At 71.3% G+C, this 223,211-nt stretch carries 218 protein-coding genes and 3 pseudogenes (2 of these 221 cut by a window edge); 115 read left to right on the forward strand and 106 right to left on the reverse strand.

Going from position 1 to position 223,211, the window contains the following annotated elements:
- On the reverse strand, window positions 1-491 hold the 5' portion of the coding sequence (locus tag OG381_RS05850; RefSeq protein ID WP_327715030.1) for a carboxymuconolactone decarboxylase family protein. 91 nt of this gene lie to the left of the window's left edge; 491 of the gene's 582 nt are visible here — the first part of the coding sequence; it begins with the start codon at window positions 489-491; its stop codon lies off the left edge, out of view.
- A 68-nt stretch (window positions 492-559) separates the two neighbouring features.
- Here OG381_RS05850 and OG381_RS05855 point away from each other — a divergent pair, with 68 nt between their 5' ends.
- Complete coding sequence (locus tag OG381_RS05855) at window positions 560-919, forward strand: winged helix-turn-helix transcriptional regulator (protein ID WP_443061876.1); 360 nt, start codon at window positions 560-562, stop codon at window positions 917-919.
- A 105-nt stretch (window positions 920-1,024) separates the two neighbouring features.
- Here the strand turns inward: OG381_RS05855 and OG381_RS05860 are convergent, their stop codons facing one another.
- Entirely contained in the window at window positions 1,025-2,683 is a 1,659-nt protein-coding gene (locus OG381_RS05860; RefSeq protein ID WP_327715031.1) for a cellulase family glycosylhydrolase, read from the reverse strand.
- A gap of 136 nt (window positions 2,684-2,819) precedes the next feature.
- The gene (locus OG381_RS05865; RefSeq protein ID WP_327715032.1) at window positions 2,820-4,481 is read right to left on the reverse strand and encodes a hypothetical protein; all 1,662 of its coding nucleotides are present in this window, start codon (window positions 4,479-4,481) and stop codon (window positions 2,820-2,822) included.
- Between the two features lie 167 nt (window positions 4,482-4,648).
- Here OG381_RS05865 and OG381_RS05870 point away from each other — a divergent pair, with 167 nt between their 5' ends.
- Together OG381_RS05870 and OG381_RS05875 are read left to right on the forward strand one after the other, a co-directional pair.
- A complete protein-coding gene (locus OG381_RS05870) occupies window positions 4,649-5,575 on the forward strand; it encodes a GNAT family N-acetyltransferase (protein ID WP_327715033.1) in 927 nt (308 codons plus the stop codon).
- Between the two features lie 65 nt (window positions 5,576-5,640).
- Window positions 5,641-6,366 carry a class I SAM-dependent methyltransferase gene (locus OG381_RS05875; protein WP_327715034.1) on the forward strand — a complete coding sequence of 242 codons (726 nt, stop codon included), beginning with the start codon at window positions 5,641-5,643 and terminating at the stop codon, window positions 6,364-6,366.
- Here the strand turns inward: OG381_RS05875 and OG381_RS05880 are convergent.
- Complete coding sequence (locus OG381_RS05880; protein ID WP_327715035.1) at window positions 6,342-6,983, reverse strand: class I SAM-dependent methyltransferase; 642 nt, start codon at window positions 6,981-6,983, stop codon at window positions 6,342-6,344. The two genes, OG381_RS05875 and OG381_RS05880, sit on opposite strands and share 25 nt — an antisense overlap.
- A 77-nt stretch (window positions 6,984-7,060) precedes the next feature.
- Between OG381_RS05880 and OG381_RS05885 the strand changes: the two genes are divergently transcribed.
- Window positions 7,061-7,585, forward strand: a complete 525-nt coding sequence (locus OG381_RS05885; protein ID WP_327715036.1) for an ATP-binding protein — start codon at window positions 7,061-7,063, stop codon at window positions 7,583-7,585.
- 2 nt (window positions 7,586-7,587) lie between these two features.
- On the opposite strand, the gene OG381_RS05890 is transcribed toward OG381_RS05885, so the two are convergent.
- The 4 genes from OG381_RS05890 to OG381_RS05905 form a co-directional block, all read right to left on the reverse strand.
- Complete coding sequence (locus OG381_RS05890) at window positions 7,588-8,040, reverse strand: flavodoxin family protein (RefSeq protein ID WP_327715037.1); 453 nt, start codon at window positions 8,038-8,040, stop codon at window positions 7,588-7,590.
- 46 nt (window positions 8,041-8,086) lie between these two features.
- The gene (locus tag OG381_RS05895) at window positions 8,087-8,761 is read right to left on the reverse strand and encodes a hypothetical protein (RefSeq protein WP_327715038.1); all 675 of its coding nucleotides are present in this window, start codon (window positions 8,759-8,761) and stop codon (window positions 8,087-8,089) included.
- A gap of 97 nt (window positions 8,762-8,858) precedes the next feature.
- Complete coding sequence (locus OG381_RS05900) at window positions 8,859-11,216, reverse strand: ABC transporter permease (RefSeq protein ID WP_327715039.1); 2,358 nt, start codon at window positions 11,214-11,216, stop codon at window positions 8,859-8,861.
- A complete protein-coding gene (locus tag OG381_RS05905) occupies window positions 11,213-11,905 on the reverse strand; it encodes an ABC transporter ATP-binding protein (protein ID WP_307034938.1) in 693 nt (230 codons plus the stop codon). The genes OG381_RS05900 and OG381_RS05905 overlap by 4 nt, the downstream gene beginning before the upstream one ends.
- Window positions 11,906-12,110: 205 nt before the next feature.
- Here OG381_RS05905 and OG381_RS05910 point away from each other — a divergent pair, with 205 nt between their 5' ends.
- The 4 genes from OG381_RS05910 to OG381_RS05925 all read left to right on the forward strand — a co-directional run bounded on the left by OG381_RS05910 (window position 12,111) and on the right by OG381_RS05925 (window position 16,151).
- Entirely contained in the window at window positions 12,111-13,394 is a 1,284-nt protein-coding gene (locus OG381_RS05910; protein WP_327715040.1) for a sensor histidine kinase, read from the forward strand.
- Window positions 13,391-14,074, forward strand: coding sequence for a response regulator transcription factor (locus tag OG381_RS05915; protein WP_327715041.1), 684 nt, complete (start codon window positions 13,391-13,393; stop codon window positions 14,072-14,074). The genes OG381_RS05910 and OG381_RS05915 overlap by 4 nt, the downstream gene beginning before the upstream one ends.
- 217 nt (window positions 14,075-14,291) lie before the next feature.
- Window positions 14,292-15,467 (forward strand): alanine--tRNA ligase-related protein, encoded by a 1,176-nt coding sequence (locus OG381_RS05920; protein ID WP_327715042.1) that lies wholly within the window; start codon window positions 14,292-14,294, stop codon window positions 15,465-15,467.
- 18 nt (window positions 15,468-15,485) lie between these two features.
- On the forward strand, window positions 15,486-16,151 hold the full coding sequence (locus OG381_RS05925) for a formylglycine-generating enzyme family protein (RefSeq protein ID WP_327722393.1): 666 nt from the start codon (window positions 15,486-15,488) through the stop codon (window positions 16,149-16,151).
- Window positions 16,152-16,157: 6 nt separating this feature from the next.
- On the opposite strand, the gene OG381_RS05930 is transcribed toward OG381_RS05925, so the two are convergent.
- Window positions 16,158-16,679 (reverse strand): hypothetical protein, encoded by a 522-nt coding sequence (locus OG381_RS05930; protein ID WP_327715043.1) that lies wholly within the window; start codon window positions 16,677-16,679, stop codon window positions 16,158-16,160.
- Between the two features lie 188 nt (window positions 16,680-16,867).
- Here OG381_RS05930 and OG381_RS05935 point away from each other — a divergent pair, with 188 nt between their 5' ends.
- Genes OG381_RS05935 through OG381_RS05955 form a run of 5 tightly spaced genes read left to right on the forward strand, consistent with a single transcriptional unit; the run spans window position 16,868 to window position 22,228 of the window.
- Entirely contained in the window at window positions 16,868-18,196 is a 1,329-nt protein-coding gene (locus tag OG381_RS05935; RefSeq protein WP_327715044.1) for a sugar ABC transporter substrate-binding protein, read from the forward strand.
- A complete protein-coding gene (locus OG381_RS05940; protein ID WP_327715045.1) occupies window positions 18,193-19,107 on the forward strand; it encodes a carbohydrate ABC transporter permease in 915 nt (304 codons plus the stop codon). Before OG381_RS05935 ends, OG381_RS05940 begins: the two co-directional genes overlap by 4 nt.
- Window positions 19,104-20,048, forward strand: a complete 945-nt coding sequence (locus tag OG381_RS05945) for a carbohydrate ABC transporter permease (protein ID WP_327715046.1) — start codon at window positions 19,104-19,106, stop codon at window positions 20,046-20,048. The genes OG381_RS05940 and OG381_RS05945 overlap by 4 nt, the downstream gene beginning before the upstream one ends.
- A gap of 24 nt (window positions 20,049-20,072) precedes the next feature.
- Complete coding sequence (locus OG381_RS05950; protein ID WP_327715047.1) at window positions 20,073-20,981, forward strand: 5-dehydro-4-deoxyglucarate dehydratase; 909 nt, start codon at window positions 20,073-20,075, stop codon at window positions 20,979-20,981.
- On the forward strand, window positions 20,978-22,228 hold the full coding sequence (locus tag OG381_RS05955; protein WP_327715048.1) for a glucarate dehydratase family protein: 1,251 nt from the start codon (window positions 20,978-20,980) through the stop codon (window positions 22,226-22,228). The genes OG381_RS05950 and OG381_RS05955 overlap by 4 nt, the downstream gene beginning before the upstream one ends.
- 1 nt (window position 22,229) lies before the next feature.
- Here the strand turns inward: OG381_RS05955 and metG are convergent, their stop codons facing one another.
- The gene (gene metG / locus OG381_RS05960) at window positions 22,230-23,753 is read right to left on the reverse strand and encodes a methionine--tRNA ligase (protein ID WP_327715049.1); all 1,524 of its coding nucleotides are present in this window, start codon (window positions 23,751-23,753) and stop codon (window positions 22,230-22,232) included.
- A 215-nt stretch (window positions 23,754-23,968) separates the two neighbouring features.
- Here metG and OG381_RS05965 point away from each other — a divergent pair, with 215 nt between their 5' ends.
- Window positions 23,969-24,262 (forward strand): hypothetical protein, encoded by a 294-nt coding sequence (locus OG381_RS05965; protein WP_327715050.1) that lies wholly within the window; start codon window positions 23,969-23,971, stop codon window positions 24,260-24,262.
- Here the strand turns inward: OG381_RS05965 and OG381_RS05970 are convergent.
- Window positions 24,235-24,936 (reverse strand): nucleotidyltransferase domain-containing protein, encoded by a 702-nt coding sequence (locus OG381_RS05970; RefSeq protein WP_327715051.1) that lies wholly within the window; start codon window positions 24,934-24,936, stop codon window positions 24,235-24,237. The genes OG381_RS05965 and OG381_RS05970 overlap by 28 nt on opposite strands.
- Window positions 24,937-25,135: 199 nt before the next feature.
- Here OG381_RS05970 and OG381_RS05975 point away from each other — a divergent pair, with 199 nt between their 5' ends.
- Window positions 25,136-25,798 carry a lipoprotein gene (locus OG381_RS05975; protein WP_327715052.1) on the forward strand — a complete coding sequence of 221 codons (663 nt, stop codon included), beginning with the start codon at window positions 25,136-25,138 and terminating at the stop codon, window positions 25,796-25,798.
- Between the two features lie 69 nt (window positions 25,799-25,867).
- On the opposite strand, the gene OG381_RS05980 is transcribed toward OG381_RS05975, so the two are convergent.
- On the reverse strand, window positions 25,868-27,223 hold the full coding sequence (locus tag OG381_RS05980; protein WP_327715053.1) for an endo-1,4-beta-xylanase: 1,356 nt from the start codon (window positions 27,221-27,223) through the stop codon (window positions 25,868-25,870).
- Between the two features lie 247 nt (window positions 27,224-27,470).
- Between OG381_RS05980 and OG381_RS05985 the strand changes: the two genes are divergently transcribed.
- Window positions 27,471-28,031 carry an AMIN-like domain-containing (lipo)protein gene (locus tag OG381_RS05985; protein ID WP_327715054.1) on the forward strand — a complete coding sequence of 187 codons (561 nt, stop codon included), beginning with the start codon at window positions 27,471-27,473 and terminating at the stop codon, window positions 28,029-28,031.
- Between the two features lie 88 nt (window positions 28,032-28,119).
- Here OG381_RS05985 and OG381_RS05990 read toward each other — a convergent pair whose 3' ends face one another.
- The 5 genes from OG381_RS05990 to OG381_RS06010 form a co-directional block, all read right to left on the reverse strand.
- A complete protein-coding gene (locus OG381_RS05990) occupies window positions 28,120-28,752 on the reverse strand; it encodes an SRPBCC domain-containing protein (protein ID WP_327715055.1) in 633 nt (210 codons plus the stop codon).
- Window positions 28,753-28,863: 111 nt separating this feature from the next.
- Window positions 28,864-29,784: an aminoglycoside phosphotransferase family protein gene (locus tag OG381_RS05995; RefSeq protein ID WP_327722394.1), complete on the reverse strand. Its 921-nt coding sequence runs from the start codon at window positions 29,782-29,784 to the stop codon at window positions 28,864-28,866.
- A 102-nt stretch (window positions 29,785-29,886) separates the two neighbouring features.
- The gene (locus tag OG381_RS06000) at window positions 29,887-30,123 is read right to left on the reverse strand and encodes a hypothetical protein (protein WP_327715056.1); all 237 of its coding nucleotides are present in this window, start codon (window positions 30,121-30,123) and stop codon (window positions 29,887-29,889) included.
- A gap of 62 nt (window positions 30,124-30,185) precedes the next feature.
- A complete protein-coding gene (locus OG381_RS06005; protein WP_327722395.1) occupies window positions 30,186-30,626 on the reverse strand; it encodes an Lrp/AsnC family transcriptional regulator in 441 nt (146 codons plus the stop codon).
- A 20-nt stretch (window positions 30,627-30,646) separates the two neighbouring features.
- The gene (locus OG381_RS06010; RefSeq protein ID WP_327715057.1) at window positions 30,647-31,996 is read right to left on the reverse strand and encodes a transaminase; all 1,350 of its coding nucleotides are present in this window, start codon (window positions 31,994-31,996) and stop codon (window positions 30,647-30,649) included.
- A 333-nt stretch (window positions 31,997-32,329) separates the two neighbouring features.
- Here OG381_RS06010 and OG381_RS06015 point away from each other — a divergent pair, with 333 nt between their 5' ends.
- Genes OG381_RS06015 through OG381_RS06040 form a run of 6 tightly spaced genes read left to right on the forward strand, consistent with a single transcriptional unit; the run spans window position 32,330 to window position 37,501 of the window.
- The gene (locus OG381_RS06015; protein WP_327715058.1) at window positions 32,330-33,667 is read left to right on the forward strand and encodes an ATP-binding protein; all 1,338 of its coding nucleotides are present in this window, start codon (window positions 32,330-32,332) and stop codon (window positions 33,665-33,667) included.
- Entirely contained in the window at window positions 33,664-34,086 is a 423-nt protein-coding gene (locus OG381_RS06020) for a roadblock/LC7 domain-containing protein (protein WP_307034908.1), read from the forward strand. Before OG381_RS06015 ends, OG381_RS06020 begins: the two co-directional genes overlap by 4 nt.
- Window positions 34,083-34,433: a DUF742 domain-containing protein gene (locus OG381_RS06025; RefSeq protein WP_327715059.1), complete on the forward strand. Its 351-nt coding sequence runs from the start codon at window positions 34,083-34,085 to the stop codon at window positions 34,431-34,433. Before OG381_RS06020 ends, OG381_RS06025 begins: the two co-directional genes overlap by 4 nt.
- Window positions 34,405-35,034: a GTP-binding protein gene (locus OG381_RS06030; protein ID WP_327715060.1), complete on the forward strand. Its 630-nt coding sequence runs from the start codon at window positions 34,405-34,407 to the stop codon at window positions 35,032-35,034. The genes OG381_RS06025 and OG381_RS06030 overlap by 29 nt, the downstream gene beginning before the upstream one ends.
- Window positions 35,031-36,269 (forward strand): cytochrome P450, encoded by a 1,239-nt coding sequence (locus OG381_RS06035; protein ID WP_327715061.1) that lies wholly within the window; start codon window positions 35,031-35,033, stop codon window positions 36,267-36,269. The genes OG381_RS06030 and OG381_RS06035 overlap by 4 nt, the downstream gene beginning before the upstream one ends.
- Window positions 36,266-37,501 (forward strand): cytochrome P450 family protein, encoded by a 1,236-nt coding sequence (locus OG381_RS06040; protein WP_327715062.1) that lies wholly within the window; start codon window positions 36,266-36,268, stop codon window positions 37,499-37,501. Before OG381_RS06035 ends, OG381_RS06040 begins: the two co-directional genes overlap by 4 nt.
- Window positions 37,502-37,622: 121 nt before the next feature.
- Here the strand turns inward: OG381_RS06040 and OG381_RS06045 are convergent, their stop codons facing one another.
- Window positions 37,623-39,131 carry a helix-turn-helix domain-containing protein gene (locus OG381_RS06045; RefSeq protein WP_443061877.1) on the reverse strand — a complete coding sequence of 503 codons (1,509 nt, stop codon included), beginning with the start codon at window positions 39,129-39,131 and terminating at the stop codon, window positions 37,623-37,625.
- A 160-nt stretch (window positions 39,132-39,291) separates the two neighbouring features.
- Here OG381_RS06045 and OG381_RS06050 point away from each other — a divergent pair, with 160 nt between their 5' ends.
- The 4 genes from OG381_RS06050 (at window position 39,292) to OG381_RS06065 (ending at window position 43,062) form a co-directional block, all read left to right on the forward strand.
- The gene (locus OG381_RS06050; protein ID WP_327715064.1) at window positions 39,292-39,912 is read left to right on the forward strand and encodes an L-threonylcarbamoyladenylate synthase; all 621 of its coding nucleotides are present in this window, start codon (window positions 39,292-39,294) and stop codon (window positions 39,910-39,912) included.
- Window positions 39,913-40,023: 111 nt separating this feature from the next.
- The gene (locus tag OG381_RS06055; RefSeq protein WP_327715065.1) at window positions 40,024-40,779 is read left to right on the forward strand and encodes a dienelactone hydrolase family protein; all 756 of its coding nucleotides are present in this window, start codon (window positions 40,024-40,026) and stop codon (window positions 40,777-40,779) included.
- 213 nt (window positions 40,780-40,992) lie between these two features.
- The gene (locus OG381_RS06060) at window positions 40,993-42,192 is read left to right on the forward strand and encodes a glycoside hydrolase family 64 protein (protein WP_327715066.1); all 1,200 of its coding nucleotides are present in this window, start codon (window positions 40,993-40,995) and stop codon (window positions 42,190-42,192) included.
- A gap of 90 nt (window positions 42,193-42,282) precedes the next feature.
- On the forward strand, window positions 42,283-43,062 hold the full coding sequence (locus OG381_RS06065) for an SDR family NAD(P)-dependent oxidoreductase (RefSeq protein ID WP_327715067.1): 780 nt from the start codon (window positions 42,283-42,285) through the stop codon (window positions 43,060-43,062).
- A 96-nt stretch (window positions 43,063-43,158) separates the two neighbouring features.
- On the opposite strand, the gene OG381_RS06070 is transcribed toward OG381_RS06065, so the two are convergent.
- Both OG381_RS06070 and OG381_RS06075 read right to left on the reverse strand, forming a co-directional pair.
- On the reverse strand, window positions 43,159-43,668 hold the full coding sequence (locus tag OG381_RS06070) for a GNAT family N-acetyltransferase (RefSeq protein WP_327722396.1): 510 nt from the start codon (window positions 43,666-43,668) through the stop codon (window positions 43,159-43,161).
- Window positions 43,669-43,883: 215 nt separating this feature from the next.
- A complete protein-coding gene (locus tag OG381_RS06075; protein WP_327715068.1) occupies window positions 43,884-44,408 on the reverse strand; it encodes an FABP family protein in 525 nt (174 codons plus the stop codon).
- A 243-nt stretch (window positions 44,409-44,651) separates the two neighbouring features.
- Here OG381_RS06075 and OG381_RS06080 point away from each other — a divergent pair, with 243 nt between their 5' ends.
- From OG381_RS06080 to OG381_RS06090, 3 genes are all read left to right on the forward strand, one after another.
- Window positions 44,652-45,545 carry an MHYT domain-containing protein gene (locus OG381_RS06080; RefSeq protein WP_327715069.1) on the forward strand — a complete coding sequence of 298 codons (894 nt, stop codon included), beginning with the start codon at window positions 44,652-44,654 and terminating at the stop codon, window positions 45,543-45,545.
- Between the two features lie 103 nt (window positions 45,546-45,648).
- Window positions 45,649-47,151 (forward strand): metallophosphoesterase family protein, encoded by a 1,503-nt coding sequence (locus OG381_RS06085; RefSeq protein ID WP_327715070.1) that lies wholly within the window; start codon window positions 45,649-45,651, stop codon window positions 47,149-47,151.
- Between the two features lie 82 nt (window positions 47,152-47,233).
- Window positions 47,234-48,262, forward strand: a complete 1,029-nt coding sequence (locus OG381_RS06090) for an LLM class flavin-dependent oxidoreductase (protein ID WP_327715071.1) — start codon at window positions 47,234-47,236, stop codon at window positions 48,260-48,262.
- Window positions 48,263-48,350: 88 nt separating this feature from the next.
- Here OG381_RS06090 and OG381_RS06095 read toward each other — a convergent pair whose 3' ends face one another.
- A complete protein-coding gene (locus OG381_RS06095; RefSeq protein WP_327715072.1) occupies window positions 48,351-50,078 on the reverse strand; it encodes a sensor histidine kinase in 1,728 nt (575 codons plus the stop codon).
- A 348-nt stretch (window positions 50,079-50,426) separates the two neighbouring features.
- Between OG381_RS06095 and OG381_RS06100 the strand changes: the two genes are divergently transcribed.
- Window positions 50,427-51,629 (forward strand): globin domain-containing protein, encoded by a 1,203-nt coding sequence (locus tag OG381_RS06100; RefSeq protein ID WP_327715073.1) that lies wholly within the window; start codon window positions 50,427-50,429, stop codon window positions 51,627-51,629.
- Window positions 51,630-51,662: 33 nt separating this feature from the next.
- On the opposite strand, the gene OG381_RS06105 is transcribed toward OG381_RS06100, so the two are convergent.
- Both OG381_RS06105 and OG381_RS06110 read right to left on the reverse strand, forming a co-directional pair.
- Complete coding sequence (locus OG381_RS06105) at window positions 51,663-52,565, reverse strand: universal stress protein (protein ID WP_327715074.1); 903 nt, start codon at window positions 52,563-52,565, stop codon at window positions 51,663-51,665.
- 74 nt (window positions 52,566-52,639) lie between these two features.
- Window positions 52,640-53,545 carry a universal stress protein gene (locus tag OG381_RS06110; RefSeq protein WP_327715075.1) on the reverse strand — a complete coding sequence of 302 codons (906 nt, stop codon included), beginning with the start codon at window positions 53,543-53,545 and terminating at the stop codon, window positions 52,640-52,642.
- 216 nt (window positions 53,546-53,761) lie between these two features.
- Between OG381_RS06110 and OG381_RS06115 the strand changes: the two genes are divergently transcribed.
- The 3 genes from OG381_RS06115 (at window position 53,762) to OG381_RS06125 (ending at window position 56,909) form a co-directional block, all read left to right on the forward strand.
- Window positions 53,762-55,498, forward strand: a complete 1,737-nt coding sequence (locus OG381_RS06115; RefSeq protein WP_327715076.1) for a SulP family inorganic anion transporter — start codon at window positions 53,762-53,764, stop codon at window positions 55,496-55,498.
- A 147-nt stretch (window positions 55,499-55,645) separates the two neighbouring features.
- Complete coding sequence (locus OG381_RS06120; protein ID WP_327722397.1) at window positions 55,646-56,086, forward strand: cyclic nucleotide-binding domain-containing protein; 441 nt, start codon at window positions 55,646-55,648, stop codon at window positions 56,084-56,086.
- A gap of 121 nt (window positions 56,087-56,207) precedes the next feature.
- Window positions 56,208-56,909, forward strand: a complete 702-nt coding sequence (locus tag OG381_RS06125) for a response regulator transcription factor (RefSeq protein WP_327715077.1) — start codon at window positions 56,208-56,210, stop codon at window positions 56,907-56,909.
- Window positions 56,910-56,947: 38 nt separating this feature from the next.
- On the opposite strand, the gene OG381_RS06130 is transcribed toward OG381_RS06125, so the two are convergent.
- Window positions 56,948-57,919, reverse strand: coding sequence for a TauD/TfdA dioxygenase family protein (locus tag OG381_RS06130; protein ID WP_327715078.1), 972 nt, complete (start codon window positions 57,917-57,919; stop codon window positions 56,948-56,950).
- A 145-nt stretch (window positions 57,920-58,064) separates the two neighbouring features.
- Here OG381_RS06130 and OG381_RS06135 point away from each other — a divergent pair, with 145 nt between their 5' ends.
- Window positions 58,065-58,895: an aldo/keto reductase gene (locus OG381_RS06135; RefSeq protein ID WP_327715079.1), complete on the forward strand. Its 831-nt coding sequence runs from the start codon at window positions 58,065-58,067 to the stop codon at window positions 58,893-58,895.
- 93 nt (window positions 58,896-58,988) lie between these two features.
- The gene (locus OG381_RS06140; protein WP_266897006.1) at window positions 58,989-59,426 is read left to right on the forward strand and encodes a cupin domain-containing protein; all 438 of its coding nucleotides are present in this window, start codon (window positions 58,989-58,991) and stop codon (window positions 59,424-59,426) included.
- Here the strand turns inward: OG381_RS06140 and OG381_RS06145 are convergent, their stop codons facing one another.
- The 4 genes from OG381_RS06145 to OG381_RS06160 form a co-directional block, all read right to left on the reverse strand.
- On the reverse strand, window positions 59,427-61,766 hold the full coding sequence (locus tag OG381_RS06145) for a SpoIIE family protein phosphatase (RefSeq protein WP_327715080.1): 2,340 nt from the start codon (window positions 61,764-61,766) through the stop codon (window positions 59,427-59,429).
- Window positions 61,767-61,830: 64 nt separating this feature from the next.
- Window positions 61,831-62,298: a peroxiredoxin gene (locus OG381_RS06150; RefSeq protein WP_327715082.1), complete on the reverse strand. Its 468-nt coding sequence runs from the start codon at window positions 62,296-62,298 to the stop codon at window positions 61,831-61,833.
- Window positions 62,295-62,675 carry a DoxX family protein gene (locus OG381_RS06155; RefSeq protein ID WP_327715083.1) on the reverse strand — a complete coding sequence of 127 codons (381 nt, stop codon included), beginning with the start codon at window positions 62,673-62,675 and terminating at the stop codon, window positions 62,295-62,297. The genes OG381_RS06150 and OG381_RS06155 overlap by 4 nt, the downstream gene beginning before the upstream one ends.
- 71 nt (window positions 62,676-62,746) lie before the next feature.
- Window positions 62,747-63,496: an AraC family transcriptional regulator gene (locus OG381_RS06160; protein WP_327715084.1), complete on the reverse strand. Its 750-nt coding sequence runs from the start codon at window positions 63,494-63,496 to the stop codon at window positions 62,747-62,749.
- 54 nt (window positions 63,497-63,550) lie between these two features.
- Between OG381_RS06160 and OG381_RS06165 the strand changes: the two genes are divergently transcribed.
- On the forward strand, window positions 63,551-64,720 hold the full coding sequence (locus OG381_RS06165; RefSeq protein ID WP_327715085.1) for an MFS transporter: 1,170 nt from the start codon (window positions 63,551-63,553) through the stop codon (window positions 64,718-64,720).
- Here OG381_RS06165 and OG381_RS06170 read toward each other — a convergent pair.
- The 7 genes from OG381_RS06170 to OG381_RS06200 all read right to left on the reverse strand — a co-directional run bounded on the left by OG381_RS06170 (window position 64,678) and on the right by OG381_RS06200 (window position 70,424).
- Window positions 64,678-65,193 carry a MarR family winged helix-turn-helix transcriptional regulator gene (locus OG381_RS06170; RefSeq protein ID WP_327715086.1) on the reverse strand — a complete coding sequence of 172 codons (516 nt, stop codon included), beginning with the start codon at window positions 65,191-65,193 and terminating at the stop codon, window positions 64,678-64,680. The genes OG381_RS06165 and OG381_RS06170 overlap by 43 nt on opposite strands.
- Before the next feature lie 52 nt (window positions 65,194-65,245).
- Window positions 65,246-66,427 carry an NAD(P)/FAD-dependent oxidoreductase gene (locus OG381_RS06175; RefSeq protein ID WP_327715087.1) on the reverse strand — a complete coding sequence of 394 codons (1,182 nt, stop codon included), beginning with the start codon at window positions 66,425-66,427 and terminating at the stop codon, window positions 65,246-65,248.
- Window positions 66,424-66,618 carry a ferredoxin gene (locus tag OG381_RS06180; protein WP_327715088.1) on the reverse strand — a complete coding sequence of 65 codons (195 nt, stop codon included), beginning with the start codon at window positions 66,616-66,618 and terminating at the stop codon, window positions 66,424-66,426. The genes OG381_RS06175 and OG381_RS06180 overlap by 4 nt, the downstream gene beginning before the upstream one ends.
- A gap of 53 nt (window positions 66,619-66,671) precedes the next feature.
- Window positions 66,672-67,877, reverse strand: a complete 1,206-nt coding sequence (locus OG381_RS06185; RefSeq protein ID WP_327715089.1) for a cytochrome P450 — start codon at window positions 67,875-67,877, stop codon at window positions 66,672-66,674.
- Between the two features lie 281 nt (window positions 67,878-68,158).
- Window positions 68,159-68,872: a response regulator transcription factor gene (locus OG381_RS06190; RefSeq protein ID WP_327715090.1), complete on the reverse strand. Its 714-nt coding sequence runs from the start codon at window positions 68,870-68,872 to the stop codon at window positions 68,159-68,161.
- Complete coding sequence (locus tag OG381_RS06195) at window positions 68,862-69,545, reverse strand: TetR/AcrR family transcriptional regulator (RefSeq protein WP_327722398.1); 684 nt, start codon at window positions 69,543-69,545, stop codon at window positions 68,862-68,864. The genes OG381_RS06190 and OG381_RS06195 overlap by 11 nt, the downstream gene beginning before the upstream one ends.
- Window positions 69,546-69,743: 198 nt before the next feature.
- Window positions 69,744-70,424 carry a TetR/AcrR family transcriptional regulator gene (locus OG381_RS06200; protein ID WP_327715091.1) on the reverse strand — a complete coding sequence of 227 codons (681 nt, stop codon included), beginning with the start codon at window positions 70,422-70,424 and terminating at the stop codon, window positions 69,744-69,746.
- A 114-nt stretch (window positions 70,425-70,538) separates the two neighbouring features.
- On the opposite strand from OG381_RS06200, the gene OG381_RS06205 reads away from it, so the two are divergent.
- The 6 genes from OG381_RS06205 (at window position 70,539) to hemC (ending at window position 76,307) form a co-directional block, all read left to right on the forward strand.
- On the forward strand, window positions 70,539-71,276 hold the full coding sequence (locus OG381_RS06205; protein WP_327715092.1) for an SDR family oxidoreductase: 738 nt from the start codon (window positions 70,539-70,541) through the stop codon (window positions 71,274-71,276).
- 125 nt (window positions 71,277-71,401) lie between these two features.
- Complete coding sequence (locus OG381_RS06210) at window positions 71,402-72,382, forward strand: ATP-dependent DNA ligase (protein WP_327715093.1); 981 nt, start codon at window positions 71,402-71,404, stop codon at window positions 72,380-72,382.
- 144 nt (window positions 72,383-72,526) lie between these two features.
- Window positions 72,527-73,303: an NPP1 family protein gene (locus OG381_RS06215; protein WP_327715094.1), complete on the forward strand. Its 777-nt coding sequence runs from the start codon at window positions 72,527-72,529 to the stop codon at window positions 73,301-73,303.
- A 130-nt stretch (window positions 73,304-73,433) separates the two neighbouring features.
- Window positions 73,434-74,453 carry a questin oxidase family protein gene (locus OG381_RS06220; protein WP_327715095.1) on the forward strand — a complete coding sequence of 340 codons (1,020 nt, stop codon included), beginning with the start codon at window positions 73,434-73,436 and terminating at the stop codon, window positions 74,451-74,453.
- Between the two features lie 41 nt (window positions 74,454-74,494).
- Window positions 74,495-75,322: a hypothetical protein gene (locus OG381_RS06225; RefSeq protein WP_327715096.1), complete on the forward strand. Its 828-nt coding sequence runs from the start codon at window positions 74,495-74,497 to the stop codon at window positions 75,320-75,322.
- A 49-nt stretch (window positions 75,323-75,371) separates the two neighbouring features.
- Complete coding sequence (gene hemC / locus OG381_RS06230) at window positions 75,372-76,307, forward strand: hydroxymethylbilane synthase (RefSeq protein WP_327715097.1); 936 nt, start codon at window positions 75,372-75,374, stop codon at window positions 76,305-76,307.
- 39 nt (window positions 76,308-76,346) lie between these two features.
- Here hemC and OG381_RS06235 read toward each other — a convergent pair whose 3' ends face one another.
- Together OG381_RS06235 and OG381_RS06240 are read right to left on the reverse strand one after the other, a co-directional pair.
- The gene (locus tag OG381_RS06235) at window positions 76,347-76,862 is read right to left on the reverse strand and encodes a hypothetical protein (protein ID WP_307034824.1); all 516 of its coding nucleotides are present in this window, start codon (window positions 76,860-76,862) and stop codon (window positions 76,347-76,349) included.
- Between the two features lie 184 nt (window positions 76,863-77,046).
- A pseudogene (locus OG381_RS06240) lies at window positions 77,047-77,166 on the reverse strand (ABC transporter permease); the annotation flags it as partial.
- A 280-nt stretch (window positions 77,167-77,446) separates the two neighbouring features.
- Between OG381_RS06240 and OG381_RS06245 the strand changes: the two are divergent.
- A complete protein-coding gene (locus OG381_RS06245) occupies window positions 77,447-78,238 on the forward strand; it encodes a SigB/SigF/SigG family RNA polymerase sigma factor (RefSeq protein ID WP_327715098.1) in 792 nt (263 codons plus the stop codon).
- Between the two features lie 10 nt (window positions 78,239-78,248).
- Here OG381_RS06245 and OG381_RS06250 read toward each other — a convergent pair whose 3' ends face one another.
- Window positions 78,249-78,581: an ANTAR domain-containing protein gene (locus OG381_RS06250; RefSeq protein WP_327715099.1), complete on the reverse strand. Its 333-nt coding sequence runs from the start codon at window positions 78,579-78,581 to the stop codon at window positions 78,249-78,251.
- A gap of 160 nt (window positions 78,582-78,741) precedes the next feature.
- On the opposite strand from OG381_RS06250, the gene OG381_RS06255 reads away from it, so the two are divergent.
- Window positions 78,742-79,545 carry a VOC family protein gene (locus OG381_RS06255; protein WP_327715100.1) on the forward strand — a complete coding sequence of 268 codons (804 nt, stop codon included), beginning with the start codon at window positions 78,742-78,744 and terminating at the stop codon, window positions 79,543-79,545.
- 36 nt (window positions 79,546-79,581) lie between these two features.
- On the opposite strand, the gene glgX is transcribed toward OG381_RS06255, so the two are convergent.
- A complete protein-coding gene (glgX, locus tag OG381_RS06260; protein ID WP_327722399.1) occupies window positions 79,582-81,699 on the reverse strand; it encodes a glycogen debranching protein GlgX in 2,118 nt (705 codons plus the stop codon).
- A gap of 26 nt (window positions 81,700-81,725) precedes the next feature.
- On the reverse strand, window positions 81,726-82,211 hold the full coding sequence (locus OG381_RS06265) for a pep a2 (RefSeq protein WP_307034809.1): 486 nt from the start codon (window positions 82,209-82,211) through the stop codon (window positions 81,726-81,728).
- Between the two features lie 226 nt (window positions 82,212-82,437).
- Between OG381_RS06265 and OG381_RS06270 the strand changes: the two genes are divergently transcribed.
- The 10 genes from OG381_RS06270 (at window position 82,438) to OG381_RS06315 (ending at window position 97,645) form a co-directional block, all read left to right on the forward strand.
- Window positions 82,438-82,737, forward strand: coding sequence for a DUF5133 domain-containing protein (locus OG381_RS06270; protein ID WP_327715101.1), 300 nt, complete (start codon window positions 82,438-82,440; stop codon window positions 82,735-82,737).
- Window positions 82,738-82,809: 72 nt separating this feature from the next.
- Window positions 82,810-84,789: an alpha-1,4-glucan--maltose-1-phosphate maltosyltransferase gene (locus OG381_RS06275; RefSeq protein WP_327715102.1), complete on the forward strand. Its 1,980-nt coding sequence runs from the start codon at window positions 82,810-82,812 to the stop codon at window positions 84,787-84,789.
- Window positions 84,786-86,504, forward strand: a complete 1,719-nt coding sequence (treS, locus tag OG381_RS06280) for a maltose alpha-D-glucosyltransferase (protein ID WP_327715103.1) — start codon at window positions 84,786-84,788, stop codon at window positions 86,502-86,504. Before OG381_RS06275 ends, treS begins: the two co-directional genes overlap by 4 nt.
- Window positions 86,505-86,532: 28 nt before the next feature.
- Window positions 86,533-87,897 carry a maltokinase N-terminal cap-like domain-containing protein gene (locus OG381_RS06285; RefSeq protein ID WP_327715104.1) on the forward strand — a complete coding sequence of 455 codons (1,365 nt, stop codon included), beginning with the start codon at window positions 86,533-86,535 and terminating at the stop codon, window positions 87,895-87,897.
- A 4-nt stretch (window positions 87,898-87,901) separates the two neighbouring features.
- The gene (glgB, locus tag OG381_RS06290) at window positions 87,902-90,103 is read left to right on the forward strand and encodes a 1,4-alpha-glucan branching enzyme (protein WP_327715106.1); all 2,202 of its coding nucleotides are present in this window, start codon (window positions 87,902-87,904) and stop codon (window positions 90,101-90,103) included.
- Window positions 90,104-90,163: 60 nt separating this feature from the next.
- On the forward strand, window positions 90,164-91,249 hold the full coding sequence (locus OG381_RS06295) for a glutamate--cysteine ligase 2 (protein ID WP_327715107.1): 1,086 nt from the start codon (window positions 90,164-90,166) through the stop codon (window positions 91,247-91,249).
- A gap of 154 nt (window positions 91,250-91,403) precedes the next feature.
- Entirely contained in the window at window positions 91,404-93,308 is a 1,905-nt protein-coding gene (locus OG381_RS06300; protein ID WP_327715108.1) for an AMP-dependent synthetase/ligase, read from the forward strand.
- 111 nt (window positions 93,309-93,419) lie between these two features.
- The gene (locus OG381_RS06305) at window positions 93,420-93,824 is read left to right on the forward strand and encodes an ATP-binding protein (protein ID WP_327715109.1); all 405 of its coding nucleotides are present in this window, start codon (window positions 93,420-93,422) and stop codon (window positions 93,822-93,824) included.
- Window positions 93,825-94,044: 220 nt separating this feature from the next.
- Window positions 94,045-95,388, forward strand: a complete 1,344-nt coding sequence (locus OG381_RS06310; RefSeq protein WP_327722400.1) for an NAD(P)/FAD-dependent oxidoreductase — start codon at window positions 94,045-94,047, stop codon at window positions 95,386-95,388.
- Between the two features lie 10 nt (window positions 95,389-95,398).
- Window positions 95,399-97,645: an FUSC family protein gene (locus OG381_RS06315; RefSeq protein WP_327715110.1), complete on the forward strand. Its 2,247-nt coding sequence runs from the start codon at window positions 95,399-95,401 to the stop codon at window positions 97,643-97,645.
- A gap of 12 nt (window positions 97,646-97,657) precedes the next feature.
- On the opposite strand, the gene OG381_RS06320 is transcribed toward OG381_RS06315, so the two are convergent.
- From OG381_RS06320 to OG381_RS06335, 4 genes are all read right to left on the reverse strand, one after another.
- On the reverse strand, window positions 97,658-98,503 hold the full coding sequence (locus OG381_RS06320; RefSeq protein WP_327715111.1) for a DUF1206 domain-containing protein: 846 nt from the start codon (window positions 98,501-98,503) through the stop codon (window positions 97,658-97,660).
- Window positions 98,504-98,558: 55 nt separating this feature from the next.
- Window positions 98,559-99,407, reverse strand: coding sequence for an ANTAR domain-containing protein (locus tag OG381_RS06325; protein ID WP_327715112.1), 849 nt, complete (start codon window positions 99,405-99,407; stop codon window positions 98,559-98,561).
- A 63-nt stretch (window positions 99,408-99,470) separates the two neighbouring features.
- Entirely contained in the window at window positions 99,471-100,298 is an 828-nt protein-coding gene (locus tag OG381_RS06330; RefSeq protein WP_327715113.1) for a SigB/SigF/SigG family RNA polymerase sigma factor, read from the reverse strand.
- A gap of 191 nt (window positions 100,299-100,489) precedes the next feature.
- On the reverse strand, window positions 100,490-100,909 hold the full coding sequence (locus tag OG381_RS06335; protein ID WP_327715114.1) for an ATP-binding protein: 420 nt from the start codon (window positions 100,907-100,909) through the stop codon (window positions 100,490-100,492).
- Window positions 100,910-101,104: 195 nt separating this feature from the next.
- Here OG381_RS06335 and OG381_RS06340 point away from each other — a divergent pair, with 195 nt between their 5' ends.
- The 3 genes from OG381_RS06340 to OG381_RS06350 all read left to right on the forward strand — a co-directional run bounded on the left by OG381_RS06340 (window position 101,105) and on the right by OG381_RS06350 (window position 103,584).
- The gene (locus OG381_RS06340; protein WP_327715115.1) at window positions 101,105-101,338 is read left to right on the forward strand and encodes a hypothetical protein; all 234 of its coding nucleotides are present in this window, start codon (window positions 101,105-101,107) and stop codon (window positions 101,336-101,338) included.
- Between the two features lie 30 nt (window positions 101,339-101,368).
- On the forward strand, window positions 101,369-102,856 hold the full coding sequence (locus tag OG381_RS06345) for an aminotransferase class I/II-fold pyridoxal phosphate-dependent enzyme (protein ID WP_327715116.1): 1,488 nt from the start codon (window positions 101,369-101,371) through the stop codon (window positions 102,854-102,856).
- 275 nt (window positions 102,857-103,131) lie between these two features.
- On the forward strand, window positions 103,132-103,584 hold the full coding sequence (locus OG381_RS06350) for a cyclic nucleotide-binding domain-containing protein (protein WP_327715117.1): 453 nt from the start codon (window positions 103,132-103,134) through the stop codon (window positions 103,582-103,584).
- A gap of 4 nt (window positions 103,585-103,588) precedes the next feature.
- Here the strand turns inward: OG381_RS06350 and OG381_RS06355 are convergent, their stop codons facing one another.
- On the reverse strand, window positions 103,589-104,884 hold the full coding sequence (locus OG381_RS06355; RefSeq protein ID WP_327715118.1) for an MFS transporter: 1,296 nt from the start codon (window positions 104,882-104,884) through the stop codon (window positions 103,589-103,591).
- Between the two features lie 104 nt (window positions 104,885-104,988).
- Window positions 104,989-105,606: a LysE/ArgO family amino acid transporter gene (locus OG381_RS06360; protein ID WP_327715119.1), complete on the reverse strand. Its 618-nt coding sequence runs from the start codon at window positions 105,604-105,606 to the stop codon at window positions 104,989-104,991.
- A gap of 69 nt (window positions 105,607-105,675) precedes the next feature.
- On the opposite strand from OG381_RS06360, the gene OG381_RS06365 reads away from it, so the two are divergent.
- Window positions 105,676-106,572 (forward strand): LysR family transcriptional regulator ArgP, encoded by an 897-nt coding sequence (locus tag OG381_RS06365; protein ID WP_327715120.1) that lies wholly within the window; start codon window positions 105,676-105,678, stop codon window positions 106,570-106,572.
- An 81-nt stretch (window positions 106,573-106,653) separates the two neighbouring features.
- Here the strand turns inward: OG381_RS06365 and OG381_RS06370 are convergent, their stop codons facing one another.
- Window positions 106,654-107,376 carry a TetR/AcrR family transcriptional regulator gene (locus OG381_RS06370; RefSeq protein WP_327715121.1) on the reverse strand — a complete coding sequence of 241 codons (723 nt, stop codon included), beginning with the start codon at window positions 107,374-107,376 and terminating at the stop codon, window positions 106,654-106,656.
- A gap of 109 nt (window positions 107,377-107,485) precedes the next feature.
- Here OG381_RS06370 and OG381_RS06375 point away from each other — a divergent pair, with 109 nt between their 5' ends.
- Window positions 107,486-108,706, forward strand: coding sequence for a saccharopine dehydrogenase family protein (locus tag OG381_RS06375; RefSeq protein ID WP_327715122.1), 1,221 nt, complete (start codon window positions 107,486-107,488; stop codon window positions 108,704-108,706).
- A 108-nt stretch (window positions 108,707-108,814) separates the two neighbouring features.
- Window positions 108,815-109,069, forward strand: a complete 255-nt coding sequence (locus OG381_RS06380) for a WhiB family transcriptional regulator (protein ID WP_327715123.1) — start codon at window positions 108,815-108,817, stop codon at window positions 109,067-109,069.
- On the opposite strand, the gene OG381_RS06385 is transcribed toward OG381_RS06380, so the two are convergent.
- Genes OG381_RS06385 through OG381_RS06400 form a run of 4 tightly spaced genes read right to left on the reverse strand, consistent with a single transcriptional unit; the run spans window position 109,025 to window position 113,715 of the window.
- Window positions 109,025-110,857 carry a sensor histidine kinase gene (locus OG381_RS06385; protein ID WP_327715124.1) on the reverse strand — a complete coding sequence of 611 codons (1,833 nt, stop codon included), beginning with the start codon at window positions 110,855-110,857 and terminating at the stop codon, window positions 109,025-109,027. The two genes, OG381_RS06380 and OG381_RS06385, sit on opposite strands and share 45 nt — an antisense overlap.
- Entirely contained in the window at window positions 110,854-111,534 is a 681-nt protein-coding gene (locus OG381_RS06390) for a response regulator transcription factor (RefSeq protein WP_327715125.1), read from the reverse strand. The genes OG381_RS06385 and OG381_RS06390 overlap by 4 nt, the downstream gene beginning before the upstream one ends.
- Before the next feature lie 19 nt (window positions 111,535-111,553).
- Window positions 111,554-112,288, reverse strand: a complete 735-nt coding sequence (locus OG381_RS06395; RefSeq protein ID WP_327715126.1) for a L,D-transpeptidase family protein — start codon at window positions 112,286-112,288, stop codon at window positions 111,554-111,556.
- A gap of 41 nt (window positions 112,289-112,329) precedes the next feature.
- Window positions 112,330-113,715, reverse strand: coding sequence for a M1 family metallopeptidase (locus OG381_RS06400; protein ID WP_327715127.1), 1,386 nt, complete (start codon window positions 113,713-113,715; stop codon window positions 112,330-112,332).
- Window positions 113,716-113,856: 141 nt separating this feature from the next.
- On the opposite strand from OG381_RS06400, the gene OG381_RS06405 reads away from it, so the two are divergent.
- Window positions 113,857-114,204, forward strand: coding sequence for a DUF488 domain-containing protein (locus OG381_RS06405; protein ID WP_327715128.1), 348 nt, complete (start codon window positions 113,857-113,859; stop codon window positions 114,202-114,204).
- A 21-nt stretch (window positions 114,205-114,225) separates the two neighbouring features.
- On the opposite strand, the gene OG381_RS06410 is transcribed toward OG381_RS06405, so the two are convergent.
- Both OG381_RS06410 and OG381_RS06415 read right to left on the reverse strand, forming a co-directional pair.
- Window positions 114,226-115,899: an FAD-binding dehydrogenase gene (locus OG381_RS06410; protein WP_327715129.1), complete on the reverse strand. Its 1,674-nt coding sequence runs from the start codon at window positions 115,897-115,899 to the stop codon at window positions 114,226-114,228.
- A gap of 16 nt (window positions 115,900-115,915) precedes the next feature.
- On the reverse strand, window positions 115,916-116,542 hold the full coding sequence (locus OG381_RS06415) for a TetR/AcrR family transcriptional regulator (RefSeq protein WP_327715130.1): 627 nt from the start codon (window positions 116,540-116,542) through the stop codon (window positions 115,916-115,918).
- Window positions 116,543-116,660: 118 nt separating this feature from the next.
- Between OG381_RS06415 and OG381_RS06420 the strand changes: the two genes are divergently transcribed.
- From OG381_RS06420 to OG381_RS06430, 3 genes are all read left to right on the forward strand, one after another.
- Window positions 116,661-117,287, forward strand: a complete 627-nt coding sequence (locus OG381_RS06420) for an alpha-ketoglutarate-dependent dioxygenase AlkB (RefSeq protein ID WP_327715131.1) — start codon at window positions 116,661-116,663, stop codon at window positions 117,285-117,287.
- A 173-nt stretch (window positions 117,288-117,460) separates the two neighbouring features.
- A complete protein-coding gene (locus tag OG381_RS06425) occupies window positions 117,461-118,207 on the forward strand; it encodes an MBL fold metallo-hydrolase (RefSeq protein WP_327715132.1) in 747 nt (248 codons plus the stop codon).
- A gap of 41 nt (window positions 118,208-118,248) precedes the next feature.
- Window positions 118,249-119,484: a DUF4032 domain-containing protein gene (locus OG381_RS06430; RefSeq protein WP_327715133.1), complete on the forward strand. Its 1,236-nt coding sequence runs from the start codon at window positions 118,249-118,251 to the stop codon at window positions 119,482-119,484.
- Window position 119,485: 1 nt separating this feature from the next.
- Here the strand turns inward: OG381_RS06430 and OG381_RS06435 are convergent, their stop codons facing one another.
- Window positions 119,486-120,358 (reverse strand): universal stress protein, encoded by an 873-nt coding sequence (locus OG381_RS06435; protein WP_327715134.1) that lies wholly within the window; start codon window positions 120,356-120,358, stop codon window positions 119,486-119,488.
- Between the two features lie 61 nt (window positions 120,359-120,419).
- On the opposite strand from OG381_RS06435, the gene OG381_RS06440 reads away from it, so the two are divergent.
- The 5 genes from OG381_RS06440 (at window position 120,420) to OG381_RS06460 (ending at window position 127,286) form a co-directional block, all read left to right on the forward strand.
- Window positions 120,420-120,779 (forward strand): VOC family protein, encoded by a 360-nt coding sequence (locus OG381_RS06440; RefSeq protein WP_327715135.1) that lies wholly within the window; start codon window positions 120,420-120,422, stop codon window positions 120,777-120,779.
- A 66-nt stretch (window positions 120,780-120,845) separates the two neighbouring features.
- Window positions 120,846-122,522 (forward strand): FAD-dependent oxidoreductase, encoded by a 1,677-nt coding sequence (locus OG381_RS06445; protein ID WP_327715136.1) that lies wholly within the window; start codon window positions 120,846-120,848, stop codon window positions 122,520-122,522.
- Window positions 122,519-123,976 carry an ATP-binding protein gene (locus OG381_RS06450; protein ID WP_327715137.1) on the forward strand — a complete coding sequence of 486 codons (1,458 nt, stop codon included), beginning with the start codon at window positions 122,519-122,521 and terminating at the stop codon, window positions 123,974-123,976. Before OG381_RS06445 ends, OG381_RS06450 begins: the two co-directional genes overlap by 4 nt.
- The gene (locus tag OG381_RS06455; protein WP_327715138.1) at window positions 123,973-124,326 is read left to right on the forward strand and encodes a UBP-type zinc finger domain-containing protein; all 354 of its coding nucleotides are present in this window, start codon (window positions 123,973-123,975) and stop codon (window positions 124,324-124,326) included. Before OG381_RS06450 ends, OG381_RS06455 begins: the two co-directional genes overlap by 4 nt.
- A 41-nt stretch (window positions 124,327-124,367) precedes the next feature.
- Window positions 124,368-127,286, forward strand: a complete 2,919-nt coding sequence (locus OG381_RS06460; RefSeq protein WP_327715139.1) for a helix-turn-helix transcriptional regulator — start codon at window positions 124,368-124,370, stop codon at window positions 127,284-127,286.
- Here the strand turns inward: OG381_RS06460 and OG381_RS06465 are convergent, their stop codons facing one another.
- The 4 genes from OG381_RS06465 to OG381_RS06480 are packed head-to-tail and all read right to left on the reverse strand — an operon-like array spanning window position 127,287 to window position 133,838.
- Window positions 127,287-128,486: an SGNH/GDSL hydrolase family protein gene (locus tag OG381_RS06465; RefSeq protein WP_327715140.1), complete on the reverse strand. Its 1,200-nt coding sequence runs from the start codon at window positions 128,484-128,486 to the stop codon at window positions 127,287-127,289.
- On the reverse strand, window positions 128,483-130,828 hold the full coding sequence (locus tag OG381_RS06470) for a glycosyl hydrolase family 95 catalytic domain-containing protein (protein WP_327715141.1): 2,346 nt from the start codon (window positions 130,826-130,828) through the stop codon (window positions 128,483-128,485). Before OG381_RS06470 ends, OG381_RS06465 begins: the two co-directional genes overlap by 4 nt.
- Before the next feature lie 20 nt (window positions 130,829-130,848).
- Window positions 130,849-132,645, reverse strand: a complete 1,797-nt coding sequence (locus OG381_RS06475) for an alpha-galactosidase D (RefSeq protein ID WP_327715142.1) — start codon at window positions 132,643-132,645, stop codon at window positions 130,849-130,851.
- 26 nt (window positions 132,646-132,671) lie between these two features.
- The gene (locus OG381_RS06480; RefSeq protein WP_327715143.1) at window positions 132,672-133,838 is read right to left on the reverse strand and encodes an ROK family transcriptional regulator; all 1,167 of its coding nucleotides are present in this window, start codon (window positions 133,836-133,838) and stop codon (window positions 132,672-132,674) included.
- A gap of 95 nt (window positions 133,839-133,933) precedes the next feature.
- Here OG381_RS06480 and OG381_RS06485 point away from each other — a divergent pair, with 95 nt between their 5' ends.
- Complete coding sequence (locus OG381_RS06485) at window positions 133,934-134,674, forward strand: hypothetical protein (RefSeq protein WP_327715144.1); 741 nt, start codon at window positions 133,934-133,936, stop codon at window positions 134,672-134,674.
- Between the two features lie 16 nt (window positions 134,675-134,690).
- On the opposite strand, the gene OG381_RS06490 is transcribed toward OG381_RS06485, so the two are convergent.
- Complete coding sequence (locus OG381_RS06490) at window positions 134,691-136,448, reverse strand: M4 family metallopeptidase (protein ID WP_327715145.1); 1,758 nt, start codon at window positions 136,446-136,448, stop codon at window positions 134,691-134,693.
- Window positions 136,449-136,750: 302 nt separating this feature from the next.
- On the opposite strand from OG381_RS06490, the gene OG381_RS06495 reads away from it, so the two are divergent.
- From OG381_RS06495 to OG381_RS06515, 5 genes are all read left to right on the forward strand, one after another.
- On the forward strand, window positions 136,751-137,977 hold the full coding sequence (locus tag OG381_RS06495; protein ID WP_327715146.1) for a serine hydrolase domain-containing protein: 1,227 nt from the start codon (window positions 136,751-136,753) through the stop codon (window positions 137,975-137,977).
- Window positions 137,978-138,058: 81 nt separating this feature from the next.
- Window positions 138,059-139,438 carry a CAP domain-containing protein gene (locus tag OG381_RS06500; protein ID WP_327715147.1) on the forward strand — a complete coding sequence of 460 codons (1,380 nt, stop codon included), beginning with the start codon at window positions 138,059-138,061 and terminating at the stop codon, window positions 139,436-139,438.
- A gap of 57 nt (window positions 139,439-139,495) precedes the next feature.
- Window positions 139,496-140,173: an AIM24 family protein gene (locus OG381_RS06505; protein ID WP_327715148.1), complete on the forward strand. Its 678-nt coding sequence runs from the start codon at window positions 139,496-139,498 to the stop codon at window positions 140,171-140,173.
- 97 nt (window positions 140,174-140,270) lie between these two features.
- On the forward strand, window positions 140,271-141,230 hold the full coding sequence (locus OG381_RS06510; RefSeq protein ID WP_327715149.1) for a threonine/serine dehydratase: 960 nt from the start codon (window positions 140,271-140,273) through the stop codon (window positions 141,228-141,230).
- Window positions 141,231-141,349: 119 nt separating this feature from the next.
- Window positions 141,350-142,963 carry a serine/threonine protein kinase gene (locus OG381_RS06515; RefSeq protein WP_327715150.1) on the forward strand — a complete coding sequence of 538 codons (1,614 nt, stop codon included), beginning with the start codon at window positions 141,350-141,352 and terminating at the stop codon, window positions 142,961-142,963.
- Here the strand turns inward: OG381_RS06515 and OG381_RS06520 are convergent.
- On the reverse strand, window positions 142,955-144,367 hold the full coding sequence (locus tag OG381_RS06520) for a serine hydrolase domain-containing protein (RefSeq protein ID WP_327715152.1): 1,413 nt from the start codon (window positions 144,365-144,367) through the stop codon (window positions 142,955-142,957). The two genes, OG381_RS06515 and OG381_RS06520, sit on opposite strands and share 9 nt — an antisense overlap.
- A gap of 84 nt (window positions 144,368-144,451) precedes the next feature.
- On the opposite strand from OG381_RS06520, the gene OG381_RS06525 reads away from it, so the two are divergent.
- The 3 genes from OG381_RS06525 to OG381_RS06535 all read left to right on the forward strand — a co-directional run bounded on the left by OG381_RS06525 (window position 144,452) and on the right by OG381_RS06535 (window position 147,046).
- Window positions 144,452-145,441 (forward strand): LLM class F420-dependent oxidoreductase, encoded by a 990-nt coding sequence (locus OG381_RS06525; RefSeq protein ID WP_327715153.1) that lies wholly within the window; start codon window positions 144,452-144,454, stop codon window positions 145,439-145,441.
- Window positions 145,442-145,523: 82 nt separating this feature from the next.
- The gene (locus tag OG381_RS06530; RefSeq protein WP_327715154.1) at window positions 145,524-146,555 is read left to right on the forward strand and encodes a hypothetical protein; all 1,032 of its coding nucleotides are present in this window, start codon (window positions 145,524-145,526) and stop codon (window positions 146,553-146,555) included.
- Window positions 146,556-146,620: 65 nt separating this feature from the next.
- Entirely contained in the window at window positions 146,621-147,046 is a 426-nt protein-coding gene (locus OG381_RS06535) for an SsgA family sporulation/cell division regulator (RefSeq protein WP_327722401.1), read from the forward strand.
- 25 nt (window positions 147,047-147,071) lie between these two features.
- Here OG381_RS06535 and OG381_RS06540 read toward each other — a convergent pair whose 3' ends face one another.
- Window positions 147,072-147,560: a DUF6328 family protein gene (locus tag OG381_RS06540; RefSeq protein ID WP_327715155.1), complete on the reverse strand. Its 489-nt coding sequence runs from the start codon at window positions 147,558-147,560 to the stop codon at window positions 147,072-147,074.
- A gap of 59 nt (window positions 147,561-147,619) precedes the next feature.
- Window positions 147,620-148,603, reverse strand: coding sequence for an aldo/keto reductase (locus OG381_RS06545; protein ID WP_327715156.1), 984 nt, complete (start codon window positions 148,601-148,603; stop codon window positions 147,620-147,622).
- A 138-nt stretch (window positions 148,604-148,741) separates the two neighbouring features.
- On the opposite strand from OG381_RS06545, the gene OG381_RS06550 reads away from it, so the two are divergent.
- The gene (locus tag OG381_RS06550) at window positions 148,742-150,421 is read left to right on the forward strand and encodes a cholesterol oxidase substrate-binding domain-containing protein (protein WP_327715157.1); all 1,680 of its coding nucleotides are present in this window, start codon (window positions 148,742-148,744) and stop codon (window positions 150,419-150,421) included.
- On the opposite strand, the gene OG381_RS06555 is transcribed toward OG381_RS06550, so the two are convergent.
- From OG381_RS06555 to OG381_RS06565, 3 genes are all read right to left on the reverse strand, one after another.
- Entirely contained in the window at window positions 150,418-151,002 is a 585-nt protein-coding gene (locus tag OG381_RS06555; RefSeq protein ID WP_327715158.1) for a TetR/AcrR family transcriptional regulator, read from the reverse strand. The genes OG381_RS06550 and OG381_RS06555 overlap by 4 nt on opposite strands.
- Window positions 150,999-152,453, reverse strand: a complete 1,455-nt coding sequence (locus OG381_RS06560) for an MFS transporter (RefSeq protein WP_327715159.1) — start codon at window positions 152,451-152,453, stop codon at window positions 150,999-151,001. The genes OG381_RS06555 and OG381_RS06560 overlap by 4 nt, the downstream gene beginning before the upstream one ends.
- An 80-nt stretch (window positions 152,454-152,533) precedes the next feature.
- Window positions 152,534-153,745, reverse strand: coding sequence for an FAD-dependent monooxygenase (locus OG381_RS06565; RefSeq protein ID WP_327722402.1), 1,212 nt, complete (start codon window positions 153,743-153,745; stop codon window positions 152,534-152,536).
- 313 nt (window positions 153,746-154,058) lie between these two features.
- Between OG381_RS06565 and melC1 the strand changes: the two genes are divergently transcribed.
- Window positions 154,059-154,406, forward strand: a complete 348-nt coding sequence (gene melC1, locus OG381_RS06570; protein WP_327715160.1) for an apotyrosinase chaperone MelC1 — start codon at window positions 154,059-154,061, stop codon at window positions 154,404-154,406.
- A 31-nt stretch (window positions 154,407-154,437) separates the two neighbouring features.
- Entirely contained in the window at window positions 154,438-155,262 is an 825-nt protein-coding gene (gene melC2 / locus OG381_RS06575) for a tyrosinase MelC2 (RefSeq protein ID WP_327715161.1), read from the forward strand.
- Here melC2 and OG381_RS06580 read toward each other — a convergent pair whose 3' ends face one another.
- The 3 genes from OG381_RS06580 to OG381_RS06590 form a co-directional block, all read right to left on the reverse strand.
- Window positions 155,263-155,961 carry a ribonuclease H family protein gene (locus OG381_RS06580; protein WP_327715162.1) on the reverse strand — a complete coding sequence of 233 codons (699 nt, stop codon included), beginning with the start codon at window positions 155,959-155,961 and terminating at the stop codon, window positions 155,263-155,265. It lies immediately after the preceding gene.
- Between the two features lie 162 nt (window positions 155,962-156,123).
- A complete protein-coding gene (locus OG381_RS06585; RefSeq protein WP_327715163.1) occupies window positions 156,124-156,918 on the reverse strand; it encodes a VOC family protein in 795 nt (264 codons plus the stop codon).
- 48 nt (window positions 156,919-156,966) lie between these two features.
- Window positions 156,967-157,422 (reverse strand): STAS domain-containing protein, encoded by a 456-nt coding sequence (locus OG381_RS06590; RefSeq protein WP_327715164.1) that lies wholly within the window; start codon window positions 157,420-157,422, stop codon window positions 156,967-156,969.
- Window positions 157,423-157,642: 220 nt separating this feature from the next.
- Here OG381_RS06590 and OG381_RS06595 point away from each other — a divergent pair.
- The 3 genes and pseudogenes from OG381_RS06595 to OG381_RS06605 all read left to right on the forward strand — a co-directional run.
- Window positions 157,643-157,942, forward strand: a pseudogene (locus OG381_RS06595) (response regulator); the annotation flags it as partial.
- Between the two features lie 17 nt (window positions 157,943-157,959).
- The gene (locus tag OG381_RS06600) at window positions 157,960-159,618 is read left to right on the forward strand and encodes an ATP-binding protein (RefSeq protein ID WP_327715165.1); all 1,659 of its coding nucleotides are present in this window, start codon (window positions 157,960-157,962) and stop codon (window positions 159,616-159,618) included.
- A gap of 80 nt (window positions 159,619-159,698) precedes the next feature.
- Entirely contained in the window at window positions 159,699-160,604 is a 906-nt protein-coding gene (locus tag OG381_RS06605; RefSeq protein WP_327715166.1) for an SGNH/GDSL hydrolase family protein, read from the forward strand.
- Window positions 160,605-160,607: 3 nt separating this feature from the next.
- Here the strand turns inward: OG381_RS06605 and OG381_RS06610 are convergent, their stop codons facing one another.
- Window positions 160,608-161,090: a VOC family protein gene (locus tag OG381_RS06610; RefSeq protein ID WP_327715167.1), complete on the reverse strand. Its 483-nt coding sequence runs from the start codon at window positions 161,088-161,090 to the stop codon at window positions 160,608-160,610.
- A 124-nt stretch (window positions 161,091-161,214) separates the two neighbouring features.
- Between OG381_RS06610 and OG381_RS06615 the strand changes: the two genes are divergently transcribed.
- The 3 genes from OG381_RS06615 to OG381_RS06625 all read left to right on the forward strand — a co-directional run bounded on the left by OG381_RS06615 (window position 161,215) and on the right by OG381_RS06625 (window position 163,786).
- Window positions 161,215-162,420 carry an epoxide hydrolase family protein gene (locus tag OG381_RS06615; protein WP_327715168.1) on the forward strand — a complete coding sequence of 402 codons (1,206 nt, stop codon included), beginning with the start codon at window positions 161,215-161,217 and terminating at the stop codon, window positions 162,418-162,420.
- A 123-nt stretch (window positions 162,421-162,543) separates the two neighbouring features.
- Entirely contained in the window at window positions 162,544-163,182 is a 639-nt protein-coding gene (locus tag OG381_RS06620; protein ID WP_307034685.1) for a ClpP family protease, read from the forward strand.
- Between the two features lies 1 nt (window position 163,183).
- Window positions 163,184-163,786: a ClpP family protease gene (locus tag OG381_RS06625; RefSeq protein ID WP_327715169.1), complete on the forward strand. Its 603-nt coding sequence runs from the start codon at window positions 163,184-163,186 to the stop codon at window positions 163,784-163,786.
- Window positions 163,787-163,801: 15 nt separating this feature from the next.
- Here OG381_RS06625 and OG381_RS06630 read toward each other — a convergent pair whose 3' ends face one another.
- Window positions 163,802-164,191, reverse strand: a complete 390-nt coding sequence (locus OG381_RS06630; RefSeq protein WP_266896806.1) for a helix-turn-helix domain-containing protein — start codon at window positions 164,189-164,191, stop codon at window positions 163,802-163,804.
- A 353-nt stretch (window positions 164,192-164,544) separates the two neighbouring features.
- On the opposite strand from OG381_RS06630, the gene OG381_RS06635 reads away from it, so the two are divergent.
- On the forward strand, window positions 164,545-165,432 hold the full coding sequence (locus tag OG381_RS06635; RefSeq protein WP_327715170.1) for an RNA polymerase sigma factor SigF: 888 nt from the start codon (window positions 164,545-164,547) through the stop codon (window positions 165,430-165,432).
- 48 nt (window positions 165,433-165,480) lie between these two features.
- Here the strand turns inward: OG381_RS06635 and OG381_RS06640 are convergent, their stop codons facing one another.
- Window positions 165,481-165,936, reverse strand: coding sequence for an ATP-binding protein (locus tag OG381_RS06640; RefSeq protein ID WP_327715171.1), 456 nt, complete (start codon window positions 165,934-165,936; stop codon window positions 165,481-165,483).
- Between the two features lie 135 nt (window positions 165,937-166,071).
- On the reverse strand, window positions 166,072-167,319 hold the full coding sequence (locus OG381_RS06645; protein WP_327715172.1) for a DUF6777 domain-containing protein: 1,248 nt from the start codon (window positions 167,317-167,319) through the stop codon (window positions 166,072-166,074).
- A gap of 161 nt (window positions 167,320-167,480) precedes the next feature.
- Between OG381_RS06645 and OG381_RS06650 the strand changes: the two genes are divergently transcribed.
- Complete coding sequence (locus OG381_RS06650; RefSeq protein ID WP_327715173.1) at window positions 167,481-168,785, forward strand: streptophobe family protein; 1,305 nt, start codon at window positions 167,481-167,483, stop codon at window positions 168,783-168,785.
- Window positions 168,782-169,195, forward strand: a complete 414-nt coding sequence (locus OG381_RS06655) for a nuclear transport factor 2 family protein (RefSeq protein ID WP_327715174.1) — start codon at window positions 168,782-168,784, stop codon at window positions 169,193-169,195. Before OG381_RS06650 ends, OG381_RS06655 begins: the two co-directional genes overlap by 4 nt.
- Here the strand turns inward: OG381_RS06655 and OG381_RS06660 are convergent.
- From OG381_RS06660 to OG381_RS06675, 4 genes are read right to left on the reverse strand one after another with little or no spacing between them, the layout of a single operon-like run.
- Entirely contained in the window at window positions 169,182-170,171 is a 990-nt protein-coding gene (locus OG381_RS06660) for a serine/threonine-protein kinase (protein WP_327715175.1), read from the reverse strand. The genes OG381_RS06655 and OG381_RS06660 overlap by 14 nt on opposite strands.
- Window positions 170,161-170,700: a hypothetical protein gene (locus OG381_RS06665; RefSeq protein WP_327715176.1), complete on the reverse strand. Its 540-nt coding sequence runs from the start codon at window positions 170,698-170,700 to the stop codon at window positions 170,161-170,163. The genes OG381_RS06660 and OG381_RS06665 overlap by 11 nt, the downstream gene beginning before the upstream one ends.
- A 9-nt stretch (window positions 170,701-170,709) precedes the next feature.
- The gene (locus OG381_RS06670; protein WP_327715177.1) at window positions 170,710-173,049 is read right to left on the reverse strand and encodes an ABC transporter ATP-binding protein/permease; all 2,340 of its coding nucleotides are present in this window, start codon (window positions 173,047-173,049) and stop codon (window positions 170,710-170,712) included.
- A 52-nt stretch (window positions 173,050-173,101) separates the two neighbouring features.
- Entirely contained in the window at window positions 173,102-173,512 is a 411-nt protein-coding gene (locus OG381_RS06675; RefSeq protein WP_307034666.1) for a hypothetical protein, read from the reverse strand.
- A 349-nt stretch (window positions 173,513-173,861) separates the two neighbouring features.
- Here OG381_RS06675 and OG381_RS06680 point away from each other — a divergent pair, with 349 nt between their 5' ends.
- Window positions 173,862-174,245 carry a nuclear transport factor 2 family protein gene (locus OG381_RS06680; protein ID WP_327715178.1) on the forward strand — a complete coding sequence of 128 codons (384 nt, stop codon included), beginning with the start codon at window positions 173,862-173,864 and terminating at the stop codon, window positions 174,243-174,245.
- Between the two features lie 78 nt (window positions 174,246-174,323).
- Window positions 174,324-174,611: a DUF1905 domain-containing protein gene (locus OG381_RS06685; RefSeq protein ID WP_327715179.1), complete on the forward strand. Its 288-nt coding sequence runs from the start codon at window positions 174,324-174,326 to the stop codon at window positions 174,609-174,611.
- Here the strand turns inward: OG381_RS06685 and mgrA are convergent.
- Window positions 174,601-175,596, reverse strand: a complete 996-nt coding sequence (mgrA, locus tag OG381_RS06690; protein WP_327715180.1) for an L-glyceraldehyde 3-phosphate reductase — start codon at window positions 175,594-175,596, stop codon at window positions 174,601-174,603. The two genes, OG381_RS06685 and mgrA, sit on opposite strands and share 11 nt — an antisense overlap.
- A 117-nt stretch (window positions 175,597-175,713) precedes the next feature.
- Here mgrA and OG381_RS06695 point away from each other — a divergent pair, with 117 nt between their 5' ends.
- From OG381_RS06695 to OG381_RS06705, 3 genes are all read left to right on the forward strand, one after another.
- Window positions 175,714-176,631 carry a LysR family transcriptional regulator gene (locus OG381_RS06695; protein WP_327715182.1) on the forward strand — a complete coding sequence of 306 codons (918 nt, stop codon included), beginning with the start codon at window positions 175,714-175,716 and terminating at the stop codon, window positions 176,629-176,631.
- Between the two features lie 67 nt (window positions 176,632-176,698).
- The gene (locus tag OG381_RS06700; protein ID WP_327715183.1) at window positions 176,699-178,198 is read left to right on the forward strand and encodes a carotenoid oxygenase family protein; all 1,500 of its coding nucleotides are present in this window, start codon (window positions 176,699-176,701) and stop codon (window positions 178,196-178,198) included.
- A 27-nt stretch (window positions 178,199-178,225) separates the two neighbouring features.
- A complete protein-coding gene (locus OG381_RS06705) occupies window positions 178,226-178,735 on the forward strand; it encodes a mycothiol transferase (RefSeq protein ID WP_327715184.1) in 510 nt (169 codons plus the stop codon).
- Here OG381_RS06705 and OG381_RS06710 read toward each other — a convergent pair.
- The gene (locus OG381_RS06710) at window positions 178,723-179,796 is read right to left on the reverse strand and encodes an adenosine deaminase (protein WP_327715185.1); all 1,074 of its coding nucleotides are present in this window, start codon (window positions 179,794-179,796) and stop codon (window positions 178,723-178,725) included. The two genes, OG381_RS06705 and OG381_RS06710, sit on opposite strands and share 13 nt — an antisense overlap.
- A gap of 66 nt (window positions 179,797-179,862) precedes the next feature.
- Entirely contained in the window at window positions 179,863-180,252 is a 390-nt protein-coding gene (locus tag OG381_RS06715) for a VOC family protein (RefSeq protein ID WP_327715186.1), read from the reverse strand.
- Window positions 180,253-180,426: 174 nt separating this feature from the next.
- On the opposite strand from OG381_RS06715, the gene OG381_RS06720 reads away from it, so the two are divergent.
- On the forward strand, window positions 180,427-180,918 hold the full coding sequence (locus tag OG381_RS06720; protein ID WP_327715187.1) for a pyridoxamine 5'-phosphate oxidase family protein: 492 nt from the start codon (window positions 180,427-180,429) through the stop codon (window positions 180,916-180,918).
- A gap of 17 nt (window positions 180,919-180,935) precedes the next feature.
- Here OG381_RS06720 and OG381_RS06725 read toward each other — a convergent pair whose 3' ends face one another.
- The 5 genes from OG381_RS06725 to OG381_RS06745 all read right to left on the reverse strand — a co-directional run bounded on the left by OG381_RS06725 (window position 180,936) and on the right by OG381_RS06745 (window position 186,955).
- The gene (locus tag OG381_RS06725) at window positions 180,936-181,829 is read right to left on the reverse strand and encodes an aldo/keto reductase (RefSeq protein WP_327715188.1); all 894 of its coding nucleotides are present in this window, start codon (window positions 181,827-181,829) and stop codon (window positions 180,936-180,938) included.
- Between the two features lie 57 nt (window positions 181,830-181,886).
- Window positions 181,887-184,235, reverse strand: coding sequence for a phosphoketolase family protein (locus OG381_RS06730; RefSeq protein WP_327715189.1), 2,349 nt, complete (start codon window positions 184,233-184,235; stop codon window positions 181,887-181,889).
- Between the two features lie 126 nt (window positions 184,236-184,361).
- Window positions 184,362-185,048: a hypothetical protein gene (locus tag OG381_RS06735; RefSeq protein ID WP_327715190.1), complete on the reverse strand. Its 687-nt coding sequence runs from the start codon at window positions 185,046-185,048 to the stop codon at window positions 184,362-184,364.
- A 24-nt stretch (window positions 185,049-185,072) separates the two neighbouring features.
- Window positions 185,073-186,452, reverse strand: coding sequence for an aldehyde dehydrogenase family protein (locus OG381_RS06740; RefSeq protein ID WP_327722403.1), 1,380 nt, complete (start codon window positions 186,450-186,452; stop codon window positions 185,073-185,075).
- Between the two features lie 65 nt (window positions 186,453-186,517).
- Window positions 186,518-186,955 carry a MarR family winged helix-turn-helix transcriptional regulator gene (locus OG381_RS06745; protein WP_327715191.1) on the reverse strand — a complete coding sequence of 146 codons (438 nt, stop codon included), beginning with the start codon at window positions 186,953-186,955 and terminating at the stop codon, window positions 186,518-186,520.
- A 78-nt stretch (window positions 186,956-187,033) separates the two neighbouring features.
- Here OG381_RS06745 and OG381_RS06750 point away from each other — a divergent pair, with 78 nt between their 5' ends.
- From OG381_RS06750 to urtE, 6 genes are all read left to right on the forward strand, one after another.
- Window positions 187,034-188,146: a substrate-binding domain-containing protein gene (locus OG381_RS06750; protein WP_327715192.1), complete on the forward strand. Its 1,113-nt coding sequence runs from the start codon at window positions 187,034-187,036 to the stop codon at window positions 188,144-188,146.
- Between the two features lie 206 nt (window positions 188,147-188,352).
- Window positions 188,353-189,621, forward strand: a complete 1,269-nt coding sequence (gene urtA / locus OG381_RS06755; RefSeq protein ID WP_443061878.1) for an urea ABC transporter substrate-binding protein — start codon at window positions 188,353-188,355, stop codon at window positions 189,619-189,621.
- Window positions 189,622-189,684: 63 nt separating this feature from the next.
- Entirely contained in the window at window positions 189,685-190,581 is an 897-nt protein-coding gene (gene urtB / locus OG381_RS06760; RefSeq protein ID WP_046259270.1) for an urea ABC transporter permease subunit UrtB, read from the forward strand.
- Entirely contained in the window at window positions 190,578-191,666 is a 1,089-nt protein-coding gene (gene urtC / locus OG381_RS06765; RefSeq protein ID WP_327715193.1) for an urea ABC transporter permease subunit UrtC, read from the forward strand. Before urtB ends, urtC begins: the two co-directional genes overlap by 4 nt.
- Window positions 191,663-192,424, forward strand: coding sequence for an urea ABC transporter ATP-binding protein UrtD (urtD, locus tag OG381_RS06770; RefSeq protein ID WP_327715194.1), 762 nt, complete (start codon window positions 191,663-191,665; stop codon window positions 192,422-192,424). The genes urtC and urtD overlap by 4 nt, the downstream gene beginning before the upstream one ends.
- Window positions 192,424-193,116, forward strand: a complete 693-nt coding sequence (urtE, locus tag OG381_RS06775) for an urea ABC transporter ATP-binding subunit UrtE (RefSeq protein WP_327715195.1) — start codon at window positions 192,424-192,426, stop codon at window positions 193,114-193,116. Before urtD ends, urtE begins: the two co-directional genes overlap by 1 nt.
- Here the strand turns inward: urtE and OG381_RS06780 are convergent.
- On the reverse strand, window positions 193,106-194,272 hold the full coding sequence (locus OG381_RS06780) for an RNA polymerase sigma factor (RefSeq protein WP_327715196.1): 1,167 nt from the start codon (window positions 194,270-194,272) through the stop codon (window positions 193,106-193,108). The two genes, urtE and OG381_RS06780, sit on opposite strands and share 11 nt — an antisense overlap.
- Window positions 194,272-194,628 carry a YciI family protein gene (locus tag OG381_RS06785; protein ID WP_327715197.1) on the reverse strand — a complete coding sequence of 119 codons (357 nt, stop codon included), beginning with the start codon at window positions 194,626-194,628 and terminating at the stop codon, window positions 194,272-194,274. Before OG381_RS06785 ends, OG381_RS06780 begins: the two co-directional genes overlap by 1 nt.
- Before the next feature lie 98 nt (window positions 194,629-194,726).
- Between OG381_RS06785 and OG381_RS06790 the strand changes: the two genes are divergently transcribed.
- On the forward strand, window positions 194,727-195,785 hold the full coding sequence (locus OG381_RS06790; protein WP_327715198.1) for an acyl-CoA dehydrogenase family protein: 1,059 nt from the start codon (window positions 194,727-194,729) through the stop codon (window positions 195,783-195,785).
- Window positions 195,782-196,132, forward strand: a complete 351-nt coding sequence (locus OG381_RS06795) for a nuclear transport factor 2 family protein (protein ID WP_327715199.1) — start codon at window positions 195,782-195,784, stop codon at window positions 196,130-196,132. Before OG381_RS06790 ends, OG381_RS06795 begins: the two co-directional genes overlap by 4 nt.
- Here OG381_RS06795 and OG381_RS06800 read toward each other — a convergent pair.
- The 6 genes from OG381_RS06800 to OG381_RS49605 all read right to left on the reverse strand — a co-directional run bounded on the left by OG381_RS06800 (window position 196,129) and on the right by OG381_RS49605 (window position 201,661).
- Window positions 196,129-197,274, reverse strand: coding sequence for an LLM class flavin-dependent oxidoreductase (locus OG381_RS06800; RefSeq protein WP_327715200.1), 1,146 nt, complete (start codon window positions 197,272-197,274; stop codon window positions 196,129-196,131). The genes OG381_RS06795 and OG381_RS06800 overlap by 4 nt on opposite strands.
- 37 nt (window positions 197,275-197,311) lie before the next feature.
- Window positions 197,312-198,496 carry an SfnB family sulfur acquisition oxidoreductase gene (locus OG381_RS06805; protein ID WP_327715201.1) on the reverse strand — a complete coding sequence of 395 codons (1,185 nt, stop codon included), beginning with the start codon at window positions 198,494-198,496 and terminating at the stop codon, window positions 197,312-197,314.
- Window positions 198,497-198,501: 5 nt separating this feature from the next.
- Complete coding sequence (gene ssuE, locus OG381_RS06810; RefSeq protein WP_307034614.1) at window positions 198,502-199,056, reverse strand: NADPH-dependent FMN reductase; 555 nt, start codon at window positions 199,054-199,056, stop codon at window positions 198,502-198,504.
- A gap of 58 nt (window positions 199,057-199,114) precedes the next feature.
- The gene (locus tag OG381_RS06815; RefSeq protein WP_327715202.1) at window positions 199,115-200,332 is read right to left on the reverse strand and encodes an acyl-CoA dehydrogenase family protein; all 1,218 of its coding nucleotides are present in this window, start codon (window positions 200,330-200,332) and stop codon (window positions 199,115-199,117) included.
- Window positions 200,333-200,345: 13 nt separating this feature from the next.
- Window positions 200,346-201,455, reverse strand: coding sequence for a dimethylsulfone monooxygenase SfnG (gene sfnG, locus OG381_RS06820; RefSeq protein ID WP_327715203.1), 1,110 nt, complete (start codon window positions 201,453-201,455; stop codon window positions 200,346-200,348).
- 122 nt (window positions 201,456-201,577) lie between these two features.
- Entirely contained in the window at window positions 201,578-201,661 is an 84-nt protein-coding gene (locus OG381_RS49605) for a putative leader peptide (protein WP_350955400.1), read from the reverse strand.
- A 138-nt stretch (window positions 201,662-201,799) separates the two neighbouring features.
- On the opposite strand from OG381_RS49605, the gene OG381_RS06825 reads away from it, so the two are divergent.
- Entirely contained in the window at window positions 201,800-202,708 is a 909-nt protein-coding gene (locus tag OG381_RS06825; protein ID WP_327715204.1) for a LysR family transcriptional regulator, read from the forward strand.
- A gap of 151 nt (window positions 202,709-202,859) precedes the next feature.
- On the opposite strand, the pseudogene OG381_RS49610 reads toward OG381_RS06825, so the two are convergent.
- The 7 genes and pseudogenes from OG381_RS49610 to OG381_RS06855 form a co-directional block, all read right to left on the reverse strand.
- Window positions 202,860-202,953 (reverse strand): annotated as a pseudogene (locus tag OG381_RS49610) (ATP-binding cassette domain-containing protein); the annotation flags it as partial.
- Between the two features lie 10 nt (window positions 202,954-202,963).
- Window positions 202,964-203,185 carry an ATP-binding cassette domain-containing protein gene (locus OG381_RS49615; protein WP_443061879.1) on the reverse strand — a complete coding sequence of 74 codons (222 nt, stop codon included), beginning with the start codon at window positions 203,183-203,185 and terminating at the stop codon, window positions 202,964-202,966.
- A gap of 195 nt (window positions 203,186-203,380) precedes the next feature.
- Window positions 203,381-203,995 carry a sigma-70 family RNA polymerase sigma factor gene (locus tag OG381_RS06835; protein ID WP_443061880.1) on the reverse strand — a complete coding sequence of 205 codons (615 nt, stop codon included), beginning with the start codon at window positions 203,993-203,995 and terminating at the stop codon, window positions 203,381-203,383.
- Between the two features lie 158 nt (window positions 203,996-204,153).
- Window positions 204,154-204,819, reverse strand: a complete 666-nt coding sequence (locus tag OG381_RS06840) for a hypothetical protein (RefSeq protein ID WP_327715205.1) — start codon at window positions 204,817-204,819, stop codon at window positions 204,154-204,156.
- 245 nt (window positions 204,820-205,064) lie between these two features.
- A complete protein-coding gene (locus OG381_RS06845) occupies window positions 205,065-205,250 on the reverse strand; it encodes a hypothetical protein (protein ID WP_307034601.1) in 186 nt (61 codons plus the stop codon).
- A 101-nt stretch (window positions 205,251-205,351) separates the two neighbouring features.
- The gene (locus tag OG381_RS06850; RefSeq protein WP_327715206.1) at window positions 205,352-207,424 is read right to left on the reverse strand and encodes an MMPL family transporter; all 2,073 of its coding nucleotides are present in this window, start codon (window positions 207,422-207,424) and stop codon (window positions 205,352-205,354) included.
- Between the two features lie 117 nt (window positions 207,425-207,541).
- Window positions 207,542-208,048 (reverse strand): MarR family winged helix-turn-helix transcriptional regulator, encoded by a 507-nt coding sequence (locus OG381_RS06855; RefSeq protein ID WP_327715207.1) that lies wholly within the window; start codon window positions 208,046-208,048, stop codon window positions 207,542-207,544.
- A gap of 91 nt (window positions 208,049-208,139) precedes the next feature.
- Between OG381_RS06855 and OG381_RS06860 the strand changes: the two genes are divergently transcribed.
- Entirely contained in the window at window positions 208,140-209,669 is a 1,530-nt protein-coding gene (locus OG381_RS06860) for an SDR family oxidoreductase (RefSeq protein WP_327715208.1), read from the forward strand.
- 49 nt (window positions 209,670-209,718) lie between these two features.
- Entirely contained in the window at window positions 209,719-211,092 is a 1,374-nt protein-coding gene (locus OG381_RS06865; protein WP_327715209.1) for a cryptochrome/photolyase family protein, read from the forward strand.
- 26 nt (window positions 211,093-211,118) lie between these two features.
- On the opposite strand, the gene OG381_RS06870 is transcribed toward OG381_RS06865, so the two are convergent.
- On the reverse strand, window positions 211,119-212,144 hold the full coding sequence (locus tag OG381_RS06870; RefSeq protein WP_327715210.1) for a MerR family transcriptional regulator: 1,026 nt from the start codon (window positions 212,142-212,144) through the stop codon (window positions 211,119-211,121).
- Between the two features lie 112 nt (window positions 212,145-212,256).
- Here OG381_RS06870 and OG381_RS06875 point away from each other — a divergent pair, with 112 nt between their 5' ends.
- Both OG381_RS06875 and OG381_RS06880 read left to right on the forward strand, forming a co-directional pair.
- Entirely contained in the window at window positions 212,257-212,874 is a 618-nt protein-coding gene (locus tag OG381_RS06875) for a sigma-70 family RNA polymerase sigma factor (RefSeq protein ID WP_327715211.1), read from the forward strand.
- A gap of 374 nt (window positions 212,875-213,248) precedes the next feature.
- Entirely contained in the window at window positions 213,249-213,689 is a 441-nt protein-coding gene (locus OG381_RS06880; RefSeq protein WP_307034592.1) for an SPW repeat protein, read from the forward strand.
- Between the two features lie 60 nt (window positions 213,690-213,749).
- Here the strand turns inward: OG381_RS06880 and OG381_RS06885 are convergent, their stop codons facing one another.
- The gene (locus tag OG381_RS06885; protein ID WP_327715212.1) at window positions 213,750-214,511 is read right to left on the reverse strand and encodes an ArsR/SmtB family transcription factor; all 762 of its coding nucleotides are present in this window, start codon (window positions 214,509-214,511) and stop codon (window positions 213,750-213,752) included.
- 112 nt (window positions 214,512-214,623) lie between these two features.
- On the opposite strand from OG381_RS06885, the gene OG381_RS06890 reads away from it, so the two are divergent.
- From OG381_RS06890 to OG381_RS06900, 3 genes are all read left to right on the forward strand, one after another.
- On the forward strand, window positions 214,624-215,067 hold the full coding sequence (locus OG381_RS06890; RefSeq protein WP_327715213.1) for a hypothetical protein: 444 nt from the start codon (window positions 214,624-214,626) through the stop codon (window positions 215,065-215,067).
- A gap of 94 nt (window positions 215,068-215,161) precedes the next feature.
- Entirely contained in the window at window positions 215,162-215,431 is a 270-nt protein-coding gene (locus OG381_RS06895) for a GlsB/YeaQ/YmgE family stress response membrane protein (protein ID WP_327715214.1), read from the forward strand.
- 102 nt (window positions 215,432-215,533) lie between these two features.
- On the forward strand, window positions 215,534-216,406 hold the full coding sequence (locus OG381_RS06900; protein WP_327715215.1) for a GNAT family N-acetyltransferase: 873 nt from the start codon (window positions 215,534-215,536) through the stop codon (window positions 216,404-216,406).
- Here the strand turns inward: OG381_RS06900 and OG381_RS06905 are convergent.
- Both OG381_RS06905 and OG381_RS06910 read right to left on the reverse strand, forming a co-directional pair.
- Complete coding sequence (locus OG381_RS06905; RefSeq protein WP_327715216.1) at window positions 216,395-217,303, reverse strand: NAD-dependent epimerase/dehydratase family protein; 909 nt, start codon at window positions 217,301-217,303, stop codon at window positions 216,395-216,397. The genes OG381_RS06900 and OG381_RS06905 overlap by 12 nt on opposite strands.
- Before the next feature lie 63 nt (window positions 217,304-217,366).
- A complete protein-coding gene (locus OG381_RS06910) occupies window positions 217,367-218,143 on the reverse strand; it encodes a GNAT family N-acetyltransferase (protein ID WP_327715217.1) in 777 nt (258 codons plus the stop codon).
- A 142-nt stretch (window positions 218,144-218,285) separates the two neighbouring features.
- On the opposite strand from OG381_RS06910, the gene OG381_RS06915 reads away from it, so the two are divergent.
- A complete protein-coding gene (locus OG381_RS06915) occupies window positions 218,286-218,765 on the forward strand; it encodes a nucleoside deaminase (RefSeq protein ID WP_327715218.1) in 480 nt (159 codons plus the stop codon).
- Window positions 218,766-218,953: 188 nt separating this feature from the next.
- Here OG381_RS06915 and OG381_RS06920 read toward each other — a convergent pair whose 3' ends face one another.
- Window positions 218,954-219,604, reverse strand: a complete 651-nt coding sequence (locus OG381_RS06920; protein ID WP_327715219.1) for a chaplin — start codon at window positions 219,602-219,604, stop codon at window positions 218,954-218,956.
- Window positions 219,605-219,877: 273 nt separating this feature from the next.
- On the opposite strand from OG381_RS06920, the gene OG381_RS06925 reads away from it, so the two are divergent.
- On the forward strand, window positions 219,878-221,434 hold the full coding sequence (locus tag OG381_RS06925) for an alpha/beta hydrolase (protein ID WP_327715220.1): 1,557 nt from the start codon (window positions 219,878-219,880) through the stop codon (window positions 221,432-221,434).
- A 38-nt stretch (window positions 221,435-221,472) separates the two neighbouring features.
- Here OG381_RS06925 and OG381_RS06930 read toward each other — a convergent pair whose 3' ends face one another.
- Complete coding sequence (locus OG381_RS06930; RefSeq protein ID WP_327715221.1) at window positions 221,473-221,898, reverse strand: MarR family winged helix-turn-helix transcriptional regulator; 426 nt, start codon at window positions 221,896-221,898, stop codon at window positions 221,473-221,475.
- Between the two features lie 79 nt (window positions 221,899-221,977).
- On the opposite strand from OG381_RS06930, the gene OG381_RS06935 reads away from it, so the two are divergent.
- A complete protein-coding gene (locus OG381_RS06935) occupies window positions 221,978-222,391 on the forward strand; it encodes a PaaI family thioesterase (protein ID WP_307034574.1) in 414 nt (137 codons plus the stop codon).
- A 1-nt stretch (window position 222,392) separates the two neighbouring features.
- Here the strand turns inward: OG381_RS06935 and OG381_RS06940 are convergent, their stop codons facing one another.
- Window positions 222,393-223,211 carry the 3' portion of an arginine deiminase gene (locus tag OG381_RS06940; protein WP_327715222.1) on the reverse strand. It continues 438 nt past the right edge of the window, so 819 of the gene's 1,257 nt are visible here — the last part of the coding sequence; the start codon falls outside the window, past its right edge; the stop codon is at window positions 222,393-222,395.

A 223,211-nucleotide genomic window follows, 5' to 3' on the forward strand; every position in this document is an offset into this window, starting at 1 on the left:
GTGCGGTACCAGCCGGTCAGCACGAGGAACTCCAGGAGCTGGTCGTCCTCGTAGTGGACGCGCAGGGCGTCCCAGGCGGGCTGCGAGAGGCGGGCGGTGTCGTGCAGTTCGTCGACGGCGGCGAGGAGCGCGGTGTGGCGGGGCAGCCAGGAGGTCGTCGCGGTGGGGTCGGCCTCCGTCGTCGCCCGGATCTGCTCCTCGGTGAGTCCCGCCTGCCGGGCCAGGGAGGCGGCGTGCACGCCCCATTCGTAGGCGCAGCCCGCGCGTGCGGTGACGCGGGCGATGACGATCTCGCGGTCCGTCGCGGGCAGCAGTCCGTGACCGAGGAGTCCGGAGCCCAGGACGAACATCCGGGAGGTCAGTTCCGGGTTGCGGTGCAGGACACGGAACAGGGTGAGCGGCTCGTGCGGTACGTCCGGGGGCATCCAGCGGCGCAGTGACTGGTCGACGGCGGCGGAGTAGGGCGGGTGGAGCGGTTCTATGCGCGGCATACGACACCCTCCTGCTTCGATTTTCGAATCAGTATGCTGCTTTCAAAACCGAAGCACAAGGAGCGGTCATGGAGTCAGACGCGGAGTCCAGGACGCCGCGGCCAGGTGTGCCGGTACGCGGGTCCACCTCGGGCCGGCCCGTCATGGCGGCACTGGATCTGCTCGGCCGACGCTGGGCACTGCGCATCCTCTGGGAGCTGCACCAGAGCCCCGCGGGCTTCCGCGAGCTGCAACGGCGGTGCGAGCGCATGTCCTCCAGCGTCCTCAGCACCCGCCTCGGCGAACTGACCGGGGCCCGCCTCCTCGACCTGCGCGACGACTCGTACCGCCTCACCCCGCTCGGCGAGGATCTCGTCGAGGCGCTGAGTCCGCTGAACGCGTGGAGTGCGCGCTGGGCCGCAGAGACGGGGGGCGAGGCGGCGGGGTGAGCGCGACGGTCGCAGTCGGCTTCCACGGTCACCGGTCCGGTGCCACGTCATCGCACACGTCGACCGGCGAGGGCGGCGCCCCCGCCGGTCGTTTCAGGTGTCCGGTCAGGTGGTCGTGCAGGCGCTCCCGCTGAGGGTGAACGCGGTCGGGGCCGTGTTGGTCGCGCCCTTGGTGCCGATGAAGCCGACGGTGACCGAGCCGGCGGCGGGGATGGTGGAGGTGTAGGAGGCGGGGGTGACGCTCACCGCGGCACCGGTCTGAGTGGGTGTGCCTCCCCACATGTTGGAGACGGTCTGGCCGTTGGCGAAGGAGAAGCCGAGGGTCCAGCCGTTGACGGCGGTCGTCCCGGTGTTGCGGATGGTGATCTCGCCCTGGAAACCGCCCTGCCACTCCCCGACGACGCGGTAGCCGACGGAGCAGTTTCCGGCAGGAGTGTCGGCGGTCGTCACGTTCACGGTGGCCGAACGGGACGAGCGGTTGCCGGCCGCGTCACGGGCGTAGACGGCGAAGGTGTACGCCGTCTTGGCCGTGAGGCCCGAGACCGTGGCGGAGTTGGTGGTGGAGGCGGCGACCTTCGTCTCCGTGCCGCCGCTCACCCGCACGACGTCGTATCCGGCGACGCCCACGTTGTCGGTCGAGGCGGTCCAGGACAGGGTCGCGGAGGTGGCGGTGACCGCGGAGGCGGTGGGGGTGCCGGGGGTCGTCGGCGCCTGGGTGTCGCCCGGGTTGCCGCCGCCGTAGATCGTGGCTTCCTTCGACGTCTGCGCGATGCCGTTGACGCCGTTGAAGATGCGCTGTCCCCAGGCACTCAGCTGCGTGGGGTCGAAGCCGATCGACAGGTCGAGGATCGGGTCGGTGTTGCCGCTCCAGGACCAGGCGAGATAACCGAGGTCGAGCTGTTCGGCGGTGGCCAGCATGGTGTCCTCGTCCGGGTCGCCCCACTGGTCGGCGGGACCGCCGAACTCACCGATGACGAGGGGGAGTTTGGCGGTGACGAAGGCGTTGAGGTAGTCGGTGATCTCCGCCGCCGTGTCGAAGACGCTGTACATGTGGATCGAGAAGATCAGGTTGCCGGTGGTGTCGGCGGCGTACACGGACTGGGCGTTGGCGCGCATGACGCCCTGCCAGTCCTGGCCCCAGTTGGGCGCGTCCACCATGATCGTGTGCTCGAAGCCGGCGGCGCGCAGCTTCTTGATCGCGGCGGTGGTGGGGGCGGTCCAGCCGGCGGGGTCGGTGTTGCCCCAGGGCTCGTTGCCGATGTTGATGATGATGTAGTTCTCTTGACCCGCGAGCACGTTCTTGAGGCCGATCCAGTAGTCGGCCGCCTGGTCGAGGGTGCCGGCCGCGGCCTCCTCGCCGTATCCGGTGGTGTCGTGCACCTCCAGGACGCAGATGAGCTTGTTGGCCTTGCACTGGGTGACAACGTTGGCAACGTCCGCGGCGCTGTTCGCGGTCCAGCGGTGGCCGTCGGCGAGGACGACGCGGACGGTGTTGGCGCCGAGCGCCTTCACGTCGGCCAGCGACTGCGTCTCGTTCGGGTACCAGGTGTGGGCGTGGTTGACGCCGCGCATCACGAAGTCGTTGCCGTTGCCTTCGAGCAGCCTGCCGTTGCTGATGTGCAGGCCGGTGGCCTGGGTGCCCGGCGGTTCGGCCTGGGCCAGGGCGACGGCGGGACACAGGGCGCCTACGACGACGAGTCCGAGGAGGACGGTCACCAGGCGGGCCAGGAGGCTCTTTCTGGTCGTGCTTCTTGTTCTTCTCACTGCGACTCCAGGGAGTGAGCGCCAAGAAACTCAGGCATGGGAGAGGGGTATGGGAGCGCTCCCATGTAGCCACTATGCCAAGTACACGTCAATAGAAAGCGCATACATAGTTGTAGTGGGCTTCGCCTGTCGATCACTACCGGGAACAGCAACCAGCGTCGAGACGGCAGAAGCACGACGCCTCGATCGGTACGTCCGCCAGCGCGACGGCGATCTTCAGTTGCTGTGCCACGATCCGCGCCTCACCCTGCTTGCCGAGCCGCACGAGGCACTCGTGGAACCCGTGCAGGGCCCACACGTTGCCCGGGTGCTGCACCGCGCGCGGCAGGGTGTCGTCGAGCCCGAGGTCGGCGCGGTAGACCGCCTCGGCCTCCGCGACACGCCCCTGTTCCAAAAGCAGGGCGCCGTAGGCGTGCCGGGTGGGCTGCATCCACCCCCACGGCTCGTCGTAGGGCAGGTTGTCGTCGAGGTCGACGGAGCGCTCCAGCGCGGCGAACGCGGCGTCGAAGTCGCCCTTGCGGTAGGCGAGTTCGCCGTCGAGCATCGCGGAGGCGATGGCGAGGATGTCGGCGCAGGTGTTGTTGAACAGCATGCGCGTCTCCTGAACCCGGGGCACCGCCTCGTGGAACAGGACGCGCTCGGCCTCGGCCTCGGGGATCCGGCCGGTGGCGGACAGGGCGACGCCACGGGCGTAGTGCAGCATCGCGGTCGTCACGCTGTAGAGCTCCGGGTCAGCGGGCAGGGGCAGTTGGAGGATGTCGGCCCAGCGTCCGAAGCGGATCAGCACATGCACCCGCATGGCGAGGAAGCCCTCCAGCCAGTCGGCCATGGGCGGGCTCTGTACCCGCAGCAGCTCCTCCGGGACGGAGGCCTCCAGCTGGGCGGCGGTGTCCAGGGCGGTCCGGGACCGGCCGAGGAACATCGCGCCGTAGATCTTGAAGTGGTAGTTGTGCGACCGGTACAGGGTGTAGAAGTTCATGGCTCCGGCGCGGGCGTGGAACTTCTCGTCGGCGACGATCGCGGCGCTGTTGTCCGACACGACCCGCCGGTAGTCGCCGCACAGCACGTCGATGTGCGTGGGCATGTGCTGGAGATGACCGGCGTCGGGGACCAGCCCGCGCAGCCGGTCGGCGACGGGCAGCGCGGCCTCGGGCGTCGGGGACATCTCCATCAGGTGGATGTACAGGTGCAGCACACCCGGATGGCGTGCGCCGGCGTCCGTCGCGAGCCCGCGGTCGAGCACCGCCTTGGCCTCCAGGGTGCGGGAGCCTTCCGCCGGTTCACCGGTTCGGATGTTCCACAGCTGCCAGGGGGTCAGGTTCATCAGGGCGTCGGCGTACAGGGTGGCGATGTCCAGGTCGTCGGGGGCGAGTTCGTGGACGGCGCGCATGGCGTCGGCGTACGGCGTGTTCCACACCGAGCAGTCCTCGACGGCCTTCGCCTGCGGGTAGCGGGCGCGCAGCGCGCCGATCAGGGCCCGCTCGACGGGCGTGGCACCGGCCTGCGCCTTCTCGTGCGCCAGCTCCACCGCGGCGTGGGTGCGCTCGACGGTCCGTACGAGGTCTTCCCCGTCGAAGAACTCCCACGGCTTGTTGTAGTTGGGCCCGAGCGCGTACGCGATGCCCCAGTACGCCATGGCACAGTCGGGGTCGGCCCGGACGGCGGACTCGAAGCAGGCGACGGCTTCCTCGTGGTGGAAGGCGTACGTCCACACGAGGCCGCGGTCGAACCACAGCTGGGCCTCGGGGGACGAGGTCGTCACGGTACGGCCGTGCGTGCCGAGGTCGTAGTAGTCCATGCGGTACCCCCGAACACGAGCCGATCTGAGGACGGTGACGTTACCGGGTGTTTTGTACCCGACACACCGGAGAACGGGGACGAATGAGCAACCGGACGAAGCGCGTCCGGCACCCGCCGCGGGAAATCCCGTTGCACGCTCCCCCGGCCCCCAGCACTCTGGCCCTCATGTCCTACGTCCTGCGCCCGGCCCGGCTCGCCGACGCCCCCGCGATCACCGAACTGCTCAACACCGTCGACGAGATCGAGATCGGCCGGCGCGAGACCGACCTGCACGCCGTCGAGGCGGATCTGAAGCGGCCCGACATCGACCTGGAGCGCGACTCCTGGCTGGCCTTCGACGGGGACCTGCTGGTGGCGTACGGACTGCTGTGGGACGACTCCGGGGACGAACGCGTCGACATCGACCACTACGTCCTTCCCGATCACCAGGCGGCCGGCGAACTGCTCCTGGACCCGATGCAGATCCGGGCCCTCGACAAGGCCCGGGCCAACGGCGCGGCGAAGGCGGTGGTCCATCTGCATCTCAACACGGAGCCCACGCTCGACACAGCGCTGATCAAGGCGCGGGGCTGGCAGGTCGTACGCCGCTATCACGTGCTGCGACGCCCCCTGGACCCGGCGCGCGACCTCGCCCCCGAACCGCCCGCGGGGGTACGGATACGCCCGTGCGCGACGGACGCCGACCGTGAGCGGGTCCATCGGCTCTACCAGGCCGCTTTCGCCGAGCACTTCGACTTTCAGCCGCGCACGTACGAGCAGTGGCTGCACGATGTCGACGCCGGAGTCCTCGACTGGTCGCTGGTGTGGCTCGTCAGCACCGAGGAGTCGGGGGACGCCGGGTTCCTGATCTCCCGGGACGACCGGGAGGCGATGGGGTGGATCCGCAGTATCGGAGTGCTGGGCGAGGCCCGCGGCCGGGGTCTGGGCGCACTGCTGCTGCGGCAGGCCTTCGCCGCGTTCGCCGGGCGGGGGCGGGACACCGTGGGGCTGGGCGTCGACACGGCCAACGCCACCGGCGCCCCCGAGCTGTACGGGCGTAACGGAATGACACTTCACTTCGCCGTCGACACCTGGGAAGCGGTGCTGAGCTGAGCAGCGCGGGAAACGGTTCCTCGCCCAGGGCCTTCTACGACGACCTGGCCGCCGACTACCACCTGATGTTCCCGGACTGGGATGCGAGCATGGCGCGCCAGGCGGCGGTGCTCGACGCGCTCGTCGAGGGCCGGCTGGGAGCGGGGCCGCGGCGCGTCCTGGACTGTTCCTGCGGGATCGGGACCCAGGCGATCGGGCTGGCCCGATCCGGGCACCGGGTCGTCGGCAGCGATCTGAGTCCGCGTGCCGCCGCGCGCGCCGGGACCGAGGCGGCCGCGCGGGGCGTCGGGCTCGCGACGGCCGCCGGGGACATGCGCCGGCTGCCGTTCGCGTCCGGCGTCTTCGACGTCGTCGTCTGCGCCGACAACTCGCTCCCGCATCTGCTCTCCGCGCCGGACGTCGCAGCGGCACTCGGCAGTATGCGGCGGGTGCTGCGCGACGGCGGACTGCTGCTGCTCACCCTCCGGGACTACGACGGGATCCGCCGGACCAGACCCCTGTCGACACCGCCCCAGGTCAGCCGGACCCCCGACGGCCGGGTGATCACGTTTCAGCTGTGGCACTGGCACGAGGACGGCGAGCGCTACGACCTGGAGCACTTCCAGCTCATCCCGGTCGGGGCCGACTGGACGGTCCGACGGCGCCGGACCACCTACTGGGCGCTGTCCCGACCGCAGTTGACCCGCCTCCTGGCCGAGGCGGGCTTCGCCGACGTCGTCTGGCACGCGCCGGAGGCCACCGGGTACTACCAGCCCGTCGTGACGTGTCAGGAGCGGCGGGCCAGGACGTAGGCGCGGCGGGTCTCCACCTCGTGGGCGTAGTGCGTGCGTTGCAGGCTCATCTCCACGGCGAAGCCGGCCGTCTCCAGCTGCTCTGCGACCCGGGTCGGGTCGAGGAAGCGGAAGTCGACGTCCACCTTGTGCCCCCACCACTCGTCCAGGTGCCGGACCTCCTCGCCGATGTGGAAGGAGAGGAGGGCGAGGCCCGAGGGACGCAGGACGCGTGCCATCTCCTTGAAGGCGCGGTGGAGTTCATCGGGGTCGAGGTGGATGATCGTGTAAAAAGCGACCACCGCACCGAACTCAGCCTCTTTCGCGGGCAGTTCCAGCAGGTCGCCCTCGCGGAACTCCACCTGCGGGAAGCGGCGCGCGCCCGCCGCGAGCATGCCCGGGGACAGGTCGATCCCGACCGTGTGCTCGCCCTTCTCGGCGAGCCGGGCCGCCACGTGTCCGGGACCGCAGCCCAGGTCACCGATGGTGGTGCCCGGTTCCGTCTGTTCCAGGAGGGCGGCGAGCAACGCCTTGTCCAGGGGCTTGTGGTCGAGTTCCGCGTGGAGGCGGGTCGCGTACTCCTCCGCCACGGTGTCGTAACTGCGGCGTACCGAGTCGTGGTGTGCGTGATCAACCATGCGGTCCAGCATGCCATTGCGGGGTCCGTGGGCGACCGGTCCCGCCCTCGTCCCGTGCGGGGCTAGCGTGGGGCCCCATGATCGTATGGCTCAACGGCACCCACGGTGCGGGCAAGACGACGACCAGTCCACTGGTGCAGCAACTGATCCCTGATTCACGGGTGTTCGACGCCGAGAAGGTCGGCGAGACACTCATGGACATCACGCCGGGGCTGCCCGCGACGGACAACTTCCAGCACTGGCCGCCGTGGCGGCCGCTCGTCGTCGAGACCGCCCGCCACATCCTCGACTACACCGGCGGCACTCTGGTGATCCCCATGACCGTCCTGGTCGAGCGGTACTGGCGCGAGATCAGCGCGGGCCTCGACCGACACGCCATCCCGGTACGGCACTTCGTCCTCCACGCCGACCAGGACACCCTCCGCGGCCGCATCGCGGGCGACACCGTTCTCGGCCCCGATTCCCCGTTCCGGCTCCGCCACCTCGAGCCCTACGCCGAGGCGGCTCGCACCTGGCTGCATGCCGAGGCCGAGGTCGTCGACACCACGCACATCACGCCCGCCGAGGCCGCCCTGCGGATCGCGGAGGCGGTCAAGGGCTGAGGTCAGACCATGAGCCCGGCGGCCAGGGTCGCGCCCAGTTCCCAGCAGGCCTCGGTGTCGGACTTGCCGGGCTCCGCGGTGACCGTCACCGCGTCCGTCGCGCGGCGCCAGCCGAGGCCGGTGGTGATCGTCTCGATGCCCCGCACCGCTCCGGTGACGTCGCTTCCGCCGTGCACGTAGTAGCCGAAGGGCCGGCCGCGCGTCTCGTCCAGGCACGGGTAGTAGACCTGGTCGAAGAAGTGCTTGAGGGCACCGGACATGTAGCCGAGGTTCGCCGGGGTGCCCAGCAGATAGCCGTCGGCGTCCAGGACGTCGGAGGCGGTGGCCGCCAGGGCGGCCCGCCGGACGACCCGGACGTTCTCGATCTCCGGCGCCGTGGCGCCGGACACGACGGCTTCCAGCATCGCCTGGCAGTTGGGCGAGGGGGTGTGATGCACGATCAGCAAAGTAGCCACACCCCGAACCCTGCCGTCGGCCCTGCGCCGCACGCAAACGCTGCGGCTACTTCTTCACCTCGCCGGTGAAGATGGAGGTCTCCGACTCGTAGTCGGGTGCCACCTCGATCTGGAGGAAGCTCTCACCCTTGGGGAGTTCGCATCCCCACGGCACGGAGAGGGACCGGCCGGCGAGGATGCTGGTGTCGGGCAGTCCGTCGAGTCCGTCGTCGTAGATGGCCTCGCCCTCCTTGCCTTCGTCGCCGTAGGCGCAGTTGACCGTCATCATGCTCGCGTCGACCTTCTTGTCGGACCGGTTGACGACCTTGATCGTGAACTTGGCGTACGGGGTGTTCTCGGGCGCCGCGTAGTCGCTGGAGACCGCGCGGGAGAACTTGGAGAGGCTGACCTCCACGTCGTTGTCGTAGACGATCGTGTCGCCGAACCCGTAGGAGTCCCCGCCCGCTTCCTCCGCGGCCGGTTCCTCGGTGGCCTGGTCGGACCCGGTGTCCGCCACCGTGTCACCGGCGTCGGCGGGGACCGTCTTGGTGACGGTGACGGTCGGTGCCGCCTCGGCCTCGCCGTCGCCGCCGACTCTGGCGGTGACGACGGCGGCGAGGACAGCGGCCACCACCGCGGCCGCGGCGGCGACCAGGACCGTGGTGGTCCTGTCCGGGCGCTGAGGCGGCTGCGGCGGCGGCAGATAGCCGGGCGCGGGCGGCGGAGTGTTTTCGTGGCTCATGGTCCCCCCAGGGATGTGCTGTTGAGTGCTCAATGATCATCCACGGGGGCACTTATGTGGAATTCTCGTAATGAAAATGTGCCGATGACGCGATCGGCTACTCCGTGCGCAACGCCGTCGCCGTGCGGGCCTTGGCCGCCCAGCCCGCCGGGAGCAGCGCGCCCAGCACGGCGATGCCGACCCCGGCCAGACCCAGCAGGACCAGTTCGAGAGCGTCGTACACCTCCAGGACCGACGGCGGCAGCCCGGTGCCCGCGGCCTCCGCCATCTCCGGCAGCACGAAGCCGTGCAGGGCGAAGCCGGCCGGCACCCCGACGAGTCCGCCGAAGAGGCCGATCCCGGCCACCGAGGCGAGCACGAGGCTCACGGTCTGCCGCGGCGTCATCCCCAGCGCCTTGCACACCCCCAGGTCATGGACGCGCTCCCGGGTGTCGAGGACCACGGAGTTGAGGACCCCGAGTCCGGCCACGGAGACGAGCATCAGGGTGAGGAGCGCGGCCATCGCGTTCAGGACGATGAGGAGGTTGTCCTGCTCGGAGAGGGAGTTGGCGAAGGCGTCGGCGCCCAGCGGCTCCACTGCCGCGGCGAGTGCCTCGGCGTACTCGGTCGGGGAGACGCCGTCCTTCACGTCGACCCGGAACTCGGTGGGCTCGACGGCCGGGAAGTCGGCGATGTCCGCGTGGATCTCCAGCGTGTCGTCGGAGGTGTCGAAGGCCTCGCCCACGATCCGCAGGGTGGCCGTGTCCTCGCCGGCGGTCACCCGCACGGTGTCGCCGATCTCGGTGCCGGTGGTCTCCAGGAAGTGGGAGGAGACGATGACCTGGCCGGGGCCGGTGATCCAGTGGCCGGAGATCATCGCGTAGCTGCCGGAGCTCGAGTCACCGTCGTAGAGGGTGACCCGGACGGTGCCGGAGACTCCGGGCACGGTGGCCTCCTGCTGGGCCACGCCGTAGTAGAGGGCGGTGCCCGGCTGTGCCTTGATGGCGGCGCTCACCTTCGCCGGATCGGCCGGCTCGCGGGTGGGGGTGTTCGGTGCGGGGACGTGTTGGCCCTTGCCGATGGTGGGACCGCCCGCGAAGACGCTCACGTCGTTGCGGCTCTCGGGGTCCCCGGCCGCCGCCACCTCGTTCAGCGACGAGGTCAGCCCCAGCGCGAAGGTCGCCGCGACCGTGCCGAAGGCCACGGCGAGGAGCATCGCGAGGGTACGGACCGGGTGGGCGAAGGGGCTCGCCAGACCGTAGGTCACCGCGCGGGGCAGCGGCAGCCGGCCCGCCGCCCGGTGCGCCCACTGGCCGCGTCCCGTCCGGGGGGCCCGGCCGACGGCGATCGCCTCCGCGGTCCGCAGCCGCCCGGCCCGCAGCGCGGGGACCAGCGCCGCGACCCCGACGACGAGCAGGGCGACGGCCGCCACCAGGACGTCCACCCACCAGGCGACCGTCAGCGAGACCGTGCCGTAGACCGTCTCGGTGTCCTCCAGGAGCGGCAGGGCCATGAGGTTGCCGAGGACGACACCCAACGCGATACCGGCGCCGGCCGGGAGGAGCGCCTGGGCGATGTAGGCGCGGACGACTTCGCGCGGGGTGAAGCCGATGGCCTTGAGGATGCCGATCCTGCGCAGGCTGGTCCCGACCGCGCCGCTGATGACGCTGCCGACGATGATCACCGACATGACGATGCCGAGCACGCCGAAGGCGATGAGGAACGGGATCGTCGGGGCGGCGTTCTGGTCGGCGGCCCGCTTGGTGTCCAGGTAGGACTGGCTGCCGAGGAGCGCACCGGACGGCACGGCGGCCGCGAGCCGCTTCCGGTCGGCGGCGATCTGGCTCGTGGTGCCGGCGGAGTCGAAGCGGTAGAGCATCTGGCTCGTGACCGGGGTGTCCTTCGACCCGAGTGCCCGCACCTGGGCGGGGGTCGCCCAAGCGTCGGCGGTCTTGCCGACGGACAGGGCGAATCCGACGATGGTGAGCGTCGGGCTGTTGTCGGCGTCCGAGGCCTTGAGGGTGGAGCCCAGCTTGAAGGCGGGGCCCTCGAAGGACTCCGAGAGCGCGATCTCACCGGTCTTCGTCGGCCACCGGCCCTCCTTGAGATCCAGTCGCTCCACGTCGCTGTCCGGGTCGGACCGGCCGACCAGTGTCATCGCCGGTGTCTGCCGCCCCTCGTCGTCCACCCCGTGGATCGTCGTGGACGGGTAGGGCCCCGCGGTCCCGGTGACGCCGTCCAGCGTGCGCGTGGCCGTCAGCTGGGCCGTACTCACCTTGGCCGGGTCGAACTCCGCGGTGAGATGGGCCCCGTTCTGCCGGGAGAAGGCGCGGTCGAAGGGGGCGTTGGTGGCGACCATGAGCGAGCCGGCGACCACCGCCGAGGCCACGGCCATCATCGTGGCCAGGGCGATCACCACGGTCTGCACCCGGCGCCGCCCGACCCCGGACCGTACGACCCGGCCGAGGGCGCTCATCGCACGGCCTCCGTCCGGGTGTCGAGGGCGAGGTGTCCGTCGACCAGGTGGATCGTGCGGCTCGCGCACGCCTCGGCGAGGGCCGGGTCGTGGGTGACGAGCACGATGGTCTGCCCGCCGCGGTGCAGGTCGACCAGCAGCTCCCGGACGTCCGCGCCCGAGGCGCTGTCCAGAGCGCCGGTCGGCTCGTCGGCGAGCAGCAGCGCCGGCCGGTTGACCAACGCCCGGGCCACCGCGACCCGTTGGCGCTCGCCGCCGGAGAGCCGGCCGGGGTAGGCGCGGGCGTGCTTCTGGATGCCCAGCACCTCCATGAGTTCCCCGGCCCGGGTGGCCGCCTTGCGCCGGGAGGTGCCGGTCAGCTGGGCGGGCAGCTGGATGTTGTCGGCGACGGTGAGGTCGTCGAGCAGGTTGAAGAACTGGAAGACCATGCCGATCTGTTCGCGTCGGAACCGGGCCAGCGCGTGCTCGCCCATCCGGTCGACCCGCTGTCCGGCCACGGTCACGGTGCCGGTGGTGGGCTTGTCGAGGCCCGCGACGAGGTTCAGCAGGGTGGACTTGCCGCTGCCGGAGGGGCCGGTGACGGCGAGGGCCTCGCCCTGGGCGACACCGAGGTCGATCGGTCCGAGCGCGGGTGCGCCGGCACTGTCGTAGCGCTTTGCCACGCCCGTCAGTTCGATCACATGAGTCATGGAGTCGGTCCTCGCGTCGAAGGGGTTCCGGCTCAGCGAAGGTAGGGGCGCGGGCTCGTGCGCCGCGTCGCCCGGGGCACCGACATGGGGCCCTTCCCGCGGAGGACCCGATCGCGGGGTCATCCCTGCGATGTACGCCAGGAGGACGGTTCGTCGGCCTCACAGGCGGACGCGTCCGCGGCGGCACGGGCGCCACAATGTGCCGATGGAGACCGTGAACCGTTGGCTGCGTCAGGTGCGTGCCGCCGTGCGGCCGGAGCCGAGGCGTACCCCGCTGTCGCGGCGTGCGGTCAGTGCCGACGTCGTCCTTGCGGTGCTGCTGACCGCGGTCGCGCTGCTGGTGGCGGCGCGCTATCCCGGCGACGGGCCCGCCAGCCTGGGGAACGTGCGGTACGGGGCCCCGGACGCGCCCGTTCCTCCCGAGCCGCCGGGACCGCGGTTCATGCCGGAAGAGGAGTACGCCACGCCCTGGCCGCTGATCGTCCTGTCGGCGCTGCCTCTCGCCGTCCGGCGCAGGTTCCCGCTCGCCGCGTTCGCGGTGCTGATGACCGCGGTGCTGGCCATCGGTGACGACGCCTCCTGGATCAACGTGCTGACCTGTGTCATCGCCGCGTACAGCGCCGTCATGCACAGCCGGCACCGGACGGTGGCGACGGCGGCGATGGTCTTCGCGGCGGTGCTGGCCGGCTTCGCCTTCCGGGAGACGGAGCCCATCCTGCCGGGGTGGTCGAGCCCCGCGGTGGTCCTGCTCATCGCAGGGGTGACGGCCGGTCTCGTCCGCTACTGGCGGCGGCGTCTGTCGGCCGACCGCGAGCGGCTCGCCCAGTTCCAGCGGGACCAGGAGGAGGCGACGCACCGGGCCGTGGAGGAGGAACGGGCCCGTATAGCCGCCGAGTTGCACGACGTCGTGACCCACAATGTGAGCGTGATGGTCATTCAGGCGGGGGCGGCGCGCAAGGTGATGGACGTGGCGCCGCAGCGGTCGAAGGAAGCGCTGCTGGCGGTCGAGGCGGGCGGCCGGGCCGCGATGGCCGAACTGCGCCATGTGATGGGCCTGTTGGCCGCCCCGGACGCGGATCAGCCCGACGCCCTGGAACCCCAGCCCGGTCTCGCGCAGCTCGACGCGCTGATCGTGCGGGTGCGCGGCGCCGGGACTCCGGTGGGCGTCGCGGTCTCGCTCCCGCCGGATCCGCTGCCGCCCGGGATCGATCTGACGGCGTACCGCGTCGTGCAGGAGGCGCTGACGAACACGATCAAACACGCGCCGGGCGCGGAAGCCTCGGTCGTGCTCGGCTACGCCGAGGAGGTCCTCCAGATCGAGGTCATCGACACCGGAGCCGTCCGTGACGCTCCGCGGACGGAGGGGAACGGCCGCGGGCTGATCGGGCTGCGCGAGCGACTCGCGGTCTACGGCGGCGAGTTGACCGCAGGTCCGACCCTCGCCGGCGGCTACCGCGTCAAGGCCCTCCTCCCGTGGCGGACGGCATGAGCGGGCCGGAGCTGCGCGCCGTGATCGCCGACGACCAGGCCCTCGTACGGACCGGCTTCGGGATGATCCTCGCCGCGGACGGCATCGAGGTGACCGCCGAGGCCGCCGACGGGGCGGCGGCGGTCGACGCGGTCCGCCGTACCCGGCCGGACGTGGTCCTCATGGACATCCGGATGCCGGGCATGGACGGGATCGAGGCCACGCGCCGCATCCTCTCGGAGGAGGGCGCGGACGGCCCCCGGGTCATCATCCTCACCACGTACGACCTCGACCACTACGTGTACGCCGCGCTCACCGCCGGCGCCAGCGGCTTCCTGCTCAAGGACGTCACCCCGGAGCATCTGGTGGCCTCCGTACGCCTGGTGCAGTCCGGGGACGCCCTGCTCGCGCCGGCGATCACCCGCCGGCTCATCGAGCGCTTCGCGCACCGCGAGGAGGCCCGCCCGGCTCCCGGCCCGCACCGCGACCTCTCCGACCTGACACCGCGCGAGACGGAGGTGCTCCGGCTGCTGGCGACAGGGCTGAGCAACGCCGAGCTCGCCGACCGGCTCTTCCTCAGCCCGACCACGGTCAAGACCCACGTCGGCCGCATCCTGTCGAAGCTGGATCTGCGCGACCGCGTCCAGGCGGTCGTCCTGGCCTACGAGACCGGGCTGATCACCCCGGGCGGAACGGACTGAAAACCGCGGGACGTCCCCGGCACCGCCGGTTACCGTGGATCCATGGAGGTCATCGAGCACACCCACACCGCAGCCGCGCGAGCGACCAGCTCCCCGGCTGCCGACGCCTGACCTCACACCTCCCCCGGCGGCCGGAAACGGACCGCCGGTGCAGTGCGCCCTTTCCTTCTCTGTCCCCGCGGCTCTTTCCGGTCCCCCGACCCGAAGGAACACCGCCATGAACACGGACCGGATCCTGCGCACCTTCACGGACTTCTACGTCGAGCGCGGACACCACCTCATCACCGGCACCACCCTGCTGCCGCCGCCCTCGGACCCGGTGCTGTTCACCACGTCCGGCATGCACCCCCTCACCCCGTACCTGGAAGGCCGCCCGCACCCTCACGGCCGGCGCCTGGTCAACGTCCAGCGCTGTCTGCGCACCACCGACCTCGACGAGATCGGCGACTCCACGCATCTGACGGTCTTCGAGATGCTGGGCTCCTGGTCGCTCGGCGACTACGGCCATTCACAGAGCCTGCGCTGGGGATACGAGCTGCTGCACGACGGATTCGGCATCCCTGACGGGCAGTTGTACGTCACGATCTTCGGCGGGGACGACCAGGTCGGACCCGACACCGAATCCCTGCGCACCTGGCGGGAGTTGGGAATGCCAGTGGAACGGACCCGCGAGGACAACTGGTGGTCCAACGGCCCCGTAGGCCCGTGCGGCCCCGACTCGGAGATCTTCGTCTGGACCGGTGACACCCCACCGGAGGGCACCCCCACCACCGACCCGCGCTGGGTCGAGGTCTGGAACCACGTCAGCATGCGCTACCGCCGCCACGAGAACGGCGGCCTCTCCCCACTGTCGCGGCCCTCCATCGACACGGGCATGGGTCTGGAACGCCTCGTGACCGTCCTCCAGGGGCACGACTCGGTCTACGACACCGACCTGTTCGAGCCCTGGACGCGACTGCTTCCACCCCTGTGGGACCTGGACGGGACGCCGTCACTGCGGCTGGTCTGCGACCATCTGCGGTCCGGCATCGTCGTCATCGGCGACGGAGTACGGCCGTCCAACACCGGCCGTGGCTACGTTCTGCGGCGCCTGGTCCGCCGTGTCCTCACCACCCTCTGGCAGCACGACCCCACCCGCACCCTGTCCGACCTGCCGCCGGAACTCGTCGAGCACACCCTGGACCACTTCCGGCTGCCCGGCGGCTCCTCCCCGGTCCTCGAGGTGCTCCTGGACGAGGAGCACCGCTTCGGCAGGCTTCTCCAACAAGGCCGGCGGGTCCTCTCCCGCCCGCAGTACCAAGGGCAGTTGAGCGACGAGGACTACCACTACCTCCATGACACCCACGGCCTGCCCCGCGATCTCGTCGTCGGGCTGCGGGGGCCGCGCCGCTAGACTCCCCCGTCCATGGACATGATCACCGTCCCGGCCGGGCGGGTCACGCTGTCGGACCGCAGGACGCAGCGCAGTTGGGCGGTCGAGGTCGCGTCCTGCGAACTCGCGGCGCACCCCGTCACCCAGGCGCTGTACGAGCGGGTCACCGGTCTGCGTCCCGCCGCGGCCGACGGGGAGCGGCTGCCGGTCGAGGGCGTCTCGTGGTGGGACGCGGTCGGTTTCTGCAACGCCCTGTCCGAGCGTGAGGGGCTCGAGCCCGCCTACCGTCTGTCCTCGGGCGGTGATCACGTCGACTGGCACGCCTCGGCCGACGGCTACCGGCTGCCGACCGAGGCGGAGTGGGAGCACGCGTGCCGCGCCGGGACGGCCGGCCCGCGCTACGGCCCCCTGGACGACATCGCGTGGTACCGCGGCAACTCGGGGGAGCGGATCCACGAGGTGGGCGGCAGGCGACCCAACGGGTGGGGGCTGCACGACACCCTCGGCAATGTGTGGGAGTGGTGCTGGGACGTGTACGACGCCGAGGTCTACGGCAGTTACCGGGTACTGCGCGGCGGGGGCTGGTTCGACGAGCACTGGAGCTGCCGGGCCTCCGTTCGGCGCCGCAGTCATCCCACGTTCCGGGTGGACGACGTGGGGTTCCGCGTGGCCAGGTCGGGTCGGTGCCGGGGCCCGGTGTCCTGAGCGTTCTCAGGCGATGAGTGCCTGGTCCGGCGACCCCAGCTGCTCCAGGAGCCGGGCGTGGTGCAGTTCGGCCACGGGCGCGACCAGGTCGGGGTGGCGCAGCAGGGCCGCCGCCCGCCGGTCGTGCTCGTCCGGGGCGAGCAGGCGGCGGAACTCGAACGGCGTCCCGGCCGTGTGGTCGCCCTCCCCCACCGCGGCCACGGCGAGGCGGGCCAGTTCCGGGTCGGTCAGCAGACAGGCGGCCCAGCTCGCGACGACCTCGTCCACCCAGGTGCGCCAGGCCTCGTCGTCGCCGTCGTAGCGGTCCGCGCCGGTGATCCGGTCGAGTCGCGCGGCGCCGCCCGGGCCCGCCATCTCGACGAGTGCGGCATCCATCGCCGTGGGGTAGCGCAGCCATGCCGCGACCGTGACGGCCTGCCGGGCCTGCACCTCGCACAGGGCCGAGGCCAGGGCACCGCCGGGGGCGGCGTAGGCGCAGGTCAGCCACTGGGAGGTGGCCGCGATGACCGGGGAGAGAGCTGCGTGCACTGGGGAACCGTCCGAACCGCTGCTGGGGCGAGTGCGGAAACGGTAGCCCGTGGAGGGGGTCCGTGGGGGAAGTTGTGACCTCGGTGAAATCTCCGATCCATGTCTTGACATACCCCGGTAACGATTCTTAGCTTGGGCGATCATTTAGATTCGTGAAGCCGGTTCACGGATATGAACGGAGAAAGCTCATGGGCGATCGCCGACGAAGTCGCCGCCTGGCCGCCGTGCTCACCGTCACGGCGCTGGCGTTCGGAACGGCCGCCTGCGGCTCCGGTTCCGACAGCGCCGGCGGCGCAGACCCGAACACGCTCGAGGTGTGGACCCGCAGCAACCCGGACCCCGCCGCCACCTACGAGCGGGTCTTCGCCGCCTTCACCAAGAAGACCGGCATAAAGATCGACTACCAGCCGGTCATCAACTTCGACCAGCAGCTGCAGAGCCGCGCGTCCACCAAGGACCTGCCGGACGTCATGATCAACGACACGGCGCTGATGGGCAGTTACCAGAGCCAGGGCCTGCTCAAGCCCCTCACGCCCGCCTCCATCGCGGGCGGCGACCAGATCACCGACAAGACCTGGTCCTCCACCGTCGGCATCGACGGAAAGCACTACGGCATCCCGTACTCCCGCCAGGCCCAGACCCTGATGATCCGCACGGACTGGCTCAAGAAGCTCGGCCTGAAGGCGCCCACGACCTGGCAGCAACTGCTGACCGTCGCCAAGGCGTTCGCCACCCGCGACCCGGACGGCGACGGCAAGGCCGACACCTACGGCATGGTCGTCCCCGGCAGCGCCCAGAACGGCTACGCCGCCTGGTGGGGCGCCAGCTTCCTCTGGCAGGGCGGCGCCCGGATCATCGAGGCGGACGGCAAGGGCACCTACACCCCGACCATGGACTCGACGGCCGCCGTCAACACCGTGACCTGGATGAAGGACAACCTCTTCTGCGGTGACAACGCTGTCATCCAGCCCGGCGCCGTCACCGCGGTCACCGGCACCGCCACCAACTTCCAGGACGGCAACGCCGGGATGTACCTCACCGGCCCCTACAACATCGCCACCTTCGACACGACCCTCGGCAAGGACAAGTACGAGGTGGTCCCGGCCCCCGCGGGCCCGGCCGGCGACGACGTGCTGGCCGACGGCGAGAACATCTACTTCGGCGCCAAGACCGGCAAGACGAAGCAGGAACAGGCGCTGGCCGCGTTCCTGATCTCGCCGCAGGGCCAGCGGCTCGCCATGACCGGCAAGAACCAGCCCGTCGTCCGTATCCCCGTCAACTCCACGCTGGACGCGGCACAGGTGCGCGACGACCCCCGCTGGAGCGTGGTGCAGAAGGCGTACGAGGACGCCTCGCAGCAGTTCCCCAACGCACCCGACTTCGCCCCGATCAAGCAGGACACCGCCGACAGCCTCAACGCCATCTTCACCTACTGCGGCAGTGATGTGCGCTCCCAGCTGAGGGAGCTCAACGAGACCCTCGCCGGCGACCTCAAGGATCAGGACCTGTTGAAATGACCGCCACCGTCCCCGCCCCCGCGGCGCGCAGAGTCCTCGGCGCGATCAGCAGGAAGTCCGTCGTCCCGTGGCTGTTCCTGGCGCCGGGTCTGCTGCTCGCCCTCGTCTTCAAGTTCTGGCCCATGGCCAAGGGCGTCTGGCTCAGCTTCCACGACGTACGCCCCTTCCTCGGCGACAAGTGGACCGGCCTCGACAACTACACCCGCGTCCTGAGCGACCACCGCTTCCAGGACGCCATCGGGCACACCCTGGTCCTCGGCATCGGCCAGTCGCTCGGCGCGATCCTCCTCGGCATCGTCCTCGCCCTGCTCCTCGAAGGCCAGGCCCGCTCACTGAAGTTCATCCGTACCGCGGTCTTCCTCCCCGCCGTCACCGCGACCGCGGTCGTCGGTGAGCTGTGGCGGCTGATGTACTACCCGACCTCCGACGGACTCCTCAACAGCGGTCTGCACCTGCTCGGTCTCGGGCCCGTGCAGTACCTCGACGACCCGAACCTCGCCCTGTACTCGACGATGGTCATGGGCATCTGGATCTGGGCCCCGTACAACATGGTGATCATCCTCGCCGGCCTCGCCGGGGTGGACCGCACGCTGTACGAGGCCGCGGCGATGGACGGCGTCTCACTGTGGCAGCGGCTGCGCCACGTCACCCTGCCCGCGATCCGTCCCGCCCTGAGCATCGTCCTCACACTCGCCGCGATCCGCGGACTGCGCGTGTTCACCGAGGTCTACGTCCTCACCGGCGGCGGCCCCGCCGGATCCACCGAGGTCTGGATGACCCGCGCCTACACCCTCGGCTTCACCCGCAACGACATCGGCGGCGCCTCCGCGGCCTCGGTCGTGCTGCTCTGCGTGACGCTGCTGCTCACCGTCACGGTCAACCACTTCCGCAAGAGGGGAGACGTGCGATGAGCACCCCCGTCATCGAGCCCGTCCGTCCGGTCGCCGCGAAGTCACCGTCCCGGAGATCCGCCAAGCCCCAGCGCACCACGCCCGCCCGCTTCGACACCGCACTCGGCTGGAACGACAAACCGGGACTGGCCTGGACCCTGCGGATCCTGCTCTGCGCGATAGCCCTGGCCGTCTTCGCCGCCCCGTTCCTGACCATCTTCTCGGGCGCCTTCAGCACCAACCCCAGCGGCTCCTCGCTGTCGTTCCTGCCGCACCACGGCACGCTACTCAACTTCGAGGTGGCGGGCGAGCGCGGCATCTGGGACTACCTCGGCAACTCCCTCGTCATCGCGGGCGGCGGACTGCTGCTCCAGCTCACGGTGTGCACGCTCGCCGCATACGCGCTGGCCCGGCACCGGTTCCGCGGCCAGGCGCTGATCATGCTGCTGTTCATGATGACGCTGATGCTCCCCGAGGAGGTCATCGCGATCCCGCTGTCGCTGGTCCTCGGCGATGTACCGGTGGTCCACCTGGACCTCAAGGGCACAGTGTGGGGCGTCATCCTGCCGCTGGGTGCCTGGGGTTTCTCGGTGATGATGCTGACCGAGTTCATGAAGGACATCCCCACCGAGATCGAGGAGGCGGCCCGCCTCGACGGCGTCGGCGAGCTGCGCATGCTCTGGCAGATCGTCCTGCCGCTGTGCAAGCCCGCGCTCGGCGTGGCCGGCGTGCTCGGCTTCATCATGATCTGGGACCAGTACCTGCTGCCCCTGATCGCCTCCAAGGACCCCACCGACTACACGGTGACCGTCGCCCTGTCCATCCTGCGCACCGACCCCGAGGTCGGCTCCGGGGTGGTGCTGGCCGGTGCGGTCATCGCCCTCATCCCCAGCCTGATCGTCTATCTGCTCCTCCAGCGCTCGCTGGTCACCGGCATCGCCGCCGGTGCCACCAAGGGCTGAGCACACCGTAGTTACGAGGGAGACATGAAGTTCCAAGGAGTGCTGTTCTTCCCGGTCACGCCGTTCGCCACGGACGGCTCGCTGGACCAGGAACGGCTCGCGCGGCACATCGAGGCCGGGGTCACGGCGGGCGCGGGCGGCGTGTTCGTCGCCTGCGGCACCGGTGAGTTCCACGCGCTGACCGCCGATGAGCTGGAGCGGGCGACGCGGGTCGCGGTCGAGACGACCGCGGGCCGCGTGCCCGTCCTGGCCGCGGCGGGCGGCCCGACACCGGTCGCCCGCGACCACGCCGTCCGCGTGGCACGGGCCGGCGCCGACGGCATCCTGCTGCTGCCGCCCTACCTGGTGACGGCACCGCAGCGGGGCCTGGTGCGGTACGTCGAGGAGGTCACCGCCGTCACCGACCTCCCGGTGATCTTCTACCAGCGCGGTACGGCCCGTCTGACGGAGACGACGGCCGCCGAGATCGCCGCGCTGCCCAAGGTCACCGGCCTCAAGGACGGTCTCGGCGACATCGAGCGGATGCACCGCATCGTCCGCGCGGTGCGCGCCCTGCCGGACGGGCGGGACTTCCAGTTCTTCAACGGCCTGCCCACGGCCGAGATGACCGCGCCCGCCTACCAGGGCATCGGCGTCGGCCTGTACTCCTCGGCGGTGTTCGCCTTCGCCCCCGAGATCGCCCTGGCCTTCCACCGGGCGCTCGGCGAGGGCGACGAGGCGCTGCTGTCGACGCTCCTCGACGAGTTCTACGGCCCGCTCGTCGCACTTCGCGACGAGGTACCCGGATACGCCGTCTCCCTGGTCAAGGCGGGCGTGACGCTGCGCGGCCTGGACGTGGGCGGCGTGCGGGCTCCCCTGCTGGACGCCACCCCGGAACACGTGGCCCGCCTCGCGAAACTCATCGACCACGGCCTGGAGGTGGTCGGCGCATGAACCCCACCAGGATAAGGGAACTGATCGTCACCCCGATCGCCTTCCGTGACCCGCCGCTGCTCAACTCCAACGGCGTCCACGAGCCCCTCGCCCTGCGGATCATCCTCCAACTCGTCCTGGAGGACGGCACGGTGGGCCTGGGTGAGTCCCCCGGCGGAACGGCCCGGCTGGCGCGCCTGGAGGCGGCCGCGAAGGTGGTCCCCGGCATGGACGTCTTCGACACGACCGCCGTCTCCGCGGCGATCGACGCCGATCTCCTGCCCACCGTCCCCAGCTCCCACGAACGCGGCTGGACCAGCTCGGCCGTGGAGGTCGCCTGTCTCGACGCGCAGGGCAAGCTGCTCGGCCGTCCGGTCAGCGACCTGCTGGGCGGGAAGGTCCGGGACACGGTGCCCTTCGCGGCGTACCTCTTCTACAAGTGGGCCGAACATCCCGCCCTCGACGGACGGGCGGCGATCGGCGACGACTGGGGCGAGGCCCTGGACCCGGCCGGGATCGTGGAACAGGCCCGGCTGATGCAGGAGCGGTACGGCTTCCGTTCGTTCAAGCTCAAGGGCGGTGTCTTCCCTCCCGACGAGGAGATCGCCGCGATCAGGGCGCTGGCCGAGGCCTTCCCCGGCCAGCCGCTGCGCCTGGACCCCAACACGGCCTGGACGGTGGAGACCTCTCGGTACGTCGCCCGTGAACTGGACGGCGTACTGGAGTACTTGGAGGACCCGACGAGGGGGATCGAGGGCATGGCCGCGGTGGCCGCGGACTCCCCTCTCCCCCTGGCGACCAACATGTGCGTGATCGCCTGGGAGCACCTGAAGCCCGCGATCGAGCGGAACGCGATCCAGGTGCTCCTCACCGACCACCACTACTGGGGCGGGCTGCGCCGCACCCGCGAACTGGCGGCCGTCTGCGAGGCGTTCGGACTCGCGCTGTCCATGCACTCCAACTCCCACCTCGGCATCAGCCTGGCCGCCATGACCCATGTCGCCGCGGCCATCCCGAATCTCGACCACTCCTGCGACACCCACTACCCGTGGAACTTCGCCGACGACGTGATCGTCCCCGGGGTCCTGGAACTGCGCGACGGCCATGTCGAGGTCCCCACCGGCCCCGGCCTGGGCGTCGAGCTGGACCATGACGCCCTCGACCGGCTCCACCATCTGTACGTGGACTCCGGCGTGCGCTCCCGCGACGACACCGGTTACATGCAACGCTTCGACCCCTCCTACGAGTTGAGGCTGCCCCGCTGGTGATTCAGTGCTGCTCCTGGAGGCGGGCGAAGAGTGGTTCCGTCTCCGGGAGGGTGCCGTCGACGGGGGTCACCCGGCGTCCGACGTGCTCCGCCGCGCCGGGGATGAAGGGCCGTAGCTCGTCGGCCAGGGCGCGGCATGCCGTGACCAGTGCGGCGAGGACCGCGTCGAGGCGTTCGGCGGCGTCGGTGTTGCCGTTCCGTTCCGCTCTGGCCAGTTCCCAGGGGCGGGTCGCGTCGATGCAGCGGTTGGCCTCCTCCACGATGTCCCAGACGGCGTCGGCGGCCCGGCGGAAGTCGAAGTCGGCCAGCGCGGCGTCGATGCGGCCGGGTGCCTCGCGGCATACGTCCAGCAGCGTCGCCACGGGGAACCGGTCCGTCCCCGGCGGGGGCACGGACCCGCCGCGGTAGCGGTGGACCATCGTCACGATCCGGTGGACCAGGTTGCCGAGGCCACCGGCGAAGTCGGCGTCGGCGCGGGCGGTCAGCCGCTCGGTGGTGAAGTCGGCGTCCCCGACCCGGGGGACGTCGCGCAGCAGCCACCAGCGGACGGCGTCCGTGCCGTAGTCGGCGGCGAGGGAGACGGGGTCGACGGCCGTCCCGTTTCCCGACTTGCTGATCTTCCGTCCGCCGACCGTCAGATAGTCGTGGACGAGGATGTCGGTGGGCAACGGCAGACCCGCCGACAGCAGCATGGCCGGCCAGTACACGGCGTGGAACCGGACGACGCCCTTGCCGACGAGGTGGACACGGCGCTCCCCGGCCGCCCACCACCGCTCGTAGGCGGGGTCGTCGGTGCCGTAGCCGAGGCTGGTGACGTAGTTGCCCAGGGCGTCCCACCACACGTAGACGACCTGTTCGGGGTCGCCGGGGACGGGGATGCCCCAGCCGCGGGCGCGGGTGTGGGAGCGGGAGACGGAGAAGTCGTGCAGGCCGCCGGCGATGAGCGCGAGGACCTCGTTGCGGCGGGCGGCCGGCTCGATGCGCAGGGTGCCGTCGGTGATCAGTGCGTGGAGGCGGTCGGCGTACCGGGACAGCCGGAAGAACCAGTTCTCCTCCGCGACGAGCTGGGGTGCGATGCCGTGCTCGGCGCAGTTGCCGTCGACGAGTTCGTCGGGCGTGTAGAACTGCTCGCAGCCGACGCAGTACAGCCCCTCGTACTGCTTGCGGTACAGATCGCCCGCCTCCGCGCAGCGGCGCCACAGGCGCTCCACGCCGGTGCGGTGGCGGGGGTCGCTGCTGGTGCGGATGAAGTCGTCCAGCGACAGCGCCAGCGGGTCGCGCAGCGCGGCGAACGCGTCGGCGTTGCGGTCGACGAACTCCCGTACGTCGACGCCCTCGGCCTCCGCGGCGAGGACGTTCTTCAGGGAGTTGTCGTCCGTCCCGCTCAGCAGCCGCACCTGCCCGCCGCGCTGCCGGTGGTGCCGGGCCAGCGTGTCCGCCTGCACGAGCTCCAGGGCGAAGCCGAGGTGCGGTCGGGCGTTGACGTACGGAATGGTCGTGGTGATGTAGTGCCGTGGTCCGGTCATCGGTCCTCCTACCGGCAACGGGACCTGATCCGCACAGCGTGAAGGCCCCGTTCCCGGGGCCTCGGTTTCGGTGCGCGTGCGCGCTCAGCAGCCCCTGTGCGGGGGCATCATGCGGTGCTGAGGCGTAGGCGTGATCATGGGACGGAGGGTAGCAACGGGGTGCGTCACCGGGCATCCGGATTTACGGACAGCCCCGTTCGCTAAGGTCGGGCGCCATGACGGTTCAACTGTGTGTGTTGCTCTGGGCCCGGCCGGGCGCCGCCGCCGCGCTGGCCGCGTACGAGGACAAGGTGCTGTCCCTGCTCGGCGAGCACGGCGGGCGGGTGGTGCAGCGGGCCCGGGCCGACGGACGCGAAGGCCGCCCCGACGAGATCCAGTTGATCGAGTTCGCCACGCAGGACGGGTACGACGGGTTCATGACGGACGGCCGTCGCACCGCGTTGGCCAACGAGCGTGACGCCGCCGTCGCGCGCACCGACCTCTACCCCGTCGAGCTGAGCCGGGCGTAGAAGTGGTCGCGGACGCGGTGCAGCCAAGCCTCGACCGCCGCCTCGTCGGGGTGGTCCGGCAACACCGTGCGGGTCTCGTCGAACGCGGTCTCGTAGTGCGCGAGCAGAGGGCGGGCCACTGAGGCGTCGGCGGCGACCCGTTCGCCGAACTCCCGGTATTCCTCGGGGTTCTCGACACGGATCGTCAGGTGGCCGGTGGCGTACAGCTCCAGACCCTGGTGGCACAGCCGCTTGAGGTGCCGGGCGTGCTTGGAGGTGCGTTTGCGGGTCTCCGCGGAGGAGGAGCGGTCGGCCCGGTTCTCGAGACGGCGGAACTGCTGGGTGGCGTAGCCGAGATAGGCGTCCCGGATGCGCTTGGCGCTCAGGAACGATGTGCGCAGGCCGATCAGTTCGTCGCCGAGAGGGGTGAGCACCTCGTACAACTCCGGTGGCAGCCAGACGAGTTCCATGGCGGTCGGGTTGCCGCCCAGAGCGAGCCGGCACCACTTCGCGGCCTCGTGCAGGGTGCGGTCCGGGGCCGTGCTGACGTGGGACTCCTTCGGCCCGTGGAGGCCGTGCAGGGACTCGGTGGGTGCGGCGAACATGCCGAGGCGGTCCACGTCGGAGCCCTCGTGGGCGAGGCCGTAGGCGGTGGAGCCGACGACGCCGGACAGCAGGACGTTCGGGACGGTCACGTCGGCCACCTTTCGGATCGGGGGTGTGGCGCTCCATTGTGCTGACCTGCGGGGATGCGGTCACTCGGTTTTTCCCCGGTGCCGGGTCGGCGAGGCCACCTCCCGGGTACGGCCTGTCGGTGGCCTCCGCTAATGTGTGCGCCCTGTAGCGAGGGGAGACATCGAAGTGCTGGTCAGGGCGGGGAATGCAGGGCGTCGGATGGCTTACGTGGCCTTGCTGGCGGGGGTGTTGGCGGGCTGTTCCGAGGGCGCCGACGACAAGAAGGACGCGAAGACGTCCGCGAGTGCGTCGGCGAGCGCCGGCCAGGTCGCCGAGAGCGGCGACAGCATCGGGGCGGCCGGTTCGGCGTGCGAGCTGCCCGTGAGTTTCGACCTCGCCAAGGACTGGGAGGCGGAGGCCATCGACTCCGCGGCCGCCGAGGACACGGCTTCCCCGACCGATTCCGGCGACCTCGAGGACGAGATCTCCGAGGAGGTCCTCGACTCCCTCTTCCGCCAGGGTCCGGTCGCCGCCGCGTGCGAGGTCGACGCCAAGCCGGCCGGCTACGTCGGCTTCCTGCGGATCTGGACCGGTGAGCCCGGCGACGACGACGCGCGCACCGTGCTGAAGGAGTTCGTCGCGGCGGAGGACGGCGCGCGCAAGGCGAAGTACACCTCCTTCACGTCGGGCGGCCTGGCCGGTGTCGAGGTGGAGTACGTCGTCACGAGCGAGCTCCTGGACGAGACGAAGAAGGAGAGCGCCTTCGCCGTCGCCACCCCGGACGGCCCCGTCGTCGTGCACCTCGGCGGTATGGACACCGAGGAGCACGAGAAGATGGCCCCGGCGTTCGAACTGGCGAAGAAGACCCTCCAGAAGGTCTGACAGCCGGTCCGAGTGGTTCCGGCGCGGCGGACCGGTCCGCCGCGCCGGAACGACGGCATCACTCCAGGGTCAGGACGCCGTACAGGATCCGAGGACGGGCGCCGCGGTGCTCCCGTTCTTCATGACCGTGAAGCCGAAGCTCGTCGACGCGCCGGCCGCCAGGCTGCCGTTGCCGTTCGGCTTCATGGTCATCACGTTGCCGCTGCTGTCCCAGGTGGGCGTGCCGTTCCAGGTCGAGGAGACCTTCTGCGGGGACGTCAGGGTGACGGTCGTGGTCCAGGTGGTGATCGCGGCGCTGCCCGCGGTGACGGTCACCTTGCCGTTGAAGCGGTCGCTCCACTCCTCCTGCTTGCTGTAGGAGACGGTGCAGGCGGCCGTACCGCCACCGCCGCCGCCCGAGCCGGTGCCGCCGAGGGCTGTCAGTGTGGCCGTGTAGGCGGCCTTCTTGGCGTAGTTGCCGTCGAAGAGCAGCGGTGTGCCGTCGGCGCGCCAGGAGTACTTGTCGGTGACGCCCCACACCGTGATGCCGGTGCAGCGGGATACGGCCAGGCAGGCCTTGACGACGTTGGTGTAGCTGGTGGCCTGGGCCGTGCCGGAGCCTTCGATGTCCAGCTCGGTGATCTGCACGTCGACGCCGAGGTCGGCGAAGCGCTGCAGATTGGCCTGGTAGTCGGAGGGCACCGGGGAGGCGCTGTTGAAGTGGGACTGGAAGCCCACACAGTCGATGGGCACTCCGCGTGCCTTGAAGTCCTTGACCATGGTGTACACGGCGGTGCTCTTCGCGTTGACGCCGTCGGTGTTGTAGTCGTTGTAGCAGAGCTTGGCCGCCGGGTCCGCGGCGCGGGCCGTGCGGAAGGCCTCCTCGATGAAGCCGTTGCCGAGCTTGTCCTGGAAGGGTGAGCTGCGGCGGGCGCCGCTGCTGCCGTCCTGGAAGGCCTCGTTGACCACGTCCCAGGAGTGGATCTTGCCCTTGTAGTGGGTCATGACCTGGGTGATGTGGTTGTTCATCGCCGTCCGGAGGTCGGCGGCGGCGAGGCCGGAGACCCAGCCGGGCAGCTGGGAGTGCCACACCAGCGTGTGGCCGCGGACCTTCATTCCCTTGCTCTGTGCGTGGCTGACGATCTGGTCGGCTGACGTGTAGGTGAACGCGTTGCGGGTGCTCTCGACCGCGTCCCATTTCATCTCGTTCTCGGGGGTGACCGAGGTGAATTCGGTGTCGAGTGTGGAGACGTACGCGGATTCGCCCAGGTGGTTCGCGGCGACCGCGGCCCCGAAGTAGCGGCCCTTCTCGGCCGCGGCGGTGCCGAGGGTGCTCGCGGCGTCGGCGGTTCCCGACAGGGCGGTGACGCCTGCTGCCGCGAGCAGGCTCGCCATGCTGAGAACCAGTGCCTTGCGGGGCAGGAGAATGGATCTGCGGGTAACCATCTCGCTCCGTTCGTTCGAAAGTTTCGGTCATATTCCGGAAGTGCGCCGAGACCATATGAGCGGCACACCACACCGTCAACAGATCGCGCATCAGCTCTCGGCAAGGAACCGAAGACTCCCAGGCCCCACCAAACATTCGATCGCTGCACCGAATGTTTCGGAAATTTACATCAGGACAAGGTGCAACCTTTTCTTCAACCGTGTTGTCTCATCAGATATCCGGCACCTGAACTCCGCGGGGGACATCATGAGACGCAGCAGAACCACATGGGCCACCGTCGCTCTGATGGGCGCGACGCTCGGCGTGGCCGCGGTACCCGCGCAGGCCGCCACCACCTGCCCCACCGGCTGGGGCAGCGTCGCCAAGCAGCAGGCGGTCAGCACATCGGAATCGGTGACGAACGCACGGACCGGCAGTCACGCCTGCTACGACCGTCTGGTCGTGGACGTTCCGGGCGCGGCGAAGGCCCACCTCGGCTATTCCGTCCGGTACGTCGACAAACTGCGGCAGGACGGATCGGGCCGGCTGATACCCGTCGGCGGCGGCGCCGTCCTCGAGGTACGGGTGGCCGCGCCCGCCTACGACGTCGACACCGGCGCCCCGACCTATCCCGGACGGGTGGCACGCCCCCTGCCGGGCGTCGACCTCGACGGGTACCGCACCTTCAGGGACACCCGGTACGCCGGCAGCTTCGAGGGAGACACACAGTTCGGCCTCGGCGTCCGTGCCCGGCTCCCGTTCCGGGTCCTGCGGGTGGACGACAGGGTCGTGGTGGACGTGGCCCATTCATGGAGCGCCAAGTCCTGACCCCTGTGCCGGGTCGGCCCCGCCACACGGCGACGGGACCGACCCGGGCGACGCGGCGTACATCCGCCCCGTGTGAGCCCCGCCGCCGCTATCCCCCCGTGTAGGCCTTGACCGTCGCGGCCGTCGTGGCCGCCACCGTCTCCGGATCGGCACCCGAGGCGGCGTAGGCGGCGCCCCACTCCTCGCCGGACCGCTTGAAGAACTCCTTGGCCTCGGCCGTGCCCTGCCAGGCCTCGGACTCCTCCCGGCTCATCCCGCGACCGGCGAGGTGCATGCCGAGGCCGAGGGCGATGCTGTCCCAGCCGATACCGACCGCGCCCGGTCCGAACTGGTTCCAGAAGTCCTCCGGCACCACGGCCACGTGCTCCACCTCGAACACCGTCCGCCCCTCGCCGTCCGGCGCGAGCCGCAGCTCGACCTCGCTGAAGCCCGGGTCAGGCCCGTACAACCAGCTCACCCGCAGTCGCTCAGGCTCCACGCACTCAAGGATCTCGCCCCCGGCATGGCCCTCCAGCTGATAGCGCCCGCCGAGCCGGAACTCCCCGGTGACCGGCAGGAACCACCGCCCGATCCGCTCGGGGGAGGTCACCGCGCCCCAGACGTCGGCGAGCTCCGCGTCATAGGTGCGCCGCAGCAGCACCGCGTGAGCCTCCTCCGCCTCGACCTTGCGGGTGCCGACCTCCCGGTGTGCACGGTCGATCTGGTCGACGATCTCGCTCATCCCCGCTCACTTCCTCTCTCGGCGCGATGCCTCGGCCCGGACGGCGTACCTGGGGCAACGCTCGCACAAAGGGGACGGGATCGCCTGATCCCGGCCGGGAGGCCCCGCGGGTCAAGCGCCGAACCAGGCGCGGGCGAGCCCGGACAGGGTCCCTTCGGCGGGGCCCTCCAACTCCCGCAGATACCAGGGCAGGTTGCTGTACACGTGCAGCAGTGTGTAGGCGAGAGCGTGGGACGGGTCGACACCGCTGCCGTACGCCGCGGTGAGCCGGGCGAGCAGGTGGGGGTCTCCTCGGGTGACGAACAGACCCACGCCGACGAAGTCGTAGGCGGCGTCCCCGATCATGGCGGGCTCGAAGTCGAAGAGGCCGGTCAGGCGCCAGCCGTCCGGGTCGACGAGGAAGTGCTGCTGCATGACCTCGGTGTGCAGCAGCGAGCGACGGGGGGTGCGCGGCAGCTCGACCGAGGCGAGGAAGCCGGGGATCTGCTCCAGCCAGCTGTCCGGCAGACCGTGGCCGCGCTGCCGCGCCACGGCGTTCGCGCGCTGCCGGTCGAGGAAGGCCCCCCAGTCGCCGGGCCCGAGGACGTCCTCGAGCGGGGCCGGGTCGAGCGAGTGGAGTACGGCGAGGGTTTCGCCGATCTCGGTGACGAGGCGTTCCCGGTCGGGCCGCGGGATGCGCTCCCAGGCCCGGGCGAGGTTCTCACCGCGCAGCCGGGACATCAGGACGTACTGCCAGCCGTTCTCGTACGGCCCGAAGTCGTCCACCCCGGGCGTCGGTACGGGGAGCAGCCCGTGCAGATGGGACAGGACACGGCCTTCGGCGATGCCGTCCCGGGCGGCGGAGGTGGGGAAGAGCTTGAGGACCCGGTCCTCGCCCACCGCGTAGACCGGTTGAGAGCCGTCCGGGAAGCGGGTCAGGGGCTCGTCGCCGAGTCCGAGTCGGGTGCAGAGGTCCTGCGCGCCGGCCCGCATCAGCTTCTCGTCCCCGACGATCGCGTCCCACTCTTCGTCGGTCTCCACCACGGGCAGCATGATCGCGACCGTAGGCCGGGCGGTGGCGGCGGGGCAAACGGTTTTGGACATGCGGGACGCCCGGCCGGACACCCCCGGCCGAGCGCCCTCACGAACCTGCGGTCAGCCGCCGCTCAGGCGCGCGCGCAGCAGTTCCTTGCCGAGTTCGGCACCCTTGCGGCTGTCCGCCTGCGCCTTGCGGAACAGGTCCGCGACCTGGGTGTCCTTGTTCCGTTCGGCGTCCTGGATGTACGACTCGAGGCGCAGCGCGTTGTTCAGACACGCCTCCACGTACCAGATGAGGTTGTAGTCCTTGTCCGGCGTACCGGTCACGCCGCCGGTCTCCGTGCTGCTGGTCATACAGGCCTCCTCCAGCGGTTGTCGTTGCGGTGCCGTCCGAGTACCCGTCCCACGCGGGTCAATCAGCCGACATCCCACAGGAACCGGTGCGTGTGGATGCCGAAGTACGGGAACGAGCGGACCTCTTGGACCCCCTCGACGTTGCGGACGACGTCGTTGACGAAGTCCAGCAGGTCCCGGGGGCCCGGGGCGACCACCTCGACGAACAGGTCGAAGCCGCCGGAGGTCAGCACCGAGTAGACGACCTCGTCACGCCGGGCGAGTGCGTCGGCGACGGTCCGCGGGTCGCCGTCCACGCCGATGCCGAGCAGGGCCATCGCCTGGCCGCCCATGGCCATCGGGTCGGTGACACCGACGACCTGAACCGCCTTGGAGTCCAGGAGCCGTTGCAGGCGCTGCCGTGCGGCCGAGGCGGACAGGCCGACCTTGGGGCCGAGATCGGCGTAGGCGATGCGGCCGTCGCTCTGGAGCTCGCGCAGGATGGCCCGGTCGATCTCGTCCACGTGCTTCCTTTCGGGGTCTGTCATCCGGCCAGTTCGGCCAGGGCGGCGGCGAAGACCTCGGTGTGGGTGTCCACGTCCGCCTCGGTGGTGTCCGGGCACATCAGCGCCATGTTGTGGAAGGGCGTCAGGAGGATGCCACGGTTGGCGAGGTGGACGTGCAGGAAGTCCTCCAGCTCGGCGTCACCGGCCGCCTCGGACTCGGTGCCGGTGCGGGGTGCCGGGGAGGCGAAGCGGTATTCGGTGCGGGCGCCGAGCCTGCTCACCGACCAGGGCAGGGCGTGGGCGTCGATGCCCGCCTGCACGCCGGCCTCGAACCGCTCGGACAGCTTCGCCATCCGGCCGAACGCCTCGTCCGTCAGGACGTGTTCGAGCGTGGCGCGCATCGCCGCGACCGAGAGGGCGTTGCCCGCCAGGGTGCCGCCGACGCCGCCCATGTCGACGAGGTCGAGGTCGTCGCGGCCGAGGAGCCGGTCCGCGAGCTCGGCGGACAGTCCGTACGCGCCGGCCGGGATGCCGCCGCCGATCGCCTTGCCGACGGTCAGCAGGTCGGGCTCCAGGTCCCAGGCCGCCGTGCAGCCGCCGGGTCCGGCGGAGAGGGTGTGGGTCTCGTCGTTGATGAGCAGGGTGCCGTGCTGCCGGGTCAGCGCCCGGACGCCGTCCAGATAGCCCGGTTCGGGCAGCACGATGCCGATGTTGGTGAGCGCCGGTTCCATGAGGACGGCGGCCACGTCGCCGTGGGCCAGTTCGCGCTCCAGCTGCTCCAGGTCGTTGAACTCGGCGACCCGGCTGGTGAGGGTGACATCGCAGGGGGCGCCCACGTTGCCGGGGCGGGCCACGCCGTGGCCGTCGGGGCCGACGACGATCAGGGACTCGTCGACGCTGCCGTGGTAGCTGTAGCTGTTCACCAGGATCTTCGGGCGGCCGGTGACGGCACGGGCGAGGCGGATGGCCCACCGGTTGGCGTCGGTCGCCGTCAGCGAGAAGCTCCAGCGGGCGAGTCCGAAGCGGCGGGTGAGTTCCGCGCCGACCCACTCGGCGTCCTCGGTCGGCAGCATCGCCGTGGCGCCGCCCTGCTCGGCGAACCGGCGCTGGACCGCCTCGGCCACCGGTGCGGGCGAGTGTCCGGCCATCGCCCCCGTGTCGCCGAGGCAGAAGTCGATGTACTCGTGTCCGTCGATGTCGGTGACCCGGGCGCCCCGGGCGGTGTCGAGGTAGCGGGGAAAGGACCCGGCGGTCTTGTTCATCCAGGTCATCGGCACCCGCCCGAAAAGATGCCCGGCGCGCGCGTACGCCTCCTCGGAGCGCGGACAGCGGCGCTGGGCCTGCGCCCTCTCACGGGCGAGGAGGTGCTGGAGACGGGTGCGGTCCATGGGTTCTCCGAGCGTGCGTACGAAAGAAAACGGGGTGACATCACTCTACGACGATCGATTCGAGCGTCAAGGCAATCGAATCAATCGCCCCTATGGGGCACGTGCGGTGATCCTGCCGCGCGGCTGATCCGAGTCCGAGGGAAGCGCCAACTCGCCTTCCCTACACGGCATTTCAGACAGTCGACGCAGAAGTGAACAGAGAGCGTTCGATTTCGGAGCGAAGTCTCGATCAACCGTGCGAGAGGGGTCGGCGACGGTGTGTACTGTGCTGCGAGCGCCTGGCCACCGGCACTCGGACACACCCCTGCCCGACTTCCCCTGGAAACCGATTCGATGATCGAATTACCGGACCTGGCTGTCGGCGGTCTCGCCGTCGGCACACTGTCCGCGCTCGCCCTCGGCGGCGGTCTGCTGCGCTCACGGCGCCAACTGACCCGGCAGCGCACCGAGACGGACGCCCTGCGCTCCCGACTCGACGCCACGCTGCACACGTTGACGGCCGAGGTCGAGCACCTGACGGCACAGCGCGTACCCGCCGCCGCCCGGCAGCTCGCCCACCCGCACATGACGGTCCCGGGCCCGCTCCACCCGCACACCGCGGGAACGCCCCTGGGCATCGCCCTGGAAGGCGTGCTGCTGGGACTGCGTGCCGAACTCTCCGCACAGCGCACCCGTATCGACGCGGCCGCGCAGGCCGGGATGCGCGGCGCCACCCGGGAGATCCAGGCAGCCCTCTACCGCTTGCAGGACGCCCTGCGTCAGCTGCAACAGCGCTACGACGACCCGGAGTTGGCGCAGACCCTCTTCCAGCTGGACCACGAGAACGAGCAGTCGCTGCGGCGGGCGCAGGTCGCCGCCGTGGTGTGCGGGGCCTGGGTGGGGCTCGCCCGCGAGGAGTCCCACCTGGTGGACGCGGTGACCGGCGGACAGTCGCGGCTCGCGGGCTACCACCGGGTGAAGGTCCACAACCATCTGGAGACGGGCACCGCCCTGGTCTCCCACGCCGTCGAGCCGGTCGCCATCATCGTCGCCGAGCTCCTCGACAACGCGCTGCGCCACTCCGCGCCCGACACCGACGTCGTGGTCAACCTGGAGCACGTCCATCACGGCGTCTGCGTCACCGTCGACGACGCGGGCGTGGGCATGACCCAGGACGAACGGGCCCACGCCCAGCGGACGGTGGCCGGTACCGAGCCGATCCTCCTCACGAGTCTCGGTGATCCGCCCCGTATGGGCCTCGCCGCGATCGGCCAGCTCACCCGGCAGTTCGACCTCGGCGTCGACCTCTCCTCGCCGTCCCCGTACGGCGGTGTCCGCGCGGTGCTGAGAGTCGAGAGCCACCTCCTCAGCCGTATCGACCCCGTCGAGCAGCCGCCGGCGGTCAGCACGCCGCGCTCGACGCGCAAGGCCACGACGGAGGCGTCCCACGGCTACGGCACCGACGACCCCGCCGCCTTCACCGGGCACCACGACGGACTGCCGCAGCGCCGCCGCCGTACCCGCACCACCGCTCCGAAGGCATCCGCGGCCGAGTACCCGGCACGCAGTCCCGAGGACGCCGCCGCCGCGCTCGGCGCCCTGCAGTCCGGCACCGCCGCCGCCCGCGCGGACGGTGCCGCCACCGACGTACCGACGAACGAGACCGACCACGAGGGAGGACCGGCTCGATGACCAGCCGCGACGCAGGCGACACGGCATGGGTACTGGAACCGATCCTCGAGGTGCCGCATGTCGTGGCCGCCGTCCTGCTCACCCGGGACGGCCTGGTCACGGGGTACACGGACGCGCTGTCGCGGCCGTCGGCCGAGCGGGTGGCCGCGATCACCAGCACCGTGCAGGGGGCGTGCCGGACCGCCGCGGCCGCGTTCGCCGACCGGGACCGGGCCGAGATCCGGCAGGTCGTCATCGAGTCGGACCACGGGTACGTCCTCATCGTGCCTACCGACCACGGCACCTGTGTGGCCGCGTACGGAAGCGGCGAGGTGCGTCTGGACCTGCTCGCGCACCGCGTGCACTCGCAGGTGGCACGGCTGGGCGAGAAGGCGATGGCCACCGCACCCCGAGGGAGCGACGACGGCGCTCCGGCATGACCGGCCGCCCCCTGGTCCCGGCGTATCTGTCCACCGGCGGCACCGCGCGCCCCAGCCGCCCGCACCTGGAACGGCTGTCGGTCCTCACCGCCACCGGCCGACCGGCGCCGGTCGGTCTCCCGGCCGCCGAACTGGCCCTCCGGGACGCCCTGGAGGAGGGCTCGCTGACGGTGGTGGAGGCCGCGGCCCTGCTCCGGCTCCCGGTCTCCGCCGTCCGTGTCCTGGCCGGCGCCCTCCTCGACCGGGACCTGGTGGAGTCCCGCGCCCCGGTCCCGCCCGCCGAACGGTTCGACCCCGACCTGCTGAAGAGAGTGGCCGATGGCCTCCGCGCCCTCAAGCACAGCTAGCAGCGCCCCCGGCACACCCGGCCGCGTCCATCTGCCGGACACCGCCCGCGATCTGGTGAAGATCCTGGTCACGGGCCCCTTCGGGGTGGGCAAGACGACCCTGATCGACTCGGTGTCCGAGATCGTGCCCCTGCACACCGAGGAACAGCTCACCGAGGCCTCCGCGCAGGTGGACGACCTGGAGGGGGTGCGGGACAAGTCGACGACCACCGTCGCCATCGACTTCGGGCGGATCAGCCTGGCGGGCGGGGTCGTCCTGTACCTGTTCGGCACGCCCGGACAGGAACGGTTCCGGTCCTTGTGGGACGACATCGCCTACGGCGCGCTGGGCGCCCTCGTCCTGGTCGACAGCCGTCGCATCGACGCCTCCTTCGACGTGCTCGGCCTGGTGGAGGAGAGCGGGCTGCCGTACACGGTCGCCTTCAACGCCTTTCCGGACGCGCCGAGCCACCACACCGAGGAACAGCTGCGTGCCGCCCTGGACCTGGAGCCGGACACACCGATGGTCACCTGTGACGCGCGGGACGCGAACTCCTCGATCGACGCACTGCTCACGCTGGTCCAGCACCTCATCGACCGCCACCCCTCGGAGAGCCGGTGACCCCCTACCCCCCTGCCCGGCAGGACTTCTCCCGCTCCGCCCCCGTGCGGCTGTGGGAGGACGGATTCGCCCTCGACCCGTACCGCTACTACGACGACCTGCGGGCCCAGGGCCCGGTCGGCTGGGCGGAGTTGGCGCCGGGCGTGCCGGCGTACGTCGTTACCGACCGGTTGGCTGCCCTGGAACTGCTGCACGACACGGAGACCTTCTCGCACGACCCGCGGCCGTGGGAGTCGACGGTCGCCGACGACTCCCCCGTGCTCGGCATGATGCGCTGGCGGCCCAACTCCCTGTTCGCGGACGGCGCCGCCCATGCCCGCTACCGCACCACCCTGATCGACACCTTCGACCTGGTCGAGCCGCACGACCTGCGGGCCCGCGTGCACCGGGCGGTGCATCTGCTGGTGAGCCGGATCGGGCCGAAGGGCGAGGCGGACCTGGTGGGCGAGTTCGCCCGGCCGCTGATGGCGCTGGTCTTCAACAGCCTCTTCGGGCTGCCCGACAGCCAGAGCGAGCGGCTCAACCAGGCGCTCGGCAAGATGATGGAGGGCGGCGCCCAGGCGGCCGCGGGCGAGGCCGAGTTCGGCGGCTACGTACTGGAGTTGATCGCCGCCAAGGCCGAGCGGCGCGGCGACGACCTGCCGAGCCGCCTCCTGGACCACCCGGCGGGGCTCACCCCGGAGGAGGTCACCTGGCAGGTGTTCCTCACCCTCGGGGCCGGTCACGAACCGACCGCGAACCTGGTGTCCAACGCGCTGTCCCGCATCCTCGGCAACCCGGCCTACTACTCCACCCTCACCAGCGGCGCCCGCCCGGTGATGGACGCCGTGGTCGAAGTACTGCACCACGAGACCCCGCTCGCCAACTACGGCGTCCACTACGCCCGCCGGCCTACGACCTTCCATGGCACGTGGATCAGAGCCGCGGTGCCGGTCGTGGTGTCGTACGGGGCGCTCGCGTACGTCGCCGAGCAGGAGGTCGTCGAGGGCCGCCACCCCAAGGACGCCTCCCACCTGTCCTGGTCGGCGGGCCCGCACGCCTGCCCGGTCAAGCAGCACACCCTGCTCATCGCCACCGAGGCGATCGAGCGGCTGACCCAGTGGCTGCCCGACCTCGCACCCGTGCTGCCACGAGAGCGACTCGCCTGGCGGCCGGGCCCGTTCCACCGTTCGCTGACGGCGCTGCCCGTCAGGTTCAGCCCTCGCTCCCCCGACCAGCCAGGAGATCCGTCGTGACCGTGACCGACCGCATCGACCGCTTTGTCATCGACCCGTTCGGTTCCGACATCACGGCCGAATGCGCCCGGCTGCGCGCCTTCGGCCCGATCGTCCCCGTCGAACTGCCCGGCGGCATCCCCGCCTGGGCGCCCACGGGCTACGACACCCTCAAGGAACTGATCCTCGACCCGCGGGTCAGCAAGGATCCGCGACTGCACTGGCGGCTCTGGCCCGAGCTCGGCGAACACCCCTCGTGGGGCTGGGTCCTGGGCTGGATCGGCGTGGTCAACATGCTCTCCACCTACGGCGCCGACCACACGCGGCTGCGCAAGCTGGTGGCGCCGAGCTTCACCCACCGGCGCACCGAGACGATGCGGCCCCGGGTGGAGGCGATCACGGCGGAACTGCTCGACGCGGTGGCGGCGGACGACGCCGAGGTGGTCGACCTGCGGGCGGCCCTCGCCCATGCGCTGCCCATGCGGATCATCTGCGAACTCTTCGGAGTCCCCGACGAGTTGGTGGCCGACACCGCGCGGATGATAGCGGCCATCATGGACACCTCCGACCCGACCCCGGAGCACGCGGCGTCCGTGCAGCAGCAGATCGGCACGGTGCTGCCCGCGCTCATCGCCCACCGCAGCGCACACCCCGGCGACGACCTGACGACCGAGCTGATCCGGGTGCGGGACGAGGTCGGCGACCGGCTCAGCGACGAGGAACTGCTGTACACGCTGCTGCTGGTCATCGGCGCCGGCTTCGAGACGACCGTCAACCTCATCGGCAACGCCATCGTCGCCCTGCTACGGGATCCCGGGCAGCTGGAGGCGGTGCGGTCCGGGCGGGTCGGCTGGGACGCCGTCGTCGACGAGACGCTGCGGCTCCAGCCCTCCATCGCCTCGCTGCCGCTGCGGTTCGCGGTCAGCGACCTCGAGGTCGGCGGGGTCACCGTCCCGGCCGGCGACGCCATCATCACCACCTTCGCCGCCGCCGGGCTCGACCCCGCCCACTACGGACCGGACGCGCACACCTTCGACGCCGCGCGCGGGGCGGACGATCATCTGGCGTTCGGGATCGGCGTGCACCGGTGCATCGGCGCTCCGCTGGCCCGGGCGGAGGCCCTGACGGCGCTGCCCGCCCTCTTCGACCGCTTCCCCGACCTGCGCCTCGCGGTCGGGGAGGAGGAGCTGCGGCAGGTGCCGTCGTTCATCGCGTTCGGCTGGCAGGAGGTACCGGTGCGGCCGCACGGCTGACACGGCGAACAGGGGCAGGACCGGTCCCCCGTTCCGGTCGTGCCCCTGCGGCCCGTCGAACTTACGTGAACAACAGTGCCGTTGTGAACCGCACCGGTGCCCGTTGTACGGCGCGGAGGGCTCACCTGTGCACAGATGAGTCCGAATGGCGCGTTTTCTCTGCGGCCAGCCGGGGCGGTTCCAGCTCTCCTGTCGCCAGATGGGCCAGGACGACCTCGTAGAGGTCGCTGCCGGCGGCCAGCAGTTGCCGTTCCAGGACGGGCTCCGCGCTGCGGACGTGTTCGCGCACGGTCTGCGCGTGGACACCGAGTGTCTGGGCGGTCCGCTCGGAGTTCCCGCCCACGGCGATCCAGGTGCGCAGGGTGCGGCGCAGATCGCGGGCGTCCGGGTCGAGGCGGCCCAGCAGGTCCTGGGCCCAGGTGCGCAGGGCGGGGCCGGACAGCACGTCCGCGAGCGGAACGGGCCCGGACCGCTCCCTGGCGGGTGCCTGTTCCATGCCTGCCTGGGTGTTCAGTGCCAGGTGGACCAGGGCGCGGACGGTGAGGTCGGAGAAGTCCGTGCCGAGCAGGCCCTCCACCCGCTCCATGCGGGCGCGCACGGTGTTGCGGCTGACGCCCAGGACCTTGGCCGCGCTCACGGCGGTGAACTCCAGGCCGAGCCGGGTGGTGGCGAGGAGTTCGCCGTGGGTGTGGTGGGCCAGTACGTCGAGCGGGCGCAGCAGGTCCGCGGTCCAGCCGTGCAGGAGCGCCGGGTCCATGAGGCGTTCCGGGTGGGTGCGTTCGGCGTAGACGGCGGCGTTGTCGGGGCGGAAGTGCGCGACGGCGAGGGCGCTGACGGCCTGTCCGTAGGCGGTGGCGGTCCGGGCCAGGGTCTGCCGGGAGCTGCCGCCGATGAAGGTGTCGGGGCGGCCTTCGACCACCGAGCGCAGCTCCCGGGCGGCGGTCTCGTCGGGGGCCACGACGATCACATGCCGGTCCACGGCCGGGCAGCGTACGACCAGGGCCTGCTCCTCGGTGGCGGCCACGCACTCCTCGGCCAGCCGGTCGCGTTCCTCGACGGTGCCTTCCACGACGTAGACGCACGCGGAGTCCGTGTCGAGCAGCCCGGGCCACAGGCCCGCGGCGACGCGGCGCGCGGAGACGATGTCCTCCACCATCAGCAGCTGCAGGATCGCCAGCCGCAGGTCGGCGGTGGCCCGTGCCAGCCGGTGTCCGGCGGCGGTCGTCTCGCGTGCTCTGAGCAGGAGTTCGACGACCTGGGCGGTGTGCGTCAGCGTGTCGGCGGCCCGCCGGTCGAAGGGCGCGGGCCGGGACACGGCCAGTACGCCCGCCGTCGCGGAGTGCGGCTGCTCCACTGCGACCAGACGCTGGTGGCGTCCCTCGCCCTCCCAGGCGGCGGAGGCGATCCGGCCGGCGACGATCTCGGCGACCAGGTCCTCGTCGAGCGGGACAGGGGTTCCGGCGAGCAGGACGCCGTCGGCGTCCTGAAGGGCGGCCGTCCCGTCCACGCTGTCGGCGAGCCAGGCGACGACCCGGCGGACGTCCCGTCCGGTGGGCCGCAGATGGTCGAGCAGTTCCTCCGCCCACGACGCGCCGGTGCCCTTCACCCGACCGCCCTCCCCGCCAGCCACGACACCCGTCCCCTCGTCCCTCGCATCGACCTCGGCACAGTCGTCCGGGACGTTACCTCACCTATGGCCAGGGGTCTTCCCGCTGTGGACAAGGAGGGCCGAGCGGCCCCGGGGCCCGGGCCTGCGTCGCCGCCGCCCCCGGACGGCATAAGCTCGGCGGATGGCGAAGTACTTCGACGTGCACCCCGACAACCCCCAGCCGCGCACCATCTCCCAGGTCGCCGACAGCATCCGCAGCGGGGCGCTCATCGCGTATCCGACGGACTCCTGCTACGCGCTCGGCTGCAAACTGGGCAGCCGTGACGGCATCGACCGGATCCGGACGATCCGCAAGCTGGACGACCGGCACCACTTCACCCTCGTCTGCCAGGACTTCGCGCAGCTCGGCCAGTTCGTACGGGTCGACAACGACGTGTTCCGCGCGATCAAGGCCTCGACGCCGGGCAGTTACACCTTCATCCTCCCGGCGACGAGGGAGGTGCCGCGCATGCTCCAGCACCCCAAGAAGAAGACGGTCGGTGTGCGCATCCCCGACCACGTCGTCACGCACGCCCTGCTCACCGAGCTGGGGGAGCCGCTGCTGTCCAGCACGCTGCTGCTGCCCGACGAGGAGGAGCCGATGACCCAGGGCTGGGAGATCAAGGACCGGCTCGACCATGTGCTGGACGCGGTCGTCGACTCCGGCGAGTGCGGGACCGAGCCGACGACAGTCATCGACTTCTCGAACGGCGAGGCGGAGATCATCCGGCACGGGGCGGGCGACACGACCCGGTTCGAATAGGGCCGAGGGGGTGCCGCGAGGCAGTTGGATGGCGGGTGAAACCATATCGGCGGCCCCACCTTCCCGGGCCGGCGACCTGCTCGCCGTCCACTGCGCAGAGAGGCAGCCCCCATGACCTCCGTCCAGGGAACATCCGTCGACATCCGCACCGAGGACGGCGTCGCCGACGCCTACCTCGTCCATCCCGGTGACGGGCTCCCTCACCCGGGCGTCCTGCTCTACCAGGACGCCTTCGGCCTGCGCCCGCACCTGACGTCGATGGCCGACCGGCTCGCCGGGGCCGGTTACACGGTGCTCGTCCCCAATGTCTTCTACCGTCACGGACGCTCCCCGGTCTTCGAGCTGCCCGAGTTTATCGACACCGACAGCCGGCCCGACCTGTGGGACAGCATCGGCCCGGTCATGCAGTCCCTGACGCCCGAGCTCGCGATGCGCGACGCCGGTGCCTACCTGGGATGGCTGGCCGAGAGTCCGTTCGTGGCCGACGGCCCGGTCGCGCTGACCGGGTACTGCATGGGCGCCCGGCTCTCCCTGCTCACCGCGGGCACGTATCCGGACCGGGTCGCGGCCGCGGCCGGTTTCCACGGCGGGCGGCTGGCGACCGACGCCCCGGACAGCCCGCACCTGGTGGCCGAACACATCACCGCGGAGCTGTACTTCGGCCACGCCGACGAGGACCCCTCGCTGCCGCCGGAGCAGATCCAGCTCCTGGAGGACACGCTCACCAAGGCGGGCGTACGGCACCGCTGCGAGGTCTACCCGGGCGCGCACCACGGCTTCACGCAGGCCGACACCGCCGCGTACCACCGCGAGGGCGACGAGCGGCACTGGGCGGCGCTGCTGGACCTGTTGAAGCGCACCTTCTGAAGCACGCGTTCCGGACCGGAGGGCGGCACGGCAGGCAAACCCTGAGTGCCGTCCTTCCGTGTTCCCTTCCCTCCTCCCTTCCGTGTTCTTCACGGACACCCGAGTTCTGTCGTTGTCATTGACATGCCCGCGACGCGGCGCAACCCTGAGAGCGCTCTCAGAACTGGTACGGACCAATCCCCCCATCCATATCCCCCCACATGGAGGTGGAGAGTGCTCGGACGCCTCAGGCACCAACTCCTCGCCACGGCCGCGACCGCCACCCTGCTCGGCGGGCTGCTCGCGCTCGGAGCGTCGCAGCCCGCGAGCAGCGCGGTGCCGGCCACGATCCCCCTGAAGCTGACCAACAACTCCGGCCGGAGCGACGCCGTCTACGTCTACAACCTCGGCACCAACCTCGCGACGGGGCAGCAGGGCTGGGCCGACGCGAACGGCACGTTCCACGCCTGGCCCGCGGGCGGCAACCCGCCCACGCCCGCGCCGGACGCCTCCATCCCCGGCCCGGCCGCCGGGCAGTCCAAGACGATCCGGATGCCCAAGTTCTCGGGCCGCGTCTACTTCTCCTACGGCCAGAAGCTCGACTTCCGGCTGACCACCGGCGGCCTGGTGCAGCCGGCCGTGCAGAATCCGAGCGATCCGAACCGCAACATCCTCTTCAACTGGTCGGAGTACACGCTCAACGACTCGGGTCTGTGGCTCAACAGCACCCAGGTCGACATGTTCTCCGCTCCCTACGCGGTGGGCGTCCAGCGCGCCGACGGCACCACGATCAACACGGGGCACCTCAAGTCCGGTGGCTACAACGAGGTGTTCAGCCGCCTGCGCGCCCAGTCGGGCGGCTGGGCGGGCCTGATCCAGACCCGCCCCGACGGCACGGTGCTGCGCGCGCTCTCCCCCGCCTACGGCCTGGAGACCGGAGCGCTGCCCGCCTCCGTCCTGGACGACTACATCAACCGCGTCTGGCAGAAGTACGCCACCACGACGCTCACGGTGACCCCCTTCACCGACCAGCCGAACACCAAGTACTTCGGCCGGGTCTCCGGTGGCGTCATGAACTTCACCAACTCCTCCGGTGCGACCGTCACCAGCTTCCAGAAGCCGGACGCGTCCAGCGTCTTCGGCTGCCACAAGCTCCTGGACGCCCCGAACGACCAGGTCCGCGGACCGATCTCCCGCACGCTCTGCGCGGGGTTCAACCGCTCCACGCTCCTGACCAACCCCAACCAGCCGGACACCTCCTCGGCAGCCTTCTACCAGGACGCGGTCACCAACCACTACGCGCGCGTCATCCACGACCGGATGGCCGACGGCAAGGCCTACGCGTTCGCCTTCGACGACGTGGGCAACCACGAGTCCCTCGTGCACGACGGGAACCCGCAACAGGCGTACCTCACGCTCGACCCGTTGAGCTGACTCCTGAAGAGCCTGAAGCAGGCGCAGTCGACCCCCATCAGCCCGGTGGTGACCTCGGTCCCCACCGGGCCTGCGTCTAGGGTGCGAGGCATGGGCTCGCAGACGTATCTCTCCGAAGTGTTCTCCCTGGAAGGCCGGGTCGCCGTGGTGACCGGGGGCAGTTCCGGTATCGGCCGGGCGATCGCCGGGGCGCTCGCTCGCGCCGGGGCGGGTGTCGTGGTCGTGGCGCGCAAGGAGGCGGAACTGGCCGCCACGGTCGACGAGTTGACCGCGGAGGGGTGCCGGGCGGGATGGGTGAGCGGCGATCTCGGCACCCGCGGCGGGGTGCGGGAGGCGGCGGAGCGGGCGGCGGAGGTGTACGGGGAGCCCGACATCCTCGTCAACAGCGCCGGGATCAATCTGCGGCCGCCGATGGGTGAGCTGGGTGAGGACGTGTGGGACACCACGATGGCGCTGAACCTGGAGGCGCCGTTCCTGCTGGGTCAGCGGTTCGGGCCCGGCATGGCCGAGCGGGGTTTCGGGCGGATCATCCACGTCACCTCGCAGCAGGCGCACCGGGCGTTCGTGCAGAGCGGCGCCTACGGGGTCTCCAAGGGGGCGCTGGAGTCGCTGGCCCGTTCACAGGCCGAGGCGTGGTCGCCGTACGGCGTCACCTGCAACACGCTCGTGCCGGGTTTCGTGATGACGCCGCTCAACGCGCGGCTGGCGTCCGACCCCGAGAAGGCGGCGGAGCTGGCCGCGCGCACGATGGTCGGGCGCAACGGTCTGGCCGAGGACTTCGCGGGGGCGGCGGTGTTCCTGGCGAGCGGTGCCTCCGCGTACGTCACGGGGCAGGCGCTCTTCGTCGACGGCGGGCTGTCGGTGCACTGAGCCGCGTACGGCGGCCCACGCGGCGGTGGCCGCACGTGAACGCGGCCCCGCGACCCGTACGGGGCGCGGGGCCGCACCGGACCTCGCCGGTACTGCTCAGATACCGAAGGGTGCCGCGTAGCGGACCGTGCCGCTGGGCAGCGGGTGTGCCACGTCGAGGGCGAGGGCCATCATGGCCTCGTCCGGGACGTCGAGGGTGATGCGGATGCCGTGCGCCGAGGCCCGCGTGAAGCCGAAGCGTGGATAGTACGGCGGGTGTCCGAGGACGGTGACGAAGCGCTCGCCCCTCATCCCGGCCGCATCGAGCGCGGCCCGGATGGCCGCCGACCCGGCACCGGTGTTCTGGTACTCGGGCAGTACGGCGACGGGGCCCAGGCACAGGGCCGGGGTGTCGTCGATGTGGCAGCGGGTCATCAGCGCGTGGCCGACGACTGTGCCGTGCTGGTCGGTGACGACGAGGGACAGGCCGTCGATCCAGGCGCTGTCGGTGCGGAGGGCCTCGACGAGATCGGCCTCCAGCGGGGTGTCGAAGGCCGCCAGGTCGATCTCGCGGATGGCGGGGACGTCGGCGCCGGTCTCGGCGCGCGTGATCCAGTCGATGCGCATGCTCATGACGGGATGGGGATCCGTTTCATGGTGGTGTTCGTGTGGGTGACACCTCGCGAGCTCACGCTCCCGGCGAGGCAGCTCCGGTGGAGGTCAGACCGTCGCCCGGGACGTGAGGAAGGTCCGGGCGCTGCGCGCGGCAGTGGCCTTGAGCGCGGTCATCGACCTCGCCTCCCCGCATTCCTCGACTCGGGCACACACGAACGCGGGCGAGCCTACCGCTTGCGGTGCAGGGTCGCGGAGAGATGGTGCTGCAAGGGCCGGCCGACCGCCGCGAGGTCGTGGACGAAGGTGAGCGTGTCGTCGGTCAGGGTGTAGCGGCGGCGGGTGGCGGTGACGTCCTTGGCAGTGGGGGTGAGGGCCACGTCGTGGGTGGAGAGGTCGACGGCGCCGTCCGCCGCCTGCCCGACCGCGATCTCCGCGATGCCGGTCGGCTGGGTGATCAGCGCCTCCACCCTGCCGTCGGGCTGAAGTCGCCACCAGCCGCTCTCCCGGGCCGCCGGCCGCAGGGGCGCCCCGTCGCCGTCGAGCAGCCAGGCCCTGGCCTCGTAGCGGAGGAAGGGACGCCCGTCGTGACTGAAGGTGACCTCCTGCGCATACCTGAAGTCCCCGGCGAGCGTGGGATACCCGCCCTCGCCCCGCCCGTGCCACGTCCCCAGGAAGCCGAGCACGGGTGCGAGCAGCGCGTGCGGAACGGGCGCCGCATCGGGGCCGCTGCCGTCGGGGTAGGGGATGTCCATGTGCGCTCCTGAGGTTCGTGCCGGTGCCGGGTGAGAGCCTAGGCCGCCCGCCCAGCTGTCCCGGCCCCACGCGCCCACCCACGTCGGCCGATTCGTCCGTGGCCGGATCTCGTCCGTGAGTGACCAAAGTGAACCTGTGATAGTTCAGAGTTCATCGGTTACTGACGGTAAGTGCTTGCTTTACCCGGCTTTTACCCGTAGACCTGCTCCATCAGCAGCCGTGACTCTGGGGGGAGTTGGCTTATGGAAGGCACGGTTGACGGGTTTCGCTATGGCGTCGTGACGCCGGTGGCGGCCTATCTCATGGCCTGTCTGGGAGGGGCGCTCGGACTGCGCTGCATCGTCCGGTCCCTGCTCAACGACCAGTCGTGGAAACCCGGTTGGCTGGCGCTGGGCGCCGCGTCGATCGGTTGCGGTATCTGGACGATGCACTTCATCGCCATGATCGGCTTCCAGGTCGAGGAGACGAGGATCCGCTACGACGTGGGTCTGACCCTCCTCAGCCTCGCCGTGGCGGTCATCGTGGTCGGCATCGGTGTGTTCATCGTCGGTTACCGCGGCGCCGGCACCGCCAACCTGGCGCTGGCGGGCACGGTCACCGGACTCGGCGTGGCCGCGATGCACTACCTGGGCATGTACGCGATGCGGCTCAACGGCGCGGTCAACTACGACGTGTTGACGGTCGCCCTGTCCATCCTGATCGCCATCGTCGCCGCCAGCGCGGCACTGTGGGCCGCCGTCACCATCCGGGGGTTCATGACGAGCCTCGGGGCCAGTCTCATCATGGGCGTGGCCGTGTCCGGTATGCACTACACGGCGATGGCCGCGGTCAGCGTCCATGTGCACGGCACGACCGGCGGCACCTGGGACGGCGAATCGACCTCCTCGCTGCTCCTGCCGATGCTGCTGGGACCGGTCATCTTCCTCGTACTCGCCGGCGTGGTCGTGATGTTCGACCCCCTGCTCGTCATGGGCGACAGCAACGGGAACCGCCCCACCTCCCGCCGACGCCCCGCCGAGCCGCCCGCCGAGGAACCGGCCGCACCACAGCACAGGTCGGCCTTCGACCCGCCCGCGGCCCGCCCGCACGCCCGGCAGCACCCGTACGAGGCATCGCACCGCACCGGCGACTGGTGACCGGCACCACCCGCCAACAGCCCCTCACCCCCGCGGCGTTCACGTGCGACAGGACGGCCCTCCCCCTGCTCGGCCTCCGCCGGCCCATTGTTACGGTGCACCGGTGTCTGACTCATCACGCGATACCGCCGAGGGCGCCGGCTGGGGCGCCGCAGAACCCGGCGCGTACGAGCGGCTGATGCCGCCCAAGGTCGAGAAGCTCTCGTGGCTCGACCCGCGGACCCTGTGGGCGGCCCGCAACGGCGTGCTGGCCTCCTGGTTCGGGGACCCCACCGGCCGTACCCGCAGCCGTTGGGTGGCCCAGCGGGCGGCGGCCGGAGCGCCCGCGGACAAGGTGATCCGGCGGGACGACCCGGACCGGTTCTCCTTCATGGTGATCGGCGACACCGGAGAGGGCGACGCGCCCCAGTACGCCGTCGTTCCCGGCTTCCTGAAGGTCAGTCAGGACACCCGTTTCTCCGTCGTCGCCAGTGACGTGATCTACCCGGTGGGCAGCGCCGACGACTACGACACGAAGTTCTTCCGCCCGTACCGGGACTATCCGGCGCCCATATACGCGATACCGGGCAACCACGACTGGTACGAGGACCTCGGCGCGTTCATGCGCGTCTTCTGCGCCGACACCCCGGCCCTCACCCCCGAGCCCGGGCCACGCCCCCTCAGCCGGGCCTGGCTGCGCTCCCTGCTCTGGCACCGGCCGAACACGCACGACGGACAACGCCTGGACCAGGCACGGCGGTTGCGTTCCGCGAGCGGGCAACAGGCGGACCAGCCCGGCCCGTACTGGGCGATCGACGCCGGACCGGTGCGGATCATAGGCATCGACACCGGACTGCTGGGGACGATCGACGCCGAGCAGGGCGCGTGGCTCCGCGAGGTGTCCCAGGGCCCGCGCCCGAAGATCCTCATCACCGGCTCGCCCCTGTACGTGGACGGCGAGCACCACCCGTGCCCCATCGACGGGGGCGGCACGGTCGACGACATCGTCCGCGACCCTGAGCACCACTACGTCGCGGCGATAGGCGGCGACATCCACAACTACCAGCGCTACCCCGTCGACGTGGACGGCCGCACCATCCAGTACGTCGTCTCGGGAGGCGGCGGTGCCTTCATGCACGCCACCCACACCATCCCGCGCGTCTCCGTCGCGAACGTCACGGAGCAGGACTTCCGCTGCTATCCGCTGCGCGGCGACTCCCTCGCCTTCTACAGCACCCTGTACGGGCGCCGGATGCGGCTGCGCCGCTTCTTCACCCTCACCGAGGCCGACGCGGCGGCCGTGATCGCCGAGCGCCTGGGCATCCCCCTGACCCGCTCCCCGGGCCGGCCCGCCCGTGTCACCTTCCGCACCCGTCTGGTCGCCAGTCTGCTGGGCGCGGGCGGCCGCCCCGACCGCACCTCGCGGTTCCGGCTCCCGGTCCGCAAGATCTACACCCAGCTGTTCTCCCCCAGCTCCGCGACCTACAGCCCGCCGTTCTTCAAGTGCTTCCTGCGCCTGGACGTCACCCCGGAGACGATCCGACTGCGCTGCCACGCGGCCACGGGCAATCTCCGCCAGGAGCTGGACCCGCCGGTCGAGGACGAGGTCACCATCCCGCTGATCTGATCGCGGCGGCGGGGAACATCGCGGGCCCTGATCAAGTTGCCCCAGCTGTACGACGTCGATCGGTGCTCACCTGGAGGAGCCGGTGCCCCCCACCTCTCGCCCGTTGCGCAAGCTGGGCTTCTTGACCATCGGTCTCTTCGACGACGCGGATCCGCGCCGCGGCCACGAGTCCACGCTGGAGATCATCGAGCTGGGCGAGCGGCTCGGCTTCGACAGCGCCTGGCTGCGCCACCGGCACCTCCAGTACGGCATCTCCTCCCCGGTCGCCGTCATGGCGGCCGCCTCGCAGCGCACGAGCCGTATCGAACTCGGCACCGCGGTCATCCCGCTCGGCTGGGAGAACCCGCTGCGGCTGGCCGAGGACCTGGCGACGGTCGACCTCCTGTCCGGCGGCCGGATCAACCCGGGCGTGAGCGTGGGCCCGCCCATGCACTACGACCAGGTCAAGGGTGCGCTCTACCCGGACACCGCCGACGTCGAGGACTTCTCCTACGAGCGGGTGCGGCGGCTGCTGGACCTCGTACGCGGCAAGCCGGCGACCGACTTCAGCGGCGTCGAGGGCTTCGAGGTGTTCTCCAACCGGGTGCAGCCGCACTCCCCCGGCCTGGGCCGACGCCTCTGGTACGGCGGCGGCAGCCTGAGTTCGGCGCGCTGGGCCGGTGAGCACGGCATGAACTTCCTGACCAGCAGCGTCGTCAAGGCCGAAGCCCCGGAGGAGACAACGGACTTCGCCCAGATCCAGCTCTCCCACATCCGGGCGTTCCGTGACCACCACCCCGACGGCGAGGCCGCTCGCGTCTCCCAGGGCCTGGTCGTCATCCCCACCGACTCGGCCACACCCGAACAGCGGGCGCGGTACGAGGAGTACGCGGCGAAGCGCACCCCTCGCACGACGTCGCCGCAGGGCCCGGCCCGTCTGATGTTCGCGCCGGACATCGTCGGCACCTCGGCCGAGATCGCCGAACGGCTGCACGCGCACGTCGCGTTCCGCGAGGTCGACGAGGTCGCCTTCGCGCTGCCGTTCACCTTCGACCACGAGGACTACGTGCAGATCCTCACGGACATGGCCACGCGGCTCGGACCTGCGCTCGGCTGGCAACCGTCCGCCTGACACGGACCCGTCCAGAAGGCGGCGCCCGGCCGGTCCGACAGCGGCAGGGCGCCGCGCGGGCGGTGCGTGTCCGCCTCTTCCGAATCCCCTACTCCGCGGGCGTCGGCACCCACCACACCAACGCGGTGCCGCCGTCCGGCAAACGGCTCAACTCCAGCTCCCCGCCCAGCTGCTGGGCCCGTTCCGCCATGTTGCGCAACCCGCTGCGACGGCCCTCGGACGGGATGCCGACGCCGTCGTCGGAGACGGTGAGGCGCACATGGCGGGAGTCCTCCGTGAGCACGACGTCGGCGCGACCGGCCCGCGCGTGCCGGGCGATATTGGTGAGCGCCTCGGAGAGCACCGCCACCACATGGTCGGCGATCTCGCGCGACACCCGGGTGTCCAGCAACCCCTCCATGCGCACGCTGGGCGCGAAGCCCAGCACCGGCGCCGCCTCGCCCGCCATCCGCACCGCACGTGCCCGCAGACCGGCGCCGCCGACACCCCCGCGCGCCCGCAGGCCGAAGATCGTCGACCTGATGATCTTGATGGTCTCGTCGAGGTCGTCCACCGCGCGCACCACGCGCTCGGAGGCCTCGGGGTGATCGATGAAGCGGCCCACGCTCTGCAGGGTCATGCCCGTGGCGAACAGCCGCTGGATCGCCAGGTCATGCAGGTCACGGGCGATGCGGTCGCGGTCCTGGAGCACCGCGACCTCCTCGGCGTCCGCGCGCCGCTCCGCCAGCTCGATCGCGACCGCCGCCTGCGCGGCGAAGCCCTTCAGCGGCTCGATCTCCTTGCCGGAGAACACCGCCCGGCCCCGCTCACGGACCAGCAGGACCACACCCCGGACAGCCCCGGGGTCCGTTCCGATGGGGACCGCCACGGCCGGGCCGAGCCCGGCGAACCCGCCGGACCCCGTCGACATCCGTTCGTCGTGGGACACGTCGCCGCTGGTGACCGGGGTGCCGGCGGCGAAGGCCGCACCGATGAGGTTGTCCTTGCCGGGCACCACCAGACCCCGGTGTGTGTCCGCGTCCGTCCCGACCGCGAGTTCCAGCACGAGGGAGTCGGTGTCCGCCATCGGCACCGCGACCACGGCCAGTGCCGCGCCGGTGATCTCGCGGGCCCGGTCGGCGATCAGCCGCAGGACCTCGCCCTGCTCGCCACCGGACATCAGCGTGTGGGTGATCTCCGCGTTCGTCCGGAGCCAACGCTCCCGTAGCCGGGACTCCTCGTACAGGCGGGCGTTGTCGATGGCGACCCCGGCCGCCACGGCCAGCGTCGACGTCACCGAGACGTCCTCCTCGTCGAACTGCGCCCCGCCCCGTTTCTCGGTGAGGTAGAGATTGCCGAAGACCTGGTCGCGCACCCGGATGGGAACACCGAGGAAGGTGTTCATCGGCGGGTGGTTGGGCGGGAAGCCATAGGACGCCGCGTGTTCGGAGATCTTCGCCAGGCGCAGTGGCTCGGGATGGCGGATCAGCTCCCCGAGGATGCCGTGTCCCTCCGGGAAGGGGCCGATCCGGGCGATCTGCTCCTCGGCGACCCCGACCGTGTGGAAGGCCGACAGCCGCCTGCCGTCCGGGCCGATCACCCCCAGGGCGGCGTACTCCGCGTCGACCAGCACCGCGGCGGCCTCGACGATGCTGTGCAGCGCCTGCTCCAGGTCCAGCTCCCGGCCGACGGAGAGCACCGCTTCCAGCAGGCTGTGCACCCGGTCGCGGGTGCCGCGGGCCGCGTCGATCCGGGCCTGCAGCTCCTCCAGCAGCTCGTCCAGCCTCAGCTGCGGCAGCCGTACACGGGCCTCCCGGGACTCTTCGGAGCCTCCCACCTGCGTCTCCTCCGATCCCCTGGCCGCACGGACGCCGCCCGCTCCGGTACCGCTCACGGTATCGGCCCCCCTCATGCGTCACGGCACGGGAACGGGGGCGGTGCCATCGGCCCCTAAGCCGCCCGCCGTGGGCCGAGCGGCCTGGGAAGGGAACCGGTCGGCCCCGCCCGGGAGCGCGGAACCGGGACCTTCGTCCCCGATCACGGTGCCGATGGTCCCTCGCCTCCCCGCACCACCCCGAAGAGGCCGATATGCCGGATTTCCCCTTGCTATACAGGGGCTGCCGCCACGCGATCAGCGTCCGTCGGTTCCCGCTTTCCCCGCCCCGTCCCAGCCCTGGGAGGCTTCATGCTGTCCGCCGAGTCCACCGCCGCCGTGAAGGCCACACTGCCCGCCGTGGCCGGGGCGCTCGACGCGATCACCACCCGGTTCTACACCACGATGTTCCGCGACCGGCCCGAGTTGCTGGACGGGATGTTCAACCGCGGCAACCAGGCCGACGGCACCCAGCAACGGGCACTGGCCGGCTCGATCGCCGGCTTCGCCGCCGCCCTCGTCGACGACCCCGGCACCAGGCCGGACGCCCTGCTGGCGAGGATCGCCCACAAGCACACCGCGGTCGGGGTCACCGACGCGCACTACACGATCGTCCACAAGTACCTCTTCGGCGCGATAGCCGAGGTCCTCGGCGACGCGGTCACCCCGCAGGTGGCCGAGGCCTGGGACGAGGTCTACTGGCTGATGGCCGGTGCCCTGATCGCCCAGGAGGCCCGCCTCTACCAGGAGGCGGGGGTGACGCCGGGCGAGATCTGGCGGCCGTGGACCGTCGTCGAGCGCCACGAGGACACCACGGACGTGACCTCCTTCCTGCTGCGTCCCGCGGACGGCCGACCCGCCCCGGCGGCGAAGGCGGGACAGTACGTCAGCGTCCGGACCCGCATGCCGGACGGCGTGCACCAGGTGCGCCAGTACAGCCTGTCCGCGGACCCCGGCGGCGACCTGCGCCGCATCACGGTCAAACGGGTCGCGGGGACGGACACCGCCCCGGACGGCGAGGTGTCGCATCTGCTGCACCGCACGGTGCGCCCCGGGGACGAACTGACCCTCTCGGCGCCCTGCGGCGACGTCTCCCTCGACGAGGCCGACACACCACTGGTCCTCGTCTCCGCGGGCATCGGCTGCACCCCCATGGTCGGCATGCTCGCCCACCTCGCCGCAACCGGCTCCACCCGCCGGGTCCTCGTCCTGCACGCGGACACCGCCCCGGCCGCACACGCCCTGCGCGCCGAGACGCGTGATCTGGCGGACCGGCTGCCGTACGCGGCGACCGAGTTCTGGTACGAGCGGCCCGGCCCCGCCGAACCCGACGCGCACACCGGTCTGATGGACCTCACCGGTCTGGACGTACCGACCGACGCCACCGTGTACCTGTGCGGCCCCCTGCCCTTCATGCGCACGATCCGCACCCGGCTGCTGAGCCTCGGCATCCCCGCACACCACATCCACTACGAGGTGTTCGGCCCCGACCTGTGGCTGCCCGACACGGCCTGACCACCTAGCCCGTGCTGGTGGTCCACGCCTCCCTCACATCCTGTGCCGTCGGTCCTCGGCCGCGCCCATGCGTTCGGGCACGATGGCGACCGGGCAGGCGGAGTGGTGCAGTACTCCATGCGCCACCCGGCCCAGTTGGAGCCCGAAGTGGCGTTGATGGCGCCGGGCTCCGATGACCAGGAGGTCGGCGTCGCGCGAGGCGTTCACCAGTGCGGTCCGGGTGTGGCCCTCGACCGTGCGGCGGCGCAACTCGACATCGGCCGGGGCGTCCTGGAGCGCCGCTTCGAGTTCCTCGGCCGCCCGCTGTTCGTGCAGCCTGGCGGGCTCTCCGGCGAGCAGCGGATGGCCGGCGGATTCGTGCGCGGGGCACCGCCAGGCCCGTACGGCCTCCACCGGCACCCCACGCCGCCGAGCCTCCTCGTAGGCGAAGACCACCGCTGCCGAGCCCATCGGTTTCTCCGCGACCCCGACGACGACACGACCGTGCGTGCCGGTCCGGGCCTGGTTGTCATGGCTGCCCCGCACGACGATCATCGGGCAGTGCGCGTGACCCGCCACGGTCAAGCTCACCGAACCCGACAGAGCCTCGGCGATGCCGCTGCGGCCTCGGCTGCCCGTCACCAGCAGCGAGGCGCTCCTGCTCTCCCTCACCAGCACGTACTCGGGCTCCTCGGCCACCACCTCGGTGGAGATCTTCACGTCGGGCCCGCGGCTGTGGGCACGACGGGCCGCGGTCTCGACGATGCCCTCGGCCCGCGACCACTCATACGGCTCGCCCTGGTCCTCGGCGAGCCGGGCGCCCTCGTACCGCTCCCACAGCGAGGCGTACACGAGGCGCAGCGGCGCCCCGCGCCGGACGGCCTCGTCGACGGCCCAGTCCACGGCGCGCAGGCCCGGCTCGGAGCCGTCCACGCCGACGACGACCGGCAGGTCCATCGCCCTCACCTTCCCGTTCCGAGGTCGCATCGGATCACTCGGGTGCGTCCGGCCGCTGGCATGGCTGCTCCTCCTCAGGAGTGGGGGACGACGGCGACGGGGGCGGCGGAGTGGTGCAGGACGGTGTGCGTGACAGGGCCGATGTGGGCGCCGAACGGGCTGCGGCGGACCCGGCGGCCGACGACGACCAGGGAGGCATCGCGGGAGGCGTCGACGAGATGGTTGCCGGGGGTGCCGTAGCGGGACTCCTCCGTGATCTCGACGTCCGGGTGCTTCTTGCGCCACGGCGACAGGACCTCGGCCAGCGCGGTGGTCTCGCGCCGGGCCAGTTCCGCGTGGAGTTCGAGGTCCGAGGCGAGCCCGTAGGCGTAGTACGGGGGCGGGTTCCAGCCGTGGACGACCCGCAGGGACGTGGCACGGCGGGCCGCTGCGGCGAACGCGAACCCGATCAGCTCCTCGTCCGGGCTCCCGATGTCGAGGCCGAGGACGACGGGCCGGAAAGCGGTGGCCGCGGACGGGATGCCGACGGGATCCATCTCGTGCTCGTCGGCGGCCTGCTCACCGGCCCGGACCAGGACGACCGGCCGCTCGGAGTGCGCCACGACCGACAGCCCGACCGAGCCGACCATGAACCCGCCGATCCCGCTCAGCCCGCGCGAGCCCAGCACCAGCAGCTCGGCGTCCTTCGCCGCGCTCGCCAGGACGTCCGCGGGGTGACCGGACAGTTGCTCGGTGGTCACCTCGAGGCCGGGGTGGCGCAACCGGAGGCCCGCGGCCGCCTCCCGCGGGATCCGCTCGGTCCAGTGGGCCTGCGTCTCCGCGCCCCGCAGCGGTGCCTGTGCCAGGGGCTCCGGTACGGGCTCCCAGACATGGACCAGCTTCAGCGGCAGGCCGAGCGAACGTGCCTCGCGGGCCGCCCATTCGGCCGCGGCACGGCTCTCGGCCGAGCCGTCCAGACCGACGGTGATCGTGCGGGTCATGAGGTCCACCTTCCGAATCCGCTGCATAGGGTCCTGATGCCAGCATCGTCCCCGGCCGAGGTTCCCGGCAGGGGCCGACCGGTCCAGACCGGTGCCGGTTCGGGAGGCGCGCGGGAGTCCGGCCTGTCCACAGGGCCCGTCGGGGTGCATGATCGAGCTCGGCGCGCCGGCGGCACATCGCCGGGGGCTCCTGTACCGGACGGAGAGAGGCGGCCCATGTCCCGGAGCGCGGGTGGACATGTTCCCGGGTGGCGGCGTTCGGTGCCCGGGCTCGGACCGCTGACCGGCTATCGACGTGCCTGGGTGCGAGGCGATCTGCTGGCCGGGGTCACCGTGGCCGCGTATCTGGTGCCGCAGGTCATGGCGTACGCGGGCGTCGCCGGGCTGCCGCCCGTCGCCGGACTGTGGGCGATCCTGCCCGCCCTCGGCGTGTACGCGCTCCTCGGCTCCTCGCGGCTGCTCTCGGTCGGCCCCGAGTCCACGACCGCGCTGATGACCGCCACCGTGGTCGCCCCGCTGGCGGCCGGCGCCCCCGGGCGCTACGCGACCCTGGCGGCCACCCTCGCGGTCACGGTCGGCCTCCTGTGCCTGGTGGCGCGGGCGGTGCGGCTGGGCTTCCTCGCCGACCTCCTCTCCCGGCCGGTCCTGATCGGCTACCTGGCGGGCGTCGCGCTGATCATGATGGTGGACCAGCTGCCGAAACTCACCGGCGTGGGGGCGGCAGGAACCACGTTCTTCCCCCAACTGTGGTCCTTCGCGGGGAACTTGCCCGACGCCCATCTGTCCACAGTGGTTTTCTCGGCCGCCGTGCTCGCGTTCCTCTTCGCGGCGACCAAGTACCTCCGCGCCGCACCCGGGCCCCTGCTCGCCGTGGTTCTGGGCACGGCGGCCGTGGTGGTGTTCGACCTCGACGACCGGTACGGCATCAAGGTGATCGGCGAGGTCCCGTCCGGCCTGCCCGGCCTCGCGTGGCCGGACTGGGGCGAGGTGCCGCATCTCGTCCTGCCCGCCCTCGGAGTGCTCCTGGTCGCGTACACCGACTTCATCCTCACCGCGCGGGCGTTCACCGGACGCGAGGAGGACAAGGGCCCCGGCCTCGACGCCGACCAGGAATTCCTGGCGCTGGGCGCGGCCAACCTCGGCGCGGGCTTCCTGCACGGCTTCCCCGTCAGCAGCAGCGCCAGCCGCACCGCGCTCGCCGCCTCGGCGGGCGCCCGCAGTCAGGCGTACTCCCTGGTCGCCGGTGTCGTGGTCCTCGCCGTCCTGCTGTTCCTCAGCCCTCTGCTCGCCCGCACGCCGTCCGCCGTGCTCGGCGCGCTCGTCGTCTACGCCGCCGTCCGCATGATCGACCTGGCGGGCTTCCGGCGCCTGGCGTCCTTCCGCCGCCGTGAACTCCTGCTCGCCCTCGGCTGCCTGGCCGGGGTGCTCGCCCTCGACATCCTCTACGGCGTGCTCGTCGCGGTCGGTCTGTCGGTGGCGGAGCTGCTGGTCCGGGTGGCCCGTCCGCACGACGCCGTCGAAGGCCTGGTGCCCGGGATCGCGGGCATGCACGACATCGACGACTATCCGCAGGCCCGCACGATCCCCGGACTGCTGGTCTACCGCTACGACTCACCGCTGTTCTTCGCCAACGCCGAGGACTTCCGCCGCCGCGCTCTCGCCGCCGTCGACGAACAGACCCGGCCCGTCCGCTGGTTCGTCCTCAACACCGAGGCCAACGTGGAGGTCGACATCACCGCGCTCGACGCGGTCGACGAACTGCGCCGCGAACTCGCCGGGCGCGGCGTCGTGTTCGCCCTGGCCCGGGTCAAGCAAGACCTCCTGGACGACCTGGCGGCGTACGGCCTCACGGACTCCGTCGGCACCGACCACATCTTCCCCACCCTGCCGACGGCCGTGGCCGCCTACCGGCAGTGGAGCGAGGCGAACCCCGAGGAGACCCCGGCGAAGTAGCGGAGAGCGGGCCATGCGGGGCCGCGTGGCCCGGTCCAGGGGCCGGGTGGCCCATGGACCGCCATCGCCGACGGGCGGAGGCTGGTCATGGCAGTTCCCACACCCGTCGGGAGGCACGCCGTGACCACCATCACCCCCACGCCCAGCATGCTGCGGGCCCTGCCCGCCGAGCACCGGCAGCGGCTCATGCGCGTCGCCCGCGAGGTCTCGTTCCCGCAAGGAACTCGCCTGTTCGCGGAAGGCGCCAAGGCGGACCGGTTCTGGATCATCCGCACGGGCACGGTCGAGCTCGACATGCACGTGCCCGGCCGCAGCGCGGCCGTGATCGAGATCCTCCGGCACAACGAACTCGTCGGCTGGTCCTGGCTGTTCACCCCGCACGCCTGGCACCTGGGCGCCACGGCGACGACGCCGGTACGGGCGTACGAGTTCGATGCCACAGCCGTCCGCATGATGTGCCAGGAGGACCCGGCCATGGGCCACACCATCGCCCAGTGGGTCGGCGACGTGCTCGCCCACCGGCTGCGCTCCGCCCGGGTCCGGCTGCTGGACCTCTACGCCCCCTACGGCGCCGGCAGTGCTGTGTGACCGCGTCCGCGCCCCGTGGCGAATGGGACCGGACGGCCCTGGTGCATCCCGTCCCTGCGAGCAATGATCGTGGTCACGGACGGTCCGCAGTCCGACCGCCACCGGGGAACGAGGGGTCGTCATGACCGAGGCACGCACCTTCAGCGAACAGGACCCCGTCCGCGTGTTCCTGCTGGACGACCACGAGGTCGTACGACGGGGGCTGACCGACCTTCTCGACTCCGAGCCGGACATCTCGGTCGTCGGTGACGCGGGCACCGTCGAGCACGCGCTCGCGCGCGGTCCGGCGCTGCGCCCGCATGTCGCCGTGCTCGACGTACGGCTCCCGGACGGCGACGGCATCACGGTCTGCCGGGAGCTGCGCAGCCGGATGCCGGAGCTGGCCTGTCTGATGCTGACCTCGTTCGACGACGAGGAGGCCCTGCTCGACGCGATCATGGCCGGGGCCTCGGGCTATGTCCTCAAGCAGATCCGGGGCTCGGACCTGGTCTCGGCCGTGCGCACCGTCGCCTCGGGCCAGTCCATGCTGGACCCCGCGACCACGGCCCGGCTGATGCGCTCGCTGCGCGCCGATCCCGCAGAGAGCCCGGGCATGTCCCCCGAGCTGGCGAGCCTGTCCCCGCGCGAGCGGGACATTCTCGCGCTGATCGGGGAGGGGCTCACCAACCGTGAGATCGGCAAGAAGCTCTATCTGTCGGAGAAGACCGTCAAGAACCACATCAGTCGGCTGCTGGCCAAGCTGGGCGTCCAGCGGCGCGTCCAAGCGGCCGTGATCGCCTCACAGGTGGAGCGGCCGAACACCGGCGAGCGCCCCGGAAGGTGAGGCCCGCCGGGACCGCCCGGAACCTCTCCGCCCCCGCCTCACCAGCGTCCGGCCTCGGTGCCGACGATCGGCTCCGACGGCTTGCCGTTCACGCCCACCGGGACGTCCCCGGCGAGCATCACCCGGTGCATGGTCCGCGGGAAGCCGAGGTGGGCGTTGTCGCCGGGGGCCAGGTGGATGGTGGCACGGTTGTCCCAGAAGGCCACGCTGCCCGGTTCCCAGCGGAAGCGGACGGTGTATTCGGGCCGGACGGCCTGCTCCAGGAGCATGTCCAGGATCGCGGTGCTCTCGGCTCGGGAGATGTCGGCGATCTGCTCGACGTAGTAGCCGTTGACGTAGAGGATCCGCTCCCCCGTCTCCGGGTGGACGCGCACCAGGGGGTGCAGCGAGGCGACCTGGTGGTCCAGCAGATGGCGGACGTAGGAGTCGTCACCGGGACGGGACTGATAGCCGACACCCAGCCGGTGTTCCGCCCGCAGTCCGTCCACGAACTCCCGTACCGGGGCGGAGAGTCCGGCGTACGCGGCGGCCAGATTGGACCAGGTCGTGTCGCCGCCGTACGGCGGTACGGTCTCGGCCCGCAGGATCGTCGCGGCCGGCGGGTCGACACGGGCGCCGTGGTCGCAGTGCCAGCCGCGCAGCAGGGTGTGCCGGCGTCGCCGGAGCCACTCGTCGTGCTCCATGCCGAACCTGCCGCCCAGTTCCAGCCGGTCGGCGGTCGTCTCCACCTCGGGAAAGCCCGGCGGCGAGGCGCTGCCCCGCTTCCGCGGCACCACCGGCTCGCCGAACCGGCGGGCGAACGCCACGTGCCCGGCGTGGTCGAGCCGCTGCTCCCGGAAGAACACCACCTTCCAGCGCAGCACCGCCGAGCGGATCGCGGCGACCACGGCGTCGTCGAGTTCCCCGGCCAGGTCGACACCCGTGATCTCCGCCCCGATGTGCCCGGCGACGGGTTTCACCTCGATCCCCGGGATGTGCTCCGCCTCCGCCGGGCCCGTGTTCGTCGTCATCCGTACTCCGTTGGTCGTCCGCGGCCGCTCCCCGAAGATCGTGTCAGCGATCACGGGTCCTGGCGACAGTGCCCGTCCGGTTGATCACGGCTCACGTCATCCGCGAGGCTGGGGGGACGACACGATCGAGGGAAAAGGTCCGACAGTGATCGACAACCCGGTACACACGCTCAACGACGGTACGACGTTCCCGGCCATCGGCCTGGGTACCTGGCCCATGGACGACGCGGAGGCGGAGCGGGCGGTGGCGCAGGCCCTGCGGCTCGGCTACCGCCTGGTCGACACGGCCACGAACTACGGCAACGAGACCGGCGTGGGCCTCGGTGTCACCCACAGTGGTGTCCCCCGCGAGGAGATCGTCGTCGCGACGAAACTCCCGGGCCGGCACCACGGCTACGAGGAGACCCTGGCCTCCTTCGAGGAGTCCCGCCGCCGCCTCGGCCTGGACCACGTCGACCTCTACCTCATCCACTGGCCGCTTCCCCGCGTCGACAAGTACGTCGACTCCTGGCGGGCCATGATCAAGCTCCGTGAGGAGGGCCTGGTCCGTTCCATCGGCGTCTCCAACTTCACGGTGGAGCACATCGAGCGGCTGGAGAAGGAGACCGGGGTCCTGCCCGTCGTCAACCAGATCGAGCTGCACCCCTTCCTGCGCCAGGACGAGCTGCGTGCCTTCCACACGGCCAAGGGCATCCGCACCGAGAGCTGGAGCCCGCTGGCCCCCGGCTCGACGCTGCTGGACGACCCCGTCGTCGCCGCGGTCGCCGAGGCGCACGGGGTGACGCCGGGGCAGGCCGTCCTGCGCTGGCACACACAGCTCGGCTCGGTTCCGATCCCGAAGTCGTCGAACCCCGACCGGCAGCGCGCCAACCTGGACATCTTCGGTTTCGAGCTCGGGCCCGACCAGATGGCGGCGATCGCCGACCGGGCCGAGGAGCGCCGGGGCGGGGACCCGGAGGTGCACGAGGAGTTCTGAGTTCTGCCGAATCCGGCCCCAACTGCCGGTCTGTGCCTCTATGTTCGCTGCGGAACGTCATCGATCTTCCGCTCAGGCGTCAGGAGGCCCTGTATGCGCACCTCGCTCCGCGTCGGCATATCCGGGGCGGTGGCCGCGGCCGCCGCCCTCACCTGTGGCACCACCGCCCAGGCGACCCCGCCGGGCCCCGGCGTCACGGCCAAGCTGATCAGCCAGGTCACCGTCGGGGGCACCGACTACACCGTCAGAGAGATCACCGTTCCGCCCGGCCAGGCCACCGGCTGGCACTACCACGGCGGCCCCGTGTACGGGTACGTGAAGCAGGGCACGCTCACCCACTACCACTCCGACTGCGCCACCGACGGGGTCTATCCGAAGGGCACCGTCGTCCGGGAGCCGGGCGGACCGAGCGACGTCCACCTCGGCCGGAACCTGGGCGACACTCCGCTCGTCCTCGAGGTGCTGTACGTGCTGCCGCACGGATCGGCCTTCTCCGAGGACGTGCCGAACCCGGGCTGCGACTTCGAGTGATCAGTCCGGGGGCAGCGGCTGTTCGGCCCAGATCGTCTTGCCGGCGCCGGTCTGTCTGCTGCCCCAGCGCTGGGTGAGCTGGGCGACCAGCAGCAGTCCGCGCCCGCCCTCGTCGTAGGCGTGGGCGCGGCGCAGATGCGGCGAGGTGGAACTGCCGTCGGAGACCTCGCAGATGAGGGTGCGGTCGCGGATCAGCCGGAGCTGGATGGGCGGGGCTCCGTAGCGGATGGCGTTGGTGACCAGTTCGCTGACGACGAGTTCGGTGACGAAGCCGGCCTCGTCCAGGCCCCAGGTGGTCAGTTGCTCGGTGGCGGCCTGGCGGGCGTCGGCCACGCGGGCGGGGTCGGGGGCGATGTCCCAGGTGGCGACCCGGTCGGCGCCGAGGGCGCGGGTACGGGCCAGCAGCAGGGCCACGTCGTCGCTCGGCTCCTCCGGGAGCACGGCTTTCAGCACCGTGTCACAGAGGGCGTCGAGGGAGCTGGCGCGTGCGGTGAGGGCGCGGCAGAGCTCGTCGGTGGCGTGGTCGATGTCGCGGTCGCGGTCCTCGATGAGGCCGTCGGTGTACAGGGCGACGACGGCGCCCTCGGGCAGTTCCACCTCGGTGGCCTCGAAGGGCAGTCCGCCGACGCCCAGCGGGGGTCCCGCGGACATGGGGACGAGCTCCGCGCTGCCGTCGGGCAGGACCAGGGCGGGCGCCGGGTGACCGGCGGCGGCGAGGGTGAGGCGGCGCGATACGGGGTCGTAGACGGCGTAGAGGCAGGTCGCGCCGAGTTCGGCAATGTCGTCGTCGCTGTCGTAGGCCGCCAGGTGGGTGACCAGGTCGTCGAGGTGGGTGAGGAGTTCGTCGGGCGGCAGGTCCACGTCGGCGAGGGTGCGGACGGCCGTGCAGAGGCGGCCCATCGTCGCCGAGGAGGTGATGCCGTGCCCGACGACGTCGCCGACGACGAGGGCGACGCGGCTGCCGGAGAGCGGGATGACGTCGAACCAGTCGCCGCCGACGCCCGCGAGGGAGCCGCAGGGCAGATAGCGGTGGGCGACCTCGACGGCGGCCTGTCCGGTCAGCCCCCGGGGCAGCAGGCTGTGCTGGAGGGCGAGCGCGGTCGTGCGCTCACGGGCGAAGCGGCGCGAGTTGTCGATACAGACGGCGGCGCGGCTGGCGAGTTCCTCGGCGAGGGTCGCGTCGTCCTGGACGTAGGGGTCCGAGGGGCCGATACGGACGGCCACGGCGACACCCAGCGTGATGCCGCGGGCCCGGAGGGGCACGGCCAGCATCGAGTGGGTGCCCTCGCGGTAGGGCCGGCCCTTGGGGGCGCGGGCGTTGCGCTCGCGGACCCAGCGGTCGAAGGACGGCTCACCGGCCCGGCCGAGCACGGCCCGGCCCTCGCGCAGGGCCCGCGCGGGCGGCGAGTACGGCGGGTAGACGTCCAGCGCGCCGAGGTGGACGGCGGCCTCCGGGGTGCCCTCGTGGGCGGAGCCGTGGGCGACGCGGCGCAGGACGACGTCCTGGGGCGTGGTGCTGGGCGGTTCGTCCGGGCCGAGGACCCATTCGAGGAGGTCGACGCTGGTGAAGTCGGCGAACCGGGGGACGACGAGCGTCACCAGTTCCTCGGCGGTGCGGACCACGTCGAGGGTGGTGCCGATGGCGTCCGCGGCTTCGTTCAGCAGGGCCAGGCGCTGGCGGGCCCAGTGCTGCTCGGTGCTGTCGAAGGCGGCCAGGGCGACGCCGACCACGTCGTCGACGCCGTTGCGGACGGGCCACATCTCGATGTTCCAGGCGTGGTAGCGGCTGCCGGACGGGGCGCGCGTGTGGCTCTCGTAGTGGAGGGGATCGCCGGTCTCGGCGACGTGCCGCAGATGCCAGTTGAAGCCCCGGCTGTGCTCGGCTTCCTCCACGGTCTCCGGGAAGAACCGGCCGAGCAGGGCCTCCTCCGGTACCCCCATCACCTGGCAGGCCGCGTCGTTGAGCCGCAGATAGCGCTGCTGCGGATCGAAGACCGACATGGACATGGAGGCCTGTTGGAAGGCCTGCCCGGCGAGGGTCGGCTCCGCCCCGCCGGGCTGCTCCGCGGTGATCACGAACCCGCCGGGCGATCCGTCCGGGCCCAGCACCTCGCACGCCCGCAGCGGGAGGGCGACGGGGGTGCCGTCCCGGTGCCGCAGAACGACGGTGCCGGTCCGGGCGGCCAGGACGTCGGGCGACGGGTCCTCGGCGAGCAGCTCGCGCACCGGGAGTCCCACGGCCTCCTCGGCCGGGTATCCGGTCAGCCGCCGGGCACCGTCGCTCCACCCCGTCACCATGCCGTGCGCGTCGATGATCGCCGCGGCCGAGGCGTGCTCCATATCGTCCAGGATGGTCCCTTTGCCGCACCGCAACAACCTCGGTACGGCTACCAGGACTCGTACGTCACTTGCGGTGGTCGCGCAGAGCGGCGAGGGCGCGGTCGGCGTGGGTGTTCATCCGCAGCTCGCTGCGGACGACCTCCAGGACGGTGCGGTCCTGCGCTATGACGAAGGTGACCCGCTTGGTGGGGGCCAGCGAGAAGCCGCGGGTCACCCCGAAACGCTCCCGGATCGTCCCGTCGGCGTCGGACAGCAGCGGCATGCCGAGCGTGTGCTTGCCGGAGAACTCCTGCTGGCGCTCCACGGAGTCGCCGCTGATGCCGACCGGGCGGGCGCCGACGGCGTCGAACTCGGCCGCCAGATCACGGAAGTGACAGGCCTCGGCGGTGCAGCCGGCGGTCATCGCCGCGGGGTAGAAGAACAGGACGACCGGCCCGTCGGCGAGCAGCGAGCTCAGGCTGCGCGGGGTGCCGGTCTCGTCGGGCAGTTCGAAGTCCTCGATCTTGTCGCCGACGTCCATGCGCGCGCTCATGCCTGGCTCTCCGTGTTCCGTGCGACGTTGCGGGCCCACAGGACGAGGGGCACCTGAAGCGGCAGCCGGGCGATCGCGGCGGCCTTCTGCGGGGTGGGGCGGTGACGCCAGTCGACGGCCATCTTCACGTTCGCCGGGAAGACCCCGACGAAGAAGGCGGCCGAGGCCAGGGCGGCGGCCTTGCGGGTGCGGGGCGCCATGAGACCGGCCGCCAGCGCGAACTCGGCGACGCCGCTCGCGTAGGTCCAGGTCCTGGGCGATCCCGGCAGGAACTTCGGGATGGTCGCGTCGAACGAGCGCGGTGCGGCGAAGTGGGTGACCCCGACGCCGGCCAGCAGACCGGCGAGCAGCAGGGGTGAGCGTTGGGACCGGGGCACGGTTCCTCCTAGGGGGCTTGCCGCGCGATATTACTGCACGGTACAAGCAGGTCGTACGGCGGCCTGTTCACCTAAGGGGCAAGGCGGTTGTGGATCCCGGGCGTATGCCCGAACGAGCGGCGGAAGACCTCGATGAACGCGCTCGTGGACGACCAGCCGCAGCGGTGGGCGACGGTGGTGACGGGTGTTCCGTCGGCCAGCATCCGCAGGGCGTGGTAGAGGCGGGACTGAGTGCGCCACTGGGGGAAGGTCATGCCGAACTCGCTGCGGAAGAGTCGGCTCAGGGTGCGTTCGCTCGCCCCGGTCGCGGTGCCGAGGGCGGCCAGGGTGCGCGGGTCGGCGGGGTCGGCGTGCAGGATCTCGCAGACCGCGGCCAGGCGCGGGTCGGTGGCGGCGGGCAGGTGCAGGGGCTGCTGGGGCGAGGCGCGCAGCTGGTCGCGGAGGACGGCGAGCAGACGCCGGCGTTCGGGGCTGTCGTCGGCGGGGGCCCGGGTGTAGGCGACGATCAGTTCGCGCAGCAGGGGGCCCACGGCGAGGACGGTGGGGGCGTCCAGGCCGAGCGGGTTGTCGTCGGAGGCCAGGCCGACCAGGTGCAGGTCGAGGTGGCCGTGGGCGCGGTGGGCGTGGACGGTGCCCGCGGGGACCCAGATGGCACGGTTGCCGGGGGCGAACCAGGTGCCGGCGTCGGTGGTGACGGCCAGGACGCCGGAGCCGGCGTAGACGATCTGGTGGTCATCGTGCCGGTGCGCGTCGATGCGCTCCCCGGCGGCCAGGCTCTGGGCTCGGGTCGGGGCCTGCGGCGTATGGCGGATGTCCGGCACAAGTAGGCAGTTTATCGAAAGCGCGCCAGGCCCCGCTCTCGCGACGATCTCGGTATGACCGCGATACGCCATCTGTCCTTGGGGCACGCCTGCGTCGACGTCTATCAGGGGGCGGTGGCCGCACTGGTGCCGTACTTCGTCGCCGAGCGCGCCTACACCTACGCCGCCGCCTCGGGCGTCGTGCTCGCCGCGTCCTTGTTGTCGTCCGTCGTGCAGCCGCTGTTCGGGGCGCTCACCGACCGGTGGGCGATGCCCTGGCTGCTGCCGCTGAGCGCGCTGACCGCCGGGGCCGGGGTGGCGCTGAGCGGGGTCACCGACTCGTACGCGCTGACCCTCGCCGCGGTCGCCGTGTCCGGGGTCGGGGTCGCCGCCTACCATCCGGAGGCCGCGCGGGCGGCCCGCGCCGCGGCGGGCGGCAGCCACACGGCGATGGGCTGGTTCGCCCTGGGCGGCAACCTCGGCTTCGCCGCGGCACCGCTGCTCGTGATGGCCGTGGTCGGGCTCGGCGGTCTGGGCGCCTCTCCCCTGCTGATCGTCCCCGCCCTCGCGGGGGCGGTGCTGTGCGCGGCGGCGGTCCGAGCGGCCGGACGCCGTTCCGTGTCCGGTCCTGCGTCCGCCGGTGCCGGGCGCGACGACTGGCCGTCGTTCCTGCGGCTTTCGGGGGCGCTCATGTGCCGGTCGGTCGTGTTCGTCGGGCTGAGCGCGTTCGTCTCGCTGTACGTCCGTGAGCGCACCGGGGGCGGGGAGACGGCCGGCACGGTCGCGCTGTGCGTGCTCTACGCCGGGGGTGCGGTGGGCACGGTGGCCGGCGGGCGGCTCGCGGACCGATACGGGCGGCTGGCGGTCGTACGGTGGTCGTACGTGCTGACCGTCCTGGCCGTCGCGGGGCTGGTGCTCGTACCCGGGCCGCTCGTCCATCTGTTCGTCGCGCTCACCTCGGCCGGCCTGTATGTGCCGTTCTCGCTGCATGTCACGCTCGGTCAGGACTGTCTGCCGCGGCGGGTCGGCACGGCGAGCGGTGTCACGCTGGGGCTGACGGTGAGCGTCGGCGGGCTGGCCGCGCCCGCCCTGGGGGCACTCGCCGACGCCACGTCCCTGCGGACCGCGCTGCTCCCGCTCGTCGCCCTGCCCGCGGTGGGCCGGCTCCTGCTGTGCGGGCTGCGCGAACCCGGCGCCGCGGATCAGACGGTGGTCGCCGGCTCCGTGTCGTCGTCGACGGAGTAGGCGAGGAAGTCGTCGACCATGCGGTGGAAGAGGGTGGCCAGCTGCCCCAGCTCCTCCGGGGCCCACTCGGACAGGGCGAGCTGCATGCCGCGCGCTCCGGCGTCCCGGACCCGGTCGATGGCCTGCCGGCCCGTCTCGGTGAGCTCGATGCGCTGGGCGCGCCGGTCGTCGGGGTCCGGGACCCGGGTGACGTACCCCGTCTTCTGGAGCTGTTGCACGGTACGGGTCACGTGCGAGGCCTCCACGCCGAGCCGGTTGGCCAGCTCCCCCGGGCGCAGCGGCTCGGAGTCGGCGACCTGGCGCAGCAGTGCCACGGCGGCCCGGTCCAGCGGCACTCCGGCCAGGGCCATCAGCCGGTCGTGCTGCCGGGCGCGCGTGCTCAGGTACGTGATGCGCGTCAGCGCCCGCTCGATCTCGATCACTTGCGGAGACGCGGGGCCGTCGGGGAGTCCGGGGAGCGATGGGGTGGCCATGCAAGCCACTTTACCATCTTGTTGCGTAACTCAAGTAATCTGCTGCGGACGGTTACGCGGACTGCTGCGCCGGTCGTACGGTCTCGCTCCAGTCCGCGCCGGTCACGATCGACTGCCGCCACCGCCGGATCGCCTTGGGCGGCATGCCGACCGCGAGGGCGCCGCTCACACGGTCGCCGGCGCGGTACACGGCGACGAACCGCCGTTCGGCCAAGTCGCCCTCCACCACGGCGACTTCGTCGTGGCCGCGCAGGAAGCCGTACGCCTGGATCTTCATGTCGTACTGGTCGGACCAGAAGTAGGGCACCGGCGCGAACGGCTTGCGAGCCTCCTCGGGTGCGAGGAGGTTGCGGGCGGCCGCCATGCCCTGTTCGGCGGCGTTGGTGCGGTGCTCGATCCGCATCGACGTCCCGAACAGCGGGTTGTCCCAGCGGGCGACGTCACCGGCCGCGTACACGTTCCGCGCGGCCTCGCAGTACTCGTCGCAGACCACTCCGTCGCCGAGAGCCAGGCCGCTGTCGTCGAGCCACTCGGTGTTGGGCAGCGAGCCGATGGCCACCAACACCTCGTCGGCCTCGACCACTTCGCCGCCCGCGAGCCGCACCCCGTCCTCGGTCACCTCGGTGACCGTGACCCCGCAGCGCAGCCGCACGCCCCGTTCGAGATGCGCCTGCGAGAGCACCTGCCCGACCTCCGTGCCGACGGCGTGCGCCAGCGGCACCGGGGCGGGTTCGAGCACGGTCACCTCGGCGCCGAGACGCCAGGCCACCGCGGCGGCTTCCGCGCCGAGGAATCCGGCGCCGACGACGACCAGCCGCCGCCCCGGGCCCAGCCGGTCGCGCAGGGTCAGGGCGTCGTCCAGGGTGCGCAGCACATGTGCGCCCCCGCCGGGCAGCCGGCGCGGCCGGACGCCGGTGGCCAGGATCAGTCCGTCGTACGGCACCGTCGAGCCGTCGGCCAACCGTACGGTCTGCTCGGTGAGTTCGAGGCCGGTCGCCCGGACGCCGAGGCGCAGGTCCAGGCCGAGCGCGGTCAGGTCCGCGGGGGTGCGCAGGTCCAGCCGCTCGGGCTGCCACTCGCCGGACAGCAGCTGCTTGGACAACGGCGGGCGGTCGTACGGCGCAAGGGGTTCGTCGCCGACGAGGGTGAGCGGGCCGGTGTGGCCCTCGCGGCGGAGGGTCTCGGCCGCGGCGAGTCCGGCGGCCGAGGCTCCGACGACGACGATCCGGTTCACTGCTGGACCAGTCGGATCGCGGCGGCCGGGCAGACCGCGACGGCTTCCTTGACGTCGTCGACGAGTTCGTCGCCGACCTCCTCCGCCAGCAGGATCGCGATGCCGTCGTCGTCCTGGTCGAAGACGTCCGTCGCGGCGAGCACGCACTGCCCCGAGGCGACGCACTTGTCGGCTTCCAGCTCCACCTTCATGGGATTGCCCTTCTTGTCGCGTGTTGCTTGTTCGTTCGCGGGACGGGGAGCCGTCACCAGGCCACCGGCAGCTCGTGGACGCCGTAGATGAACGCGTCGTGCTTGAACTTCACGTCCTGGACGTCGCAGGCGAGCCTGAGGGTGGGGATGCGTTTGTAGAGGGTGCCGTAGACGACCTGGAGCTCCATGCGTGCCAGGGGCTGGCCGAGGCACTGGTGGATGCCGAAGCCGAAGGCCACGTGCCGGCGGGCGTCCCGGGTGATGTCGAGACGGTCGGGGTCCTCGAAGGCCTCGGGGTCGCGGTTGCCGATCTCGTTCACCACGATGATGCCCTCGCCGGCCTTGATGACCTCTCCGGCGATCTCGATGTCCTCCGTGACCGCGCGGCGGCGTCCCTGGTGGGTGATGTTCAGGTAGCGCAGCAGTTCCTCGACGGCCGAAGCCACCAGTTCGGGGTCGTCGCTCTCGCGCAACAGGGCGAGCTGGTCGGGGTGTTCAAGGAGGGCGGCGGTACCGAGCGCGATCATGTTCGAGGTGGTCTCGTGTCCGGCGATCAGCAGGAGCAGCGCCATCTCGGTGGCCTGCCGATGGTCGAGTTCGCCCGCGGTGATCCGTCCGGCGATGCTCGACAGCAGGTCGTCCCTGGGGTCGGCGAGCCGCTTGCCGATCATCGTGGCCAGGTAGCCGGCGATCTCCCGGGTCGCCACACCGCGCTGCTCGGGGGTCGCGGCGCTGCTGACCATCGTCTTGGTGTGGGACTGGAACATCTCGTGGTCCTCGTAAGGCACCCCGAGCAGTTCGCAGATCACCAGCGAGGGGATGGGCAGGGCGAGCGCCTCGACGAGGTCGACCGGTTGCGGGCCCGCGAGGAGGTCGTCGATCAGGCCGTCCACGATCCGCTGCACGGCGGGCCTGAGCGCCTCGACCTTCTTGATGGCGAAGGGCGCCGTCACCAGCCGGCGCAGCCGGGCGTGTTCGGGGTCGTCCATCATGATGAAGCTGAGCTTGCCCTCGCCGCCCTCGGAGCTGGCCTTGGGCGGGAAGCCGGGGCGGTCGATGTCCGAGCTGACCCGGGCATCGCCCAACAGGGCGCGCTGCTCGGCGTAGCGGGTCACGAGCCAGGGTTCACTGCCGTCCCACAGCCGTACCTTCGCCAACGGCCCCTGCTCCTGGAGCTCTTTGAGGCCGGGCGGCGGGTCGAAGGGGCAGCGGGCGGCCCGCGGCATGGGGAACTCGGGAACAGCCAGTGCGTCGGCCATGGTTCTCCTCGGTGGTGGGGGCTCCGGTCGGGGGTCGGAGCGCCGGGGGAAGGGGTGAGGCCTCGATGAGCACATGCAAACAGACGGGCCTGACGGGCTCCGGTCAGTTCCCTGACAGAAAGCTGACGTGACCCAGATCACATGCCAAACGTAGGCTGAATGGCTTCACAACTCACCTTTTCCCTTAATGAGTTGACCATGTCGACCAGTGCCGCGAGCGAACGAAGACACCTTGTCCGACACCGCGAGGACGGAGTGTCCCGGGCGTTTGCTCCCGCGTCTCAGGCCTCGGCCTCGGCCCGTCCCAGCCAGTAGCCGAAGCCCCGCCGGGTGTGGATCAGCGCCGGAGCGTCCCGGTCCACCTTGCGCCGCAGCCGGGACACGAGCTGCTCGATGGCGTTGTCGCCTCGCAAGTCGCCCCAGACGTACCGGCTGATCTGGTCCTTGGACAGCACCCGGTGGGCGTTGACGAGGAGATGGCGCAGCAGCCGGTACTCCGCGGGCGTGAGGTCCAGTGTCAGCGTTCCGCGCCGCGCCTGGCAGCGGGCGTCGTCGAGCACCAGGTCGCCGTAGCGCGGTCCGCCCTCGTGGTGCCGGACCGGGCCCGGGCCGCGCAGCAACACCTGCGCCCTGGCCAGGACTTCGGCCACCCGGAAGGGTTTGGTGACGTAGTCCCTCTCGCCCAGGCCGAGTTCGGGCAGGAGGCTGCCCAACGAGTCGTCCGCGGTGAGGAACAGGACCGGCGGCCGGTGCGTGCCGGGCGGCAGGCGCCGACGGCCGAGGCCGGGCACGTCGGGCAGGGTCGTGTCGAGGACGACGAGGTCGTAGCGGTGCTCCGCGGCCCGCGTCAGCGCCTCGGTCCCGGTGCCGGCCACGGAGGTGCGGTAGCCCGCCAACTCCAGGGTGACGGAGAGCAGTTCGGTCACCTCCGGCCCGCCGACGACCAGCACGTGCTGCCCGGAGCCACGCGCGAGCGCCGGCCTCTCACCGGTCACGCGCGGGCTGCTCCTTCCCCTGCGTCACCGGTGCCAGCCAGATGCCGACGACCGCGTCGGCGAGCCCGGTGGCGCAGTCGTGCCAGCTGGAGCGCGCGGTGGGGCGGTGCTCGGCGAGGGCCCGCTCCCGTTCGGCGGGCAGGTGGATGAGCAGATGGCGTGCCATGTCGCCGCGTTCGGCACGGACCTCGGGGGGCAGTGCGGGCAGGCACCGGTGCACTCCGTCGACGTTCTGCCGCAGGGACGGGGAGGCCAGGGACTCCTCCACCATGATCCGGTGCAGTGCCGGGTCGGTCATCACCTGCGCGCAGAACCGCGCGAACCAGGTGGGGCCGCCCAGAGCCGCAAGGTGTTCGGGGACCGGGCGGACCAGACAGTCCACCCAGTCCCGCAGGTCCGTGGAGTCGCCGATCCCGGCCAGCAGCCGGGCGCGGATCTCCTCGATGCGCTCGGCATGCTTGCGGACGATGGCGCGGACGAGGTCGGCCTTGGTGCCGAAGTGATAGCCGACGGCGGCGTTGTTGCCCTGTCCCGCGGCCTCGCTGACCTGACGGTTGGAGACGGCGTAGACCCCGCGCTCGGCGAACAGCCGTTCGGCCGCGGTCAGGATCGACTCCCGGGTCGCGCTGACCTGCTCCGCCCGTACCGCCCTGCCTGCCGCCATCATCACCATCACACCGGGACTTCCCTCAGCCCTGCGACGACCAGCCCCTCGAGCCGTCGCGGGTCCTCCGCCGCCACGGCGGGTTCCAAGGACGGAAGCCTACGCAACAGCACGTCGAGGACCGTGATCCAACCAAGTCAAGCAGTTGACTTAAGGTCGTGGAACCCCGCCCGACCGCGCTCATTCCCGGGCACCCTGAGAGATAGGTCAGGTCCCGGCGAGGGTCTCCAGCCACTGCTGCAACAGGCCGGACTCGGCCGGAGTGAAGGAGGCGTGCGGCTCCGCGCGCAGCCGGGCCGCGAGGGTGGCGGCCGCGACCGGTACTCCGTCCCCCTGCGCGGGTCCGGCCGGGCGCGTCAGGGAGTCGATCACCGCGTCCCGCAGGCGGGCCGAGAATCCCGGATCCGGATACTGCTCCGACCTGGTGAGCATCGACAGGGACGCGCCCACGTTGGCGGACATGATGATCTGCGTGGCGAGGACGGGCGGGACGGTGAGCCGGCCGGCCGCCGCGCAGCGTTCGAGGATCGCGTGCAGCAGGGCGTGCGCCTCGCTCACGGCGGCGGGCGGGACCGTCAGCTCGGGCGAGTACATCAGGCGGTAGTGGTGGGGATGCTCCAGCGCGAACCGCATGTGGTTGTCCCAGCCGCTCTTCAGGTCCGCGACGGGGTCCTCGCTGGGCCGGGCCGCGCGCTTGGAGGCGAGGTACTGCTCGAATCCCCGGTCCACCACGGCGGCGAGCAGCCCGGCCTTGTCGCCGAACAGCCGGTAGAGCATCGGCGCGCCCACGCCGGCCGCCTCGCACACGGCACGGGTGGAGACTTCGGCGGCCGGGGCCGTCGCCAGCAGTTCCGCGGCGGCTTCCAGGATCTTTTCCCTCGCGTCCATATCTGCACGGTACGACATTCGTAGCGCTGATACGAGCCCGGGATTACCATCGCTACGAAGCTGTGTTATCGTCGTTACGTGATGCACGTAGCGTCGCTAACAGAAGGAGCGGACATGACCACACAGCAGCGCGTCGCGATCGTCACCGGAGGATCGCGTGGCATCGGACGCCAGGTCGCCCAGCAGCTGGCCGCCGACGGGTTCGCCGTCCTCGTGGGATACGCGGGCAACAAGGACGCGGCCGACGAGGTGGTGCGCGACATCGAGGCCGCCGGGGGCTCCGCCGTCGCCGTCCGCGCGGACGTCGGCGACGAGACCGAGGTGGCCGCCCTGTTCGACCTGGCGGAGGCCACGTACGGCGGGGTGGACGCCGTGGTGCACGCGGCGGGGCGGATGCTGCTGGCACCCGTCGCGGAGCTCGATCTCGACGAGCTCGACGCCCTGTACCGCACCAACATCCGCGGCACGTTCGCCGTCGGCCAGCAGGCTGCCCGGCGGCTGCGTACGGGCGGGGCACTGGTGAACTTCTCCAGCTCGGTCGTCGGCCTCGCCTTCCCGACCTACGGCGCGTACGCCGCGAGCAAGGGGGCGGTCGAGGCGCTGACGCTGGTCCTCGCCCGGGAGCTGCGGGGCCGTGACGTCACCGTCAACGTGGTCGCGCCCGGCCCGACCGCCACCGACCTCTTCCTCGACGGCAAGGACGAGGAGACCGTCGCCCGGCTGGCCGCCCAGCCGCCGCTGGAGCGCCTCGGCACACCGCGGGACATCGCCTCCGTGGTCTCCTTCCTGGTCGGTCCGGGCGGGCACTGGGTCAACGGGCAGGTGCTGCGGGCCAACGGCGGGATCATCTGAGGGACGGCCGGGCCGGCGGGGCCGAGTCCCCCCGGGTGCCCCTGCCCTCGTCCGGGACACCGCCGTTCAGGCGAAACCGCCCGCACGCGCGCGTGCAGGCACCGGGGCGTGTCGACAACTGACCCGTGACCCTCCCCCTGATCCCGCCCATGCTCGCCACCTCCGGCACCCTGCCGTCGGCCACCCAGGACGCGCACTGGGCCTACGAGACCAAGCAGGACGGCCAGCGCGTCGTGGCGTACCTCGCCGGGGACGGAAGCGTGCTGCTGCGCGCCCGTTCCGGGGAGGACATCACCGCCGCCTATCCCGAACTGGGGGCACTCGGCGCCGCGCTCGGCACGCTGCCCGCTGTACTGGACGGCGAGGTCCTGGCGCTCGACGAACAGGGGCGTGCCGACTTCCAGTTGCTCCAGTCCCGCATGGGGCTGGCCCACGCCCCGGGCAAGGCCGCGCGGAAGGCCGCCGAAGTCCCCGTCCATCTGGTGCTGTTCGACGCGATGCATCTGGCGGGACGCTCCCTCACCGCACTCCCCTATGTCCGACGGCGCGGCCGACTGGAGGAGCTGGGCCTCGACGGACCCTTCTGGTCGACCCCGGGCGCCATCGTCGGACACGGCCGTCAGGCGCTGGAGGCCACCGTCGACCATGGCCTGGAGGGCCTGGTCTGCAAGCGGCTCGACTCGGTGTACGAGCCCGGGGTGCGCTCCCGCGCCTGGATCAAGATCCGCAACATGCGCAGCGAGGACGTCATCGTCGGCGGCTGGCTGCCCGGCAAGGGACGGTTGACGGGGCTGCCGGGCGCCGTGCTGGTCGGACAGCGCACCGCCGGCCGTCTTCGGTACGTCGGCAATGTGGGCACCGGCTGGAGCGAGACCGAACGGACCCAACTCGCCGCTCTCCTAGGCGCCGCGGCGACGGACGTGTGCCCCTTCGACACCCCGCCGCCTGTCACGGGCGCGCACTGGGTCGTGCCCCGACTGGTCGGCGAGGTCCGCTACAGCACCCGTACCCGGGCGGGACTGCTGCGCCAGCCGTCCTGGCTGCGGCTGCGTCCGGACCTCGCACCGGAGGAGTCGGCGGCCGATCTTCCGGACGACCTTGTCTGACATCCCGAACAAGATCCCACTGTTCGGACGGTTGTTACCAGAGAGTCGCTTACGACATCTTGGCGCGGACATGAAAAATGGGGAAGCTGAACCTCCCATTCCCCCACAGCCGTTGGGCTGCGCCCGGAACATGAGGAGGACGCAGTGTCGTCTCCGTCGTTCAAGAAGCACCGCGCGAGGTGGTTCACCGGCCTGGCCGGCGCCGCCGCCCTGGTAGTCGCCTTCCCGAGCGCCGCCTTCGCCGCCCCGCCCGCGGCCCTGCCGACCAACGCCGAGTCGGCCGAGTACACCTACCAGCCGGCCTTCGACTACGACACCGACGGCTGCTACCCCACGCCCGCGATCGGCCCCGACGGCACGGTCAACGGCGGCCTCAACCCGACCGGTTCGCTCAGCGGCGAGTGCCACGACCTCTCGGACCTGAACAACACCAACTCGTACTCACGCTCCAAGTGCAACAACGGCTGGTGCGCCTACATGTACGGCCTGTACTTCGAGAAGGACCAGGCCCTGGCGAACAGCAGCATCGGCGGACACCGCAACGACTGGGAACACGTCGTGATCTGGGTGCAGAACGGCACCATCCAGTACGTCTCGACGTCCGCCCACGGCGCGTACGCGACGACCGCGACCTCCGGCGTCCGCTTCGACGGCACCCACGCGAAGATCGTCTATCACAAGGACGGCGTCGGTACCCACGCCTTCCGGCTGGCCAACTCCAATGACGAGCCGCCGGAGAACGCGAAGGGCACCTGGCAGTACCCGCCGCTGGTCGGCTGGAACGGCTACCCGTCGGGCGTCCGCGACAAGCTGGTCGCGTACGACTTCGGCAGCGCCAACTTCGCCCTGAAGGACGCGAACTTCGCCTCCGACCTGTCGAAGGCCAAGCCGTCGGGGATCTCGTTCGACCCCAACGCCTGATCACCCCCGCCTGATCACCCCTGCGCCTGATCCGGCGCGCATCGGGCGCGGGACCTAGGACCCGTGCACCCCGCGGCGTCCGTCCCGCGCCCGATCCCGGCACCCTCACCTGAGGCATAACGTCCGGCTCATGGACGACAGCGACACGAGCGGACAGCTCGAAGAAGCCCTGGAAAGACTCCACGCCTCCGGCCCCGAACGCGACGGCTGGCTGTCCAACCACGCCCCCATGGTCGTCGAGGCGCTCGCCGCCCACGGACAGGCCGGAGCGCTGCACCGCTGGGTGGACCTCTACCGGGACAAGCTGGAGGACTTCCCCGACCGCGTGGCCCCCGTCACCGACGACAACTGGCCCGAGGCGCTGGGCGATCCACGCCGGATCGCGGACTGGACCGACCACTACTCCCGCACCCTCGCCGAACGCCCGTGGCGCGACGTCCTCGCCGAGTGGTGGCCGCGCCTGCTCCCCGGCCTCTACGGCGGCGCCACCCACACCGTCATACGCGTCGGCCACGCCGTACGCGCCCTGGAAACCGGTGAGAACGCGCCCCGGACCACCGAACTCGCCCACGCGCTGGGCTACTGGGCGGCCCGGCACCAGCCGGTCACCGGCGTCACCGCGCTGCCGGGCGCGCCGACGGCCGGGGAGTCCCTGGACGCCGTACCCCCGATCGAACCGGGCCACATGGGCTTCCGCCGGCGCCTCGCCGCCGTACGGCGACTGCCCGCATGGGCGGACGAGGTGACCGACCCGGACACGGCCCGCGCACGGCTGACCGAGCTCGTCCACGCCGCCACCCACCGCTACGCCACCCACGGCCACGGCGAGCCCACCATGCTCGTGCACGCCGCGACCGCGCCCAACGCCGTGCTCCGCGCCCTGGATTCGCTGCCCAGGGAGCTGTGGGCACCGAGCCTGCACGCGGCATGGAGCGCGTCCGCGGCGGTCACCGCGATGTACGCGCCCGCGGAGGCGGTCGCCTACACGCCGCCCGCCCGGCTCTCCGCCGAGGAGGTCATGGAGCGTGCCCTCGCCCACGGCGACGAGCACGTCATCAAGCTGACCGACACGGCGCTGGACGTCGGTGACGAACCGGCGCTCGCCGCGGCGCTGCGCTCGGTCGAGATGAGTGATCCGCTCGTCGGATAAACGCGTGGATCGCCGCTCCCGGCCGTCGCTAGGGTGCGCGCATGGACGAAGAGGAGGCCTGGGCCGACGCGCGGACGCTGTTCCAGGCGTTGCGCGACCACGACGGTGGGGACGCGTACACCGCCGTGGTGGAACCCTGGCTCGCCCGGGCCCGGTTCGGCTACCGCGAGGCGCTCGCCGCGGGTGTGGAGCTGCTGGTCGCGACGGCGGTTAAGGGACCGGACGAGCGCTGCGGCGACCTGCTGTGGGAACTGTACGCGCTCAGCCGGGTCAGCGATGTGCTGCTGACCGGATTCCAGCCACCCGGTGAGCACGCCGACGTCTGGCCCGTCGTGTCGAGGGCCGAGTATCTCCGGCTCTTCACCGGCCTGGGCCTGGCACCGTTCGAGGAGAGCGAGGTCTTCGACCCGTTCGTGCACGAGATCGTCGAGGTCGAGCAGGCCGAGGACCCGGACGAGCCCGTGCGGATCACCGAAGTCGTGTGGCCAGGACTGTGGTTCGGGTCCCTGCTGTTCTCCCGGGCCGGGGTGCGGGTGCGCGCGGGCGTCCGGCACGCCGAGCGCGGCGTCGCCGACCGTTCCCCGCTCTACTGGGCCTATCTGCGCCGGCACCGGCCCACCGTGGACCTGTCGCAGGGCTGGGGGTCCAACTCCCAGTGGCGCACGGACTTCCGGGTGGACCTGAGAACCGCGTCCGGTGACGAGGTCAACGCCTGCGGGCGGGGGGACGTCGACGCCGAGGACTGGACCGCCCCCGGGCTGTCCCCGGCGGAACGGCGTGAACTGCTGCGTCACCGCTGCCTGGTACGCACGCCCGGCGGCGAAGGCACGGCGGGTGAGGATTTCTTCCCCTTCGACTGGCGTATGTGAAGCGCGGTACTGCACAGCCGCTCGACCGCGAGGGTCTATCGTGTTCCGCATGTCCGCGCCCGAACTGATCCGTATCGTCTCCCGCGACTCGCCCATGGCGCTCGCCCAAGTGGAGCGTGTCCGCGCCGAGTTGACCGCGCTGCACCCCGGAGTGCGTACCGAGGTCGTGCCGGTGAAGACGACCGGCGACAAGTGGATGGGCGACCTGTCCAAGGTCGAGGGCAAGGGCGCCTTCACCAAGGAGGTCGACGCCGCGCTGCTGGCCGGACAGGCCGACCTCGCGGTGCACTGTGTGAAGGACGTGCCCGCCGACCGGCCGCTCCCGGCGGGGACGACGTTCGCCGCGTTCCTCAAGCGGGACGACATCCGCGACGCCCTGATCCATCCGGGCGGACTCACCCTGGACGAGCTTCCGGCCGGTACCCGCATCGGGACCTCCTCGGTCCGCCGGGTCGCGCAACTGGCTGCCACCCACCCGGAGTTGGAGTGCGTGCCGTTCCGCGGCAACGCCAACCGGCGGCTGGCGAAGCTGGCGGCCGGGGAGGCGGACGCGCTGCTGCTCGCGGTGTCCGGCCTCGAGCGTATCGGCCGCGAGGACGTGATCAGCGAGGTCCTCTCCCCCGAGACGATGATGCCGCCGATCGGCGCGGGCATCCTGGCCCTGCAGTGCCGTGAGGGCGACACCGAGCTGATCGACGCGGTCAGCGGGCTCGGCAATCCGGACACCCACCGGGAGGCGACCGCGGAGCGCATGTTCCTGCATGTGCTCCAGGGCCACTGCAACAGCCCCATCGCCGGATACGCGCGCGTGGACCACGGGGGCGAACTGTCCCTGCGGGCCTGCGTGTTCACCCCGGACGGCAAGACCCGGCTGAACGCCCACGAGTGGGCGGGCCGGCTCGACCCGGCCACTCTGGGCACCTCGGTCGCGGTGGCACTGCTGCGTCAGGGAGCCCGCGAGATCATCGACGGCATCCCGCACTGAGGCGACGTCCCGCACCGGCACCGCACCGGGCACCGACCGTCAGGCGGTGCCCTCTTCGGCCTGGTCCCGCAGGAAGTTGCTCACCTGGTGGGCCAGGCCCTCCCGGCCGGCCGCCGTCTGGACGGCGCCTTCCTGCAGACCGATGCCGCCCGCCCACAGCCGGCGATCCGCCCAGTCGTCGTCGACCCGCAGCTGGATCTGCACGTCGACCAGGCTCAGGGACGCCTCGGGGGCGGCCGCGTACAGCACGGCGGTTGCCCGGCGCAGCGGGTAGACGTCGAAGCCCTCGATGAACTGCGAGTTGCGCCAGTCGATGAACGCGCTCTCGCCGTCGGGGCCGACCCGGACATCGATCTGGCCGTCCTCCAGGTGGATGGTGGAGTGCCGGCCGCCACGGTTCTCGACGGTCACACGGACAGTGAAGTACGTGAGCCCCTCGGCGGCGTCGTCCCGGCCGCGTGGTGGCTCGGAGGCTTCCAGTCCGTGGACGCGGACACGCAGACCGGCATGCTCGTCGTACTCCTGCCAGTCCCCGACCACGTTCGGCTCGTACACAATCCACCTCTTGTCCCTCAGAGAGCTGCTTCCTATCTGTGTGCTCAGTGCACTGTCAAATGAGCGGAATGCGCTGTGGCCAGCGGGTTCACCCCCTTTGATCAGTGATCAAGCCGTGCGCAGGAAGAACTCGCCGACAGGGGGCGCACCGCGCCCGGCGGGCGTGCCGCACATCACGTCCATGAGCATGATCAGCGCGCGAGATGGCGGGCGCGCCGAGGAGAAGGCCGCGCAGGGCGTCGACTTGACAGCTGAGCGGGTTGACCTTGCTGATGGCCTGGAGCAAGCCGGGCATGACGGACAGGATGCCGATGCCCGGCCGGTCCACCACGGGCCGCAGCAGTTCGACCTCGGCGCCGGACGGTCAAGGTCTCTCACGCTGAGGAGGCCAACAGTTACCGCCCGTGCAGCTTTTTGAGTGAATTGTCCTGGATTGTTTGGGAGCGTCTCCGGCGGGAATTCGCTTGTCAGTGCTTCGGACAGGAGGCACGTCCGTGGGAGTCGTCCCCGGTGCCCTCCGTCAGCTCCGACCACGTGACTCCCGCGGTGTCTGTCACCCAGCACCGTTGAGGGAGGTGCGCGCGATGCGCGTCACCACCAGAACGAAGCAACATCCGCACGACGACGCCCCCGACACCGCCGCTTCCTTCGAACGCCTCGCCACCCTGCCCGACGGCCCGGAACGCAAGGCGCTCCGGGACGAACTGGTCGAGGTGTGGCTGCCGATGGCCGAGCGGATAGCGGTCCGCTTCAAGGGCCGCGGCGAGTCCCTGGAGGATCTGTACCAGGTCGCCGCCCTGGGCCTGGTGAAGGCCGTCGACCACTACGACCCCGCACGCGGCCACGCCTTCGAGGCGTACGCCGTGCCGACCGTGACCGGCGAGATCAAACGGCACTTCCGCGACCACCTGTGGACGCTGCACGTACCGCGCCGGGTGCAGGATCTGCGCAACCGGGTGCGCGCCGCCCTCAAGGAGCTGTCCCAGACCACCTCGGGGCGGGCCCCCACCGTCGCCGAGCTCGCCGAGTGCGCCCAGCTCACCGAGGACGAGGTGCGCTCCGGCATGGAGGCCCTGGAGTGCTTCTCGGCGCTGTCACTGGAAGCCGAGATGCCCGGCACCGACGGGTACGCCCTGGGCGACGCGCTCGGCGCCCCCGACCCCCGCTTCGACGTCGTCGTGGACCGTGTCGCCGTGGGCCCCTGTCTGCGGGCCCTGCCCGAGCGCGAGCAGACCATCCTCTACCTGCGGTTCTTCCAGGGCATGACACAGAGCCGCATAGCGGAGGAGCTGGGCATCTCCCAGATGCACGTCTCGCGGCTCCTCAGCGGCTGCTTCGACCGGATCCGCGAGGAACTCCTGGCCGAGGTCGGCTGACGCGGGAAGGTCACTCCGAGGACGCCTCCGGGATCTGCGCCGGTCCGTGGCGGTCGAGAGCCGCCTCCAGTTCGGCGTGGATCTCCGGGGGCAGGTCCCCGTTCCGCCCCCAGATCAGGATCAGATCGGCGACATTGCGCAGCTTGATGTTGGTGCGCTGGGAGACGTCCTTGAGGACGACCCAGCCCTCGTCCGGGGTCACGCGCCCGAGTGCGACCATCATGCCGATCGCCTGGTCCACGACGGCGTGCGAGGCGACGGCCTCTTTCAGCTGCTCGACCTCTTCCTGCAGCTCGAAGATACGGTCGGCCTCACCACCGGAGTCATGCTGTCCCGCGCTCATACCACCATCCTGCTCACTCGGGCGGCCCAGTGCCACCGCGCGCACCCCACTCGTTTCGGCCACGTCCGCCGGGTACTCGACAGGCGCCCGGAACGGTTCCGGTTGGACACTGGTAGCGGACCGGTGTCCGCCGGCCCGGCGAGATCAGGACGCGACTGCCATGAACCACGACTCCAGACGACCCGGTGGCACCACGGACGTCGTCTCCACGCACGCCGTGTTCGGCGCCCCCTGCTGGGTGAGCCTGACCACCCGGGACCAGGAAGCCGCCGAGGCGTTCTACACCGCCGTCCTCGGCTGGGAATGGCACCCGGCCCTGCTCGGCGACCGGTTCCGGATGGCCGTGGTGGACGAGACGCCGGTGGCCGGAATCGCCGCGGTCGCCACGATGTGGCAGATGGCGGTGGCATGGACGCCGTACTTCGCCGTGCGCAGCGCGGACGAGGTCGTGGCACGGGTGCAGGAGCGGGGCGGCACGGCCGCTGTCGGACCGCTCTCCTTCCCGCCCGGGCGGGCGGCACTGCTGGCCGACCGGGACGGCGCGACCTTCGGGATCTGGGAGGGCGAGCTCGTCGCCAACTGGGGGAAATGGCGCCGCGCGGCCCCGACCTTCATCAGACTGCACACCCGCGACGCCTTCGACGCCGCCATCTTCTACGGCGAGATCCTCGACTGGGCGTCGGACCGTCCCGGCTGCTGCGAGGTCCGCTACGAGGGCGGCGAGGTCGTGCTGCGCAGCGAGGGCGACATCGTGGCCCGTATCGAGTCCGGTGCGCTGGGCGCGGCGCCCGACCCCACCATTCGGCCGCACTGGCAGGTGCACTTCGCCGTCTCGGACGTCGATGCCTGCGTCCGGGCCGCGGAGCGGCACGGCGGAAGTGTCCTGTCGAAGGGCGGCACCGAGGCCGTGCTGCGCGATCCCGACGGCGCCCGGTTCACGGTGACGGCGCGCCGCGCCCGCTGAGCCGGGCCGGCGCGCTCGCCACCTTCCTTCACGTTCCTAGGACGTCGTGGCCGTCCGCGGCGGATTCGCCGGGGGCCGTGACAGCAGGACCAGGCTGCGGGGCTGGACCGTCAGAGTCGAGTCCGCCTTGTGTTCCGTCTCGCCCGGCACGGCCTTCGGCCCCGCGGTGTCGATCAGGGTCGTCCAGCGCTCGCCGTACGCCGGATCCGGCAGCCGGAAGGCGACCGGCTCCCAGTAGCCGTTGAGCAGGAGCAGGAAGGAGTCGTCCATCACCGGCCGGCCGCAGGGGTCCGGTTCGGCGATGGCGTCACCGTTCAGGAAGACCCCGACCGAGTGCGCGTCGGAGCGCAGCCAGTCGCCGTCGTTCATCTCGCGCGCGTCCGGCGCGAACCACACGAGGTCGGGCAGCGGCTGACCCGCGTGCGTCACGGTCTCCCCGCGGAAGTAGCGCCGGCGGCGCAGTACGGGGTGGGCGGCGCGCAGTCCGATGACGTACCGCGTGAAGTCGGCGAGGTCGCGCTGCTCACCGGTCAGCCGCCAGTCGATCCAGGAGACCTCGTTGTCCTGGCAGTAGGCGTTGTTGTTGCCGCGCTGGGTGCGGCCGAGTTCGTCACCGTGACAGAGCATGGGGATGCCCTGCGAGAGCAGGAGCGTGGCCAGGAAGTTGCGCTGCTGGCGGGCGCGCAGCTCCAGCACGGACGCGTCGTCGGTCTCGCCCTCCGCCCCGCAGTTCCAGGACCGGTTGTCCCGCTCGCCGTCCTGGTTGCCCTCGCCGTTGGCCTCGTTGTGCTTGTCGTTGTACGAGACGAGGTCGCGCAGGGTGAAGCCGTCGTGCGCGGTCACGAAGTTCACGCTGGCCCGCGGTCGGCGCCGACTGTGCTGGTAGAGGTCGGAGGAGCCGGTCAGCCGGGACGCGAAGTCGCCGAGCGTGTGCTCGCCGCCGCGCCAGAAGTCCCGCACGGTGTCCCGGTACTTGCCGTTCCACTCCGACCACAGGGGCGGGAAGTTGCCCACCTGGTAACCGCCCTCGCCCACGTCCCACGGTTCCGCGATCAGCTTGACGCGGCTGATCACCGGGTCCTGCTGGATCAGGTCGAAGAACGCCGAGAGCCGGTCCACCTCGTGGAACTGCCGGGCCAGTGTGGCCGCGAGGTCGAAGCGGAAGCCGTCGACGTGCATCTCGGTGACCCAGTAACGCAGCGAGTCCATGATCAGCTGGAGCACGTAGGGGTGCCGCATCAGCAGGCTGTTCCCGGTGCCGGTGGTGTCGTAGTAGTGCCCCCAGTCACCGTCCACCAGCCGGTAGTAGGAGGCGTTGTCGATGCCTCGGAAGGAGAGCGTCGGCCCCTTCTCGTTGCCCTCGGCGGTGTGGTTGTAGACGACGTCCAGGATCACTTCGAGGCCGGCCGCGTGCAGGGTCCGCACCATCGACTTGAACTCGTTGACCTGCTGACCGCGGGTGCCTTGGGCGGCGTAGGCGTTGTGCGGGGCGAAGAAGCCGATCGTGTTGTAGCCCCAGTAGTTGGACAGACCGCGACCCTGCAACACACCGTCCTGCACGAACTGGTGGACCGGCATCAGTTCGACCGCCGTCACACCGAGGGACGTCAGATGCTCGACGACCGCGGGGTGGGCCAACCCGGCGTAGGTGCCACGGAGTTCGGCCGGGACATCGGGATGGGTGCGGGTCATACCGCGGACATGGGCCTCGTAGATGACGGTGTCGGCGTAGGACCGTCGGGGCGGACGGTCCTCGCCCCAGTCGAAGAACGGGTCGGTGACCACACCGAGCATGGTGTGTCCGGCGCTGTCGGCGGCCGGGTCGTACAGCGCGGGATGATCGTCCACCTGGCCGTCCACCGCCCGGCTGTACGGATCGAGCAGCAGCTTCGCCGGATTGCAGCGGTGGCCGAGATCCGGGTGCCAGGGTCCGTGCACGCGGTAGCCGTAGCGCTGCCCCGGACCGATCCCGGGCAGGTAGCAGTGCCATACGAACCCGTCGACCTCGGCGAGGGGAACGCTGCGATGGCTGCCGTCGTCCTCGACGAGGACGAGTTCGACGCACTCGGCGACCTCGCTGAACAGCGCGAAGTTGGTGCCCTGTCCGTCGAAGGCGGCACCCAACGGGTAGGGGTGCCCGCTCCAGACGGGCACCCCTGCCTTGCGACGGCGCTCTGCGCTCACCGGGCGTCCTCCAGAACGCCGCCCACGACCGGTTCCTCGCGGGGCACCTGAAGCACCTCGCCCACGCTCGGCACCGGTGCCGTCGGCACCAGCGGGACACGTCCGCCGGCCCGGGCACGCTGCGAGAACCAGATGACCTTGCTCCCGGTGTCCGTGGCGCAGCACCCCCAGCCGTCGCTCATCGCGGCGATGTGCTCCAGGCATCCGCGCAGTTCCTGGTCCGGGCGCAGCTCACGGTCGTTGTCGCCGACGGCCGTGATGAGGTGCTGGCCGTTCCACCACATCTCGATCGAGGTGAACTTGTCGGTCGCGTGCTCGTCGATGGCCCTCAGCAGCAGTTCGGCACCGCGGCAGACAGGCTCGACCAGGATGTCGAGGTCCCAGTACCGGAGGTGAGCGGCCAGAATCCGGCTGACCTGGCCGACCCTTTCCGGGGTGACGTCCACATCGAGGTGGTAGTAGCGGGGGACTGCGGTCTTCATCGTCGTTGGCTCCTCACCGGCGAAGCTCCCGCTCCTCCTCGCCCCGGCGGGACGAGCCCCGAACGCGCAGCGTGAGCAGTGATCGCTTCTGAGTCACCTCAACTGTGGGAGTGCTACGCCATTCGTGCAACACGAGCGACCACCGAGGTAGTTGAAGAACCAACAAGACGCTACGTCGTCGCCCGTGCACCATGAGTGAAACTCTTCATGGAAGGTGAACGGCGCCATGCTGCTACCGGCCAAGGCCGAAGTCGCCCGGCAATTGCGGCGTTACCGCGCCTGGGAACGCGTGATGCTGGCCTGCCCCGCCGATGGCGGGGCACGGGCGTCCTTCGAGGACTCGGGCTACACCCTCTGCGTGCTCATGGGGAAGCGCTGTGCGCGGGAGGCCGCGGACGCCGCCGAGCGCTATCTGCGGACGAACGCCGCCTCCTATCTCAGCGAGCAGGACGAGCAGGTGTGCACGACCGCCTCGGCCAGGCGGGGTCCGCCGGTGAGGCCCTTGAGTACCCCCGCGGGGAGGTAAGTCCCTTCCGGCGCAGCTTCGATCCCCGGCCGGGCCACGGGCCCGGCCTCGAGCACGGCGGAGGTGAGACCCATGAGTGCCAGCACCCACATCGGCCGCATCCCGGTACGGGACGTCCGGCCGCTCGTCGACGTCGGCCGGAGTCCGGCCAAGGCGGTCGTCGGGGAAACGTTCCAGGTGACCGCCACGGTGTTCCGCGAGGGCCATGACGCGGTCGCCGCCAACGTCGTGCTCACCGACCCCGAGGGCGTTCCGGGCCCCTGGACGCCGATGCGTGAACTGGTCCCCGGCACCGACCGCTGGGGCGCCGACGTCACCCCCGACGCCCTGGGCCACTGGACCTTCCACGTGGAGGCCTGGAGCGACCCGATCGCCACCTGGCGCCACCGCGCCGGCATCAAGATCCCGGCCGGCATCGACGTCGGCCTGGTGCTGGAGGAGGGCGCCGACCTCTACCACCGAGCGGCGGCCGGAGTGCCGGACGAAGCGGGGCGCGGACTGGTGCTGTCCGCCGCGCAGGCGCTGTGTGAGGATTCGCTGTCGATCTCGGCGCGGCTGGCGGGTGCGTTGACGCCGGAGGTGGACGCGGTGCTGGCGCGGTATCCGCTGCGGGAGCTGGTGACGGTTTCCGAGGTGCTGCCGCTGCTGGTGGAGCGGGAGCGGGCGCTGTACGGGGCCTGGTACGAGTTCTTCCCGCGCTCCGAGGGCACGCCGCAGCGTCCGCACGGTACCTTCCGCACGGCCGCGCGGCGGTTGGGGGCGATCGCGGCGATGGGGTTCGACGTGGTGTATCTGCCGCCGGTCCATCCGATCGGGTCGACCTTCCGCAAGGGCCCCAACAACACCCTGTCGGCCACCGCCGAGGACGTGGGCGTGCCGTGGGCGATCGGCTCCCCGGAGGGCGGCCACGACGCCGTCCATCCGGATCTGGGGACGATCGAGGACTTCGACTGGTTCGTGGCCCGGGCCCGCGAGCACCATCTGGAGATCGCGCTGGACTTCGCGCTGCAGTGTTCGCCGGATCATCCCTGGGTGCACAAGCATCCGGAGTGGTTCCATCACCGCCCCGACGGCACCATCGCCTATGCGGAGAATCCGCCGAAGAAGTACCAGGACATCTACCCGATCGCCTTCGACGCCGACATGGACGGTCTGGTCGCGGAGACGCTGCGGGTGCTGCGGTTCTGGATGGAGCACGGGGTGCGGATCTTCAGGGTCGACAACCCGCACACCAAGCCGGTGGTCTTCTGGGAGCGGGTGATCGCGGAGATCAACGCCGCCGACCCGGACGTGATCTTCCTGGCCGAGGCGTTCACCCGGCCGGCGATGATGCACACCCTGGCCCAGATCGGGTTCCAGCAGTCGTACACGTACTTCACCTGGCGCAACACCAAGGAAGAACTCACCGAGTACCTGACCGAGCTGTCGGGTGAGGCGGCCGCCTATATGCGGCCCAACTTCTTCGCCAACACCCCCGACATCCTGCACGCCTATCTCCAGCAGGGCGGCCGGCCCGCCTTCGAGATCCGGGCGGTGCTGGCCGCGACCCTCTCCCCCACCTGGGGGATCTACAGCGGCTACGAACTGTGCGAGAACACCCCCCTGCGCGAGGGCAGCGAGGAGTACCTCGACTCCGAGAAGTACCAGCTCCGCCATCGTGACTGGGACACCGCCGACAGCATCACCCCCCTGATCACCCAGCTGAACCGGATCCGCCGGGGCCACCCGGCCCTGCGGCAGCTCAGGAACATCCACTTCCACCACACCGACAACGACGCGGTGATCGCGTACAGCAAGCGCACCGGCCCGGACACGGTGGTGGTGGTCGTCAACCTCGACCCTCATCACACCCAGGAGGCCACGGTCTCGTTGGACATGCCGCAACTCGGCCTGGACGGGAACCCATCCATGTCCGTGCACGACGAACTGACGGGTGAGACCTACCGCTGGGGCCGGACCAACTATGTGCGTCTCGAACCCGGTCGGGCGCCCGCGCACGTGCTCCATGTCCAGCCATCGGCATCCGAGACCGGAGGATCAAGCGCTTCATGACTGTCAACGAGCCCGTCCACGACACCTTCGAGGACACCCCCGCGAAGGACCGGGACCCCGACTGGTTCAAGCGAGCCGTCTTCTACGAAGTGCTGGTCCGCTCCTTCCAGGACAGCAACGGCGACGGCGTGGGCGACCTCAAGGGCCTCACCTCCAGGCTCGACTACCTGCAGTGGCTGGGCGTCGACTGCCTCTGGCTGCCCCCCTTCTTCAAGTCCCCGTTGCGTGACGGCGGCTACGACGTCTCCGACTACACCTCCGTCCTGCCCGAGTTCGGCGACCTCGCCGACTTCGTGGAGTTCACCGACGCCGCACACCAACGCGGCATGCGCGTCATCATCGACTTCGTCATGAACCACACCAGCGACCAGCACCCGTGGTTCCAGGAGTCCCGCAACGACCCCGACGGCCCCTACGGCGACTACTACATGTGGGCCGACGACGACAAGCAATACGCCGACGCCCGGATCATCTTCGTCGACACCGAGGCCTCCAACTGGACCTACGACCCGGTCCGCAAGCAGTATTTCTTCCACCGCTTCTTCTCCCACCAGCCGGACCTCAACTACGAGAACCCGGCGGTCCAGGAGGAGATCCTGGCCGCCCTTCGCTTCTGGCTGGACCTGGGAATCGACGGCTTCCGCCTCGACGCCGTCCCCTATCTGTACGCGGCCGAGGGCACGAACTGCGAGAACCTCCCCGCCAGCCATGACTTCCTCAAGCGGGTGCGCCGCGAGATCGACCTGATGTACCCGGACACGGTGCTGCTGGCGGAGGCCAACCAGTGGCCCGAGGACGTCGTCGACTACTTCGGCGACTACCGGTCCGGCGGCGACGAATGCCACATGGCCTTCCACTTCCCGGTCATGCCCCGCATCTTCATGGCGGTGCGCCGCGAATCGCGCTACCCGGTCTCGGAGATCCTCGCCAAGACCCCGGCGATCCCGTCGAGCTGCCAGTGGGGCATCTTCCTGCGCAACCACGACGAGCTCACCCTCGAGATGGTCACCGACGAAGAACGCGACTACATGTGGGCCGAATACGCCAAAGACCCCCGCATGCGCGCCAACATCGGTATCCGCCGCCGGCTCGCCACCTTGCTGGACAACGACCGCAACCAGATCGAGCTGTTCACCGCGCTGCTGCTGTCCCTGCCCGGCTCGCCGATCCTGTACTACGGCGACGAGATCGGCATGGGCGACAACATCTGGCTCGGCGACCGCGACGCGGTCCGCACCCCCATGCAGTGGACACCGGACCGCAACGCAGGTTTTTCGTCCTGTGACCCCGGGCGGCTGTATCTGCCCACCATCATGGACCCCGTCTACGGCTACCAGGTCACCAACGTCGAGGCGTCGATGTCGTCGCCCTCCTCGCTGCTGCACTGGACCCGCCGCATGATCGAGATCCGCAAGCAGAACCCCGCCTTCGGCCTCGGCTCCTACACCGAACTCCAGTCGTCCAACCCCGCCGTGATCGCGTTCCTGCGCGAGTACGAGGACGACCTGGTCCTGTGCGTGCACAACTTCTCCCGCTTCGCACAGCCCACCGAACTCGATCTCCGTGCCTTCGACGGACGCCACCCCGTGGAACTCATCGGCGGGGTCCGTTTTCCCGCCATCGGTGAACTGCCGTACCTGCTGACGCTGGCAGGGCACGGCTTCTACTGGTTCCGGCTCGCGCGAGTCGCATCCCGCATCGGCCGCCGATCGTGAACATCCGCCGGTGAAAGGAGGCGTCACCATGCCGAAGACCGCATTCCCCCGCCCGGGCAGCACGACCGCCCCCGGGCCCATGGCCTCGCTCGCCGGGCTGCTGCGCGAGTGGCTGCCCCGGCAGCGCTGGTTCGCGGGCAAGGACCGGCCCGTCACGGACCTCTCGCTGCTGTCCATGACGGAGCTGTTCCCGGGCTGTCTGCACCTGCTGGTGCAGACCGGACACGCGCCCGTCCCCGCCCCCGGTGGCGCCACCGCCGCGACGGGCGACTGCTACCAACTGCTGCTCGCCGTACGCAAGCATCTGTCACCGCGTCTCGGCCGGGCCCTCATCGGGCGGGCGGAGGAAGGGCCGCTGGCCGGCCTGACGGTGTACGACGCGCTCCAGGACCCGCGGGTCGCGCAACTGCTCCTGGAGCGGCTGCGGCACCCCGGCACGGCGGGTCCCCTGCGTTTCGAGGCCGACCCGTCCGCGTCCGTGCCCGCGGGGCTCGTGCCGCGCATGCTGGACGCCGAGCAGTCCAACTCCTCGCTGGTGTACGGGGACTCCTTCATCCTCAAGGTGTTCCGGCGGATCCAGCCCGGCGTCAACCCCGACCTGGAGGTGCCGGGCGCACTGGCCGGGCAGGGCTGCCGTCGGGTGCCCGCGCCGGTCGCCTGGTTCCGCACGACCCAGCCGCAGGAGGCGACGCTCGGGGTGCTCCAGCCCTTCCTGCCCGATGCGTCCGACGGCTGGACACTGGCTCTGCAGGCCCTCGCCTCCGGCGACGACTTCACCGCGAAGGCCCATGAACTGGGGCAGGCCACGGCGGAGGTTCACCTCGCGCTGGCCTCGGCCTTCCCGGCCCTGGCCCACGCCGAGAACGACCGAACCGCGGCCGCGATGACCGAGCGGCTCGGTGCCGCCGCGCACTGCGTACCGGCACTCCAGCCGTACGTGCCGGCGCTGCAGACCGCGTTCGCCGCGCTCACCACCTGCGATCCCGGTCCGCCCGCCCAGCGCATCCACGGTGATCTGCACCTGGGGCAGGTACTGCGGGCCGGCCGCGAGTGGTTCGTGATCGACTTCGAGGGTGAGCCGTCCCGCCCCCTCGCCGAGCGCCGCAGCACCCACTCCCCCGTACGGGACGTCGCCGGCATGCTGCGCTCCTTCGACTACGCCGCCCGCCAGCGCCGCCCCTGGCGTCCGGAGTGGGCGCGTCGCTGCCGTGAGGCCTACTGCGCGGGGTACGCCTCGCTCGCCGGGTGGGACCCGCGCAAGAAGCACGGTCTGCTGCGCGCCTATGAGACGGACCGCGCCGTGTACGAAGTCCTGTACGAAGCCCGGCACCGCCCCGACTGGCTGCCCGTGCCGATGGCGGCGATCGAGCGTCTCGCCGTGAGAGGAGCCTGAAGCCATGGCACTGCGCGACACCACACCTCCCGAGGCCGGCGGTCCACGCCCCTGCCGTGCCGCACCGCCCCTGGACCCCGCCGACCGCGCGCGGTTGCTGTCGGGCGCCCACCACGACCCGCACTCCCTGCTCGGCGCCCATCCGGCGCCGGGCGGGATCGCCTTCCGGACGCTGCGTCCCTTCGCCCGTGCCGTCGACGTGGTCGTCGGGGGAGAACGCGCCGGACTCTCCTCCGAGGGCGACGGTCTCTTCTCCGGCGTACTCCCGCTGGAGGCGATTCCCGCGTACACCCTGCTGGTCTCCTACGAGGGCGACGCGCAGGAAGTGCACGACCCGTACCGCTTCCTGCCCGCCCTCGGTGACGTCGATCTGCATCTCATCCGTGAGGGCCGGCACGAGGAGCTGTGGAAGGCGCTCGGCGCCGAGCCGATGACCCACCAGGGCGTGACCGGCACCCGCTTCACGGTGTGGGCGCCCAACGCACAGGGCGTGCGGGTCGCCGGGGAGTTCACCTGCTGGGACGGGACGGCGTTCCCGATGCGGTCCCTCGGCGCGTCCGGGGTGTGGGAGCTGTTCCTGCCGGGCATCGGCGAGGGCGCACGGTACAAGTTCGAGATCACGTCCCGCTCCGGGGACCGCTTCCTCAAGGCCGACCCGATGGCTCGCAGTACCGAGGTACCGCCCGCGACGGCGTCCGTGGTGACGGCCTCCCACTACGAGTGGGGCGACGAGGAGTGGCTGGCCCGGCGCGGGGACGTGCCGGTGCACGAGGCGCCCTTCTCGGTGTACGAGGTCCATCTGGCGTCCTGGCGACCGGGACTGACGTACCGTCAACTCGCCGAACAGCTCCCGGCATACGTCAAGGACCTCGGCTTCACCCACGTCGAGCTCATGCCGGTCGCCGAGCACCCCTTCGGCGGCTCCTGGGGCTACCAGGTCACCGGCTTCTACGCGCCGACCTCGCGGCTGGGCACGCCCGACGACTTCCGGTACCTGGTCGACGCCCTGCACCGGGCGGGCCTCGGCGTGATCATGGACTGGGTTCCGGCTCATTTCCCCAAGGACGACTGGGCGTTGGGACGGTTCGACGGGGAGCCGCTGTACGAGCCGGGAGACTGGCGGCGGGCCGAGCATCCGGACTGGGGGACGTACGAGTTCGACTTCGGCCGGGTCGAGGTGCGCAACTTCCTGGTCGCCAACGCTGTGTACTGGTGCGAGGAGTTCCACATCGACGGGCTGCGGGTGGACGCGGTCGCCTCGATGCTCTACCTCGACTACTCGCGCGACTCCGGCCAGTGGACGCCCAACGTGTTCGGCGGGCGCGAGGATCTGGACGCGATGGCGTTCCTCCAGGAGATGAACGCGACCGTGTACCGGCGGGTGCCGGGGGTCATGACGATCGCCGAGGAGTCCACCGCGTGGGGCGGGGTGACGCGGCCCACGGAGAGCGGCGGTCTGGGCTTCGGCCTGAAGTGGAACATGGGCTGGATGCACGACTCCCTGGGCTATATCCAGCACGAGCCGGTGCACCGCAAGTACCACCACCACGAGATGACCTTCTCCATGGTGTACGCCTACAGCGAGAACTTCGTCCTGCCGATCTCCCACGACGAGGTCGTCCACGGCAAGCAGTCGCTGGTGTCGAAGATGCCCGGCGACTGGTGGCAGCAGCGCGCCACCCATCGCGCCTACCTCGCCTTCATGTGGGCCCACCCCGGCAAACAGCTCCTCTTCATGGGCCAGGAGTTCGCCCAGGGCGCCGAGTGGTCCGAGGAACACGGCCCGGACTGGTGGCTCCTCGACCCCGGCTACAGCGCCGAGCCCGATCATCGCGGGGTGCGGGACCTGGTCCGCGACCTCAACACCGTCTACCGCGCGACGCCCGCTCTGTGGCAGCGGGACACGAGCCCTGACGGCTTCCGGTGGATCGTGGGAGACGCGGCCGACGACAACGTCTTCGCCTTCCTGCGCTTCGACGCCGAGGGAACCCCTCTCCTCGCCGTCTCGAACTTCTCCCCCGTCGTCCGCCACGACTACCGCCTCGACATCCCGGGGGACGTCCCCGCCTGGCTGGAGGTCCTCAACACCGACGCGGAAGGCTACGGCGGCGGTGCCGTCACCTGTCCCGACCCGGTGAAACCGGAGGACGGTGTCGTACGGCTCACGCTGCCGCCGCTCGCAACCGTATGGCTGTCGCCTGTGTGATCAGCCGTCTGGTGGGCAGTCGGGGCGTACAACTTCGTCACGGCAGAAGGGCGGCTTCACGTGCGCACCGTAGGAGTGGAGGAGGAGCTCCTCCTGGTCGCCCCGGAGACCGGCGAACCACGAGCACTGTCGGCCGCGGTGCTCGCCCGTGCCGCGCACGACGGCACGAACGGTGACGTGTTCGAGAAGGAGCTCCACAGCCAGATGCTCGAGTTCGCCACCCATCCCCAGTCGGAGATGGCGGAACTCGCCGCGGAGATCGTCCGCTGCCGCAAGGAGGCGGCCCGGCACGCCGGGGAGATCGGCTGTGCCGTCGCCGCGCTCGCGACGTCGCCGCTGCCCGTGAGCCCCTCGGTCGCCATGGGACGGCGCTATCAGTGGATGGCGGAGCAGTACGGCATCACCAGCAATGATCTCGTCCTGGGATGTCATGTCCATGTGTCCGTCGAGTCCGACGACGAGGGCGTCGGCGTGATCGACCAGATGCAGCCCTGGCTGCCGGTGCTGGCGGCACTGAGTGCCAACTCCCCCTTCTGGCAGGGTGAGGACACGCGGTACAGCAGTTATCGCAGTCGGGTGTGGCAGCGGTGGCCCTCGACCGGTCCGACCGAGGTGTTCGGCTCGGCCGAGTCCTATCACCGGCGGGTCGCGGACATGGTGGCGACCGGCGTGATCCTCGACGAGGCCATGGTCTATTTCGACGCGCGGCTGGCCCGGCGGTACCCGACGGTGGAACTCCGGGTCGCGGACGTCTGTCTGCACGCGTCCACCGCCGCGCTCATCGCCACCCTCGCCCGCGGCCTGGTCGAGACGTCGGCGCGTGAGTGGCGCGCGGGCCGAAAGCCGACGGGACACAGCGTGAGCCTGCTGCGGCTGGCCGCCTGGCAGGCCGCCCGGTCGGGCCTGACGGACGAACTCCTGCATCCGGCGACCATGCGCCGGCTGCCCGCGGAGACGGTCGTCCGGGCACTGCTCGACCACGTCGGCGACGCCCTGGCCGAGACCGGTGACCTCGAGCGGGCGCGGGAAGGCTGTGCCGAGCTGCTGCGGCGCGGGAACGGCGCGCGCATCCAGCGGGAGCTGATGGCGCGGACCGGGAGCCTGCGGGAGGTCGTCACGGAGTGCGTGCGCCACACGCAGGAATAGCGCGGTCCGCGGGTTCCCGCCCTCTGCGAGAGGATCACGTCGGAACCAGTTGTCGAATACCTGCATCGAACGCGCTGACCTCGGCTAGATTCGGGCACCGCCGATAACAGTTCTCATCGGCGGAGTCACACCCCGTACACATCAGGAGCAGCGCATGCGCGACCTCGCCCTCGCTCCCCCGTCCGTCTCGCCGCTGACGGGCGGGCTCGCCGACAGCGTCTTCGAGACGGCCGCCCGCAACCCCACCCAGCCGATGCTCGCGCGCCGTCCCGACCCCTCCGCCACCACCTGGGAGGAGGTGACCGCCGTGGAGGTGCGGGACGAGGTCGTCGACCTCGCCAAGGGCCTGGTCGCCTCCGGGATCGCCCCCGGCAACCGCGTGGCGATCATGGCGCGCACCCGGTACGAGTGGACGGTTCTGAGCCATGCGCTGTGGGCCGTCGGCGCCGAGGTCGTGCCCATCTATCCGACCTCCTCACGCGATCAGGTCGCCTGGATCCTGCGGGACGCGGACTGTGTCGGTGTGATCGTCGAGGACGAGCAGAGCGTGATGACGGTCGGCTCGGTGTGCGCGTCGCTGCCGCGGCTGCGCCACGTCTGGCAGTTGGACGACGGGTCGCTGGAACAGCTCGTGAAACGGGGCGAGTTCATCCCGCTCACCACGATCGAGTCGCTGCGTCGCATCGTGATGCCGGACTCCACCGCGGCCGTCGTCTACACCTCCGGCACCACGGGCCGGCCGCTGGGCTGCGCGGTGAGTCACCGAGGTCTGGCGAGCGCCTGCGACATCCTGCTGGAGGGGTGGGGCCACACGGTGGTGCCACCGGGCGGACAGGGCTCGGTCCTCGCCTTCCTGCCCTTCTCCCATGTGTACGGCCTGCTGGTGCAGAGCCTGTGCATCCGCGGCAGTCTGGTGATGGCCCACGAGCCCGATCTGAGCTCCGAGACGTTGTCGGCGTCCCTGCTCTCGTTCCGGCCCACCTACTTCTGCGGTGTGCCCTCGCTCTTCGAGAAGATCTACAAGAACTTCCTGCGGATGGCCCAGCAGGCGGGCCGCGGCGCCCTGTTCGAGCGGGCCGCGGAGACGGCACGGGACTTCGCGGCGGCCGTCGAACGCCATCGGCTGGGACTGGGACCGGGTCCCGGCCTGGATCTGCGGCTCCAGCACGCGCTGTACGAACGGACGGTGTACCGCAGACTGCGGGCCGCACTCGGTGGCCGCGTGCTCCGCGCGGCCTCGGGCGGGTCACCGCTGGGCCGCGAACTCTGTCTGTTCTACGAGGGCATCGGCATCTATGTGAACGACGCCTACGGGCTGACGGAGACGAGCGGCGGCGTCACGGCACAGCCCGTGGGCCGGGAGAAGTCGGGCACGGTCGGCCGGCCCCTGCCGGGCACGGAGATCCGGCTGGCCGCCGACGGGGAGATCCTGGTGCACGGTCCTTCGGTCTTCCAGGGATACGTCAACGACGAGGCCGCCACCCGGGCCGCGCTGGGCAGCGGATGGCTGGCCACGGGCGACCTCGGGCAGCTGGACCCCGAGGGCTATCTCACGATCACCGGCCGCAAGAAGGACGTCATCATCACCAGTGGCGGCAAGAGCGTGGCGCCGGCCTTCCTGGAGCAGCGGCTGCGTATGCATCCGCTCATCCACCAGGCGGTCATCGTGGGTGACAACCGGCCCTGCGTGGGCGCCCTGATCACACTGGACCCGGACTTCCTCGCGCACTGGCGCGGCGGGCTCGCGATGCCGGGTGACGCACCGAGCCGGGAGGCGCGCGAGGAGAACGCGTTGCGGGAGGAGATCGGGCGCGCGGTGGCCGCGGCGAACAGTTCCGTCTCCCGTTCGGAGTCCATCCGCGTGTTCCGGGTCCTGCCGGAGTCCTTCGACCGGACCAGCGCGCTGCTCACACCGTCCATGAAGCTGCGCCGGGACGCGATCGTCGAGCACTACGCGTTCGAGATCGACGCGATGTACCAGGCACGCTCGCGCGCCCCGCGACAGCAGCCCGCGGACGAGATCACGGGCTGGGACGACTCGGACAACGTGTTCCGGTGACCGGTTCGGTCCCGGGAGTCCGATTGACCTCAGCGCCCCCGGGAACTCGCAGAAGTGGCGCCCACGAGGAGCGCCGTTCAGGACCGACACACGACCAGGCAGGAAGCACCATTGGCCTCCGTGGAGATCCCGAGTCGCACCACGAGTTTTGCGGGTGAGCCGCAGAGCGTCACAGCTGCGCGGATCGACGCGGACGAGTTCCTGTACGGGCTCGCACAGGCCTCGCCGCCCGCGACGCCCGAGCACTGGGACGACATCCTGCTCGTCGTCACGGAGCTGGCCGCCAACGCCGTCCAGTACGCCCCGGGCCCGTTCGACCTGTCCATGCGCCGCACCTTCGACGGTGTCCATGTGACGCTGCACGACACGAATCCCACCCCGCCCGCCCCGCGTTCGTTCCACCCGAGAACCGGCGGTGGCGGTGTCGGCTGGCATCTGATCCACGCCCTGTGCGACCAGGTGAGCGTGGTGACGGAGGGCGGCGGCAAGGACGTGCACGTGTTTCTGCCCTGGTGAGACACACGACATTCACTCGCAGCCGGTGCGCGGACGCACCGTGACGGGCATGGTGGTCCACGACGCGTTCGGCTGCCTGCCGCGCCCGGCTGGCGGAACGGCACGAGGCACGGTGGGATCGATGTTGCGAAGCGGAGATCCAGGGCAGGCGAACGGCGTCCGACTCGGACCGCCGGAGCCGCAGAAGGGAAGAAAGACCGTGACACGACCCAGGATCCTGGTGGTTGGCGCAGGCTTCGCCGGCGTGGAATGCGTTCGCCGGCTGGAACGCAAACTCGCCCTCGACGAGGCCGACGTCACCTTGGTGACGCCATTCGCCTACCAGCTCTATCTTCCGCTGCTCCCCCAGGTCGCCTCCGGGGTGCTGACGCCCCAGTCGATCGCCGTCTCGCTGCGCCGCAGCAAGAAGTACCGCACCCGGATCATCCCGGGCGGCGCGATCGGCGTGGACCTCAAGGCCAAGGTCTGCGTCATCCGCACCATCACCGACGAGATCGTCGACGAGCCGTACGACTACATCGTGCTGGCCCCCGGCAGCGTGACCCGCACCTTCGACATCCCCGGCCTCACCGACCACGCGTTCGGCATGAAGACCCTCGCCGAGGCCGCCTACGTCCGCGACCACGTCATCGCGCAGCTCGACCTCGCCGACGCCAGCCAGGACGAGGCCGAACGTGCCTCGCGGCTGCAGTTCGTGGTCGTCGGCGGCGGCTACGCGGGCACCGAGACCGCCGCATGTCTGCAGAAGCTCACCCACGCCGCCGTCAAGCGCTACCCGCGCATCGATCCGGGGCTCATCAAGTGGCACCTGATCGACATCGCGCCCAAGCTGATGCCCGAGCTGGGCGACAAGCTGGGCAGCACCGCGCAGCGCATCCTCACCAAGCGCGGCATCGAGATCTCGCTGGGCACGTCCATCGCCAAGGCGGGCCCCGAGGAGGTCACCTTCACCGACGGCCGGGTGGTCCCCACCCGCACCCTGATCTGGACCGCCGGCGTGGTCGCGAGCCCGCTCATCGCGACGCTCGGCGCCGAGACGGTCAGGGGGCGGCTCGCGGTCACCGCCGACATGAACCTGCCGGGCCACGACGGGGTGTTCGCGCTCGGTGACTCCGCCGCGGTGCCCGACGAGGCCAAGGGCGAGGAGGGCGCGGTCTGCCCGCCCACGGCCCAGCACGCGATGCGGCAGGGCAAACATGTCGCCGACAACGTCATCGCCACCCTGCGGGGGCAGTCGACGACGCCGTACCGCCACAAGGACCTCGGACTCGTCGTCGACCTCGGCGGCAAGGACGCCGTGTCCAAGCCGCTCGGCATCGAACTGCGCGGTCTGCCCGCCCAGGTCGCGGCCCGCGGCTACCACTGGGGGGCGCTGCGCACCAACGTGGCCAAGGTGCGTGTGGCCACCAACTGGACGCTCAACGCCCTCGCGGGCGACGATTTCGTGCGCACCGGCTTCCAGGCCCGCAAGGCCGCCAAGCTCCACGACTTCGAGTACACCAACGCGTATCTGACGCCGGAGCAGGTCCAGGCGCATGTCGAGGGGACGGACCGTCAGGAGTAGTCCGCCCGGGGTGCGGGAGGCGGGTCGTCCGGGGCGGGCGCGGCTGCGGGATCTGGTGGCCGCGTCCGACCCCGGACTGCTGCGGCTGGCGGCCGGGCTGCGGACGGTGGGCGCCATCGCGCTCACGCTGGCCGTGCTCGGTCTGCTGGGGGCCCAGGTGCCCCATCTGGTGGCCGGGGCGATCGCGGCCATGGTCGCCACCTTCGCCATCCGGGAGAAACAGCGCGCCCAGCAGGCCGTCACCCTCGCACTGGGCCTGCCCGTGGCGCTGGCCGCCGTCACCCTCGCCGCCCTGCTGCGCTCCCATGTGGTGGCCGGCGACCTGGTCTTCGTCGCGTTGATCTTCTGCGCCGTCTACGGGCGCCGGTACGGCGACCGGGGCACCGCGCTGGGAATGATCGGGTTCCAGGTCTACTTCGCGTCCCTGTTCGTCGGCGCCACCGTCTCCGCGTTGCCACACCTCTACGGCACGCTCGCCGTCGCCTTCCTGGCCAGTGCCGTGGCGCGCTTCGCGCTCGTGCCCGAGACGCCCACCGGGATGCTGGAGCGGCTGCGGGAGGCCTTCCGGGCCCGGCTGGCCCAGCTGGTGGCGACGCAGCTGGAACTGCTGGACGCGGCCGGTCCCGAGGAGGTGGAGAAGGCCCTGGAGCATGTGCGCGACGGCACGGCCCGGCTGCACGAGACGGCTTTGATGATCCAGGGCCGGCTGGAGGAGGGGACCGCCGACGAGGCGATGGCGCGGCTCGTGCAGCGGCGCGTCGCGGACGCCGAGGTCGCCGCCGAGCGGCTCGGCCTGTTGCTGCTGACCGCGCGCAGCGCCGAACGGGCGGACACACTGACCCTGCATCTGCCGGGCGCGCCCGTTCCGCGGGCCGGGATGCTGCCCGTGCGGGACAGGGCGACGGACACCGTGCGGCGCGACCTGGAGGCGCTGCGGCTGCTCGTCCTGCGGCCGGTCTCCGCACAGCCCGGCACGGGGCTCTCGCATGTGCGCAACCGGCTGCTGGGCTACCGGGACCAGGAGAACCTGCCGGCGGCTCCACCGGCCGTCCAGGACGTCTTCCGGGGCATCGGTGAGACGGCCCGCGCGGTGCTGGGGCTGCGGACCGCCCTCGACGGGCCGCAGGACGAGTCCGACGACAGCCCGGCCACGACCCGGTCGCGCGAGGAACTGGACGCCGAGGATGCGGCCATAGACGCCGGTGAGGAGCCTGCGCAGGAGACGGAGGCGGGGTTGCGGCGGCCCACGACACGGGCGGCCGTGCAGGTCGCGGTGGGGTCGTCGCTGGCCATGGTGGGCGGTGAGCTGCTGTCCAGTCAGCGCTGGTACTGGGCGGTGCTGACCTGCTGGATCGTGTTCATCAACACCGCCTCCACGGGCGAGATCCTGGTCAAGGGCTACCGGCGGCTCCTGGGCACCGTGCTCGGGGTGGTGGCCGGCGTCGGGCTGGCGGGGCTGGTCGGCCACCACACCTGGACGGCGTTCGCGGTGGTCCTGGTCTGCGTCTTCCTGATGTTCTACACGGCACCCGTGTCGTACACGCTGATGTCGTTCTTCGTCACCGCCGCGCTGGGCGTGCTGTACACCCTGCTGCACACCTACAGCCTGTCCGTCCTGGTGCTGCGGGTGGAGGAGACGGCACTCGGCGCGGCGTGCGGGGTCCTCGCGGCGGCGCTGGTGCTGCCGGTGCGCACGGACCGCCGTACGAACGACCTGCTCGTCGAGGTGCTGGAGCGGCTCGCGGACGTCACCGAAACGGCGGTGGACCAGCTGAGCGGCGGTCCTCCGGCCGAGCTTCTCGACAAGGCCCGTGACCTGGACCAGGCGCTGGCCGACCTACGGGCCGCCACCCGGCCCCTCACCCATCCCGTCACCCCGCTGCGGGCCCGGCGGGACACCGCGCGGTACGTCGTCGCGCTGCTGGAAACCTGTGCGTACCACGCGCGTGCCCTGGCCGCGACGGCCGAACTGCTGCCCACCCACCCGTCGATCGCGGCGGACCCCCGGCTGCGTGGGGCGGGGCGGCGCATTCTGCGCAACATCGGTGCGACCGCGGCACACGTGGCGGACTCACGGTCCACCGACGAGGTCGAGACGGGGCCGAGCATCGCCGCCCTGCTGGAGTCCGCCGTCCCCGGGTCACCGCGCTTCGGGCGGGTCACCGACCGGGTGCTGCGGCACCTCCAGCGGCTGGACGAGGGTGTGGTGGGGCTGGCCCGGCCGCTGCGGGTACCGGTGGCGCGGCCGAGGGGCTGACGCCGGGGCGGCTCACACCCTGCGCCAGCGGGCCATCGCGAAGGAGAACAGGCCGAACAGCATCAGGCCGACCGCCACCAGGGCCAGCAGCCAGGGGCCGAGCGGGGTCTCGGCGAAGGAGCGGAGCGTGTCGTCCAGGCCCTTCGCCTTGTCGGGTTCGTAGTCGACGGCGGCCCGTACGGCGAAGGCACCGGCGGCCGCGAACACCAGCCCGCGGGCCGCGCCGCCGCCCACCCCGGTCACGTCCACCAGCCGCCGCATCCCGGGCGACATCTCGCCGAGCTTGAACTTGTCGCGGTAGGAGCGCATGACGGCCCGGCCCGCGAGCCACACACCGGCGACGGCGATCCCCACGCCGGCGACACCGACGATCCACTGCCCGCCGGGCATGTCCAGCACCTTCGCCGTGACGTCCTTGGACTGCTTGTCACTCGATCCCCCGCCACCGCCGCTCGATCCCGAGCCCGTCGCGAACGACAGCACGGAGTAGGCGACGAAGCTGTAGAACACGAAGCGGACCAGCGCCAGCAGGCGCTTCTTCGCCTTGCGTCCGTCCGGGCCGACCGAGCCGAACAGCACCTCCGAAAGGCGCCACAGCGCCATGCCGACCAGGCCGATGGCGAGGGCCCACAACAGGACGGCACCGAAGGGCTTGTCCGCCAGCTCGGCGAGCGCGCCGCCCCGGTCCGCCTGGCGTTTCCCGTCGCCGAAGGCGATCTGCAGGGCCAGCAGGCCGACCAGCAGATAGATCACGCCGCGTGCGGCTAGTCCCGCCCGGGCGGCGCCCTCCGTCGCGGAACGGCGGGTCGACCGCCCGACCCCGATCCGGCCGGCCCGTGCGCTGACAGTCAAGTTCATCTCGACCTCCCGCACTCCGAATGCCCCGGTCACGACCATGCACACCCCACGGGGATTACGGCTGGACGCGCCCCGTGCCCAGGGCGTGCAGGTACTCCAGGGCGTCCAGGACCACCGTGCGCTCGTGCCAGGCGATCCAGCGGCCGGCCTGCGCGCCCACCACTTCCAGCACCTTGAGCTGCGCCGCCGTCAGGTCCCCGATGGTGTGGTCGAGGTGGGCCGACACCATACCCACGCAGATGCCGGACGAGGTGGTCAGCGGAACGCTGTGACAGGCCAGGCTGCCCGCCTCGAGGATCGCCTGGCGGGCGGAGGTGCTGAAGACCGGATCCGTCTCGACGTCGTGCACGGTGACCTGGGCGACGTCGCGCGCGGCCTGCGCACAGGACGTGCCGTCCTCGCCGACATGGCCGAAGAAGTCGACGAAGTCGGCTGTGTGTCCGGTGTGCTCCTCGATCCGCAGGCCGCCCCTGACCCGGTCGACGAGCTGGACGTTGCCCATGTCCGTGCCGACCACGGCGAGCGTCTGGCTCAGCACGGCCTTCAGGACGGCACCGCGGTTGCCGGGCCCGACCTCCCGTGCCGCCGGGAAGTTCAAGGGGGGCTGGGCGAGCCGGGCGCGCCGCGGGAACCACAGCGCTTCCCGGGCGTCCGGGCGCGGCGCGGACAGCAGGACTTCGGCCAGGGTGCGCATCTTGACGTTGTACCGCTGGGACGCCACCCGCATCAGAGTGAACGCCCTGTCCGCGTCGGGCAGGGCATACCGCTCGCGCAGCATGCCCTGCGCCTCCGCGATCAGGACGTGGGCGCGGGACCGGGCGCGCAGATCGCGCACCTGTGCCCGCAGCCGCTGATAGTCCTCGTCCGCTCCGTCGGCTGCGGCTTTCTGTCCGGGCTCCGTCATAGGGCAGGCTCCTCGGTTCCTGTTCGTCGGGAACACACACCTGCCCCGATACGGCTCGGGCAGTCAGCCGCCGGTGCGTTCTCCCAGCGCCTCGGCGCGCACACGGGCGCAACTGCGGCTGATGAGACGGGAGACGTGCATCTGGGAGATGCCGAGCTGGTCGGCGATGCGGCTCTGTGTCATGTCCTCGAAGAACCGCATGTAGAGAATGGCGCGGTCACGCTCGGGCAGCCGGCGCAGACCCGCCTTGGCGGATTCCCGGTCGACCACGGTCTCGAACGAGGCGTCGGCCGCGCCCAGGGTGTCGGCGAGGCTGTAGCCGTCCTCGTCGGAGGAGAGTTCGGCGTCCAGAGACAGCGTACTGAAGCTCTCCAGCGCCTCCAGTCCCGTGGCGACCTCCTCCTCCGTCAGGCCCGTGTGGGCGGCGAGGTCCGCGACGGTGGGTTCGGCGCTGCCCGGCGTCTGGGTCAGCTCGCGGCGGGCGACCCGCACCTTGTTGCGGAGTTCCTGCACCCGCCGGGGCACCCGCAGGGCCCACATGCGGTCGCGGAAGTGCCGCTTGACCTCTCCCGTGATGGTCGGCACGGCGTAGCTCTCGAAGGCGCCGCGCTCGGGGTCGAATCGGTCGACCGCCTTCACCAGGCCCAGGGCCGCCACCTGTCGCAGGTCCTCGATGGACTCGCCGCGCTCGCGGAAGCGGCCGGCGATGCGGTGGGCCATGGGCAGCCAGGCGGTGACGAGTTCGTCGCGTACGGCATCCCGCTCGGGGCCCTCCTCCAGGACGGCCAGGCGGGCGAAGAGCCCCGCGGTGTCGGGAGCGTCGTCGTGGCGCCGTCGGGCGGTCGCGGTGGTGGGGGTGCCGGGACGGCTTGTCGACATGTCGATTGGCATGCGGAATCGCTCCTGAACGGTCGTTTCAGGGAATTACCGCGGGAACGGGGACTACCGGCCGGACACCAGACGTGGGCCCTGCAGCAGCCATGTCGCTCCCGCTGGCGCGCCTCCGGTCCGAAGCACGAAACTGCGTCTGCCCTCACCCCGGGGGCCCAAACTCCGCTTTTCCCGGGAAGATCGGTGGACTGTCAGGACAGGGGCACGACCGCGGTGATGCACTTGCCTCCGGTGGGCAGGTCGGTGACCCGCACATCGCGTGCCAGCCGGCAGACGATGGGCCAGCCGAGACCGCCCAGGCGGCGCCGTCCGCGCGGGTCGAAGGGCTCCTTGGCCACGGGAAACGCGTCGCTGCGGTCGCTCACCGAGACGCGCACGCCGGGTTCGCCGACGTCGACGCGGAAGTCGGTGACTCCGCCCCCGTGCAGGATCGCGTTGGTGGTCAGCTCCGAGGCGACGAGCAGGGCGTCTCCCAGGGCTTGGCGGTCGCAGGTCGTATGGGTGACGCGGCAGCGTTCGGCCACGGCCCGCTCGACGGCGCGACGCGCCTCTGCCGGCTGGCACGGCGGGCGGTACCGCTCGACAGATTCGGTCCTGTGCTTCTCGCACATCCCTGGGCTCCCTGAATTCGGTGGGGGGCAGGCCAAGGCGCTCGCGGACAACGCGGAAGTCCCGCCTGGCACGGCAGCGGATCCGTCACACTCCGCGAGCACCGCAGGTCTCTTCCCTTCGGCTCACCTCTCGGAGCCGCATCAAACCTCGTGCACACGGGCCATCCGGAGTCATCTGCGGGGTACCCGGGTGACATGACGGATGTTGTGGACGCGGATGAACTGTTGCGGCGCATGCAGCGTGCCCGGGCCTTTGCTGTGGAGGAGGAGCGTGCCTGGCGGTCCCGCAGTGCCGCCCTGCGGCCGAGCGACCCGGAGGGCTCGCGCGAGGCGGCCGCGCGGACGCTGGCCTACGAGACGGTGCTCACGGTGCTGGACGAGATCCTGACGCCGGGCAGGCAGCCCGGGACGGCCGAGCGGCCCGATTGAACGGCCGCGCTCCCGGGAACCCGGCTCGCCATGACTGTGGATCACACGAGGGCACCCGTACTCGAAGCGCTGGACGACTACCGCCGCCAGGGGCAGCTGTCGTTCACACCACCCGGCCACAAGCAGGCCCGGGGCGCCGATCCGGCGGTGCGCGAGATCCTGGGCGACGCGGTGTTCCTCGGCGACGTCCTGGCGTCGGGCGGTCTCGACGACCGCCTGACCCGGGGCCGGGTGCTGGAACGCGCCGAGAAGCTGATGGCCGACGCCGTGCATGCGGAGCACACGTTCTTCACCACGTGCGGCAGTTCCCTGTCGGTCAAGGCGGCGATGCTGTCCGTGGCGGGACCGCACGAGAAGCTGCTGGTCGGGCGGGACGCGCACAAGTCGGTCGTGTCGGGGCTGATCATCTCGGGCATCGAGCCCGTGTGGGTCGAGCCGCGCTGGGACGCCGAGCGGCACCTGGCGCATCCGCCGTCCGCCGCCGAGTTCGACAAGGCGTTCACCGACCATCCCGACGCCAAGGGCGCCCTGGTCACCAGCCCGACCCCGTACGGCGGTTGCGCCGACCTGGGCGCGATCGCCGAGGTGTGCCACCGGCGCGGTCGCCCGCTGATCGTGGACGAGGCCTGGGGCGCGCATCTTCCCTTCCACCCCGATCTGCCGTCCTGGGCGATGGACGCGGGCGCCGACATCTGTGTGACCAGCATCCACAAGATGGGCAGCGGCCTCGAACAGGGCTCGGTCTTCCATCTCCAGGGCGACCACGTACCGCCCGAACTGCTGCGGCTGCGCGCGGATCTGCTGGGCACCACCAGCCCGTCGGTGCTGATCTACGCCGGACTCGACGGCTGGCGACGGCAGATGGCCCTGCGCGGCAAGGACCTCATGGGCGCCGCACTGGATCTCGCCGCGGACGTCCGGGCCGGCATCGAGGAGATCGAGGGGCTGCACGTCCACGACCGGGACGACTTCTGCAGTCCCGGCCTCGCGGACGACTTCGACCCGCTCCCCGTCGTCATCGACCTCGACGGTCTCGGCATCACCGGATTCCAGGCGGCGGACTGGCTGCGTGAGCACCGGCAGATCGACGCCCACCTCACCGACCACCGCCGGATCGGCACGCAGATCACCCACGGCGACGACGAGGGGACGGCCCGCCAACTCCTTGCCGCGCTGCGGGATCTGGCACAGGCCGCGCCCGCGCTGCCCCGGGCTCCCCGGGTGGAGGTGCCGCCGCCGTCCGAGCTGCGGATGGCCCAGGCCGTTCTGCCGCGCGACGCGTTCTTCGGCCCCGCCGAGGATGTGCCGGTAGCCGAGGCGGCCGGCCGGGTCGCGGCGGAGATGGTCACGCCGTACCCGCCCGGGATCCCGGCGGTGCTGCCCGGTGAGCGGCTCACCGAGCCCGTGTTGCGCTATCTGACGACCGGACTGGCCGCGGGGATGAATCTGCCCGACCCGAGCGACCCCGGCCTGGAGACGATCAGGGTGCTGGCGGCGGACCGGGCCGACACGGAGTGAAACGGGTCACGTGCCCGGCTTTCGTATACGCACAAGGCTCCGAGATGGTTTACGGTTCATCCATAGGTCGTCATGGAGTCGACGGTATACGTCCTTCATAGATCACCTCTCATACGGCCCTGGCTGGCCTCCCCCGTCCAGCCAGGGCTTTTTTCCTGCCCGCGAGACGACAGCGCCGGAAGTGTCCGCCGCCGAGGTGCCCCGGTCGTCCGCAGCGGCTGAAATGGGCGTAGGGAAAGCACCGGAACCGAATCGCCGGCGAGGAGCCCCGCGTCATGACCAAAGCGACGAAACTGCTGACCGCCCTGCCTCCGCCCCAGCGGGCCCGTCTGACGGCCCTGGCCCGGGAGGTCTCCTTCCCCGAGGACGCCCGGATCTTCGAGCCAGGGGGTACGGCCGACCGCTTCTGGGTCATCCGCTCGGGCGCGGTCTCCCTCGACCAGCAGGTGACGTCCCTGCAACGGGTGACCGTGGCCAGCCTCGGCTCGGGGGACCTGCTCGGCTGGTCGTGGCTCTTCCCGCCGCACCAGTGGGACTTCGGCGCGGTGGCCTTCAGCCCCGTGCGGGCCTATGAGTTCGACGCGGCGGCGGTGCTCGCCCTGTGCGAGGAGGACCCCCAGCTCGGCCTGACCCTGGTGCGCAGCGTCGCCGAGATCCTGGCGTACCGGCTGGAGACGACCCGGGGCAAGCTCCTGGAGCAGTACTCGATCTCCCGGCGCGCCCGCTGACGGCTCAGATCCGGTAGCGGCGCAGCGCCGGTACGGCGGCGGCCAGGCCCAGCATCACGGCCACGACGAGGAGGCCGCCGCCCGCGACGGCCGCGCGCGGTCCGAAGGCCGAGCCCGCGGTGCCGTGCAGGACGTCGGCCAGGCGCGGCCCGCCCGCGACGACTACGGTGAAGACGCCCTGCATACGGCCGCGCATCTCGTCGGTGGCGGCGGACAGCAGGATCGCCCCGCGGAAGACCATGGAGACCATGTCGGCCACCCCCGCCAGGGCGAGGAACGCGACCGCGAGCCAGAGGCTGTCGCTCAGCCCGAAGCCGGTGATGGCGGCGCCCCACGCGACGACGGCGCCGATGACCATCCAGCCGTGCCGGCGAGCCCGGGAGAAGGTGCCGGAGAACAGTCCGCCGAGAACGGCGCCGATGGGGATCGCCGCGAACAGCAGACCGAGGGCGAGACCTTCGCCGTAGGGCGCGTAGGTCTCCGAGGCCAGCTGCGGGAACAGGGCGCGCGGCATGCCGAGGACCATCGCGATGATGTCGGCCAGGAAGGACAGCAGCAGCACCTTGTGCAGGGAGATGTACCGGAACCCGGCCGCGATCTCACGCACTCCCGCGCGGCGCTTGGTCCCCGACGCCGGCGGCGGCAGCGCGGGCAGCTTGTAGACCGCCCACACCGTGACGCACAGCGCCAGGGCGTCGATGAGGTAGAGCTCCGGCAGGCCGATGACCGGGATCAGGGCGCCCGCCAGGAGCGGACCGACCACCTGCCCCGTCTGCATGACGGTCGAGCCGAGGGCGTTGGCGGCGGTCAGCTCGTGCGCGGGTACGAGCCGGGCGATGGAGGCGTTGCGGGCCGGTGCGTTCAGGCCCCAGAAGGCCTGCTGCGTCGCGAGCAGGACCATCAGCACGGCCACGGACTCCTGGCCGGTGACGGCCTGTGTCCAGAAGAGCAGCGAGGTGACGGCGATGCCGGTGTTGGTGACCAGGAGCAGCTTGCGGCGGTCCACGCTGTCGGCGATCGCACCGCCCCACAGCGCGAACACCATCAGCGGCAGCAGCCCGGCGAGGCTGGCATAGCCGACCCACGCGGACGAGCCCGTGATGTCGTAGATCTGCTTGGGCACCGCGACCGCGGTGAGCTGGCTGCCGACGGCCGTGACGATGGTCGACGTCCACAGCCGCCGGTAGGCCGGGCGGCGCAGCGGGCGGGTGTCCATCGCGAACCGGCGCCAGCCGCGCCGGGCGGGCTCCTGCGTGGGCGCCGTCGGCTGCTCTTCGGTGCTGCTCTCGCTCGTGTCCACGGGCTTCCTGGTTGGTCGTTACATCTTTCGGAACCAGGGTTCACTATGGCAGTCGTGTCCGAGCCCGCGGGACCCGCGATCCCAGTCTGCGAACAGGGCGTCGCTCAGGCTCCGGCGATCAGCATCGCGCCCATGGTGATCATCGTCGCGGCGACCAGTCCGTCCAGGACGCGCCAGGCGGTGGGCCTGGCCAGGAAGCGACCCAGCAGCCGGGCGCCGAAGCCCAGTGCCGCGAACCAGCACAGGCTGGCGAGTACGGCGCCGAGTCCGAAGGTCCAGCGCAGCGCGCCGCGGTCGGCGGCGACGGAGCCGAGCAGGAACACGGTGTCCAGGTAGACGTGCGGGTTGAGCCAGGTCAGTGCCAGACAGGTCAGGACGGCCCGCTTGCGGGACCCGGCCGCCTCGCCTTCCGTGCGCAGGGCGCCGCCGGCCGGCCGGAACACCCGGCGGGCGGCGAGGGCGCCGTAGCAGAGCAGGAAGGCGCCGCCGATCCAGCCGACCAGGGTCAGCGCGTCCGGCCACGCCACCACCACCGCTCCCAGTCCGCCGACGCCCAGGGCGATCAGGGCCGCGTCCGAGAGGGCGCAGATACCGACGACGGCGAGGACGGAGTCGCGGCGGACGCCCTGGCGCAGGACGAAGGCGTTCTGGGCGCCGATGGCGACGATGAGCGAGAGGCCGGTGCCGAATCCGGCGGCAGCGGCGGCGAGCGAAGCGGTCATGGCATCGACGCTAGGCGGACGGCGATCTGGAGTACAGCTAAAGATTCTTACGTATCATTAGCGCTCGTGATGACAGAGCTTCCCCTCGACCAGGTGCGGACCCTGCTGGCGGTGGTCGACGAGGGCACCTTCGACGCGGCCGCCGCGGCCATGCATCTGACGCCTTCGGCGGTGAGCCAGCGGGTCAAGGCCCTGGAGCAGCGCACCGGCCGGGTGCTGCTGGTGCGTACGAAGCCGGTGCGGCCCACCGAGTCGGGCGAGGTGGTCGTGCGGTTCGCGCGGCAGCTGGCGCGACTGGAGCGGGACGCGCGGACCGAGCTGGGCATGAGCGTGCCCGGGGAGTCGACGCGGGTGTCGATCGCGGTCAACGCCGACTCGCTGGCGACGTGGTTCCTCCCGGCGCTGAACCGCGTTCCGGACCGGTCCCGGCTCACCTTCGAGCTGCACCGCGAGGACGAGGAGCACACGGCGACGCTGCTGCGGGAGGGGCTGGTGATGGCGGCGGTGACCTCGTCACCGGACGCGGTGTCGGGTTGTTCCGTGCGCCCGCTGGGGCGGATGCGGTATTTCGCCGTGGCGAGCCCGGAGTTCGCCGACCGGTGGCTCGGCGGTCCGCTGCGGGACGCGCTCGCGCAGGCGCCCTCGGTGGCCTTCGACCGCCGCGACTCCTACCAGGACCGGTTCGTGCGCGGCCTGCGCCGCGGCGGGGGCGGCGCGAGTCCCGACCGCCACTACGTCCCCACCTCGGAGGGCTTCGTGGCGACCGTCGCGCTGGGCCTGGGCTGGGGCATGGTCCCCGACGTCCAGGCCGAGCCGCTGCTGGCCGCGGGGCGGCTGGTCCACCTCGCGCCCGACCGCCCGATGGACGCGCCCCTGTACTGGCAGCAGTGGAAGCTGGACTCGCCCGCTCTGGCGACCGTGGCCGAGGCGGTGGCCGCAGTGGCGGCCGAGGCGCTCACCTCCTAGACGTCTACCTCGCGCCTCCGAGGTACCGGGGGGTCTGCATGTGGGAGGACGGCAACTACGAGGGCGGCAGGATGGAGAGCTTCAGCGCCCGCTCGTTCCGCTGAGCAGCGCGGCCAGTCGGGCCTCGGCGCTGTCCAGCAGCATCTCCAGCGCCGTCGGATAGGCGCTCTCCACCATGCGCCCCGCCAGCAGCGGCGCCGCCTCCGCGATCCGGGGGTGCGTGCTGCGGGGCAGACGGGCGTAGGTCGAGCTCCACATGTCCTCGTCGGCGTGGAGCGCGGCGCTGGGCAGGGCCAGGGAGGCGGCGTCCAGGGCGGCGAAGGCCAGGGTCTGGTCGATGAAGGCGTGGTAGATGCGCACCGTGTCCGCCAGCGGGAAGCCCGCGGTGCGCAGCACGTCGAGGACCGCCTCGTCGGCGGCGAGTTCGTTGGCCCGCCCGGTGACCCGGTTCGTGGTCAGCACGGCGGCCTGCGGATGGGCGAGGTAGGCGGCGTGGAGGCGCAGTCCGATCGCGCGCAGGTCCGCCCGCCACCGCCCCGTCGGCTCCCAGCCCCGCAGCGCCTGTCCGATCAGCGCGTCGCCGATCGCCAGGGTCAGGTCGTCCATGCCGCGGAAGTAGCGGTACAGGGTGCTGGGGTCGGCGTCCAGGGCCAGGCCCAGGCGGCGGGCGGTGAGCCCGGCGCTGCCGTGTTCGCGCAGCATCCGCAGCGCGGTCTCGACGATCAGCTCCTCGGACAGCACGGTGCCGCTCTTGGTGGGGCGGCGCCGGCGCCGCTTCTCCTCGGGTACGACCGCTTTCGGCATGCCGCTCCTCCTTATGCCAACGCCATTGACCTTATGTGAGCGTGCGGCGTTGTATCTCCGTCAGGGGCCCCACCGACGTCTTGGACCTTCGACCGACGGAGTGCTTGTCATGCGTGTACTGCTCGTGGGAGCCGGCGGAGTGGGCACCGCCATCACCCGGATCGCGGCCCGGCGGCCGTTCTTCGAGGCGATGGTGGTGGCGGACTACGACCTGGCCCGCGCCGAGGCCGCCGTCGCGGCGCTCGGCGCCGAGGGAGCCCGTTTCCGGGCCGAGCGCGTCGACGCGAGCGACGAGGCGGCCGTGGTGGCGCTGCTGGAGCGGCACGCGTGCGACGTCCTCCTCAACGCGACCGACCCGCGCTTCGTGATGCCGCTGTTCCGGGCGGCCCGCGCGGCCGAGGCGACGTATGTCGACATGGCGATGTCGCTGTCGCGACCGCACCCCGAGCGCCCCTACGACGAGTGCGGGGTCAAGCTCGGCGACGCCCAGTTCGAGGAGGCGATCGGCTGGGAGAAGGCGGGTGCGCTGGCGCTCGTCGGCATGGGGGTGGAGCCCGGTCTGTCGGACGTCTTCGCCCGGTACGCGGCCGATGAACTCTTCGACGAGATCGAGGAGATCGGCATCCGCGACGGTGCGAACCTCACCGTGGACGGCTACGACTTCGCGCCGTCCTTCAGCATCTGGACCACCATCGAGGAGTGCCTCAACCCGCCCGTGGTCTACGAGGAGGACCGCGGCTGGTTCACCACCGAACCGTTCAGCGAGCCCGAGGTGTTCGACTTCCCCGAGGGCATCGGCCCGGTGGAGTGCGTGAACGTCGAGCACGAGGAGGTCCTGCTCGTTCCGCGCTGGGTCGACGCCAAGCGCGTCACCTTCAAGTACGGCCTGGGCGAGGAGTTCATCCAAACGCTGCGGACGCTGCACCTGCTGGGTCTGGACCGCACCGAGCCGGTCACCGTGGCGAGCGCGAGCGGACCGGTCCGGGTCTCGCCCCGGGACGTGGTCGCCGCCTGTCTCCCCGACCCGGCGACGCTGGGCGAGCTCATGCACGGCAAGACCTGCGCGGGAACCTGGGTGAAGGGCGTCAAGGACGGGGCGCCGCGCGAGGTGTACCTGTACCACGTGGTCGACAACCAGTGGTCCATGGCGGAGTACGGCTGCCAGGCGGTGGTGTGGCAGACGGCGATCAACCCGGTCGTCGCCCTCGAACTCCTCGCCACGGGCGCCTGGTCGGGCTCGGGCGTCCTCGGCCCGGAGGCCTTCCCCGCCGGTCCCTTCCTGGATCTGCTGACCGCGTACGGCTCCCCGTGGGGGCTGCGCGAGCAGTGAATCCGAATTTCCCACCACTCCGTTGTTTCACTCATGCATCGACAGGTGACCCGAAAGCGAGTAAGCCATCCGCGAGGGCACGGACGACTTCGAACGCAGGTGACATCGATGGAGAACTGGCGAGACCATGCCATATGCCGCGAGGAGGACCCCGACCTCTTCTTCCCGATCGGGAACACCGGCCCGGCACTGGTGCAGACGGAGCAGGCGAAGGCGGTCTGCCACCGCTGCCCCGTGGAGACACGGTGCCTTGAGTGGGCCATGGACACCGGGCAGGCGATCGGTGTCTGGGGCGGTACGAGCGAGGCCGAACGACGTTCACTGCAACGGCGCCGGGCCAGGGCCGGGCGCGCCTCCGGCTAGGGCCGGCACCCGGAGGGTGAAGACACTGCCCTCACCGGGTTCGCTCGTCGCCTGGGCCGTGCCGCCGTGCGCGGCGACCAGGTGACGGACGATCGGCAGGCCGAGCCCGCTGCCGCCGGTGCGGCGGCTGCGGGACTTCTCGGCCCGCCAGAACCTGTCGAAGACATGCGGTAGCTCCTCGGCCGTGATCCCACTGCCGGTATCGGCGACTTCGAGGACGATGTCGTCACCCTCGCACCGTGCCGCGAGGGTGACGGTCCCGCCCCCGGGCGTGTGCCGAAGAGCGTTGGAGACGAGGTTGCCGAGTGCCTGCCGCATCCGCACCGGGTCGGCGTCCAGCCACGGTGTGCCGTCCGTCTCGGTGCGCAGGGCGACGCCCGCCGTGCCCGCGGCCACCCGGTACGCCGCGGCGACCTGACCGATCAGCTCGTCGGCATGGACGGGCTCCCGGTGCAGCCGCAGCGTGTCCGCGTCGGCGGCGGCGAGGTCCTGGAGGTCGTCGATGACCCGCTGGAGGACCAGAGCCTCCTCGTGCAGGGAGGCGAGCAGTTCCGGGTCCGGCGCCACGACCCCGTCCTTGGTGACCTCCAGCCAGCCCCGGATATTGGTGAGCGGACTGCGCAGTTCATGGGCGATGTCGCTGACCATGGCCTTGCGCTGCGCCTCCAGCCGTTCCCGGCGTTCGGCGAGGTCGTTGAAGGCCGCGGCAAGGATGCCGGTCTCGTCCCGCGTGGTCACGGGCACCCGCACATGCAGCTCCGGCGGCTGCTGGGCCGCCGCGGTGAGCGCGCGCAGCGGCCGGACCAGCCGCGTGGCGACGAGGGCGGTCACGGCGACGGTGACGGCGAGCACGAGTCCGGCGACACCGACGACCTTGGCCTTGTTGGCCGGTGACATGTCGAACCGCACCGCGGTCCGGTCCCCGCCGCCCAGGAACAGCTCGGCGGCCGGCGCGACATAGGGGTCGAGCTGGGCGCGGCGCGCGCTGTCCACGCAGTTCTGCGCGGTGCGGGCCGCCGCCGACCCGGGCTCCACGTCGGTCTTTCCCACCTGATAGCGACCGCCCACGCTCCGGTCGGTGCCGTCGGGAGCGAGGAACAGCGGCGCGACGGCCTTCAGATCCTGCCCGCCCAGACAGCCGCGGGCACGTTCCATCAGGTCCGCGAGGGCCTTCTCCTCCCCGGCCGTCGGGGTGTTGAGCTTCCCGTCGGCGCACTCGAGGGGCGTCTCGACCTCTTCGCTCAGGAACGGGCGGCCGCTCGGCATCCTGGCGATGGTGGTCTCGATACCGTTGCGGGCGAAGCACTGCTGCCGCACCACGGCCAACTTCCCCAGCCTGACCCGCTCCTGGGCCGTCAGCCGGTACGGCCCCACCACCCGGGGATCGAGGCCGCTGCGCTGGGCACCGCGCTCGGTGTAGGTGTCGGTGCGCAGGGGGTCCACGGTGGCCGCGGCACGCGGCGGCAGCGAGGTGCCGGGCGGCGCCGAGTCGACGAGGGTCCGGCGGTCGGTGGTGGTCAGGGCGATCCGCCGGCCCGTCCTCTCGGACAGCGTGCGGACGAGCGGCCCGACTCCCCGCCACTGCGGGTGAGTTGCCGCGTACCCGCTCAGCCGGGCCAGGACGTCCATGTCCTCGGCGAGGACCTGCCCCTGCTCCTCCCGCAGCGCACGGGTGGTGGTCTCCACCGCCAGCCAGGCGGTCGCGGCCACCGAGCACACGGCGATGAGCACGGAGGTGATCAGCAGCCGGACCGAGAGGCGCTTGCGCAGGGGTATGCGGCGACTCATCCGCGGCCGCCGCTGAGCTTGTAGCCGACACCGAACACGGTCAGCAGCCGGACCGGCCTGCGCGGATCCGTTTCGACCTTCCGCCGCAGGTTCATGATGTGGACGTCCACGGCCCGCTCGGTGGACGACCGGTCGATGCCACGGGTGCACTCCAGCAACTGCCGCCGGGAGAACACCCGCTCGGGTTCGGCGGCCATGGCGAGCAGGATCGCGAACTCGGCGGGCGTGCACTCCACTTCCTCGCCCTCGCACCGCACCTCGTGCCGTACGGGATCGACCTGCAGCCCCGCGGCGCGTACGACGCCCGCGGTGTGCCCGCTGCGCCGCAGGACCGTGCGGATCCGGGCCATCAGCTCACGCGGGCTGTAGGGCTTGGTCATGTAGTCGTCGGCGCCCACGTCCAGGCCGAGCAGCACGTCGTCCTCGGCGGAGCGGGCGGTGAGCATGAGCACCGGGATGTCGTCGGACCGCCGCAGCGCCCGGCACACGCCGAGGCCGTCGATCACGGGCAGCATCAGGTCCAGCACGACCAGGTCGGGTCTCAGCCGTCGCACCGCGTCGAGAGCGGCTCCGCCGTCGTGGACCACGGTGGCGGTGTGGCCCTCCGCCAGCAGGGAGCGGCGTATGAGTTCGGCCTGCATCTCGTCGTCCTCGGCGACCAGCACATGTGCGCACATTCGGCGGATCCTAAGCCGCTCAGCGGGCCAGGGAGTCGGCGTCGCCCATGACGACGACCGGACGGCGGGCCGGGTCCAGCGCCAGGAGGAGCTCCTTCATGTGCTCCTCGGCGAGGCTGACACAGCCCTGCGTGGGCCCGTCGTGGTCGACGTGCAGCCATATCCCGCCGCCGCGGCCCGCGCCGAGCGGGCGGGTCCAGTCGAGGGGTGAAGTGCCGGGCTCGCGGTTGTAGTTGATGGCGATCACATAGTCGAAGGAGCCCGCCAGGGGTTCGCCCTCGAAGCCGGTGCCGGTCGCGGTGAAGCCGGTGCCGTGGTCGTACGGCAGCCGGGTGCCGGGGTCGCGGAGGCGTCCGCCGGCGTCGGTGAGGCCGAAGACACCGATGGGTGAGCGCAGGTCGCCGGCGCGGTGGTGGTCGCTCCAGCCGCGCAGCGCGTTGTGCGCGGGCCAGGTCTCCCCGGCCCGCCATCCCGCGTCGGTGCGCTCGTACAGGACGACGGTGGACCGCGAGGAGTTCTTGCCGCGTCCGGTGACGACGACGGCCTGGCGGGCGTCGTCCGGCACCTTCGCCCACGTGTTCGGTCCCAGACCGGGCAGTTGCCGCGGGGCGACGTCCAGGGAGACCGGCGGCGCGGGCCGGATCGACGTGGTGGCCGGCGGCCGCCGCTCGGGGGTCGCCACCGCCCCTCCCCCGCACCCGGTGAGCACGAGGGAGGCGGCCAGCAGCGCGACCTGCGGTCTGCGTGTGATCATGCGTCGACCCTCGCCGACACTTGTGTGGAACTCGTCAGGTTCTAGGGTGCGTCCGGCTTGCCCGGCTGGTAGACCCACGTCCGGAACAGTCCGTCCAGGTCCTTGCCGGACTGGCGTTCCGCCAGGCGCACGAACTGGGCGGTCGTCCCGTGTCCGCCCCGGTGCTCGCCGGCCCAGGCCCGCAGGATCCGGAAGAACACCCGGTCCCCGACGGCCTCGCGGAGTTGGTGCAGGGCCATCGCGCCACGGGCGTAGACGGGCGTGCCGAAGATGTTCGCGCCGCTGCCCGGGTCACCGGGCGGGAACTCCCACAGCCCGTCGCTCGCCGGCCGGGCGTACAGCGCGTCGAAGGTCTTCTGCGCGCTGTCGCCGCCGTGCTGTTCGGCGTAGAGCCACTCGGCGTAGGTCGCGAACCCCTCGTTGAGCCAGATGTCCTTCCACGAGGTCAGGCTCACGGAGTCACCGAACCACTGGTGGGCGCTCTCGTGGACGAGGGTGCTCAATCCGGGGGCCTGGTCGTAGACGGGCCGCGTCTGCGTCTCCAGCGCGTACCCGACGTTCGGGGCCCGGTCGACGATCGAGCCGGCCGCCTTGAACGGGTAGGGCCCGAAGAGCTTGCTCTCCCAGGCCAGGACGGACGGCAGCTTCTTCAGGACCGGCGCGGCGGCGTCGGCCTCGCGCGGGTCGACGGCGTTGTAGACCTGGATGCCGTCGCGGGTCGTGTACCGGTCCACGGTGAACTTCCCGACCGTCGCCGTGGCCAGATAGGCGGCCATGGGCTCGGACTGGCGCCAGCGGAACGTGGTCCGCCCGTGAGCCGTCGTCTGCCCCAGGAACACGCCGTTGGCGACGGCGGTACGCCCCTGGGGAACAGTGATCGTGAAGTCGTACGACGACTTGTCCTTGGGGTGGTTGTTCGCGGGGAACCAGGTCATCGCGCCCTGCGGCTCCCCCGCGACGAAGACGCCGTCGTCCGTGGGGATCCAGCCGTCGAGCGAGCCGTCCGGGTCGGTGACCGGGGCCGGCTTGCCGTTGTAGGTGACGGTGACGCGGAACCACTGTCCCTTGTGCAGGGTCCTGCGCGGGGTGACGACGAGTTCCTGGCCGTCGCGGCGGAAGTCCGCCTTGTCCCGGCCGACGGTCAGGCCCGTGACCTTCAGCCCGTTCAGGTCGAGGTCGAAGCGGTTGAGCTTGCGGGTCGCGCGGGCGTAGAGGACGGCCTTGCCGTCGAGGTGGCGGCTGTCCGTGTCGTAGCGGAGGGTCAGGTCGTAGTGGCCGACGTGGTAGCCGCCGTTGCCGGCCAGCGGGAAGTACGGGTCGCCGGCGCCGGACGAGCCGGCCGGCGGGGGTGCGGCCGCCCCGAGCAGCGCCACCAGGGCGACGGGGACGGTTCCGAGGACGAAGGTGCGTCTGACGGCCTGAGGCACGTGCGCTCCTGCGGTTGGCGGGTGGCAGACGGCTTCACACTAAAGGTGATCTCGGAGGAACTCACCCTTGAGCCGGTCAAGACGTGCCGCTCCCCGAAGTACGCTCCCGGCACGTCACCACCCCCGTGGAAGGGCCCCGCCATGAGCGTTCGTGTGCGCCGCGTCTACGAGTCGCCGGAGCCGGAGGACGGCGTACGCGTCCTGGTCGACCGGCTGTGGCCGCGCGGCCTGTCCAAGGATGCCGCGCGGGTGGACGAGTGGCCCAAGGCCATGACCCCGTCGACCGAGCTGCGCCGCTGGTACCACGCGGGTGAGGGGTCCTACGAGGAGTTCGCCGGGCGTTACGAGGCGGAGCTGGCCGCACCCGAGGCGGCCGAACTCCTGGCCCGCGTGCGCGAGCTGGCCCGCAAGGGGCCCCTCACCCTGCTGACGGCCGCGAAGACTCCCGAGGAGAGCCACGCGGCCGTACTCGCACGCCTGCTGGACTGAGCGGACTTCAGCCGGGGCGCCTCACGCGGTCTGCCGCGCCGCCGCCCGTCCCGCCGCCCGGCCGGAGAACAGGCAGCCGCCGAGGAAGGTGCCCTCCAGCGCGTTGTAGCCGTGCACTCCGCCGCCCCCGAAGCCGGCCACCTCACCGGCCGCGTACAGTCCGCCGATCGGGTTGCCGTCGGTGTCCAGGGCGCGGGAGTCCAGGTCGGTCTGGATGCCGCCGAGGGTCTTGCGGGTCAGGACGTGCAGCTTGACGCCGATCAACGGGCCGGCGTCCGCGTCCAGGATGCGGTGCGGGGTGGCGACCCGGCCGAGCTTGTCGCCGATGTAGCGGCGGGCGTTGCGGATGCCCTGGACCTGGGCGTCCTTGCTGTACGGGTTGGCGATCTGGAGGTCGCGGGCCTCGATCTGGCGGCGCACCGTGGCCGCGTCGAGGAGCGGCTTGTCCGTCAGGGCGTTCATCTTCTCGACGAGCTGCTCCAGGTCCGGAGCGGTCACGAAGTCCGCCCCGTTGCGCAGGAACGCGTCGACCGGCCCCGGGGCGCCCTTGCCCAGCACCCGCTCCTTGAGGAACCCGATCCGGTCCTTGGCGGTGATGTCGGGGTTCTGCTCGGAGCCCGACAGCGCGAACTCCTTCTCGATGATCTTCTGGGTGAGGATGAACCACGAGTGGTCGTAGCCGGCGATGTCCTCGGTGGTGCGCAGGTACTTCAGGGTGCCGAGGGTGTCGTAACCGGGCAGGCACGGGTCGGGCAGCCGGCGGCCCAGGGCGTCGAACCACAGGGAGGACGGTCCGGGCAGGATGCGGATGCCGTGGCCGGGCCAGATCGGGTCCCAGTTCTGCACGCCCTCGGTGTAGTGCCACATGCGGTCGCGGTTGACCAGGCGTACGCCCGCCTCGGCGCTGATGTCGAGCATGCGCCCGTCGACGTAGGCGGGGACGCCGGTGACCATCTCGGCGGGCGGGGTGCCGAGGCGTTCGGGCCAGTAGCGGCGGACGATGTCGTGGTCGGCGCCGATGCCGCCGGTGGTGACGACGACGGCCTGGGCGGTGAGTTCGAAGTCGCCGACGCGGTCACGGCTGGACTTCACGCCCCGCGCCGAGTTGTCCTCGGCGAGGACCGTGCCGCGCACCCCGCGCGCCTGCCCGTCCTCGACGACGAGTGCATCGACCTGGTGGCGGTAGTAGAAGGTGAGCAGCCCGTCGCGGGCGGCCTGCTTGGCGTAGTTGACGAACGGCTCCACGACGCCCGTGCCGGTGCCCCACGAGACGTGGAAGCGCGGCACGGAGTTGCCGTGGCCGTGTGCGCGCAGGTCACCGCGTTCGGCCCAGCCGACGGTCGGCAGGAACTTGATGCCGTGCCCCTCCAGCCAGGACCGCTTCTCCCCCGCCGCGAACTCGACGTAGGCGCGCGCCCAGCGCACCGCCCAGGAGTCCTCGTCGTCCTCGCGGTCGAACTGGGCGCTGCCCTGCCAGTCGTTCCAGGCCAGGTCGAAGGAGTCCTTGATGCCGAGGCGCCGCTGCTCCGGGGAGTCGACGAGGAAGAGCCCGCCGAAGGACCAGAAGGCCTGGCCGCCGAGGTTGGCGGCGTTCTCCTGGTCGACCAGCGCGACCCTGCGGCCCCGGCTGGTCAGTTCATGCGCCGCGACCAGGCCCGCGAGCCCCGCTCCGACGACGATGGCGTCGGCATCCATGGCGACCATCCCTTCCCTATGCGGTGGTGTCGCTGCCGTCGGTCAGCAGCGCGGTGAGCAGTTGCCCCAGCCAGGTCCGGGCCCGTTCGAGGTCCCGGTCCAGCAGCAGTTGGGTGGTGACCCCGTCGTAGGCGGCGACGACGGCGTGGGCGGCCCCGTCGAGGTCGCCGAGGACGGCGGGCAGCGCGGTGTGGCCCTGCGCCCGGGCCAGCCGTTCGGCGACCGCCCGGCGCAGCCGCTCCCGGTGCTCCAGCAGGGTCTGCGCGACGGAAGGTTCGCGGGCGGCGTACACCAGGAAGTCCGTCTTCACCAGGAGCCAGTCCCGGTCCAGGAGCAGCACCTCGGTGACACGGTCGACGGCGGCGGGCACGTCGAGGTCGGGTCCGTCCAGGGCCAGCGCGCCGGAGACCTGGTCGGCGATCAGGTCGGCCCGCTGCTGGTAGAGGGCGAAGAACAGCTCGTCCAGGCTGTCGAAGTTGGAGTAGAAGGCGCCGCGACTGTAGCCGGCGGCCTCGCAGACCTCCTCGATGGAGACCCGCCCGAAGCCCTTGGCGGCGAAGACCGCGAACGCGGCGTCCAGGAGGTTGGCGCGGGTGCGGACCCGGCGCTTGGTGACGCGCTTGGTCGTGCCCTCCAGTGCCATGTCCGGCCCTCCGTTCGATACGGGAATGTATCCGATACAACGATGTATCGAAAGAGCCGTGCTCCGGGGCTCACCACGCGATGGGAACACATTTTCGATTCAGGAGTACGCTGGATCCATGACCCCGCACCTCCAGGCCTCGCTCTTCGACCAGACGGACGAGATCCGCCTCGGCCGCCTCGACGGGATCCGGCGGACCGTGCTCGGACACGGCGCGTGGATCGACGTACTCCCCGGCTGGCTCGGCGGCTCCGACTCACTGTTCGAACAGCTCGCCGCCGAGGTTCCGTGGCGCGCCGAGCGCCGGACGATGTACGACCACGTCGTCGACGTACCGCGGCTGCTCGCGTTCTACGGCGTGGACGACGCCCTGCCGCACCCGGTGCTGACCCAGGCCCGCGAGGCGCTCACCGCGCACTATGCCGAGGAGCTGGGCGAGCCGTTCACCACGGCCGGGCTCTGCTTCTACCGCGACGGCCGGGACAGCGTCGCCTGGCACGGCGACCGGATCGGCCGGGGCGCCCGTGAGGACACCATGGTCGCCATCCTCTCCGTCGGCGCGCCCCGCGATCTGCTGCTGCGTCCGATGCGCGGCGGCGACACCGTGCGCCGCCCGCTGGGCCACGGCGACCTGATCGTGATGGGCGGCTCCTGCCAGCGGACCTGGGAGCACTCCGTACCGAAGACCACACGCGCCGCGGGACCGCGCATCAGCGTCCAGTTCCGCCCGCACGGCGTGCACTGAGGCAGAGAGGCGGCTGCTTCGGAAGCGCGCAGGGGGCTGCCTCCGGCGGACGGCGCCGGAGGCAGCCTTCCCTCTTCCCCTTCTCCTCCGGCGGCCCGGACCCGCCCACCACGGCCCCCGCTCGGTCTGCTTTGCTGTGCCCGTCGAGCAGGCACTCACCCCTCGGGACGATCATGCAGACGGACGTGCGGCAAGTCGCCGACGGCACCTACCTGGTGCACGGGAGCAACACCAACTGGGTGATCCTCAGCGACGGGGACGCCGTCACCCTGGTCGACACCGGTTACCCCGGGGACCGCGAGCAGGTGCTCGCCTCCCTTGCGCAGGTGGGCAGTTCACCGGAGGCGGTCGCGGCGGTGCTGATCACGCACGCCCACAACGACCACCTGGGGTCGGCCGAGTACCTGCGTGACGCGTACGGCACGCCCGTGTACCTGCATGACGCCGAAGTGCCGCATGCCCGCCGGGAGTTCCTGCACCAGGTGACCGTCGGTGACGTGGTGAGGAACGGCTGGCGGCCGGGTGTCCTGCCGTGGGCGGTGCACGCGATCCGCTCCGGCGGCACGGCACACGTCCCGGTCACCGAGCCCGCGCCGTTCCCCTCCGAGGGCGCCCTCGACCTGCCGGGCCGACCGGTCCCCGTGCACACGCCGGGCCACACCGACGGCCACGCCGCCTTCCACCTCCCGGACACCGGCGTCCTGATCTCCGGAGACGCCCTGGTGAGCGGCCACCCGACCTCGCGCGTCAAGGGCCCCCAGCTGCTGCCGGACATGTTCCACCACGAGCGCGCCCGTGCCGTGGCCTCGCTGGACGTCCTCGCCGCCCTGGAGGGCGACCTCCTGCTCCCGGGCCACGGTCCGGCGCACCGCGGTCCGGTCCGTGAAGCGGCACTTCAGGCCAGGGAGCGCGCCCTCTAAGGTGAGGTGACGATCACCCGCGAGGCGAGGACGAACGGCCCATGGCACTGCAGATCAGCGCGACGAACCCGGAGCACCCCGCGCTCCTGCTGGAGCTGCCGTGGGACGTGCCCCTGGAGCAGTGGCCGGAAGAGGTCCTGGTCCCGCTGCCGCGCGGCATATCCCGGCACATCGTGCGCTACGCCCGCGCCGGCGACGAGGTGATCGCCGTCAAGGAACTCGCCGCGCGGCCCGCCCTCAACGAGTACGACATGCTCCGCGACCTCGACCGGCTCGCCATCCCCTCCGTGGATCCGCTGGCCGTCGTCACCGGCCGCACCGACCAGGACGGCAACCCGCTGGAGTCCGTCCTGGTCACCCGCCACCTGGGCGGCTCGATGCCGTACCGGTCGATGTTCGAGACGACGATGCGGCCGGCGACCATGCACCGCCTCATGGACGCCCTGGCGGTCCTGCTCGTCCGACTGCACCTGGCCGGGTTCGCGTGGGGCGACTGCTCGCTGTCCAACACCCTCTTCCGCCGGGACGCGGGCGCCTACGCCGCCTATCTCGTCGACGCCGAGACCGGCGAACTGCACCCCCAGCTCAGCAACGGCCAGCGCGAGTACGACCTCGACCTCGCCCGCGTGAACATCAGCGGCGAGCTCCTCGACCTGGAGGCCTCCGGGGCGCTGCACCCCTCCGTCGACCCGATCGAGTTCGGCATGGAGATCTGCGCGCGCTACCGCGGCCTGTGGGGAGAGCTGACCCGCACCTCCGTCTACCCGGCGGGCAAGTACCACTACATCGAGCGCCGGATCCGCCGTCTCAACGAGCTCGGCTTCGACGTGGCCGAGATGCAGATCGAGCACGCCGCCAACGGTGACACGGTCACCTTCGTGCCCAAGGTCGTGGACGCCGGCCACCACCAGCGCCAGCTGCTGCGGCTGACGGGCCTGGACACCGAGGAGAACCAGGCCCGCCGGCTGCTGAACGACCTGGAGAGCTGGATGGCCACCCAGGACGACTACGCCCCGGGCGACCCCCTCGGCGCCCGCCCCGAGGTCCTCGCCCACCGCTGGGTGCGGGACGTCTTCCGCCCGACCGTGCGCGCGGTGCCGCTCGAACAGCGCGGGTCGATGGACCCGGCGGAGATCTACCACGAGCTGCTCGAACACCGCTGGTACCTGTCGGAGCGGGCGCAGCACGACATCGGCCTGGACACGGCGGTCGAGGACTACATCAAGAACGTCCTGCCCACGGCGCGGGAGACGCTCCAGCCCACCGTCGAGGCCTGACTCAGACGGGCGGGACGACCGCCACCGGGCACTCGGCGTGGTGCAGCACGCCATGGGCGACGGAGCCGATCCGGGCGCCCACGGCGGTGCGGTGGGCGCGCCGGCCGACGACCATCAGCTGGGCCCGCCCCGTCACCGACAGCAGTACCTGTCCCGCACTGCCCATCTCGACGTGCTCCACCACCGGGACGTCGGGGAAGCCCGCCCGCAACGGCTCCAGGGCCGCGGCCAGCGCCTGCTGCTCGCGCGGCTCCAGACCGCCGGCCTCGTCGAGCAGCTTCAGCGAGCCGGGGCTGTAGGCGAACACCGGCGGCAGGGTCCAGGCCCGTACGGCACGCACGGTCGCCCCGCGCGACGCGGCGGTCTCGAACGCGAACCGCAGAGCGGCGGCGCTGTCCTCCGGCTCGCCCTGCTGGCCCACGACGACCTCGCGGCCCGCGGCCTCGGCGACAGGCTGGTCCCCGGCACGTACCAGGACGACGGGCCGCGTGGTCTCGGCGATCACCTGCTGTCCGACCGAGCCGAGCAGGAACCCCACGACCGGCCCGTGGCCGCGCGAGCCGAGCACCAGCATCTCGGCGTCCGCCGACGCGTCGACCAGCGTCTCGACGGCGGCGCCCTCCAGGACGTCGGTGGTCACGGTGAGTCCCGGGTAGCGCCCGGTGACGGCCCGGGTCGCCTCGGACACCGTCTCCCGCACCCACCCGGCCTGGGTGTCCGGGGTGGCCACCTCGACGGCGTCGTACGCCTCGAACCGCCAGGCCTGCACCACCCGCAACGGCAGGTCGCGGCGGACGGCCTCCCGGGCCGCCCAGTCCAGCGCGGCGAGGCTCTCCTCGGATCCGTCGACTCCTGCGGTGATCGGGCGCGTCATACGGCTGTCTCCCTGTGTCGTGGCCACGTCCGTCGGGCCGGGTCTTCACTACGCTGACTGTATGAGCCTGGTGTGGGAGCAAGTGAACGTGGATGCCCGCGACGCGGAGGCCCTGGGCCGCTGGTGGGCCGAGGCGCTCGGCTGGGTGGTCGTGAACGACGCCCCCGACGAGTACGAGATCCGCCCGGACAAGGACCGCCTGCCCGGCCTGCTCTTCAGCCCGGTCCCGGAGGGCAAGACCGTCAAGAACCGCCTCCACCTCGACCTCCGCCCCGACGACCAGGCCGCCGAGGTCGCCCGCCTCCTGGCACTCGGCGCCCGGCACACGGACGTCGGACAGGGCGAGCAGCCCTGGGTGGTGCTGGCGGACCCCGAGGGGAACGAGTTCTGCGTGCTCGGCGATCACCGGCCGCGAACCTGAGCGGAGCGGAACTTTCGAACATACGATGGGCCGCAGTCGCAGCCGAACCTTCGGGGTGGGAGACGTATGGCACAGGCCGCCGAATCAGCGCGGACCGTCATCCTGACCGTGGACGACGACCCGGGGGTCTCCCGTGCCGTCGCCCGGGACCTGCGGCGGCGCTACGGCGAGTCGTACCGGATCGTGCGCGCGGAGTCCGGTGAGTCCGCGCTGGAGGCGCTGCGCGAGCTGAAGCTGCGCGGGGACCTGGTGGCCGTGATCCTGGCCGACTACCGGATGCCGCAGATGAACGGCATCGAGTTCCTCGAGCAGGCCCTCGACGTGTATCCCGGCGCGCGCCGCGTGCTGCTGACGGCGTACGCGGACACCAACGCGGCGATCGACGCGATCAACGTCGTGGATCTGGACCACTATCTCCTCAAGCCGTGGGACCCGCCGGAGGAGAAGCTCTACCCGGTCCTGGACGACCTCCTGGAGGCATGGCGGAGCAGCGCGTACCGCCCGGTGCCCGCCACCAAGGTCGTCGGGCACCGCTGGTCGGCGCGCTCCTCGGACGTGCGGGAGTTCCTGGCCCGCAACCAGGTGCCGTATCGCTGGTACTCGACCGAGGAGCCCGAGGGGCAGCGGCTGCTGGCCGCCGCGGGCCAGGACGGACAGCGGCTGCCGGTGGTCATCACCCCGGACGGCACTCCCCTGGTCGAGCCCGAGGCACCCGATCTGGCCGCGCACGTGGGCCTGGCCACGACACCCACGGCGGACTTCTACGACCTCGTCGTCATCGGCGGCGGCCCGGCCGGACTCGGGGCCGCGGTGTACGGCGCCTCGGAGGGCCTGCGGACCGTCCTCGTGGAGCGGTCCGCGACCGGCGGGCAGGCCGGGCAGAGCTCACGCATCGAGAACTACCTGGGCTTCCCCGACGGTGTGTCGGGCGCCCAGCTCACCGACCGGGCGCGGCGGCAGGCGGCCAAGTTCGGCGCCGAGATCCTCACCGCCCGTGAAGTGGCCGGCCTGGAGGTGAACGGGGCGGCCCGTACCGTGCGGTTCTCGGACGGCTCCGCGGTCGCCGCGCACAGCGTGATCCTGGCGACCGGTGTGTCGTACCGGCAGCTGGAGGCCCCGGGCTGCACCGACCTGACCGGGTGCGGGGTGTACTACGGCTCGGCTTTGACCGAGGCGTCCTCCTGCCAGGGACAGGACATCTACATCGTCGGCGGCGCCAACTCCGCGGGACAGGCGGCGATGTACCTGTCCCGGGGTGCCAAGTCGGTGACGCTGCTGGTGCGCGGCCCCGACCTGTCGGCGTCGATGTCGCACTATCTGATCCAGCAGATCAGCGAGGCCCCCAACATCTCGGTGCGCGCGCGTACCGTCGTCGAGTCCGCCCACGGCTCCGGCCATCTGGAGCAGCTCACCCTGCGCGATGTGGACACCGGGGAGACCGAACTCGTCGACGCGCAGTGGATGTTCGTGTTCATCGGCGCGGCGCCGCTGACGGGCTGGCTGGACGGCACCGTGCTCCGTGACGACCACGGCTTCATCCTGTCCGGCCCCGACCTGACCGCCGACGGACGGCCGCCGGCGGGCTGGGAGCTGGACCGGCCGCCGTACCACCTGGAGACCAACGTCCCCGGCGTGTTCGTGGCGGGCGACGCCCGCGCCGAGTCCGCCAAGCGGGTCGCGTCCGCCGTCGGAGAGGGAGCCATGGCCGTGATGCTCGTCCACCGGTATCTGGAGCAGTCATGAGCGGGCAGCTCGTGCCGTGCAGCCCCGCGGAGATCGGGGCGCTGTTCCTGTTCGAGAAGCTGTCCCCCGAACAGCTGGGGCAGTTGTGCAGTTCCGGACGGGTGGAGAAGTTCGAGCCCGGGCCCGTCTACACCGAGGGCGAGCCCGCCACCTGCTTCTACGTGATGATCGAGGGCACGGTCGTGCTCTCCCGCCGGGTCGGCGGCGACGACGTGGAGGTCACGCGGACCTCGCAGCGCGGGGTGTACGCGGGGTCCATGCAGGCCTACCTCGGGGACCGGGTGCAGCAGGTCTACAAGAACTCCATGCGGGTCACGGAGCCGACGCGGTTCTTCGTGCTGCCCGGTGAGAAGTTCTCGGACTTCATGCAGGAGTGGTTCCCGATGGCGGTCCACCTGCTGGAGGGGCTGTTCTTCGGCTCGCAGAGCACCCAGCGGGCCATCGGCCAGCGTGAACGGCTCCTGGCGCTCGGCTCGTTGTCCGCCGGTCTCACCCACGAGCTCAACAACCCGGCGGCCGCCGCCGTACGGGCCACCGCGACCCTGCGGGAGCGCGTGGGCAAGATGCGGCACAAGCTCGCCGTCATCGCCCAGGGGAACTACGCCCCCGAGGTCATGGCGAACCTCATCGACATCCAGGACCGCACGGCCGAACGCGTCGCCAAGGCGCCGACGTTGAGCCCGCTGGAGGCCTCGGACCGTGAGGACGCGGTCACCGACTGGCTGGACGACCACGACATCCAGAACGGCTGGCGGCTCGCCCCCACCTTCGTCCAGGCCGGTCTCGACGTGGACTGGCTGGACCAGGTCGCCGCGGCCGTGGACGAGGACCTCCTGCCCAACGCGATCGGCTGGCTCAACTACACCGTCGAGACCGAGCTGTTGATGGACGAGATCAACGACTCCACCAATCGCATCTCGCACCTCGTCGACGCCGCCAAGCAGTACTCGCAGCTCGACCGGGCGCCCTTCCAGAACGCCGATGTGCACGAACTCCTGGACAGCACCCTGCTGATGCTGTCCGGCAAGATCGGACAGCGGATCAAGATCGTCAAGGAGTACGACCGGACGCTCCCGAAGATCCCGGCGTACCCCGCGGAACTCAACCAGGTGTGGACCAACCTGATCGACAACGCGGTCGCCGCGATGAACAGCGCGGGCGGGGAAGGCACCTTGACCGTGCGGACGGCGCTCGATCACGAGCGGCTGCTGGTGGAGTTCCGGGACACGGGGCCGGGGGTGCCGCAGGAGATCCGCAGCCGGATCTTCGATCCGTTCTTCACCACGAAGCCGGTGGGCGAGGGGACGGGGCTCGGCCTCGACATCTCGTGGCGGATCGTGGTGAACAAGCATCACGGGACGCTTCAGGTGGAGTCCCGGCCCGGGGACACGCGGTTCCAGGTGCTGCTTCCGCTCACCGCCGCGGAGAGTGAGACGAGCGAGGAGTGGGAATGACCGAGATCCAGGGACTCGACGCCGCCGTGCCGCCGAGCGGGAACGGGTGCGTCGAGTGCGATGCCGCGGGTGGGTGGTGGTTCCATCTGCGCCGGTGCGCCCAGTGCGGGCATGTGGGGTGCTGCGACTCCTCGCCCGCCAAGCACGCCACGGCACATTTCCAGGAGACCGGGCATCCGCTGGTGCAGAGCTTCGAGCCGGGTGAGCAGTGGTACTGGAACTTCGCGACCAAGGAGATGTTCGAGGCCGGGCCCTCGCTCGCGGCACCGGACAGTCATCCGGTGGATCAGCCGGCGCCCGGCCCCGAGGGACGGGTTCCGGCGGACTGGGCGAAGACGTTGCGGGGTTAATTGACCCGGGGGCTCCTGTGCTTTGGTGACAGGATGTCTTTGTGCCTCCGACCTCCTTTTCTTCCCCACTCATCGGCCGTGCCGACGAACTCGCCCGGCTCGACGGTGTGCTCGCGCGCGCCCGCGGTGGTGAAGCGCGCGCGGTTCTGATCGCCGGGGACGCCGGAGTCGGCAAGACGCGGCTCCTGGGCGAAGCCGCCGAGCGGGCCGCCCGTGCCGGGATGACCGTGCTCACCGGGCACTGTGTGGACCTCGGTGACGTCGGACTGCCCTATCTGCCGTTCACCGAGGTCCTGGGGATCCTCGCCTCCGACGAGCGGTTCGCTGCCGTGCTGTCGGGGCATCCGGTGGCCGGGCGGCTGCTGGGGGGCGAGGGCGACGGCGGACGGTTGCAGCTGTTCGAGGGCATGGCGGGGCTGCTGGCCGATCTGGCCGATGTCGCACCGCTGTTGCTCGTGCTGGAGGACCTGCACTGGGCCGACCAGTCCTCGCGGGACCTGCTGAGGTTCCTGCTCAGCCGGGGCATCCTGCAGCGGTCGGCGGGCGGGGCGCCCACCCATCGGCTGGCGATCCTCGCGTCCTACCGGGCGGACGATCTGCATCGCCGTCATCCGCTGCGGCCGCTGCTGGCCGAGCTCGTACGGCTGCCCGCTGTGGAGCGGCTGGAACTGCGGCCGCTGGGCGACGCCGAGGTGACACGCCTCGTGCAGGCGCTGCAGGACCGGCCGCTGCCGGACGCCACGGTGCGGGGCATCGTGGCGCGGGCCGAGGGCAACGCCTTCTACGCCGAGGAACTGGTCGCGGCCACGGACACCGAGGCGGGCGGGGTGCCCAGCGGGCTGGCCGACGTGCTGCTCATCCGGTTCGAGCAGCTCTCGGAGACCGCCCAGCAGGTGCTGCGTACCGCCGCCGTCGCCGGGCGCCGTGTCGAGCACGCGCTGCTGCGGGACGCGGTCCGGCTTCCCGAGGACGAGCTGGAGGCGGCGCTGCGGGAGGCCGTCGGACGGCAGCTCCTGGTGCCCGGGGACGGGGACACGTACTCCTTCCGGCACGCACTGGCCCGCGAGGCCGTCTACGCCGATCTGCTCCCGGGTGAACGGGCCCGGCTGCACGGCGCGTTCGCCCGACTGCTGGCCGGGCACGGGCACCGGGCCGAGTCCGCCGCCGAGCGTGCCCACCACTACCGCGAGAGCCATGACCTGGCCGAGGCGTTGGCCGCCTCGCTGGAGGCCGCGGACCACGCCCAGCGGGTCGGGGCGCCCGCCGAGGAGCTGCGGCACCTGGAGGCGGCCCTGGACCTGTGGTCGGCGGTGGAACCGGCCGCGCGGCCCTCGGACGAGCGGGTCACGCTCACCCTGCGTGCCTCCGCGGCGGCCGCGCACGCCGGTGAGCTGCACCGCGCGGTCTCCCTCACCCGGGCCGCGCTGGCCGGTGCCGACCAGGACGCCGACTCCGAACTCGCCGCCCGCGTCCGCTACACGCTCGCCGGGAACCTGATCGACGTCGACAACCTCACCGCGGCGTTCCGGTACAGCAGCGAGGCGCTCGCCCTCATCCCGGCCGATCCGCCGTCGCGGACCTGGGTGTGGGCGGCCGCCACCCATGTCATGGCGGCCCGCCATGTCGGCGAGAACGAGACCGCGCTCCGCGTCGCCCGCGAGGCCCTGCGCGTGGCCGAGCACCTGGACGCGAAGGACGCCCGGGCGGATCTGATCATTTCGCTCGCCGCCCTCGAGAGCGGCGGCCGCGGCACCCCGGAGGGCCGCGGACGCATCAGCGAGGCCAGGGAGTTGGCCCACGCCGCCGGCAACGCGCCCGTGGAGATGCGCGCGCTGTTCAATCTCGCCATCGGCTCCTACGAGACCGGCGACCTCGATGAGGCGCTGCCGCTGCTGGCCGAGGGCCTCGACCGGGCCCGCCGGGCCGGGCTGCTGTCCTCGGCCTACCCCCGGGCGATGCGCCATCTCCAGCTCGTGGTGCTCTACACGCTGGGCCGCTGGGACGAGTGCCTGCGCGCGGTGTCCGGCAGGGCCGAACTGCCCGTGCTCAGTGGGTACGCGGCCGGGCCCGCGCTCTATGTCGCCCTCGCGCGCGGCGACTTCACGGCCGCCGACCGGGCCCGCGCCCTCCTCCAGGGGCCCTTCGACTGGATGGCCACGCTCGTCGCGGGTATCGCGCTGACCGAGGCGGCGGCACTGCGCGGCGACGCCCAGGCCGCGGTGGAGCAGCTGTGGTCGACGGTCAAGTCCCTCACCGACGACGCGGGCACACGTCCCGACGTCACGGTCCGGCTCGCCGCCCGCGCACTGTCCGCGGTCGCCGACACGGCTGCCGGGCTGCGCCTCACCGGCGACGAGGCGGGCACGGGACGGTGGAAGGCCACGGCGGACGAACTGGTGGAACTGGCCCGGCACACGGCCGCGCGCGGGGAGGACGGCACTCCGCAGGGGCCGGAGGGACAGGCCTGGCTGGCGCGCGCCGAGGCGGAACGGGTCCGGGCGGTGACCGGGCCGGACGTGGCGGCCTGGGAGAGGACGGTCGCCGCGTTCGACTTCGGTGACACCTACGAGCACGCGCGCTGCCGACTCCGGTACGCCGAGGCCCTGTTGGTGGCCGAGCGTCGCGAGGAGGCGGCCGTCGAGGCCGGTGCCGCGCGGGAGACGGCCGTACGGCTCGGGGCCACCCTCCTGCTGGAGGAGGCGGACACGCTGATACGCCGGGGCCGGCTGTCGGCGGCACCGAAGAACGCGGGCGGCCCCTCACCGCTGACCGCCCGCGAGCAGGACGTGCTGCGCCTCCTCGCGCTGGGCCGCAGCAACCGGCAGATCGGCGAGGAGTTGTTCATCAGCGGCAAGACGGCGAGCGTGCACGTCTCCAACATCCTGGCCAAGCTGGGCGCCGCGAGCCGTACCGAGGCGGTGGCCGTCGCCTATCGGGAGGGCCTGATCGCCCCGGAGTGATCAACGGTCCGGGCAGTCGAGGCTCCGCAGGTCGACGGCGTCCGCCATGGCCTGCATGCCCTTGTCGTTGGGGTGGATGTGGTCCCCGCCGTCCAGGGCGGGGAGCATCCGCTCCTGGTCGTAGGGGCTGCGCAGGATCCGGTCGAAGTCGGTGACCGCGTCGAACTCGCCGCTGTTCCTGATGAACGCGTTGACCTCCTGGCGTACGGCCTCGGCGGCCGGGTCCCACTCCGGCCAGCCCTTGAACGGCGCGACCGTGGCGCCGACCACGCAGGTGCCGGCCGCGTGCGCCCGGTCGACGATCTCCCGGTAGCCGTCGATCAGGTCCTCGGCGGTGACGCCGGTGTGGGCCTTGATGTCGTTGACGCCCTCGAAGAGGAACACGGTCCGCACACCGGGCTGGGAGAGCACGTCCCGGTCCAGCCGGTTCAGGGCGCTCTGCCCGGCGCCGTCCGCCAGTACCTTGTTGCCGGAGATCCCCTCGTCGGCCACGCCCTTGACCGCGTTCCGCGACTTCTGGAGCCGACGGGCCAGGTAGTCGGGCCAGCGGCGGTTGACGTCCGTGGTGGACTGCCAGCCGTCGGTGATGGAGTCACCGAGAGCGACCACGGCACCGGCGTCGGCGCGCACCGACACCGCGTCCAGGTAGAACCAGGAACCGGCGGTCTCGGTCCAGTGCGCGCCGCCCTCCTCGGCGGTGTGGTCGCCGCGGGTGGTGTACGACGTCTGCATGGCCATCGAGTGGCCGGTGAGCGGGCCCGCCGCGTCCGGCGTGTGGACGCTGACCACCAGGTCGGTCCCGGCGGCCAGCTTCCCCGGCAGCGGGTCGCTGTACGCCGTGGCGCCGGGCGGGACGGTGACGGACGTCGAGCCGTCGAAGGTGAGCCGGCGGTTGGTGCGGCGGACGAGTTCGGGGCCCTCCTTCCGGATGCCCGCGTAGACGCTGTCGAAGGTCACCGGTCGGTCGCCGAAGGCGTTGGAGAGCCGGATGCGCGGGTCACGGCCGGCGACGCTGGTGTGCACGACCATGCGGTAGCCGCGGTCGGCGGCCGCCTCACCGATGCGGTCGGCGCTCGCGCCCCAGGTGACGACCCCGTCGGGCGGGCTCTGGGCGGCGGCTCGCGCCGGTGCGGCCTGGAGGACGGCGGCCATGAGCGTGACGACCAGCAGTCGGCCGGCCCGGGCGGGGCGGCCCGTCATCGGTCGAGGTCCTTGAGCGTCACGGACGCACCGGGCTCCAGTGCCACGGTCCGGGAGGTCCCGGCGTACGCGACCGTCGTGGTGCGGCCGCCGATGCTGCGGATGCGTGCCTCGGTCGGTTTCCCATCCCGCCACCGTAGATCGACGACGAAACCGCCGCGGGCACCGGCCCCGGTGAGGGAGCCGGACTCGGCCCACGCGTCCGGGAGGGCGGGGAGGAGTTCGAGGTGGCCCGGGCGCGAGTACAGCAGCATCTCGATCATCGCGGCCGGGGTGCCGAAGTTGCCGTCGATCTGGAAGATGCCCCGGCCCTGTTCCACCTCGTAGATGTCGAAGAGGTTGAAGGCGGTGCCGTTGCTGCCGTCGGTCGAGGGACGGAGGTTGTTGACGACCAACTGGTAGGCGTTGTCCGCGTTCTTGAGCCGGGCCCAGCACAGGCTCCGCCAGGCGTTCGCCCAGCCGAAGCTCTCCATGCCGCGCGCGGTGAGCAGGGCGGTGGCGCCTTCCACGAGGGCGGCGGGGGTGGAGTCGTCGGGCCGGATACGGTCGCCGGGGAAGAGACCGACGAGCGGGGAGAGGTGCCGGTGGGTGGTCTCGCCGAGGTTGTCGGGGGACATCCACTCCTCCAGCCAGCCCGTGGTGGGGCTGACCCGCGGCAGATACAGCCGTTTGCGCAGGCCCGCGATCCGCTCAGCGAGGCCGGTGTCCCGCTTCAACTCCGCCGCCGCGGCACAGAAGTTGCCGAAGAGCGACCGGACGAGTTCCTGGGCGTAGGTGATGCCTCTTGCGTCGAGCGGCCCGTGCTCGGGCGACCAGTCGCTGTCCGCGACGAGCACCTCCTCCGAGGTGCCCGGGAGGGTGACGGTGAGAAGCCGGGCCTCCCAGAACTCGCAGGCGCCCTTGAGCAGCGGGTAGATCTTCTCCAGATGGGAGCGGCGCCCGGTGAACTCGTAGTGCTCCCAGAGGGAGTCGCACAGCCAGGCGTTGCCCGCCGGATGCCACCACCAGCCCATCCCGCCGTGGATGTTGGTGGAGACGGCGACGGTCCAGCCGGCCACCTTTCCGGTGGAGTTGCGGTAGCGGTTGCGCGGGTCGTTGAAAAGGGTCCGGGTCAGTTCGGTCCAGGAGGGGAGTTGGTCGACGCAGTAGTCGGTGAACGCGTCGAAGCACTCGGACAGTCCGGCCCGGTCGGCCATCCAGTAGTTCATCTGGAGGTTGATGTCGGTGTGGTAGTCGCCCATCCAGTCCGGGTCGTTGCCGTCGAGCCACAGCCCCTGGAGGTTGAGGGGCAGGCTGCCGCGTGAGCCCGCGATCATCAGATACCGGCCGAACTGCAGGTACTGGGCCTCCAGTTCGGGGTCGGGCACGCCGTCCCGGGCGCGCGCCCGGATCCGCTCCCAGGTGTCGAGGGAACGCTGCTCCTCGGACGACGCGCCGAGGGAGACGTCGAACTGCCCGAACAGGGCGCGGTGGTCGGCGACATGGGTGCGCAGCAGGGTGTCCGCCGTGTGGCGGGCGGCGGCCCGGACCTTGGTGCGGGCCAGCCGCTCGGGGTGGAGGGAGGGGTCCCGGTAGTGGGCCGCGGCGTCGGGCGCGTAGTTGGTGCCGCCGCTGAGCACCACGGTGAGGTCCTTGCAGCGGGCGAAGGAGATGCCCGAGCCGCCGACGGTGACCGCGCCACCGGTGCCGTACGCCGTCACGGCGGCCCCGTAGCGCAGCCCGTTGGCGAAGGCCGCCCCGAACGACACCGCGCTCCCCTCGCCGTGCGTCCCCTCCAGCGTCACCGTGCCGGAGTACCGGCCGCCTCCGCTCTGGGACAAGTGCAGGACGATCACGTCGTCGGGCCGGCTGGCGAAGATCTGCCGCCGGTACGTCACTCCGGAGCGGACGTACGACGTGGTGATCACGCCTCGGTCGAGGTCCAGGGTGCGGCGGTAGCCGGAGACCGCGGACAGGTCGTGGCCGGGGATGTCGACGGCGAGCCGGGCGAGCAGGGTGAAGGAGCCGAAGTCCTGTCGGCCGTAAGGGAATTGGCCGTCCGCGTCGAGTGTGTCGTTGAGGCCGCCGGTCCACATCGTGGCGTCGGTGACGAGAAGGAGTTCGCGGCCGGGGTCGTTGCTCGCGAGGGCGCCGAGACGGCCGTTGCCGAGGGGCAGGCCCTGTTCGATCATCGAGTGCTCGTCGGCGGGGGCCTGCCACCAGAGCTCGTCGTGTGCGGCGATGTCGTACGAGACGTCCGGCCTCTGAGGTGCGGCCGAGGCGGTGAAGGCGGGGAGCGTGGCGAGGGCTCCGGTCGCGGTGGCGAGGGCGAGGAGGTCGCGTCTGGACGGTTCGGGGGTCATGGCGGCTCCTGGAGGGTCGTTCAGGACGACTTCGGTACGTCGATCCGGTCGATGTCCGGCGCGTAGCCGGTGCCGCTGTCGAAGGTGATCGTGTTGGCGCCGGCCTTGAGCGTCACGGGCACGTACACGCTGGACACGGTCCCCCAGTCGCCGGTGGCGGGGAGCTTGTGGCGGGTGGCGCCGCCGGCGTTCGCCGAGACGTCCACCGAGCGGGCGTCGCCGCTGATGTACGAGACCTTGATCTGGTAGGTCCCCGCCCGGGCGACGACGACGTCATTGAAGGTCAGCCTGCCGCCGAGGTACACGTTGCCGACCTTCTTTCCGTCGGAGCAGGCGGAGCAGTCGGCGACGGAGGCGTTGCCGGCGAGGGTGTTCGTGGCGGACTCGGCCTCGATGCCCGTCCAGGTGAGCTGTTCTCCACGCGGGGTGACCGTGAACAGGCGTGAGCCGTGGGCGGGCAGGGCCTGGGTGATCCTGTTCCTGTACGTGCCGAGGTTCTCGTGGTTCCAGAGGTCCCGGACCGTCGCCTTCCCGGTGAACCCGAGGGTCGTCCAGTCGGCGGTCACGGCGGCGGGGGCGTCGGCGAGGTTGAACAGGGCGACGGTGTAGGTGCCGTCGGGGTTCTTCGCGGCCCACACCTGCTGGGGGTCGGACGGCGTGACCGGGTGTGCGGGCGGGGCGGCGCCCTGGTTGAGGGCGATGACCTCACGGTTGGTCAGCAGGGACAGGCCGTAGGAGTCGAGGCGGGTGAGGTCGTCGCCGGTGTAGAGGGGTGACTTGGCGATGGCCCACAGGGTGGCGTAGCTCTGCCGTTCCGCCTTGGTGAGACCGTCCATCTCGCCGTTGCCGACGTCGAGGGCGTCGAGGTCGTTCCAGCCGCCCGGACCGGCGTGCCGGGTCCAGGCGGGGGTGTCGTCCCAGCGGTCGTCGACGGAGTTCTCCCAGCTGACGAGGGTGTTGCAGTAGCACTCGACGTCGGTGTCGACGCGCCAGCCCTGGGAGTACTTCTTCCAGTCCGCGGCGTGGCCGATGTCGAGGGACCAGGAGAGTTCGAGGTGGATCGGGCGGCCGGTGGCGGCGATCGCCTTGTGCCACGCGGCCACGTCGGCAACGTTGTCGTACTGGTCGCCGCTCTTGCCGGAGCCGGGGCCCACGCCGTCGAGTTTGAGGAAGTCGTAGCCCCAGTCGGCGATCAATTGGGCCTGGGAGTCGATGTACTTGGCGGTGCAGGGGCGGGAGAAGTCGAGTTTGTAGGAGCTGTCCCAGCCGTTGGTGGTGCGCAGGTCGCCGTGGACGATGTCGGCGGTGGTGCAGCCGTCGGCGTTCCGGATCGGCATCCGGCCCTTGCCGTAGGCCCCCTTCTCCAGGCCGGCCGGCAGGTAGATGCCTGCCTTGAGCCCCTTGGCGTGGATGCGGTCGGCGACGGCCTTCATGCCGCTGGGGAAGCGGACCGGATCGGCCTTCTGGCGCCCGTACTGGTCGAACCCTGACTTCCAGGTCTTGTCCATCCACCAGCCGGCGTCGATGTTGACGTATTCGTAGCCGAACTTCTTGAGCTTGGCGGCCATCGCGTCGCTCTGCTTGAGGACGTTGGCCTCGGTGAGGTAGCTGTAGTCGCCGTCCGGGTTGAGGCCGGGGTACTTGGACGACTGCATGCTCCAACTGGTCCAGCCCATGTACGGCTTGGCGGCGAGGGCGGGGGCGGCGGTCTCGGCGCCGGCCGTCGGTGCGACGGTGACGGCACCGGCGGCGAGGGCCAGGACCACGAGGGCTCTGAGGGTGCGTGCGGGCATGACGGAGTACGAGGATGACCGCATGGGTCGTACCTCCTGGGTCGTGGGAGTTATGTGTCGGCTCGGACGAAGGACTGGATCGCGGTGGCCGCGGCCCCGCGGGCCCACTCCTCGAAGGGCAGTGGGCGGGTGAGGACATCGCACTGGGCGGCGGAGCCGAAGGCGGCCGCGACGAACGCGTCGCGGATCTGTCCGGCGAACAGGTCGTAGGCGGCGAGCCCCTCGCCGGAGATGATCACGCGTTCGGGACCGAGGAGGTTGGCGACGGTGGCGATGCCGCGGCCGATCGCCTCCCCGGCCCGCGCGTACACCTCGCGGGCTCCGGCGACGCCCCGGCGGGCCAGGGCCAACGCCTCGGCCGCGTCGGCGAGTTCGACGCCGGTGATCTCCCGGATCCGGCGGACGATCGCGGCCTCTCCCGCGATCGCCTCCACGCAGCCGCGGTTGCCGCAGTGGCACAGCGGGCCGTTCGGGTCGACGGTCACATGGCCGATCTCGCCGGCCACGCCGTGGGCTCCGGCGACCACGCGGCCGTGCACCACGAGGCCGCAGCCGATGCCCGCGCCGACGGTGACCACGGCGAAGTCGGACAGGCCCGCGCCGGCGCCGAACCACTGCTCGGCGACGGTCAGGGCGCGCACGTCGTTGTCGACGGTGACCGGCAACCCGGTGGTCAGGGCGACGAGTTCGGCGAGGGGTACGTCGCGCCAGTCGAGGAACGGCGAGTAGCGGACGGTGCCTTCGGCCCGGTCCACGTCTCCGGAGACGGCGACGCCGAGGCCCAGTACCGGGACGCCGTCCGCCTCGGTCAGCAGGTCCTGGACCAGGTCCGCGACGGACGCCAGCACCGCCTTGGCCGCACGGTCGGGCAGCGGCACACGGCGGGCGACATGGATGCGGCAGCACAGGTCGGTGAGGACGCCGATGATCTCGTCGCCGGTCACCTTGACGCCGATGAACAGGGCACGTCCGCCGTCGACCCGCACCAGGTTCGCGGGCCGCCCGAGCGAGGGGCGGGCCTCGTCGTCCGCCCCCTCCACCAGGTACCCGGCCTCGATGAGGGGCCGGACCGCCTTGGTGACGGCGGCCGCGGACAGGCCCACCCGGCGGGCCACCTCCAGTCGGGCGAGCGGGCCTTGGGTCAGGACGGTGGTGAACACCTGCGAGGCGGCGGGGGTGTTCACGGGGAACGTCTCGGCGCGGGAGATCGGGCGCATGGCCGGGAACTTAGAGGGGTTCTTTTCCGTCGTCAATAAAAGAAGCAGGATTCGTCGGTGACCGGGCTGTCAGTGCCGGGCGGCACAATCGCCCCATGACGACGATCAATTGGGCCGGGCTGACCCACGCCTACGGCAGCGCGGAGGACATCCCGGGGCTCTTCGCGCAGCTCGGCGGCCCTGCCGACGACAAGGTGTGGAGCGACCTGTGGTCCGCGCTGTGCCATCAGGGCTCGGTGTACGAGGCGAGCTGGGCCGCGATGCCGGTCCTCGCGGACATCGCGCGGGGCCGGGCGCCCGGCGAGCCGCTCCAGGCGGTGCTGATGGCCGGACTGATCACGACGGACCCGGACCCCGCCCGCCGCGAGCGCTGCGCCCACGAGATCGAGGAACTGCTCGGCGTCGCACGGGGACTGTTCGCCGCCCGGGATCTCGAGATGGGTGACTTCGTCTACCTCCAGATGGCCGTCCTGGCCTTCGAGGACGCCGGCGTGTGGGCCTCGGCGCTGGAGGGACTGCTCAACGAGGAGTACGAGCTGGAGTGCCCCGCGTGCGAGGACGGCCTCTTCGTCGCCTTCGGTTCGTACGGCCACTTCTGCGTGGCGGGCGACTATGTCACCGGCCCGGGCGCGGAGGACGAGGAGGGCCGGGCGCGGCTCCTGCCCGCGGATCCGGAACGGCTGGAGGGGATCGGCGCCCGGCTGCACCGGGAGGCCGTGGGGGCGGGCCGGCACGAGGTCGCGCTCGCCCTGACGTATGTCTTCGGCAGGGCCCACTGCCCCTCCTGCGACGCCGGGTTCGGTGTGTCCGACGAGGTGGAGAGACAGTGGGCCTGACCCGTGCGCTGTGTTGTCAGTGCCGGGCGGCCGGGGTGTTGGCCGCGGTCACGTTGACGGCGGCCCAGGACCGGTTCACCGCCTTGTACTCGGCGCTGCCCGCCCCGTAGAGGTCCTTCGCCGCCTTCAGGGTCGCCGCGCGGGCGTCGTGGAAGTCGGTGGTGGAGACCATGTAGCGGGTCAGGGCGCGGTAGTAGATCGCCGTGGCCTTGGCGCGTCCGATGCCCTTCGCGGGCAGGCCGTCGACGGTCGGCGAGTCATAGGTGACGCTGCCGATCTTCTTGCGGCCACTGCCCTCGGCGAGCAGGTAGTACGCGTGCGAGGAGACGCCGGAGCCGGCGTGGACCTCGGCGTCGTAGACGGCCGGTGACCAGTAGTCGATGGCGCCTTCGAGCACGTCCAGGGACGGCTTGTCGAGGCGGCGCAGGAACTTCTGGTCCAGCCCGAGCTTCTCGCCGAGCAGGTAGTTCGGCGGGTTCTTCGGGTTGTTGGCGCTGAACTCGACGTTCGAGCCGAAGATGTCGGCCAGCGACTCGTTGAGGGAGCCGGCCTCGCCGTACTGGTTGCCGTCCGCGTCCACGCGGGTGGGCTCCAGGCGGGCGGTGGCGTCCACGACGCCGTGGGTGAGTTCGTGGCCGGTGACATCGAGGACGACGAGCGGCTTCTTGAACATGTCGCCGTCACCGTCGCCGTACAGCATGCAGCCGCACGCCGGGTCCCAGAACGCGTTGGCCACCTTGTTGCCGAAGTGGACCATCGCCTTGGCGCCCTTGGAGTTGTTGGCGATGCCCTTGCGGCCGAAGGTCTTCTTGTAGAAGTCCAGGGTCTTGGTGATGCCGTACTGGGCGTCCACGGCGGCGCTGGCACGGTTGGAGACGGTGCCGTTGCCCCACTTGTTGGTGGTGCTGGTGAACTTCTTGCCGCGGGCGAAGTTCTCCAGTTCCCGGCCCTGCGCGTCCCGCGTCTCGGTGCCCCAGCGGTTGGGGTCCTTGAGGACATAGCTGCGGCTGGCGGTCTTCGTGGTGGTCAGTGTGACCTTGCCGGCGAAGAGGGAGTTGCCGGTGCCCGAGGCGGTCGCCGCGAGGGCGTCGGCCCGCGGGGCGGTGCCGGTGGCCGGGTCCAGCTTCTCGCCGCGCTCGCGCAGGGTGTCGATGAGCTGCGGCGAGAGGAACTCGTCGCTGTCCGGCGTGTTGCTGCGCACCTTGCCGGTGACGGCGTCGACGACGACCGTGCGGGAGCCGCCCGCCTCGGCGGTGGCACTGCCGGTGACCCGCACCTGGTAGGCGAGGGCCGATCCACCGTCACGGGCGTCGACGACGAGTTCCGCCGGTCCGGCGTCGCCCTTGGCGACCGCGGCGGCACGCTCCTGGGCCTGCCGGGCCGTCAGCTTGGCGCGGACGGCGTCGGGCCGGACGGTGTGGTCGGCCGCGCGGGTGACGCCCGCGTAGCCCAGCTGCTCGGTGAGGTGGACGACGAGGTCGCCGCCGAGGACCGGCATGCCGCGATGGGCCCGGACGAACCGGACGTGCCGGGCGCCCTCCGGGTCGATCAGCACATCCTGGGCCCGCAGTTCGTCGCCCGGGGCGACACCGGTGGCCGCGGTGTGGGCGAACGCTGCGGCGCGGGCCGCGTCGACGACGGACGTGGCCGTGACGGCCGGGGACTTCCCCGGCTGCCCCGTGGACGGGGCGGCGAAGGCCGTGCCCGCGAGCCCCGTGGCGGCCGTCGTCACCGCGACGGCGACGGCCAGGCTGCGTATATGGGGTCTACGCACTATGAGGGTTCCTTCGAGCGAAGGCGGCCGGGATCACCAACCGCCCTGGGTCATGGCGCTGTTGCGCGCCATGGGGGCTGGTCGGGCCCCCGGACGGAACCCTTACGGATGAGTCATGTACATGTAAAGCCTGAATAGTCGCTTTTCCAACAGTTCATGGCAATACTTTGCGAATCCGCAGCGCTCAGTGAGCAACGAGTGACCAACTGTGCGTCGACTGTGGAGATGTGACGGGGTGCGAGGAGGTTGCCCGGCGTACGTGTGATCGATCTCGCATCGAGGAGAAACGGGAGAACACTCGGATGACATCAGCAACGCTGCGCAGGGCTACGGTCTCGGGCGCGGTCCTGCTGTCCCTGCTCGCGGTCCCGGCCCACGCCACGGCCGACGAGAGCGGCAGGGCCCCGACGAGCGCCGCGGCCCTGCCCCAGCCCGACATCACAGGGCTGCGCGCCGTGCTGCGCACGGCCCTGCGGCAGGGCGCGCCCGGCGCGATGGCACGGATCGACGACGGCACCACCATCCACCGGATGGTCACCGGCCTCGCCGACCGCAAGACCCGACGGACCATCAGCACCCGCGACCGGTTCCGCATCGGCAGCGTCACCAAGACCTTCTCCGCCGTGGTGCTGCTGCAACTGCGCGACGAGAAGAAGCTGAGGCTCAACGCCTCGGTCAACCGCTATCTGCCGGGCCTGCTGCCCGACGACCGCATCACCGTGCGGCACATCCTGAGCCATCGCAGCGGTCTGTACGACTACACCAACGACATGTTCGCGAGGTCGGTCCCGGGCTTCGAGGCCGTCCGCACCAAGGTCTTCACCTACCGCCAGCTGGTGGACCGCTCACTGCGGCACGCCCGCACCAACAGCCCCGGCGCCGCCTACGCGTACTCCAACACCAACTTCGTGGTCGCCGGCATGCTCATCGAGAAGCTCACCGGCCACTCCGTGGGAACCGCCTACCAGCGCCGCATCATCGAGCCGCTCCACCTGCGCGACACGCTGTACGTGCACCCCGCCACGGCGATCCCCGGCCGCCACACCCGCGGCTACATGACGTCGGACACGGCCGGCGCGGCGCCGATCGACGCGACACGGCAGACGACGTCCTGGGCACAGAGCGCGGGCGCGCTCATCTCCACCGCCGGGGACCTCAACACCTTCCTGTCGGCGCTGCTCGGCGGAAAGCTGACCTCCGCCGGGAGCCTTGAGCAGATGCAGCGGTGGTGGAAGGTCAACAGCACCACGGCGTACGGTCTCGGCCTGCGCCGCCGCACCCTGTCGTGCGGGACGTCGGTGTACGGCCACACGGGCGCCGTCCAGGGTTACTACACGTACGCGTTCACGTCGAAGGACGGCAAACGGAGCCTCAGCGCGCTCGCCAACACCTCCAACAACGGGAACGTGCTCAACACGATGATGGGCACCCTGGAGTCGGCCTTCTGCGGCAAGCGGGCCGCGACGGTCCGAGGAACGGCACACGTCGAGCGGCACGAGGACATCGCCCCGGGCGTCGCGCTGGACTGACCGGGCGGGAACCCCGGTGACCGGGCGCACGTTCTTCGGACACCCCCACCGGGTTCCGTACGACGACACCAGGACGGCGCGATGACCGAGTTGGTCCCCGGGGGCAATCTGCCCCTCCCGGGCGGTGCCGTGACCGTCCGGGTGTCCGGCCCCTTCGATGTGTCCGCGCTCATCACCGACGACAGCGGCAGGGTCCGGGGCGACGGCGACTTCGTGTTCTACAACCAGCCGGCCGCCCCGGGAGCCCGGCTCTCCGGCGACACCCTGACCCTCGACCCGGCGCGGCTGCGCGCCGGCGCCACGCGGATCACGGTCGCCGTCACCCCCGCCGACGCCGGCACTCCCCTGGGCCGCCTGCCCGCGCCCACCCTCCACCTCACCGGCCCGGGCGGCCGCGCGCTCGCCCGGTTCGCCCCGCCACGCCCCCGCCAGGAGACGGTGCTGCTGCTCGCGGAGATCTACCGGCGCGGCACCGGCTGGAAGCTGCGCGCGCTGGGCCAGGGGTACGCCGACGGCCTGGCGGGACTGGCGCGGGACTTCGGGGTGGACGTCTCCGAGGAACCGGGCCCGGCCTCCACACCCCCCGTGGCCGTGCCGACGTCCGTGCCCCCGCCGATACCCGCACGGCCGCCCGTGGCCCCCCGCACACCCCCGAGCCGCGTCCGGCCGCACAGGCCCTCCCCCGCCCCCGACGCCTTCCTCGCCCTGGTCAACTCCGCCCGCGCCGCCATCGGTTCCCCGCCCGTCTCCCCCGACGCCCGCCTCACCTCCGCCGCCCAGGCCCACGCCTCCGCGATGGCCGCGGCCCAACGCCTCGGCGTCCAGGGCGCGGACGGCCTCTCCGTCTACCAGCGGCTCACCGCCACCGGATACGCGTACGTCACCGTCGGCGAACACCTCGTCTCGGGCCCGCGCACCCCCGCCGAGTTCGTCGACTACTGTCTGCGCACCGCCCAGCCCCGCCAGACCCTCGGCGACCCGGCCTTCACCCACGCAGGTCTGGCCCACGCCTCCGACAGCCGCACCGGCGACACCTACTGGACGGCGCTGTGGGCCAGGCCCCTCACCCCGGGCGACCTGAGCCGCACGGCGTCCGAGGTCGTCGACCTCACCAACCGCGAGCGCGCCAGGCACGGCCTGCCTCCGCTGACCGTCGACCCGTTCCTCACCACCGCCGCGCAGGCCCACAGCGCCGACATGATCGCTCGCGACTTCTACTCCCACACCTCGCCGGACGGCAGCCAACCCTGGGACCGGGCGGCCGCCGCGGGGTCGGGGCGGCGCTCGATCGGCGAGAACATCGCCTGCGGACAGCGGTCCCCCGCCGAAGTCGTGGAGGGCTGGATGAACAGCCCGGGCCATCGCGCCAACATCCTCAAACCCGGCTTCACCCATATCGGGATCGGCTTCGCGGGCGGAGGTTCGTCGGGCACGTACTGGACACAGCTCTTCGGCGCCTGAACCGACACACCGGTGGGCCCCATGGCGGAACGGAGACGTCCGGGACACCATGCCCCCATGAAGGGTGACCTCTTTTCCAGCGAGCACATGGTCCAGCCGGCCACGACGCCGGGCATGAACGTCGAGAACGCGAAGTGCATCAGGTACACGGTGAACGGCGAGATGCTCGCCCGGCAGGGCGCGATGATCGCCTACCGCGGCAACCTCCAGTTCGAGCGCAAGGGCCAGGGCGTCGGCGGCATGCTGAAGCGCGCGGTCACCGGTGAGGGGCTGCCGCTGATGACCGTGCGCGGCCAGGGCGAAGCCTGGTTCGCGCACGAGGCGCAGAACTGCTTCGTCGTCGAGGTCGACCCCGGCGACGAGTTCACCGTCAACGGCCGCAACGTCCTGTGCTTCGACGCCTCGTTGTCGTACCGGATCTCCACGGTGAAGGGCGCGGGCATCTCGGGCGGAGGTCTGTTCAACAGCGTCTTCACCGGCAGCGGCAGGCTGGGGCTGGTGTGCGAGGGCAACCCGCTGGTGATCCCGGTCTCGCAGCAGTACCCGGTGTACGTCGACACGGACGCGGTCGTCGGCTGGACCGCCGGCCTGCAGACCTCGCTGCACCGTTCGCAGTCCATCGGGTCGATGCTGCGCGGCGGGTCGGGCGAGGCCGTGCAGCTGATGCTCCAGGGTCAGGGGTACGTCGTCGTACGGCCGAGCGAGGCGACACCGCAGAAACCGCAGCAGCACTGAGCCGGTCATCCCACCGCCCGAAACCGTGTTGACCGGCGCCCCGCACCGCGCCAGGGTCGAAGCGGCGCGGATCGTCCGTGCCGGAAGGGTGAGGGTCTTGATCGGGATCTCCGACATCGAAGCCGCGGCCGAGCGGATCGCCGCACACGTGATCCGCACCCCGACGGTGCCGAGCCCCGGGCTGTCGGCACTGCTCGGCGCTCCGGTCACCGCCAAGCTCGAACTCCTCCAGCGCACCGGTTCGTTCAAGGCGCGCGGCGCGACGGCGAAGCTGCTCTCGCTCACCCGGACGGAGCGGGCCGCCGGAGTCGTGGCGGTCAGCGGCGGCAACCACGGCATCGCGCTCGCGGTGATGGCCGCGGCGCTCGACGTGAAGGCCACGGTCGTCATGCCGCGCTCGGCGCCCGCGCACGCCGTGGAGATCGCCAGGGACGCCGGTGCGTCGGTGCGGGTGACCGACGACATGGACGGCGCGTTCTCGCTGGTGACACGGTTGCGGGACGAGGGCCTCACCCTGGTCCACCCCTTCGACGATCCGCTCGTGATCGCCGGGCAGGGAACCGTGGGACTGGAGTTCGCCGAGGACGCCGGTGACCTCACCGACGTCCTCGTCAGCATCGGGGGCGGCGGACTGATCGCCGGTGTCGCGGCGGCGCTGCGCGCCCGGCGCCCGGGTGTGCGGATCTGGGGTGTGGAGACCGAGGGCGCCCAGGCCATGTCCGAGGCGCTGGCCGCGGGCGGGCCGGTGCCGGTCGCGCTGTCGTCGATCGTGTCCACCCTCAGCGCACCGTCCGTGTCGCGACTGACGTACGACCATGTGTCGGCCCTGGTCGACGAGGTCCTCGTGGTCACCGACCGGGAGGCTGTGCGGGGTTCGCTGCAGCTCGCCGATCACGCCAAGGTGTGGGCCGAACCCGCCGCCGGCTGTCTGCTGCCCGCGGCCCGGCGGGTGCTGCGTCAGGTGGGCGACGGCGCCCGGCTGGGACTGGTGGTGTGCGGGGGCAACGCCACGACCGGAGATGTCAAAACCTGGGCAGAACGTTTCGAATTGCTCTGACCCTTCGCCAAATCCCTTCTCGTGACAGCCCGTCAGGAAAAGCACCCGGCTTTCCGCTGAACGCACCCCGTCACGCCCCCCGTACCAGTGGGAAAGGTGAGAGACAGGTTCAGCAAGGGATGACCATGGTCAAGGCGCACGTCTCCACACACGAGTTGGTGGCCGGAAGGTACCGCCTCCTGGAGGTCCTCCACCGCGAAACGAACCGCGTCTGCTGGTACGGGGAGGACGTCGAGGCCGGCCGGCCGTGTCTGCTCACCCAGATCGGCCTGCCACCGGATCCGGACGGCGAGAGCTCGCGCCGCGCGATCGCCCGGGTCCTGCGGATGTCCGAGACCATGGGGCGGCTCTGCCCGGGCCGGCTCGCCACGATCGTCGACGCCGTCGAGGAGTACGGCACCCTGTGGACCGTCACCGAGTGGATCGAGGGCACCCCGCTGGGCGAAGTCCTGGAAAGGGAAGGCACGTTCAGCTACGTGCGGGCGGCCCGTATCGGCCTCGAACTGCTCGACGTGCTGGAGGCCGGGCACGGCGAGGGCATCACCCACGGCGAGCTCAGCCCCGGCCAGGTGTTCGTGCGGGACAAGGGCCCCGTCGTGGTCACCGGCTTCGGCCTGACCGGCGCGACGCTCGCCCCCCGGGTCAGCGCACCGTCGTACGCCTCCCCGGAACAGGCCCGCGACGAGCGCATCGGGCCGGCCGCGGACCTGTGGGCGCTCGGCGCGATGCTGTACACGATGGTCGAGGGCCGCCCGCCCTTCCGGGACCGGGACAGCCCGGAGACCACGCTGAAGGGCGTGGACCGGCTGCCGCTGCGCAGCCCGGTGCGGGCCGGACCGCTCACCCAGACCGTGCAGGGGCTGCTGCGGAAGAACTCCAGGGAGCGGCTGAACCGCCAGGCGGTTCGCGAGGCGCTCGTCCGTGTCGTCTCCGAGGACCCCGAAGCGGCCCTGGCGTCGGCCCCCCGGTCCCGGCTGCGCGGCCTCGCCTCCGGTGGCCCGCGCTGGAGTCGCCGCACCATGGCCGCCGGCACCGCGCTGGCCGTCGTCACCGTCGCGGTGGCCGTCGTCGCCGTGGCCCGTGAACTGCCCGGTGGTTCGGACGACTCCGCGACCGACGCGGCCACGCCCAGACCGTCCGCCTCGACCTCCGTGCCCGCCGCACAGCCAAGCCAGGCACCCGCCCCGACACCGACGGCCCAGAGTCCGACGCCCACTCCGACTCCGACTCCCACACCCACTCCTACGAGCGCCCCGCCGGCGGCTCCGCAACCGGAGTTCCAGCACTACACCTCACCGCAGGGCTTCTCCGTCTCCCTCCCCGAGGGCTGGGAGGCGCTGAGCACGACGAAGCAGGACGACCTCGCCTACCGGGTCGTCCTCGGCGCGAAGGGCGATCCGCGCACGCTCGCGGTCACCTACAGCACACGCGTGGGCGACGATCCGGTCGCCGTCTGGCGGGACGACGTCGAGCCGAGCCTTCGGCAGTCGGGCGACTACCAGCGGATCGGGCAGATCCGCGCGACGACGTACCAGGGCCGCGAGGCCGCCGACCTGGAGTGGCTGGACACCGTCGACGGCACCCGCGTGCGCACCCTGGGCCGCGGCTTCCTCCTCGGCTCGGGCCAGGGTTTCTCGCTGCGCTGGACCACTCCGGCGTCCGACTGGGACGACGACGCCAACCAGCGGACCCTGGACACGATCCTGCGGACGTTCCGCGTGCCCTCAGACTGAGTCGCGGGGTGCGCGCATCGCGCGGATGCGGGAGCTGTGCAGCGGCTGGGTGCGCCACCGCGCGGTGAACGTCCGGTCCGTGAGCGAGCAGGTCAGCTCGACGTGGTGCGGGGTCTCCAGGAGGGCCACGTCCAGGGTGAGGGTGTCCGGACCGGTCCGTCCGCCGCTCACCGCCGCGGGCACCGGTCCGTCGGTGACGGTCCAGCCCGGTTCACCGCACCGCAACTCCAGCCGGTGGCCGTCCTCGACAAGGGTCAGCCGCCGGCCCTCCGCGTCGACCTCGACCGCGGTCAGCTTCGGAAGTCCCTCGCAGACTCCGCCGTACGGCGTGAACGCGACGGCCTGCCCGGGCGGTGCGGGCGTGCCCGCCGCCGGCGGCAGCGCGAGCCGGGACATCCGCTCGGCCAGCGCGGCATCCTCCTTCTCACGACCGGGCAGCGAGCCCGCGCCGAACGCCGGCAGCAGATGGCTCCAGACCAGGTCCAGCACCTTCTGCATCTCGCCGGTCGCTCCGGTGATCGCGACCACCGCGTCCTGCTCGGGCAGCACGAGGCAGTACTGCCCGTACGCGCCGTCCCCGCGGTAGCCGTGCCGGGACATCCAGAACTGGAAGCCGTACCCCTGCGCCCAGTCGGGCCAGGTACCGTCCCCGTTGACGATGTGTGACCGCGTCGCCTCGGCGACCCACTCCCGCGACAGCAGCCGCTCGCCCTCCCACACGCCGTCCTGGAGGTACAACTGGCCGAGCCGGGCGATCGCGTCGGTGGTGGCGTGCAGTCCGCTGAAGCCCAGCTCACGACCGGACCGGTCGCGCAGCCACGTCACGTCGCCGATGCCGAGGGGATCGAAGAGGCGCGGGCGCAGGTACTCGGTCAGCGGCCGGCCGGTCACCCGCTGGACGATCGCGGCGAGGGCGTAGGTGGCGGGCTGGTTGTAGGCGAAGACCGTGCCCGGGTCGCGGTCCGGCGGCAGCAGCAGGAAGCCGCGCACCGGCTCCTCGCGGTCCGTCGCCAGCGCCCGGTCATGCGTCTCGGCCTCATGGCCGCTGGCCATCGTCGTGACGTGCCGGACGAGCATCGCGCGGCTGCGCGGGTCGGTGATGTCGGCGTCGAACTCCGGGAAGTACGAGATCACCGGGTCGTCGAGCCGGAGCAGGCCCTCCGCGACGGCGAAGGCGGCGGCCGTCGCGGTGAAACTCTTGCTGAGCGAGTACAGGAGATGGGGCCGGTCGGCGGTGTACGGCGCCCACCATCCGGACGCCACGACCTTCCCGTGGCGCAGGACCATCAGACTGTGCGGCTCGATGTCCGGGGCGGATTCGAGGGCGTCGAGCAGGGCCTGCACGCCGGTCGCGTCGACACCTTCGGCGGACGGGGCGCTCGTGGGCAGAGGGCGAACACTCATACGACCATCCTCTCCCTACGGTCACGTCATGATCCAGACGCCCATGAGCCGTTTTCCGTGCCGCGGTCCGGGGACTCGCTCCTTATGGTGCAAATCGGATACACGATGATGACCGAACAGGCCGGGCCCCGTGAGCTCGTCGACCATGTGGTGCGGGCCGAGGAGGTGGGTTTCGACTTCTCGGTGACCTCGGACCACTACTTTCCGTGGCTGCGCACACAGGGTCACTCGCCGTACGCCTGGAGTGTGCTGGGCGCCGCCGCGCAGGCGACCTCACGCATCCCGCTGATGACGTACGTGACCTGTCCGACCTTCCGCTACCACCCGGCTGTCGTGGCGCAGAAGGCGGCGACGATGCAGTTGCTCTCCGAGGGCCGGTTCCGGCTGGGGCTCGGTTCGGGAGAGAATCTCAACGAGCATGTGGTGGGCGGCGGTTGGCCGGCCGCGGACGTACGGCACGAGATGCTGGAGGAGGCGGTCGAGATCATCCGGGCGCTCTTCCGGGGCGGACATGTGAACCATCGCGGGACGCACTTCGACGTGGAGTCGGCCCGGTTGTGGGATCTGCCCGACGAGCCGCCGCCCCTGGGCATCGCGGTCTCCGGCGAGCAGTCCTGCGCCCTCGCGGGTCGGCTCGCGGACCTGGTGATCGCGACGGAGCCCAAGGCCGGCCTCCTCGACGCGTTCGACCGCAACGGCGGTACCGGCAAGCCTCGCGTCGGCCAGCTGCCGGTCTGCTACGACCCCGACCGGGACACCGCCGTGAAGCGCGCCCACGCGCAGTTCCGCTGGTTCGGCAGCGGCTGGAAGGTCAACTCGGAGCTGCCGCATCCCGACGCGTTCGAGGGGGCCACGCAGTTCGTGACACCGGACGACGTCGCCGCCTCCATCCCGTGCGGCGACGACCCGGACGACTTCGTCGAGGCCGTACGCCCCTACGCGGAGGCCGGGTTCACCGAGATCGCCCTGGTGCAGATCGGCGGCGAGTCGCAGCCGGCGTTCCTGGACTGGGCGGACAAGACGCTGCTGCCCGCGCTCCGCGACGCCCTGGGCGACCAGCCGCACAGGGGTTAGCCAAAGCATCGCCAAAGGGTGGATATAGGCTGCCTCCCTGCACTTGTGCAGTTCGACCGGCCCCCACTCAGGAGAGTCACCTGTGACCCTAGCGATCGCTCCGACCGAGACGTCCCCCGCGCCCCTGTCCGACCTCGTGGCGCGGGACGCTCGTGAGTTCGGCGTCTACGCGCGGACCGGAGGCTGGACCTTCGGGCTGATGGTGGCGCGCAGCGTACGGCCCGGCGGCCAGGGCGCGGACGAGACGCCGAAGGTGTCCGCGAAGGAGTTCGCGGAGCTCGCCGGCTGCTCCGCCGATCGTGTCATGCGCTACTACAAGGCGTGGGACCGGGCCGCCGACGACGGTCTCGTCCCGCACTTCGAGGCGCTCGCACCGGGCCAGGAGGTGGAGCTGCCGGACGCCGACGTGTGGCTGACCTACTACGTCTCCCGCAACAGCGCCACCTCCGAGCGCGGCACCGCCATCAGCGAGGCCGCCGAGGCCGAGGGCATCCGGCCGACGAAGGCCCTGGAGGTCGCCGAGAACCCCACCGCGCTGCGCGCCGCGATCCTCGCCGACCCCTCCACCGCCCGGGCCGCCCGCCAGGCGCTTCTGGACCGGGTGCGCGAGGACCCCGACCTGCAGGCCGAGTTGGCCCGTGACGTCGTGCGCACCGACGACCTCAAGAAGGCGGTCGCCACCGAGAGCAGGTCCGCCGACCGCATCGGCTACGTCCGTCAGATCGCCGAGTCGGGCCAGATCAAGACCCCCGCCGGACAGACCGTCGACGCGCCCGCCGACCTCCGCCAGGAGGCCGAGCGGCACCTCTCCCTCCTCGACGAGCTGGACGAGGACGAGGACACCGGCGAGTGGGCCACGGAGGCCTACGGCACCATGAAGACCCTCGTCGTCGAGGCCGTGGAGGCCGATCCCGAACTCCGGGTCCAGGAACGGCGGACGAAGTTCTACAGCAGCCTCCAGAAGGCGACGAAGGTGTTCGAGGAACTGACCTTCGACGACGCGCAGGACTTCTACGAGGACGACATGGTCCAGCAGCTCGAGGAGTTGCAGCAGGCCATCGGCGCGTGCATCACGTCTCTGCGCACCGCTCGGGGGAATCAGCCTCACGAGTGAGCATTTCGTGCGTGAGAGGGGTACTTGAGGGCAGCACCGCGTTCGTACTTTCCGGAGGCCCCCAGGTGAACTTCTCGACGCACAAGACCTTGGTCGTACAGCTCCAGGCGGGCGACACGCATCGCTTCCCCGTGCTCGCCCACCTGGACTACGACGCCTCCGACCCGTTCGCCGTCACCGTGGTGTTCAGCCACGACGGCCGGGTGCTCGCCCGGTGGCGCCTGGACCGCGAGATGCTCGCCCAGGGACTGACCGGTCCGGTCGGACTGGGCGACGTACGTCTGTGCCCCGTGTCCTCGGGCGCGGGGCAGGAGCTGCGCATGGAGCTTCTCGGCGACGTCCGGCCCGGCGGCGGCAGACATCACGCCGTGGTGTTCGTCTGGGCTCCGACGATCGCCGCGTTCCTGAGCCGGACCTACGAGGTGGTGCTGCCGGGGCAGGAGGAGGTCGAGGTCGACGACTTCCTCGCGGAGGTCCTCGCACGGGGCTGAACCGGGTGACGGTGCGGGCGCCGGCTCACTTCGTCGTGTAGCGGCGCCGGATCCACAGCGGCAGCAGGAACCAGCACACCAGGTACCACGTGACCACCGCGCCGACCAGCCACGGGACGTAGGGGTCGTGGGTGGCGACCCGCAGGATCAGCAGGAGTGAGGCGCCCGTGGTGGCGAGCAGCAGCACCAGGCCGACGAAGGTCAGCCGGGCCGCCCACTGCACCGCGCGGGGTTTGATGCGGCGTCCGGACACCAGGCGGTGCAGGGACACCGGCCCGATGAGGGCGCCGGTGGCGGTGGCGCCGAGGACGACCGTCACGAGGTAGATCGTCTTCTCGGTGTCGCCGAGGTCGGCGTACTTCGGCGTGAAGACGACGGTCAGCAGGAAGCCGAACAGGATCTGTACGCCCATCTGCGCGACGCGGATCTCCTGCATGAGCTCGACCCACATGCGGTCGGCTCGCTCGTCCTCGGTCTCGTTGCGTCCCGTTCGTCTCTCCGCAGCCTGCACCATGCGAGGACGGGTAACCCGGCGTCTGATCGTTCAAACAGCCGGGCTCCCGCCCCCGAGGGCTACCAGCGGTTCTCGACCTGGTCCTTGATCCGCCCCTCGTAGAGGTCCCGGATCGCGGTGAGCGTCTCCTCGGACAGCTCCGGCAGCGCGGCGGCGGCCGCGTTGGCACGGGCCTGTTCGGGGTTGCGGGCGCCGGGGATCACGGTGGTCACGCCGGGCTGCTGGATGATCCAGCGCAGTGCCAGTTGGGCCGGGGTGTATCCCTCGGGGGCGAGGGCGGAGAACTCGGCGGCCGCCTCCACGCCGGTCGCGTAGTCGACGCCGGAGAAGGTCTCGCCGACGTCGAAGGACTCGCCGTGCCGGTTGTAGGTGCGGTGGTCGTTCTCGGGGAAGACGGTGTCCTTGGTGTACTTGCCGGACAGCAGACCGGAGGCCAGGGGCACCCGGACGATGATGCCGACGCCCGCCTCCCGCGCCGCGGGGAGCACCTGCTGGAGCGGCTTCATGCGGAACGCGTTGAAGATGATCTGCACGCTCGCCACGCCCGGCCGGGCGATCGCGGTCAGGGCTTCCTCGCAGGTCTCCACGCTGACGCCGTACGCGGCGACGCGCTCCTCCTCGACGAGGGTGTCCAGCGCGTCGTACACCGCGTCCGTCGAGTAGACCGGCGTGGGCGGGCAGTGCAGCTGCACCAGGTCGAGGCGGTCGACGCCGAGGTTGCGGCGGGAACGGTCGTTCCAGGCACGGAAGTTGTCGAGGACGTAGTTCTCCGGGATCTGGTCGACCCGGCGGCCCATCTTCGTGGCGACCAGGACGTGCAGGTCCGGCCGGCTCCGCAGGAAGGTGGCGATGGTCTGCTCGCTGCGGCCGTCGCCGTACACATCGGCGGTGTCGAAGAAGGTCACGCCCGACTCGGCGGCGGCCTCCAGTACCGAAAGGGCTTCCTTGTCGTCGACGTCTCCCCAGTCGGCACCCAGCTGCCATGTACCGAGACCGACGACGGATGCGTGCTGACCCGACTTACCGAAAGTGCGCTCGTCCATGGCGTCAGTCTGTCATCCGTCACCTCTGTGCGCGGAACGGGCTCCTCCGGAGGATCGTCTGTGAATCATTCACTCACACGAGTGAATGATCTCGACGAGCAAGCGCTCTCTGACAAGCGGGTCCCTAGCTTGACCCACGTGACCCACAACTGGACCCGCAGAAGCTTTCTCCTCAGCGCAGCCGCCCTGACCCTCGTGCCGGCCGACCCGGCCGTCGCCGCGCAGGAACTGCCCGGCTTCCCGGACGAGGTGGCGCTCTACCGCACGGCGTACCGGAACTGGGTCGGCGAGATCACCGCCGCCGGACTGTGGGCCTGCGCTCCTCATGACGGGGAGCAGGTGGCCGCCGTCGTCAACTGGGCCTGGCAGCACGGCTGGCGGGTGCGCGCCCGGGGCTACTCGCACGGCTGGTCCCCGCTGACGATCACCGAGGGCACCTCGCCGGACGCGCCCGTGCTCCTCGTCGACACGACCGCGCACCTCACCGGTCTGGCCCTGGAGTCCGCCGACGCCGTGCGAGCGGGCGCCGGTGCCTCCATGGAGTCGTTGCTGACCTTCCTGGAGGGACACCGCCTCGGTCTGACGGCCGCGCCCGCGCCCGGCGACCTCACCGTCGGCGGCGCCCTGGCGGTCGACGCGCACGGCAGTGCCGTCCCCGCGCAGGGCGAGCGACGGCTGCCGGGCCAGACGTACGGCTCGCTGAGCAACCGGGTGCTGTCGGTGACCGCGGTCGTGTGGGACGAGGGCAGCGGGGCCTATGTCCTGCGGACCTTCGCACGGAACGAGGCGGACGCCGCCGCACTGCTGACCCATCTGGGGCGGACCTTCGTCACGGAGGTCGTCCTGCGGGTCGGCGCGAACGTGAACCTGCGCTGTGTCAGCCGTACGGACATCCCGGCAGCTGAGCTCTTCGCCGCGCCCGGCAGCGACGGACGCACCCTCGCGAGCTACCTGGACGAGGCCGGGCGCGTCGAGGCGATCTGGTTCGCCTTCGCCGAGGTCCCGTGGCTCAAGGTGTGGAGCGTGGAGCCGACGAAGCCGCTCACCTCGCGCCGCGTGACATCGCCGTACAACTATCCCTTCTCCGACAACGTCCCGACCCTGGTGGCGGATCTCGCCGGGCGGATGGTCTCGGACGCGGCCTGGTATCTGGCGCCGGTGCTCGGGAACGCGCAGTACGACACGGCCGCGCTCGGGCTCGTCGCGACGCTGTCCGCCGACATCTGGGGGCCGTCCAAGAACACGCTGCTCTACATCAGACCCACCACCCTGCGGATCAACGCCAACGGCTACGCGGTACTCACCTCCCGGGACCAGGTGCAGCGGGTCGTGGCCGAGTTCACCGCCTTCTACCGCGAACGGCTCACGGCGTACGCGGCCCTGGGCCGCTTCCCGGTCAACGGCTCGGTGGAGATCCGTGTCACGGGCCTCGACGACCCGGCCGACGCCGAACTCGCCGGCGCCCGTGCCCCGTTGCTCTCCGCGCTCCGGCCGGACAGCGCGCACCCGCAGTGGGACACCGCCGTCTGGCTGGACGTACTGACACTGCCGGGGACCCCGTACGCGGAGGCCTTCCTGCGTGAGCTGGAGCGGTTCCTGCTGGACAGCCACGACGGCACGGACGCCCTGACCCGCGTCGAGTGGTCCAAGGGCTGGGCCTACACGGACGACGCGGTGTGGGACGACGAGCACGTGCTCGGCACGGCGGTGCCCGCGTCCCTCGGCGACGGCGTCTGGGAGCGGGCGGCCGGCATCCTGGACCGTCTCGACCCGCACGGCGTCTACGGCAACGCCTTCCTGGACCGGCTGTTCGGCTAGGGCGTCAACTGCGCCTGCACCACGGGCGCGTACCGCTCGACGAGGGTGTCCAGCATGCTCGCCCTCATGTGCGGGCCGCGGGCGATGCCGTACATCACGCCGAGGCCGAGAAGGGTGCCCACGGCGAGTTCGGCGCGCAGGCCGGTGTCGGGGCCGGTGAGGCGTTCGGCGAGGCGTTCGGTGACCTGGGCGCGGAAGTTGGCGCGCAGGATGTCGCCCTGTTCGCCGTGCAGGGGGGCGAAGGCGATGCGCAGCAGGGGATCGGCGCCACGCTCGCTCTGGCTCTCCAGGACGTGCCGGACCATGTGCCGGCCCAGCTCGTGCAGGGGGGCGTCCAGCAGGGCTTCGGCGTCGGCCTCGAAGGACATGACGCGGGCGAAGAGGGCGTCCTTGTTGCCGAAGTACTTCAGGATCAACGGCGGGCTCACACCGGCGCGTTCCGCGACCGCCTTCAGGGTGATGTCGGCGTGGGCGTGGCGGGCCAGGAGGTAGCGGGCCGATCTGAGGATGGCCGCCTTGGTCGCCTCGGCGTCGCGGCGTGCGGACGGGGAGGCGGTCGGTGGGGTGCTCACGGCACTCATGCTCCCTCCATCACCTCCTTGCGGGCTCCGCGGGACCGGCGTGTTCCACCGCTCTCCGGGTCGGCGGGGATGCTCAGTGCGGTCGCGCACGCCGCCAGGGCGACCGCGCCCGCGACGCCGAAGGCCAGCAGATAGCCGTCCAGGGCGGGTACGGGAACACCGCCGACCAGGCTGGTGTGGCGGACCAGGACCGCGGCGACGGCGGCACTCGACACCGCCTGCCCGATCGTGCGCATCAGGACGTTGACGCCATTGGCGGAGGCGGTCTGGCCTGCCGGGACGGCGTGCAGGATGAGCGTGGGCAGCGCCGAGTAGGCCAGGGTGGTGCCGGTGCCCACGACCGCCGCGCCAACCATGATCATCCACAGGTCGTGGCTGTCGGCGATGCGCACGGCGTAGCCGGCCGCGATGACCAGCGCCCCGAGGGCGAGCGTGACGCGCGGTCCGCGGGAGGCGGAGATCCGGGCCGAGACCGGCGAGAACAGCAGCATGATGAAGCCGCCCGGCAGCAGCACCAGACCGGTCTGGACGATCGACAGCCCGAGCCCGTACCCGGTGGCTTCGGGCGCCTGCACGAGCTGGGCCGTGACCAGGGAGTTGGCGTAGAACGCGAACCCGGTCAGCAGCGCCGCCACATGCGCGAGCCCGACCCGCGGCTCGGAGACCAGCCGGAGGTCGACCAGCGGCCGTTCGGTCCGCAACTGCTGCCACCACCACAGCGCCAGTACGACGACGGCGGCGCCGAAGAGTCCCAGGATCCGCGCGCTGCCCCACCCCCACTGCCCGCCCTGCGACACCGCGAGCAGCAGGCTCACGAGACCGGCGGCCAGACCGAGGGTGCCCGGCACGTCGAACCGGCCGGGCTCGCGCACCGGCGACTCCCGTACCGCCCACCACACCGAGGCGACGCCCACCGCGCCCAGGCCGGCGGTCACCCAGAACATGATGTGCCAGTTCGCGTACTGCACGATGACCGCCGCGAGCGGCAGGCCCAGCGCGGCGCCGATGCCCACGGTCGAGCTCATCAGCGCCACGGCGCCGCCCCGGCGTTCCGGCGGGAGCTCGTCGCGCAGGATGCTGATGGACAGCGGTACGACGGCGGAGGCGGCGCCCGAGAGGGCGCGGGCGGCGATGAGCACCCGGATGTCGGAGGACAGGGCGCACAGCACCGAGCCGACGGTCATCAGGCCCAGCGCCGCCAAGAGCACCCTGCGCTTGCCGTACATGTCACCGGCCCGGCCGAGGACCGGGGTGAGGACGGCGCCGGCGAGCAGGGTCGCGGTGACCATCCACGAGACGGCGCCGGGTGAGGCACCGGTCAGCCGCGGCAGGTCCGGCAGCAGCGGAACGACCACGGTCTGCATGACGGCCATGAGGATGCCGCCGAACGCCAGGACCGGGACGGTCAGCCGTTCCCGCAGGGGCCGGGGTGTCGCGGCGGGCTCGTCCATCGGCACTCCAGCAAATAAATATGGGTGAATGGCAATTCACCATAGCCGGTGAATTGCCATTCACCCAAGGGAGAAGGCCGCTACTTCCGCTCGCTCAGGGCGCGGGCGTGGGCGCTGCGCGCGATCTTCGGACCCAGCCAGCGCTTGAGCCGCCGCAGCGCTTCGAGCTGTCCCGCGGCCTTGTCGAGCCGGTAGTACAGCTGGGGCGGGACATAGGGCAGCAGGGGCGAGTGGCGCTGGCCGAGCAGGGCGAACATCTGCTGCGGGGGCAGGTGGATGTAGCGCGGGAGGTTCTCGTACCACTGGGCGCTGTAGCGGGCGGCGCTCTGGACGGAGAGGAGCTCGGCCTTGCGCTGCCGCTCGTAGCGGGCGAGTGCCTGCGGGAGCTCGGTGTGCTCGCGGAGCGCCGCGGCCAGGGCGATGGCGTCCTCGAGGGCGAGGGTGGTGCCGGCACCGATGGAGTAGTGGGTGGTGTGGGCGGCGTCGCCGATGAGGACGAGGTTGCCGCGGGACCAGGTGCGGTTGGTGAGGGTGCGGAAGGTGAGCCACTGGGCGCTGCCGTCGGCACCGGAGCGGCCGATGAGGGAGTGGCCGTCCAGGACGTCGGCGAAGAGCTTCTCCAGCAGGGTCAGACCCTCGGCCTCGTCCGCGCGGTCGAGGCCGAGGCCCGACCAGGTCTCCGGGGCGCATTCGATGACGCAGGTGCTGCGGTCGGGGCCGAAGCCGTAGCCGTAGCACCAGATCCAGCCGTGGTCGGTCTCGACGAAACCGAAGGTGAAGGCGTCGAAGACCTTGGTGGTGCCGAGCCAGGCGTAGCGGTTGCGGCCCTCCCTGACCTCGGTGCCGAAGTGGTCGGCGTGGGCGGTGCGCAGCGCGCTGTGGACGCCGTCGCCGGCCACGATCAGGTCGGCCTCGGGCAGGTTCTCCGGGGTGATCGCGTGCTCGAACTCCAGCCGTACACCGAGCTCCCGGGCGCGGGCGGCGAGGAGTTCCAGGAAGCGGTGGCGGCCGATGCCGTGCCCTTCGTCGCCGCGGTGGCGGGTCGTCAGGTCCCGTACACGGGCGACGCCGTCGTTCCAGCGGACCGAGTGCTCCTCGACGGCCCGCGCGGTCTCGGGGTCGTGCTCGTGGAGCTTGTCGAGCAAGCCACGCCAGTAGGTGACGCCCCAGCCGTAGGTCGAGCCCTCCGGATCGCGTTCGTAGACGGTGATGTCGTGGGACGGGTCCTGCCGTTTCAGCAGGATCGACAGATACAGGCCGGCGGGCCCGCCACCGACGCAGGCGACCTTCACGCGCACCCCAGGAATTACTCAAAGCGGTCAGTTGACGACGCAGAGTAGCAGGCGATTGCGCCAGTTTCTCCAGGTGAGCCAGGCCACCGGCGACACACCCGTCCGCCAAGGACCACCCGAAACACGGCCCCCAGGAGAAGGAATTTCCCGTTCCGGTGCCCCACGGGCCCCGTCGAAGCAAGATCATCTTCGTTCAACCTTGCACGACATGTTGGTAATTGTCCGGATCACAGCCAACCGGTCCCGGGGGATTTCTCCCGCCCTCCGCGGGGCCGATAGGCATGCGGAGTCACCCACCACCGGAAGGACTCCCATGCCCGAACTGACCCGGCGCCGCGCACTCACCGCCGCGGCCGCCCTCGCCACCACGGTCGCCGTCGCGCCCCGAGCGGCCGCCCACGACCACTCCCCCGAGGCCTTCGACGAGGTCTACAAGGGCCGCCGCATCCAGGGCCGCCCCGCCGCCGCGGGCGGTCACCACCACGGCACCGGATACGCCGTGTTCGTCGACGGCGCGGAACTGCACGTGATGCAGAACGCCGACGGCACCTGGATCAGCGTCGTCAGCCACTACGACCCGGTACCGACGCCGAAGGCCGCCGCACGGGCCGCCGTCGACGAGCTGCGGGGCGCACGACTCGTCCCGTTCCCCGCCAACTGACCTGCCCCGCCCGCACCTTGGAGTACCGCACATGACCGTCCGCAAGAACCAGGCGAACCTGAGCGCCGACGAGAAGCGGCGCTTCGTCGCCGCCGTCCTGGAGCTGAAGCGCAGCGGCCGCTACGACACCTTCGTCACCACGCACAACGCCTTCATCATGTCCGACACCGACAACAGCGAACGTACGGGCCACCGTTCACCGTCGTTCCTGCCCTGGCACCGCAGATATCTCCTCGAGTTCGAGCGGGCCCTGCAGTCGGTGGACGCGTCGGTGGCACTCCCCTACTGGGACTGGTCCACCGACCGCTCCCCGCGCGCCTCGCTGTGGGCGCCGGACTTCCTCGGCGGCACCGGCCGCAGCCGGGACGGCCAGGTGATGGACGGGCCGTTCGCCGCGTCGGCCGGCAACTGGCCCATATCCGTGCGGGTGGACGCCCGTACGTTCCTGCGCCGCTCGCTCGGCACATCGGTGCGCGAACTGCCGACGCGGGCGGAGGTCGACTCCGTGCTGGCCATGCCGACGTACGACATGGCGCCCTGGAACAGCGCCTCGGACGGCTTCCGCAACCACCTGGAGGGGTGGCGCGGGGTCAATCTGCACAACCGGGTCCATGTCTGGGTCGGCGGCCAGATGGCGACCGGGGTCTCTCCCAACGATCCGGTGTTCTGGCTGCACCACGCCTACATCGACAAGCTGTGGGCCGAGTGGCAGCGCAGGCACCCGGACTCGGGGTATCTGCCCGCCGCCGGGACGCGGGACGTGGTCGACCTGGACGAGACGATGAAGCCGTGGAACGACGTACGCCCGGCGGACCTGCTGGACCACCGGGCGCACTACACGTTCGACACGGACTGATCAGGCGTCCGCCGTGCGGCACTCCGGGTGGCCCCAGCCCTGCGCGTTCTTCGCGATGTCCGCGCCGGCCGCGTAGGGGCGGCCGCACAGACAGCGGCCGGGGAACTTGGCCTTGATGGTGCGAGACCCCGAGGACGCCGAGGAGGCCGAACCGCCGCTCCGCCGGGGTGACTTGGCCTTGGCGGGGCGGGAGGCCTTCGGGGTGTCGGGCGAGGGCGGCGGCTCGGGCGAGCCGAGGTCGGTGCCCGCGGGCTCCTGGACCACGGCGGCCTGACTGGCGGCGCGGTCCGCGAAGTCGTTGAGGCGGTCGCCGTCGACCTGGTGAGCCGGGACATAGCGGAAGTCGACCTTGCGGCCGTCGAGCAGTTCGTCGATACGGACGACCAGGTCCTGGTTGGCGACCGGCTTGCCGGCGGCCGTCTTCCAGCCGTTGCGCTTCCAGCCGGGCAGCCAAGTGGTGACGGCCTTCATGGCGTACTGGGAGTCCATCCGGATCTCCAGCGGCACGTCCGGCTCGACCGCCGTCAACAGACGTTCCAGCGCGGTGAGTTCCGCGACGTTGTTGGTGGCCTTGCCGAGCGGCCCCGCCTCCCAGCGGGCCGGGGCCTCCGTGTCGTCCGCGACGACCCAGGCCCAGCCGGCCGGTCCGGGGTTTCCCTTCGAAGCGCCGTCGCAAGCGGCCACCACACGTTCACGCATGGCCCGATCATGCCACGGAGGGGCGGGGCGCCCGGCCACCGGTCCCAGGGCCTGTCCGGCGGATCATGCCGGCGTCGCGGGGTCTGGCACGCACATCTGCCCCCGCTCGACTTGGTCACAAGGCACCGTGTCTCACAGCCGGCCTGATCCGCCGGACAGGCCCTAGACCTCCGAGATCTTCGGCATCTCGCCCTCGGTGGTGCTCAGGTCGATCACCGAGAAGCTCGCGCCCTGCGGGTCGCTCAGCGCGGCGAACCGGCCGAAGGGGCTGGACATCGGCCCGAAGCGCAGGACGCCACCGAGCTTGGTGGCCTTGGCGACGGCGTCGTCGCAGTCGGACACGGCGAAGTAGACGTTGACGTACGACGGGACCTCGGGCGGGAAGTCGTCCGTCATCTTCATCCGGCCGAGGACGGTGTTCTCGCCGATGTCGAAGATGCGGAAGTCGACCGCGTCGTCCTCCATCTGCTTCGCGCGGTACGGGAAGACGGCCGTGAGGAAGTCGTCCGTCTTCGCGGGCTCGCGGGTGAAGACCTCCGCCCAGGCGTACGCGCCCGGCTCGCCGACCGCCTCGAAGCCCTCGTGCTGTCCGGCCTGCCAGACGCCGAAGACGGCGCCGCTCGGGTCGCGGGCCAGGCACATGGTGCCGAAGTCGCCGACCGCCATGGGCTCCATCAGTACGTCGCCGCCGTTGTCACGGATCTTGCCGGCGGTGGCCGCGGCGTCCGGGCTCGCGAGGTACAGGCACCACTGCGACTGGCCCTCCTGGCCCGGCATGGGCGGGACGACGGCGGCAACGGCCTTGCCGTCCGCGTAGGCCTGGGTGTAGTTGCCGTACTCCGACGACGCCTCGCCGAAGGTCCAGCCCAGGACGTCGCCGTAGAAGCTCTTGGCTCCCTCGACGTCACTGAACATCGCATCGGCCCAACAGGGGGTTCCCTCAGGTTGTACGGCCATGACTGCGGCCCTCTCCGGTTCGGTGGTCCGTCCGGTTTCTCACGCTAGTCACCCCGCCGCCGGGCCGCGCGCCGAACGGTTCGGTCCGTTCTGTGCGGGAAGGGGGCCGTCACGGAGAGGGAGGAGCCCGGACACCGCCTCGGCCAGGGTGGCGGAAGGATTCAGCACGTCCGCTGTGCCGTTCGCGCGCAGCAACCGCAGCTGCGCGGCGTCACACACAAGGGCGAACCTGCCGCCCGTCCCGGTGACGCGGCGCCGCAGGCGCAGCACCACGTTGAGACCGGCGGAGTCGACGAAGGAGACCGGGCGCAGGTCGACGACGTAGCCCGGGGCGGCCACCGCCGCCAGGGAGTCGAACCAGAGGCTCAGGTGGGCGGCGGTGGCCAGGTCGATGTCGCCGTGCAGCTCGGCGACCAGCGCTCCGGTCTCCGTACGCAGCAGCGCGTGCTCGCCGGCCGGGGGCCAGGGGGCCGCGCCGACGGGCTTCAGAATGGTGTCGTGCAAGCCGTCCGTCCCCGTTCCGTACCTGCCGCGCGTTCCGGCACGGGCGCGTGCGGTGACTTCGTCATCCCCGCACCGCAGGCACCCGCGCCGGAACTCCCCCTTGCGGCTCCCCCTTGAACCGTGTGCATGCACTGTTCTACCTTCACCACATGGTCGGGGCATCAACGCCCGCTCGTCGGTTGCACAACGAGCGGACGGCAGTTGGGCCAGGTGATGCGGCATGCGTCCGCACCTCGCCCTGATCGAGGACGACTCCGATTTCGCACTGATGTGCCGTTCCTATCTGGAACGGGCGGGCTTCACCGTCACCTGGGCCATGGACGCCCGCGCCGGAAAGTCCGCCCTGTACGAGGGCGGCGTCGATCTGGCCGTCCTCGACCTGGGACTTCCCGACGGCAGCGGCCTGGAACTGCTGCGGGCGCTGCGCTCCACGAGCCGCCTCCCGGTCATCGTGGTCACCGGCCGCGGCGCGGAGGCCGACCGGGTGGCGGGACTGGAGATCGGCGCCGACGACTACCTCGTCAAACCGTTCTTACGATGGCCGACCCCCCGGACTTCCGGCGCCTGTTCGACGCCGTCCTGTCCCCCCTGCTGGTCCTCACCCCCGACTTCACCATCGTCGAGGTCAACCGCGCGTATCTCACGGCCACCCGCACCGAACGCGCCATCGTCGGGCGTCCCGTCTTCGACGTGTTCCCCGACAACCCCGACGATCCGTCGGCCGACGGCGTCGCCAATCTGCGCCGCTCCCTGGAAGCCGTGGTCGCCACCGGACGTACCGACACCATGGCGCTCCAGCGCTACGACATCCCCGCGGAGGACGGTGGCTTCGCCGAGCGCTACTGGAGTCCGGTGAACTCGCCCGTCCTGGACGCCGAGGGGAAGCTGTCGTACATCATCCACCGGGTCGAGGACGTCACGGAGTTCGTGCATGTGCGCCACGTGGGGCGGGAGCAGCAACGGGTGGCCGCCGAGGCGCAGATGCGGGCGGAGGGCATGGAGATCGACCTGTTCGTGCGGGCCCGGGAGATCCGCGAGGTCAACGAGCAGCTCCAGCGCGCCAACGCCGAGCTGGACGCGGCGGGGCGGCGGTCGCGGGAGGAGCAGGAGGCCAAGGACCGGTTCATCGCGACGCTCTCGCACGAGCTGCGCAATCCGCTCGCGGCGGCCACCGCGGCCACCGAGCTGCTGGCCCTCGACATGCCCGGGGGCCATTCGGCGCTGTCGGTGCTGGAACGGCAGCTGGGCACGCTGGTGCGGATGAGCAACGACCTGCTGGACGGCACGCGCGCGGTGACGGGGCGGCTGGAGCTGGTGCGGGAGCGGGTCGACATCCGGTCCGTCGTCGAGGGCGCGTGTGCCGACATCCGCCATCTGTTCGGGCACGAGGGACGCACCCTGGACATCGGTGTGCCGGGCGATCCGGTGTTCGTGGACGGCGACCGGCTGCGGCTGGCTCAGGTGCTGACCAACCTGCTGTCGAACGCGCTCAAGTACACCGCACCGGGCGGGCACACCGAGGTCGCCCTGGGCATCGAGGGCGACCTGGCCCGGCTCACGGTGCGGGACGACGGGATCGGTTTTCGGCCCGGTCAGGCCGAGGACCTGTTCGGGGTGTTCATGCGCGCGGCGCCTGCCGGGCCCGACACACCGGAGGGGCTGGGGCTGGGCCTCGCGGTCGCCCGTACCGTGGCGGAGCTGCACGGGGGCCGGGTCTTCGCGCACAGCGAAGGGCCGGGACGGGGCGCCGAGTTCACCGTGACGCTGCCGGTCGCCGACTCCGGCGCGCCCGAACCGGCCCGAGCGGTGGTGGTCCGTCCGGCCAAGCGGCAGCTGTCCGTCCTGATCGTGGAGGACAACGCGGATCTCGCCCTCACCTACCGCACCCTGCTCCAGCGGCAGGGCCACCACGTCACGGCGGTGCACACCGGCACCGACGCGCTCACCGCCACCGAGGACTGCCTCTTCGACGTCGTGCTCTGCGACCTCGGGCTGCCCGACATCGACGGCTACACGGTCGCCCGCACGATCAGGACCCGGCCGCACGGCGAGCGGTTGCGGCTGATCGCGGTCTCCGGTTTCAGCCAGGGCAGCGACCGCACCAGATCCCGGGCGGCCGGTTTCGACGCGCATCTGGCCAAGCCGTTGCCGTTGAACGACCTCATCGACCTCCTGGAGCGTTTCGACGAGCCATGACCGGCACACGTCTTCCGCCCTGTGCCCCGCTGTGCTTGCCTGGGGAGCCGTTTTTCGGTGCCCGGGGCGGGAGTTGCTGCATGCGGAAGCCGTGGATCGTGGGGATGCTGCTGGCCGGAGTGCTGCTCGGAGCGTGCTCGGACCCGGCGTCCGGGCCCGAGGCGGCCCCGTCGTCCGTCGCGCCGCCGAAGCCGGCCGGCACGACGCAGCAGCAGGCCGCCGGCAGTCCCGCTGCCCCGGCGAAGGCTCCGGTGGTGCTGTATCTCGGGGACTCGCTGGCGATGGAGGCCCAGAAGGTGGTCGGGCAGGAGCTCCGCCGGGACCTGCGTGCCGAGTACACGGGCAGGCCGTACTCCGGGACGACGGTCTGCGACTACCTGGAGGGCACCGGCGCCAAGTCCCTCGTACCGGACCGGGACAAGGCGGCCGCCCTGGTGCGCTCGCTGAAGCCGGACTTCGTGGTGCTCCAGTTCTGGGGCAACGCGTGGGGCTACACGTGGTGCATGGACGGCATCACCCACGCCGAGGCGCCGACGACGTACTTCAAGCGGTACCGGGCCGACATGGCCCGGCTGACCGAGCAGATCGCGGCGGCGGGCGGTGCCCATCGGCCGCGGATCGTGTGGGTGGCGCAGGGCCCGGACCCGCTCACCCCCGACCGGGTCCGGCGCGTGAACGAGCTCTACGCGCGGCAGGCCGCCGCCTCGGGCGACCTCGTCGCCGACGCGGGAGCCAAGGTGAGTGCGGCCGGGGCCCGCTACACCTGGGTCCAGTACCTGCCGTGCACCGCCTACGAGCGCGAGCACCCCGCGTACTGCACCCAGCCGGGCCGGGACCGGACCGCCCTCCACCTCGACACGGACTATCTGCACTTCTGTCTGGCGCCCACCACGTCCACGCCGAAGCCCTGCCCGGTCCGCTCCCCCGGCATCCTGCGGATCGCCCGGGAGATCACCCGGGTGATCGGCCGGACGCCCGTCGGCTGAATCTCACTCGCCCGCGTAGGCCCTCTCCAGGGCCGCGATGTCGAACTTGCCCATCGCCATGAACGCCGCGGTCACGCGGGCCGCCTTCGCCGGGTCCGGGTCGGTGACCATGGCGTCCAGCCTGTCGGGGACGACCTGCCAGGACAGTCCGTACCGGTCCTTGAGCCAGCCACAGGGGCCGGGCTCGCCGCCGCCTTCGAGGAGCTTGGTCCAGTAGTGGTCGATCTCCTCCTGGTTCTCGCAGAAGATCATGAAGGAGGTCGCCTCGGTGAACTTGAACTGAGGGCCGCCGTTGAGCGCGAGGAACTTGTGCCCGTTGGCCGTGAACTCGACGGTCATGACGGTGCCGGCCGGCTGCATCGCCCCCTCGGGGTAGCGCGCGACCTTGCCGACACTGGAGTTCTTGAAGACCGAGACGTAGAAGTGAGCGGCTTCCTCGGCCTGGCCGTCGAACCAGAGACACGTGGTGAAACCGTCGGTTGCCATGGGGACCTCCTGGGCGTGCGGGTCGATGTCTCCTGTGTCGACCGATCCTCGCCGCGAAACTCATCGGTCGCGTGGCCGGTTAATCCAGGTGGCCCGTACACCGTTCGGAACTAGCATCCGGGTCATGACGTCTTCGCCCGCCGACAGCGGCCTTCACCCCTTCCGCATCGACATACCGCAGGCCGACCTCGACGATCTCCATGACCGCCTCGACCGGGTCCGGTGGCCCGACGAGCTGCCCGGGGTGGGCTGGTCGTACGGCGTGCCGGAAGGGTATCTGCGCGAGCTGGTGCGGTACTGGCGGCACGAGTACGACTGGCGGGCGGCCGAGGCGCGGCTGAACGAGTGGCCGCAGTTCACGACCGAGATCGACGGCGCCCATGTGCACTTCGCGCACATCCGCTCCCCCGAGCCCGATGCCACCCCGCTGATCATCACCCATGGCTGGCCGGGGTCGATCGTCGAATTCCTCGACGTCGTCGGCCCGTTGACGGATCCGGCCGCGCACGGCGGCGATCCCGCCGACGCCTTCCATCTCGTGGTGCCGAGCATTCCCGGCTTCGGGTTCTCCGGGCCGACCCGGGAGACCGGCTGGGAGGCGCGCCGGATCGCCGACGCGTGGGCCGAGCTGATGACCCGCCTCGGCTACGACCGGTTCGGCGCCCAGGGCGGCGACTGGGGCGCCGCCATCTCCCGCGAGCTGGGCCGTGTCCACACCGACCGGGTGATCGGCGTCCACCTCAATCTGCTGCCCGGCGCACAGGCGGCCACGGAACCGACCGAGGAGGAGCTGGAGGCACTGAGCCCCGAGGAGCGGGAGCGGACCCTGCTCTCGTGGCGCACGTGGGACGCGTGGTTCCGCGACGGCGTGGGCTACTTCCACCTCCAGTCCACCCGGCCGCAGACCCTCTCGTACGCGCTCACCGACTCGCCGGTCGGCCAGCTCGCCTGGATCGTCGAGAAGTTCCGGGAGTGGACGGACTCCGAGGAGCTGCCCGAGGAGGCCGTCGACCGGGACCTGATGCTCACCAACGTGATGCTGTACTGGCTGACCGGCACCGCGGGCTCCTCCGCCCGGGTCTACTACGAGCGCGCCCACGCCGAGGGCGACCGGATCGCCGCCCCGCACAAGCCCTCGGCCGCCCCGACCGCGGTGGCCTCCTTCCCCGGCGACCCGCAGATCCCGCTGCGCCACAAGGGCGAGCGCACCGAGAACATCGTGCGCTGGACCGAGCTCGACCGGGGCGGTCACTTCGCCGCGATGGAGGAGCCCGACCTGCTGGTGGACGACGTACGGGCCTTCTTCCGGCAGCTGCGCGAGAAGGGCTGAGACCCGCGGTGAAAGCGGCGCTCTGCCCTCGGCGAATCTGCCGCGGGCAGAGAACGGGCTGAAGGGCGTCGCCCGAGGTCAAGAGTGGAGTCGACGGCATCCCCGCCACCACGAGGAGAACCGATGACTCCACTCACCACGCTCGCCCCACGGGCGGAGGAGGGCGACACCGCGCCCTCCCGCTTCGACGACCAGCTCGCCGCCCAGCTGCTCGGCCAGCGGATCGTCCTGCTCGGCACCCAGGTCGACGAGGTCTCCGCGAACCGGGTCTGCTCCCAGCTGCTGATCCTGTCCGCGGAGGACCCGCGCACCGACATCAGCCTGTACATCAACAGCCCGGGCGGCTCGGTGTACGCGGGCCTCGCCATCTACGACACGATGCGGCTCATCCCCAACGACGTGTCGACGCTCGCCATGGGATTCGCGGCGAGCATGGGCCAGTTCCTGCTCTGCGGCGGCACGCCCGGCAAGCGGTACGCCCTGCCGAACGCGCGGATCATGATGCACCAGGGGTCTGCGGGCATCGGCGGGACCACGGCCGACATCGAGATCCAGGCGGAGAACCTGGACCACAGCAAGCGGACCATGGAACGGCTGCTCGCCGAGAACACCGGCCAGACGCCGGAGACCATCGCCCGGGACGGCGACCGCGACCGCTGGTACACGGCCGAGCAGGCCAGGCAGTACGGAATGGTGGACCAGGTCGTGGAGTCGCTCGCCGACGTCCGCCCGGCCGCCTCGAAGCGACGGATGGGGCTGTGACATGGGGAACTACACGATTCCGTACGTCGTCGAGCGGACCGCGAACGGTGAGCGGTCCTCGGACGTCTTCAGCCGCTTGCTGTCGGAGCGGATCATCTTCCTCGGCACCGAGATCGACGACGGCGTGGCCAACGTCATCATCGCGCAACTCCTCCATCTGGAGTCGTCGGCACCGGAGAACGAGATCGCGATCTACATCAACTCCCCCGGCGGCTCGTTCACTTCACTCATGGCGATCTACGACACGATGACGTACGTGCAGTCGCCCATCTCGACGTTCTGCGTCGGACAGGCGGCCTCCACGGCCGCCGTGCTGCTGGCCGGAGGGGACCCCGGGCGGCGGTTCGTGCTGGAGCACGCGCGGGTGCTGCTCGGCCAGCCGGCCAGCGGCGGCAGCCGGGGCGCGATCTCCGATCTCGCCCTCCAGGCCAAGGAGATGATGCGGATCCGCTCCCAGGTCGAGGAGGTACTGGCCCGCCACACCCACCACGACGTGGAGACGCTGCGCTCGCACATGGACCGCGACAAGGTGTTCACCGCCGAGGAGGCGGTGGCGTACGGGCTCGCCGACGAGGTGGTGAGCCGGCGCCTCGTGGGGGTGTGAGGCGCCGGGTTCCGCTCAGGCGGCCAGGCAGAGCCCGTCGTACGACGAACCGGGCGCCGCCCTGCGGCTGCCGACCGAGTGCCGGCTGGTGATCCGGACGAGTTCGCCCTGGGCCCGTCCGAGCAGGTCGCCGAGCCCCAGTCCGAGGGCGTGGGCGGCGGCCGCGAGGACCTCCGACGAGGCCTCCTTGCGGCCCCGCTCCACCTCGGAAAGGTACGGCATGGAGATACGCGCCTCGTCGGCCACGTCCTTCAACGTGCGCTCCTGGGCGAGCCGTTCACGGCGCAGGACGTCGCCGACCAGGTCACGCAGCAAAGGCTCCTTGGGAGGCGGTGCGGCGGCAGGGCGGGCGGTCCCCGGGCGCAGGGGGATGACGCGGGCTTGGTTCGTCGCTTCTTCGCTCACCTGTTCAGCCTAGAAGCCGTGGACCACAGCGGGAGGGATCAGGATCGGATCAGGATTCTGCTCTGGGTGGAATGGACGGGATCATGTGACGTAGGTCACAATGAAGAGCGTCCGACGCACGCCACACGGCCCGCCGCCCCTTGCTTTCCCGATTTCGGACACGCCACGGGCATGCGTCGTCACTCACCGGGTAGGCGCAAAGGAGACTGCCCGCGGGCTACCCGCCGGTCGGCGGCGGACACATGCATATGTCGTCGCGATCCGGGTACCCGAGGGACCGCGAAGCACAGTTTCGGAAAACAACCGAGGCTGAAGAGGCTGACGTCAAGCCGTGACTTGCGTGGGAGAGGTACATGGACACCGCCGTGATCCGGTCGGAGGCACAGGTCGTGGAGCAGACCGCCGTGGCCAGCACGGGTGAGACATCACTGCCAGGAGTCGTGGACCCCCGGAGCGTGGCTCCGCGTGACGCGCGGGAACTGTCGCGCCAGTTCTTCCAGCGCCTGACCGAGCTCGAGGAAGGCACGCACGAATACCAGTACGCGCGCAACACGCTCATCGAGATGAACATGTCCCTCGTGCGCTTCGCCGCCGGCCGGTTCCGCGGCCGCGGCGACGACATGGAGGACATCGTCCAGACCGGCATGATCGGCCTGATCAAGGCCATCGACCGGTTCGACCTGACGCGGGAGGTCGAGTTCACCTCCTTCGCCCTGCCGTACATCGTCGGCGAGATCAAGCGCTTCTTCCGTGACACCACCTGGGCGGTGCACGTGCCGCGCAGGCTCCAGGAGCTGCGGGTCGAGCTGGCCAAGGCGCGCGAGGAGCTGGCCAGCAGGCTGGACCGGGAGCCGACGGTGGCCGAGCTCGCCACCCTGATGAACATCGGCGAGTCCGAGGTGATCGAGGCGCAGATCGCCTCGAACGGCTACAACTCCTCGTCGCTCGACGCCGCCCTCACCGGCGACGGGCCGGAGAACGGCGAGTCGGTCCTGGCCGACTTCATCGGCGTGGAGGAGGAGGGACTGCGCCTCGTCGAGGACTTCCAGTCACTCGCCCCGCTGATGGCCGAACTCAGCGAGCGCGACCGGCAGATCCTTCACCTGCGGTTCGTGGAGGAAGCCACCCAGGCGGAGATCGGTGAACAGCTGGGCTGCTCGCAGATGCATGTGTCCCGGCTGATCAAGCGGATCATCACCCGCCTGCGCACGGGCATGCTGGGCGAGCTGGGCTGCGCCTGAGAAGAAACCTGAGCAGACAAGAATGACCGCCGAAGATGTCTTCGGCGGTCATTCCGTCTCGAGCCGGAGAACGGCGCTCACTCTCTTCCCGACCGGCACCCGTTCCGCGCTGACCTCGGCCGCCAGGGCGTGCACGATCTCCAGGCCGTGCCGGCCGACCCGCTGGGGGTCCTTGGGAAAGCGCAGGGGCAGCGCCGCACTGCTGTCGTAGACGGACACGGTGACGACCGCGTCCGTGCCCTCCAGATCGAGGATGTACGGCCCGTTGCTGTGCCGGTCCGCGTTGGTGATCAGCTCGCTCACCACCAGAAGCACCTCGCCGTCGGCGCGGTCCCCGATCTCGGCGCACCACTCGGTCCTGAGCTGCTCGAGGAAGTGCGCGGCGAAGTTGCGCGCCTCGGCGATGCATCCCGGCTCGCCGGTGAAGTGAGCCGCCCGCCGTAGTGGATCCACGGGCACGTCGAAACCAGTCGGTATCACTGCCCCGTCCAGGTGCTCGATCATGCGTTCTCTCTCGGAAGGCCGGACTGGCCGGACGCCTGCTGCACCAGTGCTCGTACCCCGAGCGCGGCTCCGCAGTCCCCATAACGGGTCGTGTCGGTCACATCGCCGGTGACGTCACCGCGGACTCGGGGCATTTTACGTGGATCCCGATTCCGCCGGTGTGTCGAATGACAGAGAGGGCTGAGACCCGGAGGTGTCCGCGGACGGTCCTTCCTCCTCGGTCGTCCCGGAGTCCGGAGCGGGCGGCTCGGGGCTCGGTGGCGACGAGGACGGGCCGTTCGACGTCGGCGGGCACGGCGTCGCTGTCGCCGAGTCGGACGGGGTGCCCGTGGCGTTTCCGGAGGGGGTGCCGGTGGCGGTCGTGAGGCACGGCGCCGGGGAGGAGGGCGAGGTGGGCGGCGAGGTCGGCGTCGTGGGTGACGTCGGCGCGGTCGGCGTGATCACACTCGCGGACGGGGAGACCAGGTTCTCCGGCGGCTCGGTCGGCTTGTCCTTGTGGCCCGTGTCGCCGCGGTGACGGGCGATCCAGTCGTCGGAGTCATCGTCGTAGATCACGAAGACGTTGATGACGGTCACCGAGGGCGCGACCACCACGACGTTCGAGGGCCGGTAGGACGACCAGGTGTCGCCGGTCCGCTTCGGGGTGCTCTGCTGGGCGACCGGCGGGGTCAGGGGGTTGCCGCACGCGCAGCGCACCCGGGGCACGCCGCGGTCGTCGACGAGGACGGCGGTGCCGGACTGGAGGACGGCCTGGTAGGCGGTGGCATGTCCGTCCCGGTAGCCGTGGTTGGTGACGCGGGTGTCCATGCGCAGCTGGACCGGGGTGAGCGCGCGCAGGTAGGCGGGGACGCCGGACGGCTGGACCCCGGCGACCGAGGCGAAGGCCTGGTTGACCGGCGGGTTCGCCTGGAGCGCCTTGATCTGGCGCTCCACGTCGCAGCTGGCGACGTTGCGGGTGCCGCCGTAGAGACCGGGGGCGCTGCCGTCGACGCCGCGCACCGCGTTCGCGGAGGGCGACTCGGTGGCCGGGGAGGCGGAGGCGGGCGCTGCGGAGCTGTCGGTCGCCGTCGACTCGGTGAAGGGGTCGGGGCCGGTCTTGGCGGCGGCCTGGAGGAAGACCTCGCCGTTGCCGCTCTTGCTGCCGGAGCCGCCGTCGGAGCGGCTGAAGACGAGGCCCAGGATTACGGCGGCCACGACCGCGGTGGCGAGCAGCGCGATACGGGGAACCGAACGCCACCAGGGGCGGTGCGGTTCCGGCGGGGGCGCTCCCCCGCCGCCGCCCGGGGGTTGTGACGGTGGCCCCGAAGGCGGCTGGGAGGGGCCCGACAGCGGACCGGAGGGCGGTCCTGTGGGCCGGCCGGAGGACGGCGGTTCGACGCTCACGAGCCCTTCTTCCCGACGTGGAACTTCTGCGGCTTTTGTGCATTTACCGCGCTTTTATCCACGCCCCTTCCATTGTGTGCTCCGGTGCCGTGCCGCTCGCAAGCCGACGCGGACGGCCCTCTCGCCGGGCGGGGCCCCGGAGCCCTGCTTAGCGTGGAAGGGTGAGCCCGCGAACCCGCTCCGACCAGGCCATCGCCCCGCACGGCTGGGTACAGGCCCTCCTCGCGGTCCTGTCCGCACTGATCGCCATGGGTACCGCCGCGGCCCTGGGACTGTGGGCGGCCGGGGCGACGGACCTCCCCGAGGGCGCGTTCCCCCGGGTCGTGGCGGCGACGGTGGTCACCGCGGTCGGCGGCACGATCGAGCTCTCCGGGAACGCCGGCGGCCTGGCCGACACCCAGGCGGGCGTCACCGTGATCCCGCTGTCCGTCACGCTCACCGGGGCACTGGTGATCGCCGCGGGCTTCCTGCGGCCGCTGCGGCACCGGGCGGTCGCGGGCGCCGGGGAACTGGCCGGGTGGGCCGCCAGGATCGCCGTGCTGTGGCTGCTCGCGCTGCTCGCGCTGGCCCTCGGCGCCCGGCAGACCTTCCAGCTCTCGCTCGGCGACGACACGCTCTCCGACCTCGGCGACGCCTTCGGTGTCTCGCCGGAGGTCGGCTTCGAGACGGACCTGCCCCCGACCCTGTTCTTCGGTCTGCTGTGGCTGGCCGGTGTCCTGGTGCTGGCTCTGCTGGTCTCGCGCGGAGCGCCGCTCCCGGCCCGGCTGCTGCGCTTCCAGGCGACGGTACGGCCGGCGGCGTACGCGATGGTGGTCCTGCTCCTGGCCTACGTGGCCCTGGGCATCGTCATCGCCGTCGTCGTGGCGTTCACGCGCGGCCAGGCGGCGGCGACCCTCGCCGTGATCCTGCTCGGCATGCCGAACCTGGTGTGGCTGGCGCTCACGATCGGCCTGGGCGCCACCTGGAACGGCCGGGTGGAGGGCCCCTTCGGACTGCCGATGCCGCATGTTCTCGACGAGGTGCTGCGTGGTTCGGACACCGCCGCGCTGAATCTGCGCACGCTGGCCGAGTACGACGGCCGGGTCTGGTGGCTCGTCGCCGTGGACGCGGTGCTGCTGCTGGCCGCCGCGTTCGTGATGGCGGCGCGCTCCCCCGCCCGGATGCGCGCCTGGCAGCACGCCCTGCACATGGCGGTCGCGCTCGCGCTCACGGTGCTGATGATCTGCCTCGTCGGCCGCATCTCCGCGCACTACGGCCTGTCCGTCCTCGGCATCGGCGACCTCGGCGGCGATCTCGACGGGGAGCTCCTCCTCGAGCCCGAAGTGTGGTCCGCCGTCGGTCTGGCCGCGCTGTGGGGGCTCGTCACAGGCTTCCTGGGCGCGCTCCTGGCCCGTCCGGTGCGGCGGACCGGCGAGACGAAAACGGCTGGGACCGACGGCGCCGGGCGTGGCAGTGTGCGGCCATGACGCTGCCGCTCGAAGACCGCCTGGCCATCACCGAGTTGATCTCCCTGCACGGCCATCTGGTCGACGACGGGCAACTCGACCGCTTCGAGGAGGTGTTCACCTCCGACGTCGTCTACGACCTCTCCGACTACGGACAGGGCGAGGTGACCGGCGTCGCCGCGCTGCGGGAGGCCGCGCTCACCCTGGGCTCGGCCAATCCCGTCGCGCACCACGTGACGAACGTGGTGATCGGCGAGGCGCCGGACGGCCGGGTGCGGGTCCGGTCCAAGGGACTGGGCATCAAGACCGACGGCTCGTGCGGGTCGGTGACGTACGAGGACACGGTCGTCAGGGCCGGTACCGGCTGGCGGGTGTCGCACCGCAAGGTGTCGCCGCGGCGGGTGCCGCTGAGCGGAACTAGCCGCCCCTGAACACCGGCAGGGCCCACGGCGGCGGTCGCTTCGGGCCCTCCGCCGGCGTCTCCACCACCTTCAGGTCCACCTCCGTCGGCGCGTGCGTACCCGGACGGGCACCGGTCGTGGCCGCGCGCAGGGCCGCAACGAAGGCGAGACAGGTGTCGTAGCGGGCGTCGGGGCTCTTGGCGAGGCCGCGCGCGAACACGGCGTCGACGTCCGGGGCGAGGTCGGGGCGGGACGCGGTCAGCGGGGGCGGATCGTCGTACTGGTGGGCCCACAGCAGGGCCATGTCGTCGTCGCGGCGGAAGGGCGGGTGCCCGGCGAGGGCTTCGTAGACGACGCAGGCGAAGCCGTACACGTCGCAGCGTCCGTCGACCGGCTTGCCGGAGATCTGCTCCGGCGCCACGTAGTCCAGGGTGCCCACGAACTGACCGACCGTGGTGAAGCCGGTCAGGGACAACGACTTCTTGGTCAGGCCGAAGTCGGTGAGGTAGGAGTGCTCGGGATGGTCGCTGTCGGTGCCGCGGGCGACCAGGATGTTCCCGGGCTTCACGTCCCGGTGGACGAGCCCGTGCTCGTGGGCGGCGTCCAGCGCCGAGGCGATCTGGGCGGCGATGCGCAGGGCGACGGCGGGCACCAACGGGCCCCGGCGGTCCAGGAGATGACGCAGGTCGCTGCCCTCGACGTAGCGCATCGCGATGTACAGGACGCCGTCCGTCTCGCCCGCCTCGAAGACGGGCACGATGTGCGGGTGGTCGATCGCGGCGGCGGCCCGGGACTCGTGGGTGAAGCGGCGGCGGAAGGTGTCGTTGCGGGCGAGTTCGGGGGCGAGGAGCTTGAGCGCCACCGTGCGCTCCAGTCGCAGGTCGCGGGCGCGGTAGACGACCGCCATGCCGCCACGGCCGATCTCGCGCTCGATGCGGTAGCCGGCGACCTGGCGCCCGATCAGCTCGGAGGGTCGGCCGGAGAAGAGGCTCGTGTCACGGGCCATCAGGGGTCACGACCTGTGTGGCGGCGTGGTCCGCGACGGCGGCCCGGGGTGCCTCGTCCGTCGCGAAGGTGCTCAGACGGGTGCCGTCGGCGTACACCCAGCGGCCGTGCTGGGCGTCGTAGAGCCATACGGACTCGCCGTCGACCACGACTCCGACGCGCCGGCCGCGGGTACGCGCCTGGAAGGCCTCGCCGTCGAGGCCGCCCGAGGCGAGCTCCTCCACCGCGGTCCGGTAGTCGCCCAGGGTCTGCTCGGCGCGGGCCAGCAGGGGCCGTGGGTCCGCGGTGCGGGCGAGCGGGCCGTCCGCGGCGGGCGGATCCGGGGGGACGGCGACCAGGAAGCGGCCGTCGACCCAGGCCGACCAGCCATTGGCGCACCGGACGTGTCCCCAGTCGCCGCGCCGCTCCACCAGCTGGACCGGCAGCAGCGGATCGAGGGGGACGGTGGGCCGGGCGGGGTCGGGGGCCTCCCAGGCGGGCATGCCGTGCTGGGGGACGACGTGGGTGGGCCGGAAGCCGGGGGTCGCCATCGCGCGCGCCTACTTCCGCAGGACGGCCGGCTCGTGCCGGCGCAGCAGCCGGGACACGACGTAGCCGAAGACGGCCGACAGCACCACGAGCATGGCCACGTTGAGCAGCCACACCCCCGCCGAGTGCCGGAACAGCGGGTCTGCGGTCAGCTCGCCGGGCACGATCCGGGCGAGCCCGACGGTGCCGGCCATCGCGCCGAGCGCCCATCGCGAGGGCACCAGCCAGGACAGCTGCTCCAGGCCGGGTACACCGTCGAGTTTGAGCAGGGCGCCGCAGAAGACCACCTGGACGATGGCGAGCAGCACGAGCAGCGGCATCGTCACCTCCTCCTTGCGCACCAGCGCGGAGACCAGCAGGCCGAGCATCATCGCCGTGAACGCCAGCAGGGCGACGGCGACGGTGATCTCGACAAGGGGCGGCATCAGCACGCCCTCGCCGCCCGGCGCGTTGAGGTCGACGCCGAACAGGCCGACCAGGGTCAGCACGACCGCCTGGAGCACGGTGATCGTGCCGAGGACGACGACCTTGGAGAGCAGGTACGCCGATCTGGACAGCCCCACGGCCCGCTCCCGCTGGTAGATCACGCGTTCCTTGACCAGCTCGCGCACGGCGTTGGCCGCCCCCGTGAGCACGCCGCCGACGCACAGGATCAGCAGCGCGTTCATCGCCGTCTCCTGCGTCAGCTTGCTGCCGGCCAGGGCGCGCGCCATCGCGCCCATCACGAACGGCAGGGCGATCATGATGACGAGGAAGGTGCGGTCGGCGACCAGTGCCGTGGTGTAGCGGCGGATCAGGGTGCCGAGCTGGGCGCCCCGGCTGCGGGGCCGGGGCGGTGGGGCGATGACGACCGGTCCGGACCGGGACACCCGGGGCTGCCCGGTCGCGTCGGAGACGTACTGCCGGTGGAGGGACGAGGCGCGGAACTCTCCGGCCCAGTCCCGGCCCTGGTCCCGCTCGAAGGCCTCGAAGGCCTCCGGCCACTGCGCGTAGCCGAAGTAGGCGAGGGTGTCCTCGGGCGGGCCGTAGTAGGCGATCTTCCCACCGGGGGCGAGGACGAGGAGCCGGTCGCAGACGTCGAGGCTGAGGACGCTGTGGGTGACGACGATGACGGTGCGGCCGTCGTCGGCGAGGCCGCGCAGCATGTGCATCACCGAGCGGTCCATGCCGGGGTCGAGGCCCGAGGTCGGCTCGTCGAGGAAGAGGAGTGAGGGCTTGGTGAGCAGCTCCAGGGCGACGCTGACGCGCTTGCGCTGACCGCCGGAGAGGCTGTGCACGGCCTGGTCGGCGCGCTGTTCCAGACCCAGTTCGCGGATGACCTCCTCGACCCTGGCCTGCCGCTCTGCCTTGGCGGTGTCCTGCGGGAAGCGCAGTTCGGCGGCGTAGGTCAGGGCGGCGCGGACGGTGAGCTGGGCGTGCAGGATGTCGTCCTGCGGGACGAGGCCGATGCGCTGGCGCAGCTCGGCGTAGTCGCGGTACAGGTCGCGGCCGTCGTACAGGACCGTGCCGTGGTCGGCGGGGCGCTGTCCGGTGAGGGCGCCCAGGAGGGTGGACTTGCCCGCGCCGCTCGGGCCGACGACCGCGAGCAGGCACTTCTCCCCCACCGGGAACGACACGTGCTCGAGGAGGGTCTTGCGGCCGTGGTCGACGGCGACGCTCAGATCCTGGACGTCGAGGGAGACCTCGCCGGTGTCGACGTACTCCTGGAGCTCGTCGCCGACCAGGCAGAACGCCGAGTGGCCGATGCCGACGACATCGCCGGGGCCGAGCCGGGCGCTGGTGACGGGGCTGCCGTTGAGGTAGGTGCCGTTGTGGCTGCCCAGGTCGACGATCTCGTACGTCCCATCGGGGTGGGCGCGCAGCTCGGCGTGCCGGCGGGAGACGACCAGGTCGTCGATGACCAGGTCGTTGTCGGCGGCGCGGCCGATGCGGACGGTACGGGAGGGCAGCGGACGGACGGTGGTGGGCTGTCGGAAGGTGCCGGTGAGTGCGGGCATGGACACCGCCGAGGGGCGTTCCCGGGGGGCCGGTGCGGTGCTGCTAAGCACCGCCCTGGGGCCGTCGGCGGGGTTGCCGAAGCGGATCACGCTGCCGGGGCCGACGCTCCACTCCTCGACACGGCGGCCGTCGGCGTAGGTGCCGTTCGTGCTGTGCTCGTCCTCCAGCGTCCAGTGGTCGGCCTGCGGGCGCAGCACCGCGTGGTGCCACGAGACCCGGGCGTCGTCGATGAAGATGTCGCTCAGTGGATCGCGCCCGACGTGGTAGTCGCGGCCCGGACTCATCACCGTGGATCCCGTGTCGGTCTCCAGGACGAGTTCAGGCGCGGTCGGCGTGTTCGGCCGCTCTGCCATGCCGAAATTCTACCGATTCGTCCAGATGTGCGCCTGGCGCGGGCTCGGAGGCTCAGCCCACCGACACGACCAGAGCCGGGATCGTCCGCTGCATCCGCAGGGCGTCCACCGACTCGGCGAGCAGCTCGTACTCGGTGGTTTCGTCGCAGGTGGCGATCCGGATCAGCCGTCCGGCCGCCAACTCCTCGGCGACCAGATCCTGTTGGGCGTCGTTCCCGCACCAGGCGCGCAGCACGGCGGGCACGTCGGGGACGGTGTCGGCGACCGGGACGAGGGCGCCCGCCGGTAAGTGCTCGGCGTCGGGCTGCGGGTCGAGCCGCTCGGCGATCCAGGCGGCCCGGTCGCGCAGCCACCAGAGCGCCAGGGCGAGGGTCGGGGCCCGGTAGCTGCCCAGGGGTACGCCGATACGTTTCCCCTCGCACGTTCCGTACGCGGTGACATGGCACAGGAATTCGTCGTGCACGTTCACTCCCCCGGTGCGTAGTGCGCCTCTCGGCTTGCCTCGCTTTCCATGCGGCTCTCGTGCTTGCGGGTACCCAGGGCTCATGTGCGGTGCGTGATCACATCCTCGCTGGATGTGAATACCCTGTCAGTTTGAGTATGTTCACTACTGAAACACTGTCACCATGACTTTCCGGCCAGTCTCCTGGCATATTCACCAGGGCAGTTGGCCGAAATCCGGTGGCTGTCGGCATTACCCCAGGGGTAATCGACGCTCCGCGGCGCTGCGGGCAAGGTTGCGGTACCGGGTCACCACGACCGGGATCCGGTTCCTGACCAGCAGAGACGACCTCAATGGAGGCTGATTCCGCATGCCCGCCGACACCGACCGTTACGAGAGTGCCGTCGCCCGTTACTTCGAGGCCTGGAACGCCGTCGATCAGGAGACGCTGGCCAAAGCGGTGGCCGCCGCCTGGGCCCCGGACGGCACCTACACCGACCCACTGGCCGACGTGGGCGGCCATGAGCAGATCGCCGCGGTGATCGCGGCGGCGCACGAGCAGTTCCCGGGGTTCGCCTTCCGTCCCGCCGGAGTCGTGGACGGCCATCACGACACCGCGCGCTTTTCCTGGGAGCTGGTGAACGAGACCGACGCAAGCGCACCCGTCGCCGGCTTCGACGTCATCACGCTGGACGAGAAGGGCCGTATCCGGTCGGTGCTCGGATTTCTGGACCGGGTGCCCGCCGGGGCGTGATGAGTTTTGGCGCTCGCGAGGGTCTCCTGAACGGGAGGTCTCCTGGACGGGAGACCCGCGCGAGCGAAAGGCGGCGCCATGAGCACGATCGAGAAACTGGACCGGCACTTCACGGCCGAGCTGGTCAAGAGCCCCGCCGAAGGGGGCTGGACCTATCTCGTGTGGCCCGAGTCCGTCGCGTTCTTCGGCACGCGCGGGCTGGTCAAGGTGCGCGGCACGATCGACGGGCACCCGTTCCGGAGCTCCTTCATGGCCCTGGGCGACGGCACGCACAAGCTGCCCGTGAAGGCCGAGGTGCGCAGGGCCATCGGGAAGGAGGCGGGCGACACGGTGACCGTCCGCCTCCAGGAACGGCTTACTTCTTGAGCACGGCGTCGATCCGGGCCAGCTCGTCCGCGTCGAAGTCGAGGTTGCGGATGGTGCCGACACTGTCCTCGATCTGCTGCGGGCTGCTCGCGCCGACCAGGGCGGAGGTCACCCGGCCACCGCGCAGGACCCAGGCCAGGGCCATCTGGGCCAGGGTCTGGCCGCGGGACTCGGCGATGTCGTTCAGCTCGCGCAGCTGGGCGACCAGGTCCTCGGTGAGCGCGTCGGAGTTCAGGAACGGGCTGTCGCTCGCGGCGCGCGAGTCCTCCGGGATGCCGTCGAGGTACCGCCCGGTGAGCATGCCCTGCTCCAGCGGGGAGAAGACGATCGAACCGACCTGGAGCTCGTCCAGGGCGTCCAGGAGACCCTCGTCCTCGGGGCGCCGGTCGAGCATCGAGTAGCGCGGCTGGTGGATGAGGAGCGGGGTGCCGAGCTCGCCGAGGATACGGGCGGCCTCGCGGGTCTGCTCCGCGGAGTAGTTGGAGACGCCGACGTAGAGCGCCTTGCCCTGCTGCACGGCCGAGTGCAGGGCGCCCATCGTCTCCTCCAGCGGAGTCTCCGGGTCGGGGCGGTGCGAGTAGAAGACGTCGACGTAGTCCAGGCCCATCCGCGTCAGGCTCTGGTCCAGGGAGGAGAGCAGGTACTTGCGGGAGCCCCACTCGCCGTAGGGGCCGGGCCACATCAGATAGCCGGCCTTGGTGGAGATGATCAGCTCGTCGCGGTAGGCGGCGAGATCGGACTTCAGGGCCTCGCCGAAGGCGGACTCGGCGGCGCCGGGCGGCGGGCCGTAGTTGTTGGCCAGGTCGAAGTGGGTGACCCCGAGGTCGAAGGCGCGGCGCAGGATCGCGCGCTGCGTCTCGACGGTGCGGTCCGCCGGGCCGAAGTTGTGCCACAGGCCCAGCGAGATCGCGGGAAGCTTCAGGCCGCTGCGGCCGGTGCGCCGGTACGGCATGTCCGAGTAGCGGTCGGGGTGTGCGGTGTACAACGCGACTCCAGAGGGGTTGGCACGGTTTCCTGAGAACCGCTGTCCACTCTTTCGCGACCTGGGGGCATTGGTCCAACAGAAGAATCCGATGGAATTAAGCGGATACGCTTCTCAGTCATGGAACTCCGACATCTCCAGCACTTCGTCGCGGTCGCCGAGGACCAGCACTTCACCCGGGCGGCCGAGCGACTGCTGGTGTCCCAGTCGGGTCTGTCGGCCTCCATCCGGGCACTGGAGCGGGAGCTGCAGACGCCGTTGTTCGTACGGACCACCCGACGGGTGACGCTCACCCCCGCGGGCCGGGCGCTGCTGGGCGAGGCCGAGCGCATCCTCGCGCAGGTGCGGGCGGCTCACGAGGCGGTCGCCGCGGTGCAGGGGGTGCTGCGCGGGATGCTCGCGCTCGGGTCGGAGCAGTGCATCGCCGGGGTGCATGTGGCCGGCCTGCTCGCCGCGTTCCGGCGACGGCACCCGGATGTGGAGATCTGTCTGCGGCAGGCGGGCTCGGGCGCGCTCGCGGAGGAGGTCGCGGCCGGGCGCCTCGACATGGCCTTCGCGGTGCGGACGGCACAGGAGGACACCGACCAGCTGCGGGTCGTCCCGCTGGCCGGTGAGCCGATGACCGTCCTGTGCCACCCCGACCACCGGCTCGCGCGCGTCGGCGCGGCCGTGACGCCGGAGGATCTGGGCGGCGAGGTCTTCGTCGACTTCCACCCCGACTGGGGCCCGCGCCGCACCACCGACGCCGCGTTCGCCGCCGCGGGCGTACGGCGAGCGGTCGCGCTGGAGGTGAACGACGTGCACAGCCTCCTGGACCTAGTGGACGAGAACCTGGGCGTCGCCGTCGTACCGCGCCACTTCCGTCACAAGCGCCCGTCGCTGACCGCGCTGCCCGTGAAGGGCACCGGGGAGACCGTGTACGAGACGGTCGCCCTGCTGCCGCCCGAGCAGGCCACCAGCCCGGCGGCCCGGGCACTGATGGAGCTGCTGGAAACAGGGGGCGTAGGTACACCCTCGGACGGGGCCCACCCCTCCTGACCCGGCCCGTCTCCCACCGCAGACTCGTGACCGTCCCTCACGGCAACTGCGGTCAGGAGTACGGGAAATGACGGATCACACACGACGGAACGTCCTGCGCGGCGCGGCGGCGGTCGCGGCGGCCGGTGGACTGGTGGGCACGGGAGCGGGGGCGGGACCGCGTGCGGCCGCCGCGGCTCCCCAGGTGTCCACCGCGCGGCGCTTCCCCTTCCTGGAGGGCGCGTTCGAGCCCGTCACGGAGGAACTGACCGCCTTCGACCTGCCGGTCACCGGTCGCATCCCCCACGACCTCAACGGCCGCTATCTGCGCAACGGCCCCAACGTGCTGGGCCTGGAGGACCCGCGCGCCCACCACTGGATGCTCGGTGACGGCATGGTGCACGGCGTCCGGCTGCGCGACGGCCGCGCCGAGTGGTACCGCAACCGCTGGGTGCGCTCCTCCCAGGTGGCGAAGAAGCTGGGCGAGCCCTACCCGCGTCCGGTGCCGCCGGACGACTTCCCGTGCAACACCCATGTGATCCCCTACCGGGGGCGGATCCTCACGCTCCAGGAGAGCGGGCCGCTGCCGTACGAACTCGACGACGAGCTCAACACCGTGGGCACCTACGACTTCCGCGGCACCCTGAAGGGCCCCCTCACCGCGCACACCAAGTTCGACGTCCACGCCGGTGAACTGCACGCCATCGCCTACTACCCGACCTGGGACCATGTCCGGCACCTGGTCATCGGCCCGACGGGCCGGGTCTCACGCACCACCAGAATCCCGGTGGCGGACGCGCCGATGATCCACGACTTCGCACTCACCGAGCACTACGTGATCATCCTCGACATGCCGGTCACCTTCGACCCGGCGGGCGCCGAGCGCGGGGACATCGTCCCGTACGTCTGGAACGACGAGCACCCGGCCCGGGTCGGCGTACTGCCGCGCAAGGGCGGTACGGTCCGCTGGTTCGAGGTCGACCCGGTCTACTACTCGCACACCCTCAACGCCTACGAGGAGGGCACGGACATCGTCATCGACACGACCAACTTCGACGCCCCCTTCCTCGTCGCCGGCAACGGCTCGGGCGGCCCCTACAGCGCGGGCACCCCCAGGCTCGACCGCTGGACGGTCGACCTGCGCCACGGCCGGGTGCGGACCCGGACCCTCGACGACCGCCCGCAGGAATTCCCGCGCGTGAACGAGGCGTTGGTCTCCCGCAGGCACCGCTACGGCTACTCGGCGGCGTCCGCGGAGATGGCGGTGGCCTACATGGCGGTCGACGGCAACCCGCCCGACCGGGCGTTCAGCAACGCGCTCATCAAGCAGGACCTGCTGCGCGGCACGACCCAGGTCCACCGGCTGCCGCGCGGAGCGGCCGCGAGCGAGGCCGTGTTCGTCCCGCGCGAACACAGTGCGGCCGAGGACGACGGGTACGCGATCGCCTACGTCCACGATCCCGACCGCGGAGCCTCCGACCTGCTGATCCTCGCCGCACAGGACTTCACCGGCGAGCCGGTCGCCCGGATCCAGCTGCCGGGCCGGGTGCCGCTGGGGTTCCACGGGAGCTGGATTCCGGACGCATGAGGCGCCCGGGTGCGCGATGGTGGACGTATGCATGCGAAGGACATCCTCATCGACGGCTTCAGCCGCATCCAAGAAGAAGTCCATGCCGCCGTCGAAGGGCTCGGCCCCGACGACCTCAACCACCAGCCCGCACCCGGCGCCAACTCCATCTCCTGGCTGATCTGGCATCTCACCCGCGTCCAGGACGACCACCTGGCCGACGCCTTCGGGCTCGACCAGGTCTGGCTGACCCAGGACTGGGAGAAGCGTTTCGCCCTCGATCTGGCGGCCCGCGACACCGGGTACGGCCACAGCCCCGCGAAGGTGGCCAAGGTGCGGGTCGACTCGGCGGAGCTGCTGACCGGGTACTACGACGCCGTCCACGCGCAGAGCCTCGGCGTCCTGCGTGAGCTGGCCGCCAAGGACCTGGAACGCGTGGTGGACGACAACTGGGATCCGCCGGTCACTCTGGGCGTCCGGCTGGTCAGCGTCCTGTCCGACGATCTGCAGCACGTCGGACAGGCCGCCTTCCTCCGGGGGCTGCGTCAGAGCGCGTAGCCCGGCAGGACGACGTCCTCGATGAGGGCCTTGCGCTCGTCGAACGGGATGAACGCGCTCTTGAGGGCGTTCACCGTGACCGTGCGCAGGTCCTCGATCGTCCAGCCCGCCTCCTCGACCAGCAGGGACATCTCGCGGGTCATCGTCGTGCCGGACACCAGACGGTTGTCGGTGTTCAGGGTGACGCGGAAGCCGAGGTCCTTCAGGGCCGTGATCGGGTGCTCGGCGATCGAGGTGGCGGCACCGGTCTGGAGGTTGGAGGTGGGGCACATCTCCAGGGCGATACGACGGTCGCGCACCCAGCCCGCGAGACGGCCGAGCTTGCCGGCCGCGAGGTCGGGGATGTCGTCGGTGATACGGACGCCGTGGCCGATGCGCTGGGCGCCGCAGACCTGCAGGGCCTGGTGGATGCTGGGCAGACCGTGGGCCTCACCGGCGTGGATGGTGAACGGGACGTTCTCGCGGCGCAGGTGCTCGAAGGCGGCGAGGTGGTCGGCGGGCGGGAAGCCGTCCTCGGCACCGGCGATGTCGAAGCCGACGACACCCGCGTCACGGAAGGCCACGGCCAGGTCGGCGGCCTCGCGGACACGGTCGAACATCCGCATGCCGCACAGCAGGGTGCCGACCCGGACCGGGGTACCGGCGGCGGCCGCCTTGGCCATACCGGCCGCGAGCCCCTCCTGGACGGTCTCCACGACCTCGCTCAGGGCGAGCCCGCCCTGGGTGTTCAGCTCGGGGGCGTAGCGCACCTCGCCGTACACGACACCGTCCGCGGCCAGGTCGAGGACGTACTCCTCGGCGGTGCGCAGCAGGCCCTCGCGGGTCTGCATCACGGCGAGGGTGTGCTCGAAGGTGGCTATGTAGCGCACCAGGTCGCCGGAGTTCGCGGCGTCGTAGTACCACGCCGCCAGCTCGTCCGGGTCGGTGGTGGGCAGGGTGTGGCCGACCGCGTCCGCGAGTTCCACCACGGTGGCGGGGCGCAGGCCGCCGTCGAGGTGGTCGTGCAGCACGGCCTTGGGCAGCCGGCGGATGGCGTCGATGTCTACGCGCGTAGCAGTCATGGTGGATCTTTCCTTGGCAGTGCGGCGGGGCGGTGTTCGGGCGGTGCGACAGATGCGGTGCGGTCTTCAGTCGGCGGGCTGGAGCAGATCCCAGCGGTTGCCGTACAGATCCTGGAAGACGGCGACCGAGCCGTAGGGCTCGTGGCGCGGCTCCTCCAGGAAGGTCACGCCGGCGGCGGTCATCCGGGCGTGGTCACGGGCGAAGTCGTCGGTGTGCAGGAAGAAGCCGACGCGTCCGCCGGTCTGGTCGCCGACCCGGCCGCGCTGCGCCTCGTTCTTGGCGCGGGCGAGGAGCAGGCCCGTGCCCTGTCCGGACCCCGGCTCCACGACGACCCAGCGCGAGCCGTCGGGGCGCGGGGCGTCCTCGGCGAGCCGGAAGCCAAGGGCCTCGGTGTAGAAGCGGATCGCCTCGTCGTAGTCGTCGACGACGAGGGTGACCAGGGCGACGCGTCTCATCGGGGCCTTTCGGAGGGCGGGGTTAGCGGAAGAGGTTATACGTAAAACGTCACGGACGCCAGTCGCACCCGGACCGCCGGTCTCCGGCTCGCCCGGACCTAGGACGCACGCCCGAGCCGGAGCGGGCCCCTGGACCGAGGCGGGGTCGGCCGCCGGTTCACTACCGTCCGGTTCATGAAGATCGACGAGGCCCCGCGCGATGCCGAGGAGCGCAAGCGACACGTCCTGGACCGGCTCGACCGGGAGAGCGACATCTGGGTGGCCTCGGCGGACGACGACGGGCTCCCGTGCATGGTTCCGCTCTGGTTCGTCTGGCACGCGGAGGCCGTATGGCTGGCGACGCGTCTGACGAACCCGACCGGCCGCAATCTGCGGGACGGCCGCCGGGCGCGGCTGGCACTCGCGGACACCCGGGACGTGGTCCTGGTGGACGGCTCCGTGGAGACCCACACCCTCCAGGAGGTGCCGCCCGCGGCGGCGGCCGCGTTCCTCGCCAAGCACGGCTGGGATCCGCGGGAGGACAGCCCGTCCTACGCCTTCTTCGAGGTGCGGCCGTACGCGGTGCAGGCCTGGCACGAGGTGCGGGAGCTGCCGAAACGGCACATCATGCGGGACGGGGAGTGGGTCGTCCAGGACCCGCCCCCCGGTCCGGCCGCCACCCCGTGATCGGTGACGTCGCCTGATCAACCCCCCTCGGTGTGCGACGAGTCGAGGCGGGTCAGCTCGTCGTCGGTCAGCCGGATCGCACCGGCGGCCACGTTGTCGACGAGGTGGTCGGGGTTGCCGGTGCCGGGAATGGCCAGCACGTGCGGGCCCTGGTGCAGGGTCCAGGCGATACGGACCTGCGCGGCGCTCGCGCCGTGCGCCCGGGCGACGGAGAGCACCTCGTCGTCGTGGTGCGTGGTCGCGCCCTGTTCGCCCACCGTCCCGGCCACCGCGTAGAACGGGACGTAGGCGATGCCCTGCTCGCCGCAGATGCGCAGCAGTTCGTCGGGGTGGTCCAGGGCGTAGCGGTTCTGGACGCTCACCACGGGGGCGATGGCTTGCGCCTCCGCGAGGTGGCGGGGCTTGACGGACGAGATGCCCAGGTGGCGGATCAGTCCGGCCTCGCGCAGTTCGGCCAGGGCGCCGAAGTGCTCGGCGATCGAGTCCTGTTGCATGCGCCGCAGGTACACCAGGTCCAGGTGGTCCCGGCCCAGCTGGCGCAGGTTCTCCTCGACGTGGCCGCGGAGGTCCTCGGGGCGGGCCGAGGTGCCCCACTCCCCCGTGTAGTCGCGGAAGGGGCCGACCTTGGCGGCGATGACCAGGTCGTCCGAGTACGGGGCCAGCGCGGTGTTGATCAGTTCGTTGGCGGAGCGCAGGGACGAGAAGTAGAAGGCCGCCGTGTCGATGTGGTCGACGCCGAGCTCGACCGCCTTGCGCAGTACGGCGATCGAGCGCTGGCGGTCGCTCGGCGTCCCGTGGTGGAAGGCGGCGCTGCCCGTCAGCCGCATCGCGCCGAGGCCGAGGCGGTTGACGGTCAGGTCGCCCAGTTTCCAGGTGCCCGAGGCATCCGCTGTGATCGTTTCGGAGGTCATCAGCGGAGTGTCACACAGGGACCGCCGAGGAACGCGATCCCTTTACGGACATATGAATCATCCGTCCCAGCTCCAGTCCGCCACCTCCGGCAGATCCGTGCCGTGTTCGCGGATCCACGCGTGGTGGCGCAGCCGCGCGTCCTCCATCCGCTGCCGTACGGGAGCGGCGCGCACGGCGAGACCGGGGACGCGGTCGATGACGTCCATGACCAGCCGGTAGCGGTCGAGGTCGTTGCGCACGACCATGTCGAAGGGCGTGGTCGTGGTGCCGTTCTCCTTGTAGCCGCGGACATGGAGATGCGGGTGGCCGTCGCGGCGGTACGCCAGACGGTGGATGAGCCAGGGGTAGCCGTGGTAAGCGAAGATCACCGGCCGGTCGGTGGTGAACAGGCCGTCGTACTCGTAGTCACTCATCCCGTGCGGGTGTTCGTCGCTCGGCATGAGCCGTGCGATGTCGACGACGTTGACGACGCGTACGGCGAGCTGGGGCAGGTGGCGGCGGAGCAACTGGGCGGCGGCCAGCACCTCCTGGGTCGGGACGTCTCCGGCGGCCGCCAGGACCACGTCCGGTTCGCGGTCGCCGTTCTCCGTGCCGGCCCACTCCCAGATGCCTGCACCGCGGGCGCAGTGCGCCTTGGCCTGCTCCATCGACAGCCAGTCGTAGCTGGGCTGTTTGCCGGCGACGATCACGTTGACGTAGTCGCGGCTGCGCAGCGCGTGGTCGGCGACGGAGAGCAGGGTGTTGGTGTCCGGCGGGAAGTAGACGCGCACCACTTCGGGGCTCTTGTTGAGGATGTGGTCCACGAAGCCGGGGTCCTGGTGGGAGAAGCCGTTGTGGTCCTGACGCCAGACGTGCGAGGTCAGCAGGTAGTTGAGGGAGGCGATGGGGGCGCGCCAGGGCAGTCGGCGGGTGACCCGCAGCCATTTGATGTGCTGGTTGACCATCGAGTCGACGATGTGGGCGAAGGCCTCGTAGCAGGAGAAGAGTCCGTGCCGACCGGTCAGCAGATAGCCCTCCAGCCAGCCCTGGCAGGTGTGTTCGGAGAGGATCTCCATCACCCGGCCGTGCCGGTCGAGGTGTTCGTCGACGTCCAGGATGTCGGCCTGCCAGGCCTTGCCGGTGGCCGCGTAGACGGCCTGGAGGCGGTTGGACTCGGTCTCGTCGGGGCCGACGATGCGAAAGTCCCGCCGGTCGGCGGTGGCGCGCATGACGTCCTCGAGCAACTCGCCCAGGATGCGGGTGGGTTCGTTGAGGGTGGAGCCGGGTTTGTCGACGGGGACGGCGAACCGTTCGAGGGGCGGCAGGGGCAGGGAGCGCAGGAGCAGGCCGCCGTTGGCGTGAGGGGTGGCGCCGAGTCGGCGCTTGCCCTCGGGGACGCAGGCCAGGACGTGCGGCTTCGGGCTGCCCTGCTCATCGAACAGGTCCTCGGGGCGGTACGAGCGCAGCCACTGCTCCAGCTGCCGCAGGTGTTCGGGGTTGTCGCGAACGGCGGCGAGCGGGACCTGGTGGGCGCGCCAGGTGCCTTCCACCGGGAGACCGTCGACCTCGGCGGGGCCGGTCCAGCCCTTGGGGGTGCGCAGCACGATCATCGGTGGCCGGCCGCGCTCGGCGATGCGGTCGAGCGCGGTGTCCATGGCATGGGCCATGGCGCGGTGGACAGTGGCCGGGTCGTCGCCGGTGACGTGGAGGGGTTCGTGGCCGTATCCCCGCAGGAGGGCGTCGAGTTCGTCCTCGGGGATGCGGGCGAGCACCGTCGGGTTGGCGATCTTGTAGCCGTTGAGGTGGAGGATCGGCAGGACGGCGCCGTCGTGGTCGGGGTCGAGGAACTTGTTGGAGTGCCAGGACGCGGCCAGCGGGCCCGTCTCGGCCTCGCCGTCGCCGATGACGCAGGCGACCACCAGACCGGGGTTGTCGAGCGCGGCTCCGTAGGCGTGCGAGAGGGAGTAGCCGAGCTCACCGCCCTCGTGGATGGAGCCGGGGGTCTCGGGGGCGACATGGCTCGGCACCCCGCCGGGGAACGAGAACTGTTTGAAGAGGCGGGCCATGCCCTGCGCGTCCCGCGTGATGTCCGGATAGGTCTCGCTGTACGAGCCCTCCAGCCAGGCGTTGGCGAGCACGGCGGGGCCGCCGTGACCGGGCCCCCAGATGCACAGGGCTTCCAGGTCGCGGGCCTTGACGGCGCGGTTGAGGTGGGTGTGGACGAGGTTCAGCCCGGGTGAGGTTCCCCAGTGGCCGAGCAGCCGCGGCTTGATGTGCTCGGGGCGCAGGGGCTCGGCCAGCAGGGGGTTCGCCATCAGGTAGATCTGGCCGACGGCCAGATAGTTGGCGGCACGCCAGTGGGCGTCCAGGGAGGTCAGCTCCTCGTCCGTGAGTGCGCCGGGCGGATGGCGGGGGTCGACGGACATGGGGTTCCCTTCCGGTCGGGTGTCGCGGTGCGGGTCGACGGTGTCCACCGTCCACCTTCGTCGCGTTCCCGGGTACCCGGCATGGGCCTCATGGGCCAAAGTCTTCGAAAGGGTCTCGGATGTCGGTCACCTCGGCGGCGTGGCCGGTGACGCCGACGCCGCGCGGCCGGGATCGGGGCGGGCCCGGACCACCAGCACATCGGTGTGCAGTTCCTCCGGTGGGACGTCCAGGCCGGCCCAGAGCGCGGCGGCGGCGATGAGGCTGAAGGGACGGCGCGGGGCGCAGTGCACGTCGGAGGTGAGGTCGGGCAGCCGTTCTGCCAGGGCCCGGGCGGCGGCTTCGGCGTCGGCGGCGTGCGGCCCGGACTCCGTGGGGACGGGTTTGTCGGCGCCCGAGACCAGTGCTTCGGCGAGCAGGAGGGGTGGGCCGTCGGGGGCCGTCCAGCGGTCCGGGCGGGTGGTGGCGGCCGTGCCGGGGAGCACGTCCGCCAGCCGCGCGAGCAGCCAGGCCGCCTGGGCCACTCCGGTGGCCAGCACGCCGGCGCCGGCTCCGGCCGACCAGGGGCGGTTGCCCTCCCCCGCGCGTGCCCGGCCCAGCTCCTGCCACCCGACCGGGACCGGTACGGCCATCGGCGCCTCCAGCACGAGCGCGGCACGCCCTCCGGACGCCAGGCCTTCGGCCAGCGCCAGGACAGCCGTCTCCGGGTCGCTCCCCTGGGCCGCGAGGGTCCACGAGGGTACGTCGACGGCGGCCCAGGCGAATCGGCCGAGGGCCACCGAACCGACGTCCACTCCTACAACACGCGTGTGCATGGCTCCAGTTCAGCACACGTCCGCTCAGCCCAGCGGCTTGTCCAGCACTGCCTTGTGGTGGCTGAAGGTCTCGATGGAGTAGCGCCCGTGGTAGTTGCCCATGCCGCTCGCTCCCACGCCGCCGAACGGCAGGTCGGAGACGGTGAGGTGGGCCAGCGGGAGGCCGTAGCCGAGGCCGCCGGAGGACGTCTCGGCGGCGAGGCGGTCCCGGGTGTCCTGCGACGCGGTGAAGACGTACAGGGCGAGGGGCTTGTCGCGGTCGTTGATGAAGTCGATCGCCGCGTCGAGGTCCGGCACGGTGACGATCGGGAGGATCGGGCCGAAGATCTCCTCCCGCATGACGGGCGAGGCGGGGTCGACCTCGGCGAGGACCGTGGGCGCGATGTACTTCGTGGCACGGTCGCTCGCACCGCCCACGACGACACGGCCCGAGTCGAGCAGTCCGCTCAGCCGGTCGAAGTGCCGTTCGTTGACGATCCGGCCGTACTCGCCGGAGGCCGAGGCGTCGCTGCCGTAGATGGCCTCGACCGCCTTGCGGAACAGGGGCTCCAGGGCGGCGGCGGTCTCCGGGTCGGTGAGGACGTAGTCGGGGGCGACGCAGGTCTGCCCCGCGTTGAGGAACTTGCCGCGGGCCAGCCGGTCGGCGACGACGGAGAGGTCGGCGTCCCGGTCGACGAACGCCGGCGACTTGCCGCCGAGTTCGAGGGTGACCGGCGTGAGGTGCTCGGCGGCGGCGCGCATGACGATACGGCCGACGGTGCCGTTGCCGGTGTAGAAGATGTGGTCGAAGCGCTCGGCCAGCAGGGCCGTGGTCTCGGGGATGCCGCCCTCGACGACGGCGAAGGCCTCGGTGTCGAGGAACGCCGGCAGGAGCCGGGCCAGGACGGCGGAGGTGGCCGGGGCCATCTCGCTCGGCTTGACGACGACCGCGTTGCCGGACGCCAGGGCGCCGACCACGGGGGCGAGCAGGAGCTGAGCCGGGTAGTTCCAGGGGGCGATGACGAGGACGACGCCGAGCGGGTCGTACTGCGTCCAGGCGGTGGCGTCGGCGCCGAGGTGCGCGGGGACCGGGGCGGACTCGACACGCAGCCAGTCCTCGAGGTGGTCGAGGGTGTGGTCGATCTCGCGGATCACGAAGTCGATCTCGGTGCGGTAGGCCTCGGTGGAGCTCTTGCCCAGGTCGGCGTGGAGGGCTGCGGCCAGGTCGGTGCCGTGCTCGGTGAGCATCTCGCGCAGGCGGCGCAGCTGCGTGGTGCGCCATTCGACGGGCTTGGTGCGGCCGGTGCGGAAGGTGGCGCGCAGCCGGGCCACGATGTCGGCGGGCTGCTCGGGGGTGGGCTGGTTCACGATGCCTCGCTGATGCTGCGCGGCCGCTGGGCACGGCCTCGAACGGTTGGATGTAATTACCAACCTTTTCTACACCCAGATACATTCCCTCACCACGTAAGTAACTTTCCGCTACGCCGCGATCACACTCGGGTGGAGGAGTCCAGCGTGCTCGCCAGCCGGTCGAGCAGGGCGCGCAGGAGCTCCTCGTCACTGTCCCCGAGGGCGGGCCAGTCGGCGCGGACCGCGCGGTCCACGCGCCGCCAGTACTCCTCGCCGCGCGGGGTGAGGTGGGCGAGGATGCGGCGCCGGTCCAGCGGGTCGACGCGGCGGTGCACCAGGTTCTGGTCGACGAGCTGGTCGACGAGCTTGGTCAGCGTCGGCGGCGGCAGGAACGCGGCCTCGGCTATCGCCGTCATGTGATGCCCCTGCCCGTCGCAGAGCAGCCCGAGCACCCGCCAGGCGTCGAGCGAGCAGCCCTCCTCGTCCAGGACCGTCTGGAGGCGGCGCGCCGCCAGTCGCTCGGCCCGCGTCAGGAGCTGCACCAGGTCGCGGGGCTGACGCGGGGATGAGGTGGGCATCGCGCTCCTAGGTCACGGGGTGCGTACATCGTATGAGACAGGCTGGAGTTCACCGGGCGGACCCGAAATCATGACGCCATGTTCCGCCACGATCCCCCCGCGCCCGAGTGGTTCACGGCCGACGCCTCCGTGCTCGGCGTGGCCCTCGTGGTCCCGATGCAGGGGCCGGCGGGGATCTTCGGGCCGACCTGCGAGCTGTGCGCGCAACTGGCGGCCGAGGAGGTCAACCGGGCGGGCGGGGTCCTGGGGCGGGAGCTGCGGCTGCTGCCCGTGGACGGCGGCGGTTCGCCGCGGGAGATCGCCGACCATGTCGAGGCGCTGGTGGACCTGGGGGTCGTGCAGGGCGTCACGGGCTGGCACATCTCCTCGGTGCGGCAGGCGCTGGCGCCGAGGATCGCCCATCGGGTGCCGTACGTCTACACCGCTCTGTACGAGGGCGGCGAGCACACCGCCGGGGTGTTCCTGACGAGCGAGACTCCGCGCGACCAACTCCGGCCCGCGATGGGACTGCTGGCGCACGAGCGCGCGGTGCGCCGGTGGTTCGTCGTCGGCAACGACTATGTGTGGCCCCGGCGTACGGCACGGGCCGCGCACGGGTACGCCCGCGAGTCGGGTGGAGCCGTGGACGGCGAGGTCTATCTCCCGCTGGGCACCCATGACTTCGAGCCGGTGCTGCGGCGCATCGAGCGGTCGGAGGCGGACGCGGTGCTGATGCTGCTGGTGGGCAGCGACGCGGTGCGCTTCAACCGGGCGTTCGCCGCCTACGGGCTGCCCGCGCGCTGTCTGCGGCTCAGCACGCTCATGGACGAGAACATGCTGATGGCGAGCGGCCCTTCGGCCACCGAGGACCTCTACAGCACCGCCGGCTTCTTCGCCTCGCTCGCCAACCAGGACACCCTCGACTTCCACGGGCAGTACGCCGGACGCTACGGCGTCGAGGCGCCCGCGCTGGGCAGTCTCGGCGAATCCTGCTACGAGGGCGTGCTGCTGCTCGCCGCGCTGCTCAGGCGAGCCGGGACGCTGGACGTCACGGCGATCGGGGCGGCGGCCGGGACGGTGTCCTACGAGGGGCCGCGCGGGCTCATGCATCTGCGGGGCCGGCATGTGCGCCAGCGGATCTACCTGGCGCGCGCCGACGGGCTGGACTTCGACGTCCTCACGGAGCTCGATCCGCACGGTTCCCACTCTTGACAGGTACCCGGCACCGCCAAGATACTTCCCACAGAAAGTAATTAGAATGCCTCGGGCGAATTGTGATTTCTGTTTCTGAATGCAGATCACATGCCGCAAGGGGCGTTTTTTGTTGCCTCCGGGAAAGTCGAGCGAAACACCCTGGAAACAGGGGGACTTGAGTCTGTGGACCGCACTTCAGCAGGCAGTCACCCGAGGGGGTTGGTTTGTCCAGCGGTTCCAGCAGTTCCCGTATTCTCCGCCGACGTTTCCTGGCCGGCGGCGCCGCGCTCACCGCGGTGGTGGCCCTCTCCGCGTGCGGCGCGAAGACCGACGCGGCCGGCACGTCGTCCGACAAGGCCGCGAAGATCGACGTCAGCGGTGACACGGTCAAGGTCGGTCTGCTCAACTCGCTCTCCGGCACCATGGCGATCAGCGAGGTGACCGTACGCGACTCGCTGAAGCTGGCGATCGCCGAGATCAACGCCTCCGGCGGGGTGCTCGGCAAGCAGATCAAGCCCATCAGCGAGGACGGCGCCTCCGACTGGCCGACGTTCGCCGAGAAGGCGCAGAAACTCATCAGGGAGGACGGGGTCGCGGCCACCTTCGGCTGCTGGACCTCCGCCAGCCGCAAGGCCGTCAAGCCGGTCTTCGAGAAGAACAAGTCGCTGCTGTTCTACCCGGTGCAGTACGAGGGCCTGGAGGAGTCCCCGTACATCTTCTACACCGGCGCGACCACCAACCAGCAGATCGTCCCGGGCCTCGACTACCTCAAGAGCAAGGGCCTGAAGAAGATCTACCTGGTCGGCAGCGACTACGTCTTCCCGCGTACCGCCAACAAGGAGATCAAGGCGTACGCCAAGGCCAACGGCATGACGATCGCCGGCGAGGACTACGCGCCGCTGGGCTCCACGGAGTTCTCCACGATCGCCAACAAGGTGAAGGCGTCGAAGGCGGACGCCGTCTTCAACACCCTCAACGGCGACTCCAACGTGGCCTTCTTCAAGGAGTACAAGTCCGCGGGGCTCACCGCCAAGACCATGCCGGTCGTCTCGGTGTCGATCGCCGAGGAGGAGGTCAAGTCGATCGGAACGCAGTACCTGGCGGGCCAGTTGACGGCCTGGAACTACTACCAGACCACCCCGGGCGCGGCGAACGCGAAGTTCGTGAAGGCGTACAAGGCCAAGTACGGCCAGGACAAGCCGACCAGTGACCCGATGGAGGCCGCGTACACCTCGGTCTACCTGTGGAAGGCGATGGTCGAGAAGGCGAAGTCCTTCGACCCGGAGAAGGTGAAGGCCGCCTCCGACGGCATCACCTTCGAGGCTCCCGAGGGCAAGGTCACCGTCGACGGCGCCTCGCAGCACGTCTACAAGACCGCCCGGATCGGCGAGATCGGCACCGACGGCCAGATCAAGGAGGTCTGGAACTCCGGCAAGCCCATCAAGCCGGACCCGTTCCTCAAGGGCTACTCCTGGGCCTCCGGCCTGTCCTGACCGACCGTCACACGGCGGCCCCGCCCACGGGGCCGCCGTCTCACGCCTCTCCGGAGCCGCCGTATGACCGTGATCCTCGGTCAGACCTTCACCGGCATCAGCATCGGTGCCGTCCTGCTGCTCATCGCGCTCGGCCTCTCGCTCACCTTCGGCCAGATGAACGTCATCAACATGGCCCACGGCGAGTTCATCATGGCGGGCGCCTACACGACATACGTCCTGCAGAAGTCCATTTCCAGCGCGGGAATTTCACTGCTGGTCGCACTTCCCGTCGCATTTCTCGTCTCGGGCGCGCTGGGCGCGTTGCTGGAATGGCTGTTGATACGGCGCCTGTATCTGCGGCCACTTGACACTCTTCTCGTCACCTGGGGCGTCTCGCTGATGCTCCAGCAGCTGGCCCGGGACATTTTCGGCGCGCCCAATGTCCAGACCCGCGCGCCCGACGTCCTCACCGGGAACATCACCGTCATCGGCGGCGACGACCCGCTCACCTTCGCCAACAGCCGCCTGTTCATCCTGGGACTGGCGGTGGCGGCCGTGGTCGTGCTGTCGCTGACGCTGCGGCTGACCTCGCTGGGGCGCCGGATCAGGGCCGTGGTGCAGAACCGGGACCTGGCCGAGGTGTCCGGCATCTCGACCTCGACCGTGGACCGTACGGCCTTCTTCATCGGCTCCGGGCTCGCGGGGGTCGCCGGGGTCGCGCTCACGCTGGTCGGTCCGATCGGGCCCACGATGGGCACCAACGTCATCATCGACGCCTTCCTGGTGATCGTGGTCGGCGGCATCGGACAGCTCAAGGGCACGGTCATCGTCGCCTTCGTGCTGGGCGTGCTCCAGTCGGTCCTGGAGTACTCCACGACCGTCAGCGTCGCCAAGGTGCTGGTGCTCGTCGCCATCGTCGCGTTCCTCCAGTGGCGGCCCCAGGGGCTGTACACGCTGCGTACGAGGAGTCTCGTATGAACCTCCTGACAGGCCGCTCGGCACGGGCGTGGGCGGGTTTCGCCGGGGCCGCCGTCCTCCTCTTCGCCGTCGCTCCGCTCGCGCTGTCCGACTTCCGGCTCGGGCTGCTCGCCAAGTACCTGTGCACGGCCATGGTCGCCGTCGGCGTCTGTCTGGCCTGGGGCCGCGGCGGGCTGCTGACGCTCGGGCAGGGGGTGTTCTTCGGGCTCGGCGGCTACGCCATGGCGATGCATCTCAAGATCGCCGATGCCGGGCCGGGCAACCTGCCCGACTTCATGCAGCTGTACGGCACGGCCACCGAACTCCCCTGGTGGTGGAAGCCGTTCGAGAACCCGCTGTTCGCCCTCGCGGCGACCGTGCTGCTCCCGATGGCCGTCGCCGCGCTGCTCGGTCTGTTCATCTTCCGGCGCCGGGTCAAGGGCGCCTACTTCGCGATCCTCAGCCAGGCCCTCGCCGCGGCGCTGGCCATCTGGCTGATCGGCCAGCAGGCCACCACCGGCGGCACCAACGGACTCACCGACATCCAGGGCTTCTTCGGCTACAGCCTCGACGACCCGGTCAACCAGCGGATGGTGTACTTCGTCATCGCCGCGGCCCTGCTGCTGCTGATCGTGATCGCCCGCCAGCTGATCAACAGCCGGTACGGCGAACTCCTCGTCGCCGTACGGGACTCCGAGGAGCGGGTGCGCTTCCTGGGGTACGACCCGGCGAACGTCAAGCTCGTCGCGTACGTCGTCGCCGCCGGTATGGCGGGCCTCGCGGGGGCGCTGTTCGTGCCGGCGGTCGGCATCATCTCGCCGGCGCTGATCGGCATCGTGCCGTCCATCGAGTTCGTGATCGGCGCGGCGGTGGGCGGCCGGGCCAGCCTGGTGGGCGCGGTCCTGGGCGCGGTCGCGGTCGCGTGGGCCAAGACCGCGCTGTCGGAGGAGTTCCCGGCGGCCTGGACGTACTTCCAGGGGCTGCTGTTCATCGTGGCGCTGGCCTTCCTGCCGGGCGGACTCGCCTCCCTGGCGGTCCTCGTACGGCGACGCAAGGCGACCACCGAGAAGAAGCCGACCGTCGTTCCCGTGGGAGAGGCAGCATGAGCGAGCTGGAGATACGCGGACTGCGGGTGACCTTCGACGGGTTCACCGCCGTCGACGGGGTCGATCTCGATGTCAGCCCGGGTGATCTGCGCTTCCTCATCGGGCCCAACGGCGCGGGCAAGACGACCCTCGTCGACGCGGTCACCGGTCTGGTGAGGGCGCAGGGCTCGGTGCGGTTCGACGGCCAGGAGCTGCTGGGGCGTGCCGTGCACCGGATCGCGCGGTCCGGGATCGGGCGGACCTTCCAGACGGCCACCGTCTTCGAGGAGTTGACGGTCCTGCAGAACCTGGACATCGCGGCGGGCGCCGGCCGGAGCATGTGGACCATGCTGCGGCGCCGCAAGGACGTCCCGGAGCCCGTCGCGAGGGCGCTGGCGACCGTCGGGCTCACGGATCTCGCCGACTCCCCCGCCGGAATCCTCGCCCACGGCCAGAAGCAGTGGCTGGAGATCGGCATGCTGCTCGTGCAGGACGTGAAGCTGCTGCTCCTCGACGAGCCGGTGGCCGGTATGAGCCACGACGAACGGCAGGCGACCGGGGAGCTGTTGCAGCGCATCAGCGAGGAGCGCACCGTCGTCGTCATCGAGCACGACATGGACTTCATGCGCTCCTTCGCGCGCAGCGTCAGCGTGCTGCACGCCGGCAAGGTGCTCAGCGAGGGCACGGTGGCCCAGGTGCAGGCGGACCCGAAGGTGCAGGAGGTGTACCTCGGGCACGCGGTGACCGAGGCCGTCCCTGCCGTCGTACAGGAGGCGTGATGCTGCAGATCGAGGACGTCCGCGTCGGCTACCACCGCAGCACGGTCCTGCACGGGGTGTCGGTCGAGGTACCGAAGGACGGCGTGGCCGCGGTGCTCGGGCACAACGGCGCCGGCAAGAGCACGCTGCTGCGTGCCGCCGTCGGTCTGCTCACCCCGAGCAGCGGGACGATCCGTCTCGACGGTGAGGACATCACCCGTCGCAAGCCGCACGAGCGGGTCGCGCGGGGGATGGCGTACGTCCCGCAGGGGCAGCAGTCGTTCCCGCACCTGACCACCGCGGAGAACCTTCAGCTCGTCGCGGACGGCCGTCGACGCGGCAAGGAGGCGATCGCCGAGGCGCTGGACCTGTTCCCCGCGCTGCGAACCCTCTCGGGCCGACGGGCGGGACTGCTCTCCGGCGGTCAGCGGCAGCAACTTGCCATCGCCCGAGCCCTGGTGACGGAGCCTCGGATCCTCCTCCTCGACGAGCCGACCGAGGGCATCCAGCCGTCGGTGGTGGCCGAGATCGAGGAGACGATCCTCGCGCTGGCCGCCCGGGGCGGACTGTCGGTGCTGCTGGTCGAGCAGCACGTCGGCTTCGCGATGCGGGCGGCGCAGAAGTACTACGTCCTGGAGGCCGGGCGGGTCACGTCCTTCGGCGAGGGCGGCAAGGAGTCGGAGCTCGCGGTGCGGGAGGCGCTCAGCGTGTGAGGCGGCGTGCGAGCCAGGCGCGTTCCGCCGGGTTCCCGGCCAGGGCGACGGCGGCCTCGTAGGCCTGCGCCGCCTCCGTGTCCCGGCCCAGGCGCCGCAGCAGGTCGGCGCGGACCGCGTGGAAGACGTGGTAGCCGTCGAGGTCGAGGGTGTCGACGAGGTCGAGTGCCGGGCGCGGTCCCTCGACCTCGGCCACGGCGACCGCCCGGTTCAGGGCCACGACCGGGCCGGGGGCCAGGGCCGTCAGCTGGTCGTACAGCTGGAGGACCTGCGTCCAGTCCGTCGGCGGCCCGTCGCTGTGGACGGCCTGGATGGCGGCCTGGATCTGGTACGGCCCCGGCTGGTTGCGGCGCAGACACCGTCGTACGAGATCCTGCCCCTCGGCGACGAGCTCGCGGTCCCAGCGCCCGCGGTCCTGCTCGGGCAGCGGCACGAGCACGCCCTCGCCGTCCTGCCGCGCCGCCCGGCGGGACTCGACGAGGAGCATCAGGGCGAGCAGGCCCGTGGCCTCGGGCTCGTCCGGCATCAGGTCGGTCAGCAGGCGGCCGAGGCGGATCGCCTCGGCGCACAGGTCGGCCGAGCCCTCGTTGAAGATCAGGTAGACGACGGCGAGGACCCCGCGCAGCCGGTCCGGGAGGTCGGCGTCGCGGGGCACGCGGTACGGGATCCGGGCGTCGCGGATCTTCGCCTTGGCGCGGACCAGGCGCTGCGCCATGGTCGGCTCGGGGACGAGGAAGGCGCGGGCGATCTGGGGTGTGGTGAGCCCGCCGAGCAGGCGCAGGGTCAGGGCGACCCGGGCCTGCGGCGCGAGGGCGGGATGGCAGCAGGTGAAGATCAGACGGAGGCGTTCGTCGCGCACGGGGCCCTCCTCGGGCGGCGCGTCAGGGGTGTGCAGGAGGGCGGCCTCGGCGTGCCGGCCGTCCCGTTTGGCCTCGCGGCGCAGCCGGTCGATCGCGCGGTTGCGGGCGGTGGTGATGATCCAGCCGGCCGGGCTCGGCGGCACTCCGGTCTCCGGCCAGCGCCCGACGGCCGTGGTGAAGGCGTCCTGGACCGCTTCCTCGGCGAGGTCGATGTCGCCGAGGAAGCGGACGAGGACGGCGACGGCCCGGCCGTACTCGGCTCGGAAGACGGCCTCGACGTCGACGGGCGCCGGCATCATTCCTCTGCCTGGTGCATGAACGGGCGCACCTCGATGGCCAAGATGGTGGCCCGGGCCGCCTTCTTGCCCCATTCCAGGGCCGCGTCCAGGTCGGGGGCCTTGATGAGACAGATGCCGCCCAGGTACTCCTTGCCCTCGGCGTACGGTCCGTCGGTGATCAGGACGTCGCCGTCCCCGGGACGCAGCACGGTGGCCGTGTCGGGGCCGTGGAGTCCCCCGGCGAAGACCCAGGCGCCGGCCTCGCGCAGTTCCGCGTGGAAGGTGTCGAGGTTGCGGACGATCTCCGCCATGGCCTCGGGTCCGGGCGGTGTTCCGTCGGTCGGGGTGATCACGCTGAGCAGGTAGTACTGCATGACGTCCTCCTTGGTGGCGTGTCGTTCTCTCAGCTCCTACACGAACGGCTCACCCCCGGATCGACACCGCGCACGACGACATCGGGAGAATCTTTTCCATGACCATGGCACCGCACCCGCTCGTCGTCCGCACCCAGGAGCTCGCCGACCGCCTCCTCGCCCCGCAGGCGGCGCGGGTCGACCTGGCGGAGGTGCCCGTGAGTCATGTCGCGGAGATCAGGCGGTCGGGGCTGCTCGGGGTGAGCGCGCCGCGGGAGTACGGCGGGGCGGGCGCCCCCGACCCGGTGGCGCGGGAGATCCAGGAGATCCTGGCCGGGGCGTGCTGCTCGACCTGGTTCGTGCAGACCCAGCACCACACTCCGGTGCGGATGCTCGCGAAGTCCGCAAGCCCGCTCCGGGAGCGGCTGTTGCGCCCCCTGGCGACCGGCGAGCTGCTGGCCGGGATCGCGTACGCCCATGTCCGCTCGTTCCCCCGGGTCCCCGTGCGGGCGAGGGCGGAGCGGGACGGCTGGCGGTTCGACGGAACGGTGCCCTGGTACACGGGCTGGGGGCTGAACGACGTGATGCTGCTCGCGGGCGTGACCGACTCCGACGAGATCGTGTTCGCCTTCGCCGACGCCCGTGAGCAGCCGGGCCTGCGGGCCTCGGAGCCGATGCGGCTGGCGGCACTCACGGCCGCCCGTACGGTCTCCCTGGAGCTGGACGGACTGTGGCTGCCCGAGGAGAGCGTGGTCCTGCGCACCCCGCGGGAGAGGTTCGCCCTCGTCGACCTGCCCCGGAGCACCAACACGTCCCCGGCGGTCTTCGGGGTGGCGTACGCCGCGCTGCGTGTGCTGGAGGACGCCGGGGAGGCGGAGGCGGCCCGTGAACTGCGCGGGCAGGTCGACGAGGTGCGGCGGCGGGCGTACGAGCTGGCCGACCACCCCGTCGCGCACGAGCGCGTCGAGGAACGCCTGGCACTCAAGACCCGCTCGTACGACCTCATGCGCGCCGCCACGACCGCCGCGGTCGTGGCCGGGGGCGGCCGCACCATGGACGTACGCCATCCCGCCCAGCGGCTGGCCCGGGAGGGACTCTTCCTGCTGGTGCAGGGGCAGACGTCGCCGGTGCGCGGGGCGCATCTCGACGCACTGACACAGACCCGGGAGGCCGAATGAACACCAGCCCGACCGCCGTCGTCGAAGCGGCGTTCCGCCACTACCGTTCACAGGACCGCGAGGCCGCCTTCGCGCTCTACGCCGAGGACTTCACCTTCACCAGTCCGCGGGACGACCACATCGACAAGGCGGCCTTCTTCGAGCGGTGCTTCCCGACCGCGGACCGGTTCGCGGAGCAGCGACTGCTGCACGTCGTCCCCGCAGACGGGGAGCTCGTATTCGTCCACTACGAGTACGAGCTCACGACCGGCGGCCGGTACCGCAATGTCGAGGCGATCACCGTCCGGGACGGACTCGTCCGTGAGGTGCAGGTCTTCTTCGGCGGCGAGGTCGGCGGCAGCCGCTAGCTCGCGAACGGCACCTGTGCCGAGGGAGCGGCCGGCTTCTCGAACGGGTGCTGCCACAGCCCCTGGGCGGCGAGCCGCGGCAGGACGCCCTCGCCGAACCAGTAGGCCTCCTCCAGGTGCGGATAGCCGGAGAGGACGAACTCGTCGATGCCGAGGGCGTGGTACTCCTTGATCCGCTCGGCGACCTCGTCGTGGCTGCCGACCAGGGCGGTGCCCGCGCCGCCGCGGACCAGGCCGATGCCGGCCCAGAGGTTGGGGTGGATCTCCAGCCCGTCGCGGTTGCCTCCGCTGTGCAGGGCGAGCATCCGCTGCTGCCCCTCGGACTCGCTGCGGGCGAGTCCGGCCTGGACCGACTTCACGGTGTCCGGGTCGAAGCCCGCAAGGAGCCGGTTCGCCTCGGCCCACGCCTGCTCGGAGGTGTCGCGGGTGATGACGTGCAGCCGGATGCCGAAGCGCAGGGTGCGGCCGTGCTTCGCGGCGAGCCCCCGGATCCAGGCGATCTTCTCGGCAACCGCTGCCGGGGGCTCGCCCCAGGTCAGGTACACGTCGACGTGCCGCGCGGCGATCTCGCCGGCGATCGGCGAGGAGCCGCCGAAGTACACCTCGGGGACGGGGTCGGGCACCCGGGCGAGCTTGGCGTCCTCGACCTGGAGGTGTTCGCCCTTCAGGTCGACCGTCTTGCCCTCCCACAACCCGCGTACGACTTCGAGGAATTCGCCGGTACGGCGGTAGCGGTCGTCCTTGTCGAGGAAGTCGCCGTAGGCGCGCTGCTCATGGCTCTCGCCGCCGGTGACGACGTTGAGCAGGAGCCGTCCGCCGCTCTGCCGCTGGAAGGTGGAGGCCATCTGCGCGGCGAGGGTCGGTGAGACGAATCCGGGGCGGAAGGCGACCAGGAACTTCAACCGCTCGGTGTGCTGGCTGACCATGGCGGTGGTCAGCCACGCGTCCTCGCACCAGGCGCCGGTCGGCGTGAGCGCGCCGACGAAACCGAGGTCCTCGGCGGCGCGGGCGATCTGGCTCAGATAGGCCACCGTCGGCGGCCGGTCGCGCCCGGAGACGGTGGCCGGGGTGCCGTGGCCGCCGCCGACGACATGGCGGCTGTCCCCGTTGGTGGGCAGGAACCAGTGGAAGGTGAGGGACACGTGGGGGTCTCCGATCAGGGCTTCGGGATCTTCGGGGTCAGAGCAGACCGTGGCGGGGCGGCCTGGTGCCGTTGAGCACGTACCGGCCGATGTGCTGGATCTTCCAGCGGGTCGGGTCGTGCAGGGTGTGTGTGCGGGCGTCGCGCCAATGACGGTGCAGGTTCAGGGAGTTGAGGGCCGAGCGAGTGCCGGAGACCTCGAAGAGCGCGCTCGCCACCTCGACAGCCGCCTCGGCGGCCCGCACCTTGGCGGCGGCCACGGCGATCGACGCCTCGGCCGCCGAGTCGTCGGTCAGGTCGGCCTGCGCCGCTTCTACGGCACGCGCGGCTTCCCGCAGCAGCGCTTCAGCCGCCCTTACCTGGAGGGCGAGTTCACCGAAGCGCTGGATCAGCAGCGGGTCCTCGGCGGCCGTCTCGAGGCCGCTCTCGAACCACGGCCTGCTCTTCGTCCGTACGAACTCCGCCGCCTCCGCCAGCGCTCCCCCGGCGATCCCGGTGTCGATGGCGGCGTGCAGCAACTGGGCGACGGCGCCGTGTAGTTGGGGGCCCTCGAAGGTGAGGTGATGGGGCAGGACCCGGTCGGCCGGGACCTCGACGCCTTCGAGGCGGACCGTGCCGCTGGCGGTGGTGCGCTGGCCGAGGCCGTCCCAGTCGTCGATCACGGTGACGCCGGGTGCGTCCCGGGGCACGTACGCGACGTGGAGCTTGTCGTCCTCGGCGCGGGCGAGCACGGGGATCCAGTCCGCGAAGAGGGCGCCGGTGGAGTAGTGCTTGACGCCGTCGAGGACGTACGAGCCGTCGGGTCGCGGCGTGAGGCGGGTGCGGATGTCCTGGACGTGCCGGGTGCCGGCCTCCGACTGGGCGTTGCCGAGGCGGCGGCCGGAGAGGAGTTCGGCGAAGAAGAACTTCCGTTGCTCCTCGGTGCCCTGACGGCGGATCACGTTGACGTAGGCGAAGTGGCTCTGCGGGATCTGCGCGAGGCTGGCGTCGGCCGCGGCCAGCAGCCGGAAGATCTCGGCGAGGGTCAGCGGGCCGACGTCCGCTCCCCCGTGCTCCGCGGGAACGGTGACGGCCAGCAGGCCGGACGCGGAGAGCCGGTCCAACTCGGCGCGCGGCAGCCTGCGTTCGGCGTCCCGTGCGGAGGCTCCCGCGCGGAACTCCTCGGCCAGGGCAGCCGCGACGGCGAGGGCCTCCGCGTCGTCGGCGATCACATGGGCGGTCATCCGGGTCAGCTCGCCGCGGCCAGGACCGGGGTGCGGCCCAGGGCCGCCGAGAACTGGTCGACGACCTGCGTCAGGGCCTCGGTGCTGGTCGCCACGACGCTGAGGGTGCCGTCCTCGTGCACGGTGATGTCCTTGTCGAGGGTGAACCAGCCCTGGACGATGTGGGCGGCGCCCATGGAGTTGAGCACCGGGCGCAGCGCGTAATCGATGGCGAGGACGTGGGCGGTGGTGCCGCCGGTGGCGAGCGGAAGCACGGTCTTGCCGGTGAGCGCATACTGCGGGAGCAGGTCCAGCAGGGCCTTGAGGACTCCGGAGTAGGACGCCTTGTAGACCGGGGTGGCGACGACGACCCCGTCGGCGCGGGCGAAGAGCTCGGTGGCCTCGACGATCGCGGGGTGCTGGAAGTCGGCGCCGAGGAGGGCCTCGGCGGGGATGGTGCGGACGTCGAGCGGGATCACCTGGTGGCCCTGTGCGGCCAGCCGCTGGTCGAGGTGGCGCAACAGGCGGTTGGTGCGGGAGGAGGCGGAGGGGCTGCCGGAGACGGACAGGACGGTGGCCATGCGGTCCTCTTTCGGGGAGCGGGGCGCCCGCACACGGCGGGCGCCCCCGGGGAAGCGGTCAGGAGTACCAGGTGGGTTCGGGCAGTTCGCCCTCGAGGACCCAGCGGCCGACCTCGCGCCGCTTGTAGGCGACCGGATCGTGCAGGGTGTGGGTGCGGACGTTGCGCCAGAACCGGTCGAGACCCTCGGCGCTGGCCGTGGAGCGGGCTCCGGTGACCTCGAAGATCCGGTTCGAGATCTCCAGGGCGACGTCGGTGGCGCGCGCCTTCACGGCGGCGACCCGCACCTCGAAGTCGCCGCGGGTCTGCTCGGTGACCGCGTCGGGGTCGTCGTGCAGCTTCTGCCCCTCGGCGGCGACGGTGTCGGCGAGCGCCTCGACCGCCCAGAGCTTCGCGGTGAGGTCGCCGTAGATGTCGATGACGTACGGCTCGTCGACCGCGCGCTCGTGGCCGCCGTGCAGCCAGGAGCGGGACTTCTCACGGGTGTAGGCGGCGGCCGTCTCCAGGGCGCCGCCCGCGATGCCCAGGTAGAAGTTGACGAAGATCAGCTGGATGGTGGGGACGTTCAGGGTGTTGTAGACGCGCGGCTGGAACACCTTGTCGACGTATCCGGCCGCCGACGACCACGGTGTGCGTACACCATCGAGGGTGACGCCGCCGCTCTCGGTGAGCCGCTGGCCGATGTTGTCCCAGTCGTCGTGGAAGGTCAGGCCCGGCGAGTCGGAGGGCACGATGGCGAAGACGTGGTCGTCGGTGCCTTCGAGTACGCCTTCCAGGACGGTGACGTCGGAGACCTTGCTGCCGGTGGAGAAGGTCTTGCGGCCGGTGAAGACGAGGTCGTCGCCGTCCTCGGTGACGGTCACGTCCTTGTCGCGCGGGTTGACGGCGCCGCCGAAGAACCAGCGGTTGCGTGCTGCCTCGGCCTCCACGTGCTGCCACTGTTCGCGGGTGCCGACCAGACGGGCGGCCCAGTTCCACAGGTAGTGGTAGCCGAGGAGCTGGCCGATGGAGCCGTCGGCCCTGGCGACCTCGCGGACGACGCGGTACGCGGTCGGCCAGTCCTGGCCCGCGCCGCCGTGCTCCGTGGGGCCGAGCAGGGTGACAAGGCCGGAGTCCTTGAGGAGCTGGACCTCGGCGTGGGGGGTGGCGCCGGCACGGTCGCGGGCGGCGGCGTCGGTGGCGAGGACGGCGGCGACGTCGGCGGCGCGGGCGATCCAGTCCTGGGCGCTCTCGGGCGCGGGACGGTTGTGCCAGTCGGTGTTGGTGACGGTGCTCATGTCGGTGACCTCCTCAGACCTGGGCGGGGACGGACTCGGGGAGCTGGGCCTCCAGTTCGCGCACCAGCGGCAGGACGCGTTTGCCGAAGTACTCGACCTCCTCGTGGTAGTGGAGGAAGCCGAGGAGGAGCAGGTCGACGCCGAGCTTCTTGTAGGCGACGATCCGTTCGGCGATCTGCTCGGGGGTGCCGATGAGCCCGGTGCGGAAGCCGTCGTTGTACTGGACGAGGTCCTCGAAAGAGGAGTCCTGCCACATGCCCTTCTTGTCGGCGGTGGACTGGCCGGCCTGCTTCACGGCGTTGCCGAAGCCCTCGACGGCCTCGGTGTCGGCCTTGGCGACGATCTCCCGGAGGGTGTCGCGGGCCTCGGCCTCGGTGTCACGGGCGATGAGGAAGCCGTTGAGGCCGAACTTCGGTGCGGTGCGGCCGGCTTCGGCGGCGGACTTGCGGACGTCCTCGATCTGCTCGACGACCCCGTCGAAGTCCTTGCCGTTGGAGAAGTACCAGTCGGAGACCCGGCCTGCCATCCGCCGTGCGGCGCTGGAGTTGCCGCCCTGGAAGATCTCCGGGTGCGGGCGCTCGGGGGTGTTGAGCGGCTTGGGCTTGAGGGAGAAGTCGCGCAGCCGGTAGAAGTCACCGGCGAGTTCGGTGTGGTCCTCGGTCCAGATCTTGCGCAGGGCGGTGATGAACTCCTCGGAGCGGCGGTAGCGCTCGTCGTGCTCCAGCCAGGGCTCGCCGAGGGCGGTGAACTCGCCCTTGAACCAGCCGGACACGACGTTCACGGCGAAGCGGCCGTTGGACAGGTGGTCGGCGGTGGCGCCGAGCTTGGCCAGCACGCCGGGGTGCCACAGCCCGGGGTGGACGGCGGCGATGACCTTCAGACGCTGGGTGGCGAGGAGGAGGGCGAGGCTGAAGCTGGTCGACTCGTGCTGGTACTCGGCGCCGTAGCTGGCCATGTAGCGGACCTGGCTGAGCGCGTAGTCGAAGCCGTTGTTCTCGGCGAGGACGGCGAGTTCGCGGTTGTAGTCGTAGCCCCAGTCGGTGCGCTGCTCGATCTTGCTGGTGACGAGTCCCCCGCTGACGTTGGGGACCCAGTAGGCGAATTTCACGGGCTCTGCGGGCATGCGGAACTCCAGTTGCGGAATGTTTTCGAGCACGCCGAATTCAAGGAGGTCGTCAAAGGGAACGCGGACGCGTTGAATTCAGGCGTGAAGAGCGAAAAGCGCGGCGGATCTCGAGGGAGTGATCAGGCCGCGGGGCAACAGGAGGCGCTGGAGACGCGCGCGAGGTCGACATGGCGTCGCCGCGTGAGGTCCAGTCGCATCATCATGTTCTCGATCGTGACAGCCGCCGGTCCGGGCCGTCAAGGTAAACCCGACCGGTCTCGTATCGCGGACCATTGAATTTCACGAAGGTGTGACAGGGAAACCCTTGAACACGCCGGGAAATGCGCCGCATTCTTCCTGCCATGCGGACCGAACAGCTCGAATACATCGCCGCGGTGACCCGGCTCGGTTCCCTGCGCCGGGCCGCGGAGGAACTGCGCCTTTCCCAGCCCGCGTTGAGCGAGACCGTGCGGAATCTGGAACGTGAGCTGGGCGTGGACCTCCTGGAGCGCAAACGCTCGGGCGCGACGATGAGCGCGGAGGGCCGGGAGCTGCTGCCGCACATCATCAACGTCCTGGACGCGGTGGACCGGCTGCGGTCGGCGGCGGGCGAGCAGCACCGCATCAGCCGGATGGTGCGGGTGGGGACGGTGAACGCGGCGACCGTGCCGCTGCTGATCCCGGCGGTGCGGGAGTTCCGCGCCGGCCATCCGGTGACCCAGGTCGAGGTGGTCGGCGCCCAGCAGAGCGACATCCACCGGGCGCTGTCCGAGGGCGGTTTCGATCTCGGCCTGGTGAACCATCTGGAGGGCGACGACGTGCCGGCCGAGCTGGAGAGCACGGAGCTGCTGCGCGGCCGCCCCGTGGTGTGCCTGCGTCCGGACAGTCCGCTGGCCTCGCGTACCGCGCTGTCGGTGACCGACCTCCTGGACACGCCGCTGATCGCGATGCGCTCGGGCTATGTCATGCACCGCTATGTGCACCGGCTGCTGGACGGCAGGGCGCCCTCGTTCTCGTACTCCACCGACGGCGCCGAGATGGGCAAGCTGATGGTCGCGGAGGGGCTCGGTGTGACGGTGCTGCCGGACTTCAGCGTCGTGGACGATCCTCTGGTCCGTGGCGGCGCGCTCACCCACCGCCCGCTCACCGACGACTCGACCCGGGTCCTGCTGATGCTCCAGCGCCGCCGCGCGGACCCGGTGCCGCGCGCGGTCCAGGACCTGCACGACGCGTTCGTGGCGCGGGCCCGGGAGCTGGTCTCAGGGGACTGAACGTCCGGGAGTGGGAAGGCGATCACGAATATCGTGCGGCGGACTTCTCGTGGGCGAGCGGCTGAGCGGCGTAGCTGATGGGTCGTGAGGACCGCCTTGGTGACGCCGGTGCTGCGGATCAGGTCCAGGAGCTCGAAGCGGGCGCGGATGCCGAGGTGGTTGGTGAGTTCGTCCAGGACCAGGAGCCGGGGTCGCTGGGTGAGCGCGCGGGCCGGCAGGACGCGTTGGCGTTCGCCGCCGGAGAGGGTGGCGTGGTCACGGTCCGCGAGACAGTTCCCCTACGTCGTCGCCGCCCACTCCGACCACGCCGTCGGCCGACCGCAGGGAGCGGTGGACGGTGCACAGCAGGGTGGACCTGCCGCTGCCGTTGGGGCCGACGAGCCCGACGGTGTCCCGCTTGTCCGCCTCCGGATTCACGGCGCGGAGGACCGGTGTGCGGTCCAGGGTGATGTGGAGCTGGTCCACGGTCAGTTGCATACGGTATCCAGGCCCTTGCAGCGGCGCAGCAGCCCCAGGAAGAAGGGGGCGCCGAGCAGGTAAGTGCCGCCCAGGAGTGCCGGTGAGCAGGGCGTTGAGTCGACGTCCGAACAGGGTCAGGAGGGGTGCTTCGTCACCCGGGCAGGGCGCCGGTGCCGGGGTTCACCGCTCGGCACCGGCGCCCTCTTCCGTCGTTCAGACCGCCTGCAGGGCGGGCCGCTCCGACTCGTCCAGCAGGTCCATCAAGGCCGTCCGGGCGCGGGCGACGCGGGAGCGGACGGTGCCGACGGGGCAGTCGCTGACCTCGGCCGCCTCCCCGTAGGGCAGGCCCACCAGCTGGGTGAGGATGAACGCCTCACGGCGTTCGTCCGGCAGCGACTCCAGCAGGTCCAGCAGCGCGATGCCGTCGTCGAAGCCGGGCAGGTCCCGCGGCTGCGCGTTCTCGACGGCCAACTGCCAGTCCGGTACGTCGGAAAGGCGGGGCCGGGCCGAGGCGTACCGGTAGCTGTCGATCACCGCGCGGCGGGCGATGGACAGCAGCCAGGAGCGGGCCGAGGAACGGCCCTCGAACCGGTGCAGGCTGCCGAGCGCGCGCAGGAACGTGTCCTGGGCGAGGTCGTCGGCGGCCTGCGGGTCGCCGCAGAGGTGGGCGACATAGCGCGTCACGTCGAGGTGCAGGGCGCGTACGAAGTGCTCGACCGCGTCCGCGTCACCTCCGCGGGCGGCCAGCGCCCACGCGGTTATCGACTCGTCCATCGACATCGCCGCGTCGTGGTTCTCGCGCGCGGCCGACAGGGCAGAAGTGATCACTTGGTGTCCTTCTCGGTCATCCGTGATCCGGACCTGGGCGCGTGGAGAGCGCGGGCGGTCCGGTGCGTGGGGAGACGGGCGTACGACACCCTGCGTGGGCGGCGTACGGCCAAGGCCCGAGGCGCCTTGAGGGGCGGCCTCGGGGATACCGGCTGTCGTCAGACGACAGCGGTCCCCACGGGCGGACCCCGAGAAGTGATCGCGTGGACGAGGAGGAGCCGCGGCACCCGGTCCGAGGAAGGCCGGTGCGCACGGACGCGTGGCCGCTCCGGAGGAAGGGGCAGAGCGGCGAGCAGCAGCCGCAGCGGTGCGGCCAGCCATCCGGCCACGGCCCGCAGGATGCGGAACGCGGCCCGCTCGCCGTACGCCAGCCACAACCCGCACAGCGACGCGGCCAGCAGGTGGGCGGCGAGCATGCCGAGGGATGTCGAGCCGGTCATGGAGTCGCCCGCGTGATCCATGTGCCTCGTATCCATGGGGTCCATGGAGTGCATGTGCATCGAGCCCATGTGCATGGCGCCCATGTCCATCGACCCCATGTCGTGCCCCGTGGCACCCGCGCCCCCGGTCGCCGACTGGGCGAGCGAGAAGGCCGAGTGCAGCCCGGTCTGTGCGGCGACCACGACGGCCACGATCAGCGGCAGCCCGCGCTCGCGGCCCGCCAGGCACCACCCCACGCCGCCGGTCACGACCGTTCCGGCCGCCAGCGCCCACACCGGGACGTCACTGCCGGACATCATCGCGTGGCCCAGGGCGGCGAGCAGCACACAGACGGCGGCGAACACCGCGGCCCGTACCGTGCGAGAACACCACCCTGCAGTCATGGCGCCTCATCCTCGCATCCGGGCCCGGGTCGTCGGACAGGGGTACGGAAATCGCCCCCGCTCCGCTCACACGGGATGGCTACCACCCACGGGCATGCGTTACGCCCGCTCACGAACCCGGCCCGTCCACCGCGACGCGGTGGACGGGCTCGAGGACCTCCCGGCGGGGCACGCCGGGCATGTTCAGTTGTACGAACGACGGGGACACCGCACCCGAGGCCCGCGAGTTGGGTGTTGCGCCGGGGTCAGTCCCCCTCCGCCGGGACCACGACCAGAAACGCGTCCGACTTCAAGTCCATGACTACTGTCGCCGGTTCACCCTCCTCGCGGCGCTCGGCCGCGTACTCCTCCGCCGGCCACGATCCGCGCGGAGCCCCCGCAGGAAACCGCTCCAACACCTTCGCGCCCATAGCGGCAGCCACCTCCAGCATCGGTCTTCGACTCTGAACGACGACTGAGCGTCGTAGCAATTCGCCTGCCCGTAACCGACGTGTCCATGCCCCACCGAACCGAACCCGTCTGACGGAGCCGGTCACTTGGAGGCAGGGAAGGCGCCTGACCCTGGCCACCACGCGACGGCCCCGAGATCGCGGGCCAGGGCGGGTACGAGCAGTGAGCGCACGACCAGGGTGTCGAGGAGCACCCCGAAGGCGACGATGAAGGCGATCTGCGCCAGGAACGCCAGCGGGATCACCCCGAGCGCGGCGAACGTGGCCGCGAGCACCACACCGGCCGAGGTGATCACGCCCCCGGTGCCGACCAGACCGCGCAGCACCCCCTGGCGCACGCCGTGCCGCAGGGACTCCTCCCGCACCCGCGACATGAGGAAGATGTTGTAGTCGACGCCGAGGGCGACGAGGAACACGAAGCCGTACAGCGGCACGGAGGGATCGGTGCCGCCGAAGCCGAACACGTGCGGGAAGACCAGGGCCGAAACGCCCAGCGTGGCCAGGTAGTTGAGCGCCACAGTGGCCACCAGCAGGGCGGGCAGCAGCAGGGAGCGCAGCAGGACCGTCAGGATCACGAGGATGATCACGAGGACCACGGGGACGATGAGCGTGCGGTCCCTTTCGGCCGTCCGCAGGGTGTCGTACTGCTGGGCCGTGTAGCCGCCGACGAGGGCGTCCGCGCCGGGCACCGCGTGCAGGGCCGTGCGCAGCCGGGCCACGGTTTCCTTGGCGGCGTCGCTGTCGGCGGCGGACGCCAGCGTGACGTCGACGCGTACCCGGCCGCCGACGACCAGCGCGTCACCGCCGGGACGCCCGGACTCCGTGACACCCGCCGCCGCGGCGACGCCCTCGGTGGAGAGAGCCGTCCGGACGACCCGGTCGAGGCGGTCGGCGTCGGCGATGACGACGGTGGGGTTGCTGGAGCCGCCGGGGAAGTGCCGGGCCAGCGTCTGCTGCGCGGTCACCGAGGGTGCCCCGTCCACGAAGGTCTCGGCGAGCGGGACGCCCCGGGAGCTGAGCGCGGGGGCGAAGGCGGCGCAGGCCAGCAGTCCCGCGAGGCTCACGGCCCATACCTTGCGGGGCGCGCGGTCGACCAGGGCGGCGACGCGCCGCCAGACACCCTGACCGGCGGTCGTGGGGCGCGGGGCGGCCGGCCAGTACGCGGAGCGGCCCAGCAGGACGAGCACCGCGGGCAGGAAGGTCAGCGAACTGAGCACGGCGCAGCCGATGCCGATCGCGCCGACCGGCCCGAGCGCGCGGTTGTTGGTGAGGTCGCTGATCAGCAGGGCGAGCAGCCCGAGGGCGACGGTGGCGGCGCTGGCCACGATCGCGCCCCACGATTGCCGCAGCGCGGCCCGCGCGGCCGCGAACCGGTCGGTGCGCTCGGCCAGTTCCTCCCGGTAGCGCGCCGTGAGCAGCAGGGCGTAGTCGGTGGCGGCGCCGATGACCAGGATGGACAGGATGCCCTGGACTTGGCCGTCGACCCTGACGATGTCGTGGTCGGCGAGCACGTAGACCACGGCGCAGGCGAGGCCGAGCGCGAAGACTGCCCCGAGGATGATCACGAGGGGCAGCAGCACGCTGCGGTAGACGAGCAGCAGGATGACGAGGACGGTGACCAGGGCGACGGCCAGGAGCAGTCCGTCGATACCGGCGAAGGCCTCGGACAGGTCCGCCTGGGTGGCGGCGGGGCCCGCGAGCCGGACGGTGCTGCCGGGGACGCGCTCGGCGGCGGCACGGACACGGTCGAGGGTGTCGGGCAGCCGGTCGCCGAGGCCGGGGCTGAGCCGTACGACGCCTTGCAGGGCCTCGCGGTCCTTGGAGACGAGCGCGGGCGACACGTCCCCGACCACGCCCGGCAGGTCGCCGAGGGAGGCGAGCGCACGTCCGGCCGTGGCCCGGCGGTCCTGGATCCGCCCGCCCCGCTCATCGGTCCAGACGACGATCACCGGAAGCGACTCGTCCTGCCGGAAGGCCCGCTGGGCGGCGATGACCTCGGTCGATTCGGCGCTGCGCGGCAGGAAGGCGGCCTGGTCGTTGGTCGCGACCTCGCCGAGCCGTCCGGCGTAGGGGCCCAGGGCGCCGCCGATGCCGAGCCAGACGACGAGCAGAAGGAGCGGCACGAGGAATCGGCCTCGCCGCGGGGTGAGGGACATGGTTCTCCCGGTCGATGAACAGGTATCTCAACGATAAACAATCTCAATCATTGAGCTTTCTGTGGGCAGGGGGTCCCTGGATGCAGCTGACGCGAAGTTCTTCGGTCCTGAAGGACTTCAGGACCCGGAGGATCTGAGCGTCGACATCTCCTCGTTCATCGCCGCGAGGAAGCGGGCCGCCACGGCGAGTTCCTCCTCCGTGAAGCGCGCGCGAGCCTGCTCGGCGGCCCTGGCCAGAGGACGGAAGTAGGTGCGGGCCGCGACCCTGGCGTCGGAGGCGTAGTACAGGTGCACCACGCGCCGGTCGCTGCTCTCCCGGACACGGCGGATGTGGCCGGCGCCCTCCAGCCGGTCCAGACAGGCGGTGACAGCCCCGGAGGTCAGCCCCAGGTGGGCGCGCAGCCGCCCCGGCGTCATCGGTCCGTCGGCGTCCAGGATCGCCGCCAGCGCCTGCACATCGGTGGCGTGCAGTCCGTGCTCCCCGGCGAACCCGTGGACCAGACGGTTGATCTCGCCGTTCATCCGCCGCAGCTGCACGGCGAGCGATTGAAGATCGGTCCCCGTGGGAACCGTGGGAGGTCCGGCCGTCGTCGCGCGCTGGTCCGGGTCGTCTGCTGTGGCCACGCGAGCAGCCTATAGAAACGACCGCATCCGTTACGGCTCCGCCGGTGGAAGTGATCACAGGGGGGACGTCGACACGGAGGACCGAGGACAGATGAACGCCGAGGACACCGGACCCGGGCTGCGCTGCCTGGTGACCGGCGCTACGGGATACATCGGAGGCCGGCTCGTCCCCGAGCTGCTGACCGAGGGGCACCGGGTGCGCTGCCTGGCCCGGTCCCCCGGCAAACTGCGCGACTATCCGTGGGCGGGCGAGACGGAGGTGGTGCGCGGAGACGTCCTGGACGGGGCCGCGGTCGCCGAGGCCATGCGCGGGATCGACGTCGCCTACTACCTGGTCCACGCGCTCGGCACGGGCGCCGGCTTCGAGGAGACCGACCGGCGCGCGGCCCGGATCTTCGGCGAGCAGGCCCGCGCCGCGGGCGTACGGCGGATCGTCTACCTGGGCGGACTCACCCCGAAGGGCGTGCCCGAGCGGGAGCTGTCGCCGCATCTGCGGTCGCGGGCCGAGGTGGGCCGCATCCTGATGGCCTCCGGGGTGCCCACCACCGTCCTGCGGGCGGCGGTCGTCATCGGCTCGGGCTCCGCGTCCTTCGAGATGCTGCGCTATCTGACCGAGCGGCTGCCGGTGATGGTGACGCCGAGCTGGGTGCGCACCCGGATCCAGCCCGTGGCCGTGCGGGACGTGCTGCGCGCTCTCGTCGGGAGCGCGCGTATGCCGGCCGAGGTCAACCGCGCGTTCGACATCGGCGGGCCGGACGTCCTCACGTACCGGGAGATGATGACCGGGTACGCGGCCGTCGCGGAGCTTCCGCGGCGGATCATCCTCCCCGTGCCCGTGCTCACCCCCGGCCTGTCCAGTCACTGGGTCGGACTGGTGACGCCCGTGCCGGCCGCCATCGCGCGACCGCTCGCCGAGTCCCTGCGTCACGAGGTCGTCTGCCACGAGCACGACATCGCCCGGTACGTGCCCGATCCACCCGGTCATCCCCTCGGCTTCGACGAGGCGGTGCGGCTGGCCCTCCAGCGGGTCCGCGACGCTCAGGTGGTGACGCGCTGGTCCTCGGCGTCGTTCCCCGGCGCCCCCAGCGACCCGCTGCCCACCGACCCCGACTGGGCCGGCGGCAGCCTCTACACGGATGTGCGGGAGCTGCCCGTGGACGCCTCGCGCGCGGACCTGTGGCGGGTCATCGAGGGGATCGGCGGGGACAACGGCTGGTACTCCTTCCCGCTGGCCTGGGCTGTGCGCGGCCGCTTGGACCGGCTGGTGGGCGGCGTCGGTCTGCGCCGGGGACGCCGTGACGCGGCACGGCTGCGGGTCGGCGACTCCCTGGACTTCTGGCGGGTGGAGGAGATCGAGCCCGGGCGTCTGCTGCGGCTGCGGGCCGAGATGCGGCTGCCCGGCCTCGCCTGGCTGGAGATGTGCGCGGAGACCGACGACGACGGCCGCACCCGCTACCGCCAGCGGGCGCTGTTCCATCCGCGCGGTCTGCTCGGACACGCGTACTGGTGGAGCGTCTCGCCCTTCCACGCAGCGGTGTTCGGCGGGATGGCCCGCAACATCGCACGGACCGCGGCCCGCACCCCGGCCGCCGCCGCGCACCGCCCCACCCCCACCGGCTGACCGCCCCGCACCGCACCGACCCTCACCCCTCCCTCCCGGAGCTCGCACCATGACCGTCTCGATCGTCCTGTTCACCGCCGACCTGCGCCTCCACGACCATCCGCCGCTGCGGGCCGCACACGAGGCCGCTCAGGTGATCCCCCTGTTCGTGCGCGACCGGGGGGTGACCGGCGCCGGGTTCACCGCGCCGAACCGGCTGGCCTTCCTCGCCGACTGTCTGCGCGACCTCGACGCGGGGTTGCGCCGACGGGGCGGCCGCCTGGTGATCCGCTCCGGTGACGTCGTCGAGGAGGTGTGCAAGGTGGCCACCGAGACGGACGCCGACGAGGTGCACATGGCGGCCGATGTCAGCGCCTACGCGCACCGCCGCGAACAGCGGCTCAGACGCGCGCTGGAGGCGGAGGGCCGACGGCTCCACGTCCACGAGACGGTCACCTCGGCGGTCCCGCCGGGCGCGGTGGCACCGGCCTCCTCGGACCACTTCGCCGTGTTCACCCCGTACTTCCGGCACTGGAGCGGCGTTCGGCTGCGCGAACCCGTCACGGCCCCGCGCGCGCTACGGGTCCCGGACGGCATCGGCTCGGAGCGACTGCCCGACCGCGGCGGACTGCCGGGCCTCTCGGAGGGGCTGGCGACCGGCGGGGAGGAGGAGGCCCGGTCCCGTATGACGTCCTGGCTGCGCACCGGCATCGCCTCGTACGAGGACCGTCACGACGACCTGGCCGGCGATGCCACCTCACGCTTCTCGCCGCATCTGCACTTCGGCACCCTGTCCCCGGTCGAACTGGTCCACCGGGCGCGCAAGGCGGGCGGACCGGGCGCCGAGGCCTTCGTACGACAGCTCGCCTGGCGGGACTTCCACCGGCAGGTCCTCGCGGCGCGCCCGGCCGCCGCCACCGCCGACTACCGCACGAAGCACGACCGTTGGCGGTCCGAGGAGTCGGCACGCGAGGACATCGAGGCCTGGCGGAACGGACGCACCGGCTTCCCGGTCGTCGACGCGGCGATGCGCCAGCTGCGGCACGAGGGCTGGATGCACAACCGCGGCCGGCTGCTCACCGCGAGCTTCCTCACCAAGACGCTGTACGTCGACTGGCGCGTCGGCGCCCGGCACTTCCTGGAGCTCCTGGTCGACGGTGACGTGGCGAACAACCAGCTCAACTGGCAGTGGATGGCGGGCACCGGCACCGACTCCCGGCCCAACCGGGTGCTCAACCCGGTCACCCAGGCCAAGAGGTACGACCCGGACGGCGCGTACATCCGGCGCTGGGTGCCCGAACTGGCGGGCCTGGACGCCCGCTCGGTGCACGAGCCGTGGAAGCTGCGCGGCCTGGACCGGGCGGCGATCGACGACTATCCGGACCCGGTGGTCGAACTGTCCGACGGCCTGGCCCGGTTCAAGCGGGCCCGCGGACTGGACTGAGGCGAGCCCGCACCGCCCTGTGGGCGTCAGTGCCGTTCGCCGGTGCCCGCGGTCGCGATCGCTCCGGACAGGACCGCGACCGCGTCCCGCAGGGTCGGTGGCCGCGGCAGTTCCCGCGCCGCCGGTCCTGACCAGCCGGGTCCGCCCACCACGACCAAGGGCCGGCGCCGGGCGCCCTTGACCCCCCATGAGGTGTCGGCGACATGCCGGGCCAGGGGCAGGCTGGCGGTGGAGCGTGCCTGCGCCCAGAGGAACACCGCCACGGGACCCAGGCGCTGTACCGCGGTGGTGAGTGCCTCTCCCGGCACTGCCGCACCGAACATCCTGGTGGGCAGGCCGAGTTCACACAGCGCGGCGTTGAGCGCCTCGATCGCCAGGGTGTGCTGTTCACCGGGCACACAGGCCAGGACGACCGGCCCGGCGGCGGAGGCCGTGCCCTGCGGTGCGGCGGGTGTGTACCGGCGCAGCGCGGTCGACACATGCCAGGACAGCAGATGCTCGACCTCCACGTAACGGTCGCCGGAGGACGCCCACTTGCGCCCCACCGCGTGCAGCGTGGGCACCATCACCTCCTGCCAGGCGCCGGTGATGCCGTACTGCTCCACGGCGGCCTCGAGCTGTCGCTCGACAGCGGGGGCGTCGAGCCGCACGGCGGCTCGCGCGAGCCCCCGGCACTCCTGGCGTACATCGCCGAGCGGCAGTGTGCCCGCCGCCCGCGAACGCGGACGGGGCTGTTCGGGGACGTCGACGACGGACGGTGGGGAGCCCGTCGCCCGCCGGGCGAGGCGGGCGGCCTCGGCCGGCGGCACCCCTGACGAGGTCAGCCGGCACATCCTCTCCAGCACCTCGACGTCCGCGGGACTCCAGCGACGGTGACGTCCGTCGGCGCGCACGGCGGGCCCGATGCCGTACCGGCGGTCCCAGGAACGCAGCGTGGTGGGCGAGACCCCCAGACGCCGGGCCAGCGCACCGGTCGTCAGGGGCACGTCGGCGGTCTCCGCGGGCGGTCCCGGTAGGACCTGGGGTCCTGGTTCGACCGGCGGCTCAGTCATGGGGCGACTATACGACGCAGAACCGATGCAAGTTGATGACCTTGCTCGACCGCTTCCACGATGGCTGACAGGACGCGTCCGGAAGACGCCCGACGAGTGAGGAGCGGTCGGCATGAGCCAGCAGCGGAACGCCACACTCCCGTCCTCCACCGCACCCCGGTGGGCCCCGGTGGAGGAGTCGTACGCCGACGAGGAACTCGCCCGCGGTCTGGTCGCCGGCGACGAGGCATGCCTGGAAGCGGCCTATCGCCGGTGGTCGACGCTGGTGCACACACTCGCCTGGCGTTCCCTGGGGGACCCCAGGGAGGCCGAGGACGTGACCCAGCAGGTGTTCCTCGGGGTGTGGCGGGGCCGCGGCGGATTCCGTCCCGAGCGGGGCGCGTTCGGCGGCTGGATCATCGGCATCACCAGGCGGAAGATCGCCGACGCGCTCACCGCCCGGACCCGCCGCACCGACCTCCTCGCCGCCGTCGGCGCCACCCTGCCGCTGCCGCTCACGGATCCTTCCGTACGGCAGACCGAGTCGGTGCTGGACCGGGTCGTCGTCCGCCAGGAGCTGGCGAAGCTGCCCTCGGCCCAGCAGAAGGTCCTGAAGCTGACCTTCTACGAGGACCTGACCCAGGCGCAGATCGCGGAGTGCACCGGCTGGCCGCTGGGCACGGTCAAGAGCCACGCGCGGCGCGGACTCCACCTGCTGCACCGCCGCCTGCGTGACGAGGCGTTCGGCTAGGTACCTCCGCGGCCTGAGCCGCACGCTCTTTCGACGCAGAAACGTTGCATGCATGAAGCACACGGCAGTCGACATCTCGGGACCCCGACCCTGCATCCGTCGCCGGGACCGCTCCAGAAGAAGGGACGCGTCGAGGAATCGGCCGACCGGGTCGCACCGGCCGGACCGTCCCCCTCCGGTTCCTCGACAGCCTCCGGGGAGAGTCGGTGCTCCCCGGAGGCCACCACCTCTTAGCTCGGACATCTCCTGACATCTCACGCCGTACCGGCTGACCTCTACACATAAGGGCGAAATAAGCGCATGATGTATCTGCGCGGCGCTTACCGCACACCGCACAAGACGCGGTTCGGCCTGTGAGTCAAAGGAGACGAGTCATGGCCAACGTCTCGCCCACCCGAGGTGACATCACCAGCCACCCTGACGCTTCCGAAATGCGGGCACGGTACGCCCGTATGCTCGGCGGCCGCGATGTGGCACTCGTGGACGGACCGGTGTTCCTGCTCGGTCTGTACTGCGCCGTATCCCCCTGGATACTCCACTACACGACGAGCCAGCCCGCCCTCGTGCCCCACAACCTGATCGTGGGCATCGCGATCGGCCTGCTGGCCCTCGGATTCACCCAGACCCCGGAACGCATGTACGGCCTCAGCTGGGCCTTCTGCGCGGTCGGTCTGTGGATGATCGTGTCGCCCTGGATCGTCGGCGACAGCCCGGATGCGGGCGTCATCCTGAACAACGTCATCATCGGCGCCCTGGCCGTCATCCTGGGGCTGATGTGCACGGTCACCGCGGCGAAGAGCGTCCCCAGGGCCTAGGAACACCCGGAGAGGAAGCGACCCCGGCCGGTCCGCGCCCCGCGGGCCGGCCGCCCCGCGTCACGGCACCAGCCACGGCTCCTGCGGGAGCGGACTGCCGGTCTCCAGCAGCGACTTGAGGTTCGACAGCACCGCCGCCCAGCCCGAGGCCGCCTCGGCGCGCTCGCCGTCGTCGGCCAGGTTCTCGTGGGTGACGGTGAGGCGGACGATGTCGCCGTGCTGCCGGATGTCGAAGGTGACCCGGGAGTACCTGTCGCCCCGGCCCTCGTCCTCGGGCGCGGCCCAGCTGGTGACGAGGCGGGTGGGACGCTCACTCTCCACGACGGTGCCGACGACGTCGGCGACACCGGAACCGTCGGTCCGTACATGCTCCCAGCGGGACCCCTGCTTCCAGTCGGAGACATTGCTGTGCCCCCAGTAGGCCGCGGTGAGGTCGGCGTCGGTGAGGGCGTCCCAGACCTTTTCCGGTGTGCTCTCGATGTAGGTGACGTACACGAACGTGGGCTTGTCGGTCATGGCTTCCTCGGCTCGTCGCTTCACGGCACCGAGCGCGCTCAGGCGCGGGCGCTCGAACTTGTCGATCCACCGCTCCTGGATCTCATGGAGCGGGACCGGATTGAGGTAGTGCAGCTTCTCCCGCCCCCGCCGCACCGCGCCGACCAGGTTGGCCGCCTCCAGGAGGGCCAGGTGCTGGGTCACCGACTGACGCGTCATGGCGATGCGCTCGCACAGCTCGCCGAGCGTCTGGCCGTTGTGCTCGTGCAGCCGGTCCAGCAGCAGTCTGCGCGTGTCGTCGGCCAGCGCCTTGAAGACCCTGTCCATTCCCGAGTCGCCCTCTGATCGCACACTCCACGTTATGCAGGCATTTACCTGCATGTCAACGCGGCACGAAAGGAGGTGTCCGACGGCACGGGACGACTGCCACGCTCCCACCATGGATCACTGCGAGGTGTTGCTCATCGGCGGTCGCGCCGGCGTCGGCAGGACGAGCGTGGGCTGGGAGGTCTCGGCACGGCTCCGGAGCGCGCGCGTCGCTCACGCCGTGATCGACGGGGACTTCATGGGGCAGGTGCATCCTGCCCCCGAAGGGGATCCGCACCGGGCGGCGATCAGCGAGCGCAACCTGGGTGACGGTGTCCGGATCGTCAGGGTCCTGCTCACCGCGACCGACGAGACAACGGAACGACGCCTGCGCGGACGGGAGTTGGGCTCCGAGCTGGACGCGGAACTCCGCAGCAGCGCACGCGAGGCACGGCTGCTGGACGAGCGTGCGCCGGCCGGCACCCTGCGGGTGGGGACCGACGGGCGCTCCGTGATCGACATCGCGGCCGAAGGGGTGGCCGCCACCGGATGGGTTTCTGGAGGGGCCAGAGCTTGACGCCCTGTTGACCGGTGGGGGATACCGAACGGACTGTACGGGCCGCCCGGGGGCATCCGGACTACTGCGGGGGTCTTGAGAAGAGGGGCTGGAGATGGAGATCTCGGGCATCATCAGCGCGATCGTGATCGGCATCGTCATCGGTGTGCTGGGCCGACTCGTGATCCCGGGCCGGCAGCGCATCGGGATCCTGCTGACCATCGTCGTCGGCATCGTGGCCGCACTGCTCGGCTCGGCGATCGCCGCGGGGTTCGACGTGGCCGACACCAAGGGCGTCGACTGGGTCGAATGGCTCATCCAGATCGCTCTCGCCGCGCTCGGCGTCGCCGCTCTGGACCGGTCGAGGCCGAGGGCGCGCCGCTGACCGTGTGCGGCGGGCGCGCATCGAAATCCCGTTGCGGGCGTGGTCCGGCGATGGTTTGCTTCTGCGGCCCATCGCCGGACACGACTCTGACACGGAGCCCCGTTGACCCTGCGCATCATCCCGCTGGCCGACCCCGAACCCGGCGCTTCCAGTCGCCGCCTGGCCTGGCTGGCCGCGGCGGCCGACGGAGCACCGACCGGGTCCGCCTTCCTGCGGCTGTTCACGAAGGCCGGGCAGGAGCATCTCGCGGAACTGGAGATCGCCGTGCACGGCGCCGAGCGGCGGCGGGGCGTCGGCACCCGTCTGCTGGAGGCCGCCGTGGCCACGGCGCGGGCCGAGGGACGGCGGACCGTCGTCGCGCAGGCCGAACAGGGCTCCCCCGCCGACCGGTTCCTGGCGGCCCGGGGCTTCCGTCCGGTGCTCTCCCTGACCTACGCCAGGCTCGCCCTGGCCGAAGCGGACGTCACCGCGGTAGGTGAACAGCCTTGCCTCGGCTATGAGTTGACCGAGTGGGACGGCGTCGTGCCGGACGAACTCGCCCAGTCGTACGCCGACTCACGCCGCGCCATGGACGACATGCCGATGGAGGGCACCGACTACGGCACGGTCGTCTGGGACGTGGAGCGGGTGGTCGCCGCGGCCGAGGCGGTCGCGCGGCGCGGTGAACTGCTGCACACCGTCGCCGCGGTGGACACGGTGAACGGATCGGTCGTCGGCTTCTCCGAACTCGTCGTGCCGGGCGACGGCCGGGGCGACGGACAGCACTACGGTACGGCCGTGCTGCCGGAGCACCGCGGCCATGGCCTCGCCCGCTGGATGAAGGCGGCGTCGATCCGCCGCGCCCGTGAACGGCACCCGGAACTCGCCGGGTTGCTCACCGACACCGCGAACAGCAACGCGCCCATGCTCGCCGTCAACGAGGCCCTCGGCTACGTGCCCACCCACAAGGCGGTGGAGTACCAGCTAGACCTGTGAGGCACGCAGCGCGGCCACACCCTCGCGGCAGGACGGGTACACCGGCGACCAGCCCAGTTCCCGCTCGGCCTTGGCGATGGACACCCGCAGCGTCGCCGCCACCACCACCTGTGCGTAGGACATCGGCCGCATCAGCCACATCGGTACGGTCATCGGCTTCGGCAGGCCGAACTCCTCGGACACGCACTCGAGATAGCCCCGGAACCCCATGGGGGTGCGGTCCGCGATGTTGTACGCCTGTCCCGGACGGCCCTTGTCGACGGCGGCCGCCATGGCGCGGCCCGCGTCGGCGAGTTCGATCCACGGCAGGACCCGACCGTGGTCGGCGGGAGCGGGCAGTTGCCGCTTGCGCAGCATCGGCACGAGGTTCTCGGTGCCGCCAGGGCCGTAGAAGGCGCCGTAGCGCAGCGCGATGCCCTCCAGCCCCTCGGCCTCGAAGGTCAGCCGCTCCTTGGTGCGCATGCCGTCGAGGTGCCGTTCCAGCTCCGGGTTGTTGCCGCGCGGGCCGAAGGTGTCGTCCTCGGTGAGTTCCCGGTCGCCGTGGTCGCCGTAGCCGTAGCCGAAGACCATCGACTCCGACACGAAGCGGCGGGCACCGGCGGCCTGGGCGGCCTCGATCAGGTGCGCGGTGCCCTCGATGCGCAGTGCGTCGGTGGCGTACATGTCGCGGTGCCGCATGGGCGGCTTGCTCAGGGCCGTCGCCGCGTGGATCACGGTGTCGAAGCGGTGGCCGTCGACGCCGCGCAACACGGCGTCGCGGTCCAGGAGGTCGGCGCGGATGTCGCTGCCCGGCCTGCGGCCGAGCCCGGTGACCTTGTGGCCCGCCTCGGTGAGGGCTCGGCTGATCTGGCGGCCGAGGGCTCCGCTGGCGCCTGCGAGGAGGATGCTCTGGTTCATCGTCATGCCCTTGCGACGGATCGGGTGGCCGCGGATGTGACATCCCCCGGAGTGGGGTCCGCGTCAGGGTGTGTACAGGTACGGAGTGGTCGTGGTGAGCGGCTCGAAGCCGAGCCGTTCCAGGATGGGGCGGCTGGCCGGCATGGCGTCCACCTGAAGATAGCGGTAGCCGCGCTCCGCCGCCTCGCGGGCGCGCACGGCGACCAGGGCGCGGTAGATGCCACGGCCGCGCCAGGCCTCGACGGTGCCGCCGCCCCACAGACCGGCGAACCGGGTGCCGGGTACAAGCTCCATCCGGGCCGCGCTGACCGGGGTGTCCCCCGCCAGGGCGACGACGGCGACCACGCTGTCCGGGTCGGCGGTGAGCTGGGCCAGCAGCTGGTGGCGCAGCCGGGTGCTGTCGGAGCCGAAGGCCGCCTCGTGCACGTCAGCGACGAGGTCGACGCCCGCCCGGTCGGTGACGGGCAGGATGCGCACGCCCTCGGGCGGCTCGGCGTCGAGGGTCAGGTCGTTGACCTCACCGATCATCAGGGTCTCCTCCGGCTGCGCGGTGAACCCCGCTGTCCTGAGCCGCTGCCCGAGGTCGACCGGCAGGTCGTGCCCGTAGAGCTTCCACTCGAACTCGCGACCGAGTCCGGAGAAGTACGAGATCTGCTCGGCTATCGCCGCGTCCGCGCCGTCGGCGTCCAGGTCGGACCAGACCACTCCGTTCCATCCCTGCTCGGAGGAGACCTGGCGGACCACCTTGCCGACCCGCTCGATCCGGGACTCGGGGCTGTCCGGCTGTGCGCCTTCGCGCATGTCCCGGTCGTACAGGGCGAGTACCGCGGTGTGATCCATGGATTCACTCCAGCATCAGGGAGCCCGGGCGGCAACACGTTTACGGGCCATCACCAGGAGGCGCGGACGCCGCGCCTTCCCGCTCGCGGGCGGACAATAGGGTGCCTGATCGAAGATCACACCGCCGGAAGGGTTGTACGTCATGGTCGTGAAGGACGCCGAGCTGCCGTATCTGCGCCGCTGTGTGGAGCTGGCCGCGGAGGCCCTGGAGGCGGGGGACGAGCCGTTCGGTTCGGTGCTGGTGGGAGCGGACGGCGAGGTGCTCGCCGAGGACCACAACCGGGTGGCCTCCGGCGACCGCACCCGCCACCCCGAGTTCGAGCTGGCGCGCTGGTCCGCGGCCCACATGTCGCCCGAGGCGCGGGCGGCGGCGACCGTCTACACCTCCGGCGAGCACTGTCCTATGTGCGCGGCCGCCCACGCCTGGGTGGGCCTCGGCCGCATCGTCTATGTCGCCTCCTCGGAACAACTGGCCCAGTGGTTGAGCCAGTTGGGGGTTCCGGCACCACCGGTGCGAACCCTGCCGGTGCACGAGGTGGCGCCCGGGGTGGCCGTGGAGGGCCCGGTGCCGGCGCTCACCGAGGAGGTGCACGCACTCCACCGGCGCTTCCACCAGGGGTGACGCCTACGGTCTCGCCCTCGTACCGGCGTACGGCACCCGAAGGACGGGGACGGTCTCGCTCTCCGTGGTGTCTCCGACGGGAAAGCCCCGGCGTCCTGACGAGAAGGGCCCGTGTGTGCTCGGCCGGGGTCGGCGGAGGCCCCACCGGTCACCGCCCGGAGGGGCCTTCCGTCTCCGTGAAGGAACCGTCAGCGCTCCGACCGCGGGCGGAAGCGGCGGTACAGGGCGGCTCCGCCCAGCATCAGCGCGGCGCTGCCCGCGACGGCGGGGAGGGTCTGGTCCGCTCCCGTGTGAGCGAGCGAGGACGCAGGCTGCTCCGGCCCGGGCTCGTCGGCCTTCGGACCCGGGCGCGGCTTCGGAGGGGCGGCCTCCGGCTCGGGTGCCGGCTTCACGGGGGTCTCGGCGGGCTGTTCGCCAGAGGTGTTGACGGACTCGTTGCCGACGGCCGCGTTGCCGACCCCTGCCACGCTCACACCGTTCCCGCTGACGTTCACCGGGAGGTGGACCGGAAGCTGGACACCGTTGCCGGAGACCACCCCCGGCGAATCCTTTCCGCTGCTCTGCGCGGCGGCGCCCGCGGGCGCCGGGCCGTTCTCGCCGCCCTCGTTCACACAGGTGTTGCCCGCGGCGGGGTTGAGGAGCCCCACCACGTTCACGGTGTTGCCGCAGACGTTCACCGGGACATGCACCGGGAGCTGGATCGTGTTGCCGGAGACGACCCCGGGCGAGCCGGCCGTCTCGCCGTCCGCCGCGGAGTCGGCGTAAGCGGGCATCGCCGCAGCCATCGCGCCGGACACGGCGGCGACGGCGATCACACCGTTTCGGGTAACCCGTTTCATAGGTTCCCTGCCTTCCAGAACATGGTTCGCGGGCACTCACCCGCATGCCATAAAACGCGGGCGAACCATCCGAGTTATGGCTTATCGGCCTTTCACCCCATCGAGCGTCACGGTTGTCGAACTAGTCGTAAAACCTTCGAATGCTTGCGGAAGGGCGCAGGGTAAGGCACTCCGCACGGGCCCGCCCGTCCGGAGGCGGCGCCTCCGGGGGCCGCTTATCGTGATCGAGGGCGCTGTTCTCGCGGTCCGCAGCGGGCGCCCCTGGAGGCATCGATGCTGGCCAAGCTGTCCACGCGGCGCTGTGCGCTGACCGGAGCGGTGGGCCTCGCTCTGCTGAGCGCGGGGCTGCCCACGGCGACCACCCACCGCGACGGGCCCGACCTCTCACGGTTCTACGACCAGAAGGTCAGGTGGTCGAAGTGCGAGGGCATGGAGGCCCCCAAGGATCTCCAGTGCGGCAAGATCACGGTCCCCCTCGACTACGCCAAGCCCAAGTCGGGAACCCTCCAACTGGCCCTGGCCCGTTATCGGGCGACCGGGAAGCCGAAGGGTTCGGTGCTGCTGAACTTCGGCGGCCCCGGTGGCGCCGGCGTGAGTGAACTCGCCTCGAGCGGCGACGAGTTCATGGGTCTGGCCAAGGGGTACGACGTCGTGTCCTTCGATCCGCGCGGGGTCGGCCGGTCCTCGCCGGTCAGCTGCGGGGACGGCACCGACGAGGCGCTCGCGGCGGCGGAGGGCGGTGACGATCCGCGGGCGCTGCTGCGGCAGTTGAAGCGGGTCGCCGCCGCCTGTGCCGAGCACTCCGGCCCCGTCCTCCCGCACATCGGCACGGTCAACGCCTCCCGCGACATGGACGTCATGCGCGCGGCCCTCGGCGACAAGAAGCTCAACTACCTGGGCTTCTCCTACGGAACCCGGCTCGGCGCGGTCTACGCCGCTCAGTTCCCGAAGAAGGTCGGCCGGTTGGTGCTCGACGGTGTGGACACACTGACGGAGCCGCTCACCGAGCAGAGCAGGGTGGGTGCGGAGGGCCAGCAGATCGCGCTGGAGGACTTCATCGACTGGTGCACCGAGGACATCGCCTGCCCCTTCGGCCAGGATCCCCGCACGGCCCGGGAGCAGGTCGTCCGGCTCGTCGACTCGCTCGACCAGGATCCGCTGCCGTCCGACTGGGGCTACGACTTCACCGGCCAGGACCTCGTGGGCGCCATCGCACAGGCCCTCTACAGCAGGGAACTGTGGCCCTTGCTGGAGCGGGCCCTCGCCCAGCTCGTCGAGGACGGGGACACCCGGGGCATCGAGGCGTTCGCCTCGGGCGGGATCACGCTCCCCCGCCACGCGAAGAGCGACGGCGAGCTGGCCGACGGGGACGAGGTCCCGCTGGACAATCTGCCGGCGGCGCTGATGGCGATCAACTGCGCGGACGACCCCGACCGGCCCACCGCCGACGAGATCACCCGCGGCCTCGGCCGGCTGCGCGCCGCGTACGAGGACGCCTCCCCCGTCTTCGGCCGCTACCGTCTCACCGAGGTGCTGACGTGCTACGGCCGCCCCAAGGGCACCGACTTCATCCGCGACGAGGTCCGGGACGTCGACACCCCGAAGATGCTCCTCGTGGGCACCCGCGGCGACCCGGCGACGCCGTACCGCTGGACCGTGGAGACGGCGAAGCGGCTCGGCGGCTCGGCGGTCGTGCTCGACAACAAGGGCGACGGCCACACCGGGTACGCCTCCTCCCGGTGCGTCCAGCGCAAGGTCGACACCTTCCTCCTGTACGGGACCCTGCCGCCCAGCGGCAGCTCCTGCGGTTCGGAGACGGACGACGAGTGAGATCCGCCGCCGCGGACAGGGCACCGGGGGCCCGGGACTCACTCTTCCCAGTGCGCGAGGCGGTCCATGGCGGCCGCGGTCCGCTCGAAGCCGTCGTCGCCGAGCAGGGCGCGCACTTCGGCGTTGAAGCGGTCGATCTCGGGCCGGGCCGCCTCCAGTGCCGCCTGCCCGCCCTTCGTCAACTCCAGCACCACGGCCCGGTGTTGCCTCGGGTGCGCCTGCCGCGAGAGCAGCCCCGACGTGGTGAGGCGTCCGACGAGCCCGGTGACCGCGGACTCTCGCAGACCGAGCGCGTGGGCGAGCCCCTGCTGGGTGATGCCCGGCTCTTCCTGTACGGCGAACAGCGCACCGAGCTGTGCGGTGGTGACGCCGGCGACGGCGAGGCAGCGTCGGTCCAGCGTGGTGCGCAGACGGTGTGCCGCCCGCTGCATCAGGTAGTACAGGCGCTGATCCGGCTCGACCATGGGCCGATCTTGACAGAGGACACCGAGCCGCGCCACCCTCACTTCACTAGTGAAGTGACAGTGAGAGGTGGGCCTGACCATGGATCTGGACCTCGCACAGAAGGTCCTGGCGGAGCAGCCCTTCAGCAGACTGCTGGGCGCCCGTGTGACGGCGTTCGGGGACGGTGAGGCGACCCTCGAACTGGACATCCGGCAGGACCTGTTCCAACAGTACGGCTTCGTCCACGGCGGAGTGGTCTCCTACGCGGCCGACAACACGCTGACGCTCGCCGCGGCCACCGTGGTGGGGCCGGGCCTGATCACCTCCGGCTTCACCATCGACTACCTGCGCCCCGCGACGGGCGAGATCCTGCGCGCGCACGCCCAGGTGGTGCGGGCCGGCCGCACCCGGGTCGTGAGCCGCTGCGACGTGAGCACGGTGGACGCCGACGGCCAGCGGACGCTGTGCGCGGTGGCCCAGGGGAACATCGCGGTGATCGACGCGAAGAACTAGGTCAGAACTCCACCGGGTCCCGCACGATCGGGCACGTCATGCAGTGCCCACCGCCACGCCCGCGCCCCAACTCGGCGCCGACGATGGTGATGACCTCGATGCCCGCCTTGCGCAGCAGGGTGTTGGTCTGCGTGTTGCGGTCGTAGGTGAACACCACGCCGGGCTCGAGCGCGACCGCGTTGTTGCCGCTGTCCCACTGCTGGCGCTCGGAGGCGTAGATGTCCCCGCCGGTCTCCACGACCCGCAGGCCGGGCAGGCCCAGCGCCTTGGCCACGACGTCCACGAAGGGCGTCGAGCCCTCGTCGACGAGTTCCACGCCCGGCGCCTTGTCGCCGGGCCGCAGGGAGAACGTGTGGACGCCGTCCATGATGGCCGGGTAGAGGGTGACCAGGTCGCGGTCGGCGAACGTGAAGACCGTGTCGAGGTGCATGGCGGAGCGCAGTTTCGGCATGCCGGCGACGATCACGTGCTCGGCGGCGCCGTTCCGGAACAGCGCCGCGGCCACCTGGGTGATGGCCTGACGTGAGGTGCGCTCGCTCATGCCCATCAGGACGACGCCGTTGCCGACGGGCATGATGTCGCCGCCCTCGAACGTCGCCTGCCCCCAGTCGAGTTCGGGATCACCCCACCAGACGGTGGAGCCCGCGAAGTCGGGATGGAAGGTGTAGACCGCCTTCATCAGCAGCGTCTCGTCGTGCCGGGCCGGCCAGTACAGCGGGTTGAGCGTGAGGCCGCCGTAGAGCCAGCACGTGGTGTCCCTGGTGTAGAGGGTGTTGGGCAGCGGAGGCATGAGGTACTCGCGCACGCCGGTCGACTCCCG

The sequence above is a fragment of the Streptomyces sp. NBC_00490 genome (assembly GCF_036013645.1).
Taxonomy (GTDB): Bacteria; Actinomycetota; Actinomycetes; order Streptomycetales; family Streptomycetaceae; genus Streptomyces; species Streptomyces canus_F.

Coding starts and splice junctions, on each gene's coding strand:
- OG381_RS06390 (WP_327715125.1), bottom strand. CDS start 111,534: ATGTGCGCACATGTGCTGGTCGCCGAGGACGACGAGATGCAGGCCGAA.
- OG381_RS06625 (WP_327715169.1), top strand. CDS start 163,184: ATGGGGAACTACACGATTCCGTACGTCGTCGAGCGGACCGCGAACGGT.
- OG381_RS05935 (WP_327715044.1), top strand. CDS start 16,868: ATGGGCGATCGCCGACGAAGTCGCCGCCTGGCCGCCGTGCTCACCGTC.
- OG381_RS06220 (WP_327715095.1), top strand. CDS start 73,434: ATGGACGACAGCGACACGAGCGGACAGCTCGAAGAAGCCCTGGAAAGA.
- OG381_RS06520 (WP_327715152.1), bottom strand. CDS start 144,367: ATGAGTGTTCGCCCTCTGCCCACGAGCGCCCCGTCCGCCGAAGGTGTC.
- OG381_RS06410 (WP_327715129.1), bottom strand. CDS start 115,899: ATGGATGCCGACGCCATCGTCGTCGGAGCGGGGCTCGCGGGCCTGGTC.
- OG381_RS06710 (WP_327715185.1), bottom strand. CDS start 179,796: ATGACTGCTACGCGCGTAGACATCGACGCCATCCGCCGGCTGCCCAAG.
- metG (WP_327715049.1), bottom strand. CDS start 23,753: ATGACCGGACCACGGCACTACATCACCACGACCATTCCGTACGTCAAC.
- OG381_RS06750 (WP_327715192.1), top strand. CDS start 187,034: ATGTTCCGCCACGATCCCCCCGCGCCCGAGTGGTTCACGGCCGACGCC.
- OG381_RS06665 (WP_327715176.1), bottom strand. CDS start 170,700: ATGGCGACCCCCGGCTTCCGGCCCACCCACGTCGTCCCCCAGCACGGC.
- OG381_RS06080 (WP_327715069.1), top strand. CDS start 44,652: ATGGAAGGCACGGTTGACGGGTTTCGCTATGGCGTCGTGACGCCGGTG.
- OG381_RS06860 (WP_327715208.1), top strand. CDS start 208,140: ATGAACGCCGAGGACACCGGACCCGGGCTGCGCTGCCTGGTGACCGGC.
- OG381_RS06130 (WP_327715078.1), bottom strand. CDS start 57,919: ATGACGACGAACACGGGCCCGGCGGAGGCGGAGCACATCCCGGGGATC.
- OG381_RS06015 (WP_327715058.1), top strand. CDS start 32,330: ATGATCGAATTACCGGACCTGGCTGTCGGCGGTCTCGCCGTCGGCACA.
- OG381_RS06150 (WP_327715082.1), bottom strand. CDS start 62,298: ATGAGCGCGCGCATGGACGTCGGCGACAAGATCGAGGACTTCGAACTG.
- OG381_RS05955 (WP_327715048.1), top strand. CDS start 20,978: ATGAACCCCACCAGGATAAGGGAACTGATCGTCACCCCGATCGCCTTC.
- OG381_RS06660 (WP_327715175.1), bottom strand. CDS start 170,171: ATGGCCCGTGACACGAGCCTCTTCTCCGGCCGACCCTCCGAGCTGATC.
- OG381_RS06935 (WP_307034574.1), top strand. CDS start 221,978: ATGGATCTGGACCTCGCACAGAAGGTCCTGGCGGAGCAGCCCTTCAGC.
- OG381_RS06440 (WP_327715135.1), top strand. CDS start 120,420: ATGAGCCTGGTGTGGGAGCAAGTGAACGTGGATGCCCGCGACGCGGAG.
- OG381_RS06330 (WP_327715113.1), bottom strand. CDS start 100,298: ATGCCAATCGACATGTCGACAAGCCGTCCCGGCACCCCCACCACCGCG.
- OG381_RS05940 (WP_327715045.1), top strand. CDS start 18,193: ATGACCGCCACCGTCCCCGCCCCCGCGGCGCGCAGAGTCCTCGGCGCG.
- OG381_RS06250 (WP_327715099.1), bottom strand. CDS start 78,581: ATGAGCGCGGGACAGCATGACTCCGGTGGTGAGGCCGACCGTATCTTC.
- OG381_RS06640 (WP_327715171.1), bottom strand. CDS start 165,936: ATGATCGAGCACCTGGACGGGGCAGTGATACCGACTGGTTTCGACGTG.
- OG381_RS06485 (WP_327715144.1), top strand. CDS start 133,934: ATGACGACGATCAATTGGGCCGGGCTGACCCACGCCTACGGCAGCGCG.
- OG381_RS06620 (WP_307034685.1), top strand. CDS start 162,544: ATGACTCCACTCACCACGCTCGCCCCACGGGCGGAGGAGGGCGACACC.
- OG381_RS06680 (WP_327715178.1), top strand. CDS start 173,862: ATGCCCGCCGACACCGACCGTTACGAGAGTGCCGTCGCCCGTTACTTC.
- OG381_RS06920 (WP_327715219.1), bottom strand. CDS start 219,604: ATGAAACGGGTTACCCGAAACGGTGTGATCGCCGTCGCCGCCGTGTCC.
- OG381_RS05865 (WP_327715032.1), bottom strand. CDS start 4,481: ATGGACTACTACGACCTCGGCACGCACGGCCGTACCGTGACGACCTCG.
- OG381_RS06635 (WP_327715170.1), top strand. CDS start 164,545: ATGGACACCGCCGTGATCCGGTCGGAGGCACAGGTCGTGGAGCAGACC.
- OG381_RS05925 (WP_327722393.1), top strand. CDS start 15,486: ATGATCACCGTCCCGGCCGGGCGGGTCACGCTGTCGGACCGCAGGACG.
- OG381_RS06185 (WP_327715089.1), bottom strand. CDS start 67,877: ATGGCCGACGCACTGGCTGTTCCCGAGTTCCCCATGCCGCGGGCCGCC.
- OG381_RS06880 (WP_307034592.1), top strand. CDS start 213,249: ATGGCCAACGTCTCGCCCACCCGAGGTGACATCACCAGCCACCCTGAC.
- OG381_RS06200 (WP_327715091.1), bottom strand. CDS start 70,424: ATGGACGCGAGGGAAAAGATCCTGGAAGCCGCCGCGGAACTGCTGGCG.
- OG381_RS06285 (WP_327715104.1), top strand. CDS start 86,533: ATGCCGAAGACCGCATTCCCCCGCCCGGGCAGCACGACCGCCCCCGGG.
- OG381_RS06910 (WP_327715217.1), bottom strand. CDS start 218,143: ATGGATCACACCGCGGTACTCGCCCTGTACGACCGGGACATGCGCGAA.
- OG381_RS06805 (WP_327715201.1), bottom strand. CDS start 198,496: ATGACCGCCCATGTGATCGCCGACGACGCGGAGGCCCTCGCCGTCGCG.
- OG381_RS06885 (WP_327715212.1), bottom strand. CDS start 214,511: ATGGACAGGGTCTTCAAGGCGCTGGCCGACGACACGCGCAGACTGCTG.
- OG381_RS06785 (WP_327715197.1), bottom strand. CDS start 194,628: ATGCAGTACTACCTGCTCAGCGTGATCACCCCGACCGACGGAACACCG.
- OG381_RS06195 (WP_327722398.1), bottom strand. CDS start 69,545: ATGGTGATGATGGCGGCAGGCAGGGCGGTACGGGCGGAGCAGGTCAGC.
- OG381_RS06205 (WP_327715092.1), top strand. CDS start 70,539: ATGACCACACAGCAGCGCGTCGCGATCGTCACCGGAGGATCGCGTGGC.
- OG381_RS06745 (WP_327715191.1), bottom strand. CDS start 186,955: ATGCCCACCTCATCCCCGCGTCAGCCCCGCGACCTGGTGCAGCTCCTG.
- OG381_RS06370 (WP_327715121.1), bottom strand. CDS start 107,376: ATGCCGAAAGCGGTCGTACCCGAGGAGAAGCGGCGCCGGCGCCGCCCC.
- OG381_RS06500 (WP_327715147.1), top strand. CDS start 138,059: ATGACCGAGTTGGTCCCCGGGGGCAATCTGCCCCTCCCGGGCGGTGCC.
- OG381_RS06360 (WP_327715119.1), bottom strand. CDS start 105,606: ATGACCGCTTCGCTCGCCGCCGCTGCCGCCGGATTCGGCACCGGCCTC.
- OG381_RS05895 (WP_327715038.1), bottom strand. CDS start 8,761: ATGAGCCACGAAAACACTCCGCCGCCCGCGCCCGGCTATCTGCCGCCG.
- OG381_RS06735 (WP_327715190.1), bottom strand. CDS start 185,048: ATGCACACGCGTGTTGTAGGAGTGGACGTCGGTTCGGTGGCCCTCGGC.
- OG381_RS06170 (WP_327715086.1), bottom strand. CDS start 65,193: ATGGCCACCCCATCGCTCCCCGGACTCCCCGACGGCCCCGCGTCTCCG.
- OG381_RS06180 (WP_327715088.1), bottom strand. CDS start 66,618: ATGAAGGTGGAGCTGGAAGCCGACAAGTGCGTCGCCTCGGGGCAGTGC.
- OG381_RS05920 (WP_327715042.1), top strand. CDS start 14,292: ATGAACACGGACCGGATCCTGCGCACCTTCACGGACTTCTACGTCGAG.
- melC2 (WP_327715161.1), top strand. CDS start 154,438: ATGACCGTCCGCAAGAACCAGGCGAACCTGAGCGCCGACGAGAAGCGG.
- OG381_RS06915 (WP_327715218.1), top strand. CDS start 218,286: ATGGTCGTGAAGGACGCCGAGCTGCCGTATCTGCGCCGCTGTGTGGAG.
- OG381_RS06435 (WP_327715134.1), bottom strand. CDS start 120,358: ATGACGCGCCCGATCACCGCAGGAGTCGACGGATCCGAGGAGAGCCTC.
- OG381_RS06700 (WP_327715183.1), top strand. CDS start 176,699: ATGACGGATCACACACGACGGAACGTCCTGCGCGGCGCGGCGGCGGTC.
- OG381_RS49615 (WP_443061879.1), bottom strand. CDS start 203,185: ATGCAACTGACCGTGGACCAGCTCCACATCACCCTGGACCGCACACCG.
- OG381_RS06070 (WP_327722396.1), bottom strand. CDS start 43,668: ATGCGCATCGACTGGATCACGCGCGCCGAGACCGGCGCCGACGTCCCC.
- OG381_RS05855 (WP_443061876.1), top strand. CDS start 560: ATGGAGTCAGACGCGGAGTCCAGGACGCCGCGGCCAGGTGTGCCGGTA.
- treS (WP_327715103.1), top strand. CDS start 84,786: ATGACTGTCAACGAGCCCGTCCACGACACCTTCGAGGACACCCCCGCG.
- OG381_RS06655 (WP_327715174.1), top strand. CDS start 168,782: ATGACGCTGCCGCTCGAAGACCGCCTGGCCATCACCGAGTTGATCTCC.
- OG381_RS06030 (WP_327715060.1), top strand. CDS start 34,405: ATGGCCTCCGCGCCCTCAAGCACAGCTAGCAGCGCCCCCGGCACACCC.
- sfnG (WP_327715203.1), bottom strand. CDS start 201,455: ATGCCCGCAGAGCCCGTGAAATTCGCCTACTGGGTCCCCAACGTCAGC.
- OG381_RS06505 (WP_327715148.1), top strand. CDS start 139,496: ATGAAGGGTGACCTCTTTTCCAGCGAGCACATGGTCCAGCCGGCCACG.
- OG381_RS06165 (WP_327715085.1), top strand. CDS start 63,551: ATGACCGCGATACGCCATCTGTCCTTGGGGCACGCCTGCGTCGACGTC.
- OG381_RS06495 (WP_327715146.1), top strand. CDS start 136,751: ATGACATCAGCAACGCTGCGCAGGGCTACGGTCTCGGGCGCGGTCCTG.
- OG381_RS05905 (WP_307034938.1), bottom strand. CDS start 11,905: ATGACTCATGTGATCGAACTGACGGGCGTGGCAAAGCGCTACGACAGT.
- OG381_RS06345 (WP_327715116.1), top strand. CDS start 101,369: ATGACTGTGGATCACACGAGGGCACCCGTACTCGAAGCGCTGGACGAC.
- OG381_RS05945 (WP_327715046.1), top strand. CDS start 19,104: ATGAGCACCCCCGTCATCGAGCCCGTCCGTCCGGTCGCCGCGAAGTCA.
- OG381_RS06420 (WP_327715131.1), top strand. CDS start 116,661: ATGACCCCGCACCTCCAGGCCTCGCTCTTCGACCAGACGGACGAGATC.
- OG381_RS06730 (WP_327715189.1), bottom strand. CDS start 184,235: ATGTCCGTCGACCCCCGCCATCCGCCCGGCGCACTCACGGACGAGGAG.
- OG381_RS06365 (WP_327715120.1), top strand. CDS start 105,676: ATGACAGAGCTTCCCCTCGACCAGGTGCGGACCCTGCTGGCGGTGGTC.
- OG381_RS06000 (WP_327715056.1), bottom strand. CDS start 30,123: ATGACCAGCAGCACGGAGACCGGCGGCGTGACCGGTACGCCGGACAAG.
- OG381_RS06145 (WP_327715080.1), bottom strand. CDS start 61,766: ATGGAGCACGCCTCGGCCGCGGCGATCATCGACGCGCACGGCATGGTG.
- OG381_RS06425 (WP_327715132.1), top strand. CDS start 117,461: ATGCAGACGGACGTGCGGCAAGTCGCCGACGGCACCTACCTGGTGCAC.
- OG381_RS06445 (WP_327715136.1), top strand. CDS start 120,846: ATGGCACAGGCCGCCGAATCAGCGCGGACCGTCATCCTGACCGTGGAC.
- OG381_RS06430 (WP_327715133.1), top strand. CDS start 118,249: ATGGCACTGCAGATCAGCGCGACGAACCCGGAGCACCCCGCGCTCCTG.
- OG381_RS06380 (WP_327715123.1), top strand. CDS start 108,815: ATGGAGAACTGGCGAGACCATGCCATATGCCGCGAGGAGGACCCCGAC.
- OG381_RS06585 (WP_327715163.1), bottom strand. CDS start 156,918: ATGGCCGTACAACCTGAGGGAACCCCCTGTTGGGCCGATGCGATGTTC.
- OG381_RS06720 (WP_327715187.1), top strand. CDS start 180,427: ATGAAGATCGACGAGGCCCCGCGCGATGCCGAGGAGCGCAAGCGACAC.
- OG381_RS06140 (WP_266897006.1), top strand. CDS start 58,989: ATGCGCACCTCGCTCCGCGTCGGCATATCCGGGGCGGTGGCCGCGGCC.
- OG381_RS06515 (WP_327715150.1), top strand. CDS start 141,350: ATGACCATGGTCAAGGCGCACGTCTCCACACACGAGTTGGTGGCCGGA.
- OG381_RS06825 (WP_327715204.1), top strand. CDS start 201,800: ATGCGGACCGAACAGCTCGAATACATCGCCGCGGTGACCCGGCTCGGT.
- OG381_RS05885 (WP_327715036.1), top strand. CDS start 7,061: ATGATCGTATGGCTCAACGGCACCCACGGTGCGGGCAAGACGACGACC.
- OG381_RS06455 (WP_327715138.1), top strand. CDS start 123,973: ATGACCGAGATCCAGGGACTCGACGCCGCCGTGCCGCCGAGCGGGAAC.
- OG381_RS06615 (WP_327715168.1), top strand. CDS start 161,215: ATGACGTCTTCGCCCGCCGACAGCGGCCTTCACCCCTTCCGCATCGAC.
- OG381_RS06695 (WP_327715182.1), top strand. CDS start 175,714: ATGGAACTCCGACATCTCCAGCACTTCGTCGCGGTCGCCGAGGACCAG.
- OG381_RS06415 (WP_327715130.1), bottom strand. CDS start 116,542: ATGGCACTGGAGGGCACGACCAAGCGCGTCACCAAGCGCCGGGTCCGC.
- OG381_RS06105 (WP_327715074.1), bottom strand. CDS start 52,565: ATGGACCTGCCGGTCGTCGTCGGCGTGGACGGCTCCGAGCCGGGCCTG.
- OG381_RS06300 (WP_327715108.1), top strand. CDS start 91,404: ATGCGCGACCTCGCCCTCGCTCCCCCGTCCGTCTCGCCGCTGACGGGC.
- OG381_RS06270 (WP_327715101.1), top strand. CDS start 82,438: ATGCTGCTACCGGCCAAGGCCGAAGTCGCCCGGCAATTGCGGCGTTAC.
- OG381_RS06265 (WP_307034809.1), bottom strand. CDS start 82,211: ATGAAGACCGCAGTCCCCCGCTACTACCACCTCGATGTGGACGTCACC.
- OG381_RS06010 (WP_327715057.1), bottom strand. CDS start 31,996: ATGGACCGCACCCGTCTCCAGCACCTCCTCGCCCGTGAGAGGGCGCAG.
- OG381_RS06335 (WP_327715114.1), bottom strand. CDS start 100,909: ATGTGCGAGAAGCACAGGACCGAATCTGTCGAGCGGTACCGCCCGCCG.
- OG381_RS06075 (WP_327715068.1), bottom strand. CDS start 44,408: ATGGACATCCCCTACCCCGACGGCAGCGGCCCCGATGCGGCGCCCGTT.
- OG381_RS05975 (WP_327715052.1), top strand. CDS start 25,136: ATGGCTTACGTGGCCTTGCTGGCGGGGGTGTTGGCGGGCTGTTCCGAG.
- OG381_RS06100 (WP_327715073.1), top strand. CDS start 50,427: ATGCTGTCCGCCGAGTCCACCGCCGCCGTGAAGGCCACACTGCCCGCC.
- OG381_RS06375 (WP_327715122.1), top strand. CDS start 107,486: ATGCGTGTACTGCTCGTGGGAGCCGGCGGAGTGGGCACCGCCATCACC.
- OG381_RS06610 (WP_327715167.1), bottom strand. CDS start 161,090: ATGGCAACCGACGGTTTCACCACGTGTCTCTGGTTCGACGGCCAGGCC.
- OG381_RS06225 (WP_327715096.1), top strand. CDS start 74,495: ATGGACGAAGAGGAGGCCTGGGCCGACGCGCGGACGCTGTTCCAGGCG.
- urtC (WP_327715193.1), top strand. CDS start 190,578: ATGAACCTCCTGACAGGCCGCTCGGCACGGGCGTGGGCGGGTTTCGCC.
- OG381_RS06895 (WP_327715214.1), top strand. CDS start 215,162: ATGGAGATCTCGGGCATCATCAGCGCGATCGTGATCGGCATCGTCATC.
- OG381_RS06580 (WP_327715162.1), bottom strand. CDS start 155,961: ATGCGTGAACGTGTGGTGGCCGCTTGCGACGGCGCTTCGAAGGGAAAC.
- urtE (WP_327715195.1), top strand. CDS start 192,424: ATGCTGCAGATCGAGGACGTCCGCGTCGGCTACCACCGCAGCACGGTC.
- OG381_RS06865 (WP_327715209.1), top strand. CDS start 209,719: ATGACCGTCTCGATCGTCCTGTTCACCGCCGACCTGCGCCTCCACGAC.
- OG381_RS06115 (WP_327715076.1), top strand. CDS start 53,762: ATGTCCCGGAGCGCGGGTGGACATGTTCCCGGGTGGCGGCGTTCGGTG.
- OG381_RS06845 (WP_307034601.1), bottom strand. CDS start 205,250: ATGCTGGAGGTGGCTGCCGCTATGGGCGCGAAGGTGTTGGAGCGGTTT.
- hemC (WP_327715097.1), top strand. CDS start 75,372: ATGTCCGCGCCCGAACTGATCCGTATCGTCTCCCGCGACTCGCCCATG.
- melC1 (WP_327715160.1), top strand. CDS start 154,059: ATGCCCGAACTGACCCGGCGCCGCGCACTCACCGCCGCGGCCGCCCTC.
- OG381_RS06705 (WP_327715184.1), top strand. CDS start 178,226: ATGCATGCGAAGGACATCCTCATCGACGGCTTCAGCCGCATCCAAGAA.
- OG381_RS06350 (WP_327715117.1), top strand. CDS start 103,132: ATGACCAAAGCGACGAAACTGCTGACCGCCCTGCCTCCGCCCCAGCGG.
- OG381_RS05880 (WP_327715035.1), bottom strand. CDS start 6,983: ATGGTTGATCACGCACACCACGACTCGGTACGCCGCAGTTACGACACC.
- OG381_RS05870 (WP_327715033.1), top strand. CDS start 4,649: ATGTCCTACGTCCTGCGCCCGGCCCGGCTCGCCGACGCCCCCGCGATC.
- OG381_RS06525 (WP_327715153.1), top strand. CDS start 144,452: ATGGTGCAAATCGGATACACGATGATGACCGAACAGGCCGGGCCCCGT.
- OG381_RS06725 (WP_327715188.1), bottom strand. CDS start 181,829: ATGACCTCCGAAACGATCACAGCGGATGCCTCGGGCACCTGGAAACTG.
- OG381_RS06320 (WP_327715111.1), bottom strand. CDS start 98,503: ATGAACTTGACTGTCAGCGCACGGGCCGGCCGGATCGGGGTCGGGCGG.
- OG381_RS06395 (WP_327715126.1), bottom strand. CDS start 112,288: ATGATCACACGCAGACCGCAGGTCGCGCTGCTGGCCGCCTCCCTCGTG.
- OG381_RS06555 (WP_327715158.1), bottom strand. CDS start 151,002: ATGAGTGCCGTGAGCACCCCACCGACCGCCTCCCCGTCCGCACGCCGC.
- OG381_RS06905 (WP_327715216.1), bottom strand. CDS start 217,303: ATGAACCAGAGCATCCTCCTCGCAGGCGCCAGCGGAGCCCTCGGCCGC.
- OG381_RS06925 (WP_327715220.1), top strand. CDS start 219,878: ATGCTGGCCAAGCTGTCCACGCGGCGCTGTGCGCTGACCGGAGCGGTG.
- OG381_RS06065 (WP_327715067.1), top strand. CDS start 42,283: ATGGGCTCGCAGACGTATCTCTCCGAAGTGTTCTCCCTGGAAGGCCGG.
- OG381_RS06465 (WP_327715140.1), bottom strand. CDS start 128,486: ATGACGGGCCGCCCCGCCCGGGCCGGCCGACTGCTGGTCGTCACGCTC.
- OG381_RS06540 (WP_327715155.1), bottom strand. CDS start 147,560: ATGGTGCAGGCTGCGGAGAGACGAACGGGACGCAACGAGACCGAGGAC.
- OG381_RS06795 (WP_327715199.1), top strand. CDS start 195,782: ATGAACACCAGCCCGACCGCCGTCGTCGAAGCGGCGTTCCGCCACTAC.
- OG381_RS06470 (WP_327715141.1), bottom strand. CDS start 130,828: ATGACCCCCGAACCGTCCAGACGCGACCTCCTCGCCCTCGCCACCGCG.
- OG381_RS06110 (WP_327715075.1), bottom strand. CDS start 53,545: ATGACCCGCACGATCACCGTCGGTCTGGACGGCTCGGCCGAGAGCCGT.
- OG381_RS05995 (WP_327722394.1), bottom strand. CDS start 29,784: ATGCTGCCCGTGGTGGAGACCGACGAAGAGTGGGACGCGATCGTCGGG.
- OG381_RS06450 (WP_327715137.1), top strand. CDS start 122,519: ATGAGCGGGCAGCTCGTGCCGTGCAGCCCCGCGGAGATCGGGGCGCTG.
- OG381_RS06545 (WP_327715156.1), bottom strand. CDS start 148,603: ATGGACGAGCGCACTTTCGGTAAGTCGGGTCAGCACGCATCCGTCGTC.
- urtD (WP_327715194.1), top strand. CDS start 191,663: ATGAGCGAGCTGGAGATACGCGGACTGCGGGTGACCTTCGACGGGTTC.
- OG381_RS06850 (WP_327715206.1), bottom strand. CDS start 207,424: ATGTCCCTCACCCCGCGGCGAGGCCGATTCCTCGTGCCGCTCCTTCTG.
- OG381_RS06930 (WP_327715221.1), bottom strand. CDS start 221,898: ATGGTCGAGCCGGATCAGCGCCTGTACTACCTGATGCAGCGGGCGGCA.
- glgB (WP_327715106.1), top strand. CDS start 87,902: ATGGCACTGCGCGACACCACACCTCCCGAGGCCGGCGGTCCACGCCCC.
- OG381_RS06055 (WP_327715065.1), top strand. CDS start 40,024: ATGACCTCCGTCCAGGGAACATCCGTCGACATCCGCACCGAGGACGGC.
- OG381_RS06120 (WP_327722397.1), top strand. CDS start 55,646: ATGCTGCGGGCCCTGCCCGCCGAGCACCGGCAGCGGCTCATGCGCGTC.
- OG381_RS05950 (WP_327715047.1), top strand. CDS start 20,073: ATGAAGTTCCAAGGAGTGCTGTTCTTCCCGGTCACGCCGTTCGCCACG.
- ssuE (WP_307034614.1), bottom strand. CDS start 199,056: ATGGCCACCGTCCTGTCCGTCTCCGGCAGCCCCTCCGCCTCCTCCCGC.
- OG381_RS06245 (WP_327715098.1), top strand. CDS start 77,447: ATGCGCGTCACCACCAGAACGAAGCAACATCCGCACGACGACGCCCCC.
- OG381_RS06340 (WP_327715115.1), top strand. CDS start 101,105: ATGACGGATGTTGTGGACGCGGATGAACTGTTGCGGCGCATGCAGCGT.
- OG381_RS06385 (WP_327715124.1), bottom strand. CDS start 110,857: ATGAGTCGCCGCATACCCCTGCGCAAGCGCCTCTCGGTCCGGCTGCTG.
- OG381_RS06670 (WP_327715177.1), bottom strand. CDS start 173,049: ATGGCAGAGCGGCCGAACACGCCGACCGCGCCTGAACTCGTCCTGGAG.
- OG381_RS49605 (WP_350955400.1), bottom strand. CDS start 201,661: ATGATGATGCGACTGGACCTCACGCGGCGACGCCATGTCGACCTCGCG.
- OG381_RS06255 (WP_327715100.1), top strand. CDS start 78,742: ATGAACCACGACTCCAGACGACCCGGTGGCACCACGGACGTCGTCTCC.
- OG381_RS05985 (WP_327715054.1), top strand. CDS start 27,471: ATGAGACGCAGCAGAACCACATGGGCCACCGTCGCTCTGATGGGCGCG.
- OG381_RS06405 (WP_327715128.1), top strand. CDS start 113,857: ATGAGCGTTCGTGTGCGCCGCGTCTACGAGTCGCCGGAGCCGGAGGAC.
- OG381_RS05875 (WP_327715034.1), top strand. CDS start 5,641: ATGTTCCCGGACTGGGATGCGAGCATGGCGCGCCAGGCGGCGGTGCTC.
- OG381_RS06780 (WP_327715196.1), bottom strand. CDS start 194,272: ATGCCGGCGCCCGTCGACGTCGAGGCCGTCTTCCGAGCCGAGTACGGC.
- OG381_RS06475 (WP_327715142.1), bottom strand. CDS start 132,645: ATGCGGTCATCCTCGTACTCCGTCATGCCCGCACGCACCCTCAGAGCC.
- OG381_RS06025 (WP_327715059.1), top strand. CDS start 34,083: ATGACCGGCCGCCCCCTGGTCCCGGCGTATCTGTCCACCGGCGGCACC.
- OG381_RS06790 (WP_327715198.1), top strand. CDS start 194,727: ATGACCATGGCACCGCACCCGCTCGTCGTCCGCACCCAGGAGCTCGCC.
- OG381_RS06275 (WP_327715102.1), top strand. CDS start 82,810: ATGAGTGCCAGCACCCACATCGGCCGCATCCCGGTACGGGACGTCCGG.
- OG381_RS06560 (WP_327715159.1), bottom strand. CDS start 152,453: ATGGACGAGCCCGCCGCGACACCCCGGCCCCTGCGGGAACGGCTGACC.
- OG381_RS06715 (WP_327715186.1), bottom strand. CDS start 180,252: ATGAGACGCGTCGCCCTGGTCACCCTCGTCGTCGACGACTACGACGAG.
- OG381_RS05965 (WP_327715050.1), top strand. CDS start 23,969: ATGACGGTTCAACTGTGTGTGTTGCTCTGGGCCCGGCCGGGCGCCGCC.
- OG381_RS06600 (WP_327715165.1), top strand. CDS start 157,960: ATGGCCGACCCCCCGGACTTCCGGCGCCTGTTCGACGCCGTCCTGTCC.
- OG381_RS06050 (WP_327715064.1), top strand. CDS start 39,292: ATGGCGAAGTACTTCGACGTGCACCCCGACAACCCCCAGCCGCGCACC.
- OG381_RS06020 (WP_307034908.1), top strand. CDS start 33,664: ATGACCAGCCGCGACGCAGGCGACACGGCATGGGTACTGGAACCGATC.
- OG381_RS06605 (WP_327715166.1), top strand. CDS start 159,699: ATGCGGAAGCCGTGGATCGTGGGGATGCTGCTGGCCGGAGTGCTGCTC.
- OG381_RS05900 (WP_327715039.1), bottom strand. CDS start 11,216: ATGAGCGCCCTCGGCCGGGTCGTACGGTCCGGGGTCGGGCGGCGCCGG.
- OG381_RS06480 (WP_327715143.1), bottom strand. CDS start 133,838: ATGCGCCCGATCTCCCGCGCCGAGACGTTCCCCGTGAACACCCCCGCC.
- OG381_RS06840 (WP_327715205.1), bottom strand. CDS start 204,819: ATGACTGCAGGGTGGTGTTCTCGCACGGTACGGGCCGCGGTGTTCGCC.
- OG381_RS05980 (WP_327715053.1), bottom strand. CDS start 27,223: ATGGTTACCCGCAGATCCATTCTCCTGCCCCGCAAGGCACTGGTTCTC.
- OG381_RS06815 (WP_327715202.1), bottom strand. CDS start 200,332: ATGAGCACCGTCACCAACACCGACTGGCACAACCGTCCCGCGCCCGAG.
- OG381_RS05915 (WP_327715041.1), top strand. CDS start 13,391: ATGAGCGGGCCGGAGCTGCGCGCCGTGATCGCCGACGACCAGGCCCTC.
- OG381_RS06875 (WP_327715211.1), top strand. CDS start 212,257: ATGAGCCAGCAGCGGAACGCCACACTCCCGTCCTCCACCGCACCCCGG.
- OG381_RS05990 (WP_327715055.1), bottom strand. CDS start 28,752: ATGAGCGAGATCGTCGACCAGATCGACCGTGCACACCGGGAGGTCGGC.
- OG381_RS06685 (WP_327715179.1), top strand. CDS start 174,324: ATGAGCACGATCGAGAAACTGGACCGGCACTTCACGGCCGAGCTGGTC.
- OG381_RS06125 (WP_327715077.1), top strand. CDS start 56,208: ATGACCGAGGCACGCACCTTCAGCGAACAGGACCCCGTCCGCGTGTTC.
- urtB (WP_046259270.1), top strand. CDS start 189,685: ATGACCGTGATCCTCGGTCAGACCTTCACCGGCATCAGCATCGGTGCC.
- OG381_RS06325 (WP_327715112.1), bottom strand. CDS start 99,407: ATGACGGAGCCCGGACAGAAAGCCGCAGCCGACGGAGCGGACGAGGAC.
- OG381_RS06890 (WP_327715213.1), top strand. CDS start 214,624: ATGGATCACTGCGAGGTGTTGCTCATCGGCGGTCGCGCCGGCGTCGGC.
- OG381_RS06870 (WP_327715210.1), bottom strand. CDS start 212,144: ATGACTGAGCCGCCGGTCGAACCAGGACCCCAGGTCCTACCGGGACCG.
- OG381_RS05910 (WP_327715040.1), top strand. CDS start 12,111: ATGGAGACCGTGAACCGTTGGCTGCGTCAGGTGCGTGCCGCCGTGCGG.